The organism is Puia sp. P3 (assembly GCF_050632245.1).
GTDB lineage: Bacteria > Bacteroidota > Bacteroidia > Chitinophagales > Chitinophagaceae > Puia.
Window position 1 is genome coordinate 5116820 of record NZ_CP192583.1, and the last position, 220896, is coordinate 5337715.

General features: G+C 54.8%; 292 protein-coding genes and 21 pseudogenes (1 of these 313 running past the window's edge). 71 read left to right on the forward strand and 242 right to left on the reverse strand.

What is annotated here, in order from left to right; genetic code table 11:
• Positions 1-168, reverse strand: partial view of a trehalase-like domain-containing protein gene (locus tag ACQ86N_RS31980; protein WP_431210574.1) — the beginning only. Its footprint begins 171 nt before the window's first position; the window shows 168 of its 339 coding nt (coding positions 1-168); its start codon is at positions 166-168; its stop codon lies beyond the left edge, outside the window.
• A gap of 70 nt (positions 169-238) precedes the next feature.
• A complete protein-coding gene (locus tag ACQ86N_RS31985) occupies positions 239-1339 on the reverse strand; it encodes a class I SAM-dependent methyltransferase (protein WP_431210575.1) in 1101 nt (366 codons plus the stop codon).
• Between the two features lie 100 nt (positions 1340-1439).
• Between ACQ86N_RS31985 and ACQ86N_RS31990 the strand changes: the two genes are divergently transcribed.
• Together ACQ86N_RS31990 and ACQ86N_RS31995 are read left to right on the forward strand one after the other, a co-directional pair.
• The gene (locus tag ACQ86N_RS31990) at positions 1440-2564 is read left to right on the forward strand and encodes a hypothetical protein (protein WP_431210576.1); all 1125 of its coding nucleotides are present in this window, start codon (positions 1440-1442) and stop codon (positions 2562-2564) included.
• Between the two features lie 35 nt (positions 2565-2599).
• The gene (locus tag ACQ86N_RS31995) at positions 2600-3448 is read left to right on the forward strand and encodes a transketolase-like TK C-terminal-containing protein (RefSeq protein WP_431217683.1); all 849 of its coding nucleotides are present in this window, start codon (positions 2600-2602) and stop codon (positions 3446-3448) included.
• A 381-nt stretch (positions 3449-3829) separates the two neighbouring features.
• On the opposite strand, the gene ACQ86N_RS32000 is transcribed toward ACQ86N_RS31995, so the two are convergent.
• Complete coding sequence (locus ACQ86N_RS32000; RefSeq protein WP_431210577.1) at positions 3830-4030, reverse strand: SET domain-containing protein; 201 nt, start codon at positions 4028-4030, stop codon at positions 3830-3832.
• A 59-nt stretch (positions 4031-4089) separates the two neighbouring features.
• A complete protein-coding gene (locus tag ACQ86N_RS32005) occupies positions 4090-4836 on the reverse strand; it encodes a DUF481 domain-containing protein (RefSeq protein WP_431210578.1) in 747 nt (248 codons plus the stop codon).
• A gap of 153 nt (positions 4837-4989) precedes the next feature.
• Here ACQ86N_RS32005 and ACQ86N_RS32010 point away from each other — a divergent pair, with 153 nt between their 5' ends.
• Positions 4990-6015, forward strand: a complete 1026-nt coding sequence (locus tag ACQ86N_RS32010; RefSeq protein ID WP_431210579.1) for a PAS domain S-box protein — start codon at positions 4990-4992, stop codon at positions 6013-6015.
• Here ACQ86N_RS32010 and ACQ86N_RS32015 read toward each other — a convergent pair.
• A complete protein-coding gene (locus ACQ86N_RS32015; protein ID WP_431210580.1) occupies positions 5976-6443 on the reverse strand; it encodes a hypothetical protein in 468 nt (155 codons plus the stop codon). The genes ACQ86N_RS32010 and ACQ86N_RS32015 overlap by 40 nt on opposite strands.
• Positions 6444-6634: 191 nt before the next feature.
• On the opposite strand from ACQ86N_RS32015, the gene ACQ86N_RS32020 reads away from it, so the two are divergent.
• The gene (locus ACQ86N_RS32020; protein WP_431217684.1) at positions 6635-6718 is read left to right on the forward strand and encodes a hypothetical protein; all 84 of its coding nucleotides are present in this window, start codon (positions 6635-6637) and stop codon (positions 6716-6718) included.
• Positions 6719-6926: 208 nt separating this feature from the next.
• Here the strand turns inward: ACQ86N_RS32020 and ACQ86N_RS32025 are convergent, their stop codons facing one another.
• Positions 6927-7166, reverse strand: coding sequence for a hypothetical protein (locus ACQ86N_RS32025; protein ID WP_431210581.1), 240 nt, complete (start codon positions 7164-7166; stop codon positions 6927-6929).
• Between the two features lie 70 nt (positions 7167-7236).
• Between ACQ86N_RS32025 and ACQ86N_RS32030 the strand changes: the two genes are divergently transcribed.
• Both ACQ86N_RS32030 and ligD read left to right on the forward strand, forming a co-directional pair.
• Complete coding sequence (locus ACQ86N_RS32030; RefSeq protein WP_431210582.1) at positions 7237-8658, forward strand: DNA polymerase ligase N-terminal domain-containing protein; 1422 nt, start codon at positions 7237-7239, stop codon at positions 8656-8658.
• The gene (gene ligD / locus ACQ86N_RS32035; RefSeq protein WP_431210583.1) at positions 8649-10049 is read left to right on the forward strand and encodes a non-homologous end-joining DNA ligase; all 1401 of its coding nucleotides are present in this window, start codon (positions 8649-8651) and stop codon (positions 10047-10049) included. The genes ACQ86N_RS32030 and ligD overlap by 10 nt, the downstream gene beginning before the upstream one ends.
• Positions 10050-10239: 190 nt before the next feature.
• Here ligD and ACQ86N_RS32040 read toward each other — a convergent pair whose 3' ends face one another.
• Entirely contained in the window at positions 10240-10590 is a 351-nt protein-coding gene (locus ACQ86N_RS32040; protein ID WP_431210584.1) for a cation transporter, read from the reverse strand.
• Between the two features lie 145 nt (positions 10591-10735).
• Here ACQ86N_RS32040 and ACQ86N_RS32045 point away from each other — a divergent pair, with 145 nt between their 5' ends.
• Positions 10736-10981, forward strand: a complete 246-nt coding sequence (locus ACQ86N_RS32045; protein WP_431217685.1) for a DUF6496 domain-containing protein — start codon at positions 10736-10738, stop codon at positions 10979-10981.
• A gap of 56 nt (positions 10982-11037) precedes the next feature.
• Here the strand turns inward: ACQ86N_RS32045 and ACQ86N_RS32050 are convergent, their stop codons facing one another.
• From ACQ86N_RS32050 to ACQ86N_RS32060, 3 genes are read right to left on the reverse strand one after another with little or no spacing between them, the layout of a single operon-like run.
• Positions 11038-11469 (reverse strand): hypothetical protein, encoded by a 432-nt coding sequence (locus ACQ86N_RS32050; protein ID WP_431210585.1) that lies wholly within the window; start codon positions 11467-11469, stop codon positions 11038-11040.
• A gap of 4 nt (positions 11470-11473) precedes the next feature.
• On the reverse strand, positions 11474-12802 hold the full coding sequence (locus ACQ86N_RS32055; protein ID WP_431210586.1) for a chloride channel protein: 1329 nt from the start codon (positions 12800-12802) through the stop codon (positions 11474-11476).
• Positions 12784-13152, reverse strand: coding sequence for a hypothetical protein (locus ACQ86N_RS32060; protein WP_431210587.1), 369 nt, complete (start codon positions 13150-13152; stop codon positions 12784-12786). The genes ACQ86N_RS32055 and ACQ86N_RS32060 overlap by 19 nt, the downstream gene beginning before the upstream one ends.
• 187 nt (positions 13153-13339) lie before the next feature.
• Here ACQ86N_RS32060 and ACQ86N_RS32065 point away from each other — a divergent pair, with 187 nt between their 5' ends.
• On the forward strand, positions 13340-14050 hold the full coding sequence (locus tag ACQ86N_RS32065) for a Crp/Fnr family transcriptional regulator (protein ID WP_431210588.1): 711 nt from the start codon (positions 13340-13342) through the stop codon (positions 14048-14050).
• Here ACQ86N_RS32065 and ACQ86N_RS32070 read toward each other — a convergent pair.
• The 10 genes from ACQ86N_RS32070 to ACQ86N_RS32115 all read right to left on the reverse strand — a co-directional run bounded on the left by ACQ86N_RS32070 (position 14038) and on the right by ACQ86N_RS32115 (position 21440).
• Positions 14038-14823, reverse strand: coding sequence for a CHAD domain-containing protein (locus tag ACQ86N_RS32070; RefSeq protein WP_431210589.1), 786 nt, complete (start codon positions 14821-14823; stop codon positions 14038-14040). The genes ACQ86N_RS32065 and ACQ86N_RS32070 overlap by 13 nt on opposite strands.
• An 82-nt stretch (positions 14824-14905) precedes the next feature.
• Positions 14906-15136: a hypothetical protein gene (locus tag ACQ86N_RS32075; RefSeq protein WP_431210590.1), complete on the reverse strand. Its 231-nt coding sequence runs from the start codon at positions 15134-15136 to the stop codon at positions 14906-14908.
• Positions 15120-15767: a hypothetical protein gene (locus tag ACQ86N_RS32080; protein WP_431210591.1), complete on the reverse strand. Its 648-nt coding sequence runs from the start codon at positions 15765-15767 to the stop codon at positions 15120-15122. The genes ACQ86N_RS32075 and ACQ86N_RS32080 overlap by 17 nt, the downstream gene beginning before the upstream one ends.
• Before the next feature lie 74 nt (positions 15768-15841).
• Positions 15842-16171 (reverse strand): HAD family hydrolase, encoded by a 330-nt coding sequence (locus ACQ86N_RS32085; protein WP_431210592.1) that lies wholly within the window; start codon positions 16169-16171, stop codon positions 15842-15844.
• Positions 16129-16521, reverse strand: coding sequence for an HAD family hydrolase (locus ACQ86N_RS32090; RefSeq protein WP_431210593.1), 393 nt, complete (start codon positions 16519-16521; stop codon positions 16129-16131). Before ACQ86N_RS32090 ends, ACQ86N_RS32085 begins: the two co-directional genes overlap by 43 nt.
• Positions 16437-17201: an SRPBCC family protein gene (locus tag ACQ86N_RS32095; RefSeq protein WP_431210594.1), complete on the reverse strand. Its 765-nt coding sequence runs from the start codon at positions 17199-17201 to the stop codon at positions 16437-16439. Before ACQ86N_RS32095 ends, ACQ86N_RS32090 begins: the two co-directional genes overlap by 85 nt.
• A 390-nt stretch (positions 17202-17591) precedes the next feature.
• Positions 17592-17954 (reverse strand): hypothetical protein, encoded by a 363-nt coding sequence (locus ACQ86N_RS32100; RefSeq protein WP_431210595.1) that lies wholly within the window; start codon positions 17952-17954, stop codon positions 17592-17594.
• On the reverse strand, positions 17942-18445 hold the full coding sequence (locus ACQ86N_RS32105) for an STAS/SEC14 domain-containing protein (RefSeq protein ID WP_431217686.1): 504 nt from the start codon (positions 18443-18445) through the stop codon (positions 17942-17944). The genes ACQ86N_RS32100 and ACQ86N_RS32105 overlap by 13 nt, the downstream gene beginning before the upstream one ends.
• A 386-nt stretch (positions 18446-18831) precedes the next feature.
• Entirely contained in the window at positions 18832-19101 is a 270-nt protein-coding gene (locus ACQ86N_RS32110) for a hypothetical protein (protein WP_431210596.1), read from the reverse strand.
• Positions 19101-21440, reverse strand: a complete 2340-nt coding sequence (locus tag ACQ86N_RS32115) for a zinc-dependent metalloprotease (protein ID WP_431210597.1) — start codon at positions 21438-21440, stop codon at positions 19101-19103. Before ACQ86N_RS32115 ends, ACQ86N_RS32110 begins: the two co-directional genes overlap by 1 nt.
• 88 nt (positions 21441-21528) lie before the next feature.
• On the opposite strand from ACQ86N_RS32115, the gene ACQ86N_RS32120 reads away from it, so the two are divergent.
• From ACQ86N_RS32120 to ACQ86N_RS32130, 3 genes are read left to right on the forward strand one after another with little or no spacing between them, the layout of a single operon-like run.
• Positions 21529-22200 (forward strand): hypothetical protein, encoded by a 672-nt coding sequence (locus ACQ86N_RS32120; protein WP_431210598.1) that lies wholly within the window; start codon positions 21529-21531, stop codon positions 22198-22200.
• Between the two features lie 15 nt (positions 22201-22215).
• Complete coding sequence (locus ACQ86N_RS32125; RefSeq protein WP_431210599.1) at positions 22216-23391, forward strand: serine hydrolase domain-containing protein; 1176 nt, start codon at positions 22216-22218, stop codon at positions 23389-23391.
• Between the two features lie 35 nt (positions 23392-23426).
• Positions 23427-24011: a GNAT family N-acetyltransferase gene (locus ACQ86N_RS32130; RefSeq protein WP_431210600.1), complete on the forward strand. Its 585-nt coding sequence runs from the start codon at positions 23427-23429 to the stop codon at positions 24009-24011.
• Between the two features lie 30 nt (positions 24012-24041).
• Here ACQ86N_RS32130 and ACQ86N_RS32135 read toward each other — a convergent pair whose 3' ends face one another.
• Together ACQ86N_RS32135 and ACQ86N_RS32140 are read right to left on the reverse strand one after the other, a co-directional pair.
• Positions 24042-24458, reverse strand: coding sequence for a hypothetical protein (locus ACQ86N_RS32135; RefSeq protein ID WP_431210601.1), 417 nt, complete (start codon positions 24456-24458; stop codon positions 24042-24044).
• The gene (locus ACQ86N_RS32140; RefSeq protein WP_431210602.1) at positions 24458-25093 is read right to left on the reverse strand and encodes a hypothetical protein; all 636 of its coding nucleotides are present in this window, start codon (positions 25091-25093) and stop codon (positions 24458-24460) included. Before ACQ86N_RS32140 ends, ACQ86N_RS32135 begins: the two co-directional genes overlap by 1 nt.
• A gap of 182 nt (positions 25094-25275) precedes the next feature.
• Between ACQ86N_RS32140 and ACQ86N_RS32145 the strand changes: the two genes are divergently transcribed.
• The 7 genes from ACQ86N_RS32145 to ACQ86N_RS32175 all read left to right on the forward strand — a co-directional run bounded on the left by ACQ86N_RS32145 (position 25276) and on the right by ACQ86N_RS32175 (position 30580).
• Entirely contained in the window at positions 25276-25506 is a 231-nt protein-coding gene (locus ACQ86N_RS32145) for a hypothetical protein (protein ID WP_431210603.1), read from the forward strand.
• Entirely contained in the window at positions 25500-26549 is a 1050-nt protein-coding gene (locus ACQ86N_RS32150) for an FAD-binding oxidoreductase (RefSeq protein ID WP_431210604.1), read from the forward strand. Before ACQ86N_RS32145 ends, ACQ86N_RS32150 begins: the two co-directional genes overlap by 7 nt.
• Positions 26435-27883: an FAD-binding and (Fe-S)-binding domain-containing protein gene (locus ACQ86N_RS32155; RefSeq protein WP_431217687.1), complete on the forward strand. Its 1449-nt coding sequence runs from the start codon at positions 26435-26437 to the stop codon at positions 27881-27883. The genes ACQ86N_RS32150 and ACQ86N_RS32155 overlap by 115 nt, the downstream gene beginning before the upstream one ends.
• Positions 27884-27906: 23 nt before the next feature.
• A complete protein-coding gene (locus ACQ86N_RS32160) occupies positions 27907-28236 on the forward strand; it encodes a hypothetical protein (RefSeq protein ID WP_431210605.1) in 330 nt (109 codons plus the stop codon).
• A gap of 138 nt (positions 28237-28374) precedes the next feature.
• A complete protein-coding gene (locus ACQ86N_RS32165; protein WP_431210606.1) occupies positions 28375-29160 on the forward strand; it encodes an ion channel in 786 nt (261 codons plus the stop codon).
• A 209-nt stretch (positions 29161-29369) separates the two neighbouring features.
• A complete protein-coding gene (locus tag ACQ86N_RS32170) occupies positions 29370-30092 on the forward strand; it encodes a hypothetical protein (protein WP_431210607.1) in 723 nt (240 codons plus the stop codon).
• Positions 30032-30580 carry a hypothetical protein gene (locus tag ACQ86N_RS32175; protein WP_431217688.1) on the forward strand — a complete coding sequence of 183 codons (549 nt, stop codon included), beginning with the start codon at positions 30032-30034 and terminating at the stop codon, positions 30578-30580. Before ACQ86N_RS32170 ends, ACQ86N_RS32175 begins: the two co-directional genes overlap by 61 nt.
• 10 nt (positions 30581-30590) lie before the next feature.
• On the opposite strand, the gene ACQ86N_RS32180 is transcribed toward ACQ86N_RS32175, so the two are convergent.
• Positions 30591-30968: a hypothetical protein gene (locus ACQ86N_RS32180; RefSeq protein ID WP_431210608.1), complete on the reverse strand. Its 378-nt coding sequence runs from the start codon at positions 30966-30968 to the stop codon at positions 30591-30593.
• Between ACQ86N_RS32180 and ACQ86N_RS32185 the strand changes: the two genes are divergently transcribed.
• Both ACQ86N_RS32185 and ACQ86N_RS32190 read left to right on the forward strand, forming a co-directional pair.
• Positions 30955-32046 (forward strand): C45 family autoproteolytic acyltransferase/hydolase, encoded by a 1092-nt coding sequence (locus tag ACQ86N_RS32185; protein ID WP_431210609.1) that lies wholly within the window; start codon positions 30955-30957, stop codon positions 32044-32046. The genes ACQ86N_RS32180 and ACQ86N_RS32185 overlap by 14 nt on opposite strands.
• 516 nt (positions 32047-32562) lie before the next feature.
• On the forward strand, positions 32563-32769 hold the full coding sequence (locus tag ACQ86N_RS32190) for a hypothetical protein (RefSeq protein ID WP_431210610.1): 207 nt from the start codon (positions 32563-32565) through the stop codon (positions 32767-32769).
• 44 nt (positions 32770-32813) lie between these two features.
• Here the strand turns inward: ACQ86N_RS32190 and ACQ86N_RS32195 are convergent, their stop codons facing one another.
• The 4 genes from ACQ86N_RS32195 to ACQ86N_RS32210 are packed head-to-tail and all read right to left on the reverse strand — an operon-like array spanning position 32814 to position 35296.
• A complete protein-coding gene (locus ACQ86N_RS32195; protein WP_431210611.1) occupies positions 32814-33320 on the reverse strand; it encodes a response regulator transcription factor in 507 nt (168 codons plus the stop codon).
• The gene (locus ACQ86N_RS32200; protein WP_431210612.1) at positions 33317-33484 is read right to left on the reverse strand and encodes a hypothetical protein; all 168 of its coding nucleotides are present in this window, start codon (positions 33482-33484) and stop codon (positions 33317-33319) included. Before ACQ86N_RS32200 ends, ACQ86N_RS32195 begins: the two co-directional genes overlap by 4 nt.
• Positions 33481-35148 carry a sensor histidine kinase gene (locus tag ACQ86N_RS32205; RefSeq protein ID WP_431210613.1) on the reverse strand — a complete coding sequence of 556 codons (1668 nt, stop codon included), beginning with the start codon at positions 35146-35148 and terminating at the stop codon, positions 33481-33483. Before ACQ86N_RS32205 ends, ACQ86N_RS32200 begins: the two co-directional genes overlap by 4 nt.
• Entirely contained in the window at positions 35111-35296 is a 186-nt protein-coding gene (locus ACQ86N_RS32210; protein ID WP_431210614.1) for a hypothetical protein, read from the reverse strand. Before ACQ86N_RS32210 ends, ACQ86N_RS32205 begins: the two co-directional genes overlap by 38 nt.
• Positions 35297-35400: 104 nt before the next feature.
• On the opposite strand from ACQ86N_RS32210, the gene ACQ86N_RS32215 reads away from it, so the two are divergent.
• A complete protein-coding gene (locus ACQ86N_RS32215) occupies positions 35401-35682 on the forward strand; it encodes a hypothetical protein (RefSeq protein WP_431210615.1) in 282 nt (93 codons plus the stop codon).
• Here ACQ86N_RS32215 and ACQ86N_RS32220 read toward each other — a convergent pair.
• The 3 genes from ACQ86N_RS32220 to ACQ86N_RS32230 are packed head-to-tail and all read right to left on the reverse strand — an operon-like array spanning position 35657 to position 36507.
• Complete coding sequence (locus ACQ86N_RS32220) at positions 35657-35920, reverse strand: hypothetical protein (protein ID WP_431210616.1); 264 nt, start codon at positions 35918-35920, stop codon at positions 35657-35659. The genes ACQ86N_RS32215 and ACQ86N_RS32220 overlap by 26 nt on opposite strands.
• A gap of 6 nt (positions 35921-35926) precedes the next feature.
• Complete coding sequence (locus ACQ86N_RS32225) at positions 35927-36268, reverse strand: hypothetical protein (RefSeq protein ID WP_431210617.1); 342 nt, start codon at positions 36266-36268, stop codon at positions 35927-35929.
• Positions 36269-36270: 2 nt separating this feature from the next.
• Positions 36271-36507: a YtxH domain-containing protein gene (locus ACQ86N_RS32230; RefSeq protein WP_431210618.1), complete on the reverse strand. Its 237-nt coding sequence runs from the start codon at positions 36505-36507 to the stop codon at positions 36271-36273.
• A 265-nt stretch (positions 36508-36772) separates the two neighbouring features.
• On the opposite strand from ACQ86N_RS32230, the gene ACQ86N_RS32235 reads away from it, so the two are divergent.
• Positions 36773-37468 (forward strand): CHASE3 domain-containing protein, encoded by a 696-nt coding sequence (locus ACQ86N_RS32235; RefSeq protein ID WP_431210619.1) that lies wholly within the window; start codon positions 36773-36775, stop codon positions 37466-37468.
• 47 nt (positions 37469-37515) lie between these two features.
• Positions 37516-38193, forward strand: coding sequence for a two-component system sensor histidine kinase NtrB (locus ACQ86N_RS32240; protein ID WP_431210620.1), 678 nt, complete (start codon positions 37516-37518; stop codon positions 38191-38193).
• On the opposite strand, the gene ACQ86N_RS32245 is transcribed toward ACQ86N_RS32240, so the two are convergent.
• On the reverse strand, positions 38168-38551 hold the full coding sequence (locus ACQ86N_RS32245) for a response regulator (RefSeq protein ID WP_431210621.1): 384 nt from the start codon (positions 38549-38551) through the stop codon (positions 38168-38170). The two genes, ACQ86N_RS32240 and ACQ86N_RS32245, sit on opposite strands and share 26 nt — an antisense overlap.
• Positions 38552-38898: 347 nt before the next feature.
• Between ACQ86N_RS32245 and ACQ86N_RS32250 the strand changes: the two genes are divergently transcribed.
• The 4 genes and pseudogenes from ACQ86N_RS32250 to ACQ86N_RS32265 all read left to right on the forward strand — a co-directional run bounded on the left by ACQ86N_RS32250 (position 38899) and on the right by ACQ86N_RS32265 (position 40334).
• Positions 38899-39363, forward strand: a complete 465-nt coding sequence (locus ACQ86N_RS32250; RefSeq protein ID WP_431210622.1) for a response regulator — start codon at positions 38899-38901, stop codon at positions 39361-39363.
• Between the two features lie 35 nt (positions 39364-39398).
• Positions 39399-39743, forward strand: coding sequence for a sigma 54-interacting transcriptional regulator (locus ACQ86N_RS32255; RefSeq protein WP_431217689.1), 345 nt, complete (start codon positions 39399-39401; stop codon positions 39741-39743).
• Positions 39665-39946: pseudogene (locus tag ACQ86N_RS32260) on the forward strand (sigma 54-interacting transcriptional regulator); the annotation flags it as partial. The gene ACQ86N_RS32255 and the pseudogene ACQ86N_RS32260, both read left to right, overlap by 79 nt.
• The gene (locus ACQ86N_RS32265) at positions 39846-40334 is read left to right on the forward strand and encodes a helix-turn-helix domain-containing protein (protein ID WP_431210623.1); all 489 of its coding nucleotides are present in this window, start codon (positions 39846-39848) and stop codon (positions 40332-40334) included. The pseudogene ACQ86N_RS32260 and the gene ACQ86N_RS32265, both read left to right, overlap by 101 nt.
• Before the next feature lie 281 nt (positions 40335-40615).
• On the opposite strand, the gene ACQ86N_RS32270 is transcribed toward ACQ86N_RS32265, so the two are convergent.
• The 5 genes from ACQ86N_RS32270 to ACQ86N_RS32290 form a co-directional block, all read right to left on the reverse strand.
• The gene (locus tag ACQ86N_RS32270) at positions 40616-40822 is read right to left on the reverse strand and encodes a hypothetical protein (protein WP_431210624.1); all 207 of its coding nucleotides are present in this window, start codon (positions 40820-40822) and stop codon (positions 40616-40618) included.
• A gap of 122 nt (positions 40823-40944) precedes the next feature.
• The gene (locus tag ACQ86N_RS32275) at positions 40945-41121 is read right to left on the reverse strand and encodes a hypothetical protein (RefSeq protein WP_431210625.1); all 177 of its coding nucleotides are present in this window, start codon (positions 41119-41121) and stop codon (positions 40945-40947) included.
• A 4-nt stretch (positions 41122-41125) separates the two neighbouring features.
• Positions 41126-41494, reverse strand: coding sequence for a hypothetical protein (locus ACQ86N_RS32280; protein ID WP_431210626.1), 369 nt, complete (start codon positions 41492-41494; stop codon positions 41126-41128).
• Positions 41491-43515, reverse strand: coding sequence for a TonB-dependent receptor (locus ACQ86N_RS32285; RefSeq protein WP_431210627.1), 2025 nt, complete (start codon positions 43513-43515; stop codon positions 41491-41493). Before ACQ86N_RS32285 ends, ACQ86N_RS32280 begins: the two co-directional genes overlap by 4 nt.
• Positions 43516-44178 (reverse strand): HAD family hydrolase, encoded by a 663-nt coding sequence (locus ACQ86N_RS32290; protein WP_431210628.1) that lies wholly within the window; start codon positions 44176-44178, stop codon positions 43516-43518. It lies immediately after the preceding gene.
• Between the two features lie 36 nt (positions 44179-44214).
• On the opposite strand from ACQ86N_RS32290, the gene ACQ86N_RS32295 reads away from it, so the two are divergent.
• Positions 44215-45210 carry a Gfo/Idh/MocA family protein gene (locus ACQ86N_RS32295; protein ID WP_431210629.1) on the forward strand — a complete coding sequence of 332 codons (996 nt, stop codon included), beginning with the start codon at positions 44215-44217 and terminating at the stop codon, positions 45208-45210.
• Positions 45211-45341: 131 nt separating this feature from the next.
• Here ACQ86N_RS32295 and ACQ86N_RS32300 read toward each other — a convergent pair whose 3' ends face one another.
• Positions 45342-46331: a GntR family transcriptional regulator gene (locus tag ACQ86N_RS32300; protein ID WP_431210630.1), complete on the reverse strand. Its 990-nt coding sequence runs from the start codon at positions 46329-46331 to the stop codon at positions 45342-45344.
• Between the two features lie 209 nt (positions 46332-46540).
• On the opposite strand from ACQ86N_RS32300, the gene ACQ86N_RS32305 reads away from it, so the two are divergent.
• A complete protein-coding gene (locus ACQ86N_RS32305) occupies positions 46541-47725 on the forward strand; it encodes a hypothetical protein (RefSeq protein ID WP_431210631.1) in 1185 nt (394 codons plus the stop codon).
• A gap of 93 nt (positions 47726-47818) precedes the next feature.
• The gene (locus tag ACQ86N_RS32310) at positions 47819-48004 is read left to right on the forward strand and encodes a hypothetical protein (RefSeq protein WP_431210632.1); all 186 of its coding nucleotides are present in this window, start codon (positions 47819-47821) and stop codon (positions 48002-48004) included.
• 138 nt (positions 48005-48142) lie between these two features.
• On the opposite strand, the gene ACQ86N_RS32315 is transcribed toward ACQ86N_RS32310, so the two are convergent.
• A complete protein-coding gene (locus ACQ86N_RS32315) occupies positions 48143-48634 on the reverse strand; it encodes a Ca2+-dependent phosphoinositide-specific phospholipase C (RefSeq protein WP_431217690.1) in 492 nt (163 codons plus the stop codon).
• Positions 48522-49196, reverse strand: coding sequence for a Ca2+-dependent phosphoinositide-specific phospholipase C (locus tag ACQ86N_RS32320; protein ID WP_431210633.1), 675 nt, complete (start codon positions 49194-49196; stop codon positions 48522-48524). Before ACQ86N_RS32320 ends, ACQ86N_RS32315 begins: the two co-directional genes overlap by 113 nt.
• A gap of 255 nt (positions 49197-49451) precedes the next feature.
• Between ACQ86N_RS32320 and ACQ86N_RS32325 the strand changes: the two genes are divergently transcribed.
• From ACQ86N_RS32325 to ACQ86N_RS32340, 4 genes and pseudogenes are all read left to right on the forward strand, one after another.
• Positions 49452-50369 carry a carboxypeptidase-like regulatory domain-containing protein gene (locus ACQ86N_RS32325; RefSeq protein WP_431210634.1) on the forward strand — a complete coding sequence of 306 codons (918 nt, stop codon included), beginning with the start codon at positions 49452-49454 and terminating at the stop codon, positions 50367-50369.
• 205 nt (positions 50370-50574) lie between these two features.
• A pseudogene (locus ACQ86N_RS32330) lies at positions 50575-51705 on the forward strand (TonB-dependent receptor domain-containing protein); the annotation flags it as partial.
• A gap of 181 nt (positions 51706-51886) precedes the next feature.
• Positions 51887-52420, forward strand: a complete 534-nt coding sequence (locus ACQ86N_RS32335; RefSeq protein ID WP_431210635.1) for a hypothetical protein — start codon at positions 51887-51889, stop codon at positions 52418-52420.
• Between the two features lie 21 nt (positions 52421-52441).
• The gene (locus ACQ86N_RS32340) at positions 52442-54049 is read left to right on the forward strand and encodes a RagB/SusD family nutrient uptake outer membrane protein (RefSeq protein ID WP_431210636.1); all 1608 of its coding nucleotides are present in this window, start codon (positions 52442-52444) and stop codon (positions 54047-54049) included.
• A gap of 74 nt (positions 54050-54123) precedes the next feature.
• Here the strand turns inward: ACQ86N_RS32340 and ACQ86N_RS32345 are convergent, their stop codons facing one another.
• The 12 genes and pseudogenes from ACQ86N_RS32345 to rhaT form a co-directional block, all read right to left on the reverse strand.
• Positions 54124-54417, reverse strand: coding sequence for a LutC/YkgG family protein (locus ACQ86N_RS32345; protein ID WP_431210637.1), 294 nt, complete (start codon positions 54415-54417; stop codon positions 54124-54126).
• Positions 54390-54767, reverse strand: coding sequence for a hypothetical protein (locus ACQ86N_RS32350; RefSeq protein ID WP_431210638.1), 378 nt, complete (start codon positions 54765-54767; stop codon positions 54390-54392). Before ACQ86N_RS32350 ends, ACQ86N_RS32345 begins: the two co-directional genes overlap by 28 nt.
• The gene (locus tag ACQ86N_RS32355; protein WP_431210639.1) at positions 54764-55585 is read right to left on the reverse strand and encodes an LUD domain-containing protein; all 822 of its coding nucleotides are present in this window, start codon (positions 55583-55585) and stop codon (positions 54764-54766) included. Before ACQ86N_RS32355 ends, ACQ86N_RS32350 begins: the two co-directional genes overlap by 4 nt.
• Positions 55476-56153 carry an LUD domain-containing protein gene (locus ACQ86N_RS32360; protein WP_431210640.1) on the reverse strand — a complete coding sequence of 226 codons (678 nt, stop codon included), beginning with the start codon at positions 56151-56153 and terminating at the stop codon, positions 55476-55478. Before ACQ86N_RS32360 ends, ACQ86N_RS32355 begins: the two co-directional genes overlap by 110 nt.
• Positions 56150-56458 (reverse strand): heterodisulfide reductase-related iron-sulfur binding cluster, encoded by a 309-nt coding sequence (locus ACQ86N_RS32365; RefSeq protein ID WP_431210641.1) that lies wholly within the window; start codon positions 56456-56458, stop codon positions 56150-56152. The genes ACQ86N_RS32360 and ACQ86N_RS32365 overlap by 4 nt, the downstream gene beginning before the upstream one ends.
• Positions 56391-56882, reverse strand: coding sequence for a heterodisulfide reductase-related iron-sulfur binding cluster (locus ACQ86N_RS32370; protein WP_431210642.1), 492 nt, complete (start codon positions 56880-56882; stop codon positions 56391-56393). The genes ACQ86N_RS32365 and ACQ86N_RS32370 overlap by 68 nt, the downstream gene beginning before the upstream one ends.
• A gap of 10 nt (positions 56883-56892) precedes the next feature.
• Positions 56893-58347 (reverse strand): FGGY-family carbohydrate kinase, encoded by a 1455-nt coding sequence (locus ACQ86N_RS32375; RefSeq protein WP_431210643.1) that lies wholly within the window; start codon positions 58345-58347, stop codon positions 56893-56895.
• A 1-nt stretch (position 58348) separates the two neighbouring features.
• The gene (locus ACQ86N_RS32380) at positions 58349-59623 is read right to left on the reverse strand and encodes a sugar isomerase (protein ID WP_431210644.1); all 1275 of its coding nucleotides are present in this window, start codon (positions 59621-59623) and stop codon (positions 58349-58351) included.
• 43 nt (positions 59624-59666) lie between these two features.
• Positions 59667-59981 carry an L-rhamnose mutarotase gene (rhaM, locus tag ACQ86N_RS32385; RefSeq protein ID WP_431210645.1) on the reverse strand — a complete coding sequence of 105 codons (315 nt, stop codon included), beginning with the start codon at positions 59979-59981 and terminating at the stop codon, positions 59667-59669.
• A gap of 5 nt (positions 59982-59986) precedes the next feature.
• A complete protein-coding gene (locus ACQ86N_RS32390) occupies positions 59987-61810 on the reverse strand; it encodes a bifunctional rhamnulose-1-phosphate aldolase/short-chain dehydrogenase (RefSeq protein ID WP_431210646.1) in 1824 nt (607 codons plus the stop codon).
• Positions 61746-62108, reverse strand: coding sequence for a hypothetical protein (locus ACQ86N_RS32395; protein ID WP_431210647.1), 363 nt, complete (start codon positions 62106-62108; stop codon positions 61746-61748). Before ACQ86N_RS32395 ends, ACQ86N_RS32390 begins: the two co-directional genes overlap by 65 nt.
• A 4-nt stretch (positions 62109-62112) precedes the next feature.
• A pseudogene (rhaT, locus tag ACQ86N_RS32400) lies at positions 62113-63257 on the reverse strand (L-rhamnose/proton symporter RhaT).
• A gap of 128 nt (positions 63258-63385) precedes the next feature.
• Here rhaT and ACQ86N_RS32405 point away from each other — a divergent pair.
• From ACQ86N_RS32405 to ACQ86N_RS32420, 4 genes are read left to right on the forward strand one after another with little or no spacing between them, the layout of a single operon-like run.
• On the forward strand, positions 63386-66469 hold the full coding sequence (locus tag ACQ86N_RS32405; protein ID WP_431210648.1) for a SusC/RagA family TonB-linked outer membrane protein: 3084 nt from the start codon (positions 63386-63388) through the stop codon (positions 66467-66469).
• Positions 66470-66488: 19 nt separating this feature from the next.
• A complete protein-coding gene (locus tag ACQ86N_RS32410; RefSeq protein ID WP_431210649.1) occupies positions 66489-67913 on the forward strand; it encodes a RagB/SusD family nutrient uptake outer membrane protein in 1425 nt (474 codons plus the stop codon).
• 4 nt (positions 67914-67917) lie between these two features.
• Positions 67918-68043 (forward strand): hypothetical protein, encoded by a 126-nt coding sequence (locus tag ACQ86N_RS32415; RefSeq protein WP_431210650.1) that lies wholly within the window; start codon positions 67918-67920, stop codon positions 68041-68043.
• Positions 68040-68600, forward strand: a complete 561-nt coding sequence (locus ACQ86N_RS32420) for a hypothetical protein (protein WP_431210651.1) — start codon at positions 68040-68042, stop codon at positions 68598-68600. Before ACQ86N_RS32415 ends, ACQ86N_RS32420 begins: the two co-directional genes overlap by 4 nt.
• Positions 68601-68705: 105 nt before the next feature.
• Here the strand turns inward: ACQ86N_RS32420 and ACQ86N_RS32425 are convergent, their stop codons facing one another.
• Genes ACQ86N_RS32425 through ACQ86N_RS32440 form a run of 4 tightly spaced genes read right to left on the reverse strand, consistent with a single transcriptional unit; the run spans position 68706 to position 70487 of the window.
• The gene (locus ACQ86N_RS32425) at positions 68706-69071 is read right to left on the reverse strand and encodes a nuclear transport factor 2 family protein (protein WP_431210652.1); all 366 of its coding nucleotides are present in this window, start codon (positions 69069-69071) and stop codon (positions 68706-68708) included.
• A gap of 60 nt (positions 69072-69131) precedes the next feature.
• Positions 69132-69779 carry an MFS transporter gene (locus ACQ86N_RS32430; protein ID WP_431210653.1) on the reverse strand — a complete coding sequence of 216 codons (648 nt, stop codon included), beginning with the start codon at positions 69777-69779 and terminating at the stop codon, positions 69132-69134.
• Positions 69767-69949 (reverse strand): MFS transporter, encoded by a 183-nt coding sequence (locus ACQ86N_RS32435; RefSeq protein WP_431210654.1) that lies wholly within the window; start codon positions 69947-69949, stop codon positions 69767-69769. The genes ACQ86N_RS32430 and ACQ86N_RS32435 overlap by 13 nt, the downstream gene beginning before the upstream one ends.
• On the reverse strand, positions 69900-70487 hold the full coding sequence (locus tag ACQ86N_RS32440; protein ID WP_431210655.1) for an MFS transporter: 588 nt from the start codon (positions 70485-70487) through the stop codon (positions 69900-69902). Before ACQ86N_RS32440 ends, ACQ86N_RS32435 begins: the two co-directional genes overlap by 50 nt.
• Before the next feature lie 72 nt (positions 70488-70559).
• On the opposite strand from ACQ86N_RS32440, the gene ACQ86N_RS32445 reads away from it, so the two are divergent.
• Positions 70560-71369, forward strand: coding sequence for a LacI family DNA-binding transcriptional regulator (locus ACQ86N_RS32445; protein WP_431210656.1), 810 nt, complete (start codon positions 70560-70562; stop codon positions 71367-71369).
• Positions 71342-71590 (forward strand): substrate-binding domain-containing protein, encoded by a 249-nt coding sequence (locus tag ACQ86N_RS32450; RefSeq protein WP_431217691.1) that lies wholly within the window; start codon positions 71342-71344, stop codon positions 71588-71590. The genes ACQ86N_RS32445 and ACQ86N_RS32450 overlap by 28 nt, the downstream gene beginning before the upstream one ends.
• Before the next feature lie 19 nt (positions 71591-71609).
• Here ACQ86N_RS32450 and ACQ86N_RS32455 read toward each other — a convergent pair.
• The 4 genes and pseudogenes from ACQ86N_RS32455 to ACQ86N_RS32470 all read right to left on the reverse strand — a co-directional run bounded on the left by ACQ86N_RS32455 (position 71610) and on the right by ACQ86N_RS32470 (position 74596).
• Positions 71610-72943, reverse strand: a pseudogene (locus tag ACQ86N_RS32455) (MFS transporter).
• Between the two features lie 38 nt (positions 72944-72981).
• On the reverse strand, positions 72982-73644 hold the full coding sequence (gene kduI / locus ACQ86N_RS32460) for a 5-dehydro-4-deoxy-D-glucuronate isomerase (protein WP_431217692.1): 663 nt from the start codon (positions 73642-73644) through the stop codon (positions 72982-72984).
• Positions 73641-73811: a hypothetical protein gene (locus tag ACQ86N_RS32465; RefSeq protein ID WP_431210657.1), complete on the reverse strand. Its 171-nt coding sequence runs from the start codon at positions 73809-73811 to the stop codon at positions 73641-73643. Before ACQ86N_RS32465 ends, kduI begins: the two co-directional genes overlap by 4 nt.
• Positions 73812-73832: 21 nt before the next feature.
• Positions 73833-74596, reverse strand: a pseudogene (locus ACQ86N_RS32470) (SDR family oxidoreductase).
• A gap of 167 nt (positions 74597-74763) precedes the next feature.
• On the opposite strand from ACQ86N_RS32470, the gene ACQ86N_RS32475 reads away from it, so the two are divergent.
• The 11 genes and pseudogenes from ACQ86N_RS32475 to ACQ86N_RS32525 all read left to right on the forward strand — a co-directional run.
• Positions 74764-75372 (forward strand): LacI family DNA-binding transcriptional regulator, encoded by a 609-nt coding sequence (locus ACQ86N_RS32475; protein ID WP_431210658.1) that lies wholly within the window; start codon positions 74764-74766, stop codon positions 75370-75372.
• 41 nt (positions 75373-75413) lie between these two features.
• Entirely contained in the window at positions 75414-75536 is a 123-nt protein-coding gene (locus tag ACQ86N_RS32480; protein WP_431210659.1) for a hypothetical protein, read from the forward strand.
• On the forward strand, positions 75533-75769 hold the full coding sequence (locus ACQ86N_RS32485) for a substrate-binding domain-containing protein (RefSeq protein ID WP_431210660.1): 237 nt from the start codon (positions 75533-75535) through the stop codon (positions 75767-75769). Before ACQ86N_RS32480 ends, ACQ86N_RS32485 begins: the two co-directional genes overlap by 4 nt.
• 53 nt (positions 75770-75822) lie before the next feature.
• Complete coding sequence (locus ACQ86N_RS32490) at positions 75823-75993, forward strand: hypothetical protein (RefSeq protein ID WP_431210661.1); 171 nt, start codon at positions 75823-75825, stop codon at positions 75991-75993.
• Positions 75987-76238: a hypothetical protein gene (locus ACQ86N_RS32495; protein ID WP_431210662.1), complete on the forward strand. Its 252-nt coding sequence runs from the start codon at positions 75987-75989 to the stop codon at positions 76236-76238. Before ACQ86N_RS32490 ends, ACQ86N_RS32495 begins: the two co-directional genes overlap by 7 nt.
• Positions 76239-76380: 142 nt before the next feature.
• Positions 76381-76869, forward strand: a pseudogene (locus tag ACQ86N_RS32500) (efflux RND transporter periplasmic adaptor subunit); the annotation flags it as partial.
• A 31-nt stretch (positions 76870-76900) separates the two neighbouring features.
• Positions 76901-77323 carry an efflux RND transporter periplasmic adaptor subunit gene (locus tag ACQ86N_RS32505; protein WP_431217693.1) on the forward strand — a complete coding sequence of 141 codons (423 nt, stop codon included), beginning with the start codon at positions 76901-76903 and terminating at the stop codon, positions 77321-77323.
• Between the two features lie 14 nt (positions 77324-77337).
• On the forward strand, positions 77338-77487 hold the full coding sequence (locus ACQ86N_RS32510; protein ID WP_431210663.1) for a hypothetical protein: 150 nt from the start codon (positions 77338-77340) through the stop codon (positions 77485-77487).
• Between the two features lie 6 nt (positions 77488-77493).
• A pseudogene (locus tag ACQ86N_RS32515) lies at positions 77494-78458 on the forward strand (efflux RND transporter permease subunit).
• Entirely contained in the window at positions 78455-78577 is a 123-nt protein-coding gene (locus ACQ86N_RS32520) for an efflux RND transporter permease subunit (RefSeq protein ID WP_431210664.1), read from the forward strand. The pseudogene ACQ86N_RS32515 and the gene ACQ86N_RS32520 overlap by 4 nt, the downstream one beginning before the upstream one ends.
• Positions 78578-78639: 62 nt before the next feature.
• Positions 78640-78945, forward strand: a pseudogene (locus ACQ86N_RS32525) (efflux RND transporter permease subunit); the annotation flags it as partial.
• Here the strand turns inward: ACQ86N_RS32525 and ACQ86N_RS32530 are convergent.
• Positions 78891-79016, reverse strand: coding sequence for a hypothetical protein (locus ACQ86N_RS32530; RefSeq protein WP_431210665.1), 126 nt, complete (start codon positions 79014-79016; stop codon positions 78891-78893). The pseudogene ACQ86N_RS32525 and the gene ACQ86N_RS32530 overlap by 55 nt on opposite strands.
• An 83-nt stretch (positions 79017-79099) precedes the next feature.
• On the opposite strand from ACQ86N_RS32530, the pseudogene ACQ86N_RS32535 reads away from it, so the two are divergent.
• Together ACQ86N_RS32535 and ACQ86N_RS32540 are read left to right on the forward strand one after the other, a co-directional pair.
• A pseudogene (locus ACQ86N_RS32535) lies at positions 79100-80502 on the forward strand (efflux RND transporter permease subunit); the annotation flags it as partial.
• Between the two features lie 277 nt (positions 80503-80779).
• The gene (locus ACQ86N_RS32540; protein WP_431217694.1) at positions 80780-82024 is read left to right on the forward strand and encodes a TolC family protein; all 1245 of its coding nucleotides are present in this window, start codon (positions 80780-80782) and stop codon (positions 82022-82024) included.
• 25 nt (positions 82025-82049) lie between these two features.
• Here the strand turns inward: ACQ86N_RS32540 and ACQ86N_RS32545 are convergent, their stop codons facing one another.
• Positions 82050-82541, reverse strand: a complete 492-nt coding sequence (locus ACQ86N_RS32545) for an NAD(P)-dependent oxidoreductase (RefSeq protein WP_431210666.1) — start codon at positions 82539-82541, stop codon at positions 82050-82052.
• Positions 82538-82720, reverse strand: coding sequence for an NAD(P)-binding domain-containing protein (locus ACQ86N_RS32550; RefSeq protein WP_431210667.1), 183 nt, complete (start codon positions 82718-82720; stop codon positions 82538-82540). Before ACQ86N_RS32550 ends, ACQ86N_RS32545 begins: the two co-directional genes overlap by 4 nt.
• 194 nt (positions 82721-82914) lie before the next feature.
• Between ACQ86N_RS32550 and ACQ86N_RS32555 the strand changes: the two genes are divergently transcribed.
• The gene (locus ACQ86N_RS32555) at positions 82915-83334 is read left to right on the forward strand and encodes a winged helix-turn-helix transcriptional regulator (RefSeq protein WP_431210668.1); all 420 of its coding nucleotides are present in this window, start codon (positions 82915-82917) and stop codon (positions 83332-83334) included.
• A gap of 71 nt (positions 83335-83405) precedes the next feature.
• Here the strand turns inward: ACQ86N_RS32555 and ACQ86N_RS32560 are convergent, their stop codons facing one another.
• From ACQ86N_RS32560 to ACQ86N_RS32610, 11 genes and pseudogenes are all read right to left on the reverse strand, one after another.
• The gene (locus ACQ86N_RS32560) at positions 83406-83957 is read right to left on the reverse strand and encodes a hypothetical protein (RefSeq protein WP_431218016.1); all 552 of its coding nucleotides are present in this window, start codon (positions 83955-83957) and stop codon (positions 83406-83408) included.
• 46 nt (positions 83958-84003) lie between these two features.
• Positions 84004-84117 (reverse strand): annotated as a pseudogene (locus tag ACQ86N_RS32565) (hypothetical protein); the annotation flags it as partial.
• Positions 84080-84589 carry a GH39 family glycosyl hydrolase gene (locus ACQ86N_RS32570; protein ID WP_431210669.1) on the reverse strand — a complete coding sequence of 170 codons (510 nt, stop codon included), beginning with the start codon at positions 84587-84589 and terminating at the stop codon, positions 84080-84082. The gene ACQ86N_RS32570 and the pseudogene ACQ86N_RS32565, both read right to left, overlap by 38 nt.
• The gene (locus ACQ86N_RS32575) at positions 84582-84746 is read right to left on the reverse strand and encodes a hypothetical protein (protein WP_431210670.1); all 165 of its coding nucleotides are present in this window, start codon (positions 84744-84746) and stop codon (positions 84582-84584) included. The genes ACQ86N_RS32570 and ACQ86N_RS32575 overlap by 8 nt, the downstream gene beginning before the upstream one ends.
• Before the next feature lie 374 nt (positions 84747-85120).
• On the reverse strand, positions 85121-86359 hold the full coding sequence (locus ACQ86N_RS32580; protein WP_431210671.1) for an APC family permease: 1239 nt from the start codon (positions 86357-86359) through the stop codon (positions 85121-85123).
• Positions 86359-86769 (reverse strand): dihydrodipicolinate synthase family protein, encoded by a 411-nt coding sequence (locus tag ACQ86N_RS32585; RefSeq protein WP_431210672.1) that lies wholly within the window; start codon positions 86767-86769, stop codon positions 86359-86361. Before ACQ86N_RS32585 ends, ACQ86N_RS32580 begins: the two co-directional genes overlap by 1 nt.
• A gap of 100 nt (positions 86770-86869) precedes the next feature.
• A pseudogene (locus ACQ86N_RS32590) lies at positions 86870-87295 on the reverse strand (dihydrodipicolinate synthase family protein); the annotation flags it as partial.
• A gap of 91 nt (positions 87296-87386) precedes the next feature.
• Positions 87387-87740, reverse strand: coding sequence for an alpha/beta hydrolase family protein (locus ACQ86N_RS32595; protein ID WP_431210673.1), 354 nt, complete (start codon positions 87738-87740; stop codon positions 87387-87389).
• On the reverse strand, positions 87737-89497 hold the full coding sequence (locus tag ACQ86N_RS32600) for a DPP IV N-terminal domain-containing protein (RefSeq protein ID WP_431210674.1): 1761 nt from the start codon (positions 89495-89497) through the stop codon (positions 87737-87739). Before ACQ86N_RS32600 ends, ACQ86N_RS32595 begins: the two co-directional genes overlap by 4 nt.
• 14 nt (positions 89498-89511) lie before the next feature.
• Entirely contained in the window at positions 89512-90768 is a 1257-nt protein-coding gene (locus ACQ86N_RS32605; RefSeq protein ID WP_431210675.1) for an NAD(P)/FAD-dependent oxidoreductase, read from the reverse strand.
• Between the two features lie 66 nt (positions 90769-90834).
• The gene (locus ACQ86N_RS32610) at positions 90835-90981 is read right to left on the reverse strand and encodes a hypothetical protein (protein ID WP_431210676.1); all 147 of its coding nucleotides are present in this window, start codon (positions 90979-90981) and stop codon (positions 90835-90837) included.
• 399 nt (positions 90982-91380) lie between these two features.
• Between ACQ86N_RS32610 and ACQ86N_RS32615 the strand changes: the two genes are divergently transcribed.
• On the forward strand, positions 91381-92106 hold the full coding sequence (locus ACQ86N_RS32615) for a helix-turn-helix transcriptional regulator (protein WP_431210677.1): 726 nt from the start codon (positions 91381-91383) through the stop codon (positions 92104-92106).
• Here the strand turns inward: ACQ86N_RS32615 and ACQ86N_RS32620 are convergent.
• The 33 genes and pseudogenes from ACQ86N_RS32620 to ACQ86N_RS32780 form a co-directional block, all read right to left on the reverse strand.
• Positions 92056-93015 carry an alpha/beta hydrolase family protein gene (locus ACQ86N_RS32620; RefSeq protein WP_431210678.1) on the reverse strand — a complete coding sequence of 320 codons (960 nt, stop codon included), beginning with the start codon at positions 93013-93015 and terminating at the stop codon, positions 92056-92058. The genes ACQ86N_RS32615 and ACQ86N_RS32620 overlap by 51 nt on opposite strands.
• Positions 93016-93085: 70 nt before the next feature.
• Entirely contained in the window at positions 93086-94330 is a 1245-nt protein-coding gene (locus ACQ86N_RS32625; protein ID WP_431210679.1) for a DPP IV N-terminal domain-containing protein, read from the reverse strand.
• Positions 94331-94339: 9 nt separating this feature from the next.
• Positions 94340-94840 carry a hypothetical protein gene (locus ACQ86N_RS32630; protein WP_431210680.1) on the reverse strand — a complete coding sequence of 167 codons (501 nt, stop codon included), beginning with the start codon at positions 94838-94840 and terminating at the stop codon, positions 94340-94342.
• Complete coding sequence (locus tag ACQ86N_RS32635) at positions 94767-95033, reverse strand: M1 family aminopeptidase (protein ID WP_431210681.1); 267 nt, start codon at positions 95031-95033, stop codon at positions 94767-94769. Before ACQ86N_RS32635 ends, ACQ86N_RS32630 begins: the two co-directional genes overlap by 74 nt.
• Entirely contained in the window at positions 95030-95356 is a 327-nt protein-coding gene (locus tag ACQ86N_RS32640; protein WP_431210682.1) for a hypothetical protein, read from the reverse strand. The genes ACQ86N_RS32635 and ACQ86N_RS32640 overlap by 4 nt, the downstream gene beginning before the upstream one ends.
• Complete coding sequence (locus ACQ86N_RS32645; RefSeq protein WP_431210683.1) at positions 95265-96077, reverse strand: hypothetical protein; 813 nt, start codon at positions 96075-96077, stop codon at positions 95265-95267. Before ACQ86N_RS32645 ends, ACQ86N_RS32640 begins: the two co-directional genes overlap by 92 nt.
• A gap of 22 nt (positions 96078-96099) precedes the next feature.
• The gene (locus tag ACQ86N_RS32650; RefSeq protein ID WP_431210684.1) at positions 96100-96702 is read right to left on the reverse strand and encodes a SusD/RagB family nutrient-binding outer membrane lipoprotein; all 603 of its coding nucleotides are present in this window, start codon (positions 96700-96702) and stop codon (positions 96100-96102) included.
• 22 nt (positions 96703-96724) lie between these two features.
• Complete coding sequence (locus ACQ86N_RS32655; RefSeq protein ID WP_431210685.1) at positions 96725-97006, reverse strand: SusD/RagB family nutrient-binding outer membrane lipoprotein; 282 nt, start codon at positions 97004-97006, stop codon at positions 96725-96727.
• A 170-nt stretch (positions 97007-97176) separates the two neighbouring features.
• Entirely contained in the window at positions 97177-97551 is a 375-nt protein-coding gene (locus ACQ86N_RS32660; RefSeq protein WP_431210686.1) for a hypothetical protein, read from the reverse strand.
• Between the two features lie 30 nt (positions 97552-97581).
• Positions 97582-97851 carry a hypothetical protein gene (locus ACQ86N_RS32665; RefSeq protein ID WP_431210687.1) on the reverse strand — a complete coding sequence of 90 codons (270 nt, stop codon included), beginning with the start codon at positions 97849-97851 and terminating at the stop codon, positions 97582-97584.
• Between the two features lies 1 nt (position 97852).
• The gene (locus ACQ86N_RS32670; protein WP_431210688.1) at positions 97853-98269 is read right to left on the reverse strand and encodes a hypothetical protein; all 417 of its coding nucleotides are present in this window, start codon (positions 98267-98269) and stop codon (positions 97853-97855) included.
• A gap of 118 nt (positions 98270-98387) precedes the next feature.
• Positions 98388-98987, reverse strand: coding sequence for a TonB-dependent receptor domain-containing protein (locus ACQ86N_RS32675; protein WP_431210689.1), 600 nt, complete (start codon positions 98985-98987; stop codon positions 98388-98390).
• Positions 98984-99133, reverse strand: a complete 150-nt coding sequence (locus tag ACQ86N_RS32680; RefSeq protein WP_431210690.1) for a hypothetical protein — start codon at positions 99131-99133, stop codon at positions 98984-98986. Before ACQ86N_RS32680 ends, ACQ86N_RS32675 begins: the two co-directional genes overlap by 4 nt.
• Positions 99120-99635, reverse strand: a complete 516-nt coding sequence (locus ACQ86N_RS32685) for a hypothetical protein (RefSeq protein ID WP_431210691.1) — start codon at positions 99633-99635, stop codon at positions 99120-99122. Before ACQ86N_RS32685 ends, ACQ86N_RS32680 begins: the two co-directional genes overlap by 14 nt.
• Positions 99636-99789: 154 nt before the next feature.
• Complete coding sequence (locus tag ACQ86N_RS32690; RefSeq protein WP_431210692.1) at positions 99790-100584, reverse strand: TonB-dependent receptor plug domain-containing protein; 795 nt, start codon at positions 100582-100584, stop codon at positions 99790-99792.
• A 21-nt stretch (positions 100585-100605) separates the two neighbouring features.
• A pseudogene (locus ACQ86N_RS32695) lies at positions 100606-100752 on the reverse strand (hypothetical protein); the annotation flags it as partial.
• A gap of 200 nt (positions 100753-100952) precedes the next feature.
• A complete protein-coding gene (locus ACQ86N_RS32700) occupies positions 100953-102023 on the reverse strand; it encodes a glycoside hydrolase family 3 C-terminal domain-containing protein (protein WP_431210693.1) in 1071 nt (356 codons plus the stop codon).
• Positions 101983-103383, reverse strand: coding sequence for a glycoside hydrolase family 3 protein (locus ACQ86N_RS32705; RefSeq protein WP_431210694.1), 1401 nt, complete (start codon positions 103381-103383; stop codon positions 101983-101985). The genes ACQ86N_RS32700 and ACQ86N_RS32705 overlap by 41 nt, the downstream gene beginning before the upstream one ends.
• On the reverse strand, positions 103377-103616 hold the full coding sequence (locus ACQ86N_RS32710; protein ID WP_431210695.1) for a hypothetical protein: 240 nt from the start codon (positions 103614-103616) through the stop codon (positions 103377-103379). Before ACQ86N_RS32710 ends, ACQ86N_RS32705 begins: the two co-directional genes overlap by 7 nt.
• A 3-nt stretch (positions 103617-103619) precedes the next feature.
• Entirely contained in the window at positions 103620-103895 is a 276-nt protein-coding gene (locus tag ACQ86N_RS32715) for a hypothetical protein (RefSeq protein WP_431210696.1), read from the reverse strand.
• A 64-nt stretch (positions 103896-103959) separates the two neighbouring features.
• Entirely contained in the window at positions 103960-104148 is a 189-nt protein-coding gene (locus ACQ86N_RS32720) for a helix-turn-helix domain-containing protein (protein ID WP_431210697.1), read from the reverse strand.
• A gap of 112 nt (positions 104149-104260) precedes the next feature.
• A complete protein-coding gene (locus tag ACQ86N_RS32725; RefSeq protein ID WP_431210698.1) occupies positions 104261-104497 on the reverse strand; it encodes a helix-turn-helix domain-containing protein in 237 nt (78 codons plus the stop codon).
• A gap of 664 nt (positions 104498-105161) precedes the next feature.
• Positions 105162-105395 (reverse strand): hypothetical protein, encoded by a 234-nt coding sequence (locus ACQ86N_RS32730; RefSeq protein WP_431210699.1) that lies wholly within the window; start codon positions 105393-105395, stop codon positions 105162-105164.
• Positions 105396-105443: 48 nt separating this feature from the next.
• Positions 105444-105686, reverse strand: a complete 243-nt coding sequence (locus tag ACQ86N_RS32735; protein WP_431210700.1) for a hypothetical protein — start codon at positions 105684-105686, stop codon at positions 105444-105446.
• Positions 105687-105928: 242 nt separating this feature from the next.
• Positions 105929-106690 carry a hypothetical protein gene (locus tag ACQ86N_RS32740; RefSeq protein WP_431210701.1) on the reverse strand — a complete coding sequence of 254 codons (762 nt, stop codon included), beginning with the start codon at positions 106688-106690 and terminating at the stop codon, positions 105929-105931.
• Positions 106644-107357 carry a dGTP triphosphohydrolase gene (dgt, locus tag ACQ86N_RS32745; protein WP_431210702.1) on the reverse strand — a complete coding sequence of 238 codons (714 nt, stop codon included), beginning with the start codon at positions 107355-107357 and terminating at the stop codon, positions 106644-106646. Before dgt ends, ACQ86N_RS32740 begins: the two co-directional genes overlap by 47 nt.
• 145 nt (positions 107358-107502) lie before the next feature.
• Complete coding sequence (locus tag ACQ86N_RS32750; RefSeq protein WP_431210703.1) at positions 107503-108369, reverse strand: fumarylacetoacetate hydrolase family protein; 867 nt, start codon at positions 108367-108369, stop codon at positions 107503-107505.
• Positions 108356-109285, reverse strand: a complete 930-nt coding sequence (locus ACQ86N_RS32755; RefSeq protein WP_431210704.1) for a glycoside hydrolase domain-containing protein — start codon at positions 109283-109285, stop codon at positions 108356-108358. The genes ACQ86N_RS32750 and ACQ86N_RS32755 overlap by 14 nt, the downstream gene beginning before the upstream one ends.
• Positions 109286-109497: 212 nt before the next feature.
• Positions 109498-110979, reverse strand: a complete 1482-nt coding sequence (locus ACQ86N_RS32760) for an O-antigen ligase family protein (RefSeq protein WP_431210705.1) — start codon at positions 110977-110979, stop codon at positions 109498-109500.
• Entirely contained in the window at positions 110939-111919 is a 981-nt protein-coding gene (locus ACQ86N_RS32765; RefSeq protein ID WP_431210706.1) for a DUF1972 domain-containing protein, read from the reverse strand. Before ACQ86N_RS32765 ends, ACQ86N_RS32760 begins: the two co-directional genes overlap by 41 nt.
• On the reverse strand, positions 111916-112062 hold the full coding sequence (locus tag ACQ86N_RS32770) for a hypothetical protein (RefSeq protein WP_431210707.1): 147 nt from the start codon (positions 112060-112062) through the stop codon (positions 111916-111918). The genes ACQ86N_RS32765 and ACQ86N_RS32770 overlap by 4 nt, the downstream gene beginning before the upstream one ends.
• Before the next feature lie 17 nt (positions 112063-112079).
• A complete protein-coding gene (locus ACQ86N_RS32775; RefSeq protein ID WP_431210708.1) occupies positions 112080-113159 on the reverse strand; it encodes a glycosyltransferase family 4 protein in 1080 nt (359 codons plus the stop codon).
• Positions 113156-113755, reverse strand: a complete 600-nt coding sequence (locus tag ACQ86N_RS32780; RefSeq protein WP_431210709.1) for a sugar transferase — start codon at positions 113753-113755, stop codon at positions 113156-113158. The genes ACQ86N_RS32775 and ACQ86N_RS32780 overlap by 4 nt, the downstream gene beginning before the upstream one ends.
• Before the next feature lie 152 nt (positions 113756-113907).
• Here ACQ86N_RS32780 and ACQ86N_RS32785 point away from each other — a divergent pair, with 152 nt between their 5' ends.
• Positions 113908-114828, forward strand: a complete 921-nt coding sequence (locus tag ACQ86N_RS32785) for a hypothetical protein (protein ID WP_431210710.1) — start codon at positions 113908-113910, stop codon at positions 114826-114828.
• Here the strand turns inward: ACQ86N_RS32785 and ACQ86N_RS32790 are convergent.
• The 14 genes from ACQ86N_RS32790 to ACQ86N_RS32855 all read right to left on the reverse strand — a co-directional run bounded on the left by ACQ86N_RS32790 (position 114803) and on the right by ACQ86N_RS32855 (position 121979).
• Positions 114803-115627, reverse strand: coding sequence for a class I SAM-dependent methyltransferase (locus ACQ86N_RS32790; protein WP_431210711.1), 825 nt, complete (start codon positions 115625-115627; stop codon positions 114803-114805). The genes ACQ86N_RS32785 and ACQ86N_RS32790 overlap by 26 nt on opposite strands.
• Before the next feature lie 20 nt (positions 115628-115647).
• Positions 115648-116238, reverse strand: a complete 591-nt coding sequence (locus ACQ86N_RS32795) for a B12-binding domain-containing radical SAM protein (protein ID WP_431210712.1) — start codon at positions 116236-116238, stop codon at positions 115648-115650.
• Positions 116239-116455: 217 nt separating this feature from the next.
• The gene (locus tag ACQ86N_RS32800) at positions 116456-116824 is read right to left on the reverse strand and encodes a hypothetical protein (RefSeq protein WP_431210713.1); all 369 of its coding nucleotides are present in this window, start codon (positions 116822-116824) and stop codon (positions 116456-116458) included.
• A 7-nt stretch (positions 116825-116831) separates the two neighbouring features.
• Positions 116832-117071 carry a hypothetical protein gene (locus tag ACQ86N_RS32805; protein ID WP_431210714.1) on the reverse strand — a complete coding sequence of 80 codons (240 nt, stop codon included), beginning with the start codon at positions 117069-117071 and terminating at the stop codon, positions 116832-116834.
• A gap of 3 nt (positions 117072-117074) precedes the next feature.
• Positions 117075-118256 (reverse strand): hypothetical protein, encoded by a 1182-nt coding sequence (locus tag ACQ86N_RS32810; RefSeq protein WP_431210715.1) that lies wholly within the window; start codon positions 118254-118256, stop codon positions 117075-117077.
• Positions 118196-118552: a hypothetical protein gene (locus tag ACQ86N_RS32815; RefSeq protein WP_431210716.1), complete on the reverse strand. Its 357-nt coding sequence runs from the start codon at positions 118550-118552 to the stop codon at positions 118196-118198. The genes ACQ86N_RS32810 and ACQ86N_RS32815 overlap by 61 nt, the downstream gene beginning before the upstream one ends.
• Positions 118553-118556: 4 nt before the next feature.
• The gene (locus ACQ86N_RS32820) at positions 118557-118961 is read right to left on the reverse strand and encodes an SPASM domain-containing protein (RefSeq protein ID WP_431210717.1); all 405 of its coding nucleotides are present in this window, start codon (positions 118959-118961) and stop codon (positions 118557-118559) included.
• Between the two features lie 11 nt (positions 118962-118972).
• Positions 118973-119611: a radical SAM protein gene (locus ACQ86N_RS32825; protein ID WP_431210718.1), complete on the reverse strand. Its 639-nt coding sequence runs from the start codon at positions 119609-119611 to the stop codon at positions 118973-118975.
• 26 nt (positions 119612-119637) lie between these two features.
• Positions 119638-119865, reverse strand: a complete 228-nt coding sequence (locus tag ACQ86N_RS32830; protein WP_431210719.1) for a hypothetical protein — start codon at positions 119863-119865, stop codon at positions 119638-119640.
• Positions 119862-120077, reverse strand: a complete 216-nt coding sequence (locus ACQ86N_RS32835) for a methyltransferase domain-containing protein (protein WP_431210720.1) — start codon at positions 120075-120077, stop codon at positions 119862-119864. Before ACQ86N_RS32835 ends, ACQ86N_RS32830 begins: the two co-directional genes overlap by 4 nt.
• Before the next feature lie 5 nt (positions 120078-120082).
• Complete coding sequence (locus ACQ86N_RS32840; protein WP_431210721.1) at positions 120083-120403, reverse strand: hypothetical protein; 321 nt, start codon at positions 120401-120403, stop codon at positions 120083-120085.
• Between the two features lie 78 nt (positions 120404-120481).
• On the reverse strand, positions 120482-121174 hold the full coding sequence (locus tag ACQ86N_RS32845) for a radical SAM protein (protein ID WP_431210722.1): 693 nt from the start codon (positions 121172-121174) through the stop codon (positions 120482-120484).
• Positions 121117-121650 carry a B12-binding domain-containing radical SAM protein gene (locus ACQ86N_RS32850; RefSeq protein ID WP_431210723.1) on the reverse strand — a complete coding sequence of 178 codons (534 nt, stop codon included), beginning with the start codon at positions 121648-121650 and terminating at the stop codon, positions 121117-121119. Before ACQ86N_RS32850 ends, ACQ86N_RS32845 begins: the two co-directional genes overlap by 58 nt.
• Positions 121602-121979: a hypothetical protein gene (locus ACQ86N_RS32855; protein WP_431210724.1), complete on the reverse strand. Its 378-nt coding sequence runs from the start codon at positions 121977-121979 to the stop codon at positions 121602-121604. The genes ACQ86N_RS32850 and ACQ86N_RS32855 overlap by 49 nt, the downstream gene beginning before the upstream one ends.
• A 182-nt stretch (positions 121980-122161) precedes the next feature.
• Here ACQ86N_RS32855 and ACQ86N_RS32860 point away from each other — a divergent pair, with 182 nt between their 5' ends.
• Positions 122162-122788, forward strand: coding sequence for a class I SAM-dependent methyltransferase (locus tag ACQ86N_RS32860; RefSeq protein ID WP_431210725.1), 627 nt, complete (start codon positions 122162-122164; stop codon positions 122786-122788).
• 102 nt (positions 122789-122890) lie between these two features.
• Here ACQ86N_RS32860 and ACQ86N_RS32865 read toward each other — a convergent pair whose 3' ends face one another.
• Positions 122891-123241, reverse strand: a complete 351-nt coding sequence (locus ACQ86N_RS32865) for a hypothetical protein (protein WP_431218017.1) — start codon at positions 123239-123241, stop codon at positions 122891-122893.
• A 104-nt stretch (positions 123242-123345) separates the two neighbouring features.
• Between ACQ86N_RS32865 and ACQ86N_RS32870 the strand changes: the two genes are divergently transcribed.
• On the forward strand, positions 123346-123876 hold the full coding sequence (locus tag ACQ86N_RS32870) for an amidohydrolase family protein (protein ID WP_431217695.1): 531 nt from the start codon (positions 123346-123348) through the stop codon (positions 123874-123876).
• Here ACQ86N_RS32870 and ACQ86N_RS32875 read toward each other — a convergent pair.
• Positions 123837-124802, reverse strand: coding sequence for a hypothetical protein (locus ACQ86N_RS32875; RefSeq protein WP_431210726.1), 966 nt, complete (start codon positions 124800-124802; stop codon positions 123837-123839). The two genes, ACQ86N_RS32870 and ACQ86N_RS32875, sit on opposite strands and share 40 nt — an antisense overlap.
• Positions 124803-124845: 43 nt before the next feature.
• Between ACQ86N_RS32875 and ACQ86N_RS32880 the strand changes: the two genes are divergently transcribed.
• Complete coding sequence (locus ACQ86N_RS32880) at positions 124846-125484, forward strand: polysaccharide deacetylase family protein (RefSeq protein ID WP_431210727.1); 639 nt, start codon at positions 124846-124848, stop codon at positions 125482-125484.
• A gap of 61 nt (positions 125485-125545) precedes the next feature.
• Here ACQ86N_RS32880 and ACQ86N_RS32885 read toward each other — a convergent pair whose 3' ends face one another.
• Positions 125546-125770 (reverse strand): hypothetical protein, encoded by a 225-nt coding sequence (locus ACQ86N_RS32885; protein WP_431210728.1) that lies wholly within the window; start codon positions 125768-125770, stop codon positions 125546-125548.
• Between the two features lie 143 nt (positions 125771-125913).
• Between ACQ86N_RS32885 and ACQ86N_RS32890 the strand changes: the two genes are divergently transcribed.
• Together ACQ86N_RS32890 and ACQ86N_RS32895 are read left to right on the forward strand one after the other, a co-directional pair.
• On the forward strand, positions 125914-126732 hold the full coding sequence (locus ACQ86N_RS32890; RefSeq protein ID WP_431210729.1) for a GNAT family N-acetyltransferase: 819 nt from the start codon (positions 125914-125916) through the stop codon (positions 126730-126732).
• Positions 126733-126768: 36 nt separating this feature from the next.
• Positions 126769-127749: a glycosyltransferase family 4 protein gene (locus ACQ86N_RS32895; RefSeq protein WP_431210730.1), complete on the forward strand. Its 981-nt coding sequence runs from the start codon at positions 126769-126771 to the stop codon at positions 127747-127749.
• A gap of 187 nt (positions 127750-127936) precedes the next feature.
• On the opposite strand, the gene ACQ86N_RS32900 is transcribed toward ACQ86N_RS32895, so the two are convergent.
• From ACQ86N_RS32900 to ACQ86N_RS32970, 15 genes are all read right to left on the reverse strand, one after another.
• Positions 127937-128248, reverse strand: coding sequence for a glycosyltransferase (locus ACQ86N_RS32900; RefSeq protein ID WP_431210731.1), 312 nt, complete (start codon positions 128246-128248; stop codon positions 127937-127939).
• Positions 128215-128982, reverse strand: coding sequence for a glycosyltransferase (locus ACQ86N_RS32905; RefSeq protein WP_431210732.1), 768 nt, complete (start codon positions 128980-128982; stop codon positions 128215-128217). Before ACQ86N_RS32905 ends, ACQ86N_RS32900 begins: the two co-directional genes overlap by 34 nt.
• Complete coding sequence (locus ACQ86N_RS32910) at positions 128975-129295, reverse strand: hypothetical protein (protein WP_431210733.1); 321 nt, start codon at positions 129293-129295, stop codon at positions 128975-128977. Before ACQ86N_RS32910 ends, ACQ86N_RS32905 begins: the two co-directional genes overlap by 8 nt.
• A 79-nt stretch (positions 129296-129374) precedes the next feature.
• Positions 129375-129932, reverse strand: a complete 558-nt coding sequence (locus tag ACQ86N_RS32915) for a glycosyltransferase family 2 protein (protein WP_431210734.1) — start codon at positions 129930-129932, stop codon at positions 129375-129377.
• Between the two features lie 9 nt (positions 129933-129941).
• Positions 129942-130739, reverse strand: a complete 798-nt coding sequence (locus ACQ86N_RS32920; protein WP_431210735.1) for a hypothetical protein — start codon at positions 130737-130739, stop codon at positions 129942-129944.
• Positions 130736-130984, reverse strand: a complete 249-nt coding sequence (locus ACQ86N_RS32925; RefSeq protein WP_431210736.1) for a hypothetical protein — start codon at positions 130982-130984, stop codon at positions 130736-130738. The genes ACQ86N_RS32920 and ACQ86N_RS32925 overlap by 4 nt, the downstream gene beginning before the upstream one ends.
• An 11-nt stretch (positions 130985-130995) precedes the next feature.
• A complete protein-coding gene (locus ACQ86N_RS32930; RefSeq protein ID WP_431210737.1) occupies positions 130996-132483 on the reverse strand; it encodes an oligosaccharide flippase family protein in 1488 nt (495 codons plus the stop codon).
• A gap of 54 nt (positions 132484-132537) precedes the next feature.
• On the reverse strand, positions 132538-133437 hold the full coding sequence (locus ACQ86N_RS32935) for a DUF5777 family beta-barrel protein (RefSeq protein WP_431210738.1): 900 nt from the start codon (positions 133435-133437) through the stop codon (positions 132538-132540).
• 19 nt (positions 133438-133456) lie between these two features.
• Positions 133457-134005, reverse strand: a complete 549-nt coding sequence (locus ACQ86N_RS32940) for a YceI family protein (RefSeq protein WP_431210739.1) — start codon at positions 134003-134005, stop codon at positions 133457-133459.
• 21 nt (positions 134006-134026) lie between these two features.
• On the reverse strand, positions 134027-134410 hold the full coding sequence (locus ACQ86N_RS32945) for a c-type cytochrome (protein ID WP_431210740.1): 384 nt from the start codon (positions 134408-134410) through the stop codon (positions 134027-134029).
• 173 nt (positions 134411-134583) lie between these two features.
• Entirely contained in the window at positions 134584-135003 is a 420-nt protein-coding gene (locus ACQ86N_RS32950) for an OB-fold protein (RefSeq protein WP_431210741.1), read from the reverse strand.
• A 112-nt stretch (positions 135004-135115) separates the two neighbouring features.
• Complete coding sequence (locus ACQ86N_RS32955; RefSeq protein WP_431210742.1) at positions 135116-136027, reverse strand: outer membrane beta-barrel protein; 912 nt, start codon at positions 136025-136027, stop codon at positions 135116-135118.
• A 13-nt stretch (positions 136028-136040) separates the two neighbouring features.
• On the reverse strand, positions 136041-136595 hold the full coding sequence (locus ACQ86N_RS32960; protein ID WP_431210743.1) for a hypothetical protein: 555 nt from the start codon (positions 136593-136595) through the stop codon (positions 136041-136043).
• Positions 136589-137140 carry an RNA polymerase sigma factor gene (locus tag ACQ86N_RS32965; protein WP_431210744.1) on the reverse strand — a complete coding sequence of 184 codons (552 nt, stop codon included), beginning with the start codon at positions 137138-137140 and terminating at the stop codon, positions 136589-136591. The genes ACQ86N_RS32960 and ACQ86N_RS32965 overlap by 7 nt, the downstream gene beginning before the upstream one ends.
• Positions 137141-137244: 104 nt before the next feature.
• On the reverse strand, positions 137245-137814 hold the full coding sequence (locus ACQ86N_RS32970) for a DinB family protein (protein WP_431210745.1): 570 nt from the start codon (positions 137812-137814) through the stop codon (positions 137245-137247).
• Between the two features lie 85 nt (positions 137815-137899).
• Here ACQ86N_RS32970 and ACQ86N_RS32975 point away from each other — a divergent pair, with 85 nt between their 5' ends.
• The 3 genes from ACQ86N_RS32975 to ACQ86N_RS32985 all read left to right on the forward strand — a co-directional run bounded on the left by ACQ86N_RS32975 (position 137900) and on the right by ACQ86N_RS32985 (position 138846).
• Positions 137900-138232 carry a hypothetical protein gene (locus ACQ86N_RS32975; RefSeq protein WP_431210746.1) on the forward strand — a complete coding sequence of 111 codons (333 nt, stop codon included), beginning with the start codon at positions 137900-137902 and terminating at the stop codon, positions 138230-138232.
• Positions 138156-138485 (forward strand): hypothetical protein, encoded by a 330-nt coding sequence (locus tag ACQ86N_RS32980; protein WP_431217696.1) that lies wholly within the window; start codon positions 138156-138158, stop codon positions 138483-138485. The genes ACQ86N_RS32975 and ACQ86N_RS32980 overlap by 77 nt, the downstream gene beginning before the upstream one ends.
• A 70-nt stretch (positions 138486-138555) precedes the next feature.
• Positions 138556-138846 (forward strand): TIR domain-containing protein, encoded by a 291-nt coding sequence (locus ACQ86N_RS32985; protein ID WP_431210747.1) that lies wholly within the window; start codon positions 138556-138558, stop codon positions 138844-138846.
• Between the two features lie 110 nt (positions 138847-138956).
• Here ACQ86N_RS32985 and ACQ86N_RS32990 read toward each other — a convergent pair whose 3' ends face one another.
• The gene (locus ACQ86N_RS32990; protein ID WP_431210748.1) at positions 138957-139400 is read right to left on the reverse strand and encodes a LytR/AlgR family response regulator transcription factor; all 444 of its coding nucleotides are present in this window, start codon (positions 139398-139400) and stop codon (positions 138957-138959) included.
• 1087 nt (positions 139401-140487) lie between these two features.
• Between ACQ86N_RS32990 and ACQ86N_RS32995 the strand changes: the two genes are divergently transcribed.
• Together ACQ86N_RS32995 and ACQ86N_RS33000 are read left to right on the forward strand one after the other, a co-directional pair.
• The gene (locus ACQ86N_RS32995; protein WP_431210749.1) at positions 140488-141582 is read left to right on the forward strand and encodes a hypothetical protein; all 1095 of its coding nucleotides are present in this window, start codon (positions 140488-140490) and stop codon (positions 141580-141582) included.
• Positions 141583-141664: 82 nt separating this feature from the next.
• The gene (locus ACQ86N_RS33000; RefSeq protein WP_431210750.1) at positions 141665-142069 is read left to right on the forward strand and encodes a hypothetical protein; all 405 of its coding nucleotides are present in this window, start codon (positions 141665-141667) and stop codon (positions 142067-142069) included.
• Between the two features lie 67 nt (positions 142070-142136).
• On the opposite strand, the gene ACQ86N_RS33005 is transcribed toward ACQ86N_RS33000, so the two are convergent.
• The 3 genes from ACQ86N_RS33005 to ACQ86N_RS33015 are packed head-to-tail and all read right to left on the reverse strand — an operon-like array spanning position 142137 to position 144482.
• Positions 142137-143303: a phytoene desaturase family protein gene (locus ACQ86N_RS33005; protein WP_431210751.1), complete on the reverse strand. Its 1167-nt coding sequence runs from the start codon at positions 143301-143303 to the stop codon at positions 142137-142139.
• Positions 143275-143619: a phytoene desaturase family protein gene (locus tag ACQ86N_RS33010; protein WP_431210752.1), complete on the reverse strand. Its 345-nt coding sequence runs from the start codon at positions 143617-143619 to the stop codon at positions 143275-143277. Before ACQ86N_RS33010 ends, ACQ86N_RS33005 begins: the two co-directional genes overlap by 29 nt.
• An 8-nt stretch (positions 143620-143627) precedes the next feature.
• Positions 143628-144482 (reverse strand): DMT family transporter, encoded by an 855-nt coding sequence (locus tag ACQ86N_RS33015; protein ID WP_431210753.1) that lies wholly within the window; start codon positions 144480-144482, stop codon positions 143628-143630.
• A 58-nt stretch (positions 144483-144540) separates the two neighbouring features.
• Between ACQ86N_RS33015 and ACQ86N_RS33020 the strand changes: the two genes are divergently transcribed.
• Positions 144541-145038 carry a DUF4251 domain-containing protein gene (locus ACQ86N_RS33020; RefSeq protein ID WP_431210754.1) on the forward strand — a complete coding sequence of 166 codons (498 nt, stop codon included), beginning with the start codon at positions 144541-144543 and terminating at the stop codon, positions 145036-145038.
• Here the strand turns inward: ACQ86N_RS33020 and ACQ86N_RS33025 are convergent.
• The 5 genes and pseudogenes from ACQ86N_RS33025 to ACQ86N_RS33045 all read right to left on the reverse strand — a co-directional run bounded on the left by ACQ86N_RS33025 (position 145004) and on the right by ACQ86N_RS33045 (position 147460).
• Positions 145004-145243: a hypothetical protein gene (locus tag ACQ86N_RS33025; RefSeq protein WP_431210755.1), complete on the reverse strand. Its 240-nt coding sequence runs from the start codon at positions 145241-145243 to the stop codon at positions 145004-145006. The genes ACQ86N_RS33020 and ACQ86N_RS33025 overlap by 35 nt on opposite strands.
• A gap of 57 nt (positions 145244-145300) precedes the next feature.
• Positions 145301-145819 carry a glycerophosphodiester phosphodiesterase family protein gene (locus tag ACQ86N_RS33030; RefSeq protein ID WP_431210756.1) on the reverse strand — a complete coding sequence of 173 codons (519 nt, stop codon included), beginning with the start codon at positions 145817-145819 and terminating at the stop codon, positions 145301-145303.
• A 214-nt stretch (positions 145820-146033) separates the two neighbouring features.
• Positions 146034-146189: pseudogene (locus tag ACQ86N_RS33035) on the reverse strand (glycerophosphodiester phosphodiesterase family protein); the annotation flags it as partial.
• Between the two features lie 366 nt (positions 146190-146555).
• Positions 146556-147131 carry a helix-turn-helix domain-containing protein gene (locus tag ACQ86N_RS33040; RefSeq protein WP_431210757.1) on the reverse strand — a complete coding sequence of 192 codons (576 nt, stop codon included), beginning with the start codon at positions 147129-147131 and terminating at the stop codon, positions 146556-146558.
• Positions 147068-147460 carry an AraC family ligand binding domain-containing protein gene (locus ACQ86N_RS33045; RefSeq protein ID WP_431210758.1) on the reverse strand — a complete coding sequence of 131 codons (393 nt, stop codon included), beginning with the start codon at positions 147458-147460 and terminating at the stop codon, positions 147068-147070. Before ACQ86N_RS33045 ends, ACQ86N_RS33040 begins: the two co-directional genes overlap by 64 nt.
• A 192-nt stretch (positions 147461-147652) precedes the next feature.
• Between ACQ86N_RS33045 and ACQ86N_RS33050 the strand changes: the two are divergent.
• Positions 147653-148411, forward strand: a pseudogene (locus ACQ86N_RS33050) (DUF5703 domain-containing protein); the annotation flags it as partial.
• A gap of 169 nt (positions 148412-148580) precedes the next feature.
• Positions 148581-150203: a hypothetical protein gene (locus ACQ86N_RS33055; protein WP_431218018.1), complete on the forward strand. Its 1623-nt coding sequence runs from the start codon at positions 148581-148583 to the stop codon at positions 150201-150203.
• Here the strand turns inward: ACQ86N_RS33055 and ACQ86N_RS33060 are convergent.
• The 3 genes from ACQ86N_RS33060 to ACQ86N_RS33070 are packed head-to-tail and all read right to left on the reverse strand — an operon-like array spanning position 150179 to position 152359.
• Positions 150179-150562 (reverse strand): DUF5686 family protein, encoded by a 384-nt coding sequence (locus ACQ86N_RS33060; RefSeq protein WP_431210759.1) that lies wholly within the window; start codon positions 150560-150562, stop codon positions 150179-150181. The two genes, ACQ86N_RS33055 and ACQ86N_RS33060, sit on opposite strands and share 25 nt — an antisense overlap.
• The gene (locus tag ACQ86N_RS33065) at positions 150531-151316 is read right to left on the reverse strand and encodes a DUF5686 family protein (protein ID WP_431210760.1); all 786 of its coding nucleotides are present in this window, start codon (positions 151314-151316) and stop codon (positions 150531-150533) included. The genes ACQ86N_RS33060 and ACQ86N_RS33065 overlap by 32 nt, the downstream gene beginning before the upstream one ends.
• Positions 151268-152359 carry a DUF5686 family protein gene (locus ACQ86N_RS33070; protein WP_431217697.1) on the reverse strand — a complete coding sequence of 364 codons (1092 nt, stop codon included), beginning with the start codon at positions 152357-152359 and terminating at the stop codon, positions 151268-151270. The genes ACQ86N_RS33065 and ACQ86N_RS33070 overlap by 49 nt, the downstream gene beginning before the upstream one ends.
• Positions 152360-152586: 227 nt before the next feature.
• Here ACQ86N_RS33070 and ACQ86N_RS33075 point away from each other — a divergent pair, with 227 nt between their 5' ends.
• On the forward strand, positions 152587-153057 hold the full coding sequence (locus tag ACQ86N_RS33075) for a GNAT family N-acetyltransferase (protein ID WP_431210761.1): 471 nt from the start codon (positions 152587-152589) through the stop codon (positions 153055-153057).
• Positions 153058-153087: 30 nt separating this feature from the next.
• On the opposite strand, the gene ACQ86N_RS33080 is transcribed toward ACQ86N_RS33075, so the two are convergent.
• The 66 genes and pseudogenes from ACQ86N_RS33080 to ACQ86N_RS33405 form a co-directional block, all read right to left on the reverse strand.
• Entirely contained in the window at positions 153088-153333 is a 246-nt protein-coding gene (locus tag ACQ86N_RS33080; RefSeq protein ID WP_431218019.1) for a hypothetical protein, read from the reverse strand.
• Between the two features lie 25 nt (positions 153334-153358).
• A pseudogene (locus ACQ86N_RS33085) lies at positions 153359-153421 on the reverse strand (hypothetical protein); the annotation flags it as partial.
• Entirely contained in the window at positions 153403-155007 is a 1605-nt protein-coding gene (locus ACQ86N_RS33090) for a glycoside hydrolase family 127 protein (protein ID WP_431210762.1), read from the reverse strand. The gene ACQ86N_RS33090 and the pseudogene ACQ86N_RS33085, both read right to left, overlap by 19 nt.
• Positions 155008-155048: 41 nt before the next feature.
• Positions 155049-155687: a glycosylhydrolase-like jelly roll fold domain-containing protein gene (locus ACQ86N_RS33095; RefSeq protein WP_431210763.1), complete on the reverse strand. Its 639-nt coding sequence runs from the start codon at positions 155685-155687 to the stop codon at positions 155049-155051.
• A gap of 3 nt (positions 155688-155690) precedes the next feature.
• A pseudogene (locus tag ACQ86N_RS33100) lies at positions 155691-155774 on the reverse strand (hypothetical protein); the annotation flags it as partial.
• A complete protein-coding gene (locus ACQ86N_RS33105) occupies positions 155771-156244 on the reverse strand; it encodes a hypothetical protein (protein WP_431210764.1) in 474 nt (157 codons plus the stop codon). The pseudogene ACQ86N_RS33100 and the gene ACQ86N_RS33105, both read right to left, overlap by 4 nt.
• Complete coding sequence (locus ACQ86N_RS33110) at positions 156241-157437, reverse strand: glycosyl hydrolase (RefSeq protein ID WP_431210765.1); 1197 nt, start codon at positions 157435-157437, stop codon at positions 156241-156243. Before ACQ86N_RS33110 ends, ACQ86N_RS33105 begins: the two co-directional genes overlap by 4 nt.
• Positions 157438-157725: 288 nt before the next feature.
• A complete protein-coding gene (locus ACQ86N_RS33115) occupies positions 157726-158349 on the reverse strand; it encodes a glycosyl hydrolase (protein WP_431210766.1) in 624 nt (207 codons plus the stop codon).
• The gene (locus ACQ86N_RS33120) at positions 158333-158962 is read right to left on the reverse strand and encodes an alpha-L-rhamnosidase C-terminal domain-containing protein (protein WP_431210767.1); all 630 of its coding nucleotides are present in this window, start codon (positions 158960-158962) and stop codon (positions 158333-158335) included. The genes ACQ86N_RS33115 and ACQ86N_RS33120 overlap by 17 nt, the downstream gene beginning before the upstream one ends.
• The gene (locus ACQ86N_RS33125; RefSeq protein ID WP_431210768.1) at positions 158847-160052 is read right to left on the reverse strand and encodes a hypothetical protein; all 1206 of its coding nucleotides are present in this window, start codon (positions 160050-160052) and stop codon (positions 158847-158849) included. Before ACQ86N_RS33125 ends, ACQ86N_RS33120 begins: the two co-directional genes overlap by 116 nt.
• A gap of 7 nt (positions 160053-160059) precedes the next feature.
• A complete protein-coding gene (locus ACQ86N_RS33130) occupies positions 160060-162003 on the reverse strand; it encodes a sodium:solute symporter (protein ID WP_431210769.1) in 1944 nt (647 codons plus the stop codon).
• Complete coding sequence (locus ACQ86N_RS33135; RefSeq protein WP_431210770.1) at positions 161993-162325, reverse strand: Gfo/Idh/MocA family oxidoreductase; 333 nt, start codon at positions 162323-162325, stop codon at positions 161993-161995. Before ACQ86N_RS33135 ends, ACQ86N_RS33130 begins: the two co-directional genes overlap by 11 nt.
• Before the next feature lie 4 nt (positions 162326-162329).
• The gene (locus ACQ86N_RS33140; RefSeq protein ID WP_431210771.1) at positions 162330-163055 is read right to left on the reverse strand and encodes a Gfo/Idh/MocA family protein; all 726 of its coding nucleotides are present in this window, start codon (positions 163053-163055) and stop codon (positions 162330-162332) included.
• Positions 163056-163085: 30 nt separating this feature from the next.
• Entirely contained in the window at positions 163086-163253 is a 168-nt protein-coding gene (locus ACQ86N_RS33145; RefSeq protein WP_431210772.1) for a hypothetical protein, read from the reverse strand.
• 35 nt (positions 163254-163288) lie between these two features.
• Positions 163289-163669: a hypothetical protein gene (locus ACQ86N_RS33150; RefSeq protein ID WP_431210773.1), complete on the reverse strand. Its 381-nt coding sequence runs from the start codon at positions 163667-163669 to the stop codon at positions 163289-163291.
• Between the two features lie 13 nt (positions 163670-163682).
• Entirely contained in the window at positions 163683-163898 is a 216-nt protein-coding gene (locus tag ACQ86N_RS33155; protein WP_431210774.1) for a hypothetical protein, read from the reverse strand.
• Entirely contained in the window at positions 163858-164043 is a 186-nt protein-coding gene (locus ACQ86N_RS33160; protein WP_431210775.1) for a hypothetical protein, read from the reverse strand. Before ACQ86N_RS33160 ends, ACQ86N_RS33155 begins: the two co-directional genes overlap by 41 nt.
• Before the next feature lie 49 nt (positions 164044-164092).
• Entirely contained in the window at positions 164093-164824 is a 732-nt protein-coding gene (locus ACQ86N_RS33165; protein WP_431210776.1) for a hypothetical protein, read from the reverse strand.
• Positions 164821-164994 carry a hypothetical protein gene (locus ACQ86N_RS33170; RefSeq protein ID WP_431210777.1) on the reverse strand — a complete coding sequence of 58 codons (174 nt, stop codon included), beginning with the start codon at positions 164992-164994 and terminating at the stop codon, positions 164821-164823. The genes ACQ86N_RS33165 and ACQ86N_RS33170 overlap by 4 nt, the downstream gene beginning before the upstream one ends.
• Complete coding sequence (locus ACQ86N_RS33175) at positions 164978-165133, reverse strand: hypothetical protein (RefSeq protein WP_431210778.1); 156 nt, start codon at positions 165131-165133, stop codon at positions 164978-164980. The genes ACQ86N_RS33170 and ACQ86N_RS33175 overlap by 17 nt, the downstream gene beginning before the upstream one ends.
• Complete coding sequence (locus ACQ86N_RS33180) at positions 165130-166296, reverse strand: acetylxylan esterase (protein ID WP_431210779.1); 1167 nt, start codon at positions 166294-166296, stop codon at positions 165130-165132. The genes ACQ86N_RS33175 and ACQ86N_RS33180 overlap by 4 nt, the downstream gene beginning before the upstream one ends.
• Before the next feature lie 147 nt (positions 166297-166443).
• Positions 166444-167073 (reverse strand): hypothetical protein, encoded by a 630-nt coding sequence (locus tag ACQ86N_RS33185; RefSeq protein WP_431210780.1) that lies wholly within the window; start codon positions 167071-167073, stop codon positions 166444-166446.
• A complete protein-coding gene (locus ACQ86N_RS33190) occupies positions 167058-167651 on the reverse strand; it encodes a sodium:solute symporter family transporter (protein ID WP_431210781.1) in 594 nt (197 codons plus the stop codon). Before ACQ86N_RS33190 ends, ACQ86N_RS33185 begins: the two co-directional genes overlap by 16 nt.
• Before the next feature lie 121 nt (positions 167652-167772).
• A pseudogene (locus ACQ86N_RS33195) lies at positions 167773-167880 on the reverse strand (hypothetical protein); the annotation flags it as partial.
• Positions 167877-168245, reverse strand: coding sequence for a hypothetical protein (locus tag ACQ86N_RS33200; RefSeq protein ID WP_431210782.1), 369 nt, complete (start codon positions 168243-168245; stop codon positions 167877-167879). The gene ACQ86N_RS33200 and the pseudogene ACQ86N_RS33195, both read right to left, overlap by 4 nt.
• Before the next feature lie 96 nt (positions 168246-168341).
• Positions 168342-169286 carry a four-carbon acid sugar kinase family protein gene (locus tag ACQ86N_RS33205; protein WP_431210783.1) on the reverse strand — a complete coding sequence of 315 codons (945 nt, stop codon included), beginning with the start codon at positions 169284-169286 and terminating at the stop codon, positions 168342-168344.
• A gap of 21 nt (positions 169287-169307) precedes the next feature.
• Positions 169308-170360 (reverse strand): 4-hydroxythreonine-4-phosphate dehydrogenase PdxA, encoded by a 1053-nt coding sequence (gene pdxA / locus ACQ86N_RS33210; RefSeq protein WP_431210784.1) that lies wholly within the window; start codon positions 170358-170360, stop codon positions 169308-169310.
• A gap of 9 nt (positions 170361-170369) precedes the next feature.
• Entirely contained in the window at positions 170370-171206 is an 837-nt protein-coding gene (locus tag ACQ86N_RS33215; RefSeq protein ID WP_431210785.1) for a dihydrodipicolinate synthase family protein, read from the reverse strand.
• Complete coding sequence (locus ACQ86N_RS33220; protein WP_431210786.1) at positions 171199-172329, reverse strand: iron-containing alcohol dehydrogenase; 1131 nt, start codon at positions 172327-172329, stop codon at positions 171199-171201. The genes ACQ86N_RS33215 and ACQ86N_RS33220 overlap by 8 nt, the downstream gene beginning before the upstream one ends.
• On the reverse strand, positions 172326-172817 hold the full coding sequence (locus tag ACQ86N_RS33225) for a dihydrodipicolinate synthase family protein (RefSeq protein ID WP_431210787.1): 492 nt from the start codon (positions 172815-172817) through the stop codon (positions 172326-172328). Before ACQ86N_RS33225 ends, ACQ86N_RS33220 begins: the two co-directional genes overlap by 4 nt.
• On the reverse strand, positions 172807-173310 hold the full coding sequence (locus tag ACQ86N_RS33230; protein WP_431210788.1) for a dihydrodipicolinate synthase family protein: 504 nt from the start codon (positions 173308-173310) through the stop codon (positions 172807-172809). The genes ACQ86N_RS33225 and ACQ86N_RS33230 overlap by 11 nt, the downstream gene beginning before the upstream one ends.
• Before the next feature lie 55 nt (positions 173311-173365).
• On the reverse strand, positions 173366-174256 hold the full coding sequence (locus tag ACQ86N_RS33235) for a sialidase family protein (RefSeq protein ID WP_431210789.1): 891 nt from the start codon (positions 174254-174256) through the stop codon (positions 173366-173368).
• On the reverse strand, positions 174199-174867 hold the full coding sequence (locus ACQ86N_RS33240) for a DUF3826 domain-containing protein (protein WP_431210790.1): 669 nt from the start codon (positions 174865-174867) through the stop codon (positions 174199-174201). Before ACQ86N_RS33240 ends, ACQ86N_RS33235 begins: the two co-directional genes overlap by 58 nt.
• Before the next feature lie 37 nt (positions 174868-174904).
• Entirely contained in the window at positions 174905-175102 is a 198-nt protein-coding gene (locus tag ACQ86N_RS33245; RefSeq protein ID WP_431210791.1) for an alpha-L-rhamnosidase C-terminal domain-containing protein, read from the reverse strand.
• Entirely contained in the window at positions 175099-175803 is a 705-nt protein-coding gene (locus tag ACQ86N_RS33250) for a hypothetical protein (RefSeq protein WP_431210792.1), read from the reverse strand. The genes ACQ86N_RS33245 and ACQ86N_RS33250 overlap by 4 nt, the downstream gene beginning before the upstream one ends.
• Positions 175787-176029, reverse strand: coding sequence for a hypothetical protein (locus tag ACQ86N_RS33255; protein ID WP_431210793.1), 243 nt, complete (start codon positions 176027-176029; stop codon positions 175787-175789). The genes ACQ86N_RS33250 and ACQ86N_RS33255 overlap by 17 nt, the downstream gene beginning before the upstream one ends.
• On the reverse strand, positions 175992-176603 hold the full coding sequence (locus ACQ86N_RS33260) for a family 78 glycoside hydrolase catalytic domain (RefSeq protein ID WP_431210794.1): 612 nt from the start codon (positions 176601-176603) through the stop codon (positions 175992-175994). Before ACQ86N_RS33260 ends, ACQ86N_RS33255 begins: the two co-directional genes overlap by 38 nt.
• 49 nt (positions 176604-176652) lie before the next feature.
• Positions 176653-176820, reverse strand: a pseudogene (locus ACQ86N_RS33265) (alpha-L-rhamnosidase N-terminal domain-containing protein); the annotation flags it as partial.
• Between the two features lie 35 nt (positions 176821-176855).
• On the reverse strand, positions 176856-177287 hold the full coding sequence (locus ACQ86N_RS33270; RefSeq protein ID WP_431210795.1) for an alpha-L-rhamnosidase N-terminal domain-containing protein: 432 nt from the start codon (positions 177285-177287) through the stop codon (positions 176856-176858).
• 293 nt (positions 177288-177580) lie between these two features.
• The gene (locus ACQ86N_RS33275) at positions 177581-177949 is read right to left on the reverse strand and encodes a hypothetical protein (protein WP_431210796.1); all 369 of its coding nucleotides are present in this window, start codon (positions 177947-177949) and stop codon (positions 177581-177583) included.
• Positions 177901-179205, reverse strand: a complete 1305-nt coding sequence (locus ACQ86N_RS33280; protein WP_431210797.1) for a glycoside hydrolase family 2 TIM barrel-domain containing protein — start codon at positions 179203-179205, stop codon at positions 177901-177903. Before ACQ86N_RS33280 ends, ACQ86N_RS33275 begins: the two co-directional genes overlap by 49 nt.
• The gene (locus tag ACQ86N_RS33285) at positions 179190-179495 is read right to left on the reverse strand and encodes a glycoside hydrolase family 2 TIM barrel-domain containing protein (protein ID WP_431210798.1); all 306 of its coding nucleotides are present in this window, start codon (positions 179493-179495) and stop codon (positions 179190-179192) included. The genes ACQ86N_RS33280 and ACQ86N_RS33285 overlap by 16 nt, the downstream gene beginning before the upstream one ends.
• Positions 179496-179528: 33 nt before the next feature.
• On the reverse strand, positions 179529-179945 hold the full coding sequence (locus ACQ86N_RS33290) for a hypothetical protein (protein ID WP_431210799.1): 417 nt from the start codon (positions 179943-179945) through the stop codon (positions 179529-179531).
• 104 nt (positions 179946-180049) lie between these two features.
• Entirely contained in the window at positions 180050-180292 is a 243-nt protein-coding gene (locus ACQ86N_RS33295; RefSeq protein WP_431210800.1) for a hypothetical protein, read from the reverse strand.
• Complete coding sequence (locus ACQ86N_RS33300) at positions 180292-181503, reverse strand: sialate O-acetylesterase (RefSeq protein ID WP_431210801.1); 1212 nt, start codon at positions 181501-181503, stop codon at positions 180292-180294. Before ACQ86N_RS33300 ends, ACQ86N_RS33295 begins: the two co-directional genes overlap by 1 nt.
• A 481-nt stretch (positions 181504-181984) precedes the next feature.
• Positions 181985-182865: pseudogene (locus tag ACQ86N_RS33305) on the reverse strand (beta-L-arabinofuranosidase domain-containing protein); the annotation flags it as partial.
• Positions 182866-182878: 13 nt separating this feature from the next.
• Positions 182879-183175: a hypothetical protein gene (locus ACQ86N_RS33310; RefSeq protein WP_431210802.1), complete on the reverse strand. Its 297-nt coding sequence runs from the start codon at positions 183173-183175 to the stop codon at positions 182879-182881.
• Positions 183176-183258: 83 nt separating this feature from the next.
• Positions 183259-183558 (reverse strand): hypothetical protein, encoded by a 300-nt coding sequence (locus tag ACQ86N_RS33315; protein ID WP_431210803.1) that lies wholly within the window; start codon positions 183556-183558, stop codon positions 183259-183261.
• Positions 183555-184820 carry an exo-alpha-sialidase gene (locus ACQ86N_RS33320; RefSeq protein ID WP_431210804.1) on the reverse strand — a complete coding sequence of 422 codons (1266 nt, stop codon included), beginning with the start codon at positions 184818-184820 and terminating at the stop codon, positions 183555-183557. The genes ACQ86N_RS33315 and ACQ86N_RS33320 overlap by 4 nt, the downstream gene beginning before the upstream one ends.
• Positions 184783-185166 carry a hypothetical protein gene (locus tag ACQ86N_RS33325; RefSeq protein ID WP_431210805.1) on the reverse strand — a complete coding sequence of 128 codons (384 nt, stop codon included), beginning with the start codon at positions 185164-185166 and terminating at the stop codon, positions 184783-184785. The genes ACQ86N_RS33320 and ACQ86N_RS33325 overlap by 38 nt, the downstream gene beginning before the upstream one ends.
• Before the next feature lie 75 nt (positions 185167-185241).
• The gene (locus ACQ86N_RS33330; protein WP_431210806.1) at positions 185242-186090 is read right to left on the reverse strand and encodes an SGNH/GDSL hydrolase family protein; all 849 of its coding nucleotides are present in this window, start codon (positions 186088-186090) and stop codon (positions 185242-185244) included.
• Positions 186074-188350, reverse strand: coding sequence for a DUF4038 domain-containing protein (locus ACQ86N_RS33335; RefSeq protein WP_431210807.1), 2277 nt, complete (start codon positions 188348-188350; stop codon positions 186074-186076). Before ACQ86N_RS33335 ends, ACQ86N_RS33330 begins: the two co-directional genes overlap by 17 nt.
• 5 nt (positions 188351-188355) lie before the next feature.
• A complete protein-coding gene (locus ACQ86N_RS33340; RefSeq protein WP_431210808.1) occupies positions 188356-188550 on the reverse strand; it encodes a hypothetical protein in 195 nt (64 codons plus the stop codon).
• Positions 188547-191183, reverse strand: a complete 2637-nt coding sequence (locus ACQ86N_RS33345; RefSeq protein ID WP_431210809.1) for a DUF6298 domain-containing protein — start codon at positions 191181-191183, stop codon at positions 188547-188549. Before ACQ86N_RS33345 ends, ACQ86N_RS33340 begins: the two co-directional genes overlap by 4 nt.
• Positions 191184-191390: 207 nt before the next feature.
• Positions 191391-192701 carry a polysaccharide lyase gene (locus ACQ86N_RS33350; RefSeq protein WP_431210810.1) on the reverse strand — a complete coding sequence of 437 codons (1311 nt, stop codon included), beginning with the start codon at positions 192699-192701 and terminating at the stop codon, positions 191391-191393.
• A complete protein-coding gene (locus ACQ86N_RS33355; protein ID WP_431210811.1) occupies positions 192695-192997 on the reverse strand; it encodes a hypothetical protein in 303 nt (100 codons plus the stop codon). Before ACQ86N_RS33355 ends, ACQ86N_RS33350 begins: the two co-directional genes overlap by 7 nt.
• A 69-nt stretch (positions 192998-193066) precedes the next feature.
• Entirely contained in the window at positions 193067-193210 is a 144-nt protein-coding gene (locus ACQ86N_RS33360) for a hypothetical protein (protein WP_431210812.1), read from the reverse strand.
• Complete coding sequence (locus ACQ86N_RS33365) at positions 193182-194204, reverse strand: RagB/SusD family nutrient uptake outer membrane protein (RefSeq protein WP_431210813.1); 1023 nt, start codon at positions 194202-194204, stop codon at positions 193182-193184. Before ACQ86N_RS33365 ends, ACQ86N_RS33360 begins: the two co-directional genes overlap by 29 nt.
• Entirely contained in the window at positions 194173-194910 is a 738-nt protein-coding gene (locus ACQ86N_RS33370; RefSeq protein WP_431210814.1) for a RagB/SusD family nutrient uptake outer membrane protein, read from the reverse strand. The genes ACQ86N_RS33365 and ACQ86N_RS33370 overlap by 32 nt, the downstream gene beginning before the upstream one ends.
• A 12-nt stretch (positions 194911-194922) precedes the next feature.
• Positions 194923-195792 (reverse strand): hypothetical protein, encoded by an 870-nt coding sequence (locus ACQ86N_RS33375; RefSeq protein ID WP_431210815.1) that lies wholly within the window; start codon positions 195790-195792, stop codon positions 194923-194925.
• Positions 195770-196489, reverse strand: coding sequence for a hypothetical protein (locus ACQ86N_RS33380; RefSeq protein ID WP_431210816.1), 720 nt, complete (start codon positions 196487-196489; stop codon positions 195770-195772). The genes ACQ86N_RS33375 and ACQ86N_RS33380 overlap by 23 nt, the downstream gene beginning before the upstream one ends.
• Positions 196490-196593: 104 nt before the next feature.
• On the reverse strand, positions 196594-196806 hold the full coding sequence (locus ACQ86N_RS33385; RefSeq protein WP_431210817.1) for a hypothetical protein: 213 nt from the start codon (positions 196804-196806) through the stop codon (positions 196594-196596).
• A 19-nt stretch (positions 196807-196825) separates the two neighbouring features.
• Positions 196826-197410, reverse strand: a complete 585-nt coding sequence (locus ACQ86N_RS33390; RefSeq protein WP_431210818.1) for a hypothetical protein — start codon at positions 197408-197410, stop codon at positions 196826-196828.
• Positions 197373-197636 (reverse strand): TonB-dependent receptor plug domain-containing protein, encoded by a 264-nt coding sequence (locus ACQ86N_RS33395; RefSeq protein WP_431217698.1) that lies wholly within the window; start codon positions 197634-197636, stop codon positions 197373-197375. Before ACQ86N_RS33395 ends, ACQ86N_RS33390 begins: the two co-directional genes overlap by 38 nt.
• On the reverse strand, positions 197620-198027 hold the full coding sequence (locus tag ACQ86N_RS33400; protein WP_431210819.1) for a hypothetical protein: 408 nt from the start codon (positions 198025-198027) through the stop codon (positions 197620-197622). The genes ACQ86N_RS33395 and ACQ86N_RS33400 overlap by 17 nt, the downstream gene beginning before the upstream one ends.
• 200 nt (positions 198028-198227) lie before the next feature.
• The gene (locus ACQ86N_RS33405) at positions 198228-198764 is read right to left on the reverse strand and encodes a DUF3826 domain-containing protein (RefSeq protein WP_431210820.1); all 537 of its coding nucleotides are present in this window, start codon (positions 198762-198764) and stop codon (positions 198228-198230) included.
• Between the two features lie 290 nt (positions 198765-199054).
• On the opposite strand from ACQ86N_RS33405, the pseudogene ACQ86N_RS33410 reads away from it, so the two are divergent.
• Positions 199055-199494 (forward strand): annotated as a pseudogene (locus ACQ86N_RS33410) (DUF1579 domain-containing protein).
• 39 nt (positions 199495-199533) lie between these two features.
• Here ACQ86N_RS33410 and ACQ86N_RS33415 read toward each other — a convergent pair.
• The 26 genes and pseudogenes from ACQ86N_RS33415 to ACQ86N_RS33540 all read right to left on the reverse strand — a co-directional run bounded on the left by ACQ86N_RS33415 (position 199534) and on the right by ACQ86N_RS33540 (position 220677).
• Entirely contained in the window at positions 199534-199776 is a 243-nt protein-coding gene (locus ACQ86N_RS33415) for a hypothetical protein (RefSeq protein WP_431210821.1), read from the reverse strand.
• A gap of 89 nt (positions 199777-199865) precedes the next feature.
• Positions 199866-200393, reverse strand: coding sequence for a DUF4982 domain-containing protein (locus ACQ86N_RS33420; protein WP_431210822.1), 528 nt, complete (start codon positions 200391-200393; stop codon positions 199866-199868).
• Positions 200390-201208 (reverse strand): glycoside hydrolase family 2 TIM barrel-domain containing protein, encoded by an 819-nt coding sequence (locus ACQ86N_RS33425; RefSeq protein WP_431210823.1) that lies wholly within the window; start codon positions 201206-201208, stop codon positions 200390-200392. Before ACQ86N_RS33425 ends, ACQ86N_RS33420 begins: the two co-directional genes overlap by 4 nt.
• A 7-nt stretch (positions 201209-201215) precedes the next feature.
• Positions 201216-201776 carry a sugar-binding domain-containing protein gene (locus ACQ86N_RS33430; RefSeq protein WP_431210824.1) on the reverse strand — a complete coding sequence of 187 codons (561 nt, stop codon included), beginning with the start codon at positions 201774-201776 and terminating at the stop codon, positions 201216-201218.
• Position 201777: 1 nt separating this feature from the next.
• A complete protein-coding gene (locus tag ACQ86N_RS33435) occupies positions 201778-201996 on the reverse strand; it encodes a hypothetical protein (RefSeq protein ID WP_431210825.1) in 219 nt (72 codons plus the stop codon).
• Entirely contained in the window at positions 201942-202652 is a 711-nt protein-coding gene (locus ACQ86N_RS33440) for a hypothetical protein (RefSeq protein ID WP_431210826.1), read from the reverse strand. Before ACQ86N_RS33440 ends, ACQ86N_RS33435 begins: the two co-directional genes overlap by 55 nt.
• Positions 202649-203059, reverse strand: a complete 411-nt coding sequence (locus ACQ86N_RS33445) for an alpha-L-rhamnosidase C-terminal domain-containing protein (protein ID WP_431210827.1) — start codon at positions 203057-203059, stop codon at positions 202649-202651. Before ACQ86N_RS33445 ends, ACQ86N_RS33440 begins: the two co-directional genes overlap by 4 nt.
• Complete coding sequence (locus ACQ86N_RS33450; protein WP_431210828.1) at positions 203031-205421, reverse strand: family 78 glycoside hydrolase catalytic domain; 2391 nt, start codon at positions 205419-205421, stop codon at positions 203031-203033. Before ACQ86N_RS33450 ends, ACQ86N_RS33445 begins: the two co-directional genes overlap by 29 nt.
• A gap of 63 nt (positions 205422-205484) precedes the next feature.
• The gene (locus ACQ86N_RS33455) at positions 205485-206114 is read right to left on the reverse strand and encodes a hypothetical protein (RefSeq protein ID WP_431210829.1); all 630 of its coding nucleotides are present in this window, start codon (positions 206112-206114) and stop codon (positions 205485-205487) included.
• The gene (locus tag ACQ86N_RS33460) at positions 206090-208177 is read right to left on the reverse strand and encodes a malectin domain-containing carbohydrate-binding protein (RefSeq protein WP_431210830.1); all 2088 of its coding nucleotides are present in this window, start codon (positions 208175-208177) and stop codon (positions 206090-206092) included. The genes ACQ86N_RS33455 and ACQ86N_RS33460 overlap by 25 nt, the downstream gene beginning before the upstream one ends.
• A gap of 114 nt (positions 208178-208291) precedes the next feature.
• On the reverse strand, positions 208292-208546 hold the full coding sequence (locus ACQ86N_RS33465) for a hypothetical protein (protein ID WP_431210831.1): 255 nt from the start codon (positions 208544-208546) through the stop codon (positions 208292-208294).
• A 1-nt stretch (position 208547) separates the two neighbouring features.
• Entirely contained in the window at positions 208548-208805 is a 258-nt protein-coding gene (locus ACQ86N_RS33470; protein ID WP_431217699.1) for a glycoside hydrolase family 95-like protein, read from the reverse strand.
• Between the two features lie 60 nt (positions 208806-208865).
• Positions 208866-211332: pseudogene (locus ACQ86N_RS33475) on the reverse strand (glycosyl hydrolase family 95 catalytic domain-containing protein); the annotation flags it as partial.
• Between the two features lie 6 nt (positions 211333-211338).
• Positions 211339-211602 carry a hypothetical protein gene (locus tag ACQ86N_RS33480; protein WP_431210832.1) on the reverse strand — a complete coding sequence of 88 codons (264 nt, stop codon included), beginning with the start codon at positions 211600-211602 and terminating at the stop codon, positions 211339-211341.
• Complete coding sequence (locus ACQ86N_RS33485) at positions 211562-213874, reverse strand: alpha-d-galacturonidase (RefSeq protein WP_431210833.1); 2313 nt, start codon at positions 213872-213874, stop codon at positions 211562-211564. The genes ACQ86N_RS33480 and ACQ86N_RS33485 overlap by 41 nt, the downstream gene beginning before the upstream one ends.
• Positions 213875-213927: 53 nt before the next feature.
• Positions 213928-214716 carry a Gfo/Idh/MocA family protein gene (locus tag ACQ86N_RS33490; protein WP_431210834.1) on the reverse strand — a complete coding sequence of 263 codons (789 nt, stop codon included), beginning with the start codon at positions 214714-214716 and terminating at the stop codon, positions 213928-213930.
• Entirely contained in the window at positions 214680-214988 is a 309-nt protein-coding gene (locus ACQ86N_RS33495; protein ID WP_431210835.1) for a Gfo/Idh/MocA family oxidoreductase, read from the reverse strand. Before ACQ86N_RS33495 ends, ACQ86N_RS33490 begins: the two co-directional genes overlap by 37 nt.
• A 9-nt stretch (positions 214989-214997) precedes the next feature.
• Positions 214998-216002, reverse strand: coding sequence for an L-rhamnose/proton symporter RhaT (locus tag ACQ86N_RS33500; protein WP_431210836.1), 1005 nt, complete (start codon positions 216000-216002; stop codon positions 214998-215000).
• Entirely contained in the window at positions 215999-216502 is a 504-nt protein-coding gene (locus ACQ86N_RS33505) for an amidohydrolase family protein (protein WP_431210837.1), read from the reverse strand. The genes ACQ86N_RS33500 and ACQ86N_RS33505 overlap by 4 nt, the downstream gene beginning before the upstream one ends.
• Positions 216478-216654, reverse strand: a complete 177-nt coding sequence (locus ACQ86N_RS33510; protein WP_431210838.1) for a hypothetical protein — start codon at positions 216652-216654, stop codon at positions 216478-216480. Before ACQ86N_RS33510 ends, ACQ86N_RS33505 begins: the two co-directional genes overlap by 25 nt.
• A gap of 147 nt (positions 216655-216801) precedes the next feature.
• Positions 216802-217941, reverse strand: coding sequence for a CaiB/BaiF CoA transferase family protein (locus ACQ86N_RS33515; RefSeq protein WP_431210839.1), 1140 nt, complete (start codon positions 217939-217941; stop codon positions 216802-216804).
• Between the two features lie 9 nt (positions 217942-217950).
• On the reverse strand, positions 217951-218385 hold the full coding sequence (locus ACQ86N_RS33520; RefSeq protein ID WP_431210840.1) for a CoA transferase: 435 nt from the start codon (positions 218383-218385) through the stop codon (positions 217951-217953).
• A complete protein-coding gene (locus ACQ86N_RS33525; RefSeq protein WP_431210841.1) occupies positions 218382-219092 on the reverse strand; it encodes a CaiB/BaiF CoA transferase family protein in 711 nt (236 codons plus the stop codon). The genes ACQ86N_RS33520 and ACQ86N_RS33525 overlap by 4 nt, the downstream gene beginning before the upstream one ends.
• Positions 219093-219177: 85 nt before the next feature.
• Positions 219178-219705, reverse strand: coding sequence for a hypothetical protein (locus ACQ86N_RS33530; protein ID WP_431210842.1), 528 nt, complete (start codon positions 219703-219705; stop codon positions 219178-219180).
• A 67-nt stretch (positions 219706-219772) separates the two neighbouring features.
• On the reverse strand, positions 219773-220243 hold the full coding sequence (locus ACQ86N_RS33535; RefSeq protein ID WP_431210843.1) for a hypothetical protein: 471 nt from the start codon (positions 220241-220243) through the stop codon (positions 219773-219775).
• A complete protein-coding gene (locus ACQ86N_RS33540; RefSeq protein WP_431210844.1) occupies positions 220240-220677 on the reverse strand; it encodes a MaoC family dehydratase in 438 nt (145 codons plus the stop codon). The genes ACQ86N_RS33535 and ACQ86N_RS33540 overlap by 4 nt, the downstream gene beginning before the upstream one ends.
• Positions 220678-220896: the final 219 nt, after the last annotated feature.

The following is a 220896-nucleotide window of genomic DNA, read 5'->3' on the forward strand; positions in this document are numbered from 1 at the left end:
GTTGATGGAAAAATAGCCGCCCTTCCGCTGATCCAGCAGCCGCGCAAACACACTCGGAGAGTCGAATTGTGGAAAACACATAAAGTCGATGGACCCGTTAAGTCCAACCAGCGCCACGGTGTTGAGATTACCTATAATGCCGTAATTCTCTATGGGTTGATAGCTCATGCTGCCAGCTAAATTGCAAAAACCAGGCCGCCGGCCACCCTACCCGTCGCCCCGCCCGACCCATCACTTCCTACCCCAGCGTCTGCGCAAACTGCATCCCCGACAACAACACTTTATCAAGCCCCTTCCGCTGGATCAGCACCTTGAATCTCCTCCCCATTTCCAGCAACAACATCCTCATCCGCCACATCCGCTGCTGCCGCGTAGCAGGGTCATGGTCCTCCGGACCCGCCGCCTCGATCTTCTGCAAATGATTCGTGATCCCCAGACCCTGCAGAAAATGCGTCTGGGTGGTATAGCCGCAGCACTCAAGCCCATTCATACGCCCCCAATAGTCGAGCGCGGAGAAATTGACATGGCTGGTAATATCCTGCTGTCCGATCAGATCGTATGGGTTGTGATTGATACGGTGCCCGTGATAACAGATCAGCGTCCCGTCTTTTTTGCCGTACAGCACGGAAGAAGGATACCCATAATCGATGGTAAGGATAAATCCTTTTTGCAGCCCTGCCGATATCTCCTTTATCCACTCCGTCGCTTCCAGATTGATCTCGGTTCGGTACCCCTTCGGCAAGACAACCCCCAGTTGATGCAGATAGTTCTTCAACGCTTCATCCGCCGGCCGCAGCACCTCCCGAAAACCATCTTCGTATTCTACAAACACTTCCATCAATTCATCCTCCATGACAACCTGATGAACTGAGAAATTATCCAACAGTTCATTGGAAAGTACAACACCGGTTAGCGGCGAGATCTCTGCGATCGACGCTACCCACTGCACTTTATCAGGCAACAGCAGTCTTTCGCGCTGCCGCATGGGCTCGCTCTTCTCTATGATATAGTAACACAATGAGGCATAAAGCTCTTCATTGGCGCTCAGCCGATGCAAAATATCCCGGCAAAGCAACCCGGTCCCCGCGCCATATTCGACCACCGTCAACGGCTGCCGTCCCAGCGCCTGCCACATTTCCTCCAGCTGGCTGGCCAGCATCTCCCCGAAAAGATGGGTAAGATAGGGACTCGTATAATAGTCACCCCCATGCCCCAGCCGCTCTCCCGTAGACATATAATATCCCTGACCGGGGTAGTAAAGGGCCATCTCCATAAAATCATGAAAAGAAAGAGCCCCTTCCTTCCGAATCTTTTCGACGACGATATCGGATAATGCCATAACTTTATTTTACCGTATCGCCTCAATTGGCATGCCGCCCCTTCCCGCCGTACACACTGGTACAATATTTTTCTCAAACCATAATTCAATCATCTCCATTATGGCACACTCCACAACGCAACCAGCGCCAGAAGCAAAGACCAAAGACCTCGAACAGCTCTGCATCAACACCGTTCGCGTCCTCTCCGCGGACGCCGTCCAGAAAGCCAACTCCGGCCACCCCGGCACACCCATGGCTATAGCGCCCATGGGACACGTACTCTGGTCAAAGATCATGCACTACAATCCGCAGCACCCCGACTGGCCTAACCGGGACCGTTTCGTCCTTTCCGCCGGCCACGCCTGCATGTTCCAGTACAGCTTCTTATACCTCACCGGCTACGACCTGAGCCTCGACGATATCCGCCAGTTCAGACAGCTGCACAGCAAAACCCCGGGGCACCCGGAATACGGCCTCACACCCGGCATAGAAGTGACCACCGGCCCGCTGGGACAGGGATTCGCCAACGGCATCGGCCTCGCCATCGGCCAGCGGCAGCTCGCCGCCCGCTATAACAAGCCAGGCTTTGAACTTTTTAACTATAATATCTACGCCATCTGCAGCGACGGTGACATGATGGAAGGCATCAGCTCGGAAGCCGCTTCTATGGCAGGCTACATGGGACTGGGCAACATCATCTACATCTACGACGACAACCACATCACCATCGAAGGAAATACAAATATTACGTTCAACGAAGACACCGCCATGCGCTTCGAAGCCTATGGCTGGCACGTACAGGTGCTCGACGACGGCAACGATATCGGCGCCATTGAGGAGGCCATAGAACGAGCCCAGCGCGAAACGACCCGCCCATCCCTCATAAAGGTCAGGACCCATATCGCCTACGGCAGCCCCAACAAAGTCGACACCGCCGGAGCACACGGCGCTCCCCTCGGCGCCGATGAAGTGAAATTGGTAAAGAAATTCTTTGGGTTCGAACCCGATGAGTCCTTCGTCGTACCCGGTCAGGTGCTGGAATACTACCGCAACGCGGGCTCCAAAGGCTTGCAGCTCGAGGCCGACTGGAACCGCCTCTTCGAAGCCTACAGAGAAAAATATCCCGAGCTGGCTACGGAATACGAGCTCGGCCTCCGGGGCAAGCTCCCCGCCGGCTGGGAAAAAAGCTGCCCTCCACATTCCAGCCTTCCGACGGAAAAGAAGGCAAACTTTCCACGCGCGTAGCCTCGGGCAAGGTCCTCAACAAGATCGCCTCGTCCCTGCCGCAACTCATCGGCGGCTCCGCCGACCTGGCCCCATCCACAGAGACCAATCTCAAAGACTATCCCTCCTTCTCCCCCCAGGACCCCGGCGGCCGGAACTTTCACTTCGGCATTCGCGAACACGCCATGGGCGCAGTCCTCAACGGCCTCGCCCTGACAAAAGGCATCGTCCCATTCGGCGCCACCTTCCTCATCTTCTCCGACTATATGCGCCCTCCCATCCGCCTCGCCGCCATCATGAAGATCAGACCCATCTTCGTATACACGCACGACAGCATCGGTCTCGGAGAGGACGGCACCACACACCAGTCCGTAGAACAGCTCGCCTGCCTGCGCAGCATCCCCAATATGATGGTCATCCGCCCCGCCGACGCCAACGAGACAACCCTCGCATGGAAAGCAGCCCTCCAGCACCAGGACGGCCCGGTAGCCCTCGTCCTCACCCGGCAGAACGTAGCCATAATCGAAATGGACAAATACAAAAAGACCGGTGACCTCAGCAACGGCGCCTATATCCTGTCCGAACCCGACCGCACACCCGAACTCATCCTCATCGCCACCGGCTCTGAAGTCGAACTCATCCTGCAGGCGCAGACAAAATTGAAAGAGAACGGCATCGCAGCCCGCGTCGTCAGCATGCCCTCATGGGAACTGTTCGAACGACAGGACGAAAGCTACAAACAAAAGATCCTGCCAAAAGGAATCAAGAAAAGACTTGCCGTGGAAGCCGCCTCACCAATGGGCTGGCAGAAATACACGACCGATGAAGGAGACATGATCGGCATGACGCGCTTCGGCGAATCCGCCCCGCCGCCGACCTTTTTAAGGAATTCGGCTTCACGGTAGACAATGTTGTAAACCGGGCCAAAAAGCTGCTGCGGGGCTAACGGATCGCCGCGGGCAGCACAGCAAAATCGGCCACCCACGCATCGTCCAGCCCCCAGCCCGCAAATCCGACCTCCTATAGTTCCGGACACCCGACATCTTTCAGCCCCCGGCACCCCGGGGGCTACCCTATTTCTCCCCCAGTTCTCTTTGATAATATCCCAATACTCCTTCCCATACCCAACCAAAATCTCACTGCCGGCAGGGATATTTTTCATCGAGACGATATACACCTTTTTACCCTCGATATGGTAGGTACTGTTATTCCTGACTCCCTCGGTCCGAACCAACCCTTTGGCGTCATTGGCATACCGCGCCAGAGCTTCCTTCGTATCGGCAGCATCAATCACATGGTTCCTGTTTACATAATAAATATACCCGTTCATACCATCCCGGGAATCCAGCTTCCTTCCAGGTAGTGACCTTGCCTTTGTATTCTACGATCTTTTTTCCTCTGGGAATATCCCTGGTCGTAAAGAGCCCCTTACCGGCACCCTTCAACGTCGAACGCTTGACAACAAGCTGCTTTTCCAATAACGGCATGTAGATAAAAATTAGAGACCGCGCAAATATAGGGCCTTGGCATCATAATACCTATCCCCCTACTTCTGTATCGTCAATCCAAAAGAGATCAGCGTATTACGGCCCCTCGTCCGCGTAAACTTACTATAAGAAAATGAAGAGGTCAGCGCCAGCCACTTATATAATTTAATGCCAACGCCGCCGTTCAGCCGCAGTATATAATCCCTCCAGTAGGCAAAACTGTTCTGCAAAAAGAACGTCCCATCCAGCGTATAACGGTCCTGGATCACAAAATGACCAAGCACGCGCAGAGAGTTTCGCACAGTCTGGTACCGGTCCCGCTGGAATACATTCCCATTCTGCCCGCCATATAGACTATCGTATAGATCACCCTTCTCGTATAGCGGGCCGTCACTAACGATCAGCGTGGCCGTTTTCTTATCGAAAATATTGTATCCTATCCCCAACCCCGCCTGCAGCTGATGATTGATCATCAGGGGAATGCTCGTATTGTAATTGGCCATCCCCCAATAGTAGGCATGCCTGAGTGTCTTATAAAGATTAAGCCCCAGCGAACCGGAATAATCATTATTCGTCAGCACGGCATTCTGCCTGCCATACAACCACGTGTTCGCAAAATCGACCGTAGCGCTCTTCTCGGCCATGCTTAGCTTAAGGCTGTTGCTCAGTACATAACTGTGGAGTGAATTGGTATTATTCAGCGTACCCGTACCCGAATAATTGTAGTGATAATGCACCGTATCCGTATGGTGGACAGAGTCCGCCGCCGCCTTCCTGTCCTGGCTCCGAACAACTGACGGTACCATCGATAAAACTAATAGGGATATCCATCTCACGAGAGGGAGAATATGCAATTCCCGAGCCATGCAGACAAAATACATTTTAATGCTCCCCGCGCACATTCCGCATTTTTGTTGAAGTTTTATCGCTAAATTGAGCGTTGAAACCTAACAAAACCAATGGACAAGCAAGCCATACTGGCTGCCATTATCGACTCTTCGGAAGACGCTATCATCAGTAAAACACTGGAAGGATACATCACCAGCTGGAACAACGCAGCCGAACACCTGTTCGGCTATCAGGAAGTCGAAGTCATTGGGAAACACATCTCCATTCTCATACCGAAAGACCGGCTGGCAGAGGAGGACATGATCATCGACAACATCCGCCACGGCCGGCGCGTACAGCATTTTCGGACGATCCGCGTTAGAAAGGACGGCTCTACCCTACCCATCTCTCTAACCATCTCGCCGGTCAAGAACGCCGACGGCACCATCATCGGCGCCTCCAAGATCGCCCGCGACATCTCCGACCAGGTAAGGGCCGAACTGGAAACCCAAAAACACCTGCGGAACCTCGAATACCTGCTCTCCGTAGGCCATACCCTCTCGGAAAAACTTGAGCTGCAATCCATCCTTCAGAAACTCACCGATATCACCACCCGCCTCACAGGCGCCGAATTCGGGGCATTCTTCTATAACAGGAAGGACAGCAACGGGGAAACCTATATGCTCTACACACTCTCAGGCGCGTCCAAAGAGGCTTTTAGCGGCTATAGCATGCCGCGCAACACGCCCTTGTTCAGCAAGACCTTCAATGGCGAAGGGATATTTCGGTCCGACGACATCCGCCTCGACCCGCGCTACGGCAACACCCCTCCCTACAATGGCATGCCCCCCGGACACCTGCCGGTCGTCAGCTACCTCGCCGTACCCGTGACCTCCACATCCGGCGAAGTCATCGGTGGCCTTTTCTTCGGCCATTCCCTCCCGGGAATGTTTACCGCCGAACACGAGAAACTGCTGGTAGGCATCGCCCCACAGGCCGCCGTCGCCATCGACAACGCCAAACTCTATGAAGAGGTCAAGACGCTCAGCTCCCTGAAGGACGAATTCATCGGCGTGGCCGGCCACGAACTCCGGACACCCATTACCACCATTAAAGGCTATTTACAATTGCTGGAAGACCAGGCCCCGCCCGGCTGACAAAAGATTTTATCGAAAAAGCGCTGAGGCAGGTCAACAAGCTGAACCGCCTCATCACCGACCTCCTTGATGTCACCCGCATCCACGCCGGCAAACTGGAATATTCCGCAAGGCGAACCTCCCTGACCCAACTGGTCAAAGAATGCATCGAGACCGTCTGGCAGATCAATACCAGCCATATCATTGAAAGCCGCATCCCCGAACAGGATGTCTTCGTTATGGCCGACTCCACCAAGATCGAACAGGTCCTCATCAATTTCCTCACCAACGCTATAAAATATTCCCCCCACGCCAACAAGATCTACATCGAGGTCACCCCCATCCCCCGGCAGATCATTCCATCCCATCGCCATTCCCCCGGCCACGTCCAAACCCGGCCAACCCAATCCCGGCCAACCCACCACCTCCGGACCATCATCGATCCTCACCCCCGGCCGCCCCACCCCCTCCGGACTATCCGCCTCCACCCCCGGCCACGTCATCGTCAGCGTCCGCGACTGCGGCATCGGCATCCCCAAACAACACCTCGAAAATATCTTCCACCGCTACTATCGTGTAAACCACTCCCATCACGCCATCAGCGGCACTGGGCATCGGCCTCTACATCTCCAAAGAGATCATCGACCGGCACAACGGTTCCATCTGGGCCGAAAGCTCAGAAGGCGAAGGCTCCACCTTCTACTTCTCCCTCCCCCTCGCCTAACTTCCCGGTTCACACCTGTCCCACACCAGTTCCCATTCCTTCACCCCTCACTGTTCACACCGTCAACGATTTACTCCCCCGTCAACGGTTCACTCCTCCCGCTTCAGAGGTTCACTCCCCCGTCAACGGTTCACTCCCCCCGTCAACGGTTCACTCCCCCCTCACGGTTCACTCCCCCCGCTTCAACGGTTCACCCCCCCCTCACGGTTCACCTCCCCCCGCGGTTCACACCCCTACTTCCCCCTCCCGGCTTCTTCCGCGGCTTCTCCAACGCATCCAGAGCCTCCTCATCCGAATTATCCTTCCTGGCCAACTCCCCCTCGTCCAGATCATCCGTAGGATCATCATCACTCAACTCCGGGTCTTTCAAAATATCCTTCTCCGCCTGCTCATATGCTTCCTTCACCGGATCCTTTTCCTTTGTCTTTTTACTTTGATTCGTTGTCATAATGGTATTTTTATGGTACATACAAAGTTAGGGCCTCAGGCTGGCATCTGCTTTGCGACCCCCTCAAATTATGGCGCTCAAAGAATACAGGAAAAAAAGGTCCTTCACCGACACACCCGAACCCCGGGGCGGGAAGCCCTCGGCTAAAGCTCTGCAATTCGTCGTCCAGAAACACGACGCCTCCCATCTTCACTACGATTTCCGCCTCGAAATGGACGGGGTCCTGAAAAGCTGGGCCATACCCAAAGGCCCCTCCCTCAACCCCGCCGACAAAAGGCTCGCCATGATGGTCGAAGACCACCCCTTCGACTACAAGGACTTCGAAGGCATCATCCCCGCCGGCAACTACGGCGCCGGTACCGTCATGGTCTGGGACGAAGGCACCTACGAACCCCTCGACCACTCCGACGGCAAAACCAAGGTCTCCCGACCCAAATCCTCCCCCAAAAAAGCGGCCGCAAAAACCGCCGGCAACGGATCCTCCTCCAAATCCACCATGGAGAAACTCCTCCTGCAAGAACTAAAGGACGGCTCCCTCAAATTCCGCCTCAACGGAAAAAAACTAAAAGGCGAATTCGCACTCGTCCGAACCCAGGGCCGGGGCGAAAACTCCTGGCTCCTCATAAAACACCGCGACCAGTACGCCTCCGACAAACCCATCACCGACAAAGACAAATCTGTCGTCTCCAACAAAACCCTCGAACAGATCGAAAAAAATCCCCGCTCCCGCCAAGTGGCAGAGCGACCGGTCCGCCAAATCCACCCCCAAAACCTCCCCCAAAACCGCCTCCAAATCCGCCCCCAAAATCTCCAAAAAATCCACCCCAACCCTCCCCACCAACCCCGGCCGCAAGGCCCCCATGCCCAAAGACATTTCCCCCATGCTCGCCACCCTCGTCGACAAACCCTTCGACGACGAAGGCTGGTCCTACGAAATAAATGGGACGGCTACCGCGCCCTCACCTACCTGAAAAAAGGAAAGATCGAGCTCCGCAGCCGCAACAATAAATCATTCGAAAAATATTACCCCATATACGAGGCCTTTAAAGACTGGTCCGTCGACGCCGTCTTCGACGGCGAACTCATCGTCCTCAACGACAAAGGCCAGTCCAACTTCAACGCGCTGCAGAACTGGCGCAGCGAAGCCGACGGCGAACTCATCTACTACCTCTTCGACCTCCTCTGGCTCGACGGCCGCGATCTCACCGGATTGCCCCTCTCCCAACGCCGCCAGCTACTCGAATCCATAGTTCCAAAAGAAGGCATCATCCGCTACAGCGAAAGCTTCGACGTCAGCGGAACGAAATTCTTCGCCGCCGCCCAGAAAGCCGGCCTCGAAGGCATCATGGCCAAAAAACAGACAGCTTCTACACCCCCGCCGTCCGCACCCGCGAATGGCTCAAGATCAAGACCGCCAGCCGCCAGGAGGTCGTCATCGGCGGATACACCCGCAACGAAGACAGCCCCAAACTCTTCAGCTCATTGCTGGTAGGGGTATTCGAAAAAAACAAACTCGTATATACAGGAAAGATAGGCACCGGCTTCACCGACAAAATGCAAAAGGAAATGATGCAGCAGTTCCGGCCCCTCGTTCAAAAAACTTCCCCCTTCAGTACCGTCCCCGATATCAACAAACCGTCCCGCTTCCGTCCCGAACCTCCCGACGCTAAAGCCACCTGGCTAAAACCCCAACTGGTCTGCGAGGTCTCCTTCCGCGAAATGACAGAAGACGGCGTCATGCGCCATCCCTCCTTCGAAGGCATGCGCGAAGACAAGAACGCCAAAGACGTAGTAAGAGAAAAGGCCCTCCATGTCTCCAAATCCCTCATCCAAACCCCTGAGCCTTCCGCCCAAACCACCCGGTCCAAAACTTCTACCTCTACCCGGTCCAAAGCCTCCGCCCAACCCCAAACCCCCGAACCCAAAAAAACATCCAAAACCTCCTCCTCCAACCCCTCCAACACCTCCGCGTCACCAAAATCTAAAACCATGTCCACCAAAACACAACCAGCCGCCAAATCACCGTCCCCATCCAGGTCCTCCACTCCCTCAAAGCAACTGACCAGACCCACGCCACCAGCCGACCGGAAAACACTCCTCAACCCATCCGAAGAAACCCAGACAAAAAAGATCAACGGACACGACATCCAGTTCACCAACCTCAGCAAAATATTCTGGCCTAAAGAAAAATATACCAAACGAGACCTGCTCAACTACTACTACCAGGTCGCCCCCTATATCCTGCCTTATATGAAGGACCGTCCCCAGTCACTCAACAGATTCCCCAACGGCATCACCGGCCCCAGCTTCTACCAGAAGAACGTCCTCGGCAAAGTCCCGGAATGGATAGAAACCTTCCCCTACCACAGCGAAGGCGACAAAGAAGACAAGGAATTCCTCGTCTGCACCGACGAAGCCAGCCTGCTCTATATGATCTCCCTCGGCTGCATCGAAGTCAATCCCTGGAGCAGTCGCGTCAAAACTCCTGACAACCCCGACTTCTGCATCATCGACCTCGACCCTGGAAAAAACACGAAATTCGAACAGGTCATCGAAGCCGCACAGATCACCAGACAAGTCCTGGAAACAGCAGGCATCACCTCCTACCCAAAGACCTCGGGCTCGACCGGCATACACATCTACTTCCCCCTCGGCGCCAAATATGACTACGAACACTCAAAGGAATTCGCCCGCGTCATCGTCCAACGCGTACAGGAAGAGATCCCATCCTATACTTCACTCGAACGAACGGTCTCCGCCCGCAAAGGACGCATGTACCTCGACTTCCTCCAGAACAGGCCACAGGCCACTATCGCGGCCGTCTACTCAGCCCGTCCCAAACCCGGGGCGACAGTATCTACCCCCTCGACTGGGACGAAGTAAAAAAAGGACTGAAAATATCCGACTTCACCATAAAGAACGTCCCCGACCGCCTGAAAGAGACGGGCGATCTTTATAAACCCGTACTCGGAAAAGGCATCGATATGGAAAAAGCCCTCGACCGCCTCACTCAAACCGCGTAACACCCCCAACCAACGCGCGTAAAACCGCTAACCCAATCCGCGTGACGCCGCTAACCCTTACCACATAAGCGATCTTCGGATACCGGTCCTTGATCTTCTCCCTGATTCCACCAATCCTGGCAGTTCTCCGAGACACCTTCTCCGATCAGAAGGCTCCTGCTCTCCCGCGCAAGCACAGCCGAAGTGAAAGTAAGAAGACAACCCACCAGCAGAGAAGCTACCCCATCCAGATACGGATTCTTCGTCCGTTCTACCACCCACAGCAGTACAAACACGACCATTATCCCCAACACCGCCGCACCGTCTTCGAACAATCCCATAAAATCGGCCGGATCCTTACTCATCCGGATAGCCTCCCACCACATGGCCGTATCTTGTAGAACATTGAGGACACTGCGCAATCTTTTCCTCAGCTCATTTCGTCTTTAAAACCCTATATCCATACCGCCTCGAAAACTGGCCCGCTTTTTACAGCAGTTCCACTGAACCAAAAATCATCGTATGGCAAAATATTCAAAAGGTGCACAGAAGAAGGTAGAAAAAGCCATGCACGAAAAAAAGCACGGCCAGCTGAAAAGCGGCAGCAGCGGCAAAAAAGTCAAAAACCGTAAACAGGCCATCGCCATCGGCCTCTCCGAAGCCCGCAAAGAAGGCAAAAAAGTCCCACCCAAAAAAACCGCCAAAAAAGCCTCCAAAAAAAGCGCACCAAAAAAGAAATCAGCCGCCAAAAAGAGAGGCGCACCAAAGAAAAAACGGCCCCCAGGAAAAAGCCGTTTCAAAAAAAGTCGGTAATCCAACCTCCAACCAATCAACCTCAACCGGGGCCAACAGACCCCGGCCACCCCCTCCTATATAGCAAATTCATTAAACTTCCTACTGTTATAGAACAACGGCAAACATGCCGCACTTACCCCACAGATCAGCACGATCCCCAGCAGCAACCCCCTGAACTCGTGGTTCACATGGACGTCCGCAAACCGCTGGATCATCTCCGTCTTCCACGCCAGGAACAACGTTACCGCAAGAAAGACGACCCCAAAGATCGCGTCCCCGCCACGCGCAACCCGCTTGAACAGATAGTAGATCATCCCGATGATCAGCAGGACCAGATTAATCCCAAAGATCAGCGACGATACATTGATAAATTCCGAAGGCACATACCCCGTAAAATCACGGTAAAAAATATTATAAGCCAGACAGATAACAGTGTCAATGATTCCAACAAAAAGCCCGGTCATCATAGTCCTGAAAAACACCGAATGTTCTTGTTCGTTAGCCATAACTTTAATTTTTATAGGTTCTCAATAATTTCCTTCCCTGCACCAGCATCCTCCGCGTCCTCGCCGGAGACTCATACAGATGCTCTTTCTGCCGCTGCCGGCTGTAATAGTTCAGCAGCGCCCGCGCGGTGATCATACCGAGCACCGCACCAGATTCATCTTTGACAGTCAGCACATCCGTATTGTGCTTACCCATCAGTTCAGCCGCATATCCCGCATCGTCGGTAGACAGTACAGAATGCCGCTCTTCCTCCACTTTCACGGGTATCACCAGCTCCTTCACCGTCACTCCCCGCAAAATATCCGGCTCATAAGCGTCCGGCGTCTTCACCCCCCGCCTCCTGATCTTCTCCGTCATGATACTCCCTTTCATCAAAAAGAAACTGACAAAATACGCCGCCACACAGGCTCCCAGCAAAGGCAGCAGACCGTTCATCTGACCCGTCGTCTCGAGGGAAAACACGATAGCGGTCAGCCAGGCGCGCGAAGCCCCGGCAAACATCGCAGCCATCCCGATCAGCGCACCCGTAGCGATATTGATTCCGCTGTTCGGAAAGACGTTCAGGATCACCCCCGCCATCAGCGCACCCAGCGCACCGCCAATCGTGAACAAAGGTGCCAGCGTCCCGCCCGAAGTCCCGCTGCCCAGCGAAATGGACCACGACAGATACTTCAGAAAACACAGACTCGCGACCACCGCCAGAGCCCCGTCTCCCTTCAACAGCCAGGTGATATTATCATAACCCACCCCCATCGTGCGGGGAGCGAAATAACCGACCACACCGATCGCTATCGCCCCTATCGCCGGCCACCACATCCAGTGGATCGGCAACTTCTCGAACATATCCTCGATCCAGTATACACTCCGCGACACCAGAGACGCGACGACACCAATAAAGGCGCCCATCAGCACGTACACCGCCAGCGCCCCGTCCGAAGGCGTAGGCACCGCCCCCATCGCAAACACGGGCTGATGCCCGAACAAAAGAATATGCATACCCGCGCCCGTCACACAGGCCAGCCCCACGGGGATCACCGACCTCGGCGAGAACTCGAACAGCAATAACTCGATCGCAAGCAGCACCGCCGCCAGCGGACTGCCGAATATCGCCGCCATACCCGCACAGGCGCCGGCCGCCAGAACGATCTTACGCTCGCTCGAAGAAATATGTATCCACTGACCGGTAACAGAACCAAGGGCCCCGCCGGTAGCGATAATAGGCCCTTCCGCACCGAAAGGTCCACCCGTCCCGATCGAGATAGCCGCAGACAACGGTTTCAAAAAGGTAATTGCAGGAGGTATCCGGCTCTCGCTCAGTATGATCTTCTCCATCGCTTCGGGGATACCATGCCCCCGATAGCCCGGCTGCCATAACGCGCCATAAACCCGACGATCACAGCCCCGACGATCGGGACCAGAATAACCAGCACACCCAATTGATTACCAGCGGGAGAAGCTTCCGCCACAGAGAACCGGCCGTAAAAAGAAAGATTCGTGATCAGGCTGATCAGATAGACCAGCCCCTTGGCTATTAGCCCAATAACAATCGCATTTACAATCACTTGTACACTCAGGTAAAAAACCCTTTTGTTCACCGGCGCACCCCTCCGCGCCGACAGCCGGATGGCATCGACGTCACCAAGGGAAGTGGAAAGGGGTATTCGGTCACCATTATTTCTCATGCCCGCAAAATTATTGCACAAATCATCTTTTTCAAAGTTAACGCTGTTATTTTTACAAAATAATATTAAATACGCAATATTTTATACCACCCCAAATCAAATCCAATCCAATTCCTTATTATTACACCATGCTAAAAGTACCGTGTGGCCTCGACGACTGTTTCCTTTGTCAGCACTGCATCCCCGAGTGGAAAGAACTCATCGCCATAAAAAAATCGACTTTTGTCATAAAAAGGGCAAACCCATCTTCCAGATCGGCGAAAAGGTCCAGGGCATCTTCTTTATTTATTCTGGCGCCGCCAAGATCCACGCCCCATGGACAGACAACAAAGAGCTGATCATCCGCTTCGCCATCGCCGGCGACATCGTCGGCCACCGTGGTCTAAGCAGCAATCCCCGGGCCCCCATCGACCCCGGCACGCCCCCAAAAACCGGCACCCCCGAAAAACCAGCCACCCCCGATAAAACCACCCCGGTGCCCCCGGACCTCACCTACCCCGTCTCCGCCACCGCCCTCGAAGACACCACCGTCTGCTTCATCCCCAACGACTTCTGGGAGGCCTCCCTAAAAGCCAACCCCTCCCTCACCTACACCCTCATGCAGTTCTACGCCACCGAGCTCCAGAAAGCCGAACACCGCATGCGCAATCTCACCCACCAGGAAGTAAAAGGGAGAATAGCCGACGCCCTCCTCGACATCAGCCGCACCTTCGGCCACAACCCCGACCAGTTCCTCGCAATTACCCTCACCCGCCAGGACATAGCTTCCTACGCAGGCACGACCTACGAAACCGTTTTTAAATTTTTTACGGAACTAATAGAGAAAAAGATAATCACAACAGAAGGGAAAAATATAAAGATCAACCAGCCGGACATGCTGGCCGCCTATGTCAAATGAGCCTTGAGATAAAAATCACCCGCAAGCATGCGCACCTTCGCCTCCCTCCTCCCCGACTCGTCCACCATCGCCTGACTGTCCGCCCCCTCCCGCCCCGCATAGGTCTCAACGATAACAGCCATATCATGCCAGTCTCCAATGGCGTCCTGCAGCCTGTCCAGGTAATCCTTATCCAGCCTAATCTCCTGCGCCAGCGCCGGCGGCAATAACTTCTCCACGTACAACAGCTCCTTTATCCGTTTGCGCGCCTCATGCAGCAGATCCCCGCTCGCCGTCACCAGGACGCTTATCTTGATAAGTCTCGAGGCATACCAGTCTTTGATACAACGGCTCCGCACGGCATGAAGATCCGCCTGCAGCCGCCGCCCCGCCTTCTTCCCCTTCTTCTTATACTCCTCCGACCGCTCATTAAAAACTACCTCCGCCTCCTTCTGCAGCCGCTCCTGCCGCTCACTATACTCCGCAAACGACACCTCAAATTGTTTAAGCAGTTTCAGACTATTCCCCGCATCCCTGATCTTTCCCGCCTGACGGAACATCTTCTTAAACGGCCCGAAATCTTTCACGATCCGCTTGTCCGAACACGCCTTCATCATCTGCACAAAAGCCTTCACCTTCTTTATATTCAGCCTCAGCTGATGTATGGCCTCCGGATCCCCCGATTCGCCAAATACATGCAGCTGAAGAAGCCACTGCTTCTCCTTCTTCGTCAGGTATTTCTTTTGTCTTTTTTGGAAAGCATATCTCCCTCCCTGCAGGTGAACCCTCACCATAATTCAGCCGGTATATTTTTGTTGTATAAACTCGAGTACCTTCCTCCTCCCCGCCGCTGCATCCCCCATCTCCTCAGCCTCCTCACCCACCTTCGCCAGGCTCCTCGTCATGAACAGTCCCCCTGAACCAATTCGTAAGATCCTTTCTCTTTAGGTGATACACCCACGTGTCGATATCAACCCCCTTCGCTATATGCAAAAACATCAGTAAATTATTCGCCACCAGATTCAACCGCCCTTCCTCACCTTTGAATACAAAACTATTCTCGCCCATCTCCCCCTGCGCATATTTCTTCTTATGCCGCTGCTGCAACTCGCTTCGGCTGATTATAACGCACCACCGCCGGCGGACCGCCGCCCCTCTCCCACACACAGACCTCTCCCTTCTCCAAAGCCGGGATCGCCGCAGGCACCTCCTCCCCCACCAGTTGTCCGAACTGCTCAAAAGGATATCCCGAATTTTCCCCAATCGTAATGATCATCCCGATCTTCGACATCGCTTCCCCATGCAGGGCATGCGGCGACGTACTTACTACTATAAAGTTAGAAAAATCCGACGGCATCTTCGCTGTCGGCATTCCCGACGGGGACGGCACCAGATGATGCGCCTCATCCAGTATCAGCCAGTGCGGTCTCGAATAATCTTTCCTCAGCTGCACCAGCACGGACAACAGCCGGGAGAAGAATTCCGGCCGGTCATCCAGCGGCACCGACAAGGTGCAGATGACGAGATTCCGCGACGGGTCCTTCAGCAGCTGCTCGATCTCATCCACCGGCGGCAGCGACCGTTCATTCCCGATGACCGTCGCCCCCGGCAGCTCCCGGTAATCCCCCTCGGGATCGATCAAACAATACTGATACCCCTTCTTCATGAACCCCTCGATGATAGCGATGGTAAAGGTCGTCTTCCCGCTGCTCCGAAGCCCCCGCCAGCAGGATACCACTGCGCCAGGGGCTGATGCCGAACGGCCGCCCGTCCCTGTAATTTCCCAGCCCGATATAGTGTCGGGTCAGATGCTCATCCAGTCCCGCAAGATCTTCCTCCACAAGCCGGTCGATCGGCTCGCGATACCCCGGCGCCATGCCCGTCAGGCGTCACCCAGTCCGCAACCTGCTTCAGGGACGGTAAGGCATTCCCCACCGCTACAGCCGCCTCGGCTGCCTGCAGCAGCGAACTGTCGTTCTCCGCATCACCGACGCCGACCACATTATGCGCCGACAGCTGCAGCCGGTGCAACAGCGCCTGCAAGCCCGTCGCCTTATTGATACCCGGCGGCAGGATCATCACCGCCCCCTTGTTGAAGATCACCTGATGCTCGCAACCCGATTCCCGGATGACCTCGAGCACCTCCTGCTCGTGCGGCACCCAGTCGCCACGATCACCCTCCCCACCGACAACGGATGCACACCCTTCCGCTGCAGCTCACGCACAAACTCCGGCCCCGGACCCTGCCCCAGCAGCTGCTCCTCACCGGTAGCCGTGTCGTACAGGACCGCCCCGTTCTCCGCGACGATATGATCGAAAATTTTATACCCGGGAAAAACAATCACGAGGTCTTTCATCTCCCGCCCCGTGACCAGCACCAGCTTCCGGCCCGTGGACTTCAGCAGATTCAGCTTTTCGATGATTTCGGGAGTGACAAGACCCTGGTCGGCAAGCGTGCCGTCATAGTCAGAGGCCAGTACCAGATAACGCATATCAGTCTCCGGCAAGGCCGGCATTTTCTATATAGTGTTTGAAATGGTGGATATCCGCCTCGATCTTGTCTTTGAACAACGGCGTCAGCAGCCTCCCCTATCCGCTCGCCGGCGACGCCCATCGGTGCACGATAAGAGACCATCACGTCGATACGCGTAGCCCCGCCGGGAGTATCCGAAAAATTGATCTTGGCCGTGTTCTCGATCGCCGCCCCATCAACGGAATGCCAGGAGAGCTCTTCATCCTTAATATCTTTCACGATCCTCGATTCCCACCGGACATCGCCCATCCCAAAAGGCAAATGCAGCTTCCAGGCCGAGGTCATCGGGTCGATGACGTCGATATGATCGATATGTTTCATAAATAACGGGAGGTTCTCCATATTTCGCCAGAACGCATAGACCTCCGCCCGCGGCTTGTTCACGACCACCTGCGAACGGACATTGAGGTTCGACCCGTGTTCCAGCGACGAAGCCCTCCTGAACAGGGACGTCAGTGGACAATGCCCCGAAACAGCACGGTACAGAAGATAGCCGCCTCCCGCCACCAGCAGGCTGTCGATCCGGTGCCTCTTCGCAACGAAATATAACAACAACGACCCCGCGACGGCGGACAGCGCACGCTCGCCCTCACCTATACTGTGACCCGGCCTGCCCACCGGTATATCCTGCTGTATCATAGGAGTTTTTTGAGAGGATATGCAATTGCCATTCCCTAATGCCCCAGCGAATCGGGTGGCACTCCCGCCCTGTCCTCCCCATTCTGCGCCGGCGGCGAGGACGCAGGCGTCACGGGTTCACTGATATAAGTATTCCGCCTCCCCCATACCACTTACCCGCAAAAAAAGACACTACGATCACAAATATGACGACGATTAGCATCACATACCTCCTCCGGTTGTAACGCCCGAACTGATCCTGATTGGACATAAAAACCCTTTACTCTTTCTTAAGCAACCCGTGTACCAGCGCCTTCCACTTGCAGCTTCGAAAGCCCAATAGCACCCAACGACCCCACCACCCTGTTTCTCAGTTTATCCGGATTCTCCGTCAACCTGTCGTTCGGCACCTCATTTCGGCCATAGACCGTCATTGACACCCTTTTCCCCTTCCGCTCCAGCACAAACGCTACTAGTCGCCGAGTCCTCCGGGAAATGCGCCGGCTGGGCGCCCTCCTGCACCGGCGGCGCAGGCGAAGGACGTACCTGTATCAGAAACAGCTCGTCCGCCTCACTACTCACCGGCTGCTCGACCTTCTCGACCTGCACCCAGTCATATCCCCTCCCCTCCTGCGGACCCGGCCCCGGTATATCGATACGGACAAAATCGTTTACCGCCGCATGCCCCTGCAGGTCATGCCCCATGTCGTCGGCCAGCTGAAAACCCGCCGCCAGCGACCCGCACATATCCGTCCACTCATTCACATCCAGCATCCGCTCGGACGCCCGCTCGAATATATAACGGGCATCCTCCTCCCGCTCAACCTCCACAGCCGCGGCCGTCTCCGTCGCCTCCCCCTCACCTGAGGAGGCAACAACCCCTCAATATGGTCAGGCACCGTCCCCCCATCCACCGCTTTCTCCTCCGTCGAAGCCCACCGTATCGCCTCATCCAGATGTTCCGTGGAGAACCCCCTGTATTCACCCGGTAATAAATGGCTGATCGCATCCGTGAACCGGCGGATCCGCTCCACATCCGAAATGATCGCCACTTTGTGCCAGCGCGCAAACCCCTTAATCCCCATCCAGATGTCCCGCAACCAGGCCCCGGCAGAGAAGTTTTTTAGGGATGTATCTACATAAAAGACAAAATTGAGATGACCAAAGGTCTCTACATGACGACGAATCTCGGGGAACACCACGTTCTCGTAGTCCTCGTGGGTCACTTCCCCGCTCGCCCTGAAGCCCGCTACATTGGGAGGAATACCAGTGTAAAATTCCGATCATGGAAGGCTTTTTTTATTCCAGAAAGTTACAAAAGTCCTGCCAGTGAACACAAATTACCCGATCACGTATGCAGACCTCTCTTCCCGTAAAAAAAATTTGATTTTTTTACCCGTCCTTTCTTACCTTGTCCTATGTTACGACTTTAGCAATCACCCTTAAAATCTCTGCCTATGTATGATTTTTAAAGGCTGGTGATGAGGTAACCTTTCCTGGCTTGTTGGATATCAAGCTAATCGTTGAAGAGGTACATGAAAACAGAGGTAACGTCCGTTGTAAATACTATGACGACCACCTCAGAAGATTCATCAAGCTCACACTCCCTGCTGACGCGCTCATCCCTTGCCCAAAAGCGCAGAAGAAAATGCTAAAGGTCTCTGTTAACAAGTAGTAGCAAAAAAACAAACCCCCGCGCCGTATCGGCGCAGGGGCAGAAATTTACCCTCAACCTGTTCTCTAGCCCTTCGGGTTCAACGCCTGCCGGATTCTGTCGGCCAGGTCCCTGGAGATGGTATTTGCTCAACCGGTCCGCTGCCAGCGGTATCGCGGCCAGCAGACTGCTCCGGAGACCTGTCAGCTCTGCCTTCGCAATGGAAGGCAGGTCGGTGTTCTTGGTATTGGGGCCGAAAAGGATCATTATGCCCCCGTCACCGGTGGCGTTGCAGGATTGACAATGGAGATCAGCGACTCCACATAGGTCTTCTGCAGATTCCTCCGGTAGACGTCGATGGCCCTGTGCGTTACCAACTCTTTCCAGACACCCTTCCGCGTATCATCCAGCAGTTCATCCACCGTATACGCCTTCGCGGCGCCATACCGGTTAGTCGACTGCAGCAGATTGTTCAGCCTCGAAGACGACAGCAGACTGCCCAGCACCCCCGTCTGCACTGATCCCACCGGGTCACCCGCGGAAGGACTGCTGATCTTATTCAGAATATCGTTGTCCAGCAGCCAGCGCGGAGTCTCGAACAGCTGGGCATTCAGAAATGCAACCGCTTCCCGCTGACGCGCCTTCGGCGCCGGCTCGTATACATCCCCGGGCTCCTCCACGCTGCGGATGGTCTCACAGACCCCTCCCACATTCCTCAGCACATGGCCCATATAACGGCCGAACTGCGCCACCACCTGCTTGTACATATCGGAAAGATTGTCGTATTTATCACCCTCTTCCTTCGTCCATACCTCGAGGTTAGGCAGTATCCGCTGCAGATTCTTTATTCCGTATTCACCCGCCTTCATACTGTTATCACCAAGGTCCTCCATCTGAGCGCGCGGATCGCCATTGAAACCTTCCCCGCCAAACCACAACCGCGGATTGGACTTCAGGCTGTCGATGATCCATTTATTGACGACCTTCGCGTCCTCTTTCGGCGTCCTGCCCCCCGACCAGGAATACCCCCACTGGATCGCCCAGCGGTCGTACTCGCCGATCCGCGGGAAAAGATCGACCTCCGGAATATTATCCTGCGGCTGCGCCACATAGTTGAACCGCGCATAGTCCATGATAGAAGGTGTATGGCCATGCACATCCAGCCAGGCCTTGTCCCGCAGCTTCTCCACGGGGACCGTACTGCTGCTGCCCATATTATGCCTCAACCCCAGCGTATGACCCACCTCATGAGAGGAGACGAATCGGATGAGCTGCCCCATCAGACTGTCATCCATATGCATCTTCCTCGCCCTCGGATCGACCGCCGCCGTCTGCACCATATACCAGTCGTGCAGTATCTCCATCACGTTATGGTACCAGCCGATATGACTTTCGATGATCTCCCCGCTCCTCGGATCGTGAACATTTGGCCCATAGGCGTTTTCGATGTCCGAAGCAAAATAACGCAGCACAGAATAACGCGCATCCTCCAGGCTCATGGTACTGTCATTCTCCGGCCACTCCCTCGCCTCGATGGCGTGCCTGAAACCGGCTTTCTCGAAGGTCTGCTGCCAGTCGTTGACACCCTGTATCAGATAGGGAACCCACTGCCTCGGCGTCGCCGGATCGATATAGTACACGATCGGCTTCATGGGCTCTACCAACTGTCCCTTCTCCCATTTCTCCCGGTCCTCAGGCTTCGGCTCCAGCCGCCAGCGAACGATGAACTCCTGATTGTCGATCTTCTGCTGATCGTCGCTGTAGACGGTATAGTCCTCGGCAAAATAACCCACCCGCTTGTCGAATAAGCGCTTGGACATCGGCGTTGCCGGCAAAAGAATCAGCGAAGTGTTCAGCTCCAGCGTAATGGCCCCCGCCGCATCGGTCGGCGAGGAGATGGATATACCAAAAGGCGAAGGCATCCCTCCACCGGTGGAAAAGGTCTTCACACTCCTGATCTCGGTATTGATCGGAAAAGTATTGATATGTTCGATATACGACCGGTCCGCAGCAAGACCACCCAGCTTCATCCTGCCCTTTATCGCAGGCGGAATGCTCACGATCAGATTGTCCCCCCTGAAATAGTCCGTCACGTCTATGACGATACTCGTTGAGTCCTTTCCGTAAGCCTTGATCTCGAAAGCCGCAGCGATCGGGTTCACATTCGAATTCCGTACCGCCTTGTAGATCTTGTTCGACGAGTCGGCCATACTGACCAGCGTCACAACGCGCAGGAACAGCGTATTGGCCGGCCCTTTCTCCCACTCCAGCGTCTGCTGGTTGGCAAGCTCCCCGCCATAGACACCGCCACCGGCCGTCTTGCCAAATCGGGTAATGGCCATGAACTCCCGCAGCAGCATGGAATCCGGGATCTCGAAATACCATTTATCCTCGACCTTGTGTACCGTGAACAGTCCCTTATGCGTCACGGCCTTGTCCGTTATCACGTCCTTATATGGCTTGATCCCGGACTTGGGCAGCGAAAAAGGAGGAAAGCTCGGAGGTTTGGGTTTTGAGGTATCCGTCTGGACAGGACTAGCCGGCTTCTTTTGAGCATATGCGAGCGAGGACAAAGCAACCGCTACTACAAATAGGAATTTCTTCATCCGGTGAAACTATCAATTTTTCCCAATACATATACCTTCCGCACCCCGAATTCGTTTATTGTTCAAACTTTTAACAAAACCCAGATCCATGAGACCGACCCTTATCACCCTTGTCCTCATCACTACACTCTCCTCGGCCACCAGCCCTGACCCCGGCGTGATCCACAACCCCGCCGTGAACCATAATCAATCCCCAAAAACACCCCCCGGCGAAGACGTCCACGCCAAACTCATCCAGGGCCGCCACCGCTCAGTCCTCGCCTACGCCGGCCCCACCCACTCCTTTACCTTCGACATCCCCTATAAATCGGTCAAACCCTCCGACGTCCCCGGCTTTGTCACCATCGAAAAACAGATCGTCCAGGCCACCCTCGTCCCGGCCGGTAAATCCCTCCAAAGCCGCCTCTGCGGCCCGGAAAAAGAAAAAGAACTGCTGACAAAATACATGAACTACGAGCTCAGCTACTATAAAAAGAAGCTCAAACAGAACTATTCCCAGCTTTCCACCGAATGGATGACCATCCACGGCCGCACATTCCTCGTATGGTATTTCAATATGCCCGGGAACTACAAGCTGGTCAGCCGTCAGGTCTACGTCTCCACCCTCTTCGACGACCAGGTCGTGGACCTCAACGCACCCGTATTCAAAATGGACGACTGGGGCAACGCCCGCGCTATCCTCGTCCGCCTCGCTGGCGCCATGCAGACCTTCGACAAACACCTCGACCTCGCCGCCCTCGAGACAAGACTAAAGAAATAGCCGTAACTTGAGGCGATGAAACAGTTCGTCCTCCTGTTAACCCTGCTACCGCTCTTAACCCGCGCCCAATCCTACTTTCCTCCTAAAGGAGAATGGGCACACCGTCCCGCTGCGGCCCTCGGCCTCGACACGGCGCAGCTCAGAAAGGCCATCCGCCTCGCCGTCGACAACGAATCAAAGGCGCCCCGCGACCAGCACCTCGCTCAGGCCGAATCCTTCGGCCGCGAACCATTCGACGAACCCGTCGGCCCCCTGAAAGACCGCGGCGAAGCCACCGGACTCATCATCTATAAAGGATATATCGTCGCCGAATGGGGCGACCCCGCACGCGTCGACATCACCAACAGCGTCACAAAAAGTTTCCTTTCCACCGTCATCGGCCTCGCCGTCGACCAGGGCCTCATCCGCAACGTCCTGGACACCGTTGCCCCCTACATCCCCCCGATCGAACTCTTCAAACCCGGCTCCAACGACGACAACCTTATTTATCCTTTCTCGGGCGCCCACAACCGCACCCTCACCTGGGACGTCATGCTCCGCCAGACCAGCGACTGGGAAGGCACCCTCTGGGATAAACCCGACTGGGCCGACCGCCCCACCGGCAAACCCGAAGAATGGACCACCCGCAAACGCAACGCCCCGGGCGCCGTTTATAAATACAACGACGTCCGCGTCAACGCCTCGGCCCTCGCCGCCACCAGCGTCTGGCGCCAGCCCCTACCACAGATATTGAAAAAATTTATCATGGACCCAATCGGTGCGTCCTCTACATGGCGGTGGAACGGCTATCGGAATTCCTCGATCGTCCTCGACGGCCAGCCCGTCCAGTCCGTCAGCGGCGGCGGTCACTGGGGCGGCGGCATGTTCATCAACGCCTACGACATGGCCCGCTTCGGCCTGCTCACCCTCCACCGCGGCAACTGGGCCGGCAACCAGCTCATTTCTGAACAATGGGTCCGCCAGGCCCTCACCCCCACCCCGGCCCAGCCCACATACGGATATATGAACTGGTTCCTCAATACCGACCACAAACTGCTGCCCAGCGCCCCCGCCACGGCTTTCGTCCACATCGGTAACGGCACCAACATGATCTACGTAGACCCCGAACACGACCTCGTCGCCGTCGTTCGCTGGATAGAGAACTCCGCCATGGACGGAATGGTCAAACAACTCCTCAACGCTGTCAAATGATGCAATCATATAAAATAGAAACGGCCCGCCTCATCTTGCGCTGCTACATCCCCGGCGATGCGGAAAAATTACTCAGCGCCATCAACGGCAGCCTCGAACACCTCCGCCCCTGGATACCCTGGGCACAGGACCAGCCGCAGGAAATTGACTGGACAGCAAAGTTTATCAGACAGTTCAGAGGCCAGTTCGACCTCGGCCAGGACGCCGTATACGGAATATTTGACCCCCAGGAACAGGCGATCATCGGCGGCACAGGCCTCCACAACCGCGTAGGAAAAGACGCAAGAGAGATCGGCTACTGGATCAACGTCGGCCACATCAACCAGGGCTACGCCACCGAAGCCGTTTGCGCACTGATACGATCCGGATTTGAAATTGAAGGGCTCACCCGTCTTGAGATCCACTGCGACCCCGAAAATACCCCCAGCAACAATATTCCTCACAAACTGGGCTTCAGCCACGAACAAACGATAAAAAATAGTTCTACCGACCGCGACGGCCGCTTCCGCGACGAAAACATCTGGACCCTCAGCTCCACCCAATACGCCGCCAGCCCCATCCGCCAGACACCCATCAAAGCCTACGACTTCCTCGGCCGCCCCATCCCCCTCACCGCGTGAACGGTGTACTCCCCCGGCGTGAATCATCACCTATTTCCCCAGAGCCTTATACCTCAGCATAGCCTCAACAAAATAATAGTCCGCATACGTCAGCGGCACATCCACCTCCGACTTCGCCGGCAAATGCCCCACACTATGCTTCAAAATAAACCCACCATTAGACCCCACCACCGCATGATACGTACTCCCCGTTAAACCCACAATGATCTTCTCCGCCACATCCAGATACTCCTGCCCGCGGTCCGCCGGCACATACCCGCTGAGCTCGATCAGCGCCGAAGCCATGATCGACGCCGCAGACGCATCCCTCAACGCCCTCGGAATATCCGGTGCATTATAGTCCCAGTACGGGATCTTGTCAGCAGGTAAATGAGGATTGTTGAGTATAAAATGCGCGATATTCTCCGCCTGCGAAAGATACTTCGAATCATGCGTGCTGCGATACATTACCGTATAACCGTATAACCCCAGGACTGCCCGCGCGCCCAGGCGGAAGAATCCGCATACCCCTGCGCCGTCTTCTTCGCCAGCACATCCCCCGTTGCCGTGTCATAGTCGATCACATGATACGAGCTGTAGTCCGGCCGGAAATGATTCTTCATCGTCGTATTGGCATGCGTCACCGCGATCTTGTAGTAGGACGAATCGCCGCTGGCCTCAGTAGCCCAGAACAACAACTCCAGATTCATCATATTGTCGATGATCACCGGATATTTCCAGGGCTTGCTGTCCCACGACCGGATACAGCCTACCTTCGGATTGAACCGCGTCGACAACGAAGCCGCGCTGTTCAGCAACACCTGCTTATACTCCGGGTTTCCCAGCGTTTTCAGCGCATTCCCATAACTGCAATACATCATAAAACCCAGATCATGCGTCCCCTTGTTGTATTGCTCCTTCTCCAGCAGCTTCAGCCGGTCCTTCGCCTCCCGCACCAGCGCACTGTCATGCGAGAACTCATACAGATAGAACAGCGTCCCCGGATAAAAACCACTCGTCCACCAGCCCGAATTGCTGGTCTCCAGCCTGTCCCCCATCATATAATAGGTCTTGGGGAGACGATCGGCGGGAACACGGCCCATAAGTACTTTATATTGATTCACCGCTTGCCGGAGAGAACCGTCGATTAGACGTACAACAGCGGGTTTTGGACGGAGTCGGTCAGCTTTTTTCTGAGCGCTGGTGGGGTCCGATGAAAAAACACCCAGGGCCAGCAATACAATGGCAATTCGATACATGGCGTAAATGTAATATTTTTGTGGGTATGAGCGAAAAACTGAAGACCCTGGCTCGTGAATTTGCCGGCGAACTATACGACGATGACACCACACGAACCCTATATGCAACGGATGCCTCCGCCTACCGAGAAATGCCACAGGCCGTTGCCGTCCCCAGAACGACTGACGATCTGAAGAAGCTGATCCAGTTCGCCCGCTCCGAAAAACCTCCCTCATCCCCCGCACCGCAGGCACCTCCCTCGCAGGACAGGTGGTAGGAAGCGGCATCGTAGTCGACGTATCCAAATACTTCACTAAAATACTAGAGCTCAACACCGCTGAGAGATGGGTGCGCGTACAGCCCGGGGTTATCCGCGACGAACTCAACCTGTTCCTCAAACCCCACGGCCTCCTCTTCGGCCCCGAAACCTCCACCGCCAACCGCGCCATGATCGGCGGCATGGTCGGCAACAACTCCTGCGGGTCCAACTCAGTAGTCTACCGCAGCACCAGAGAACACGTACTCGAGATAAAAGCCCTGCTCAGCGACGGCACAGAAGCAACCTTCGGCGCCCTCGACCCCGACACCTTCCACGCCAGATGCGAAGGCAAAGGCCTCGAATCAACTATCTACCGGACAACCCGGACCATCCTCGGCGACTACAGCAATCAGGAGTCCATCCGCAAAGAGTTCCCGAAAAAAAGCATCGAAAGAAGGAATACCGGCTATGCCCTCGACGTCCTGCTCGATACCGCCCCCTTCACCGCAGGCCAACCCGACTTCAACTTCTGCAGCCTCCTCTCCGGATCGGAAGGGACCCTCGCCTTCATCACCGAGATCAAACTGGATCTCAGCCCCCTGCCCCCAAAAGAGACAGGCCTGCTCTGCGTCCACTTCAATAGCATCGACGAGTCCCTCCGCGCCAACCTCATCGCCCTGCGGTACAACCCCACCGCCAGCGAGCTCATCGACCACTATATTCTCGAGTGTACAAAGGACAATATCGAACAGAGCAAGAATAGGTTCTTCGTCCAGGGCGACCCCGGCGCCATCCTCGTCATAGAGTTTAAAAAAGATACCCGCGAAGAGATCTCCTCCATCGCCGCAGCAGCAGAGGCCGACATGCGCGCAGCCGGACTCGGCTACCACTTCCCCTCCTCTTCGGCGACGACACCAAAAAGATCTGGTCGCTCCGGAAGGCCGGCCTGGGACTCCTCAGCAACCTCCCCGGCGACGAAAAAGCCGTCCCCGTCATCGAGGATACCGCCGTCGACGTACAGGACCTCCCCAGCTATATCCGCGACTTCAACGAGATCCTGAAAAAATACCACCTTTACTCGGTCCACTACGCCCACGCAGGCAGCGGCGAGATCCACCTCCGCCCAATCATCAACCTCAAAACTAAAGAAGGCAACCAGCTCTTCCGCACCATCGCCGAAGAGATCGCCACGCTCGTCAAAAAATATCAGGGATCACTCAGCGGCGAACACGGCGACGGCCGCCTCCGCGGCGAATTCATCCCCCAAATGGTAGGTGAGAAGAACTACCAGCTCTTCCGCCGGATCAAACAGACCTGGGACCCGGAAAACATCTTCAACCCCGGCAAGATCGTGGATACCCCTCCCATGAATTCCATGCTCCGGTACGAGCCAGGACAAAATACACCACCCTTCCCCACCATCTTCCGATTCCACGACCAGGACATCCTTCAGCACGCCGAACAATGCAACGGCTCCGGTGACTGCCGAAAGACCCACCTCTCCGGAGGAACCATGTGCCCATCCTTCATGGCTACACGCAACGAAAAGGACACGACCCGCGCCGGGGCCAATATCCTTCGCGAATTCCTTACCCATTCGGACAAGCCCAACCGCTACGATAACAAAGAGATCTACGAGGTCATGGACCTCTGCCTCAGCTGCAAAGGCTGCAAATCGGAATGCCCTTCCAACGTCGACCTGGCCAAGCTGAAGGCCGAATTCCTCCAGCACTACTACGACGCCAACGGCGTTCCACTCCGCAGCAGACTGATCGCCGGCTTCACGGCCTCCGCCCGCCTCGGCTCCATCGCCCCCGGCATCTACAACTGGATGATGAAACAGTCGTGGGTCAAAAAAGCCGTAGGCTTTGCCGCCGACCGCTCTATGCCCCTGCTGCACAAGACAACCCTCCGCGGCTGGTACAAAAAACACAAAAAGCAGACATCCAATAAAAAAGTCTACCTCTTCTGCGACGAATTCACCAACTATAACGACACGGAGATCGGCATCAAAGCCATCGTCCTCCTCGAACGCCTCGGCTACGAGGTCATCATACCCGACCACGAAGAAAGCGGCCGCACCTGGATGTCCAAAGGCCTCATCCGCCACGCCAAAACCATCGTCAACAAGAACATAAGGGCCCTTTCTCCCCTCATCTCGGAAAACACGCCCCTCATCGGCATCGAACCCTCGGCCATCCTCACCTTCCGTGACGAATACCCCGACCTTGCCGACGACGACCTCCTCGAAAAAGCAAAAGCCCTGGCAAAAATACCTGGCTCATCGACGACTTCATCGCAAACGAAGCCGCCAGAGGCTCCATCACAAAGGACCAGTTCTCCAGAGAAACACGCGCCATCAAACTGCACGGACACTGCCAGCAAAAAGCCTTAGGCTCGACCGCCGGCTCCGTAAAAATGATGACCCTGCCGGAGAACTATACCGTAAGCACCATCCCCTCCGGCTGCTGCGGCATGGCAGGCTCATTCGGATACGAAAAAGAACACTACGACATATCCCAAAAAATAGGCGAGCTCGTCCTCCTGCCCACCGTCCGCCAGCAGACCGCTGAGACGCTCATCGCCGCCCCCGGCACCAGCCTGCCGCCACCAGATAAAAGACGGGACAGGACGCGTAGCCCTCCACCCGATCGAAATTTTATACGATGCCTGTATCGTTTAGGGACACTAACTTTGCACCACTATGGCATCAGAAATGAAAATAGACCCGAAGCTAAAGACCAATAATGATACCGGCTTCGGAACAAATGCAGCCAACTACGGCGGAAGATTCATCAACCGCGACGGCACCTTCAACCTCCGCAAGGAAGGCGTCTCCCTGATGAATCGCCTCAGCATCTATCACTATATGCTGACCCTCCCCCGGTGGAAATTCATCGGCCTGCTCGTCCTTTCCTATTTCGCTATCAATCTGGTCTATTGCTCCATCTACCTGCTTATCGGCCTCGACCAGCTGCAGGGCCTCCTTTCGACTACCCCTGGGGTAAATTCAAGGAAGCCTTCTTCTTCAGCACCGAAACATTCACCACCGTTGGCTACGGCCGCGTCAACCCCATCGGAGGATGGGCCAACCTCGTGGCCGCCATAGAAGGCATGAGCGGATTCCTCTCATTCGCCCTCGCCACTGGTCTCATCTTCGGACGCTTCTCCCGCCCCCGCGCCTACCTGGTGTTCAGCGACTTCGCCCTCGTCAGCCCCTTCAAGAGCGGTAAAGCCCTCATGTTCCGCTTCGCTCCCTACAAGGACAACCACACCCTTACCGACGTCCAGATCCGCGTCAACATCGGCCTCAAAGTCCTCCAGGACGACCTCACCGAGGAATATCGCTACTATGACCTCACCCTCGAACGCAGCAAGGTCGAAAGCCTGCCCATGAACTGGACCGTCGTCCACCCCATGGACGAGAACAGCCCCCTGAGAGACTTCACCTACAAAGACATGGCCGCCGCTGACGTCGAGATTTACGTCCTCATCCGCGGCTTCGACGACGTCTATTCCAACGTAGTCCAGGCACGAACGTCTTACACCTACCACGAAATAAAATTTGACGGGAAATTTGTTCCCATGTACCGCGAGAGCGAAGACGGCAGAACCACCATACTCGAGCTCCACAAGCTGAACGAATACACCGGACTGACCGACCGCTCATAACCGTCGATCGTCGGCCGTCCTCCTTCCGCAACCGATACACTTAATTAACAGAGGCATTACAAAAAAAGCCGTAAAATTGCGCAACTCCAGCCTGACTCATCACGTATCCTCTAAAAACAACCCCTTCCTTCATCGCAAACCTATATTAATTACCGGTTTAAACCGTTTTATTATTCGCCAGTCCAAGCGGGGTGGCTAATCAACTACTGTTGCGTCTAATCTATAAAATATTCCTTTCTTTAATCCTGTCATTTCTCCTGACCGCAACAGGCCGGGCTCAGGACTCCCTGAAAAACAACCAGATAGACCTCGTGGACGTCGGCCGCTCCTGGCTAAAGGGCCACCGGACCAAACGAATAGACACCGTCGCCCAAAAGGAGGGAAAACTTCACATCTCCGCCCTCCCTATCGCAGGTTATACCCTCCAGACCGGTTTCGCCGGCGTCCTGTCTTCCAACTTCGCCTTCTATACCAGCGAACACAGTCAGGCTAACATGTCCTCCGTCCTCACTAGTATCACCTACTCACAATACGAACAGATCATCCTTCCCGTCCAGGCCGACATCTGGACCAGGGGCAATAAATACAATATCGTCACCGACTGGCGCTTCCTGAAATATCCCTCCCAGACCTACGGACTCGGCGGCAATACCAGCGTGGACAGCGGCTATAATATCAACTACGGCTATCTGCGGCTTCATCAGGCCATTCTGAGGTCCGTTACCCGCGACCTGTACCTCGGGCTCGGCTACGACTTCGACTATTTCTGGAATATAAAGGAGGTCGACCCCCCTCCGGCCCCGGCAAGACCACCGATTTTGAGCGCTACGGGCTTACCAACACGGCGACCGCCTCAGGCATCTCCGCCCACCTGCTCTTTGACAGCCGCAGGAATTCCATTAATCCCGAAAAAGGCGACTACGCCAGCATAACATACCGTCCCAACTTCACCTTCCTGGGCAGCGACAACAACTGGCAGTCCCTGCTCTTCGACCTCCGGAAATACATCCCCTTTCCCGGCCGGTCCCATAACGTACTGGCCTTCTGGAGCTATGACTGGTTTACGGTGGGCGGTGGCAAGCCACCCTACCTGCTCCTCCCCAGCACCGGCTGGGACGCCTACAGCAATACAGCCCGTGGCTATATCCAGGGCCGCTTCCGTAGCAGGAACCTGGTCTACCTCGAGTCGGAATACCGATTTGGCATCACCACCAACGGCCTCCTCGGCGGGGTCGTCTTCGCCAACGCCCAGTCTTTTACCGAGACCAACCCGGGCAAATTCCAGTACCTCATCCCCGGCTACGGCGCCGGCCTCCGGATCAGCCTCAACAAATTCAGCCGCACCAACCTCTGCATCGACTACGGCTGGGGCATCCATGGCTCAGGCGGCTTTTTTGTCAACCTCGGCGAAGTTTTTTAACTTACCCATACTATGAGAAAATTAACTGCACTCGGCACAGCCCTGCTGTGCGCCGCCACCATGCACGCGCAAACCGCCATTCACGCGCAAAGCGCCAACACCCGGCACTGGCCATTCCTCCCCCAACCCCAGCCTCATCAAATCCTCCCGCCACGACAGCGCAGGCTGGATCTACGTCCACCTCGAGGGCTCCCCAAAAGACATCGGCTTCCAGCACGGCTACCTCCTCTCCGCCGAGATCGACGACCTCATCAAAACCATGCAGCACTTCCTCCCCCATAATTCCGGAAAAGACTGGTCCTTCTACCATGAAGCCGTAAAAAAAATGTTCTGGAATAAGATCGACAAAGAATACCAGGACGAACTCACCGGCATTGCCGAAGGCCATTAAAGCAAAAGGCAAAACATACGACGTCTACGACCTGGTAGTCCTCAACGGCAACATCGAGCTGGCCCAGTACTACGTCCCATGGATGGCCGAAAAAACACACCCCGGCGCCGCCGACAACAAGGCCCCCGGCAACTGCAGCGGCTTCATCGCCACCGGCAGCTATACCGCCGACGGTAAAATTGCCATCGGACACAACAACTGGACCGACTACATTCTCGGTGAACGCTGGAACGTCATCGCCGATATCGTCCCCCAAAAAGGCAACCGCCTCTTCATGGACATGATGCCCGGTCTCATCCACAGCGGCGATGACTTCGTCGTCACCGGCAGCGGCATCCTCATCACCGAAACGACCATCACCCAGTTCAAAGGGTTCGACCCCGACGGCATCCCCGAATTCGTCCGCGCCCGTAAAGCCGCACAATATGCCAATTCCATCGACGAATTCGTAAAGATCATGACCACCGGCAACAACGGAGGATACGCCAACGACTGGCTCGTCGGCGACACAAAGACCAACGAAATAGCCCGCCTCGAACTCGGCCTGAAGGTCCACAGAGTATGGCGCACAACAGACGGCATCTACACCGGCTCCAACTTCCCCAGCGACCCCGAACTCATCGCCCGGGAGACCACCTTCAGTCCAGCCGATAGTACCAACTCCCCCAACAGCCGCCGCCGGCGCTGGGAACAACTCACCAGCAACTACAAAGGAAAAATAGACGCGGAAACCGGCAAAACAATTGAAGGCGACTCATACAACGAACTTACCAAAGCCCGCGAAGCCAGCCGCTGCGTCATCGCCGGCAAAGTCGACACCGACCCCAAAGGCTGCCCCGAATGGGGCTGGCCCCCTTCTACCCCGGAGGAACCGTCCAGGGGAAAAGTCACAACCGCAGCCCTCGCAAAGGACCTCAAATTCTGGGCTCATATGGGGAACCCTAACGGCGACGACTTCCTGGTAAACCCCTTTCTTCAGCTACACCCCGAATTCAAATGGCAGGCCGGCTACCTCCGCGACATGAGATCCTACCCCTGGACCCTCTTCGCCGCCACCCCCTCTCCAACAAAATAAAACACCCTAATCCAGGACCATCCCAAAAAGTTCTCCCCGCGGCCCCGCCCCCAAAATAAAAAAGGTAACGTAGTGGCGGGTCGTCCCTACGTTACCTAACTTGATGTGACAGGCATCTGCCAATGTCTTAGTTTCTGCTCAGATTCAAACGGGCTACTCTTTTTGGTTAATCACAGGAGTAAGCTTGTTTATATGTATTGGGTATATAAGTCACTAACTTGCCACAAAATATGTACCACAAACGGTTTCCGCCCCCGTTGACCCCCAAATCTTGATCCCCGTCACGATCCCTCCCCCCCAAAAAAAATTTTTTTGGGGGCGCAAGGTTACATTTCCCCCACCGGCTCTGACTACTATTACCATTACCATTAAATCTATCTGGAATGAACCCAACTGATCGTACCTCTTTATTTGAACAGTTCATCGACCTCTACTACCCCTCCATCTTCTCGGCCATCCGCACCCTCGCGGGCTCAGCCGACGAAAAAGAGCTGGAGATCCTTACCGTAAAAGTCTTTGTCGACCTCTGGCAAAACAACGAAGACCTCTTCGGCGAGGTCCGCCCCCCGCCTATGTCTACAAGATACTCCTCCGCCACGTCCTCGACTTCCTCCAGAAAAAGGAGCCAACGAACACATCCACCACCTCCAAAACACCCTGCTCATCGACCCCGCATTCTACGAATCTATCATCCCGGAAAAGAACGACGACCCAACACCCTGATCCAGCCCACCGACCTGCCCCCCTTATCCGGGCTCCGGCCCCCATCAAAGATCTCTCAAATCAATAATCCCATTCTGCAACGCAAACCGGATGATCCCCGCTACATTCCGGGCCCCGATTCTTTTCGATATATTACTCCTGTACTGCTCCACCGTCCTCTCGGACAGGTAGACCATCTCACTGATCTCCCGCGCCGTCTTCTGCTGACAAACCAGCCGGATGATCTCTATCTCCCGCGCCGAAAAACCCGTATTCGCCACGATCAGCCGGCTATGCTGCTCCTCCGGAAAGACCCGGTGTATGATATGATTCCTCGCCTCCTTACAGAAATAGTCCTTTCCTTCCAGCAGGAACTCCACCGCCCTACTGAACTCCGTATCGTCTTCACTCTTGATCACATACCCGTGGACCCCCGCCTCGAACATCTTCAGCACTGCGGCCGGATAACCATTGAACGAATACGCCATGATCCTCGTCCGCGGACAATGATACTTCACCTCTTTCACGATCGCATCCCCGCTGCGATCCGGCAACACGTGATCCACGATCACCAGCCGTGGCTGATGCTCGATCGCCAGAGCGATACCCGCAGCCCCGTCATTCGCATGGTAAAAACCCCGAATTGCTCTCCTATCAGCAGCCGGATCCCGTTGATGATCATATTATGATCGTCTATCACCAATAGGGAATGATATTTCTTTGGTAGTGGATTCATACTAATGGGACTGTTATATCGACCGAATACCCCTTTGGCCAGTGGTTGTTCAGCCTGTAACTACCGTTGATCAGTTTCACCCGTTCCTCCATGTTCTTTAATCCAATCCCTCCTCCGAAACCACCCGCAAGACCGGGATTGATCCCCTCCCCGTCGTCGGAATAATAAAGGAGCAGCTTCCTCCCTTCTACGCCCAGCCTCACCGTGATCCTCCGGCACTCCGCATGCTTGATGGAATTGCTGATCAGCTCCTGCACTATCGCCTGCAGCTGGGTCAGCTGACCATACGACAGTATCTGGCCCCCATTGCTCACATTCAATGAATAACCGATCTCCGTCGCCGCCTCCACCTTCTCCAGCAACCCCGAGACCTCCTTTCCAAACGAACCCACCGTGCCCAGTTGCGACGACTTCAGGTCATGCGAGATATCCCGGACCGCATCCATGATCATCGAGATATGCTCCCGCATCTCGTCATCCCCACGCTTCTTCGCCAGCACACTGGCATATAAAACCATAGGGCCTATCTGGTCGTGAAAATTGCGGGCCAGCTGCAAACGCAGGTCCAGCAGCCGCCGCTGCTGCGTCGACCGATAAACAAAAAACCCGGCCACACCGCCAACCAACAGCAATCCGGTCAGCGAGAACAGCAGCAGCGTCGACTTATCCGCCGCCCGCTTCTGCTCATCCAGACGAACGAGCTCGTACCGTGCATTCTCCGCCTCCGCCAGCGCATAGAGATTGTTGTCCTTGTCGGCGCTGACCGTATAATACGCGGAATCCCGCAGCCGATATACTTTTCGCAGCTCGCCATAGGCTTCGGCATAACGCCCCTCTTCCGCCAGCATCCGGCTTCGTGCCTCCGGCACCACAGCAGGGTCAAGCGAAGAATACCGCACCTTGCCATCCCCATCCGTTAACAGCGACAGATAATACCTGGCGCTATCGCTGTTCTTCATTATAAAATAAAGATCGACCGCCTCCGAATACGCCCCCTCGCGATAAGAAGGCTGCAGTGCCGGACGAAATCCTTTGGTATTGACATCCCGGATGGCCGCCAGTAGACTGTCTCTCGCCGCTACCCACCGACCGAGCAGCCTGTTATATTCGTAATAGACATCGTGCCCGATATAGTCATACAACAGGCGGTAGTCCCTGTACTTGGCCGGGAAGCCGGCCACAGCCTCCATCACGCTATCCATCAGTCCGACCAGCCCCTTCGCCCGCATCGTGTCCCCGCTCCGGCAGGCTGCATAGTTCACAGACTGGAGAATGCTCATCGCAACAAACACCTGTTCAGGACTCGCATTTCCCCTCGGAATGGCGGAAGGCAGCTCCATCAGGGCAGGCCTGAGAGCCGCATACCTGGCAAAAACCCTGTTATAGTCGTGGTTATTGGCCAGCACCGTCAGCGCAAACAGATCCCCATGCGAAAACCCACCCTTCTCGAACTGCCCCAGCCGGGTCCGTTCTTCATTGTTCTTCTCGGAATAGTAGATAGCCTTCCCCAACTGATTGAGATTATACGCGTTGATAGCCAGATAAGTGTAGTATTGCGCCCTGTATTTCCCCCGACCGCTGTCTGCAAAAGCCAGTTGCCGGTAATTCGCCAGCCATTCCGGAAGACTATCCGCCTTCGCCAGCAGCGGCGCGATCGAATCCACCCCTTAAATAGTCGGTGTCCCGCAGCAAGCCCGAATGCCACCGGTTAAAAAGATCGTCCAGATGTAGTTTCTTACTGTCTGCCGGTTGGGCCTGAACGTAGCCCCCAAACAGGACCACCAGGCAGATAGGGAACAGTAGCCTTCGCATTGAGAATAAGCGCATCATCTCAAATATAGTACTTGTTCAATACACATATGGGGAAAGTTCTATACTTTTTGTATAGGGCGGGAGAGTGCTCTAACTTTCTATCATTGAAAGAGCTGACTGACCTTTACTACCCAAGTATCTTCGCCGCCATTTCCAGGCTCACCCGCCTGCCCGACCGGCAGGCGCTGGACACCCTTACCATGTCGGTCATCGCCGAACTCTGGGAGAAATCGGCAATCTTCGACCAGGAACCCCGCAAAGGCGTCTTTATATACAAAACGCTCCTGCACCACGTCTTTGCCTATTTAAAAAGCAAAGGTGATGAGAAACGTCTCGAATTTCTCCGCGAAACCCTGCCGATCAATTCAGAGTTTTACCTTTCCTGAAGAATTTTTTAACGATAACACTGGTGGCAATACCCGCCGCCATCTTGAACAGGCTCGTCTTTACATCAGCCGGACCGCCGAAAAAATGCGCCCACAGATTCTTTAGAATATTCGAAGGCTTGAACCGCTCCGCGATTTGGCTAACCCTCATACGCATATGCTGTTCATTGACGTAATTCTGGTGCTCCAGAGTACGTATCTCCTCCCTCAGTTCATCCAGTGTAGTGATCTTCCCCATGCCGTTCTATTTTAGGATCTTCCTGATCAGCATATTACTAAAGGGCTCCTTCAGCCACTGCCCACGCCGGGCATACAGCACGGCGGCGATAATGGCATACATCCCGCCAACAATAAAGAATCCATAGTAGCTTTTCCCCACCCAGTCTCCTATCAGCAGAGCCAGACCGATACTGAAGATAATGATCACAAACGAGCCTATAACGATCATCCCCAGCCCGGATACCAGCTCCCCGCTAACATCGGAAAGGCTTTCTATCGCCTTCAGCTTCCACAACGTAGTCCTCGTCTCGATATAATCGCCCGCGTCCGAAAGGAGGTTGTCGATATCCGTTGTTTGCTCTTCCATGGCTAGGACATCGAGTTTTTTGTCTTGCTGAAGCTGCCCTTCACCCCGTCCACAACCTCATTGAACTTATCCTTCACAGAGTCACCAAACCCGGCAAGTGAATCACCCAGATCATTTCCCGTCTCGATGATCTTCCTGCGGGTCTCGGAACCCTTGTCCGGAGCCAATAACAGACCTAACGCGCCGCCTACTGCTGCGCCCACGAGAAAACCGATCATTAACTTGGAGTTGTTGCTCATAACTTTGATTTTTTGTTCATGGATTGTATCCAAAAATCCTTGCCAGTTTCGCGTACGGGGCAGTTTCCGTCTCCCACGGTTGAATTGTGAAAAATATTCTACAATATGAGCAAGACCGCTGTCCCGGACATCGCTCGCCTACGCCTCCATCCTCCTACCGAAACATGACTATCTTTGTGTATTTTATCCCGATCTTTACGGTGCGGAATACAGGCATAAAGGACACGACCGGCCGGGTTACCATACCTGTACTACCATTGAAAACATGAAAACAGCAATCAAGAAATTTGCGATCGACTTGCGGATTCGCGTGGGATACGGGACGGCATTTTTCCTGTTGCTATCCTCCTACCTTCTGACACTATATGCTAATTCCGAACTGCTGAAACAGGCCCGCCTCGTCGACCACTCCAATAAAATAATCACCGACGTGGAAGCCCTGTTCTCCTCCCTGAAAGACGCAGAGTCCGGCTTCCGGGGCTACCTGCTCATGAACGACGATCATTTTATCGTCCCCTACGAATCCAGCCGCAGCGCCGTCGACAGCAGCTACACCCTGCTCCTCCGGGAGACCGCCGCCGACCAGGCCGAACACTACGAAATTGCTTCTCTCCGGCGCCTCATCGACAAAAAATACCAGGTCATGGAACAAAGCCTAAACCTCTACCGTCAGCAACCACAACTGCTCACCGACAGCCTGAAGATAAAAGAGTTCTTCGCCATGGAGATCATGACCCATATACGGTCCGTCGTCCGTCAGATCCAGACCAGCGAACAGCAGCGCCTCAGAGACAGGCTGGACGCCATGAGCACCCGCTACCGCACCCTCAACAACATCATTCTGACCTCCCTGGGTATGGCCGTTATCATGGCCCTCCTCGGGTTCTACACCTACAACTACGAGAACAAAGGCCGTCGGGTTGCAGACATCAAGATCGCAGAATACCAGCATTCCGGCTGAAAGAACAGATCCAGCAGCTCAACGACGCCAACAAACAGCTGATACAGATGCGCAGCATCGAGAAATTCGCCGCCACCGGCCGCATCGCCCGAACCATCGCCCACGAGGTCCGGAACCCCCTCACCAATATCAACCTCGCCGTCGAACAGCTGCAGGCCGAACTCGATGGCTCCTCCACCGAAAATACCGACCTCATGCTGACGATGATCAGCCGCAACAGCTCCCGGATCAACCTCCTGATCACCGACCTGCTCAATTCCACAAAATTCACCGACCTCGTATACAGACGCATCTCCATCAACCAACTCCTCGACGAAACCCTCGAACTGGCAAAAGACCGGCTGACCCTGAAAAACATTACCGTCGTCAAACACTATTCTGACGATGTCTGTGACATAGCCGTAGACGTGGAGAAAATGAAAATCGCTTTCCTGAATCTTATCGTAAACGCAATAGAAGCCATGGAACAGAGCGCGGGTATCCTGCAGCTAAAGACAACGGCAAAGGAGAATAAATGCGTTATCTCGATTACCGACAACGGTACCGGCCTCGACGAAGAATCCCTGTCGAAAGTATTTGAACCCTATTTTACCAGTAAAACAAAAGGTACCGGCCTGGGGCTGACCAATACGCAAAACATAATCCTCAACCACAACGGCCTGATCAGTCTGGAAAGCAAAAAAGGAGAAGGAACAACGTTTACGATACAACTGGATTTTGCATAAACAGCTTGTCTATCGCATCATTGATCATCTTGCGGGTCAGCGGTTTGGCAATGAACAGGTCCACCCCGCCTTCATAGGCCTTCTTTCTTTCAACAGCCCCGTCATGGGCCGTGATCATAATAATTTTGATCTCAGGATAATTCTGCTTCACATAAGGAATAAATTCAAGCCCGAACCCGTCCGGCAAATGGTTATCTAGAAACAGGAGGGAAGGAGCATTCTCCCGCAAAGCAGCAGTTGCTGCGGAAATTGAATTCACAAAACCAGTCTGAAAATTCCGCTGTTTCAGCATCCCGCTCAGCAAATAGCATATATCCAGTTCATCGTCAACAATCAGGACTTTATTATCTGTCATCATAGTTGTATCCTCTTAACCTTCAAATTTGGGTAACTCAACCTTTTCACATAACACTTTATTTACAATTTTATTGCCATACCAAAAAAGGACGGAATCAGGCACAAAATTCGCTCTCCGCCGCTTTTTAATACGCAGGTCTCACCGTTTTTTTGTAACTTGTAGCTTATAAGACTCCCCAATTTGGGGAATTTAGTCCCCACCCCATTCGTATAATACCCTTTCCCTAGAGTAGTAAAATTTTGGCAAGGGTTTTAGAATATACTGGTATAGTATTATTGAGTTATTCTGTTCGCACCCTTGTTATACTTTTTCCAGTAATTTTAAATTTTTGAAAACATCATCTATCTATGAAGCGAATTCTGATCATCGACGACGATATGGACATGTGCAATTTGCTGGGCCGGTTTCTCCAGAAAAAAGGATACGAAACAGAAGCCAGCCACAGCGGGAACAAGGGAATTGCCAAATTCAAGGAGTCCAAATTCGACGTCGTCCTTTGTGATTTCCGGCTGGGAGACAAAGAAGGTAGAGAAGTGCTGAAAGAGCTCAAGAATATAGACCCCTATGCCATCGTTATCATTATTACAGGTTATTCTGATATCAAGACTGCCGTCGACGTCATCAAGGCCGGCGCATTCGACTATATCACCAAGCCGCTGATCCCCGAAGAAGTGCTCAACGTCATCAGCAGGGCCCTCCAGCAATCTGCCGACGGGACAATCGAAGCCCCGCGCGCGACCGCACTGCCCAATGCCGCAGGCGGACCATCCAAAAAGCCGGGAAGATCTTTGGTGACGACGATTTCCTCGTAGGCCAGTCCCCGGCTACCCGCGAGCTCTATCGTCAGATCGAACTCGTCGCCCCCACTAACTACAGCATCATCCTGTATGGAGAATCCGGCACCGGAAAAGAAGTGATCGCCCGAACCATTCACCAGAATAGCGCCCGGAAAGACAAGCCCTTTGTCGCCATGGACTGCGGTACCCTCTCGAAGGAACTCGCCGGCAGCGAACTCTTCGGACACGTTAAAGAGCGCCTTCACGGGCGCTCAGAACGACAAGGAAGGCCAGCTTCGAGCTCGCCAACGGCGGCACCCTCTTCCTCGACGAGGTCGCCAACCTTTCGGTCGAGATCCAGGCCGCCCTCCTGCGCGTCATCCAGGAACGCAAATTCAAACGCGTCGGCGGCGTAAAGGAAATGGAGACTGACGTGCGCATCATCGTCGCCTCCAACGAAAACCTCCAGGAAGCCTACCGCAAAGGCAAGTTCCGCGAAGACCTCTTCCACCGTTTTAATGAATTCTCCATCGTACTGCCGGCCTTCCGCCAGCGCAGGAGAAGATATTCCCCTCTTCGCCGAATTCTTCCTCTCGAGAGCCAACAAAGAACTCAATAAAGAAGTTGCGGGCTTCGACCCCGACGTCATGCAGATCTTCCTCAACTACCCCTGGCCAGGCAACCTCCGGGAATTCCGCAATGTCATCCGCCGCGCAGCGCTGTTGACCTCCTCCGGACTCGTCAACTCCCGCGTCCTGCCCGCGGAAATAGTCGACACCAACAGCTTTGGCTTCAACCCGATGATCGAGGCGCCCACGACCGCCCCCATTCAGCACCACCCGATCGCACACAAGGAGACCGACCTGAAGAACGCCGCCGCCCAGGCCGAATACGATACCATTATGAACGTGCTGAAACAGGTCAACTACAACAAATCCCGGGCTGCCGAGATCCTCAAGATCGACCGGAAAACACTATACAACAAGATCAAAAGCTACCAACCTTAATATACCTCAACTATTACCCTCTGAGTAGTGTGGGCGCTGAAATAACCCAGCGCCCCATTGCTTATATTACTCACCGGATTGGCCGGCGTCGCCGTCTGAAAATCATTATTCCCCGTTACACCCGAAAGACTGTAAAAAATACTGGTACACATTCCTGTCCACGCAATTCATCGTCACCATCAGCTGGTCCCCCTTCTGTAGATAAGTACTGTCATTGAACAAAGGTTCCTGGATATACCTCCCATCCGAAAGCCTGTCCTCAAACACAAAAACGTCCGGGATCAGCCTCCCCCTTTCGACTCGCTGAACTGATAATAGTTCGCCTCCCCCGGCGGATCCTGGAAATTCAGGACCGCATTGATGTCCTTATGATTGTTGATATCGGTATTCATCGCAAAACTCACCGAATCCAGTACCACCGGCCTCGGCATCGTCGAGCTCGCCGTATACAACTGTCCCCCCACAGTCACGGACAGCAGGTGAGGCATGCCCCGGCGGCGACGAGAACGTCCGCGTAGTATACATCCCCGCTTCCGCCTCCTTCAGCACCGCCATTAGCCCGTTATTGCTGTCCGTCACCGTCACCACGGCACCCGACACCGGCGGATAGCTATTGCTGGCGGAGAAAGGCACCGACCGCGAGATCTTCACCTGCGGCGCCCCCGCATTCGTAACCTCCCCCTCGATGACCGCTGCGACGGGGACGTCCCGGAAGCTCCACACTCACCACCTTCTTACAACCCGCCACCACCAGCAGTACCCCCGCAACCAAAATTCCCTTTTTCATTGACTCAAAATTTAAAATTCCACGTCACCGACGGTATCCACCTGAACAAGGCATACCTCAGCGCCCGCGTCTGCGTCGGATCATCCGGGTCATTCTGAAACACGATACTATACGTATTCTCCCTCCCATAAAGATTATACACCGAAAAAGTCCAGCTACTCTCAAACTTTCTCTTCTTCCCGCCCGCCGTCACACCGCCTTCATCACCCTGGATAACACCATCCCCTACCCTCCGGGCCCCAGCCGATCGCCTACCCTGCAGCGTGGCTGCCACATCCATCCGGTGATACGCCGGCATCCTGTACCCATTCCGCTCCGAATATAAAAAGGCGGTCTGCCCCGCCACCTGATACTTCCCGCTGGGAAAAGTCACGGCATTACCCGTATAATAAACCCAGGTCCCCGACAAGGTCCACCGCCGGCTGGCCTGGTAGATCCCAACAACACCGATATCATGCGTCCTGTCCTGCCTCGCCGGATACCACTGCCCCGGTTGACACCGTCGATCTTCAGCTCGGTACGGGACAGGGTATAACTGACCCAACCTGTAAATCGCCCCTCCTTCTTCTTCAGCAAGAACTCCAGCCCATACGCCCTGCCGGAACCATACACCAACTGCGATTCTACATTCTCGTTAGCCACCAGTTGCGCCCCGTTCTTGTAGTCGATCTGATTGCTCATCGCCTTATAATATCCCTCCGCCGACAACTCGTACCGGTCATCGCTGAAATTCCTGAAATAGCCCAACGACACCTGATCCGCGACCTCCGGTTTCACGTTATTGCTGCTCGGTATCCACAGATCGGTTGGATTGGCGGAAGTAGAATTGGACAAAAGATGCAGCACCTGCGTATTGCGGTTGTACCCCGCCTTGACAGAACTCGACGCATCCAGCCGCCAGCTCGCGGATACACGCGGCTCCGCATTGACATAGGTTTTCACGAACCTTCCCTCCCGGTATTTCGCAGAGTCGGTCACATTCCCCGCGTCGTCGTAGGTATAGAACGTTCCGGGACCGATAACTGAAAAGGCACCAGCCCTTATCCCGTAGTTGATATGCAGACTCTCCGCCGGCGACCACTCATGCGAGACATAAACGGCATTCTCGAGACTATACTTCTTCTGCAGCGACAGCGAATTATAGCTGGACTGCCGCGAGGCGGATATAACGCCTGGAGAGATGGTATGATGGATGACGCTGCCGCCGAAATCGATCTTATTGTCGGCATTGACATAAAACTGCAGGTCATCCTTCAGATTGAAGTCACGGATATCCGACGTGATGTGAATGTCGTTGTTGTTGGAATTGATCCGGATCTTATAGCTGTAGTCACTGTAGATGAAGGAAGCATTCGAAAAAAGCCGGCTGTTGAAGACGTGATTCCACCGCGCAGTACCCGTAACATTTCCATAGTCGATACCGAAGGTTTCACCAAACGACAAATTGTCCCTTCCAAAATACCCTGACAAATAGACCCGATCGTGCGACCCCAGTCGGTAATTGCCCTTGATGTTCAGGTCATAAAAATAAAGACTGTTCTGCCTTGTCGAAGAATCCCCCGACAGCTTGAGAAAAACATCGGCATAGGTTCTGCGGCCGCTGACGGAAAAAGACCCCTGATCTTTAACGATGGGTCCTTCCGCATTCAGCCGACTCGAGATCAGGCCGATGCCGCCCCCGAAATGATAGTCCTTGTCATTGCCGTCATTCATTCGGATATCCACAGCCGAAGAAAGCCGTCCGCCATACTCCGCCGGCATGGCGCCCTTATAGACGGTCACGTCCTTGATAGCGTCTGAGTTGAAAGTGGAAAAAAAGCCCAGCAGATGAGACGGATTGTAGACCGTCGCCTCGTCCAGCAATATCAGGTTCTGATCTGCTCCTCCTCCCCTCACATAACTGCTACTGTTGCCATCACCCGCCGACTGTATTCCCGGCAACAGCTGGATGGTCTTGAGTACGTCCTTCTCACCGAACAACACCGGAATATTCCGGATCTCATCCGTTGTCAGTTTCTGCACGCCCATCAATGGCCGGGAAATGTTTTCACTCCTCTTCTGTGCGCTGACTATGACACCCGTCAGTTCACCCGTCGCAGCGTCCATTTCCACCGGCTGCAGGATATTTCTGTGCAGGTCGACAGGTACCGTATCCGTCGGATAGCCGGTAAAACTTATGAGCAAATGATAGTTGCCCGCCGCAGCACTGATCGCGAACCAGCCATAAGCATTGCTGAGGACCGTGCTTCTCGCGACTTCCTGCAGACTCACCGAAGCGCCGATCAGGACCTCTCCCGTCTTTCGGTCCCTGACAGTACCACTAATGGTAAAGCGCCCCTGCCCCTGCACCATTGCCGGAAGGAAAAAAGCAGGCCTAAACAGCCCCCAATCCATTTATTGAAATAGCTCGGCAAGCGACGGGTCCCTATAGTCTGCAATATAGCCAAGGACATTGGGATACGAAAGGAATTCGGTCTTATCATGCATCGTCGTCAGCACTATACACTTCATTCCCGCCCTCAGCGCCGCCTCTACCCCCTTGGGCGCATCCTCGAACACCACACAGTCACCCGGGGCTAGCCCCAGCCCTTCCGCGGCCTTTAGGAACGTTTCAGGATCCGGTTTGCTGATAACCACTTCATTAGCGCTCACGATCACCGGGAAATAGCGCCGGATCTCCAGGTTATCCAGGACAAAATCGATATTAAAGGGGATGGCAGCCGATCCGATGGCCATCAGGATACCCTGCCGGCTCGCCTTCTCCAGCAGCTCGTGCAATCCGTCGATCAGCCGCAAATGTGGCCGGAAAGCGGTCTGATAATTCGTCTCCTTTTTTCGGGAGATAGCCTCCACCTCTGCGGGCGTAAAACGTCCCTTTCCAAATATTCGGTCCAGCAATTCTTCATTCTTCCCGTACATATGACTCTTCACCTCCTCCCGCGTAAGCCCAGCCTTCAGATCGTCGTTGAGAATATTATACCACGCGATACTGTGATATTCCATGTCGTTGATCATCGTTCCGTTCAAATCAAAAACAAAAGCCTTAAACTTACCCATTCTTTTTTTACGAAGATAAACCCTAATTTTAACGCCATGAAGCAATTTACATGGGGCATCATCGGACCCGGCAAGATCGCTAACAAGTTCGCAATCGCACTGACCCTTGTGGAAGGCACCAGCCTCGGCGCCGTCGCTTCCCGCGACATCGCCCGCGCTAAATCTTTTGCGGAAGCCCACAACGTTCCAACCATCTATGATAGCTACGACCAACTGGCCGCAGATCCCAGCATCGACGCCGTCTACATCGCCACACCCCATGGCTACCACGCCGAACACGCCTCCCTCTGCCTTCGCCACGGCAAGGCCGTCCTCTGCGAAAAGCCGATGGCCCTCTCCGCCCGCCAGGTCGGCGAAATGGTCGACACCGCACGCGCCAATAACGCTTTCCTGATGGAAGCCATGTGGACACGCTTCCTCCCACTCACTGAAGAGATCACCCGCCAGATCGCCGACGGCCAGATCGGCGACCTCGCTATATCCGCGCCGACTTCGGCTTCCCCGCCGCCTTCAACCCCGCCGGACGCCTCTACGACCTCCGCCTCGGCGGCGGCTCCCTCCTCGATATCGGCATCTATCCCCTCTTCCTCTGTCTCTATCTTCTCGGCGAACCCCGGCAGATCACCGCTGCCGGCCACCTCTCGCCAACCGGCGCCGACGACACCTGCCACGCCATCCTCCAGTTTGCCGAAGGCCAGCTCCGCCGTCATCACCAGCACCCTGACCTGCCAGACCGGCCTCACCGCCGAGATCGCCGGCGCCCACGCCGCAATTCACATCCTCTCTCCATGGTACCGCAACGATCGCTTCACCATCCACAAAAACAATAGGGACCAGGCCGCCGGGGAACCCATCCTCATCCAGCTCGAACCCATGATCAACGGCTTCGAATACCAGATCCGCGAGACCATGAACTGCGTCTCCACTCACCTCATCGAAAGCCCCAAAATGTCTTTTGATTTTAGTCTCCTCATGGCCCGCACCATGGACACCATCCGCACCCAACTCGGCGTCAAATATCCAACCGAATAAACCCATACCCGCGGTTCACGTCTCTAAACCCGCGGTTCACATCCAACCCCGGCGCGGTTCACGTCCCCACACCCGCGGTTCACGTCCCCACACCCTCGGTTCACATCCAACCCCGGCGCGGTTCACGTCCCCTACAACGAATGCCGCAACGTCAAATAAAACGGCACCTCCTCCTGGCTATGCGTATTCTCCAGTATCTGCCGCGCAGCCATCACCCCCATCTCCTTAAAATCCGTGGAAATAGTCGTTATCCCATTCAAAATAATTTTCTTCAAAGGCGTCTCATTGTACGAGATAACCCCCACCTGCCTCCCCAACTCCAGCTTCAGAGAAATGATCCGCTCCACCAGCACCACCGGGTCTTCCTCCATCAGATTAATATACACCTCCCCTTCACCGATCGGCTCCTCCGCTATCGAATGCACCACCTTATACGCAAAAGCATACTCCTGACAGAACCGGCTGCAGCCCTTCAGTATCTCCAACGGATGATACGTATAGCTCGGAAAGATCAGCTTTATCGTATGATACTTGCTCAACTGCTCCCGCGCCTTCTCCAGCGCCGAATAGATATCCTGCTCGAAATTCTGGTATACCGCAGCAAACTCTCCCGTAATACCCGGTATCATTTTGTCCAGCACCAGTAATTTCTCTTTAGGCAACGTATTGATGATATCCTGCGCATTCTCCCCGCCTTCGAGAAAATGCGGGATGATCACAAAATGGGAGTAGTCTTCCTTCCGTTCCGTCAGCAGCTTCTTGAAAAGATTGAAGTCGTTGTTGTAAATGTAGAAATCCACTAGCGTATAATCCCCGATACTCGCAATAAAAGCGTCATAAAGGATCTTCTTATGCGCAGACAATTTATTAAAAAGCAGAAAAATCTTCAGCGTCTGCCGAAAATCCGTATTCTGAATAAAATACCCCTTCCCAGGCACCGACCCCAAAACTCCCATCTTCTTGAGATACTTATACCCCTTCTCCGCCGTGTCCCGCGAAATATCCAGCTCAAAACTCAACTCGTTGATCGAAGGCATCAGATCATTCTTCCTGATCTTCCCCGTCTCGATCGCCTTAAGGATCGAATTGGTCAGCTGAAGGTAACTTCGGCGTCGCCGCAAACTCGTCCACCCGGATCCAGTCGAATATGTTTTCGTGCTTCATTATTGACCGTAAATATACTAAAAATGTCGGGCAGCAGTCCCTGCCACCCAAAATACTGCAAAACAGCAGCAGAGAGATTTAACCTTGCTTTAATCCAATACCAGCGCCTATATTCTATATTTAACGGCTATCTCTAAGTGAAATATTCTCTCAAAAAACTTTAACCATGAAAAGATTTCTGTTCATTGCACTTACGCAAATCTTCCTCTTTACCTGCGCCTACGCCAACGATGAAACTATTTTCGCACTGACCAACAATGGCGAACAGACCGCAAGCCAGCTCGGATATATCGATCCTTGCACCAACGCCTATTTTGAAGTTAAATATAACATTCCCAGCGGCTATGTTGGTGTTTCCGAGTTCGACTGGTACGCCAATGGCAACCTTGTAAAGACGGTAACAGGTACGAATCCCGATTTTACCAACCACATCGTCATCACAGGTAATCAATTCTACGTCACCTGTAAAGTCACCTATTTTAATAGCTCTGGCCAGCACACCTCCATGAACTCCAATGCCTTTGTCGTACAGGTAAAAAGTATCGGGTTTTATATTCAACAGACCGGCAGCGCATATGTCAACTGTCCCAGCCCTATCACTTTTTCCACCAGCGGCTTTACCCAAAGCGACCTCAACTTTGTCCCCGCCGCGGGGTCATATTCCCAAACGTGGCAGTTGCCGACCGACTTTTCATACACCTTCCCCACCAGCGGCAGCTCCATTGGCGTCACAGCCAATGAGATAAATACCGAGACGATCAGCACGACCCTTCTTCTCAATGCCTGCCCCTACGCAACTACCGCAAGCCTGCACGTCCAGCCCTTTACTACTGCCCCCGCATGGTCCGCATCAAATACACCCACCGCATGTAATGGGACAACAACCAGCAGCTATTCCGTCGACCCCGTATGCGGCGCCACCAGTTATACTTTTACCCTGCAAGGACCAGGCACCTCCGAATTTACCGGCAACAACTCCAGAACTATAACGACCACAGATCCAAACGTCAGCATTTCCTTTCAACAGAATAATTCTTACCAGCTGACGGTGACGCCCACAGCCAATTACCCTAATACCACAGTGCAGGGACAGCCCTTTACCATAAATTACGGGCTCCCCGTAATTACACAATCCTACTATACCACATCTCCAGACGACCTTCCCGTCGGCATGGTACGCAAACAGGCAGGCACAAACACCGTCTGCTTTACCAGGCCGCTCACAGCCGTCAACGCCGTGGTAACGCTGGGCAACACAAACGATATCAAGCTGGACAAAGCTTTCCGGATCAACCTCCCTCGTCTGGTCCCAAACCGATACCGGAATAAATCTTACTTTCAGGGGACTTAATATAACCGGAGATTTTCAGCTAAGCGCTACGAATGCCTGCGGCTCCTGCTCCAGGAATACGTCTTTACCTCCGTCGACTGTGGGACATCAGCAATGACCCTTTCCCCGAATCCCGCCATCTCCGAAGTCACCCTTACTGACGACAACGCTGCGTTTGACGGCTCGGCGGAGACCAAAAAAGACGACAATGGCACCGGGACCGTAAAAATCAATATTTACGACGTGCTGGGGACGCTGAAAAAAGCATCTCATTCAACAGAAACCTCTATTACAAGCTAAATGTCGCCGACCTTACCCCAGGAACGTATTTTGTCACAATAAACCGTTCCGGCAAGCTTATCACCAAAAAACTGATCATCACAAAATAACAAAAAGGGCGCTCCGCGAACGCTGGGCGCCCTTTTTCAACAGGACATTTTACGGCTGTTTTCTCACATACTTCCCATCCTCAAAAACAACACTATAATCCGACACAAAAAAACTACTCTTATAATAATAATCCGTCGTAATAATCTGCGCCCCCGAAGCACAAGCCGCTAAAAAACCGGAACGATCATTCGCGCGAGCCTCCTTCGTATCCGAATCAGCCCTCGTCCGCACCATATACCCCTTCTTCACCATTTCTTTGATCTGCTCATCCTTCGGATTGTTCATGATCATGAACGCAGCCTCAGGCGTCCCCGCCGGCGAATCCGTAAACAACACCCGCCCCTTCAACGACGGATGATTCTGTATATACGAAGCCCTGTGCTCCCCGCCCTCATCAAGGATAAAAATGAACTTCCCCTCGCCTCCTTCATAGTCGGCCAGTGCCCCGCCACCACCGCAGCCTCCAGCGTCGTAGACACCCCCGGATATCGTCGGGCTCGATAAGATAACTACGGCCCAGATTGTCCAGGATCTCTTTATCCAGCCGGTCAAATACCTCCGCCGTGAACTTCTCCGGCAGCGTAAAACCCGGAGACTTGATCTCCCCATCCTTGGCATTCATGGTAATATATATGGGATAGTGATCCGGATGCGCATCGGACCAAGTCTTCAGCTGTTTCAGACATCCCGCGAAAGTCGGACAATTGCTCCTGAAATCGAGGTCCTGTACGTGAAAGACCTTGAACCCCGGCTTGGTCATCTCACCCTCCGGATCATAGACGGGAGGATGACTCGACGCTTCCCACTCCAGCCCCCTGGGATGCGCGTACTTTCCACCCTTCTCATCCGCATAAACGTCGATCTCGAGATTGCGCAACCCGAGATTCAACTGCTCACCCAGCGGCACATGACTGTATTCCAGTCCCATGGCAGCAGTCGGGTTCTTCGCCCTGAACATCGAGAACAACGCCGTATCGATCGCCCTTTTATAACTGTTATGCGAACCAATTACCTGTACTCTGTTGATGGGAAGATCATCAAATCCCGAATCGCCACCGGTAAATAAGAGTATACCTATAAGTGAAAAGACTACAATTTTCATTCTGCGAATTTGCAACAAATATTTTCTTCTCCTTCGAATTTTTCTGTGACTTCCGATTACGGAATTGTTAATTCGGCGCTTATCCACGTTTCCACACCGACTACGCAAATTTTTAGACACCCCCGGCCATAAAATAACATTGCATTTACAATTGCATAACATGTGTTTTATCTCTTTGCCGCCAAACTGTTAGCAACAGGTTTATAACATCGATCATTAAACGAACTTTTTCACCAAACCAAAACACCATTCATCATGAATGCAATTCCAAGGCTCTTTTTCTTAGCCCTCGTGTTTCTATCCCTCACCACTTACGCCTTTCAGCAGGCACCCGGCACGCTGAAAGGGGTGGTCACCGACGAAAACAACACCCCTTTAGCAGGCGTTAGCATCGTCGTTAAAGGTACGAACAGGGCCACTTCCACCGACGCAGAAGGCAAATACGCTATCTCCGTCGACGGTCAGGGCGCAGTCCTCCAGGTTTCCTATGTCGGCTTTGTCCGGAAGGAGATCAGAATAGGCAAAGAGAAAGACATCAACGTCACCCTGGTTTCGCAGACCAAACAGCTGAATGACGTAGTGGTCATCGGCTACGGCACAGCCGCAAAAAAAGATATCACCGGTTCCATCACCACAGTCAAGTCCGAAGACTTCAATCCCGGTGTACTGACCACACCCGCAGAGCTCCTGCAGGGCAAAGTAGCCGGTCTCAACGTAACAAAAAGCGGCGACCCCAACGCAGCCCCCGCCGTCGTCCTGAGAGGCCCCTCCACCATCCGCTCAACCGGCGGTGCGATGGAGCCCTTCTACGTCATCGACGGAGTACCCGGCGCATCCATCGACCTGCTCGCCCCCGCCGACATCGAAAGCATGGACGTGCTGAAGGACGCATCGGCCACATCCATCTATGGCTCACGCGCCGCCAACGGCGTCATCATCGTCACCACCCGACGGGCAAAACCTGGCCAGACCCGTCTCGTCTATAACGGCTACGGCGCACGCGAGGAAGTCTCCAAACAGATCAAAATGCTCACCGGCGACCAGCTTCCGCGGCTACCTCAAGGCCAACAACGACGCCCTGAAACCCGGCGTCGACGACGACGGCTCCAACACCAACTGGCAAAACCTCCTCGAACAGATCGGCTGGTCCCAGTCTCATACCCTGTCTTTTAGCGGAGCCACCAACAACACCGACTTCGGCGGCAGCGGTACATATCTGAAGAACAACGGTATCCTGAAAAATACCTCACTCGAACGTACGACCCTCAAAGGCTACCTCAGCCAGCGCTTCTTCGACAACCGCCTCCGGCTGGGCATCACCCTGACCAACAGCCACACGAAGAACAACGACGTCGTCCAGTCTTCCGTCCTGCCCGGCATGCTGTTCTATCTGCCGACCGTCGCACCCTACAACCCCGACGGGACGTATAAAGAGAACTTCACCCGCACCGGCAGCGGAACACTCAACCCCCTCTCGCTGATCAACGAGAACGCAGCCCAAACGGACGACAACAAAACACTGATCAACGCGATCGCGCAGGTCGACATCATAAAAGGTCTGAGATACACACTGTCATTCTCCAACCAGCGCGACCAGAACCTGTATAACTTCTACGCCACTTCAAAATCGAATATCTATCTCAACTACAACGGCAAGGCAATCCGCAACTCCTATCTGAATACCAGCACCGTTGTCGAATCCTACTTCAACTATGACCGCACTTTCGGCGAACACAGTGTCAAACTGCTTGGCGGTTATTCCTACCAGCAGGACCGTAACAACGACGGCTTCGGTGTACAAACGCAGAACTTCTCCAACGACAACCTGACGTACAACAACATTTACCTGTCGAACCCCGCCAGTCTGGCGCAGGTACCCTTCGACAACAACCCGATATCCACCCTCCGGTTGGTATCCTTCTACGGTCGTGTACAGTATTCCTACCAGGATAAATACCTTCTGCAGGGCTCGCTGAGGAACGACGGTTCATCCGCATTCGGCGCCAACAACCGCTGGGGCTACTTCCCCTCCGTCTCCGCAGGCTGGAACATCGCCAGCGAGGACTTCATGAAGAATATCACGCTCATCGACATGCTCAAACTGCGCGCCGGCTATGGCGTATCGGGTAACAGTACCGGCTTCAACGCCTTCTCCGCACTGCTGATATACGGTACTCCCGCGGCACCCAAGTTCATCTACAACGGCAACGTCACCAACGCGATCGCCCCCGTTCGAAATGACAACCCGGACCTGAAATGGGAAAGCACGGCTACCACCAATATCGGCATCGACTTCGGCATCCTGAAGAACCGTATCACGGGTTCGCTGGACTATTATATCAAAAAGACTTCCGACCTCATCTACGACCAGTATCCGGTATCTGCCACCCAGTACATCGTTCCCACCTACACGGCTAACGTCGGCAGTATTAAGAACAGCGGTATCGAAGCCGCCGTCAATGCCACGCTCGTCAAGACCCGCGACTTTACCTGGAGGACCTCGGCAAACGTAGCGCACAATACCAATACGATACAGAACCTGTCGAACAGCAAGTTCGTCATCAACTACATCCAGACCGCGCAAGCCGGCGGAAAAGGCCAGTCCGGCAACTACAGCCAGATCATCCTCCCCGGCCAGTGCGCTCGGCACCTTCAATCTGTGGCACTACATGGGCAAGAACCAGAATGGCGTGAGCACATACCAAAAAGCCGACGGTTCGATCACCGCCACCCAGCCGCTGACCACCGACGCCCGCCTCTCCGGCAATGCGCAGCCACAACTGATCTATGGCTGGACCAACAATTTCTATTACAAAGGCTTTGACCTCAACATTCTCGTTCGCGGCGTACTCGGCAACAAGATCCTAAACGCCACGCTCGCAGGCCTGAATGACCCGGTCGACGCGAAACTGCAGAACATTCCGACGTTCACACTCGGTGAGTCGCACAGCGACATCAACGCCTATCTGATCTCGGATCGTTTTCTCGAAAGCGGCTCCTACCTGCGGCTCGACAATGCCACACTCGGCTATACCTACAAGCCGCATACCACCAGCATCAAGAGCCTCCGTTTCTATGCGACCGCCAACAACCTGTTTGTCATCACCAAATACCGCGGCATCGACCCCGAGGTCAACCTCGGAGGCCTGACACCCGGTATCGACAACCAGAACTTCTATCCCAAAACCCGCACTTTCATCCTCGGCGTAACCGCGAATTTCTAATCTGTAAAAACTCGAACAACAATGAAAAGAACATATATATATCTTTCTGCCCTGGCTGCAGTCCTGATCAGTTTCAGCGCCTGCCGCAAGCTGGACGTACCGGTCGAATCGCAATACGTAAAAAGCAACTTCCCGGTGACCACCAACGACTATACCGCTCTAATGGGGAGCATGTACTCGAACCTCTCATCGCAATTCGCCGTTCCCTACTGGCGCATGCAGGAACTCACCACCGACGAAGCCATCCTCCCCGCCCGTGACGGCAACTTCGACGACGGCGGACAATACCGCCAGATGCACTACCACACCTGGACCTTCGACCACCCCTATGTCAACGGCATCTGGCAATGGGGCTTCGGCGGAGGCATCAACAACTGTAACTTCATCCTCTCCGTTCTCGCAAGCTCGAAGCTCAACGATTCCACCAAAGCCGCTTATAGCAACGAGGTCAGGGCCATGCGCGCGCTGTATTACTTTTTCATGATGGACCTCTACGGCAACGTTCCCATCATCACGAAATATCCCGTGGACAGCCTTCCGGCCACCCAGCCCCGCGCACAGGTATATGCCTTCATCGAGTCCGAGATGAAAGACCTCGCCCAAAAGCTGCCCTCCAAAACCAGCAGCCTGGCCACCAACGCGACGCAATACGGCCGCCCCACAAAGGCCATGGCCTTCGCCGTACTTGCAAAACTCTATATGAACTCTCAGGTCTATATCGGTACACCCCGCTATACCGACGTCGTGGCGATGGCAGACAGCATCCAGAACAACCAGAACTACTTCCTGGACACAAAATTCCGCGACATCTTCCTGCCCAACAACGGTCCCCAGATCAACGAGACCATCTTCGCGATCCCCTATGACCAGCAGATCCCCGGCAACCAGTTCACCCGCTTCGGCTTCTTCTACTACCTGGTCAACGCCTACGGCTTCAACGTGGGCCTGAGCATCGCCATGAGCACTACGCCGGAATTCTACGCCCGCTTCAACATCCCCGGCGACTTCCGCACAAAGACCTGGCTCGTTGGCCCCCAGTACGTTCCCGATGGCAACGGCGGCTTCACCAACACCCCCGTCTACTATCCCAATACCAACACGCAGATCGTCATTACCGCGCCCCTCATCCTCGTCCCTCCCAAACCTATGGACGTAGGTAACACCACCGCCAGCCAGGCCGAGGGCGTCCGCTCCATCAAATACTATCCCGACCCGACCACCATCCAGGCAACCCGCCTCAACGGCAACGATGTCCCCGTCTTCCGCCTGGCCGACATCTACCTGATGAAAGCCGAGGCCATCCTTCGCGGCGCTGCAGCCACCACGGTCAACGGTACCCTACAGACACCACTGTACCTTGTCAACAAACTCCGCGACCGCGCCGGCGCCCAGCAGTGTCCCAACCCGACGCTCGATACCCTCCTCGACGAACGCGCCCGCGAGCTGTCCCGGGAAGGCTGGCGCCGCGACGACCTCCTGCGCTACAACCAATTCGAAAAAGAATATATCCTCCCCAACGACGCGCTGAGCATGGACAAGAGCGAATACCGCCGCCTCTTCCCCATCCCTATCAACGAGTTGAAACTAAACACCAACCTGGTCCAAAACCCGGGCTACCCCGGCCGATAAGCCACCACGATACCAACAAAAAAGCCGGCCCCAAAAAGGCCGGCTTCTATCTTTCAATTATTTCTTAAAAGTTCTCAATAAAACCCTGCATCACTAATTTCCTCATCCACCAAAAACACCGTCATACTCTTAGGCCCATGCGCCCCCAGCACCAACGACTGCTCGATATCCGCCGTCTTCGACGGTCCCGCAATAAAAGTCGCAAACCCATACCCCTGATCCATCCCCGCGATCCGCTCATAAGCCGCATGCATATTCGCCACCACATCCTTCTTCTTTATTACCAACACCAGATTCTGCGCTATAAAAGGCAACGCCCGTTCAATCATCCTGTCCTCCGTTATCCAGCAGGCCCCATTCTCCGCCACGCCAAAATGCGCCGCCAAAACAGCCAGCCCCACATCCTCCAGCTCATGCGGATCCGCATATCCCTCGCCAACTCCCCAAACCCCTTCAGTTCCGGACAAGCTGTCACTACCCTTCCAACCCGCGGATACAACTCCCTCAAAATAGTCGCTATCCGGTCAAACCCCGATACCACATAAGCCGAACCGCCGATCGCCTCCAGCACCTTCACAAAACTATCCGCAAGCTCATCCGCAGAAACCGGCTCCCCCAAACCATCCCCACCCGCGGGAACCCCAGGCAAAGACGGCAAGTCTCTCCACTCCGGCTGATTCCCCTTCACCGTTTTTAATATATTCTCCCTACTACTCATTTCTTATTCTTTTTATACCATTCACCAAATGACTGCTTCGGAACAGGCGGCATATCCCGCTGCTTATACCACGGATTCATACCATTATTAACCGTAAAAGGCGCATTCAGCATAAACCACCTCCCCATCTTCCCCGCCCCATGATAGACCGACGGATTCGACAACACCCAGGTCATCGTCTTCATGGCCGCCTTCTTCGCCAGCGGCGCATGGCCGCTCTGTACCAGCACCTGCCTCCATTTATACAACTGCTCGTGAATATCGATCTTCACCGGACACACATTTGAACACGAACCGCACAACGTCGACGCGAAAGGCAGATCGCCATACTTCTCCCTGTCCAGATTCGGCGCCAGTATCGAACCGATCGGCCCGGCCACCGCCGTATGATAGCTATGCCCCCCACTCCTCCTATAAACAGGACATGTATTGAAACACGCCGCACAGCGAATACACTTCAGCGAATTCCTGAACTCCTTCCGCCCCAGATGAACGCTTCGCCCATTGTCCACAAGAACAATATGCATCTCCTTCCCTGGCCTCGGCTTCTTAAAATGACTCGAATAAGTAGTGATCGGCTGCCCCGTCGCACTCCGCGTCAGCAGCCGCAAAAACACCCCCAGATGCTTTTTCAAAGGAACAAGCTTCTCGATCCCCATACACGCGATATGCACGTCGGCCAGATGCGCCCCCATATCGGCATTTCCCTCATTGGTACAAACCACAAACTCCCCCGTCTCCGCCACCGCAAAATTGATCCCCGTCAGTGCCGCCCGCCGGGTCAGGGAATTTCTCCCGTAAATGCAGTCGCGCTGCATGCGTCAGGAACTGCGGATCGGCATTGCCCGCAGGCGTCCCGAGATGCTCGTGAAAAAGCTCTCCGATCTCTTCTTTTTTCTTATGTATACAGGGCAGCACAATATGGCTCGGCGGCTCCTCCGCCAACTGCACCACCCGCTCACCCAGATCGGTGTCGATCACTTCCACCCCCTGCTCCTGCAGGAACTCGTTCAGATGGCACTCCTCCGTCAGCATGGACTTGCTCTTCACCATCTTGTCCACCCCATGCCTCCGCAATAGGGACAGCACAATAGCATTGTGCTCGGCCGCGTCTGCCGCCCAGTGCAAAGTGACACCATTGGCCGTAGCCGCCGCCTCGAACTGCTCCAGATATCCTCCTAAATTGGACAGAACATTGTCCTTGATACGCGAGGCCGTCTCCCGCAACAACTCCCACTCGGGTAATGTATGCGCTGCCTTATCCCGTTTCTGGCGGATCCACCATAAAGTCTCGTCATGCCAGTTGACCCTGGCCTCGTCTTTATTGAAAGCATCCGCGAGCGCGGCATGATCCCCCTTCCCTTGCTTTCCTCCATTCTGTTTCATAACCTGCTATTCAAGATTTCTGCAATATGCTTTACCTGTACCGTGCTCTTCTGCCGGTGCAATATCCCTTCCATATGCATCAGACAACTCATATCTGAGCCGGTGATATACTCCGCTCCATGATGGAGATGGTCTGCCACCCGGTCCTTCCCCATCTTCACCGACACAGCCTCCTCGGCAACACAAAAAGTGCCGCCAAAGCCACAGCACTCATCCTGACGCGTCAGCGAAATAAGCTCAATGCCCTTCACCATCTTCAACAGCCGCTCCGGCTTGGAGAATGGCGCCGCCATCAGCTCGCTCATCTGCGCCAGCTTCAATCCCCGCTGGCCGTGGCAACTCTGATGGATACCCAGCTTTGAAAGGAAAACTGGCCTCAAGCGCCCCGACCTGCAATACATCCGTCATGAATTCGACAAACTCGTATATTTTCTTCGGGATGGTCGTCTCAGTTCCATCCTCACCATTCAAATGATCCTTAATATGAAGCACACAGCTCCCCGATGGGGAAACTATATAATCGAACTCCTCAAAATTTTTGATGAACAGATCATTGCATCCCTTGGTCAGATGCTCAAATCCGGAGTTGGCCATCGGCTGACCACAACAAGTCTGACTAGAAGGGTAAACGACTTCACATCCGAATTTTTCTAATAACTCCAGCGTAGCTATTCCGACCTGAGGGTAAAATTGGTCGACATAGCAGGGAATAAACAAACCTACTCGCATGACCCTAAAACTACTTATAATATTTCAATTCTATGATATCCCCCGGCAAAAAACGGCTGTTCCAGTGCGAATGTATCGCCAAAGCCGCGCCCATGGCCGTCGCCTGAGGTATCGACGCCGCAAAAACTTCTATATCGGGAAACGCATCCGCCAGCAGATGCATATACACCTGGTTCTTCCCAAACCCTCCATCCACAAATATCCGCTTCACCTCCGTCCCCTCCAGCACCAGCTGTGTCGACGCGACCTGCTGCTCCATAATGTCCATGATCAGCCTGTGATAAGCCTGCTCGTAACTTATAAAAGCCGTCAGCTCCCGTTGCCCGAAGACAGATGCACCTACCATCACCGCATCCCCATCCCCCGCACCGACCCCCATCTCCCTCAACCCCTCCACCAACTCCGGATCAAAATCTACCGTCGCCGCATACGCCGGCAACTTATGAAAATGATCGGCCAGCCTCCGCACCTGCTGCTCATGCTCATACCCCGCAAACAACCGGGAAGCCTTCACCGGCTTGCCCTGATAACTCATATAACACAAACAATCCTTCTGCAGCTCCGCCACCGTCAGCGGCGAATCATTGAAAGGATTCATCGAGATACACCAGGTCCCCGTAGAGATCAGCACAAAAGGCTCCCTAAAACTTTCCAGGTACGGGATTATCGCCGCCGAACTATCGTGCAGCCCGATCCCCGCGATCGGTATCGCCGGCATCTTCGTCGGGAAAGGCGGCCCGGGAAACGCCGGAATAGCCGCATCCCCCGTCACCTCCGAAGCCGTCAACCCTGCGGCCGTCACCCCCGACCCCGCCGCACCGATCGGCACAACACTGGTAGAAGGCGCTATCGGCGCCAGCTTTTCAATAATTCCCTCGCGATACACCCACTCGTGATAATTCGCCTGCGAAAAATTCCACAGATTCGTATGACACCCGATACTCGTTATATCCGAATACGCCCGCCCCGTCAGCAGATAGCTCAGCCACTGCGGCAAATGCAGCGAGTACTTTATCCGGCCAAACAACTCCGGCTGCAGCTCCCTGATCCGGTACAACTGCATCCCCGAGTTCAGACTCCCCAGCACCGGCGACGCCGTCAGCATCGAAAACGTCACCTCTCCCCCATAGCTATCGTAAAATTTCTTCTTAAGCTCCTCCGGATAAGCCTTCAGGTAATTGTACAACGGAGCAACCGGCTGACCATCCTGCCCGATATGAACAAAACTGGCCCCATACGCGGAGAAATTGATCGCCCGCACATCGAATTCCTTCAGCGCCGAAAGCTCGGCCAAAGACTGACAAACCCACTCCCGCAGCGCCAACACATCCTCACAGGTATCCCCGTCCTCGTCCGACACGGCGTCACACACGGTCGACCGCTCCCAGACGATCTTATAGTGCTCGTCAAAAAGGAATAGCTTCTTATTGGTCTTACCAATATCAAATATGGCTATGACATTCATATTATAATCCTGTAGCTACGGTCCCCGCACCTCTTTCTTTTATCAAATGTTCCCTTACCTTCCCGGCCCTGTACAACGCCAGAGGATCCAGCGCACCGCCGGCCCGCAGTCTGGCCTCCGCCACCAACGCCCGCACATCCGTCCGGAAGGCACCCTGCAGCAGCTCCTGCGCCGCCACGACATCATTACCCTGCTGCGCCGCCACCAGGCGCTTTCTGTCTACCAGCAACGCCTGCGCATAGGTCAGCATGATCGCTTCCACCGACTGCAGCAAGTCTTCCAGCGGGTCCTTTACATTATGCGAAGCGTCGATCATCCACCCGAGATCCGTGGCATGATTCATCCCCCTCGCGTCCATACCCTCCACCAGCTCGTTGAATATCAAAAACAGCTGATAAGGCTTGATGCTGCCCACCGTCAGGTCATCATCCCCGTACTTGCTGTCATTGAAATGGAATCCGCCCAGCTTACCCTCCATCAGCAACAGGGCGACGATCTGCTCGATATTCGCATTCGGCAGATGATGCCCCAGGTCCACCAGCGTATACGCCTTAGGCCCCAGCTTCGAAGCATACAACAGACTCTGTCCCCAGTCTCCGACTGTAGTGGAATAAAAATTAGGCTCGAACGCCTTGTACTCGACAAACATCTTCCAGTCAGCCGGCAACGCAGCATATATCTCCTGCAAACCCTCCAGCGTATTCTGAAACGCCTGCCGGAAATTCAGCTGCCCCGGAAAACAAGATCCGTCCGACAACCAGACAGTCAGCGACTTCGATCCCAGCTGTTCTCCATACTTAATAACCTCGATATTATGATCGATCGCCTGCTTCCGGACATCCTTCCGCACATGCTGCAGCGAGCCAAACTTATAACTGAGTTCCTGCCCCGCCTGGTCCCGGAACGTATTCGAATTCATCGCGTCGAACTTCAGCCCGTACTGCGCCGCCAGAGCCCTGATCGAACCCGCCTGCTTCGGAATATCCCAGGGGATATGCAGCGAAATGGCCCCGCTGCTGCCATTCAGCGCATGCAGCAAACCCACGTCTTCGATCTTCTCCTCCAGACTGCGAGGCTCACCACCACCCGAAAACCGGCCAAACCTCGTTCCTCCCGTACCCAACGCCCAGCTCGGAATAGCTACCTGAAATTCCACCAGCTTGCCCAACAGCCCCTCGACGTCCCTCAAGCCCTGAGCAACAAAATCCAACCTCCGGCGATGCTCCTTCAGCAAACCCTGGTTGTGCTCTTCTATCTTATATTTCTCTATCTGCATAAACAAATGATTTAGAATTTCAACCTACCCACATTCGCGGGGCCTAAGGCATATAAAATACTTCCTTCATCGGCCGCGTCACAGGCGAATTATCCGGATGCGACTCCATAATATCTTTCATATAATCCCACCACTCCTTCATCACAGGATGGGACGGCAGGCTTTCCAGCAAAGCCGGATCATCGATCCTGAAACACGCGAACAGCACCAGCGTCCCCTCTTCCAAAAATATCGAATATTCCCGGATGCCGGTCTCCCGCAACAATGCCGCCAGTCGCGGCCAGACGTCCGCATGCCGGCGCCGGTACTCTTCTTCAAAGCCCGGGAACAATTTCATTGTAAAAGCGATCCGCTGCATAAAAATTATCTTACAAACGCCATAGCCACCCCGCCATCGACATTCAATACATTCCCCGTGGATTTATTCATCAACCCACCAACCAGTACAAAACACGCATTGGCGATATCTTCCGGCAAAATGATCTCATTCAATAACGTCCTCTTCGCATAATACGCCGGCAACTCGGAGACCTTGACACCATAGGCCTTTGCCCGGCCTTCCGCCCAGCCGCTTTCCCAGATCTTGCTATCCGAGATCACCGCATCGGGATTCACGACATTCACCCTGATCCTGTCGCCGCCCAGCTCCGCCGCATTCAGACGCGAAAGATGCAGCTGCGCCGCTTTAGCCGAGCCATACGCAGCATTGTTGGGACCCGACACCAGCGCGTTCTTGCTCACGATATTCAATACGTCCCCACCGATATCCTGCTTGCGCATCACCTCCACACCCGCCTGGGTCACCAGGAACTGGCCCTTTACCAATACATCATAAAGGATGTCCCAGTCCTTCTCCGTATGATCCTGCAACGGCTTCGAGATCGACAGCCCCGCACAGTTGACGACAATATCTATTCCTCCGAACGCCAGAGCCGCGGCGTCATAGACTGCCTTGATCCTTGAGGCGCTCGTCACATCCAGCACTTCCCCGATAAACGCGTCCTTTCCGTACCCAGCTATAAACTCCTTGCTGGCTGCTTCCAGTCTACCCTCATCATTATCATTGATGACGACACAAGCCCCCTCGTCGGCAAACTTCCTCGCAATAGCCTTCCCGATCCCACCGGCACTACCCGTCACCAGCGCAATGCGGCCGGACAACGCCTTGGGTTTGGGCATACGCTGCAGCTTCGCCTCTTCCAGCAACCAGTACTCGATATTAAAGGCCTCCTGCCGCGGCAGTGACGTATACGACGAAACAGCCTCCGACCCCTTCATCACATTGATCGCATTGATATAGAACTCCGCCGCAACCCGCGCCGTCTGCTTGTCCTTCGAGAACGTGAACATACCCACCCCCGGGTACAGGATGACCACAGGATTGGGGTCACGCATCGCCGGACTGTTCGGATGCTTGCAGGATTCGTAGTACTCCGCATACATCGCACGGTATGCTTCAAATTGAGGCGCCAGTTTGGCCTTCACTGCCACCACATCCGAAAGATCCTCCGAAGTCGCAAGGTCCAACACCAGCGGACTTATCTTCGTACGAAGGAAATGGTCCGGACAGCTCGTTCCCATCGGGGCCAGACGGGATAGGTCTTTGGAATCGATAAACTCCAGAACCCGCGCGTCATCCGTAAAATGACCGATCATCTTCACCTTCGAAGAGCAAAAACCACGCAGCACCGGAGCCAGAGCAGCCGCCCGCGAAAGCCGTTCAGCAGCAGGCAGAGCCTTCAGCTTTTCACCCCCGAACACCGGCCCGCGCTTTCCGATATTATCCTCCATATACTGCGCGCACCGCTCGATCACTTCCAGCGTGTTTATATAACTTTCATATGCCGTATCGCCCCACGTGAACAGCCCATGCGATCCCAGCATGATCCCCCGGATCCCGGGATTCTCATCCAGACACTGGCGCAGCTTCAGCCCCAGATCGAATCCAGGCCTCTGCCATTCCACCCACCCGATCTTGCCGCCAAACAGCTCCTGCGTGATCTTCTTCCCGTCCTTCGCCGCGGCAATAGCAATGGCCGCATCCGGATGCAGGTGATCGATATGCGCAAACGGCAAAAATCCATGCAACGGCGTATCTATCGAAGGCGCCTTGGAATTGAGATCATAGATACAAGTGGTTGAACAACTCGACCATCTCGTCCTCATGAACGATCCCGCGGTAGACATTCTTCAGAGCCTGCAGCCTGTCAACATACAGCGCAGCCAAACCGCTTCGCTTCAAAGTTCCCAGGTCTCCGCCGGAACCCTTAACCCACATGACTTCCGTCTCCCTTCCCGTCAAAGGGTCCTTTGCCACCGCTTTACAGGAGGTGTTTCCCCCACCATAATTGGTCAGACGCAGATCCGCGCCTAACAGATTCGACCGGTATATAAGTAGCGCGACTTCATCGCCCGCCAGTTCGGCCGCTTTCTTCTCATCCCACAAATAACTGACATGCTTGAATTTCGTTGTTGTAGCAGACATATACTTAAGCTTTAAGTGAATTTCCATACCCGACCAGTATCACAGAGCACAATATCGCGATGATCCCCACCGTGATCGTCGCCCTCGTTTTGGCGCTCACGCCATTCCATTCCTTCAGCGCAATCCCCCAGCAATTCGCGACAAGGATAATGAACGCCATATGCAATATCCAGGAGCTCGCCCCATTCCCAAGACGGCTTTCCCCCATCCCATAAAAAAAGAACTGCAGGAACCAGATCGTCCCCGCCAGCGCCGCAAAAAAGTAGTTATTCAGCAGTGGTGTCTTCCTGTTCGTATAGTCGCCAAAAGTCTTATTCCTTGCATTCAGGAACATACACCAGACAAAATTGGTAGTGAGTCCGCCCCAGAGCAGCACGATATAGGTAACATTATTCTGATACAGGAATTTCCCATCCACGGCGGGATGCGCAGCCTTCCACAACTGGTTGGCCATCTCCGCCATCGGACTTCCCGCCTCGATGCCGTAGTTGAAACAAGCGCTGAGTATCCCCGAGATAGTACAGACGACAAGCCCTTTTACAAGGTTGAACTCCTTGATGCTTTCCTTCTTCTTTTCCTCGGGCAGTTCCTTTTCTTTCAATACCCCCGCCCTGCCGCATATATATATCCCAAGCAGACAGAGGATAACCCCTCCCAGCACGATCCGCCCCCATGATGTGGTCAGCAGCTCATGAAAGGTCGTCTTTCCAGGAGTATGAACAATATTGTAGTAGATAGAAGGCACCAATGCCCCAAACGCAGACGTAAAACCCAACAGGACCGAATTACCAAGCGACATCCCCAGATAACGCATACCCAGCCCGTACATCAGCCCACCGATACCCCAGAGTATGCCCCAGAAAAAGGTCCAGCCCAGCGTTGCCGCCGAAGCCTGCCCGATGATCTCGCCAAAATGAGGCACCGTTAGCCAGGCCGCCAGCGGAGGAATGATCAGCCAGGAAAAAGCCCCCCGACGATCCAGTAACTCTCCCAGGACCACTCGCGCACCTTTTTATACGGTATATAAAAACTACCCGATGCAAATCCGCCGATAAAATGAAAGAGAATTCCAAATAGTATCATGTAGTCGAAAATTTTCGATATGGCTGCAATACGCGAATATAGGGGGAAGCCCGACTTCGCTGTCATGCACTGTCATGGCACCCAAACCAGCCCCCCGCCCTCCTACGCCAAAATTGCTTGTTAACAGGCTAATCAGGCGGAATACGGCCGTGCCAAACTATGCTTACTTGCAATACTCTTAACTGACTTGCTATATGAAACAACACATCCTGCCACTATTTTGGTGCTTACTGTGCATTCCACTCCTTTCCCACGCCCAGACCGCAAAGGTCGGCGGTACGGTCCGGGACGCCAAAGGTAACCCCCTTTCCGGCGTCAGCGTCACGATCAAAAACACCAACACCGGCACCACTACCGACAGCAGCGGCCGGTTCAGTGTCTCTGTCCCCTCCCCCCAATCGATCCTTGTCTTCTCTCTGGTGAGCTACAACAGCAGGGAAGAACCCGCGGGCAAGCGGCAAAAAATGGCCATCACCCTCAACGAGGCCAACAACAACATGAACGACGTCATCGTCATCGGCTACGGTACGGCCAAAAAACGCGACGTCGCAGGTTCCATCACCTCCATCTCCGCCAAACAGCTCGAAGAGCGCCACCCGACCTCACTCGGAGACGCCCTCCAGGGCATGGCCGCAGGAGTGCTGGTGACCACCAGTTCCGTACCCGGCGCCCAGCCCAGCATCCGCATCCGCGGCTACTCGACCTTTTCCAGCGCGGGCAACAATCCGCTATACGTCATCGACGGCGTGCTCTCCGACAACATGGACTGGGTCAACCCCAACGACGTCCAGTCCGTCGAGATCCTGAAAGACGCCGCCTCCGCCGCCATCTACGGCTCCCGGTCAGCCAATGGCGTCATCATCATCACCACCAAAAGAGGCGCGGAAGGCAAGCCCAGGATCAATTTCCAGTTCCTGCATACTTCGGGTATCCTCGCGCACAAGCTGCCCCAGGCCAACTCCAAAGAAGTACGCCTCTACCGGCAGGAGCAGCAGAACAGCCCCACCGCCGGCGGCAACACCGACTCGCTGAACCCCAGCTTCAACGCCGACAACGACTATCAGGACGTCCTCACACGTGTCGCCCAAAGGAACCAGTTCGACTTCGGCGTCAGCGGCGGCGCAAAGAACATGAACTACTTTACCAGCGTCCGCGCCCTCGACGACCAGGGCCTCGTTGTCAACAGCTACGCCAAATCCCTGCTGTTCCGCGCCAACATCGAATACTCGCCCTCCACGAAATTTAAATACACCAGCCGTTTCCAGTTCGGGTACTCTACCGGCAACAAGATCGACGAAGGCAATACCATTTTCCAGGCCTTCCAGCGGCCGGCCAACTACGCCATCTACTATCCCGACGGCTCACTGACAGGCTATATCAGCGGCCGGCGAAACCCGCTGTCCGTCGCGCTGCTGCAGGTCAACAAGTTCCAGAACTATCAGGGCACCCTGTTCAACCAGATCGAATACCAGTTCATGCCTTCCCTGCGCTTTACCACCAACGCCGTGGTCAACTACAACGAAGGCAGAACGCAGGGCTTTCTGCCCAAACTGCTGAGCTCGGCCAATCCCCTCACCAACAGCGGGAAAGAAGGCTTCACCCGGTCTGTCAACTGGCAGTACCAGGCCTTCTTCAACTATAACAAATATATCGGTAAGGACCACTCTATTACAGCGATGGCCGGCTTCAGCGCCGAGAATACACAGTCAAACAGCGCCTCCCTGGCAGCCGTCAACTACGTTAGCGAAGACGTCCTGACCCTCAATTCCGGCACGCTGGTACCCTCGGGTACTACAACCGACGCCTCAGGAAATTCCCTCGCATCTGTCTTCGGAAGAGCCTCCTACAGCTATAAGGGGAGATATATCGCCAACGCGCTGGTAAGAAGGGACGGCTCGTCACGTTTTGGCGCGAACAACCGCTGGGGCAATTTCGTTTCCGGCGCCGTAGCCTGGCGCTTCAGCGACGAGAACTTCATGCGCTGGACCAACAACGTGATGGATGACGGCAAACTCCGCGTCAGCATCGGCCAGACCGGCAACGAACGCATCGGCAACTACGACGCGCAGAACAAATACGACTTCGGCAGCTATTTCTACAACCACCAGTCGGGCGTCGCACCCAACACGACCATCGGCAACCCCAACCTCAAATGGGAAAGTACCCTCCAGAGCGACGTCGGCATGGACCTCAGCTTCTTCCACGGAAGACTGCTCGTCGTCGCCGACTATTATATCAAAACCACCAGCGACATGCTCTATAGCCGACCCCTTCCACGCGAGACCGGCTACAGCAGCGTACGCGTCAACGTAGGCACCATCCGGAACAAAGGCTTCGAGCTTTCGCTCACGGGCAGGCCGATCGTTAAGCGTAATTTCGACTGGCTCGTCAGCTACAACCTCTCCATAGAAAGAGGCGTCGTCAAAAAGCTCAACGGCGGCCAGTCCTTTATCTCCGGCAACAGCAGCGACGCCGGAAATGCCGCATGGCTCATCCGCGAAGGCGGCGCGCTGGGAGACTTCTACGGCTGGCGACAACTAGGCGTCTACGCCTACGACCAGTCCAACGCCTACAACGACAACTGGGAACGCCTCACCCCCAACTTCGACAAAACCGGCAATTTCCTGGGATATACCTTCAAAGGCCAGCCCTACTCCGGACCCGTACACAGCCTCTACGGCAGGTCGACCAAACTCAAAGGCGGCGACGTCGAATTCGCCAATCCCAACAGGGACAGCGTCATAGACAATGCCGACCGGATGGTGCTCGGCAACGCCCAGCCCAAATTCTACTTCGCCGTCATGAACACCTTCCGCTACAAGCAGTTCTCCCTCTCATTTACCATCAATACCCAGTGGGGGAACAAGATCTACAACAACGCGGCAAGGGTCCTTGACGACTACGGCACCGCCAATATCATCCCCCAGCCCTACGTCATCTACAATATGTGGAGGAAACAGGGCGACGTCACCAACGTGCCCGTCTATCGCAGCAGCAGCGTAGGCAATGTCCGCGTAAGCGACCGATTCATAGAGGATGGCTCCTTCATCCGCCTGGCCTACCTGCAGCTCAACTACGCGCTGCCCGCGACGCTGTCAAAAAAAGCGTTTGCGCAGAGCATCAACGCCTACATCTATGGCAGCAACCTGCTGACCTGGACCAAATACACCTGGTATGACCCCGAGTTCCCATCCAGCGACCCGCTGCAGCTGGGACAGGACGGCGGCGCTTACCCCCGCCGCAGGGAAATAGGCGTAGGTATCAACCTTTACTTCTAACCAACAAACATATTGACAAATGAACAGGCTACTATATCTACTGGCTTCAGTCCTGACGCTGACAGGCTGCAGCAAATTCCTCGACAAACAACCCCAGACCGAGATCAGGACCAGCACCTTCTGGCACACGGAAGACGACATCAAAGCCGCCATTGCGGGGATGTACAGCGGCATGCAGGACGTCTGCACCACCGGCTACTTTTACTACGGCGACTCCCGCAGCGATAATTTTTATGACAACCCCAAATACGGGAACGTGTCCTACTATACCAACGGCCTCACCTCTTCTATCAACGGCTCCGACTGGAGCCCGCTCTATACCGTCATCGGAAGGGCCAACGACCTCCTAAAACACGTCCCGCAGGTAAAGGCGCTTCAGCCGGGCATCGACCCCAAGACCATCAACTACTATCTTTCTGAAGCTTATAATGTTCGGGCCTGGTGCTATTTCCAGCTGGTGAGGGTATGGGGTGACGCGCCGGTGTGGAAGATTCCCTACGACAGCGTTGGTATCGATCCCTACAAATCCCGGACGCCCGCCAATACCGTGCTGGACAGCCTCGTCATCCCCGACCTGCTGACCGCCGCGAGCCTTTCAGACCCTGCCCAAAAGACGGTCTGGGAAGCCAACCTCGGCCTCACTTACGCCCTGCTGCTGGACGTCAGCATGTGGAAACACGACTACGCCGGGGCCATCGGCTGGTACAACAAGATCACAGGCCTCGGCCGATACAAGCTCGAACCCACCGCCACCTGGAAGAATTTGATGACTGCGCCCGACAAGACCGTGGAAAATATCTGGAGCATCTACTGGGACTGGACTACCGACGGAGGAGCCGGAATCTCGGGACAGATCGGCGCCGGCAACACCAACAGCACGTTCAAGATCTCGGACCTGGTCTGGAACTATTTCTCTACCACGCCCACCGATATCCGCAGCGCGCAGTCCGTCGACCTGAAAGTAAAAGCGCACGACAAGACCCTCAAATTCTATGCGGTCAATTTGGACGCGAAGGGCAACCAGATCTATCCCGCCAACAACCAGGCGAACGTCTATTTCCCCATGTACCGTTTTGCTGATATGATCCTCCTGCGGGCCGAGGCGGCCAACAACCTCAGCGACAGGGCCACTGCGCTGACCCTGCTCAACCAGGTACATACCCGCGCCGGGCTGACCGCCTATACGGCGACCGCCCTCCCCGACTCCACAACCATGAGCAACGCTATACTAACGGAAAGACAATACGAATTCTTCGCAGAGGGCCGCAGGTTCTTCGACCTGGTACGCAACGGCCTCGTGCCGACGGTCATGGACCCGATCATCAAGGTCCGCAAGCCCGACGCCCAGCCCTTTGCCTTGGACTCCCGAACCATCCTCTGGCCCCTGAACATCACCGTGCTCAACGCCAATCCCAAACTCACCCAAAATCAACCTTACAACTAACCATATGAAACAGATACTTATCTTCTCCGCCGTCCTTCTCGCGCTCGCAGGCTGCAAAAATTCGCCGGCCTTCCCCTCCAGGAAGACACCGGGCACCACCCATACCTGCTGGACCCGCACGTCAAAATGAACGCCTGGCAGTATCTGAGATCGAGGGCGGGAGCCGACCCTTCCAGCATCGATACCGTGCTCAAAAGAATGTACGAAGCAGTCATCTATTCGGGGATTGACACCAATGAATATACCAAACCCGGCAGGACCTTTATCTTCCTGCACAACAATGCCGTTATCAGCTTGACCTCGACGGCGCCGATAGTAGCAACCAATACTTGTTACTGGGGATCCTATCTCGTGTCCAATCCTTTGCGCCCCGCCACCTCCTGGACCGACTACTCCCCCGCGCAGGTCAAAAGCTGGCTCCAGTATCTTATCGTACAGGGCAGCTATACATACGAGAACCTCACTCCCGTCGAGGTCACCGCCAACACCCTTCAAACCCCCGGTTCCGACACCCTGAACCCCAAAAGCATCATAACCCTCGAACGGGTCAACACCAGCGACGGCAAGATCCGGATCAACGGCTTCGTCGGCTCCTCCAACTATGTGGACGTCCGCACCGGCGGCATCCTTAGCACTAACGGCCCGATCCACGTAGTGGACGCCTGCCCCTCCTACCGACCACAATAATAAGGCGGGCTGTTTTCAGCCCGCCCTTTCAATTTCATGATACCGGCACCTTCACCGCCTGCCTCGCTAGCAACCTCCACTTTCCCTTCACCTTCGTCCACACCGTCAACACATAAAGATGCGCCGTCCCCGGCTTCCCCCGTCATTATTCGTCGCAGACAAGGTATGCCTCACCCACGCCGTATTACCAACCACCCTGATCGTCTGATCCGTAAGGTCGACCGTCACAAAATCTGACTTCTTCGACAGCAGCGCCTCTTCGAACGCGGCCTTGTCCTGAATAACCCCGTTGGAATGGCCATAGGTCAGCTCGTCCATCGCGATCGCATCCAGATTCTCCTTCGTCGGATCGATCAGCGCCTTACGCAGCGACTCCACCGCAGCAGCCACATCCTTCGAAGCAGCATCACTCTGTGCGCGAACACCGCCGACACCAGCCAGCATAACAACAGCAAACAATAACTTTTTCATATTCTGAATTTTAGTTTTTACATTCCTTCACCTCACGGTCCACCGGTTCACACCCCTACTTTATCCCCAACTCCTTCTGTATCTCCTCCAGCGTCCTCCCCTTCGTCTCCGGCAGAAAAACCACACGAACAACAGATGAGCCACCATCATCACCGTATAGAACAGAAAGGAATAATATCCCCCCAGCCTGCTCCCTTCAACAATGACGGGAAAAGTCGTGGAAATGATCGCCGCCATGATCCAGTGCGTAAAACTCCCCAGCGACCCGCCCTGCGACCGCACAGAGTTGGGGAAGATCTCCGAAATAAAGACCCAGATGACCGCACCCTGCGAGAACGCAAAGAACGCTATGAACCCGATCAGGTATAGCAACACAAATTTATTGTTCCCGGCCGCCTGCCCCGACACAACACCGCTCAGATCCACACTGCGGAAGAAAAGAGCCGTCAGCCCAAGGAACACGATCATCCCCAGCGACCCGATGATCAGTAATTTCTTCCTTCCGAACTTATCGATCACCGTCATCGCGATCAGCGTAAACAGCAGATTGGCCGCACCGATATAGACGGGCTGCAGATAAGCCTGCCCCTGATCGAAACCCGCCATCTGAAAGATCCGCGGCGCATAATAAAGTATGGCATTGATGCCCGACAGCTGATTGAACATCGCCAGCAATACCGCATACAGGATAGGCTTCAGATACCGCACCTGAAAAGGCTTTCCCGGGCAGAAGCGCCCTCGTGCTCCTTCACCGAAGCGCGGATCACCCCTATCGCGCCCTCCACATTGGCTTCTCCCAGCCTCGCCAGCACCGGCCTCGCCGCCGCCTCATTGCTGTTCAGGATCAGCCAGCGCGGACTCTCGGGTATCCTGAACAATAATACCGCAAACAGGACCGCAGGTATCGTCATAACGCCCAGCATCCAGCGCCAGTGCATCCGGCCCCAGCCCGGAAAAACCAAAATTGGTCAGATAGGCGATAAAAATACCCGCCACGATGTTCAGCTGAAACGACCCCGCCAGACGCCCCCTCAACTCCGCCGGAGCGATCTCGGATATGTACATCGGCGCTATCACCGAAGAGGCGCCCACCGCCAATCCACCAATAATGCGAAAGAAAATAAAAAGGCTCCACGCAGAAACCGAGGCACACCCAACCGCCGCCACGATAAAAAATATTGAAACTATCTGCAGTGTCTTTTTCCGGCCATACCACTGCGCAGGGAACCCGGCAACCAGCGACCCGATAATCGTCCCAAAAAGACTCGACGAAACCGTAAAACCCTGCCACCACTTGCTCAGATGCCAGACCTTCTCGAGCGTCTGCTCCGCTCCGGAAATAACTACGGTCTCAAATCCGAACAGAAATCCGCCAAGCGCGGCGATAAGAGCTATACGAACGGGGTAAGAAAGCATGGCAAACAGTATTAAGTCACCGAAAATAACATTAATTTTAATTCAGTTTCTGCTAAACTTGCCAGCACCCGAATGAAGTTTGAAGCCATTACCATAAAGGACATCGCCAAAGCCCTTGGCCTTTCCACCTCGACCGTCTCCCGGGCCCTCAGAGGCAGCTACGAGATCAGCGCCGAAACCCGCAAAGCCGTCCTCGAATACGCCGGGAAACTCAACTATCGCCCAAACCCCATCGCCCTTAGCCTGAAAGAAAAAAGAAGCCGGTCCATCGGCATCGTCGTCTGTGAGATCGCCAACAACTTCTTCTCCCAGGTCATCAACGGCATCGAATCCGTCGCCTATAAACAAGGCTACTACGTCATCATCTCCCAAAGCCACGAATCCTTCGAACGCGAAGTCTCCAATACCCAATACCTCGCCTCCCGATCGGTTGACGGCCTCCTCGTATCACTCTCTACCGAAACGACCGACCTTTCCCACCTCAACAAACTCCACGACCGCGGCCTGCCCATCGTATTCTTCGACCGGATCACCGAAGAGATGACCACCCATAAAGTGATCGCCAACAACTTCAACGGCGCCTACCAGGCCACCGAACACCTCATCAACCAGGGCTTCCGGCGCATCGCCCACCTGACCATCTCTCCCTACCTTTCCATAACAAAGGAAAGACTGGCCGGCTACAAAGCAGCCCTGGCAGACCACCATATCCGTTATGATGAAACGCTGGTAAAATATTGTAAATACGGCGGCCTCATAGACAAAGAGACCGAAGAGGCAGTAGACAGCCTGCTCCGGCTGAAGAAAAACCCGACGCCATCGTCGCCGCCAGCGACAAACTCTCGACCGGCTGCCTGTCCGCCCTCGCAAGAAGAAAAGTGAGAATACCCGATGACATCGCCATCGTCGGATTTACCAACTCACAGCTGACCGACATCTTCCAACCATCCCTCACCAGCATCCGCCAGCCCGCCTTCGAAATGGGCCAGGTGGCAATGGAAATGCTGATCCAGCTGATCGAAAGCAAACACCCCGTAACTAAATTTGAAACACGCGTCCTGAATACCGAACTCACCGTCCGGGCCTCCAGTCAAAAATCGTGAACCACCCGAACACCCGGCCCTAGTCCAACTCCGCCGGCGTCATCTTCGGCACCAAAAAGTGCATGATCACCCACGCCAGCAAATACGCCCCACCACAGACGGCGAACATTATATAATAGGCAACCTCTATCTTATTGATCGCCCGGTAATGCACAAACAAATTCTTCTGCACCAGCGCCGACAACAAAATACCACCCAGCGCCCCGGCCATCCCGCCAATACCCGTCACCGACGCCGTAGCCTTCTTCGGGAACATATCGCTGACCGTCGTAAAGATATTCGCACTCCACGCCTGATGCGCCGAAGCCGCAATCCCAATGATGACCACCGCATACCAGACATTGATATTCCCCGCCATCTGCGCAAAAACCACCGGGATCACAAGAAATGCAAAGATTAACATCGACGTCTTCCTCGCCTTGAAATTCGGCCAGCCCTTGTTCACAAACCGCATGGGCAACCATCCTCCCCAGATACCACCCACAGTAGCCATGATATATACGGTAGCCACAGGCAACGCGACAGCCTCATCCCCCATATGATACTCGCTCTTCAGAAAATCCGGCAGCCAGAACAGATAGAACCACCAGATAGGGTCCGTCAGTAGCTTGCCGATCGCAAAAGCCCAGGTCTGCCGGAAACGCAATAGCCGGACCCACGAAAATTTCCGCTTCGCCGCTCCATCCTCTGCCGCCACCGTGCTCTGCTCCGAACCCGGATCACTGTTGATATACTTCATCTCGGCCTCCGTCAGCTTCTTATGTCTCTCCGGGACCTCATACATCATAAACCAGAAGATCAGCCATATGAATCCGATCGCGCCAGTAATCACAAACGTCGCTTTCCAGCCCCAGATCGCATTGATAAAAGGTACACTCAGCGGCGCAACGATGGCTCCGATCCCCGCCCCGGAATTAAATATAGCCGTGGCAAATGCCCGCTCTTTTTCGGAAACCATTCCGCCACCGTCTTGATCGCGGCCGGAAAATTACCCGCCTCGCTCACACCCAGCGCGCTACGCGCAACACCAAAACCAGTGACGGTACTCGTAAAAGCATGACACATCGCCGCAAGACTCCACAAGCCTGTCGCCACCGCATACCCGAGCTTGGTCCCCAGCTTATCGACAATACGACCCGCGACCAGCAACCCTACAGCATACGCAAACTTGAACGCGATCTCCACATTGGCATAGTCGGCATCATCCCAGTGCAAATCCCGGGTAAATGTCGATTTTAAGAAGCTGATGACTGAACGATCCAGGTAGTTGATCGTAGTGGCGAAGAATAAAAGAGCACAGATCGTCCACCGGTAACGGCCAACAAGTGGCGCCAGTTTCCGAACCCGAGGCAATTTGGGACACGTTAGACATAGTTTCGAAAATAATACAATTATCGCAATTCCGATATATTTACTAAATCCATATCGGTATACGTATAATTCTCACCCGCCATCCCCCAGATAAAGGAATAGTTGCTGGTCCCACATCCCGAATGTATCGACCACGGCGGGCTAACGATCGCCTGATGATTGGCCACCAGCAGATGACGCGTCTCCTGCGGCTGCCCCATAAAATGGAAAATACGCTGCTGCTCCGGAACATCGAAATAAAAATAGGCCTCCATTCGGCGGCTATGCGTGTGCGCCGGCATGGTGTTCCAGACACTCCCCGTCTTCAATATCGTCAACCCCATCACCAACTGACAGCTCTGTATTCCATCGGCATGTATGTACTTGTAGATCGTCCGGTGATTCGAAGTCTCCGCAGAACCCGTCGTCAGCGGCAACGCCTTCTCTTTCGGCAGGAACTGCACCGGATGCGAAGCATGCGCAGGCGCCGACAACAAAAAGTAGAACGCAGGCTCCGCCGCATCCACACTCTGCAAAACGATGTCCTTAACTCCCTTCCCCGCATAAACGCAGTCCAGCTTATTCAAATCGTAACTGACCCCATCCGCAACGACCCTGCCCGGACCTCCCACATTGATGATCCCGATCTCCCTGCGCTGCAAAAAGAAATCGGCCTTCAGCTCAGGATGCGTCTCCAGTTTCAGACTCTCCTTGACCGGGCAGGCGCCCCCATGATCACACGGTCATAGTGCGTATATACCATCCGGATAGTATCTTCCTGTATCAGTTTGTCCGTCAAAAAGGACTTTCTTAATTCCTCAGTGGTCATCCCGCGGACTTCCTTCGGACTGTGTTCATACCTTACTTCCATATTCATACAGTGTTTATCGGTTTAGCGGCCCATCCATCCGCCATCAACGGTGAGGATAGTACCATGTACATAATTAGCTGCCGAAGAGGCCAGAAATACCGTCGGCCCCCTGAAATCGTCCGGCTCACCCCATCGACCCGCAGGTATCCGATCCAGAATAGATTTGCTCCGCACGGGATCATTGCGCAGCGCCTCGGTATTGTCGGTACTGATATAGCCTGGAGCTATCCCGTTGACATTGACCCCTGGGATCCCCATTCGTTCGCCAGCGCCTTGACCAGACTGCCAAGTGCTCCCTTGCTGGCCGCATAGCCCGGGACATTGATGCCCCCCTGAAAGGTCAGCAGCGAACAGGTAAAGATGACCTTGCCGCTGCGGCGGACAAGCATCTCCTTTCCGAACTCACGGGCCAGAATAAATGCCGCATCCAGATTTATTGCCAATACCTTGTCCCAGTACTCATCACTATGCCGCGCCGCGGGCTGACGAAGGATCATCCCTGCATTGTTCACCAGGATATCGACCACCGGATGCTTTTCCTTCACCCGTCGTACAAAGCTATACAGGCTTTCCCGGTCCGTAAGATCAGCCTGGAATGGGTAAAATTGCCGGCCCAACCCAACAACCGCCCGCTCTATCCCACTGCCCGACGCCTCCAGAGATGCCGAAACGCCGATAATATCCGCGCCGGCCTCGGCCAAACCCAGCGCCATGGCCCTGCCAATACCTTTATTACAGCCGGTTACAAGGGCTGTCTTCCCTTGTAAATTAAACAAGTCACTCATAATTTATTAATGAACAGATCGTTAACTTTGTCTGCCCGGGGACAAGTCTACTGCGGAATTAGGTAATTGGAGAGGAAAAGACGTACTTTATTTACGAAAACGTTTGCGACCACAACCCGCAAAGGCAACAAAATGAATGAAATTTGAAGCGATCACCATAAAGGATATTGCGGAAGGCGCTCAACCTGTCGGTTTCCACCGTTTCAAAGGCGCTTCGCGGTAGCCATGAGATCAGCGAAGAGACCAAGCAACAGGTACTCGCCTACGCACGCGAAAACAACTACAAACCCAATCCCATCGCCCAAAGCCTCAAAAGAGGCCGCAGCAAATCCATCGGCGTCATCGTCTGCAATATCGACAACAACTTCTTTTCCCAGGTCATCAACGGCATCGAATCCGTCGCCCGCCAGAAAGACTACAACGTCATTATTACCCAAAGCCAGGAGTCATATGAAAGAGAGGTCACCGGTATCGAAAACCTCTCCTCCCGCTCCGTCGACGGCCTGATCATTTCCCTCTCCGCCGAAACGAAAAATGTCGGACACCTTATCAGCCTCCACCAGAAAGGCCTTCCAATGGTACTATTCGACCGTATCACCGACGAGATAGCCACCCACAAGGTCATCGCCAACAACTTCAAAGGCGCCTACGAGGCGACGAAACACCTCCTGCAGCAGGGCTACCGCCACATCGCACAGATCACCAGCAGCGGCAGCCTTTCCATTACCCTCGAGAGACTCGAAGGATATAAAAAGCACTCACAGACGCCGGCCTGACCCCCGACCCCCAATACATAAAATTCGTCCAGCACGGCGGCATGATCCCCGAAGAGACCCAGCAGGCCCTCACCGAACTGCTGCAGCTAAAAATAAAACCCGACGCCATCTTCACCGCCAGCGACCGCCTCAGCACCACCACCCTCAGCCTGCTGAAAAAATGAAGATCTCCGTCCCCCAACAGGTAGCGCTGGTGGGCTTCACCAACTCCATCTCCGCTGACATCTTCTATCCCTCCCTCACCGCCGTCACACAGCCGGCACTCGAAATGGGACAGGCCGCCACCGACCTCCTCATCCAGCTGATCGAAAGCAAACGCCCCATCACCCAATTCCAGAAAAAGGTCCTCGAGACCGAACTCAAGATCCGCGACTCCAGCATCCGCAAGCCGCAATAAACCCGCCCCCCACCATCCGCGAGCCGCAATAAACCCACTATTTTTCCCTACCTTTGCACACGTTAGCCTATGCGGAAAAGTGGATCTACATATTTACACTATGCTGTCTGGTCAATAGCCTGTTCTCCTTCTATACAGGCGTCGCAGTCCAGTCGTTGAACGGCCAGCCAACGGTCGCCGACGTCGACTCACATACCAGTTCCACCTCCTCCTCGATATGCTGATCAGCCAGTTCCAGGACGACGACGACGAGCAGGGCAAAGCCCCCTTCAAGTCCTTCCACCGGCACACCCTGTCGATCATCCGCGGGCTCGCCATCAGCATCCAGGCGCCGACACAATTGCTTCAGGCGCTTTTCAACGCCTTCCGCATGCCCGGCATCACCCGGCACGTCTACGGCAACCACCTGATCCGCAAACCCGTCCTCCCTTCTTATTACAACTTCCTTTTCCGGCTTAGCCCATTCTGACCATCGTTTCCCTGGGATTTCATCGGCAGCTTACACCGGCGCGAACCCCGCGAAACCGCGGTACCTCCGCCATGCCGGACATTTCATTTAGTGAAAACGTAATTATTTTATGGTCAAGATCCTATACCTCAACATATCGTTGATGGCCCTCATTTCCGTATTCCAGACGGCCTGCACCTCCTACGGTCAGCCCGAACGCCCTAACGCCGACACACTCCGGCTCCCCGTACTCACCCTCGAACAAAAGGATACCATCCTCCAAACCGCCTACGTCGCCGACATCCGTGCCGTAAAGAACGTCGAGATCCGCGCCCGCGTAAAAGGCTTCCTCGAAACGATCCTCGTCGACGAAGGCCGCCTCGTCAAAAAAGGCGACCCCCTCTTCAAGATCAACGACGAAGAATACAAGGTCGCGCTCTCCAGGACAAAAGCCGCCCTATCCAACGCTATCGCCGCCGCCAAAGCCTCGGAAGTAGAGGTCCAGCGCGTCCAGGTCCTCGTGACCAAACAGGTCGTCGCCGCCTCCGAATTGGAAGTCGCCCAGGCCAAACTCGCCGCCGACAACGCCAACATCGACGAAGCCCGCGCCGCCGTCCGCAGCGCAGAGAACCACGTCTCCTATACCCTCATCCGCGCCCCCCTTCGACGGACTGATCGACAGGATCCCCCTCAAGTCCGGCAGCCTCATAGACGAAGGCGCACTGCTCACAACCCTCTCCGATATCAGCTCGATGTACGCATATTTCAGTATACCCGAGAACGAATACCTCCAATACGAACGCACCCGCCAGTCCTCACCCGGCCAGCGCAGCACCGAAGTACGCCTCACCCTCGCGGACGGCAGCAGCTACGCCTACCCCGGCCACATAGAAACTGTTGAAGGCGAGATCGAACAGAACACCGGCTCCATCGACTTCCGCGCCCGCTTCCCCAACCCCCAAAAACTCCTGCGCCACGGCGCTACCGGCAGACTCTTCCTTAGCAATAAAATAGAAAAGGTATTCCTCATCCCACAGCGCTCGGTATTCGACATACAGGACAAAAGCTACGTCTATGTCCTCACCCCAAAAATACCCTTCGCCTGAGAAACTTCACGCCGGTGACCCGCATCTCCGGCGCCTACCTCGTCCGGGACGGCATCACACCGGGAGACAGGATCCTGTATGAAGGCGCACAGAACGTACGCGAAGGAATGACCATCCTGCCACAATCCATTACCCACGACGCAACACAGACGTCTAAAAAATAATTGCCCATGTTGCAGCTTTTTATCAGGCGGCCCGTTTTGTCGCTGGTGATATCTTTAATCATATTACTTCTCGGAGTCCTCTCTCTGACAACCCTCCCCGTGACCCAGTTCCCCGACATCGTTCCCCCTCGGTGACGGTCACAGCCAACTATACCGGCGCCAACGCCGAGGTATGTACCAAGGCGGTAGCCACACCCCTCGAGCGAGCCATTAATGGCGTACCCGGCATGACCTATATGTCCTCCGTATGCAGCAACGACGGCCTCACCGTCATCACTATAAATTTCAACGTGGGCGTAGACCCCGACCAGGCCGCAGTCAGCGTACAGAACCGCGTCGCCACTATTCTCGACGAACTGCCCGAAGAGGTGATCCGCGCCGGCGTCACGACGGAAAAAGAAGTGAACAGCATGCTCATGTATCTTAATATCCTCTCTGAGGACAGCACGCTCGACGAAAAATTCATTTACAATTTTACCGATATCAATATCCTCCAGGAGCTCAAACGTATCAACGGCGTGGGCCGCGCCGAGATCATGGGCGCCAAGGAATATTCCATGCGCGTATGGCTGAAACCCGACCGCATGGTTGCCTACAGCGTGGCAACAGACGAGGTCATCCAGGCCATCCGCAACCAGAACGTCGAAGCCGCGCCCGGCAAGACAGGACAGAGCTCGGACCGTTCTCCCCAACCCCTGCAGTACGTCCTCCGCTATCCCGGAAAATTCTTCGAACCTTCTCAATACGAAAACATCGTCATCCGCGCCGATAGCAGCGGCTCGGTCCTTCGCCTCAAAGAGGTCGCCGACGTCGAATTTGGATCACAGACCTACAACATGGTCTCCAACACGGACGGCCAGCCCTCCGCCTCGATCCTCATCAAACAGCGTCCCGGCAGCAACGCCCGCGAAGTGATCACTTCGATCAAAAAGATGGCCGAACTGAAGTTGGCCTCTTTTCCCCCGGCATGACGTATAATATCAACTACGACGTCTCCCGATTCCTCGACGCCTCGATCCACGAAGTACTGCGAACACTCGTCGAAGCCTTTATTCTTGTATTCATCGTCGTCTTCATCTTCCTCCAGTGACTTCCGTTCGACGTTGATACCCGCGCTGGCCGTGCCCGTGGCCCTCATCGGGACTTTCTTCCATGCAGTTGCTGGGTTTCTCGATCAACCTGCTCACGCTCTTCGCACTCGTGCTCGCCATCGGCATCGTCGTGGACAACGCCATCGTGGTGGTGGAAGCCGTACACGCGAAAATGACCGAAGAACACATGTCCGCCATGGACGCCACACTCGGCGCCATGAAGTCGATCAGCGGGGCCCTCATCGCCATCACACTGGTTATGTCCGCAGTCTTCCTGCCCGTAGCCTTTATGTCGGGACCCGTTGGCGTCTTCTACCGCCAGTTCTCCCTTACACTCGCCATCTCCATCGTCATCTCCGGCATCAACGCCCTGACGCTGACACCGGCCCTCTGCGCCATCCTCCTTCGCCACGACCCAACCAAAAAACCTTCCTCCAAAGAGCCTTCGGCGGATTTAATAAAGGATACAACGGACTTTCCAACCGATACACACGCCTGCTATTCCGCATTGCAGGAAAAAAATGGGCCACCCTCGCCATGCTGGTCTTTTCTTCCTCGCCACATGGGGCACCAGCAGCCTCCTGCCCAGCGGCTTTATACCGACAGAAGACCAGGGACAGATCTACGTCAACGTTACAACCCCACCCGGAGCAACGGTCGAACGTACCGAGCAGGTGCTGCGCCAGGTCCAGCAGGAAGCAACTGCGCTCAGGACAGTAGAGTCCGTCTCCACCCTCGCCGGCTACAGCCTCGTCAACGAAGTCGCCGGCGCCTCCTACGGTATGGCCATGATCAACCTCAAGCCCTCGGGACGAACGCGACCAATCCCTCACCCAGATCATCAGCCAGCTGGAGAAAAAGACAAAACATATCGGCGACGCCGCCATCCAGTTCTTTCCCCGCCAACCGTCCCCGGCTTTGGCAACGCCGCGGGCTTCGAGATCCGCATGCTCGACCGCAGCGGCTCGGACAATTTGCAGAAGACCGCTTCCGTCGCCGAAGGCTTCATCGCGGACCTCAACCGGTCACCGGCAATCGCCGGCGCCTTCAGCACCTTCGACGTCAGCTTCCCGCAGTACATGATCTCAGTGGACCGTGCCGTCGCCGCCAAAAAGGGGTCACCATCGACAAGGCCATGTCGACACTCCAGACACTGATGGGCAGCTACTATGCCTCCAACTTCATCCGCTTTGGCCAGATGTATAAGGTGATGGTACAGGCATCTCCCGAATTTCGTACCAAGCCCGAAGACGTACTCCGCCTTCACGTCAAGAACGACAAGGGAGAAATGGTCCCCCTCGCCACATTCATCCGGATGGAAAAGATCCACGGCCCCGAACAGCTTACGCGATATAATATGTATACGTCCGCGATGATCACCGGCGACGCAGCCCCCGGCTACAGCAGCGGCGACGCGCTGACAGCCATCGCCCGCATTGCAAAAGACAAACTGCCCCGCGGCTATACCTTCGACTGGTCGGGCATGAGCCGCGAACAGGTGCTCTCCGGCAACCAGGCGATCGCCATTTTCCTGATCTGTCTGCTCTTCGTCTACCTCCTGCTCGCCGCCCAATATGAAAGTTTTCTGCTACCCTTCCCCGTTATCCTCTCCCTGCCTACCGGCATCTTCGGCGCCTTCTTCTTCCTGAAGCTCGCGGGCCTCGAGAATAACATCTACGCACAGGTAGCCCTCGTCATGCTCATCGGCCTGCTCGGCAAGAACGCCATCCTCATCGTCGAATTCGCCATCCACCGGCAAAAACACGGCGATACCATCCTCCAGGCGGCCATAGAAGGCGCAAAAGAAAGACTACGGCCAATTCTCATGACATCCCCGGCCTTCGTCGCCGGCCTACTTCCCCTCTGCTTTGCCGGCGGGGCAGGCGCCATGGGCAACCGCAGCATCGGCACGGCAGCGGCAGGCGGCATGCTCTTCGGCACCATATTCGGGCTCATCCTCATCCCGGGGCTCTACGTCCTCTTCAGCTCCATTAAAAAACGGCGACTACCAATCGCTGCGTTAGCCGCGATATTCCTATTCATGATCCCCGGCTGCAAAACATACAACGCCACCACCATAACCCCCGCATCCACCCTGCCCGCGACCTTCGCCGACAGCAGCCCCGGTTCCCGCGGATACAACCTCCATTGCAACAATCCCCCTAAACCAGTTCTTCCCCGATCCCCGGCTGCAACAGCTGATCGACTCCGCGCTCACGACCAACCCCGACATCCAGTCCGCCCTCCAGCGCATCGAGATCGCATCCGCCGGCATGCGCTACGCCCGCGCCTTTCTCTATCCGTCCATCCAGGCAGGAGCATCCGCTACAGTAGATAAATACGGAGACTATACAATGAATGGCGTCGGCAACCACGACACCAACCTCTCCCCCAACGTCGACAACGACCAACAGATCCCCAATCCCACGCCCGACTATTTCCTCGGGCTTCGAAGCCAGCGGGAGATCGACCTCTGGGGCAAGCTCCGCCAACGGAAAAAGGCGGCCATCGCGCGATGGCTCGCAACAAGGGAAGGACAACGCCTCGTGACGACAACCCTGACCGCCGACATCGCCACGCTCTACTATCAGCTGCTGACCCTCGACAACCAGCAAAAAGTCCTCACCGAAAATATCCAGCTGCAGGAAAACGCCCTGGATATGGTCAAAACGCAGAAGCAAGCCGGCCGCGCGACCGAGCTCGCCGTACAGCAGTTCAAGGCCCAGCTGCTCCACACAAAGAGCCTGCGCTATACCACGGCACAGGAGATAACAGAGACCGAGAACCAGCTCAACTTCCTCGTAGGACGCACCGGCCGGACCATCCCAAGGGATACCTCGCTGCTCAATACACCCCTGCCCGATTCACTCTCGGCAGGCGTTCCGTCACAGATGCTGCTCAACCGCCCCGACATCCGCGCAGCAGAGCTCGGGCTGGAGGCGCTCAACGCCGATATCCGCGCGGCCCGCGCCGCCTTCCTCCCATCGCTGACGCTTTCACCCTATGTCGGCTACAACGCATTCAGGCCAAACCTCCTGTTCAGCTCCGGCTCGCTCGTATACGGCGCCGCAAGCAGCCTGATGGCCCCCATCTTCAATAGGAACGCCATAAAGGCCGACTATCAGCGCACCATCGCGGAAGGCCGCATCGCCCTTCTTGACTACCAGAAGGCGGTGCTGAATGGCTTTCAGGAGGTCACCAATAGCCTCAAAGGCATCCGGAATTTTTCCGACTACTTTCAGCTGAAAAAAGAAGAGGCCGCAGCCCTCACCAGCGCCGTCAGAGTCGCCAACGACCTGTACCGCGTAGGCAAGGCCTCCTATCTGGAAGTGATAACAGCCCAGCGCAACGTGCTGGACGCCGAACTGGAAGTGACACAGGCAAGAAAAAATATTCTGCTTCACAGCATCGGCCTCTACCGCAGCCTCGGCGGAGGCTGGCGCTAATCAATAACCTGCCGTAAAACGTTGTTTAATATGCCCTGGGATTCTCCAGCTCATCGACAATCACCATCGCAAGGTCCTCTACCGAGAGAACACTCTGCCCCTTTTCGTCGAATACCGGGTTCTCCAGCCCGAGACGGTAATGCCCCCTGCGTACACCCGCAGTATCGTGATTCATCAGGATCGCCGGACTAAAGAACGTCCAGTCGAGCTCATTCTCCTTCCTGATCACGTCGAGATAATCCCGCGCAGCCGTCGCCCCCGCCCTATACTCCGCCGGAAACTGCGGCGTATCCACCAGCTGAACCCCCGGCTTGATATACAGACTCCCGGCGCCACCTATCACGATCAACCGCTTCACACCGGACTTCTTCACCGCCTCCTGGATGGCCTTCGAACCTCGCATCGAGTCGGCATAGATCTCCGGATTGGTCCAGCCCGGATTGTAAGCGCTCACAACAGCATCATGCCCCTTCAAAAGGGCAGCCAGCTTGTCGACGTCAAACACGTCTCCCTTCACACCAACGATCCGACCCGCAGTCCCCCTTCCCCGGCCACACCATGTTCCGCAGTCCCCCCTTCGCCGACACCCTGCTCCGGATGACGCGAAATAGCGGTCACAAAATGTCCTCTATTAACCAATTCCCGGGCGATGGCTTTACCAACAAAACCACTGGCCCCAATCAATGCAATTTTCATAATTTCAGTAATTAAGTTACTTTTAGAGAGTTAAAGTTACAAAGAAACCAACCGTACTTCCAAGAAGGCACGCTCGCGAAACCCAGTAACTCACAGGTAACTAATGCTGTACTTCAACACGATACAATGAAAAAAATTAGAGAAAAAATACGATCCTCGCTGGCGGACTCGACACAGCAACCCTCCCTTCCCCCGTGATCGGAGCAACTTCAACCCTCCTTCCGCCCGCGACAACCGCAACACTCATTCCCCCTTTCGATGCCGTCAACTGCCCCGTTCGCCAGGTACTCGACCGCTTCGGCGACAAATGGTCCATCCTCGTCATCATCCTCCTCGGAGACCGCGGTAAACTCCGTTTTAACGAACTGAGCAACGCCATCGGCGATATCTCCCAGAAAATGCTGACCGTAACCCTCCGCAGCCTCGAAGCCGACGGCCTCGTGACAAGAAAAATGTACCCCGAGATCCCACCCCGCGTCGAATACGAACTGACCGGAATGGCTCAAAGCCTGCTACCCCTGATAAAAGAAATGGTAAAATGGGCCGACGCCAATATCGAAGAGATCCAGGAGAACCGCCGCCGCCACGCCGAACGTTCACCACTCAAGCCGTAGCAACACCACCGCGTGAGCCGGCAAACTAACCGTCATGGATAATTTACCATTATCCACCGTCATCTTTTTCTCTACCCCGCAAGCCGGCCGGAGGACTCCAACTTTTTATATTCCGCCGGCCCAACCTCCTGCGGCAACCCCATCGTTTTCCAAACTGTATACGCATTCCCATGCTCCTCATCCACCCTATACTCCGTAACCCTCACGTGCTTCACCGGTAAATGCCGCAAACTCACCTCCCTGCCGACAACCTCCCCCGGCAGATCGTCGTCCGTATAGTTCCACAGCATGACCGTCATCCCATGCCCATCCGCAGCAGCCATCACACTCCCATCATCCACACTAACCCGCCTGCCCCTCATCATCCCGTACATCCTGAATATATTCAACACCGGCTTGTCCACCCCATTGGTGGCAAGGTCCCGGAAACCATCGAACCACTTCTGCCCCTCGAACTCGAACGACCAGCTAGTTGCCCCCGCCAGATTCACCCCATACCGGGCAGCCGTATCCAATATCCGCGCAAACGACTCCGCCGTATAGCTCGAATACATCGTCCCGTTGCGATACGCATTCTCCGGATTCCGTCGCCATCCCGCAAGCCGCACAACCCTCCGGATCACACTCTGTAATATAGATGGGCAACCCGGCAAACGCAGACTGCTTCACGATCCCAAACCCCGTCGCCACGTCCTTCAACTGAGGCCTCATATTCATCCGCACATGCCCATCCACCACCTTCGGACTACCCTTGGCGTGATAGCTGATAAAATCCAACGGCACATGCCCGGCAGCACAGTGCTCCAGAAAAGTTCTTCAGCCAGTCCGCCGCCTTATCCCAGCCCGGACCCGTAGTCGCAGGTCCGCCCACCCGCGCCGAAGGCAACGCCTTCTTCACCCCCGCCGCCGCATAGTCGTAGAGCCTGAAATACTCGTCCCTCGTCCCTTTCCAGTAGGAGATATTCGGTTCATTCCACACCTCCCACAACCAGCTCGACACTTCCTTCTCTCCATACCTGCTGACGCAATGCCTCACCCACTCCTCCACCAGACGCCCCCATTTATCATAGTCCACCGGCGGCCAGGCCCAACCGGTATAGATGCTGTCATATTTTACGCCCGGCTTCCAGTGATGCCGGTAGGGCTGCGGATGCACCGACAGAGCCTCCGGCATAAATCCGATCTCCGCCAGCGGTTTCATCCCCCTGCTGATATAGCTGTCGAAAATGCTGTCCACGATACGCCAGTCATACACGGGCTTCCCCGCCGCATCCTCCGTATACGCATTCGTCGACCCCCAGCTTCATCGCAGCCACCCCATCCCCCGTCGTCAGCAGATTGTGACAACGCACATACACCGGCACCGGACTCAGCGCCGCCAGCTCCGACAACAATTTCCTCCCGTCCTTCATATACGTATAGTTCGGCTCGTCATACCCGAACTGAGCCCAAAAGTCGAAACCGGCTGCCCCTGAGCAGTGTAGTCAACAACCACCTCCCCCGGACCGGGCCCCTACCCCCTGCCCCACAGCCGGGGCCGAAGCACAAATCCCCGCTAAGAATAGCAGGGATCCATTAACCAAAACCAGCAGTGATGCCAGCTTAATCGGTGAAGTCAACATTCGGACTCTTTCCATTTCTTGTTATTAAATGATAAATTGGTATTCCCAGCAACACAATCCCCAACCCCGGCCACGTAAATTTAGGCGTAAAAACGAACAATGATATACAAATCGCCCCCGCCACCAGAATATACAACAGCGGCAGCACCGGATAACCAAAAGCCCTATACGGCCGCTCCAGATCCGGCCTCTTCTTCCTCAGCCTGAATATACCGATGATCGTCAGAATATAAAAGATCAGCACCACGAAAATAACATACTGCAGCAGCTTCATTATACTTCCCGCTGAGACACAGCACCGAAGCCCAGATACACTGCATCCACAACGCGCGCCCCGGAACAGCATTCTTGTTGAGCACACCCACCTGGCGGAAAAACACGCCGTCCTTCGCCATCGTATAATAAACACGCGCCCCCGAAAGGATCAGCCCATTGTCACATCCAAAGGTCGATATCATCAGCAGAATGGCCATCACCAGCGTTCCGCTTCCGCCGAAGATCTTCAGCGAAGCCGTCACACCAACACGGTCATTCTCCGCATTGGCAATAGCATCCATCGGCAGAACATAGATATACATCAGGTTCGTCGCTACATAGATTGCCGTCACGATCAGCGTTCCAAGAAAAAGGCTCAGCCCGATATTCCGCTGTGGCTTCCTGATCTCCCCCGCAATGAACGTCACGTTATTCCACGAATCGCTGCTGAAAAGACTGCCCACCATACTCGCCGCTATAGCCCCGAAGCCGGCCATCCCCACATAGGGCACGATCGACCCGCCCTCCAGCTTCCCCAGCTTCAAACCGCTGCTCCAGTTGGCATGCGCGACGCCTTTACTCGCGGCAAATATGAACCCGAATATGACCAACCCCGCCAGCGCCACGATCTTTGTCATCGTAAAGACGGTCTGGATCAGCTTGCCCTCCTTCACACCGAGGGTATTGATATAAGTTAGCCCAACGATCAGCAGGATCGACATCACCTGCGCCGCCGAGACCTTCAAAAATCCCAGATCGACAAGAACATGCTGCTCGCCGACACCCGGAAAGATATAGGCCGCAAACTTTGAAAAGGCCACACCCACCGCGGCGATGGAACCCGCCTGTATCACCGCAAAGAAGCTCCATCCGAACAAAAATCCGGTCAGCGGATTAAACGCCTCCTTCAGATATACGTACTGGCCGCCCGCCTTCGGGAACATCCCGCTCAGCTCGCCATAGCTAAGCGCCGCCGTCAGGGTCAGCACCCCCGTCAGCACCCATATCAACACGAGCCATCCCGCAGAACCCACGTTCCGCGTAATATCCGCGCTGACGATAAAGATCCCCGACCCGATCATCGAGCCGACAACGATCATCGTAGCATCCAGCAGACCAAGCGACTGTTTGAACTTTTCTTCCGCCATTACGCAAATGTTTTTTCCGGACGGATGGAGAGATAGTCAGGCAACGATGGCCGGTTAGCCACAGCTTCCCCGATCACCTTCAAAATTCTTTCCCTTTCCTTCCCCTCGAGCGCCAGACGCGGAGCGCGAACGTATTCGCTGCCGATACCCGTCTGCACCTCAGCCAGCTTGATATACTGAACCAGCTTGCTGTGGATATCCAGCTCCAGCACCGGCATGAACCAGCGATAGATCGCAAGAGCTTCTTCGATACGACCGGCCTTCACAAGACGATAGATAGCCACCGTCTCCGCCGGGAACGCGCACACCAGACCGGCGACCCAGCCATCGGCGCCCATCAGCAGCTCTTCCATAGCCAGCGTATCCACACCGCACAGTATCCTCAGGCGGCTGCCAAACCGGTTGAACATCCTCGTCACATTCGATACGTCCCGCGTAGACTCCTTTACGGCACTGGATATTCGGGCACTCGATCAGCTCTTCGAACATATCCAGCGTCACCTCGATCTTATAGTCGTAGGGATTGTTATAGATCATGATGGGCAGATCCGTAGACTCGGCAACGGTCTTGAAATAGGTCACCGTCTCGCGATGATCGGATTTATAACGCATTGGAGGCAGCATCATCAGCCCCTTCGCGCCCCAGGCCTTCGCATTCGCCGCCAGCTGCAGCGCCTCACGCGTGGAACCCTCGGCGATATTCAGCACCACCGGCACCTTATCCTCCACAGACCCGACCGCAAATTTTACGAGCTGCTCCTTCTCTTCATATGAAAGCACACTGGCCTCGCCAAGACTCCCGCCGAGAATGACCCCGTCTACGCCGCACGCCAGCTGAAATTTCAGGTTCTTATCGAATAGCTTAAGGTCCAGTTCGTCCTTGGTAGTAAATTTGGTAGTAAGCGCAGGGAAAACCCCCTTCCAGTCTATAGCCATAAAAACTTTTTTCAAATGTATTTATAAGACAACTTCAACGTATATTGGTTTTTAATCAATCCTGCACAGATATTAACCATCCTTTCCCCTCTCACATTTCATGATCATTCCGGTGCGGCGGCTCCACTCCCAGTAGATGACGCACAAAGAAATCCCTCCGCTCTATCCTCCCGTAAGGCCCACCGTCGGTATGATCGAATCCTGGTAATGGCAGGAATTCAAAGGTCTTACCCGCTTTGATCAACGCGTCCGCCACCCGATAGGTCGACTCCGGAGGCACATTGTTATCCGCCTCTCCTACCATCAGCAGAAGATCACCCCGAAGCCTCCACGCATTGGTGACATTGGACTGGTCGTCATAGTGCTTCGCGACCGGATACCCCATCCATTGCTCATTCCACCACTGCTTGTCGATCCTGTTGTCGTGACAACCGCACGAACTCACCGCCGCCTTGTAAAAATCGCCGTGAAAAGAAGCCCGCCCAGCGAGTTCTGCCCTCCCGCCGAAGTCCCGTACAAGCCCACCCGCCCGACATCCGCGTATGGATACTTCGCCGCCATCGCCTTCATCCACAGGATACGATCGGGGAATCCGGCGTCTGCCAGATTGTGCCAGCAAACATCGTGAAAAGCCTTGCTCCGGTTCGCCGTTCCCATCCCGTCGATCTGCACGACGATAAAACCCATCTGCGCAATACTCTGCATCTCTCCATACCTTCCCGTAAAATCCTTAGGAACAAAGGCATCCTGCGGACCAGCATAGATATTTTCTATAACAGGGTATTTCCTGGTCGGGTCAAAATCTACCGGCCGAACGATGATCCCCCAGATCTCAGTCACCCCATCCCGTCCCTTCGCATGAAAAGGTTCCGGGAATTTGAATCCCGCCGCCAGATAGGCGGAAGCATCCGCCCGTTCCACTTCCATTACCTTCTTTCCATCGGAGGTCCGGTGAAGCTCCGTCACCGTAGGCACGTTGATCTCGGAATAGGCATCGAGATAGTATTTTCTGTCCGGTGAATAGCTTACGATATGATTGGCTTTTGCCGGCGTCAGGCTGACCAGGTGACCTCCATCGAAACCAATACGATAGTAGTGAGTGTAATAGGGGTCTTCATCCGGGTTCATACCGCTGGCGGAGAACCAGACTTCCCTCTTCTTCGTGTCGATGCTGTCGATATTGCGGACGATCCATTCTCCTTTGGTCACTTCTGCCTTCTGACCGCCGGTCTGCAGGTCCATCAGATATAGATGCTGCCACCCGCCCTTCTCCGAGGTCATCAGCATTTCATTTGTTTCCGGCAGATAGTAGGTGAACAACCGGGACTCGTAAATAAATGTATTGGTCTTTTCGTCGATGACGGTTCTCGTTTCTCCGTTCGATGCATCCACCTCGATGACCCTGAAACGCTGGTGGCCCCGCTCGACCCGTTCAAACGTGAAATACCTGTTCTCACGCATCTTCCAGTGCAGCTCCGGCGCACCGAAGAAATCCAGTACCGGCGTATTTACCTTCGTCGTCCTCTTGTCCGAAGGACGGAAAAGGAACATCTCATAGCTCGTGAACGGGTCACCTGGCTGCTTATAGGGCCGTTTCTTCAGCACGCCCCGCGTGGTACCCTGGACAGAGGACAATACATAGTAGACCGCCGAATCTTTTACGGGGTTGACATGATAGCCGACAACATACTTACTGTCCGGCGACCAGGCCAGCTGTCCGTAGGGCTTGTCGGCATTGCCGTCGCTGGTGTAGGCAACCGCAGCGGAAGCATCGTCACCAACACCCCGGATATAGACGTTGTTGTCCCGTATGACCGCTACCCACTGTTTGTCCGGAGACAGCGAATCGTTCGCAAAAGAGCCCCAGCGTCGGCCCGTCCAGCGTGAGAATGCCGTATGTCTCGTAGTCGTGTCCGCCGGCTCCGCGTCCAGTTTCTTCCTCGTACCATGCACGACGTCTACATAGATATACTCTTTGGCGCTGTCTTTGTCGATGATATTGCGGTACCAGAACGAACCATTGTCCTCCGACCAGTGCGGCCTTACCGTGGTCTTGAAAATGCTGCGGGTTGCAAGGCTGTCGAGCAGCTTCGCCCGCTTATATCGTTCTAAAATCTCAGCCCGGGAAGGCTGATACGGCTGGGCATAACCCGTCAGGAGGGCAAAAAGAAGCCCTCCCTGCACAAGCAGTAGTTTCTTCATTATATTTTAGTTTATTAGTCGAAACGCTCTACAGCAAAAGGCGCTAAATCAATACTCGGCTTCACGCCTTCCACCAGCTCACGCACCAGCAGCCCCGTTCCGGCGCCGAGACTAAGCCCAAGCATCGAATGTCCCGTCGCGATCACGACGTTATCGTATTTCTTTATCCGCCCGATATATGGCAGACCGTCCGCAGAACAGGGACGGTAGCCATACCATATCTTTTCAACCGGCGGCATCGGCACGTCGAACTCGGGGAAGAAACGCTTCACCGCATTCAGTATTCCCTGCACGCGCGCGTATCGGGGAGGAGTATTCGTAGAAGTAATCTCCATCGTCCCCCCAAAACGTATCTTGTTTCCGTCCATCGGCGTTATCGCGGCCCGGCCCTCTACCAGGATCGCCGGATAGTTCAGCTGGTACGGAGAATCTTCCAGCGTCAATGAATAGCCGCGGCCCGGCACCAGCGGCAGCTTCGTTCCCAGCAACGCCGCCATCTCCCGGCTCCACGAGCCCGTGGCGATCACGACCTGGTCGGCCTCGAATGCCTGCTTCGGCGTCACCACCCGCGTAACCCTACCCCCTTTCGTCTCGATCTTTGTCACTTCTTCACCGGGCAGCAATTGTACACCGGAATCCGTCAGCAGACTAAGCAGTCCTTTCATCAGTTTATCAGGGTAAAGATGAGCGTCGCACTTGAAGAAAATGGCGCCCATTCCGTTGACCTTCGTATGCGGTTCCTTCGCCTGAAGAGCGGCCGCATCCAGCAGCTCGACATCCAGCCCCAGTTCGTGTCCCTTCTCGACGGTATGGTGCGCGTGTTCCGCGGCGGCATCGGTCTGGAATATTTCAAGAAGCCCCTTATGCTGATAAGCAAACTCGAAATGCGGCAGCGGAAGCCAGGTATTCTCGTATTCGTGCTGGCTGAGCAACGCGATATCCCGCAGCGGCACCGCCGACCGGTCCACATGCGCGGCGTTGGCGCTCTTCATAAACTTCAGCCCCCAGTCTATCAGTGATTTGCTCAGCCTCGGCTGAACATAAAAAGGACTTTGTGAGTTCAGCATCCATTTCAGCCCCTGCCGCACAATACCAGGCGTCGCCAACGGAATAAAATGACTCGGACATACATAACCGCAATTGCCATAGGAGCAATTGTCCATAAAATCAGATCGATCCAGTACTGTAACAGAATGTCCGGCCTTTTGCAGATAGTAAGCAGAGCTCAGTCCAATAATGCCGCCGCCAATGACGACTACGTTTTTCTTCATTCAACAAAAATAAGCGCTATTGCAACTCACCACCCCGCAGCGCCATACACTTATTTTAACCACTCTTTAGTCATTATTACCCCCACTTCCACCCCCTTTCTTCACCATCACCCCACCCCACCACCGGGGTTTAGCCCCCAACTGTCCGGGGCTCCGCGTCGTGTGCCGCGCAAGCCCCATTTCACCCGTCCTCGAAGTAACTCCCCCGCCCATCCCCCCCCGGTCCAACTTTGTTCAAAAGCTCACCCATAGTAGGGTGAACAGGGGCGGCGCGGTCCACACGATCGCGGGCACCACCCGGGCAAAAGGCTAAAAAATCCCGGTCTAACCATATTTTAACCACCTTTTACCCGATTTTAATAATTCGCTGATAATATCCGTAAATTCGGTAAATTCATATAAATGTCACACTAAGGTCACTATTTCTTAATCATTCTGCCAAAACTACACAGCGATGAAAGTACTGCAATTCACCATTCCAGTGCCGCACGACAAGACCGTTATCGTGCAAGAGGATGAGCTTCCCCACTTTATCCGCACTTACACAGGCACCAGGAGATCCAGCTCACATGGATCCAGCAGGGCGAGGGGACACTGGTTGCCGAAAATAACATGTACGCCTTCCGATCCGGCGAGATCTACTGGCTGGGAGTCAATCTGCCACATGTTTTTAAAAGCGATCCATCTTATTTTTCTCCGGCCAGCCGAAAAAAAGTCCAGACCCTCAATATCTTTTTTAACGTAAAGGGGCAGCTGGATAGCTTCTTCGATCTTCCGGAGATCAAAAATCTCAAGAATTTCCTCCTCAACCAACAGTCAGGATTTAAAGTTCCACCCCAGTATTCGGGCGACGTGGCTGAAAAAATGCTCCGCATCCAGAACAGCACCGGCGTAGACCAACTGATCCATTTCATAGAGCTGCTCAAACAACTGAGCTCCTTCCACGAACTGCAGCCCCTGTCCTCCTGCGCCCAGCCCGCCGCCTACAGCGAACACGAGGGCATCCGCATCGGAGCCATCTATAATTTTATCATGCAGCAGTACGACAAACCCATCACCCTGGAAGACGTCGCAAAACAGGCACATATGACGCCCCAGGCTTTCTGCCGCTATTTCAAAAAACATACCCTCCATACATTCGTATCCTTCCTCAACGAGGTCCGTATCAACGAAGCCTGCAAAAAACTCACCGACGGCAACTACGACAGCATCGCCACCGTCGCCTACAACTGCGGCTTCAACAGCATCACCAACTTCAACCGCGTATTCAAGAGCGTCACCCGAAAATCACCAAGCGAATACGTCGAAAGCTATATGGCCAACGTGGCATCCGCCTAGCCGCAGGCATCCGCACAAAAAAAGGGTCTTACGACCCCTTTTTTCGTCTATCTCCCTCCCCGGACAATGCTCCCTAAGATAGTCCGTGAACAAATGCGATAAATGCAGCGACGTTCCCTCCCCTTCCCGGATAGCGTGCGTTCTGTTCGGATATACCATGACCTGGAACTTCCGGTCATATTTTACCAGTTCATTGATCAGCATTTCCGTCCCCTGATAGTGTACGTTATCATCTCCTGTACCATGCACGATCAATAAATTCCCCCTCAGATTCTTCGCGTGTGACAACGGCGACCCGTTCACAAAATCCTCCCGGTTCTCCTGGGGAAGACCCATATACCGCTCCTGGTAGATATTGTCGTACAGCAGCTGATTCGCCACGGGCGCTATAGCGATACCCGTCTTATAGATCTCCGGATACTGGAACAGCAGATTCAGCGTCGTACTCCCGCCGCCGGACCAGCCATGCACCGCCACCCTGCTCGTATCCACCCACGGCCACTGCAGTATCTTCTTCGCAGCCATCGCCTGATCCCGGATATTGACGATCCCGATCTTCCGGTAGATCGACTTCCTCCACGCCGCACCCTTGGGCGCCGGCGTTCCCCTGCCGTCGAGGCTGATCTGGATATAGCCGTCCGCCGCGATATCCCCTGCATACAACGGCGTCCCCTGACCGCCCGCCACATCCTTCACCGTAGCGCTGGCAGGCTCGGTATACACCATAAATAGAACCGGATATTTCTTCGCGCTGTCGAAATCCTTAGGCAGTATCATCCACCCATCCATAGTGACATTGTCGTCCGTCGTCACCTGGAAGAACTTCACCGGATATCGCGGACGTCCCGCACCCCGGCCGCCGGCAGGAGCCTCGTTCGTCCTGATGCTCTTATGACCAGGCAGACTCACCCACTCCGATACGGACTCGTACAGATGATTGGAGAAATTATGCGTGGCATACGCCCCTCCCGGCGAAATATTATAGGTATGCGTCCCCTTCTGCGCCGCCGGCAGACATCAGCTCCAACTTCCCCTTTCCATCCAGCGATACGCGGTACAGATATTGCTGCGTAGCATTCTCCGGAGACGCCATAAAATAGACATATCCTCCCTTTTCATCGATCGCATTGGTCCGGATCAGATCATAGTTGCCCTTTGTCAGCAACACCTCTTTCTTTCCATCCCGGCTGATGCGGTAGATATGCCGCCAGCCATCCTTTTCGGAAACCCAGAGAAAATCCTTTCCGCCGTTGATCCACTCCCAGCCCGCAATATCGTCGCTCCACCGGGCCTTCACGTCTATCCACGCACCGTCGGCCTCCTGATAGATCGGCCTGGCATCGCCGGAGCTCACGTTACAGATAAAGACTTTGGCCTCGTTCTGCTTCCGGTTTAGCTGCTCGACCACCAGCTCGCTGCTGTTATCCGCCCATTCCATCCGCGGAATATAGTGCTGACGGCTATCGCCCGGCACCTGCATCCAGACCGTCTTGCCCGTGGCCAGCGAGACAATCCCCACCTTGCACGGCGAAGGATCTTGACCGGCCTTGGGATATTCCACCGGGACCGTGAAGGGATACAGGCTGTCGGTATTATCGATCATCAGAAAATTCCTTATCTGGTTAGCGTCCAGCTGCCAGTAAGCGATGCTCTTCCCATCCGGGCTCCACCGAAAACCGTCGCGGCAACCGAACTCCTCCTCATAGGCCCAGTCGAAGGTCCCGTTGATCAGCCGGAATGTGCCATCCGTTGTCAGCGGCGTCTCGGCACCCGAAGCCAGATCCTCCACATAAACATTGTGCTCGCTCGTATACGCCACCTTCGTCCCGTCCGGCGAGAGTTTTGCAAACATCAGCGACGCAGCAGGCCTGCTCTTCCCCACCTGTTTCAGCGAATGCGACCCCATATCCAATACCCAATAGTCTCCGCGGGTATTGAGACGCCACACTTTTTTACTATTGGTATACACCAGCACCTTCTTGTTATCGCTGCTCATAGTGAATCCCTGTACAGCCAACGGCTGCGACTGCCCCGAAGGCGTCAGCAGCCCCGCGTCCACCACTACCACCCGCTGAAACGCCGGCAGATCATATCTTACAATTGCTCCCCCTTCCACCGCATAATAACTCTTTCCATCCGAGTCCCATTTAACCCCACCGCCGCCACGCTGAGCAAACCCTCCTACTGATACTAAAAGAAAAAGAACAACTACAGGAATTTTCATGTTTATGCTTTATTTACTACCCTGACTGACGGGCTTGACCCCAATGTAGTACATATTTTTTATACCGTCTTCGGTAACAAGCGCCGCCTCATCTCCTTTCAGCTCCGCCGTCTTCCACCGGTCGGTCGGCAGCAGCCTCAGGCTGGCTCCACCTTTTCTCAGCACCAGCGGCAGGTCAAACCCGGCAACACAGTTGGTATACCGGTAGGTCACCCTCTTATGGTCATCACTGAAATAAAACTCGAGATCCGGTATCTGCGTCGTCCGCAGATACTGATCAAAGACCTTCTGATAGTCGAACCCCGCCTTCTGCGACACATAATGCTCCACTTGCTGGGTCGTCACGGTCTGATGATAAAAATCCTTGTTCAATCCCCTCAGTATCTGCCTCCAGCTCTCGTCGTCATCGATACCGTGCCGGATAGCCTGCAGCATATTACCCCCTTTCGGATACATATCCCCGCTGCCCTGCTCGTTGACGCCATACACTGGCAACCACAGGCCTGTCATTGCGGATCCCCCGGCGGGTAGCGAGATTGTATTCATTACCCGCATCCTTACCCCACATATAGTCGACGAAAAGCGTCTCGCTGTAATTCGTAAACCCTTCATGCACCCACATATCGGCCAGATCCTTCGTGGTCAGATTGTTGCCGAACCACTCGTGACCACTCTCATGGATAATGATAAAATCATACATCATCCCGTACTTCGACCCGCGTCCCCTGTAGCCGAAGGCGTAGCTATTCCCATAGGCCACGGCGCTCTCTGATGCTCCATACCCGTATGCTGTACGTCTACCAGCTTGTAGCTGTCTTCATAAAAAGGATAGGGACCGAACCAGTGCTCATGCGCGTGCAGCATATTATGCACCTGCTCCGGCATATAGTCCTTCGCTCTTTTCAAGTTATAGTCGAGCACCCAGTAGTCGAGGTCAAGATGTCCCTTCTCGCCCTGAAAGTCTTCGTGGAAGGTTACGTATTTGCCGACATAGGGGATCAGACAGTAGTTGCTGATAGGATTCACGACCGCCCATTATAGGTCGTCGTACCGTCCCCATTGGATTTTTGTACTGCAACCTGCCGTTGGCGACGCCCACCAGCGAATCGGGAACGATCATCGTCACCGACCCACCCTTGTCCGGCTCGTCGTACTGCAGGTCCTTACAGGGATACCAGAGCGAAGCCCCTATACCCTGACAGGTGACGGTCATCCAGGGCCGCCCCAGCGAGTCTTTCGCAAAGGTCCACCCACCGCTCCACGGCGGCCGGACGCTCTCGTGCGGCAATCCCGAAAAATAGGCCTGCACCGTATTCACCGAACCCACCTTTTGTTTAGGCGTCCGCACATGCCAGACATTTCCTTCCTGAGTGAAAGAAAGTTTCTCCTTTCCGTTAAAGATAACGCTGTCGATATGCAGCGCTGCCTGCAGATCGAGCTGCATCCCCGGCTGGTCGTCGCTGACCACCTGATAGGTAATCAGATCGCTGCCCGGCGCCGTCTTCGTCAGAAAATCAGGCTTCACCGTAATATCATAACGCTGTATATCCCACCAGGCCCGCTCCGGCCCAACGCTGCCGCGCAGCGTGTCCGCATGGGTAAAGACCTTGTTCCTGTACTCCTCCGAAGCCCGCGCAATGTCCCGCGCATGCGCCGCCCTTACAGAATCCGGATTAGGCTGCTGCTGACCCATACACAACACCGGCGTGATCAGCGAAAAAAGGAAAAAAGAACGTACTATTCTCATACTTTAATTTTACCGCGAAATTCTACTTCATCCAAAACAACCTGGTGGTCACCTGATCCGCCCCACCCATCGCCTGAACCGCCGCCGTATAATTTGTCTTATTGGCAGACTGCTCCGCCAGCGGATAGTAAAAACGCAGCGGCATCGGCGAAATAGCACCGAACGGCGGATTGATAGCATTGATATTGGGGTACCCCAACCTGCGGATAGAAGTCCAGGCCTCCCAGCCGCGGTTATAGCAGGCGATCCAGTGCTGGTACCCGATCTTCTGCTTATAATCTCCCGCAGCCGTAGCATAGGCCACCGCGGGCTGAGCCAGATAAGCAGCCGCGTCGGAAGGGCTTCCTCCCCAATACTGGATCCCGGCCGTAACAGCGGCATTATAGTGGTCCGACGCCGTTCCCGTCACAGGAAAACCACGCTCGACCGCCTCAGCCAGCAGGAACTCCGTCTCCGAATAATCCAGCAGTACACCGGCAAACGTCGGCTGCAGCATCTGATCCGAGAACGTCGAGAACCCAATATACGAGTTGCCCGCACCCGGCTGCCCGCCAAGATAGGCGCCATTCACTTTCGTAAAATACAACGAAAGCCTCGGATCATTCCAGGCCACCATCTGACTCACCAGCGTATTCGCCGGACAGTTGTCATGACGGCCACTTGTTGATCGCCGCCTGCCAGATGGGATTGGTATTCCCCGTGGGAGATTTATCATAGGTCAGTGTAGCATTGTCAGTATTGGCGGTAAAGACCCCGGTAGCCACAGCCTCCTGCACCTTCTTACTCGCCGTGCTGGGGTCCGTATCCGCCAGCAACATCGCCATCTTGAGTTTCAGCGTCGCCGCAAACTTCTTCCACGCGGCCACATTCCCCGTATAGATCCTGTCGGCAGCGCCCATCGCACCGGCAGACGTATTCAGCCCACGCAATACAGGTATCGAGCCTCATCAGCAAATCCGTAAAGACCGTCTTTGCATCATCATACTTCGGAAAAGGCACGGTCCTGTTCACCGCCGGCTGTATGGGATATTGCCATAGGTCGTAACCAGAAGGTTAAAGGTATAGATCTCGAGTAGGTCGGTAATGATCAGGTCGTTCTTCAAAATGTCCGCCGTCGGCGCCGTAGTCCCGAAATTCGCCTTGGCATTGTACAGATTGCTGAGCACATTCCCCTGCTGTAGCCGCCATACATCTGGCTCCAGAAATTGTCCGGCGAATTGTACTGAGTCAGGATATACTGCGCCTCCGACGTATAGGTGATCTCCGTCCATGTCTGGGCAAAATTCCGGAAAGGGTCCGTGCTGCCCGACGGCGAAGTAAGATCGTCGACAAGATTCTTCTGCCCCGCCAAAAAAACTGTAGCCGCAGGCACCGTTATCGCCGCCTTCTGATTCGTATTCAGGTCCTGAATATTTTTCGTACAGGACGAAAACGCAACCAGAACAGCTATATTGATATAAAATAGTTTCCGCATGGTGATGTAGTTTAAAATTTAGCCCTCACGTTAAAACCAAAGGTCCTGAACACGGGATAAGAACCCGACTGGAAGCCCTGCGAAGCATTCGAGCCATAAGATCCAGCTTATCGGCACACCCTGCTCAGGGTCGGCATAGGGCAGATTCTTATGGATGATCCACAGATTCCGGCCCGTCAGCGACAGGTCGATGCCCTTTACAAAATGCCATTTGCTCAGCATAGCCGAAGGCACCGACCACGTAATGGCCAACTCCCGCAGTTTTACATAGCCCGCATCGAAAATATACTCCCTGGCCACTTCACTGGTTGTCGGAGCTGAAGGGGAACTTCTTCTTGTTGATATCCGACGCGTCGACCAGCTTAGTATTGGGCTTCCCATCCGCGGTAACGCCCTCCATCAGATAACCGCCGCCGTCTGCCAGAGGCGAACGCACCGGCTTGCCGTTCTTGTTATAGCCCGCCGTATGCGGCGTCAGACCCGCACTGGCCGCATAGTCGAGGTCCAGATCGTAGACATCCCCGCCCTTCTTGATATCGATCAGGAAATTCAGCGAGATCGACTTGTACCGGAGCGTATTGTTGATACCACCGATCCAGCTGGGACTGATATTTCCGATATCCGACAGCGCATTGGGCTGCTTGACATAATAACCGCTCGTATCCACCAGCGGCTTGCCGTTCCATATAGGTATAGCCCGTCCCGCGCAATACGCCATAAGGCTGTCCCTTTTCCGCCACCAGCTGTACGCTGTTCTGGTATTTGGCGATGATAAAGGACGGCCTGATTGTTATAAAGCGAAATGATCTTGCTATTGTTCTTCGCCCAGTTGATATTCATATCCAGGAGAAAGTCCTCGTCTTCACCGGCGTCAGATTCAGCTGCACCTCGACTCCGGAGTTTTGAATGGTACCGCCGTTCACATAGAACTGGGAGTAACCGCTGGCCGTTGAGACGTTGATAGGCGTGATCTGGTCGATCGACTGCGCGTGATAATAGGTGATATCCGCTCCCAGTCTTCCCTTAAGGAAACTGACCTCCGCTCCTACCTCGTAAGTATGGTTCATCTCGGGCTTCAGGTTGGGATTGTTATTGGTCGTCGGCGAATTGAAGACCGTCTGTCCATTGAAGGGCGCTGCCGCAACATACGTGTTCTGCAGACTGAAATAGGGAGCGTCATTACCCACCGCGGCGTAGTTGACCCTCAATTTGCCGTAGTTCAGCCATGGCGCATCCAGCACCTTGGAGAAGACCCAGTTGGCGGCAACAGAGGGATAGTAATAGGTATTGTTCTTAGTCGGCAGGGTTGAAGCCCTTTCCCTCCTTATCGTTCCATCCACCGTGATCATCTCCTTGTAGGTGATCGTAGCGCCGGCAAAGATCCCGTCGATCTCTTTCCGGTAATTGGTTTCAGTAGGAGCATTCGGCGTGTTCACGGAGTTGGCCAGCGCAAAAACCCAGGCACCACCAGCCCGCCATTGGTAGCCGCCGATGTACCCGAAAGGTTGTCCTGCCGGATATTACCACCCAATAACGCCTTCACATTGAATTTCTCGCCGATATTCTTGTCAAAATTGACCAACAGGTCGTGAGTTCGTCTCGCTGTAGTTGGTCAGGGTCTTGGCATACAAAGGTGTACCCGCGCTGCCGACATCATACCTCGCTTCGATTACCTGATTGTAATCGTCCTTCGACACCCGGCCAAGGATATTGAGGAAACTGCCTACCTTATAGTTGACAAAAGCATTCCCGAAATAACGATCCCGGCCGTCCGATTCATAGTTCTTATAACGGACCCAGTAGATATTATCGTGATAGGCCGGCTTTACGATATTGCCCGGCACATTGGACGTATACCCGCCCAGCCAGTTCCACGTAGCATTGCTCTGCGTACGGAAAAAATCCGCCTTCTGCGCCTTCAGATCGATACCCGTCTCCCACCACTGACGGAAGTCGGTCATCGGATTGATCTGCGTTCCGTTGCCGCCGTAATAACCAAAACCATATCGCCCTGTCGCGTTGATGTCGGAATAATTGAACTCGCCGCCCACCGTCAGATTGGGCAGGGAGATTATGCGTAACACTCAGCGTCAGCAGGTTCTTCGCCTCATTGCTGTTGGGCAGATAACCCCTGTCATTGCTATGCGTAAAACCCATTTTAAAGGTCCCCTTATCACTCCCCCGTCCGCAAACACGCTGGTGCTCGTCGACACAGGAGTAACGAAATAATCCGTCGGCTTATAATGCGCCGCGGGCTTCCAGGGAGTCGCCTTCCCGTAGTTGGGATTGCCGGGAGAGAATGCGTCCCACTTGATATACCATCAGACTGGGATCGTAGGCCGGACCCGTCATCTGGTCGACATCCGTTTGCACGATCAGTACATTGTTACCATTGCTGTTGAAAGTCGGCTGATAGTAAAAATAGGGGTTGGGATTTCCCGTGCCCCCGCCCGATGCGCCGTATCCTTCGCCATACTGCGTCTGATACTGCGGCAGCGTACTCTGATCCGGAGTACCCACATTCACGCCGATATTCACCGAAACACCCAGTCCTTTATTAAGACGCGAGCCTTTCTTGGTCGTGACAAGGATAACTCCGTTCGAGCCGCGCGAACCATACAGCGCCGAGGCAGCAGCACCCTTCAGCACGCTGATCGACTCGATATCGTTCGGGTTGATATCCGACGCGTTGTTCCCAAGGTCGTAATACCCCTGACCCGACTGGTTATTCGTCGACAGGTTGCTGTTATCGTAAGGGACCCCGTCCACAACGAACAACGCCTGATTGGTCTGCGTCAACGACTTCATACCGCGTAAGATGACGTTATTCGAACCACCCATGGTGTTGCTGGAAGTGATCTGGAGACCGGCAACTTTCCCGGACATATTGTCCACGAAATTCGTATTCATCGTCTTGGTCACCGCATCCCCAGATATCTGCTGGGTGGCGTAAGCGACCGAGTTCTTCGTTCTTTTGATACCCAGCGCAGTAGTGACGGTTACTTCATTCAGCGACTGCGCATTCCTGCCCATTACAACAGTAATATTCTCCCTGTTCCCGACCTTGACTTCGAGATCGGAAAAACCGATATTGCTAAAGAGCAGTACGTCGGAGGGAGAGGCGGAGATCTTGAAGACCCCGCTTTCGTTGGTTGCAACGCCGGCTTTTGTGGATCGTATCCGGACGCTTACATTGGGGATTGGCGAGCCCGCGGAGTCGGTTTACCGTCCCCGACACGGGTCTTCTTTGTGCTTGCGCTTCCAGGCATAGCAAAGTTGCCACGACAATGCCTACCGCATTGTAGAAGAGTTTTCTCATTGCGACTGTATTTGGTTACATCCAAATGTAAAAAGCACCGCAGGGCGGTGCTTCATTGATTTTAATCTTTTCTTAACGAAAATTACCTGATGGCAAATTCCTTCTTCAGTCGTATATCGGTGGAGCTGCTTCCTATCATCACCTGGAATTTTCCCGGCTCTACACGCCATACCATATTCTTGTCGAGAAGCGAAAGATCGTCGGGATGCAGCGTAAACGACACCGTCTTCTTCTCGCCCGGCGCCAGCGTTACACGCTCGAAGCCCCGCAGCTGCTGCTCGTATACGGTGACACTGCTCACCTCATCGTGAACATACAGCTGTACCAGTTCGTCCCCTTTTCGACTGCCCGTATTCGTTATATCTACCGTGACGCTGACATCGCCCTGCGGGCGCTGTTCCTCCGGAGTGACCACCAGATTGCTGTAGGCGAAGCTCGTATAGCTAAGCCCGTGACCGAAAGGATAGATAGGCCCGAACACGCTCGTCCGGTTCTCCTTTTTATTCCCACCGGGCTGCGAACCGGGCTTGTAAGGGAAATTCCATTCTATCTCACCCGTCGTCTTCGGAAAGGTGATCGATAGCCTTCCGCCAGGATTGTTGTCACCGAACAGCGTCTCCGCAATCGCCTGCCCTCCCATGCTATTCGGAAACCAGGCTTCGAGGATCGCCGGTATATAGCGGTTCGCCCAGTTTATCGTCAGCGGCTGCCCGTTGACCAGCACCAGCACGACAGGCTTCCCCGTCGCCTTCAGCGCCTCCAGCAGCTGCTCCTGACGCCCGGGCAGATCCAGACCGGTACGCGACATACCCTCGCCTACTCTCTTCTCGTCTTCTCCCAGCACCGCAATGATCAAGTCGGACTGACGCCCCTTGTCCACCGCTTCAGCAATACCCGACTGCTCGGCGCCCGTCAGCGGAGTCGGAATGATCTCGCTCTCCGGCCAGGCACTGTCCACCATCTCACAGCCCTTTACGTAGTCCAGCGCTGCCCCGCCACTCAGATAACCTTTCAATCCTTCATAGACAGATATCGGCTCCAGATGCGAAGGCCCATAACGACTGATCGCATAGGACGTCTCTTTCGCCAGCGGCCCCGCAACCAATATTTTCTTATACCGCTGCTTGTCCAGCGGCAGCAGAGCTACTGTCATTCTTCAATAAGACCACCGACTCCCGCGCCATCCGCAGCATAAAATCTTTTGTACGCCCCGGCTTCAGCACATCGTCCGCCTTTTTAGGATCGACATAGGGACGGTCAAACAGGCCAAGCCTGAACTTCACCCGCAACACATCCGCCACCCGCCGGTCCAGCGTCTTCATCGAAAGACTTCCTTCCTTCACCAGCTCGCGCAGCGGATCGATAAACACATTCGGCGGCGTAAAAGTGGTCCTCACATTCAAACCCGCCTCGATGACCTGCCGCACCGCCTCCTTATAACTGTCAGCGACATGATGTTTGGTAAAAAGATATTCCACCGCGTCGCTGTCGGAAACGACATAACCGTCGAACCCAAACCTTTCGCGCAACAATTCTGTCAGAAAATAATAGCTACCCGTGATGGGGACCCCATCCCAGTCATTATAGCTGCTCATCACACCCAGAGGATGCGCTTCCTGGATCACCCTCCGGAAAGCGTATAAATATAATTGGTATAACTCCCGCGGCGCGACATGGGGATCGGTCCGGACGCTCCCGTCCCTGCCCCCTTTGGGGACGCTGTACACGGCATAGTGCTTCAGCGTCGAAGCCACCCCTTCGCCCTGTATCCCCAGTGTCATCTGTTTCCCCAGCTCGGCCACCAGAAAGGGATCCTCCCCGTAACATTCCAGCGTCCGGCCCCAGCGCGGATCACGCGCCAGGTCGAGTATCGGTGCATAAACATTGGTATATCCCGGGGCCTTGGCCTCCCGCCCTACGATGTCCCCCGCCTCCCGGACCAGCGCCCTGTCCCAGGTGCTTCCAATGGCGATCGGCGCCGGCAGCGACGTCGCCCGGTCATGGTTCAGACCATGGATCCCCTCATTGGTAAAATCCACCGGGATCCCCAGACGGGTCTGTTCGATGAACCAGTGCTGGACAGTATTGATCGCCTCCGCATGTCGGCTGAAGGGATAAGATAAGGTCGTCTGTGCCCCGGCATTACCCGCCACGCTGTTCAAATGCTCGTCGATATTGGCGATACCATCCTTCCAGACCTCGTTCTTCCAGGCCGGAGTGGGCAGCTCGTCCTTCAATACCCGGCCATAACCGTACAAGGTGGCCGTCTGGCAGGTCTTCTCCTCCAGACTCATTTGCCCCAGCAGGTCGGCGATACGCTGCTCGACCGGCCGAGCGGGGTCCTCAAAAATGTCCTTGACACCGTTCTTGTTGAAATCGATCCATCCGTCGTGATAAATCGACTTGCCCCCCTCTCCCCGCCCCCCAACCGGGCCACTTCCTCTCTGCTGTCCCCAACTAAAAATCACACTAAAACTAGCCGCAACCGTTAAAAAACCCCGTTTTATTACCATGCTTCATTTTTCTGGAACGCCAAAATAAGGATTATTCCACTCAGGGCCCCCGATATGGTTATAAAATCCTTGCTTTCCAGTTTTAGCACATCATTGATAAACAGCACCTGGACTAACATTAAAAAAAGTGAGAATGCGACGATGACAATGCGACGTAACGCGCGCTTGGACTTTACCTTCATCAGACAGAGCACCGAAATGAAGGAAAAAAAGAGCCCGGCAAAAATGGCCATAAACTAACAGGTTTTCATGGACAGGATTAAAATACCATAGGTAAAATACATCCCCACCCGCCATTTTACAATAGGAAAATGACACAGTATTTTTCCCCGGTTCCCCCTCCCACCGTCCGGCCAGCCCTCCCCCGGGGCCCCATCCCTCTCCACAGTCACATCACTCTCCACAGTCACATCCCTCTCCACAGTCACATCCCTCTCCACAGTCACATCCCTCTCCACAGTCAAATCCCTCCCTCTCAGGTCCATCTCCCATCCCCCCATTGCGCGGTTCACACTCCTCCCCTTCCCCTCCGCGGTTCACGTCCGGTTCACAACCCCTCCACCAGCCGCGCGACCTTCACCCCAAACCCCCTGGCCGGGCATAGACCACCGTCACCTGAAAATCAGCCTCCCCCTTCTCGATAAGGGCAATTTCCCCAGCCCCGACCCCTGACCTGGCCGCCAGTTCGTCGATCGTCAACCCCTGCTGTTCGCGTAAAATGGAAATTCGCCGTCCAAATTTGTGTAAGAGATCGTCCTGCTCCATAGACAAGTTTTTTCAAACTGATTGAATGTTCAGTCCGATCGGAAACTTTGCAGGACAAATAAAGGATAACTATCTATCCTCTATACGGCGGACGGCTCCGCCTAACCATGCGCTACTCCTGATTCTCGTAGTCGAGCAGGACAGTAGGATGTGCCTCCAGGGCAACGGCGAGTTGTAAGAGTGTTGTAAAGGTGATATTGATCATTCCCTTTTCGATCTTCGCGATCTTGCTATTGTCAATGCTACAGGCATACGACATTTCACGAAGACTAAGACCTTTGTCCTTGCGGAGTTTCCTCAAATTTTCTCCGAATCTTTTCAAAACCTTTTTGTCGGTGGGCGTAATCATACTTTATACTATGGTAAGCCTAAGTTGGACGATTTTTTGAAAAGAGCTGAGGTCTTATAAGTCCGCAATTCAAACTTAATAATTTGTTCATCACAAACTCCCTGTCTCAACGCTGATCTCAGCCCTACCAGATATCAATAATCGATCTTAATATCCGTGATCTTGCGCGGCAGCCATACCTGCGACGCAGCCCTCACCCGTCAGCGAGTTCATGCGCTGATTCCAGAACACCATCCCCACAGAAGCACAGGTTCATAAATTGACCGGGTCCGGACGCTGCGCCCGGACAGTCTTATAACCCTCCGCCCTGGCTATAAAAACAACAAGAAATCTTCTCATAGCTGCAGCTCGTTCCATAAAAATAAAAAAACCAGCAGATTCGGTCTAAAGAAAATCCCGAATCCCAGCTGGCGCTAATTTTATTTCCATCACACGGCTTCACCCCGGCCGCGATCTCACCCATTCCCCCCAGTCTCCCACCGCGGTCCCCCCGCCACACCTCACGGTTCACGTCCTCCACCTAATCCCATCAACCCACGGTACACATCCACCAAACCGCGGTTCACATCCTCCCCCGGATCCTTATAAATTTCGGATACATCCCAAAAACAGCATACACACCATTCCTATAAATAATATCCAGAAAACCGAGTTCAAAATATACCTATTCATACCAATCATAAATGCGATTGCCAATAACATTCACCATGACCGCACACTTTGGGGAATCCGTTTCCCAGTCGTCACCTCTCCTCTTCATCAGTCCGCAATAAGCGTTATTTAAAAACACCTGGAAAGTCGTAGGAATCCTGTTCTGAAGTCCTCCCTGAAGGGGCTTGATCTCACCACGGTAGTGCTTGCCGTCGTAGTCAAAGTTGATCGGAAATCTGTTAAACATAAATTAAGGTTTGTGAAAGCCCGCCGCATTTTACAGCGGCGGGCTCGGTTAAGTATTAGAGTGAAGAACGGTTCTGAGGTTTATCCGGTTGGTCCTCTTTATTTTTTCTTTTTTATGCTTGCCTTTTGCAGCAATCTGGGCCTGCAGATCGGCATCATAGGGCGCTGACACCCCATGCTTGTCATCCGGCTTCCCAAGACCCGTCGTCGGACCTCCCTTCGCCCCCATGTCCCTTTCCTCGTCTGCATTGCCAGTGGAATATCCACTTTTGTCTGTCTTTGGATTTGGCATAAGACTTCATTTTTTTGGGTGATAGAATAATACCTTAACCCTAAAAATAATCATGCCAGTTCCCAACACAATTCCGCTGCAACCGACGGGTCAACCAGCGATCCGCCCTTATGCGTATCACCAGCCACCGGCCCGGCGAAAGGCGCGACATCCGACCGGCACACCCGTCCCCGCGCAACACGCGACCCCTACCAGTCCCGCGAAACGCGCGCGCCCTACTGGTCCCCGCCCCGCGCAACCCCCTATCTGATTTGTGGAAAAGCCATACCCGTGATCTTGCGGTACAAGTCAACAGCGTAGAGATCCGTCATCCCGGAAATAAAATCTACTACCGACTGTATATCGCTATACAACCTGCCAGGCTCCCGGGAAATAACAAACTGTCTGGAAATAAGTTGAAGCAGCTTCTCGGATTTCACCGAACGCGGGCTCAGGACAGCGCCGAAGAATTCCTTCAGCATTCCGCCGATCACATTATAACCCGCAATCTCTATTTCTACCACCGAGCGGTGGTTGTAGATATGCTCGACTGAAAAGGCATCGATCTTCTTCATCAGCGCCAACTCCCTCGCCGGCAGATAGTCTATCAGCGACTTCTCGAGACTGCCCTCCAGCAGCAGTTCCTCCCGCTCCATGAAGATGTCCCGCACCCGGAAGATTAGCAGATTGATCAGCATCGCCCTCAGATACTGCACCTTCTGATTGTCGTCATTGATCTCATGGAAGGTCTTCTCCACCCGCTCCCTCGAATTGTATCCCTTCTCATCGTCAAAAAAGGAAAGGAAAAGGTCCCGGATCGTCTCTATGGATATAATATTGAGGCGGTGCGCATCCTCAAAATCGATGACCCGGTAGCAGATATCGTCCGCCGCCTCCACGAGGTAAACATACGGATGACGGGCAAAAACATTCTTGTCGCCGCCTTTCTGCGGTATCCCCAGTTCCCGGGCAACGGCTTTATAGGTTTCCACCTCCGAATCGAAATACCCGGACTTCTTGGTCACCGAGCTGCTGCTTGTTGAACCCGTTCAGCGAATCGGAGGGATATTTGACGATCGACGCCAGCGTCGCATAGGTAAGCCGGAAGCCCCCCAGCGCCCGCTCATTGAAATTATGCGTCAGCGTTCTGAACGCATTGGCATTGCCCTCGAAATACAAAAAATCCCGCTGCTGATTCGGCGACAACTCCGCCTCAAATCGACTCCTCGCCTCCCCCGTCAACTCCCGGAAGAAATTGCGGATCGCGTCCTCCCCCGAATGTCCGAATGGCGGGTTGCCGATATCATGCGCCAGACACCCCGCGGCTATCACCGACGGAAGCTCGTATTTATAGAATTCTTTGAAATCCTCCCCAAGATGGTCGTATTTCGCGCCAAGGGCATCCCCCACCGACTTTCCCAGCGACCTCCCAACAGACGCCACCTCCAGACTGTGCGTCAGCCGGTTATGTACAAACACCGGCCCCGGCAAAGGAAATACCTGGGTCTTGTTCTGCAAACGCCTGAATGCTGAAGAAAAAATTATACGGTCATAGTCCCGCAGAAATGAAGTCCGGACATTCCCCTCAGGCGACCCGGGCACCGAACCCGGCACCCCCGCCTGCACAGCCCCAACCATAGCAATCTTGGTCGCTCCCGTCCGAACAGGACTATACAGCTTCTGCCAGTTCATTTTTTCCATCGGACGCAAATATATACATTTCACCCCCTCCACCCCTCAAACCTCGCAGCCACCCGGGGTTCACCCCTCAAATCCGGCCGCCCCGGATACCTCAAACCTCGCCGCATCCCCTGGTTCACACCCGCGGGGCACCAACCTATGGCTTATAAGCCACCACATTCTCCAACACCCCAATCCCATCGATAGATATCTCCACCCGATCCCCCGGCTGTAGCGTAAACTCATTCCCTGGAACCAGACAGGTCCCCGTCATCAGAAAACACCCGTATATAAAGTCCATTTCCTGATACAACCACTCCGCCAGCTCGGTCAGCTTCCGCTTGATCTGGCTGATAGCGACCTCCCCGTTATAGACCGAAGCGCCCTTACGGAGGATAGTCATACGGATCATCGTTGTCGCCACTATCGGCGCCGCCGGCACGTACAGACAGGGACCCATCGCCGCGCTCCGCTCATATACTTTCGCCTGCGGCAGATACAACGGGTTCTCCCCCTCGATGCTCCGCGAGCTCATATCATTCCCGATCGTATACCCCTGGATCGAACCCCCGCTGTTGATGAACAGCGTCAATTCCGGTTCCGGCACATTCCAGCCCGAATCCCGGCGGATATATACCTCCTGCCCCGACGCCACCACCCGGTGCGGCTGCGACTTAAAGAACAGCTCCGGCCGCTCGGCCTCATATACCTTGTCATAAAAGGTAGCGCCTCCCGACTCCTTCGACTCCTCCATCCGCGCATCACGGCTGCGCAGATAGGTGACCCCCGCCGCCCAAACTTCCTGCGTCCCAACCGGAGCCATCACCCCATCCCGCACCCAGCCCTGCGCCTCATGCGAAGGCACTTCTGACACCCTCGCGGAAGAAGGCTCCGCCTTCACCAATGACGACAAATAACCATACAAACCCTCCCGGTTCACCAGTTCATCCCATTCCAGCTCGATGCCATAATACTTCCCCTCATTCTCCAGGAGGTTTCCCTTTTTTGTCTTATAAAGTTTCATTTAATTTCAATTTAAAATTATAATCAATCTCATCTCCCTTTTTCATGTGACGCGGACCGCTGTAATTGTTCACCAGCATCGACTTCCCCTTAATGCCGACATCGACACCTCCCTTCCCCTCATTCAACCATTCCCCCGGCCCGGACAGCAAAAACCCTAAACCTGTCTTCCCCGTTCCGATCCAGGCCTCCGCCATTTTTTTGCCCGGCTCCCATTTCCAGTGATAAATACTGTCAAACGCATAATTCCCGTTTCTACCCAATCCCTGCATCGATTTAGCAACCCCCTTCTCCATTGGAATATGCATCACGATATCCTTCAGATCGACATCCTGCAGCGCCGTCACACGAACCTTCAACGATATCACTCCCTTATCCGAAGCTTCACCCTCTACATACATACTTACCGCATCCGCGACCGTCGTCGCATCCCACTTCGCCCGGCCCTCCTCCTTCTCCCCAAACTTCAACTCCCCATTCCTGAGCCGGAAATCCTTCCCATCCGCCTGATTTATAAAATGAAAATGCACATTCTCCGCCAGCAACGCAACCCTCTCCCCCGCCGGGTCGATCCACACCTGCTGCGGAAACCCCTGCTTATTCAACAACAGCTCCCTCCCCTTCAAAAGGATCAGGCTGTCCCCCTGCACCTCCAGGGAAACCTTATTCTGTCCAAAAACAACCGTACTGGCAACAACGATAAATAGAGTGAGCGGCAAGGCAATCTTTTGCATGCCTGAAAGATAAGCGTTAAATGTCAAATCAACACCCCGCCCCCGCAAAAAAGCAGTAACCCCCTCCCAGCTGCTCGCAGCCGCGGACGGCCTCCGCTTCCCCGTCGTCGTAAAAGCCAATATCGGCGGCAGTGGAACCGGCATTACAAAATACCAGACAAAAGAGGACTTACGCACTGCCATAGCCGAAGGCAGCCTCCTTCAACCTCTGCCCCGCCGACATCACCGCCGGAGAAAAACAATTAACCCACGCTTAAAACTCGTCCGAATATGCGATATGGATACTGGATGCCCGTCTCCAACCGCGGACTCCGCAGCGGACTCGCAGGCACACCCGCACAGGTCCGGGACCGGATCGCGGAATTTGAACAGGCCGGCGTAGACTTCTTCCTCCTTCAGTGCAGCCCCCAGTTGGAAGAAATGGAACGGTTCGCCGACGCGATCATACCCTCCGCCGCCGGCACCACCTCCGGCGCCGCCACAGCCTCTCCATCCGCCACCACCCCGGTCGTAACCACCACCGGTCTAACCGACGGATAAAATAACAAACAAAAGAACAAACTAAAGAAAAATATACCCTTGTTGGTATCTAACAAGTTCTCGGAGAACGAGACCGCCACCACCATTACCAGAAAACTCCCCGACAAAACATCCCTCCTGCGCCAAACAACCACCCCTCCAGCCACCAATACCGCCAGGTACAAAACTCCCCCGGGCAATCCCACATTCAGCAGGTAGCTCAGCCACTGATTGTGCGCATTCAGCTCATGCGTATACGAAATAGTCAGCTGATGAGCATAGTACCGCTCCTTCAGTTTCGGCACTTCCGCTCCCGTCCCATAACCAATCCACGGCGAGTCGCGGATCAGCTCCCACGCACAAGCCCAGCGCACCATCCTGGGCTCCGGATCCTCTTCCCTCCCGGTAACCCTCGTCATATCCTGCTTCAGGGACACCAGATACCGCGTGTAAAGGGTCTGGTTCCGGAGCACCAGCAGCGCGAGCAGCAGACTAACCAGAATATATACTCCCGCCCCTACGATACGCAGCCTGCCCTTCAATAACAACCACGGAAGCACATTCAGGATCACCAGCACCGCCAGACAGACGGCCCGCGACGCCAGCTGCACAAGCGCCAGCAAAAACAACGCCGCGACCAGACCATACAGGACCTTTACCCACAACACCCTTTCCTCAATCCCCACACAAATCACCACCACCAGCGCTATCGCCACATCCATCGCAAAATAGGTCGCATGCGCGTCGATCGGAGCCGTAAAAGAATGATTGAGATAGTCGGGCGTGAACAACGCCCCCAGATCAGGCGCCGCCAAAATTGCACATACATATAAATAGACGACAGTGAAAAAACAACTCAGCGCAAACGCCTTCAGCAACGGCCATTTCACCCTGCTCCAGTCCAGCCGCGAATGCCACGCGATCCACGGAAACAACACCAGCGCCAGCTGCTTCTCCATATGCCGCTCCGCATCCCTCCAGCCCGGTGCATACAACACCCCCACCAACATGATCAGGAACAAACAACTCACCAGCCACCCCACCCACCGGAAACTAAACACCCTCCCCGCCACGAAACTCCCGCTCCGTGAACCATCATCATTACCACCCCGTGAACCGCCACCCCCCCAACCTCCCCGTGAACCATTACCACCCCAACGACTCCGTGAACCACCCCCAATCCGTGAACCGGCCCGACGTCCCCGCGGCCAAACCTCCACCACCGTATGCAAAAACAACCCTATCAACGCCAGCTCGCTATAAACTCTGTCGAAGGGCAACATCACCAGAAAAACCAGCAACAAATAATAGCTGATCCTATTCCCTGGAGTATCGTCGATATACAAGATTTCTCTCATTCCTGAATACAAATACACTTCTTAAAATAAAACGATCATATTTCCCGATCACATTCGGCCAGCTATAACGCTCAGCCACCTTCTCGAAATTCCGCCCCGTCATCCCCTCCTCCGCCACACCCCGCACAAAACCATCCACAAACTCCCTCACACCCGCAGCCGAAGAAAAATAGTACGCATCCCCACCAAGCACATTCCGGTTGAACGCATTGTCATGCGCCAGGATCAACGCCCTGCTCGCCATCGCCTCCAGCAACGACGGATTCGTCCCACCCGTACTATGCCCGTGAAAATACAGAAAAGAGAACGCCTTCAGCGAATGCAACCGCTCCTGCTCGAAGATCGCCCCGACAAAAACTATCCTCGCATCCCCCGAAAACTTATTCTTCAAATACTGACCATGCTGATTCGAAAAATTCCCCACCACCAGCATCTTCCGCGAAGTCCGGCTGTCCCTGAACCCATTCAGCACCATCTCGATATTGTTCTCCTCTTCCATCCTCGCCATCAGCAGCAGATAGTCCCCCGGCTCCACCCCAAACGCCCTCGGCACCTCCTCATCGGCAGAGTTGAAGACATCCGCGCCATAAGCGATGTACTCGGTCCCAATATTATATTTATTGAGATAATAATCCTGAATCACCGGAGAATCCGCGATCCGGAAATTACTGAACCGCACCGCCAGCCGCTCCGCATACAGCAGAAACCGCCGCGTCAGCTTCGAATACTTCGCCCGCTGCCACTCCAGACCATCCATATTGTAAATGATCACTACATTCTCGGGGAAAAGAAGACCCCAGATCGAGCTGCTCGTATACCCCAACTGCAGGATGACGTCGAAATTCCTCTCCCGCGCGTCCATGATACAGTTAAGGTCGTAAATGAACTGCCCCGCACTGCCAAAAAGATATTCCGGGTCAAAGCAGTGAACGATATTCACCCCTCCCACTGCTTCCCTTGCCAGGGATGGTTATGCGAATTGTAAACAGTAACCTCGTGTCCCGCCTTCACCAGCCCCGGCCCCAGATGCTCCGCAAGCTGCTCGAATCCCCCGTAGTGGTTGGGTATTCCCCTCGTTCCCATAATTGCTATTCTAAGACTCATAACGCACCCATTATTTTATCATATCCTTTCGCAATCCCCGCCGCCGCCCTTCCCCAGGTATAATTGGTTAATATTTTATTCCGCAGGTCCGTCCTGAAACCGGCCCGGGCCGCGTCATCCACAGCTTTGAAAATGGAAGCCGGGTCATCCGGGTCGCAGTAAAAGGCATAGTCGCCGTAATACTCCCGCACATATCCCTTGTCGGTAATGACGATATTACACCCCATAGCCCCCGCCTCCAGCGAAGAAAGTCCACAGGTCTCGAACCAGCTGGGTAATATATGGACCTTCGCCCGCTGGTAGTACTCCACCAGGTCACGCTGAGGGATATGACGGATGAACCCGATATTTTCCCCGGCGATCTTTCGGCACTCCCGATAGTAATCCGCGTGCCCCGGACCATGGTCGCCGATAATTAACAACTTATACCGGCTGCCACTCAGCGCCCTTATCAGATTGAGCTGATTCTTCAAACCCTCGATACGCGCCACGCACAGCACCAGCCGGTCGTCCTTCTTCTGCCGCGCGTCATAAGCGAACAATTCCGAATCCAGGCCGTTGGGGACCGCTACACAATCCGTCCGCACGTCGTAAAGCTTCTCCAGCTGCCGGCTCTCGAGCACGGAATTGCAGAATAGCAGCGAAGCCCCGTCCAGTATCTCCTGCACCGACGCCTGCTGCCCCTTCCACAAATAGCTCTTCGTCATTAGCTTGTCCTTGCCGAGCACATACCGGGCAATCGTCTTGCAATATTCGATAGCTCCCGGAGACAGCAGACGACAGACCCATCCAGAAAATCCCTTCCGGTGATGCCTGTCATACCCGCTGTAATCCACCAGCAAAGTGCTGACGACAAATGGTTTTCCGCTCCGGACATGACAGAGAATATCCGCCGGGCGGATGAGATTGAAAAAATGCAGCAGGTCGTACCTGTCATAGTCGATAACAGCATCGGTTAGCAGTATATCCACCTCGATACCCAGTTTCGCCAGATGCCGGGCAGTCTCCGCCACCTGAAAAGTATCCCCGCCTACCACAGTGTACAGAGTCGATCTCGTTATAAATGCTACTCTCATGCGCGCGCCTGTTGGGTAAATAAAAGATGTATCGACCGCCGGATAATATCGATATCCAAAAGAAAATTCGCATTCCGTATGTAAAAGATATCCCACTGAAAACGCGTGACGATAACCGCCCCGTCCCGCTCCGAAAAAGGCCCGTGAAGCCCCTTGATCTGAGCCATCCCCGTAATGCCGGGCCGGATCGTATACCTCATCGGATGATCGGCGACGATCCGCGAGAATACCTGGTTATCGGTCAGCATATAAGGTCTGGGACCAACAAGACTCATCGAACCCATCAGCACATTGAAGAATTGGGGCAGCTCATCCAGATACGTACCACGTAGCCATCTCCCCAGGCGCGTGATCCGTCCATCTTCCCGGCCCGCCGGTACCTTGTCGGCCAGCGGATTGACAACCATGGTCCGCATCTTTATGCACACAAATGGCCTCCCACCCTTACCTATCCTCTTCTGAAAAAAGAATACGGGACCGGGAGAATCCAGCTTGATCAGCAACGCCAGCAGCGGCAACGCCCAGCTAAGCACAAAAACAATGACCAGGACCGAGAATAAGAGATCAAAAACTCTTTTAAAAAAGAAGTAGTTCATTCTATAAAGAGCAAACGCACATACAAATGTGGCGGTTGCCTACGATCTCCCAACGGCAGCCGCAACAATCCACCATCCCCAACACCGGCAGCCCTCATCCTTCCCAAGGCAACCGTTACTCCCTAAAAACCGTTTTTCATCTCATAACAGCCATGAGACCAAGCATTCTAAAGGTTTTAGCTTATTTCGACCTCTTCAGCTACCCGGTCACCTCTGCCGAAATACTCCTCTTTCTCGATAAAGAGGTTGCCCCGGCCGACCTGACAAGACAGCTCGAAGAACTTATCCACGAAGGACTGCTCTTCAGGGACGGAGAATTCTACAGTCTCAGGAACGACCCGGCCCTGACCACCCGGAGAAAACGCGGCAACCACCACGCCGACGAACTCCTCAAAATAGCCGGTCGTATCTCGCGCCGGCTCTACCGCTTCCCTTACGTCCGCGGCATCGGCATATCCGGCTCGCTCTCCAAACATTTTGCAGACGAACACGCAGACATCGATTATTTTATTATTACGCGACGCAACCGCCTCTGGATAGCAAGAACCCTCATGCACCTCTTTAAAAAGTTTACCTACCTGACCAACAGGCAACACTGGTATTGCATGAACTACTACGTCGACGAAGACGCACTCGAAATAAAAGAGAAGAATATTTTCACCGCCACAGAAATGATCACCCTCCTGCCCGCCAGCGGCAACGGCGGACTGGCAAGATTCTTCGACGCCAACAACTGGACAGAACGCTATTTCCCTCACTATAAATACCGCTCGAAAGAAGCGCGGGGCCCCCTCCCCAAATCTTTGGTCAAGACGGCACTCGAAAAACTGCTCGACAATCGCTGGGGCGACGGGCTCGACGACCTCCTCCAACGCTGGACCAACCGGCGTTGGCAAAAAGAACAACGCGGCGAACGCAACGTAAAAGGCGACCGCATGTCCCTCCAGAACGACAAACACTTCTCCCGCCCCAACCCCGAAAACTTCCAGCAATCCATCCTCGAGCGCTACAACCGCCGCCTCAATGAGCTTCAATCCCAGTGGTCACTCACCCCTTCTTCCGAAAGGATATAATATAGTAGTCACCCACCGATCTCCAGGGCCACCCCGTTTTCCACCTGTCCTCCAGCCTGCGCAACCGCGCATATAAACCCGGCCTCTTCTCCGCAAAATGCTCGATATACGAAGGCGGCACTATCGTACAAAGCCCCTCCAGCCCCAACAATTCAAAATCCGCCGGCATATGCCGCCGGACATAAGACGGCGAATAATACCAGCACCGGAAATAAACCCCCTCCACATGCGACTTCGCCCCCCGCACCGCCGTACCCAGCCGCCTCAGCGCCGTCCGAAACTTCCCTTTGAAGACCAGCATCAACTCCCACAGACACACCGGCGGCAGGATCACCAGCGTCACCTGCCCGCCCGGCCTCACCAGTGGCGACAACGAGCCCAAAACTTTATCCAGACTACTCGTACAATTCAACCCCGCAAAATTGGAAAAGACGAGATCGAATGGCCCCTTCTCCCGCAGCAGCTCCAGCGAATTATAGGAGCACAACTCCGTCGTCACCCTCTCCGTCAGGCCCAGCCGCTGCATCTTCTCCCGCACCTGCTGCTGCATCCCCATGGCGATATCCGTCGCATGCACCCTGTACCCCTGACCCGCAAAGAATGCAGCATCCTCCCCCGTACCCGCATTCAGCTCCAGGATCGAACCACGGGCCGGCATATATCGAAGTACGTGCTCCCGCACCCGCCCACGCTTGTAGTGGATGATCGTATTGCCCGCATCATACTCGTCGAATACCAGCGACTGCCGGCTGAACGCCTTCGCCGCCTCGACCTCATTGATTATGTCCAATGGCTTCATATCGCGATAGTTTTATTCGATCAACAATTGACGCCGGCCCGTATAAGAAAAGACTCGCCGCCTTCTTCAAGGCCGCGCCCGAAATTCGCGCCGGCCCGCCCACCAGCTTCCCGCACCTGCTTCAACGCCAGATGCCACCGGTAACTTTTGTGCACATACCGGTGCAGTCGCTTATAAAAATCGGGCGGATAAGTATTCCTGAACATCAGCTTCAACTCATCCGAATCCGTCCAGTTGGTCTTCTCCTTCAGATCGGCCTTCACCTTGTCGTAGAACTCCGTTCCCGGCAAAGGATACGAGACCGATATACCAAGACTATCCGGTAACAGCCGGTTGATCATCTTCACCGTCTTTTCGATATCCTCCTTCGTCTCCCCGGGATAACCGAACTGAATGAACCACGACGGCCGCATCCCCGCCTCCCTCACCAACCCTGTAGCGGCAATGATCTGCTCTATCGTGGTACCCTTGTCCATCGCATCCAGTATCTTCTGCGATCCACTCTCCGCACCCATCCAGATATTGTCGCAGCCCGCCCTCGCCAATGCAGCCACATAATTTTCCTGCACCAGCAGATCCGCCCTCGACTGTATCTTAAAGGTAAAAGACAATCCCCCTCCTCCACCAGATCCGCAAACTCATTCACCCACCCCGGCTTCAACCCGAAAATATCGTCACAGAACCAGATATGATCAAATCCATAGCTTTCCTTCAGCATCCGCAGCTCACTTACCACATGCTTCGGCGACCGGGCATTGTACCGGTTGCCATATATCGGTTTCGCACACCAGTTACACTTGAACGGACAACCCCTCGTCGTCCCGATATTCAAAGAGAAATACCCATTTTTTCCAACCATACCCGCCGGTAACTTTCAATATCCACCAGATCCCAGGCCGGCAAAGGCATCGCATCCAGATCCCGCATCACCGGCCGCGCCGCCGTCCTGAAGGGCATCCCGTTTTTCATCCACCCAAGACCCCGGATCGAAGCAAAATCTTCCGCGCCATCCCTGATACTCTTCACCAACTCCAGCAACGTTTGCTCCCCTTCCCCCAACAAAACAAAATCCGCCCCTTCTCCAAATACTCCTTCCAGTGATCCGTCGAATCCGAACTCGACAAGATTACCACACATCCCCGCTGCCTCGCCAGCCGTATCATCCGGTAAGCCGCCTCCCGCATATTCGTCAGACACATCTTCGTCAGATAGTTGAACCCATCATCATAAACCACAAAAAATCCGGTCGCTGAACCTCCAGCAAAGGCCTCACCTCTTCCGGGTCCTCCACAAACATCGTATCGAATAACCCGACCCGAAAACCATTCTCCCGCAACAACGCCGCCGCACCGATCGTCGCCAGCGGCGGATAAGGCTGACCCGTCACCCACTGCTTTGGATCGAACCGCATGAAATAGGAATGTGAAAAAAGAACAGTCTCCATGACTCACTGGTTTGCCGTTGATTGATAAATGAAATAATGCTCCTTTATAACACTGTTCGTGAACGACGCCAGACCATCCAGCGTCCACGACTTGCTCCCGACAACTATCCTCCCCGTATCCAGCGGCATATTCGACACCAGGACATAATTCCCAAGCCCCTGCAAATAGGACGAACGCGCGATCTCCTCGCCGATCTTCGGCCTCGGCCGCGGCCAGTAACTGGTCTTCCACACGACGTAGCTGCCCTCCATATCCGCCGTTGTACAATATAGCCGCCGCCCAAGATATGCGCTCACCATCGGCACCCCGTTGTACCCGTCCACAAGCACCAGCTGCCTGTCCAACCCCCTCTCCCGAAGAAAATCCGCCACATCCTTCGACGACGAAAAAGGCCGGACGATATCCTGCTCATACGCGATCAGTCCAACTGCTACCTGTACAAACAATATCCCATACAGAGCAAGCCTCACCGGCTGCGGCACCCCTTCAAAACCTCCTCCCGCCATCCACCACGCCGCGAGAAAATAGACATATACCATCCCAAAATACCGCGTCGCCACCTGCTGCGTCACGATAAAAAATGCCCATATCCAGAACACACATACATAATAAAACACCATCGCCTTCCTATCCTTCCTCAATATTATCCCCGGAAGCAAAAGCAACAACCCCAGCAATAGCACCTGAAACACCGGCGGCACACGCTGCGGGCTGAACAGATAACTGTTCCAGAAATGCCCCTCCATCAACTCCCTGACACGGGGCACCGGCAGCCAGCCGCGAACCACGGCCAACGCCGCAAACGACAGGTTCTTCCCCGACAACCACTCCGCCGGATATACATGATGAAAGCTTTCCTCTGAAGGAGTTCGCGTCTGGACAACGACACTGACCAGACCGAGAACGAACAGCAGCGTGAACACGCCAAAACGCCAGGAAATCCACTCCCCCCGATACTCCATCGCCAGATAGGTAAATACCCCCATCGCCGCAAACGCAAAGAACAGATGGGCATTGCATAACAACACCAGCACCAGCCCGATCCCGATCAGCCGCCTCCGCTGCTCCCGCAGCAGCACACAGACCAGGAACAGCAAAAAGATGCCCAGCGCATAGTTCCTGCTCAGCACAGAGAATTCGAATAAAAAATAATAACCCGACAGGATAAGTATCTTGACCCACATGCCGAACGGCGCAAAACGAAGCAAAGAAAAGCGCTAAGCCCCGCGATCACCAGATGCATCACCTGCATCCCGACATAGCTGCGGGTAATAAAATGCGTTACAAAAAAGATCATAAAATTCCACAGCCGCGGATGCCCGTCATAGCGCATATTATAATACAACGCCCCCAGCGAATCACTGTCCCTCCCGATCAAAAAATGCTGCGACTCATCCAGCCATAGCTCATGGTAGTGCAAACCCAGCGCCGCCAGCAGCAGATACGCGGCCAGCAGCGGGAGCACGACAACATAAGACAAAGGCCTATCCATTCAAATTATTACGCGGTTGAAGATTCAGATAACAGACACACCGGATACAGGTCTCATTCTTGTCCATATCCAGCGACTTCCGGAAAGCGACCGCAGACGGCGAATTTAGTATCTCCGCCAACGGCTGCTCGTGAATATTCCCCATCGCCGGCAGGAAAAAACAAGGCCTTACCGTCCCGTCCGCCTCGATCACCGTCGACACCCATGGCGCATTGCACTTCTTATACGGATAAGCGCAAAGCCCGTGCGACGCCCGGTAGTATTCCCCGATCTTCGCCAGCCTGGCCGGCGACTCCGCGATATAGCCATTCTCGAACAGCGGCCCGAACTCCCTTATCACTGTCCGGATCATCGCCTCCAGCTTCAGGCAATTCTTCCCGGGAAGGCAATATCTCATACTGCCTCGGCTCATCCCACGGACTGCTGCGGTTGAATGCCTCGCTCGTCACATCCGCCGGCAAGAAACTTATCTGCTGAAGCCCCATATCCACCGCTGCCCGGATGATCTCCGGCCACCGCCTGAAATTCAGCCTGTGGATCACCGTCCGGCAGGTTATCCGGTAGTCCGCCCTCCTCGCATGGATCGAACCGGACCCCGTCCCTCAGCTTCTGAAACGCCCCGGGAATATTCCTTATCTGATCATGCAGCAGGCGATCCCCGTCCAGCGATACGATGATATCGTCCACCAGCGACAGCAGGTTGTCCCGGTGCCGCGCAAGCAGCAGCCCCGTCGATAACAACGTCACCCGGATCCCCGAAGACTTCAGCAACTCGCAAAGCCGGAAGAAATTGGCATTCAGCAACGCCTCACCGCCCGACATCAGCACCTGCTGCGTCCCCAGCCGCCCCAACGTCGACAACAGCCGCTCCACATCCTCCTCCCTCAACTGGCGGAGATGATTGTTCCCCTTCCAGATATCGCACATCACACACTTGCAGTTGCAGGCGCTGTGCGGCATAAGTATGACGATCGGCAACGCGCTGATCCTGTCGGTCTTCAGCGTCCGGTACCGTTGAAAAGTATGTATCAAAGAAGTACTGGCCATAGTATCAATTCATGTGCTCCCAAATATCAATTCATGATCCTGATCCACGGGAAAGGGCTCTTCAAGCCCAAAAGACGGCTCCTAACGGAATGGGGGTTGTGCAGCAGCACATGATGGAAAGGACGAAGATCCTCTATCGAATGATGAAAATAATAGTCGGCCATCTCGGGATAGCCAAACGACGTATAATAAGCGATGCTCTGCCTTTTGGCCCGCTCCAGATTCTCCGGCTTGTAGAATGGCGTGTCCATCACGTGGATCTCACCCCCGCCTTCAGACAGGATAGCGTCTTGAACAATACCTTCTTCAGCGAAGGGAAATACTGGATCGAAGCAGCAAAAACGATACAGTCGAACTGCCGCTCCCCCAATGACCCCGAATCGATATCCCCGTGAATAAATCTGAGGTTGGGATCATTACTAAACACCCTCGCCGCCTGCTGCAGCTCCGTAAAATTAATGTCCATCCCCGTCACCTTCGTCCACTGGTATCTGCGCCAGCCAGATGGCTCAGCCAGCCATTCCCGCAACCGATCTCCAGGATCTCCGGCGAACGCCTCCGGGTAGAAAGATACCGGACAAGGCGCTGACAGGAGTTCTTCCGGATCTGCCATTCCTTGTGATGTGTATGCGTCGCAGAGATCTCCGGCAGCTTCGCCAGCTCGTCATCCGTGTAAAGTCGGTTTTCCAGGGTACGGATAAGAATATATTTCTTCTCGAAAAGGATTTCCTTAAGGCGCGGATGACCCTGTACCTCAATATTGGTTAGTATAGAAGAATCAGGAAGGTACATTTCTTATATATTATGCGGTTTATCGGGTGGTTCATCATTACAAACGCGATTTTTTGGTTAAAGGATGCCAGCCCATTCTTAAAAGCCTTGAATCTCAGGCTGTCTGTAATTCCACAGCCGGTGCATCAGCTTGATCTCATAGGGATACTTATAAAGGCTGGTCCGGTACCGCAGCCCCGAAACCCAGTGCATCAGCTTCCTTTTCAATCCATTGAGCCGTATATCCGATACCGTCGGGTAGTACCCGTTCAGCACCGTTTCGAAATTCCGTATTTTGTCGATCATTTCCGGCGTCAGCCACGGCGTTAAAGGATTCTTCCTCAGATCGAAATTCTCCCAGTGCGGGCTGATCCAGTCCTCCAGCGTCTCGGGAAACCTGAACCCGCTCTCCTGACTCTTCCTGAAAAGCTCCGACCCCTCCGTCGGCACCGGACTATAGGTATAGATCACGATCTCCGTACTCGGATTGATCTCCTTTATCTCCTTGATGAAGGCGATATCCTGATCGATATACCGCATCACCTTCTCAGGCGTCTCGCCAGGCATCCCCAGCACGAACGAATACTCGGGTATGATATCGAACTTCTTCATCCTGGCCGCAAATTCCCTGATCTGCTGCCCCGACTGCGTTCCCCCCTTGTCCATCTGCTTCAGTACCTCGTCATTCCCCGTTTCCGCGCCAAAAAAGATCATTTTACAGCCGGACTCACGCATCAGCGCCAGCGTCTCGTCCTTGTATTTATTGATGGTATCGATCCGGCCTTCCCCCACCAAACCATCCCGTCTTTTTTTATCAGGTTGGAGAACTCCACCGTCCGCTTCTCCGAAACAAAGAAATTATTGTCGTGGAACTCGATCGAATCAGCCCCCCATTTCTCTTTAATATAACGGATATCCATATATACCTGATCCGCCGGCTTGGCCTTCCACCTCGCCTCATAGATAGGTACAACCGCACAAAAACTACACGTGAAAGGACAGCCAATGCTCGAATGATACGCCAGCGTCCTGTTCCCCAGATAGGTCTTCCCCAGATAATTGGCCATCGGATACATCCCGTCCAGCTTGTCATAGGGCAGCGCCGGCAGAGTCGACTGATCGATCAGGTCGTCCTTCGCCGTCTTCACGATCTTTTCCCCGTTATGATAGATCAGGTTCCTGATCAGCTCGTACGGCCGGCCATTCTCCAGCGCCTCTATCAGCGTGGGAAAAGCCTTGTCGCCGGGACCGTTGATGACAAAATCCACACAGCCCGAATTGAGCACGACCTTGTACTGGTTGGAAGCAAAATATCCCCCCAGATCATCACCGTCCCCGGAAACTCCTCCCTGATACGGCGCGCATACGGAATGGCCTGCTTCAGCCGCGGGCCGGGCATCACCGTAAACCCAACGTACCTGAACTCCCCCGTCTCCAGCAAAGCCCTGATCTTCTCGTAAGGATCACGCTCCCGGTTGCCATCGACGATCACCCACTCAGCAATTCCATCGATACTCGCGGCTATCTGTAAAATAGAATTGGGGACACGGAACTTGTACGTCGCGCTTCTCGGATTGAACAATAGTATCTTATGCATATTTTGTCGACTCTTTAGGCATCCGAAATCAATAAACGACCGTTTTATACCAAAGGATGCCTCTACTAATCGACAAGCTCAAACAGTATTTTCGCCCAGGCCGCCTGCCGGAGTCCGACCCCGCGGCCGCTTATGATATTTGGGCCTTAGAGTATGATAATCAGCCAGATAATCTGATGCTCATGCTGGACGAACAAGTCTGCGCCGAACTGCTCGCCACCGCCCCCGTCGGAGGCAATACGGTAGCCGATATCGGCTGCGGAACAGGCCGCCACTGGGGAAAGATCTACGAAAAACAACCCGCCCGCCTGGTCGGTTTCGACGTCTCCCCAGGCATGCTCCACCAACTGAAAGCCAAATACCCCCAGGCAGAAACCCACCTGCTGAAGGATTCCGGCCTGCCCCAGCTGCCCACGGCCAGCTGCGACCTCTTGCTCTCCACCCTGACCGTCGCCCATATCCCCGATATCACCGCCGCACTCACCGAATGGGCCCGCGTCCTGAAACCAGGCGGACAACTGATCATCACCGACTACCACCCCGACGCCCTCGCCCGCGGCGGACAACGGACCTTCCGCGACAAGGCCCAAAAGACCATCGCCATCCGCAACCACGTCTACCCCCTCACCCAGATCACCGATATCGCCAACCGGCTCAACCTGACAACTTTTCGCGTTATAGAGAGAAGGATCGACGCCACCATGCGGTCATGGTACGAAAAACAGGGCGCCACAGCCCTCTTCGAACGCTTCCTTGGCGTCCCCATCATTTACGGCATGCAATTAACCAGAACCGATGTGGCTCAGTAACTTCCAACTACCCGGCAAAAAAGGCTCCCTGGTCGCTCGAAATTCAGGACGGAAAGATCGCGTCCCTCACCCCCGGCACCCCCGAAACCTCCACCCTCGACCTCAACGGCTCCTTCCCTGCTCCCCGGCCTCATCAACTCCCACGACCACCTCGATTTCAACCTCTTCCCCTCCCTCGGCAACACCCGCTACTCCAACTACCGCCAATGGGGAAACGATATCCATAGCACCAACAAGGAAGACATCCAGGCCATCCTGAAAATCCCCCAAAACCTCCGCACCCAATGGGGCATCTACAAGAACCTGCTCAACGGCTTCACCACCGTCGTCAACCACGGCGAACACCTGACGATCAACGATTCTCCCATCACCGTCTTTCAGGACTGCTACAACCTCCACTCCGTAGGCTTCGAACCCAACTGGCGCTGGCACCTCAACCGTCCCAAAAAACACCCCGGCCAGTCGTCCTCCACGTTGGCGAAGGCACCGACAAAACCGCTAACCGGGAAATTAGCCAACTCCTCCGCTGGAACATCTTCCAACAACGGCTCATAGGCATCCACGGCGTAGCCATGACCGAACGACAAGCCAGACGCTTCAAAGCCCTCGTCTGGTGCCCCGCCTCCAACTACTTCCTCCTCGACCAAACCGCCCCGATCAACAAGCTAAGAAACCATACCACCATCCTCTTCGGCACCGACAGTACCCTCACCGCCTCATGGGACGCCTGGGCCCAGATAAGAATGGCCCTCCAGGACATCGACGAACCCGAACTCCTGTCCATGCTCACCACCAACCCCGCCAGCGCCTGGGGCCTCACCGACCGGGGACAAATAGAAAAAGGCCTGCGCGCAGACCTCCTGATAACACATAACAAAAGCCTTTCCACCCTCACCCCCGACGACATCGTCCTCGTCCTCCATCAGGGTAAGATCGTACTCTTCGACCCTGAGCTTAAGAACAAAATACCTTCCAGTAACCACCAGATCGGCCCCAACGGCAAATACGTCTCCGGCGACATCAACGGCCTGATGCAGCAAATTCGGTCCTACACCAACGGATACGCCTCTCCTCTTTTCCTCAGCTGAAGAAAATGAAAGAAATGGATATGGTGCAGCCGCGGCGTCGCCGGCTTCAGCACCTCATCCGACACCCACTCTCCAAACAGCAACATATGACTCCCGATATCCAAAATGCGAAGGACCTTCACCTCCTTATAACTTTCCACCCATTCCGGAACAAAAAATCCGAACTCCCGCGTCTGTACCACCCCAAATGGCAGCTCGCCCAGAGACGGCGGATTCGCACTGTGATTCCTGCCCAGCTTATATATGACAGGCTTGTACTCCGCCGAAAACTCAGAGACAACGATCTTCTTCACATCCACCATCCGCTGCAACACCTGATTCGAATGCCGCATCCCCAGCAGATACCGCCCCGACTGCCGGATATCCCCCAGCAGATCCATCGGAAAAATATAGTTGTACTCAGATCCGTCCTGGAAGGAGATCACCCTTACCCTTCTCGGATAACTGTAAGCCGTCACCACCGCTTTCAACTTCTCGAAAGACAAATTCGGCTTGCGGTAAAATCGCTGGTAGATCATTTTCGCCCTCCACCCATCCACATGGTGAATATGGCTGTTGCTGATCTGCAACAGGAACAGCACACCCCGCTCGTCATCGATACGATCGAAGTACACCAGTTCCGCAACAGCAAGAGCCCCACGGGCAGCCTCGCCGCGCTCCGGCACGGACCTGCGGAAATAAATAGTATAACGACTGGCCTGATCCATCGCCGCACGCTGCGAAGCATCTTCTATCCACACCCCGAAGGTCAGCGGCTCCAGTCCCAGCATCCACTGATTCACGGTCACGTCGATCAAAAGATTCCCCGCCTGCAGGTATACTTTCTCCCCGACAGTATCGCCGATGCCCACCGTCGAAAATTCCCTCACATCCGTCTGTCCTACCAGCAAACGACGCAGCCCCGCATTCAAAATTTTCTTTATCATACATCACACTTGATGCACTAAAATTACTACTTTCATCAGGAATATGCCAGCCATGCTACTGAAAAAGATCCGTAAAAAATTTCTTTATATTAGCAACGACCTGGGCAACCTTTGGGGTAGAAACCTGCGTTTCTTCACTGCAGCCCGGGGCGCCCGGATCCTTGTCTACCACGGCATTTGCGAAGAAGGGCACCTCCGCTACAACAACAGTTTCGTCACCAAAAATACCTTTCAGCAACACCTGGAATACTATCACCGATATTTCAACGTCCTGTCGCTTGACGACTATTTCAATCGAAAATGGTCCTCCGACCGATTTAACGTCTGCATTACCTTCGACGACGGATACTCCAATAATTACAAGTACGCGTACCCGTTATTGATCAAATATTCCATGCCTGCCGCATTCTTCGTAACGGGCATCCGGGACACCGGACGCGACATCCTGTGGAACGACGCCATTGCTATCTTAAGCAAGCACGGCCCAAAAGAATTTGAGTTTCAGAACACCACCTATCGGACCAACAAATACGCCCAGTACGTCTCCGTCAGCGACGGTCGGCGACTCACCAATATTCTTCGCCAGGGTGGTTTCGACAATAAGGCACAGCTGATGGAGCAAATGGCCGCCTTCTACGACTTCCGAAAAACCCCGCAGACGACGATTTCTGGCAACAGCTAACCGCCGGGCAGATAAGAGAAATGGCCGCCTCACCCCTGATCACCTTCGGCTGCCACGGCTATTACCATACTGACCTGGCCCAAATGCCGCTAGCCGAAGCAACTGCCGAGCTCAAAAAAGCCGGCAATGGCTGCAGCAGTCCACAGACCAGCCAATAAATGCACTGGCCTTCCCATACGGCGCCTACACCCGGGAACTCGTCGCTGCCGCCAAAGACATCGGCTTCGACCAGTTGCTCCCTCTCGACTTCTATTTCGACGACGACAGGACCGACCCATACATGCAAATGCGTTTTGTTATAAACCCATACATTTCCCCCACAAATCAGATGATCGCAACAATAAAAGGAACCTATGCCTTCTGAAACACCAATTTATCGGTTTGAAAGACTGAGCCCGGAGAACCTCGGCGACCTGCGACGACTATATCTTGCCGTATACGGTACCGACCGCACAGCCCCGGATTTCCAAAAAATACGCCACCGAATATACCGGCGCCAGCTTTATCGGGTACTTCGCCTACGACCAGCACGGGACGCCGGCCGCCTACTACGGCGTAATGCCCTGCTTAATCCAGTACGACAACAGATTGTTCCTGTCGGCCCAGTCGGGAGATACCATGACCCACCCCGATCACCGCAACAAAGGCCTCTTCGTTCGCCTCTGTACACTGACCATCGAACTCGCCCGCAAAGAACATATAGTATTGATTTTTGGATTTCCTAATCAGAATTCCGCGGGAATCAACGGAAAAATAGGCTGGACAACAACAGGGAACCTCGAAGGCTTTCGGATACCGGTCTCCACCCTGCCGCTCGAAGGCCTGACCAGACGCATCCCATTTCTGCAACGCCCCTATAAGACCTACTCCAAAGCTGTGCTGGGCAAATACCTGCTTCCCGAAAAAGGGATCTCCGGGTCCGCGATCAACGGCATCTACCGCGATCAGGCCTGGTTCGACTACAAAACCTACAGCAATACATATGTTATCCGTCTTGGCAAAGCCAAAGCATGGATCAGCCTCGGAGACAACCTTACTATCGGCAACATTCAGACACAGGAACAGCCGCTCGGGCTCACCCTGTACCATCTCAAAAAGCTTGCAGCCCGGCTTGGCATCAGAAACCTGTTCTTCCACTCCAGCCCCGGCACACCCCTGCACCTGGAGTTTGCCAAAAGATACCAACCCTTTACCTCCTTCCCGGTTCTCTTTAACGACCTGGGCTCTGGCATCCCCTTCACCAGCTAAAATTCAATTTTGCCGACATCGATATCTTCTAAGTCTATGCAATTCGTCTGTATCACCTACACCCGTAAAGCACAATTCAGCGACCCGAAGGCCTGGCTGCACCGCATTCGGGGCTATACCGGTCTGCTGGAAGCCCTGGCCCAAAAAGACAAGGTCGTCAGCATCGACCGGATCAACTATACGGGAGACATAACGGCGGGCAACGTCCGCCACATCTTCCCTGATACCGGCACCAACCGTCTTTCCTCCGCCTGGCGACTCAACCGTCTCGCCCGCCGGCTCGACCCGGACATCGTCCTGATACAGGGAATGATCTTCCCCATTCAAACCATCCTTCTCCGGCTCCAGTTACCCCGCCATACGAAGATCATCATCCAGAACCACGCCGAAAGACCCGGCGCCGGCCGCCGAAAATTCCTCCAGCGCCTGGCCGATCCAGCCATCGACGCCTACCTCTTCACCGCCAAAGAAATGGGCGACGACTGGCTCCTGCAACGCATCATCCGCAAGCCCCAAAAGATCCGGCAGGTCATGGAGGCTTCCTCCGTTTTTTCCATCGGCGATACCCGCGACGCACGCACCCGACTCGGCATCGACGGCGCCCCGCTCTTCCTTTGGGTAGGACGACTCGACCAAAACAAAGATCCCCTAACCGTCATCAACGCCTTCCTCATATTCTCCCAACAACAACCCCAGGCCCGCCTCTATATGCTCTTCCACACCCGCGACCTCCTGCCTGAGATCGAAAACCTCCTCAACTCCAACCCGGGCGGAAAAGAAAAAATCGTCCTCATCGGAGAAAAACACGAAGAAATGGAAGACTGGTTCCACGCCGCAGACTACATCATCTCGGGCTCCCACTACGAAGGCAGCGGCGTAGCCGTTTGCGAAGCCATGTCCTGCGGCTGCATTCCCATCCTCACCGATATCCTCTCCTTCCGCATGATGACCGGCAACGGCGCCTGCGGCATCCTCTATCCCCCGGCGACACCGCCACCCTTACCAACGCCCTCCTAGAGATCACCCGCCAACCCCTCACCGAAGAAAGGGAAAAACACTCCTCCAATTCAACAAAGAACTATCTTTCACAGCCATCGCCAACACCATCCACGACATTGCCGCATCCCTCTAGGCCGGCCACCCGTCCATCCATCGCCACCTCTCTCAAGGCCGGCAACCCGTCCATCCATGGCCACCCGTCCCATCATCCATACTCGAACAACCCCATCATCGCGCGCGCGCTATCCTCCATCGTAAACGGCTTAACTGATTCATAGCCCGTCTCCGGGTCCCCCAATAACCCCACCACCACCTCCACCATCTCCTCCTCACTCCCCACCACATGCCAGTTCTTCACCGCCATCCCAGCCGTATCGACAAAACTCACCACATGCGCCCCCGCATACAACGCTTCGATCATCACCGTACCAAAGCCCTCATAAGCCGATGTATGCAACAATATCTTACTCCGCTGCATATACCTCAATACCTCCCCATGCGCCAACTCCGCGACCAATTCCACCCTTCCTCCCAACTCCGCGGCAAGGCCCCGCAGCCGCTCCCCCTCCTCCCCTTTCCGACAACCACCCCACGAACATCCCGCACACGTCGGCTCACCTTATCGACCACCGAAATAAATACATCATACTGCTTTAACTTCGTCAGATTGCCAACACCCAATACATCGATATCCCGGCGACCTGCAAAAGACCCAAAAAGCGCCGGATCGATTCCATTCGGAACGACATGCCAGGGCCTGACCCCATAGTTACGTCCGAACTCCTCCTGCAAAAAGGCCGACATCGCAACCAACTGCTGCCCATCCGGCCGGATCCACGACACCCAACGGTTACCCGCCCTGGCATCCTGACCCAGTATCCACGTAAAATGAGCGACACCCAGCCTCCGGCCAAAATATTTGCCCGCCAGCGCACACGGCCCGCACCACCAGCTGAGCAGCCCGACCAACCGTTCCCTACGACGCAGACGCCGTAAAACCCGCCAAACATTCACCAGCGTCTCCACCTTCTTCAGCTTCCCATGCCTCCATCCATCCAAAGAATAGACGGTATTTCCATTCCACTCATACTGATCCTTCCGGTGCGGATATTCGATGGAGACAATGACCACCTTCAGCCGGGGGAACGCCTGGTTCAATGCCCGCACAAAGACCTGCTGCGGCGGAAGACAGGCGCTGTCCTCCTCCCCCGCGGGAAACCCGGGGGTCAGAATAACCAGTGTATCATTCATATCCTATCTCCTTTTTCTTCCTGTACAACCATCGTATCAACCCCGGCGGCAGAAAGCTCATCGCAAACATCGCATAGTTATCCAGCCGCAGCGGATGCGCATAGATCGCCCTCGTCACATGCCACCTGGCCCTCGCCGGACGATAGTTCTCGTGCAGGAATTTCTTCCCGCACAGTGCATGATACGCCCCCTGCTTGATCTTCTTCGTCTCCTGGCTCTTTATGATCTCCAGCAGCTCCTCCGACTCCTTCTCCGTGATTACCCCCCGGTGGATCACCTGCCGCTTCAGTCCGTTGAACCTCCTCCCCTCCAACGCTCATCGATAGTCGCACTGGCGGGATTGATCCGCACCCTGATCAGCGCCTCTCCAAGATTACCGCACTTCCCCATCGTCACAAGTTGTATCCACAATAAATAGTCTTCGAAAGTATGCGCCAGCAGCGAATAGCCCCCGCCATCAGAATAGCCTCCTTCCTGTACATTACCGCCGAATGTATAAAGGGACAGTGCCGGTAGATGCCCCCGACGATCTCCTCATGACTGTGCCCCGCACACCGAAAATGAAAAAGATGCTCCCCGTCCTCCGAAATATATTCGGCGTCACTCCCCACAACCAGATGCCCCGGATGCGCATCCAAAAAAGCTACCTGCAGCTGCAGCCGCTGTGGAAAACAGACATCATCCGCATCGAATCTGCATATGAACTCACCCAGCGCCATCCCCAACCCCCTGTTCAACGCCGGCGAAATGCCATTCCTCTCCTGCCTTACCAGCCTGATTCTCGCATCGGCAAATCGCTCCAGCACCGCGACAGTATCATCGGACGACCCGTCGTCTACAACCAATAGCTCAAAGTCGGTATACGTCTGATCCAGCACAGACTGCACCGCTTCCGCTATGTATTTTCCCGCATTAAAGGCGGGCATCAGGACTGTGACCCTGGGATTCATCGCAATAGGTTAGCTTTTATCTGATAGCAATAATAGCTCGAACAAAATGACGATCGACAACTCCTCGAACCAGTACTCCGTAAAAAAGGCCATCCCCATCAGCAGCAGCACCGGTAACCCGTAGCCCAACCCACGCACGTTCCGGAAAAAGAACGCAGCATACAGTACCACAAAAAACAACAACCCCACCAGCCCATACTCACTCAGCAACTGGCCATACACCGAATCCGCCTTGTTCACAATACTATGCTGCCCCTCGTCCTTGCTGTGGTAATACAAGTAGAGAAAAAGATAGTTATCCCGAAAAAAGGGATCAATAAACCGCTTCCCCACCGGATACCCGCCATCGATCCCCAGCGCAGCCGTCTTATAAGCCAGACGCGACGAGAATCGTCCCATCCCAACCCCCAGCGGCAGCCGCATCGGATGCTCCGAGAAAAAACGCGCCATCTCCTGCATAGCCACCCACCGCCCGCTCCGGTTATAGTTCTTATACCTTAATTTGAAACTATCCTCCATCCCCTGCGGATAATAGGCATCCCTGAACGAACGCATCGCCCCCTCTTTCTTTACCACATCCTTCCGCTCGACAAATTCATGGTCCTTCGCGTTGGGTATCGGTACCGGCGGGTGGTATATATTTTCCTTGTCGACCCGCTTCATGACCTCCTGCACATAGATCCCGTTCTGCGGCGAGACCTTCGCCCAAAACACCGCCATTAGAAGAAAGGAGACGATGATCCTGCTCTTTTGAAGCCGGCTGCTGCGAATTACGAACACGAACAGCAGCACCGCGATCAGCATCATATCCACAAAATTGCTGCCCGCCAGCAACAGGGTCGCAAGACAGAACAGCGAAGCCGGCCACTTATTCCGGTAAAAAAATACAGCATCCCAAAGGCGCCGATCATCGCCGTAGCCACCGATCCGTCCAGACCAATACCCGTGATCATATCTCCGGTGTTGATAAAATACCGCCGGTGCTCTCCCTCATAAGTATAGGGGTTGATCACTCCGGCCCGGCAGCAGATGACGACAAAACTAGCCAGCATACAGACGCTGTTCAGCAGAAAAAGACCTCCAGCGTCCGGTGCAGCCGCCGCGGCTCCATTTGCTGAACGAACCAATAAATGATCACGGCCGCCAGCAGCGCGAGCAGCCAGTAACACGCCCCCATCCCAAAAGCAAATACCGCAGGCAGCGACAACGACTGAAAAGAGAACAGAAGATTCACCACCGCCAGCGATAACATGCCGATATAAAACACGATATACCGCTGCCGGAAGACCTCCTTCGAAATCAGCCTCTTCCCGTATACGATCAATAGCATCAGGATCGCAACGATCTTGATATACAACTTCACATTGACCATCAACACCAGAAAAACCAGCAGAAACCAGTCAATACTGAGTAAATTCCTTCCCCACCTGTATCCCGCCCATTGTAAGATCATTCCGCCCGTCCAGACTACCGCAGCCCCCACTCCACCCCATTCGGGAATCGCCACCAGATCTCCGACAACCACAAACAACGCCGTCACAGCCGTAATCCCAAGAATACGCCCCAGCCGGTTCGCCGCGAACTCCTCCGTCCAATAGAGATTGACGAAATACTGGAACGGCACGGAACAGGACAAAACCGCGAAAATCCACCAGTCCGACCTCCCATACTTCCCCTCCGTAAGCCAGCCCATCATCGGTGACCAAATCAATATCCCCGCCAGCGGCAGCAATATCCCCGCAATCAGATAGACCCGCCTGAACCACGGCAGCCTCGTCCTGTCTCCCCTCGAAAGATCGTTCAGCAACAGCGGCGCAAGCACCAGCAGCGGCAGCGGCGAGAACTCATAGGCGCGGTACGCGAAACTATACTCTGCCGTAGCGGCAGAGCCGGAGAACAGCCCCATCAGTATCCAGTCCACCCTCGCCATGCCCGAAGTCAATACCACCATTCCCAACTGCGGCAGCGAATCGACGATCAACTGCCGGTATTCGTTCCACCGCCCCCACCTTACAGGCACCTCCAGCCGGTATACGACCACCCAATACCCCACAACCCATTCCACGACAGCGGAAACAGTAAACAATACTACCACCGTCCTCAGACTCACCGCCGAGAACACCACCAGCCCAAACACCCCCACACAGCGAACCAAATTGGAAACAGACCCCACCACGACCAGCCAGCCAAAAGCCGACCTGCCCGTCACCACCTGACGAAAAGGAAGCGCCATCATCAGCAATAGCTGACTGAACGACAACCACCACAACAAAGGCTGCGCCCGGAAAACCAGAAGCAACAGCAACAACACGGCAGACGCTCCGATCGTATGTAAAAGAAAAAGCCCGGCCAGCGACGACGCGTTCCTGCCCGCAGCCACATCCCGCACCACTACTTGCTCCAGCCGCATACTAAGCACCGCAGTCGCCGTCGTCAGCACCGCAAGCGCCCAGTTCAGCTGACCATAGCTGTCCTTGTCCAGGTAGCGGGACAGCAACAGGAAGATAAATACCCCCAGGACCTGACCAGCAAGCACCTGTAGGGTATTCAACGATATGTTACGCATCCATCGCCGGGGACCTATACCATCATCACCCCTCATTCTCTATTTCTTTCTGTTCTTATTCAGGTTGAAATTTCTCGATATGTTGAAACCAAAATAGATATCTCCCTTACCCCAGGTCCCGGGCGTCTGTGCGAGATACTGCGTCGGTACCATGCTCTGAGAATTGCTGAACACCAGCTGGAATACGTGTCCGCCGGTCTCGATATCCCATCCGAGAGAAAAGGAATTATGCACGGTCGTCGACACCACCTGATTCGAAGGCAGGATATTATATTCGGCGTCGATACTCATCCTGCGGGTGAACTTATACCGGCCTCCGAGACCGATCGCAAACAGATCATTCTTGTCCGCCACGGTCGGGACCAGGTTGTAGTGGATAAAAGCAGGCGTCACCTGCAGAGACAGGTTCCGCGTGATCTTCCGCGCTATCAGCAGCTGCCCGGCATAAGCCGTCCTGTACCTGGTATTCAGGTAGGGCTTGTTCGACATATCCTGAGTATAGTCGGTCACCGTTCCAAGAATGCTGACAGACACCGGCATTCCGCCGCCATCACCCTGCTTCAGCAGCTTGTATTTCAAAAATCCGTCAAAGGTCTTCAGATACGAACTACGGCCGATACCCGCCTCGAGGTCATCGGTGATACCGTATTCCAGTCCCAGCCGCAACGTGGCATTGTCGAGGCCGAAAAAATTATAGGACCCGCTGTTCAGCTGGCCAAACCGGTGCTGGATGACAAAATTCAGATTGTTTTTCGCCGGAGACTCCATCGTCTGCTCGTTGATGAGATGCGTCGCCTTGAATGTCCCTGTGACATAACCCCTGTTCTTATTCGCATCCATGGAATCGTTCAGGGATTTCAGCAGCGAGCTGTCCTGCGCCGATATCCGCCCCACCGAGAACAACGACAGTATAATAAAAAGGACTCGTTTGATAGACATAGTAGTTCAGTTTTAGGTGTTATTTGGTGATGGCCCAGTCGATATTGACCTTTACCGCCATTTCCTTGTCGATCTTATCCCTGACAAGAGAAGGGATGCTGATATTGTAATCCTCCGGTTTGGCCTTGAACTCCGCCGTGCCGATAAGATGCCCGTTCTTCACCGTCAGCGTGGCCGGCGTCTCGACAGGGTGGGAAGTATTGTGCAGGTTCAGGTCTCCCTTGACCGTTACCTTATAAGCGCCGTCCTTGCTGAGATCGACGTCCCCGGTATAGCTGCCGGAAAAAGTCGACTTGGGATATTTATCGCTCTCGACATAATTCTCGTTGAAATGTTCCTGCATCAGCTCTTTGGCGAATACGAACCCCTTCAGCAACACCGAAAAAGCGATCTTCTTCGTGGCGGGCTCGATGACGGCAAAGACCTGGTTGTTCTCGGCCCGAATGTCTTCGAGGGCCGTTTTCGAATAAAAACCTATAAATCCGTTTCTGGCATTCAGACGCTGGCTATTGGCAATATCCGGACAGATAAGGGCCAAACCAATTATTACTGGGATGAGTCGTTTCATAAAATCGTTTTAAAAGGGTGATCAGTTATTGGGCGCGCCAGCGTTGATCCAGGCCAGGATGGTCTTGATCTCGCAGTCAGGCAGCTGTTGCCGCTGATACGGCATGGGAGTTACGGTGCCGTCATGGGTAATGGCGCTCCTTACCCATCCCTGATTCACATACTGTTTCAGATGCGAATAGTCTCCCAGATTGACATTACTGCCGCTGGTAACGATCCCCGCGCCCTGGTGACATTCATAACAGTTGTCGCTCAGGATCGCGACGATCTGCGTCGAATACTTTACATTCGTGGTATCACAGTTCAAACTCCCCGACAATTTATCTTCGCTGGTCTTCGAACAGCTGGAAAAATAAAGCACAAACCCGCCGATACCTATCCCCGTCAGTAGAAACTTCCAATTCATAGTCGTTTTATTGTTTTAGGTTGTTATCAATTTTTTCTTCCCCCTTCATCGGCCCACACCTTCTCCACCCGCAATCCCCTTCATCGGCCCACACCTTCACTTCTCCACCCGCAATCCCCTTCATCGGCCCACACCTTTACTTCTCCACCCGCAATCCCCTTCATCTCCCTCACTTACTCTTCACACAATCCGCCATATTCACGTCCATCAGAAATCCCGTACACCGGCCCTTGACCGTCACCGCGTCCCCCAGCTTTTGGTTCATCACCGGATTTGACGGCGCCTGGAAACAACTGACAATTGATCCCCCCGCCACCCGGCTGCGTCGAGAGTATCCAGATCTCCGCATTTCCCGAATGCTGTATCTCCGACAACTTTCCGGACACCTCGATCACTTTCCCCATATATTTCTGGTCAGCCCCATGCTCGTCCTGCTGATACTGCTGATACAGGCTGTCTGCGTTGATAGTCACCGCCGCATTCTCTCCCGCCGCAGACTCATGCGGCTTCTGATAAAGATGCCAGCCATAGGCAGCGGCAACAAGAATAAGCAAAAGGATCCCTACCCACAGAATGGTTCTTTTTTTAAGCATAATGTTGACCGTTAAAATTTGAGCTAACTCACACCTGCTTCGATCGCCGCGTGGCCTCAACTACCACAGCCGCCGCGTGGCCTCAACTACCACAGCCGCCGCCTGGTCGCAACTACCACAGCCGCCGCGTGATCCCAATATTGAGACCCCCGCTGAGAATATTCAGCTTGCCGGTACCCAGCCCCGACATCGGTATCCGCAGATAAGGTTCTATTCTCAGATTACCGATATTCCCTATCCGGTGCTCGTATCCTGCACTTAGGTTAATGATTGAGAACCAATAGTTGGAAGGTTTTTTCACATCCCAGTGTGAACTACCAGGTCCCCATGAACCGTAATATTGATAATTATAACTTTCCTTCGTCATAAAATAAGTCGACAACCCTGCCGTCGCAAACCAGCTGGTCTTGTCGGTCTGGCTGAAATTATACCGGACATTCAAGGGTATTTCCCACATATAGCAAGTCCCATCCAAATTAGTTACATCCCAGCTTGGAGGGATTCCACTCATACCCTTCTTGTCAAAATACTCGGCGTCCGTGTAATACTTTTTCCTGTCCACACTCACTCCCGTCTCTATCGCCCACTTTTTATTGAACTGATATCCCAACAACAGGCTGAATGTAGTTCCCACGCCGTCCACATGCTGCATCTTCACCGTGCTAAGATCCGGCGCCGCCATCAGCCCCACATATAAAAACGAAGTTTTCGACTTCCTGGATGCCTTCGGCTTCACTTTACTGCTGTCTTTCGTCACTACCGGCTCCTCGACATTAACAGTCAGCCGGTAGTCGCCCCTCATTCCAACCCGGTTCACAGGATACCCTGCGACACGTCCGGCACTCCCTCCCATGATTCCTGCAGTCCTCCCTGAACCCAAATCCAGGTCCCCCAGTCCATCCACATCACCATCTATCTTCGATCCCTGCGAGTCCTTCGATCCCTGAAACTCCTTCGACACCTGCGATTCCTTCAACCCTTTCTTCCTCTTTCCGTTCACCACCACATCATCCAGGTCCGTCATAGTCCCACTCCTGCTAACAGACCTTCGTCCCTGGACTCCCGTCCCCGCACCCGTAGTCCTTCCTCCCACACTCTTTCCAGCCACAGTCTTCCCTGCCACGCTGTTCCCAGCCACATCCCTTCCATCCACTGTCCCACCATTCCCTGTCCCCGCCGACGCAGCAGGCGCAGAAACCCCATTTCCACCCGGAGCCGAAGGCCCCGAAACGCGCGGGGTACCCCCCTCTCCTCCACAACTCCGCCTCCGCCAACCCCGGAATCCCCCGGACTAACCACCCTCTCCACCACAACCCCATCCCCGGCAATGCCGGAATGTCCACCAGCGCCATGGCGAGCGGTATGCACGACGTAATAGCCTGCCCCCCCAACGGTAAAAGGAGGAATAGCCATAGAAATCTGCGTCTCCGACGCTTCTCTTCGATCACTCCTTCATCAGTCAGTTCGGTAGACGACGGATTGTCCAGGGCAGCGGCCATCCTATCCCAGTCGGCACTATCTGTTCGCAACGGGTATCGCTCGGACGCCCGTCGGAAAAGATCATCAAAGTCGTTGTCCTTTTGGTTTAACATACTAGTTTTTCGATGTTTTCTGCGGTCAGGGCCTTCTGCAAATGCGCTCTGGCCTTTGACAAGTTTGATTTCGAGGTTCCAGTGGTGATGCCCAGCATCTTCGCGATCTCGGGGTGCGAATACCCTTCGATCACATGCAGGTTGAACACCATCCGATAAGCCGGGGGCAGCTCCTTCACCAAAGCGATCAATTCTTTATATAATACCGAATTGTCGGATGACTGCCCGTCGTCCTTATGCTCCCAAACGTGTTCCGGTATAGGATACGTATTGCTATTGTTGACTTCCCGGCGCATATAGTCTATGGCGGCATTGATCACCACCCTCCTGATCCATCCGATCAGCAGCATTTCCACCTTCTCCTTATCCCTCACCTCGAACCGGCTGAAATTTCGGAACATTTTCAGGAAAGCATCATGCGTCACCTCCACCGCCTGCTCATAGGTATTCACATACCGGAAAGCGATCTTTAAACACAGGCCGTAATACTGATCGTACATCATTTTCTGACTACGACGATCCTGCTCCGCACAGCCCGTGATCATATGAAGTAGTTTTTCCAAATTGTCCTGCGGTGTTTCGATGATTGTTTTAGTCTAAACGCCTTATTTTGAATAGCGGTTGCCTGATCACGGGCCCTAAACCCGCGTCATTCACCCCTAACAATCTTTGAAGTGACAAGTAATTGACCTACATGCCTTTGCGTATGCTCGGCCGCATGAAAAACTAGCCCGCCCACCGTCGACTGGATCCGATCCCTCCCCACGGTCCTTTCCGCCGTCAACTCCCCTTCATCCGTCTTTTTTATCTGTTCCAACGCCTTGTCGACCTGCATATTAAACCGTTCTACCAAATTTTTGACCAGATTTCCTCCCTTCGGACCACTTCCACCTCCCTCCGGCTGTCCTTGCCCCGGAGCCACCCGATTACCCTCCGGCGCCTCCTCCCCTCTCAAATAATCTAACTGCTCCACAGTCAATACCTCTCCCCTGGCATAAGTCAGCAACCTGTCCAGCACCCCCGTCAGATGCCGCAGGTGAAACCCCACCGAAGCCACCCCCGCGGGCCGCTCCCATAACTTTTCATCCGGGAACCCATCCATAAGAACGTTGACCTCATCCCGCGCTTGCAAAAGTGCATGCACCGCAGGCTGCACCAACGCCGGGAAGCCGGGGACGGGTCCCCTGAGCCAGTATTCACGCTGAGCTAGCTGTTTCATAAATCCCGTTAAATTACCAATTTTTCACCGACTTGTCGCCGGATGGCCATTATCGGTTATTTTTGACCTAACCTATTTACCTCTTATGCAGTCGAACCGACGAAAGAACGTATTCATCTCCGGGAGCGCTTATGAATACGGTAAATTTGGCGACAAGGGAAGAGATTTTATTCGGGAGCTGGCCAGAACGCTATTGCGCAACGACTTTAGGATCATCTCTGGCTTCGGCACCGGGGTAGGCAATTACGTGGTTGAAGGCGCCCTGCACGAGATCTACGTCAACAACGGACAAAAAATGACCGACCGAGCTCCGCATCTTCCCCTTCCCCTCCAGCACCGCCCTGCTCGGGGACGTCCACACGAACTACCGCGACGACATCATCTCTCAGGCCGGAACAGCCATCTTCCTCTTCGGTAACAAACTCGAAGATATCAGCGTCCGCGAAGCCGGCGGCATGGAAAAAGAATTTGAGATTGCCCGGTCACACGACGTCCTGCTCATACCCGTCGGCGCATCGGGCTATATGTCCGAACGACTCTGGAAACACCTCGTTGGACAGTACGACGACTATTTCGAGAACCGCGAAAAATTTGACTGGTACCAAAAACTCGGCAACCCCCAAACCCAGCCTGACGAACTGATCGAAACCATCCTCCGCATCGCTGAATGACCAACTCCCCCGAAAAAAGTAGTCACCACCCAATGAGCACCCACTTTCCGCAAAAAACATTTACCACCCAATGAGCACCCACACGAAGAAAAAAGTATTCATCAGCTTCGACTATGACGAAGACAAATCGCTGAAAGACCTGTTCATCGGCCAGTCCAGAAACCCCATATGCCCCTTCGAAGTCATCGACAACTCGCTGCAGGAAGCCGCCCCCGAAAAAGAATGGGAAAAAAAGGCAGAAACAAAAATGAGCCGCGCCGACATCGTCATCGTCCTCCTGGGCGCTAAAACCCATCGGGCACCCGGCGTTCTAAAAGAAATAAGACTCGCCAGGCAGCTCAAAAAAAGATCATCCAGCTAATCGGCCACAAAGACGGCAAATACAAAAGAGTCCCCCATGCCGGCAGACTCTACAGCTGGACTCGGGAAAACCTCGAAAAACTCCTCTGCTGACCCCGGTCCCCCCATTCTCTACAACTCCAGCTCCGACAACACGTCCTTCCGTGACGCCTCATTGGCCAGGATGGTCACCGTCATCGGCAACGCAGTCCGATACTGCTCACCGATAGAGATCTTCTCTCCCGGCAAATACGCAAATTTGTTGTCAAATGCGAGCACCTTCCCGATGGAGATGATATACCCTCTGTGGACCCTGCAGAATAAGTCGGGAGGCAGGAGCTTCTCCCATTGCTTCAGCGTAACAAGCACAAGGGCGGTAGGCTTGTCTTCCATAACCAGCCGCGTATAATTCTTACGGGCCTCGATATAAAGGATATGCTGAAAATCGACTTTTACATACTTGCCTTCATGGCGAATAAAGAAAAAGATTGCACTTACTTCGGTTTGCTTACAAAAAATAGAGTTTAAGACGGGTTGCGACAAGTCGTCGGTAGCGACGTCTAAGTAAAGGTGCAATACACTTATCCGGATAGCGCCTCCAAAAGAAGCACGTAATTATTCCGCTTGTCCGGAAAGAACTTGGTTGCATAGTCAGGCCTCAAGACGCAGAGTTTTGGTTATGATAAATAGAGTTGCAAATTTTTCCGTCACCATGTTCCAATGATCCGGATTTGAAACATGCTTCAATCCTTTCCATTTCAGTATTGTCGGCAACATTGTGGGATTGGAAAGCAGTCAGCAGTTGTTAGTAATATTCCTGATACTCAGGCGACATAGGCGGTCTTGGCAACAAAAACAGCAAGGGCCTTGTAGAAACAAACCCCTGGTGGACTCAATAAGTCACATGAGAAAACACTACACTTTATATAACTAAAAACAAACGATTTCAGGTCTAATGAAGCGGACTCGCCATTCAATCAATCTATCGGGTAACCCTAAATGTCAGTCAGACGTGTAAATTAGAAACTTCCTCACCAGGTTTTCAAAAAACTACATTAAGCCTCGTATCCACTACACCAATTGTCGTTTTTTAACCACCAGTCTCTCCGGTTTTAGCAACCCTTTAGCAGCCCACAACCTCCGGCCCAACTCAAGCCCTCGCGCGCCGCCCCCAATTCACCCTTACCATCCCGAGGTCCTCCCCCGTCCCCCAAAAATTAAAAAACCCACCGGATTCACTCCCGGCGGGCTAAAAATAATTATCACAAAAAATCCCTATTTATCTTAATTGTTAACTAGATTGCAAAAAGAATTCGGCAAAAATTTGCCACAATAAAAAAAGCCCCATGTAGAAACAAAGGGGCGCTAACGATTGCTTGCCATATGAAAAAAGGTAGTAATATCTTTTTTGCTGATTATCCCGGCTTTCCAGAATCGACACCGCTCGATTCATCCGTGAAACGGATATCAGTTGACGAATGAGCCTCTAACGAATGCCTGTTTGACGATTGCTGCCATATTTTTTCATCTCATTCTCTGCAGTAAAGGTACGACGCGAAAGCCCGGCATTCTAGTCAACTTATGGATGAGTTAATCATGTCAAAATGATCTTTTTTGCGTTGAAACCCTTTACAGGATTGAGTTTTTGGATAATCCCTTCATTATGGCCAACCGGTTCTCAGATACCTTATTCCAACTTATACATTCTCTTGAAAAGTCCGAAAAAAGACACTTTAAACTGTACATCAAACGGAGCTCCACCAAAGAGGACCTCAAGATCGTACAACTATTCGACGCCCTCGACAAACTCAGCGACTACGACGAAAAAAGTCTTCTGAAAAAACTCCCCGGCATCGAAAAACCCCAACTCAGCAACCTCAAAACCCATCTCTACAAACAAATACTCGCCAGCCTCCGCCTCCTCAAAAGCGCGGACAGCATCGACCTGCAACTCAACGAATTTTTCGACTACGCCCATATCCTCTACAAAAAAGGACTCTTCCAACAGAGCCTCCGCCTCCTCGACCGCGCCAAAGAAACCGCAAAAGCCAACCAGAAATTCAACTTCCTGGTACAGGTCGTCGCACTGGAGAAGCGTATCGAGACCCTCCATATCACCCACAGCATGCAGATGCGCGCGGAACAACTGTCTGCCGAATCCCGCGAGGTCATCGACCGCATCGACATGGTCGCCCGCCTCTCCAATATGGCCCTGCTCATCTATAGCTGGTATATCCAGAACGGCCACTCCCGCAACGAAAAAGACGAAGCCCTCGTCCGCGAATACCTTAGAGAACAAATGCCCCCCAACGCCTGGCAACAGACCGGCTTCTACGAAAGACTCTACCTCTACCAGAGCTACAACTGGTACGCCTTCATCCGCCAGGACTTCCTGATGTACTACAGATACTCCCAGAAATGGCTCGACCTCTTCGAGGAACAACCCCTCATGATCCGCGTCGAGACAGGACACTATATCAAGGCCCTCCACAACCTCCTCAACGCCCACTTCGACCTGCGCAACTACCGCCAGTTCGAGATCACCCTGAGGAAATTCGAAGCCTTCGCCAGGACCGAACGCGTCATGGAGAACGACAACTTCCGCATCCAGTGCTTCGTCTATATAACCACCGCCAAGATCAACCAGGTCTTCATGCTCGGCAACTTTAAGGAAATGCTCCCCATGGTCCCCGGGATCGAACAACAACTCACCGAGAACGACCTCTTCATCGACCGCCACCGCATCCTCGGTCCTTAACTATAAGATCGCCTCCCTCTACTTCGGAGCCGGCGACTACGACACCTGCATCGACTACCTCCAGCGTATTATCAACGACCAGATGGACCTCCGCAACGACCTCCAGTGCTACGCCCGGGTCCTCCACCTCATGGCCCACTACGAACTCGGCAACTTCGACCTCATGGAGTCCCTCACCAAATCCGTCTACCGCTTCATGGCCAAACGCGAACGCCTCACCCGAGTCGAAGAAGAAATGTTCAAATTCCTCCGCACCTCCTTCCATACCTCGAGGTCCAGCCTGCGCGCCGAATTCGAAAAATTCCTCGAAAAGATCCGCGGCTTCGAAGGCAATCGCTACGAAGCCCGCGCCTTCGCCTACCTCGACCTCGTCTCCTGGGTAGAAAGCAAGGTCTCCCAGCGCCCCATGAGCGCCATCATCGCCGAAAAATACCAGAACAGTAAAAGAAAAATGCTCCCCGCGGAAACCACGGCCAAATCCGCCTAGCAGCGGCAGCCCCCCCCTCACCGGTCACCATCCTCCTCTCCGGTCACCACCCCGTCACCCCGGGCCATCACCCACCAAATACATCCTTCCACGCCCTCCGCGCGGCCCAATACCCGCACATCCCGTGCACACCCCCGCCAGGAGGCGTAGCCGACGAACAGATATACACCCCCTTCTCCGACGTCCGGTAAGGCGACCACCTCAGCGCCGGCCTCGTAAACAACTGCCGTATATCGATGATTCCCCCATTGATATCCCCACCAATATAATTAGGATTATATTCCTCCAGCTCCGCCGTATTATATATATGCCGGCCCAATACCCGCTCCCCGAACCCCGGCGCAAACCGCTCGATCTGCCGCTCCATCGCCCCACTCATATCCACCACCGACCCGTTCGGCACATGACAATAAGCCCACACCGCCTGCTTCCCCTCGGGCGCCCGCGACCCATCCACAACGCCCGGCTGCACCAGCAACACAAACGGCCGCTCCGGATACCCACCCGCCGCAGTCATCGCCTCCGAAGCCACGATCTCCTCCATCGTCCCCCCAAGATGTACCGTCCCCGCATCACGGCAACGCTCATCCGCCCAGGGGACCGGACCGTCCAACGCCCAGTCCATCTTGTAGACCCCCATCCCATACCGGTACCGCCGCAGCTGACGCTCATACAGCGACGACCACCGGTGCCCGCCCAGCTGCAACAGCTGCCTCGGCGTCATATCCAGCAACAAAGCCCGCGAAGATGGCAACTGCGACAACGACCGCACATATTCCCCCGTCTCGATCTTCCCACCCAAACTTATAAAATACGCCGCCAACGCCTCTCCGATCTTCCCCGACCCACCCCTCGCCACCGGCCAGCCACGAACATGCCCCAGCGCCATCAGCACCAGCGCAAATGAAGAAGTCGCAATATTATCCAGCGGCTGAATAGCATGCGCCGCCATCCCCGCCATCAACCCTCTTACCTCCCTTCCCTCAAACCTTCCCGCCAGACTCGTCACAGGTTGCAACGCCTTCACCCCAAAACCCGCCAAACCCAAAACACCCAAACTACCCCCACGACCGGCCGATCCATCACCCCCCGCCGGAACCCCACCAGTCAACCCCGGCCATCGCAACGGCCCCAGCAACTGCGGCGCCAACAAACCCCAATCCCTCACAACCGGCCCCATCATCCGCTCATACTCACCTCTATCCCTACCAAACCCCGACGCAGTCTCCTCCACTCCCCCACCAACAACGCCGCCCCACCCCCGTCAAAGGATGCGCCGCCGCCACCCGCGGATATACATACTCCAACCCAAACTCACCCAACGGCAACCCGCTGAAAAATGGCGATCCCGCCGCCATCGGATGAACAGCCGAACACACATCATGGATAAAACCCGGCAACGTCAACTCCTCCGACCGCATCCCCCCGCCAACCGTAGCCGCCCCCTCCAGCAACAAAACAGACAGCCCCCGCTGCTGCAAATAAATAGCAGCAGCCAGACCATTGGGACCAGCCCCCACAACAACCGCATCAGCATCCGTCCTATGCATACATAAATTTACTTCTTCAAATTTTGCCACCAAATTCCCCCGATCACCAAGCCCATCCCGCCAACCGTATAGGAAGTTATAGGCTCCCCCGTCACCATATTCGCGATCAAAAAGCCGGCCACCGGACAAAGGAACAACCAGAACGACGCCCTCGCCGCATCCTCCCTCAACAAATACAACCACAGCTGCACCGCCCCTATCGACACCATGATTGCTAGCCACAGGATCCCACCCCATGCATCCCCATTCCATAAATTCATTTCCGGCTTATACAACAACACCGCCAGCGGCAACAAAAATATCCCACCCATCAAAACCTGCCAGCCATTGAGCGTCATCAGATGCATACCTCCCCAGTCCGCCCGCGAAAAATAGAACACCCCGACCGAATACGATACCATACTCACCAACAGGATCAACAAACCCGCCGGCGTAGCCGCGCTGTTCCGCAGCAATGGCCAGGCCGCCAGCACCACCCCTGCCATACACAACACCAGCGCCACCACCGTCACCAGCTTCAGCCGCCTGCCCAAAAATACCGTCGTCAGCAAATTGATAAACACCGGACTCGTCGCTACAGCCAGCGTCCCCAGTCCCGGCGACACCTGCTGCATCGCCAGCACAAACAATCCCAGATAAACACTGTTGTTCAACAACCCGTACAAAGCCAGCTGCCCCCACTCCTTCCCCCGCGGCAGACGCCTGCGGAGTATTCCCTGCGCCACCACGATCATGATCGTACCCGCCAGGAAGAACCGCACCACGCAGATCACCAACGGCTGCGCACCCCTCAGACCTATCTTCGTCGCCGCCGAAGCAGAAGCCCACAGAATCGCAAACACCAACCCAATGACTAAAGACAAAATCCTTTTTCCCGCGTCCAAAACAATTACTTAAATTTATAATATAATAACACCTCCAATGAAAAGTCTAGTCACCCTCCTCCTTTTCCTCCCCTTCACAACCACCTTCGCACAATCCAAAGCCGAAGATAAGAAAGCGGCAAAACTGACTGCAATAAAAAACATGGTTGAATCCCAGAACTACGATTTTCAGGCACAGCAGGCCATGCCCCTCGGCGGCCGCACCCGCCAGCTGACAACAGACTACGACCTGAAAGTCACAAAAGAGGCCATCACCAGCTATCTCCCCTATTTCGGTCGGGCCTACACCGCACCCATCGACCCGTCAAAAGGCGGCATACAGTTCACCTCAAAAAACTTCGAGTACCAACTTACCCCCAATAAAAAAGACGGCTGGACAGCCGTCATAAAACCAAAAGACAACAGCGACGTCCAGTCGATGACCCTCAGCATCTCCTCCGAAGGCTACACAAACCTTCAAGTCACCAGCACCAACCGGCAACCGATCTCCTTTAGCGGCATCATCGTCGCCAACAAACCTCCCAAAAAGAAATAAGAGTTTTCACCAGTCCCATGTCCAGTTGCAGCAGGGCGACCTCGAGGCAGGCAACTACTTCATAGAAATTATCAGCGGTCAACATATCGATCGGCAGGAACTGATCATCCTCCATTGATCGCCAGGGTCCTCCCAACAGCACGATACTCCCAACAGCACGACACTCCGAACAGAAAGGCCCTTCCCGCGCAGGACGGGCCTTCATATTTCTTTCAATCCCGGGGCCAGTCACTCCTTCACCCCCAAACCGGGACCCTATCCATCAATACTTCCCATACAACCTCACCAGCCGGTCCGGATAGTCCGAGATCATCCCGTCTACCCCCAACCCAGCCATTGCCTCCATATCCTTCTCCTCATTGACCGTCCATGGCAAAACCTTCACCCCCTTTTCGTGCGCGATCTTCACCATAGCCGCATCGACCAGCCTGAAATTCGGACTGTAAATACTGGGTACAAAACCCAGATCATCCACATTCTTCCCGAACCCCGCCCCATTCTCCACCAAAATTGCCGTCACCTGCCCCGGATAATCCCGATGAACAATCCTCAAAGTCCGCGGATCGAACGACTGAATGATCACCCTCTGCAGGATCCCGCGGGACTTCACAACCCCCATCAGCAGAGACACGAATTCCTCCGGCGCAGGATGCGCCACCCCATCCCCCTCCGGACTGCACTTCGTCTCCATATTGTAATACACCGGCTTCAACCCCCGCCGCCTTACATAGGCTTCCACACTGTCGATCAGCTCGCGAAGCAACGGCTTGTAAGTCCTCACCTTCTCCTCGGCCCTGAAAACCCGGATGCGTCTTCACCCCTTCGACCCAACGCCTGATACTGTCATACTTCATCTTATATAGCAGATACCGCTTCTCCTCAGACTTCACGATCTCCGAACCATCCGGCTTCAGCATAAAGTCCGACGACATATACAGATCATGCGATACCACGACCTGCCCATCCGCGGAGATGACACAATCCAACTCCAGCGTCCGCACCCCAAGATCGACCGCATGCAGCATCGCCGGGATCGTATTCTCCGGCATCAGGCCCCGGCCTCCCCGATGAGCCTGCACATCCAGCCGCTGCTGCGCTCCTGCCATCATAGCAATACCACTAAAACAAAAGGAAATAAGAATTCGTTTCATGAGCGCGAATATCCAAAAAATAGCCCACCCCCTTGCATTATATTCCTATTAAGTCGACCGCAATACTACTATTCAACTTCTCTTGCGACGCTCCGTTCATCGGGAACAACTCTATTCATCAATATCGCAATTCCACCGTCCAACAGTCCTAGACCTTCGGCGGACCTGCTTCGCCACGGTCCTTCTCGGTCGTACCCTTCGCTATCGCTCGGGTACCCTTGATCTGGCTGTCCTGTACCGATGCCTACGGCATCTGGCGGGGCCTACGATGGGCCGCCTACCGGCGTCCAAACAGAACTTCGTCAAGGCTTCGTCCCTCGCCTTGACTCGTTCGTTCCCTTCGCTACGCTCGGGAATCCCTCGGTTTTAGTCCCTCGTCACCGCCCGATACCTCGTCGGCGACATCCCCATCACCTTCGTAAACCGCTTCGAAAAATAATACGGATCATCAAACCCCATACTCAGCGCAATATCCTTTATTGACTTGTCCGTGATCCCCAAATGCTGACTGGCCTTCTGCATCTTCATCTGAATAAAATAGTCTATCGGCGCATACCCGGTCCGCTGCTTGAACAAGCTCGAGAATCTGCTGGGCGAATAGTTATACCGATGACTCAGCTCATTCAGCGTGATATTCTCATTGATATGCTCCTGCATGAACAATATCGCGCTGTCGATACAGTCAACCTTCTCCGTAGGACTCGCCACAAAATGCTTCTGGTTATAAATGAACAGCGTAATAAAATGCGACAGACACATATTCGCGAACAACAGATTGTCGATACTATACCCCAGCTCAAGCGCCTTGTATATTTTTGAGAACAACGCCACAGTCTCCGTACTGCTCCTTACCGCATGCGGCTTGAAATGATTTTGTATCACCGGCAGCGAATTGAAATTCGGCAACAGACTCCCCCGAAATGCAGCCAGTAGATCGTCCACGGATCATCCTCCGAACTCGCATATGCATGCTCCACATTCTGAGGCAGAATAAAGAACTCGTTCGGCCCCACCTCATATTTTTTGTCACCTATCTTATACCAGCCATGCCCATCCACACAATAGAACAGGAAATTCTCCGGCAGCCCCTTCTTCCGGTAGGTATAGTGTCCCGCCGCCCGGGGATAATAACCAAGTCCACAGATATACAACTGGCGAAGCAATGCATTATTTTGAACACGCGACTTGAGTACGGATTTAGGTATCTCTATCCGCTGCCTCCCGACCCCATGCCAGATATTCTTGTGAGACCCCACTTTATTCTGTTCCATTGTCGTAATTTAGTATAACTCCCTCTAAGGAATCGTTAATTCCACCGAATCTCCGGAGTAAATATAAGCATGCTTTCAATACGACTATCCCTCTATATTATCCTCTCACTCTGCCTGACCAAAACCTTTGCGCAATCTCCCGGCAGCTACAATATCCAATGGTCCACCCCAAGCCACAACTCAGGCGAATCCATGCCCTGCGGCGGCGGTGATATCGGCCTGAATGTATGGGTGGAAAATGGTGACATCCTGATCTACTTCTCCCGTAGCGGTAGCTTCGACGAGAACAACGCCCTCCTCAAAGGCGGCAGACTCCGCGTCCGGTTAAACCCCAGCCCCTTCCTGAACGGTGACTTCAGCCAGCAGCTCAACCTTCAGCAAGGCAACGTATTCATTAAAGCCGGATTAAAATTTCAGGCGAACATCTGGGTCGACGTCTTCCACCCCGCCATCCACGTCGACCTTAAAAGCAACACACCCGTCAGCACCACGGCCACCTACGAAAGCTGGCGCACCACCGACCTCGAATCCACCGGTCGCGCCAACAACGCCAACTCTTATAAATGGGCCGCCAAACAAGCCCCCGGCGGAAAAGTCATCACCAGCAAAGACAGCATCCGTTTCATCGACAACCAGGTCGTCTTCTTTCACCACAACCGACCCGCCCCTACTGTCTTCGATGTCACGGTCCACCAGCAGGGACTCGACTCCGTAAAAGACGAGCTTCCCAATCCACTGAACAACCTCACCTTCGGCGGCTCGCTGCAGGGCGCCGGCATGATCCCTGAAGGCACCACCACCGGACGGTATATAAACACGGACTTCACCGGCTGGCGCCTCCGATCAAAAAAAACAACCCGCAACCAAAACATACTCCTCGTCCTCGCGACCACCAACCACAACTGGCAGGACACCCTCGACGCAACCGTCCGCGAAGTCACCCGGCACGCCGCAACAGCCGAAGCCGCCACCAAAGCCTGGTGGCAATCCTTCTGGCAACGCAGCTTCATCTTTACCGGCGCCGAGGCCGAAACCCCCGGGTCCACCCCTGGCCAAATCCAACCCCGATACCACATCCCCACAGTGGCAGATCGGCCGCAACTACCAGCTCTTCCGCTACATGCTCGGCTGCAACGCCTCCGGCCACTGGCCCACCAAATTCAACGGCGGCCTCTTCACCTGGGACCCCTCCCTGACAGACTCTTCCCTCCGCTATACACCCGACTTCCGCAACTGGGGCGGCGGAACCATGACCGCACAAAACCAACGCCTCATTTATTTCCCCCTCACCCGCAGCGGCGACTTCGACATCCAGCGCCAGCAACTGGACTTCTATCTCCACCTGCTACGCACAGCCGAACTCCGCACCAAAATATACTGGGGACACGGCGGCGCCTGCTTCACCGAACAACTCGAGAACTTCGGCCTCCCCAACTCCGCCGAATACGGCTGGGACATGGCCGCCGGCCACGACAAGGGCGTAGAATACAACGCCTGGCTCGAATACGAATGGGATACCGTACTCGAATTTTGCAGCATGATGCTCGACCAGCAACTATACGCCGGAGCCGACATCCACGACTACCTCCCCTTCATCGAAAGCTGCACCGCCTTCTTCGACGAACACTACCAATACCTCGCAACGAAACGCGGACGCCGTCCCCTCGACGGCGAAGGTCACATCATCCTCTATCCCGGATCGGGCGCCGAGACCTATAAGATGGCCTATAACCCGAGCTCAACGATCGCAGGCCTCCACACCATCCTCACCCGCCTCCTCGCCCTGCCCGATACTTACGGCAACGACTCCACGCGAAAAGCCTGGACCGCCATGCTCAAACGCATCCCCCCAATACCCATAAGATTCTTCGACGGCCACCCCACCATCGCCCCCGCACTGGCCTGGTCCCGCATCAACAACAAAGAGTGCCCCCAGCTCTACCCCGTCTTTCCATGGGGCATCTACGGCGTCGGCAAACCCGGCCTCGACACCGCCATCAATACCTGGAAATACGACACCGACGCCATCCGCTTCCGGTCTTATATCGGCTGGAAACAAGACAACATCTTCGCCGCCCGCCTCGGCCTCACACAGGAGGCGGCAGACCTCACCCTAAAAAACTCGCCAATTCCGGACGACGCTTCCCCGCGTTCTGGGGACCGGGATTCGACTGGACACCCGATCTCAACTGGGGCGGCTCCGGCGCTATCGGCCTCCAGGAAATGCTTCTCCAGACAGACGGAAAAAAATACTCCTCTTCCCCGCCTGGCCAACCGACTGGGATGTCCACTTCAAATTATACGCGCCTTACTCCACCATCGTCGAGGCCACCCTGAAACACGGCAAACTCACCGGCCTCAAGGTCACCCCCGAAAGCCGCCGCAAGGACGTCATCCTTCTGGGCGCGCATACCAATACTTAAAAATTGAAATTCGAACTCACCCTTACCCCCGTAGAAGATACACCAGGATGGTCGAGATACGTAAACCTCCTTACCAAATCCACCCGAAAAATATTGAGGATATTATAAATCCCTACACTCGCCTCCATATAAGGCTTCGCTCCCAGCGAAAACGTAGAAACGCGACCATCCGTCAGCGGAAACTGAATCTGCATAGTATTCACCGCCGGATTATTCTCATTCCGCAGCCCGCCATAAAGGATCTTGGCCCCGATCACTTCCCTCAGCCGCAACCTCTTCAACCCCGGCACCTTGTTCAGAAAAATCCGTTGAAGAAATGATCCGCATTCAGACTCGCATAGTGATCGCTGACAAATTCCCCGACATTCATCATATTGAAGGCACGCAGACTATAGAAATAGGACGGATTCCCCGGATGGATCACCAGCAGCGGGAAAGGCAGCGTGCCCCCAAGATAACCCGCGTCCAGGTACACATCGGTAAACCCGAACGGAGCCACATAGCAGCGCTTATAAACGTTCAGATGCAGCGCATCGGAATTGAACTGGCCGCCATACAGCCCCTTAATGCCCCTCGTATACTGCAGCGTGATGATAGGGTATTTATTGATGACATTGACACGCGCTGCCTTGTTCTGAAAGAACTGCTCATGCGGCGCCCAGCGCAGCGTCGCCGACATGCTCGCCCGTTGTGATCTTTCGAATCGTATCGGACCGGTCCGTAAAACGTTTGTACACATACTGCAGGGTTCCCGTAGGCCGCTGCTCCCAGTATTTCGTCCCGAACGTGAACGACAGATGATTCCCATATTCACGCACGTATGACGCCTTCGCGATATGATTATACAGCCACTTGGAATTATCGCCGTGGCTGAAGGACGTAAAGAAATTACTCGCCGCGGCAAAAGCGTTCTCCTGTCCCAGCGACTTGGCGTCATCCTGATAGCTCACCTGAACATAGTGCAGCGGAAACGTATAGATCGACTTGTTGTTGAAAGCATAGGACGCGCTCGCATAATACTTCCAGCGATTATCCTTCTCGCCATAAGCCACATATGACTCCCCGAACCACCGCGTACTCAGCTTGGTATTGCTACGCCCACCCAACGCCAGCCGCTGCCCCTCTATCGGATTGAACGTATAGAAACTGGCGATCGGACCCACATCCACCTTCCCCGCCGACTTATACCCCGCCGTAAACATCGTGATATAATCCATCAGCCTCCGGTAAGACTTCATCTTCACCAGACTGTCTGTATTGGCATAGGTCTTCGTCTCCGTCCCGCTCAGCGGCGTAAGCCGGCTATCCGTCCAAAAACTGTCGGTCTGCATTTCCGCCTTCACCAACGTATCCACAGACGCCCCCTTCAACAACGAATCCGCCACTACATCGTTCCGCAGATTATTGACCGTGATCTGCCGCTCTCCCACCACACCGGGCATCCTCGGCCACGGACTAAAGTGGCGATCACATCCGAGTTCGACAAATGATACCGGCCGCTCGGACCCTTCTCGAAATCCTGCTTTACATTGAAATCCTGGATCCAGTTGAGATTGACATGCTTGCTGGCCCCCAGCTCAACCCGCCGTATCGCATAGTTGCCATCCAGCGTGATGTACATTGTTCCCCGGAAAAGCAGGTCTTCCGGATTGCGCGGAGTAAAATACAATTCCACCAGCCGCTGACCGTTCTCCTCCACCGTGTCCCGGATAAAATACATATAAAAGGTCGGCGCCAGCTCGGCCACCGGACTCACGAACTGCATCGTAAAAGCCGTGATCGTATTATCGTAAATATTGATATCCTCGTACAGCCGGTTGAGGATCGTGCTGATCCCCTTCATATCTATGAACTCCCCATAGTCCACCCCCTTCCGCCCAAGGATCAGCTTCTTGTTCTTCGAAGGCTGCTTCCGGTAATAGTTTTGAGAAAAGACTTCTTCGATGTAGATGGGGACCAGCGATTTGCCGGGAATGATCACCGTATCCCTGTTCTCGAACATAAAATGATACCGCTTGAGCAGCTTGTTGTCGACGATCAGTTTTGGAGGCTTGTCCAGCAACATCCTCGTCTTCTCGTATTGTTCGTAGGAAAGATAACCGTCCGCGCCGGGACCGTTCTGCGCCTTATGGGCGATCACCTGCCGGATCAGCTCCACCGCAGGATTATTCTTATTCCGGTATTTTGCCTTCCGCCGCGTCGTCACCACCACATCCTTCAGCGTCGAGTAAGCCTTCGAAAACAACACCTCGATCCTTCCATCGTCTTCCCCCGACACGTCGACGGTCTGCGTTTGATATCCGGCCGCACTAAATACCAGCTTCTGCTTCCCTATCCCTATCCTGATATGAAAATTTCCCGCCCCATCGCTCAGCACACCGTGCCCGCCGTTCAAAACACGGACACTCACGCCGGACAAGGGAGCACGGGAAAGAGAATCCTCCACCACGCCGGCGATCGTCCTCGTCTGGCACATGCCGGTCAAACAAAATACACCGGCAAGCAGTAGCAGAATGATCTTTTTAATTGTGGGAGTCAGGTTTATTTTATTTAAGCGCTCACCGTAGGATGGCAATATAGCTAATTAATGGCTAACTTCATATTAATGAAAAAGATAGGCCTTATAGGAGGAATCAGCTGGATCCCCCTGATCCATATCGCCTCCGCCACCGCAGCCATCGATTACGCCTCAACCTCCAAATCATGATACTCAACATCACCAACGGGGACTACACCATCTCCACCGACAAGGATAAACTAGACATCCCCTTTATCCACTCCTTCCTCTCCAAAGAAGCCTACTGGTCTCTCAATATTCCTCTCGATACCGTAGAACGAGCCATCGCCGGCTCCCTCTGCTTTGGCGTGTACCATACCCCTCAAACAGGGCAACCCACCGAGGGTCGATCCCAGGTCGGTTTCGCCCGCATCATCACAGACTACGCCACCATCGCCTACCTCGGCGACGTCTTTATCACCACTCCTCATCGCGGCCGCGGCCTCTCCAAAATACTGATGCAACAGATCATGACCCACCCCAACCTCCAGGGCCTCCGCCGCTGGGTCCTCCTCACCGCCGACGCGCACGAGCTCTACCTGAAATTCGGCTGGAAACCTATACCCCACCCGGAAAAATACATGGAAGTCCACGACCCGAACGTGTATAAAAAATAATGACCTACCGGCTCACCCCCATCCATACCGTCATCCCCCCTGCCCCCGATTATCCCAGGCATAATAAGGCACCAGCCGCACCTTCACCGCCTGCGCCGGCGCCTTTGACACTTCCCGGTATAAAGCCGACCCTCCATCCGGCAATAGTTTTACATTTCCCTCCAGTCCCACCACCCTGTTCCTGCCCATCCTCATCTCCACTAGGGTAAACCGCGCATCTGCCGGCACCTCCACCACTGGAGACCGAAGCCCCCGCCGGCATATCCATGGATTCAAGACAATATACAACTGGCCCCCTCCTGACCGCAACCTGCCCGCGATCCTCCTCCACCAGCGGATTGGCCTCTACCAGTACCGCCGGCATCGGCAGACTAAGCTCGACCACATCACCCACCTTCCAGACCCGGCGGACCTCGGCATACCGACCCCTTCAAGGCCAGCGGCAAAGGACTTCCCGTTCACCCGCACACCCGCTCCATGACACCATCCCGGTATACGCAGCATCATCGAAAATTCCTTACCCGAAGTCCGATGCAACACCAGCCGCACCTTCCCGCTCCGGGGATAGTCCGTCACCTGCCCTATCCCAACCTCCGATGTCTCCAGCCTGTTCCCTCCATAGAGATTGACCCAGATCCCCTTCTCATTCACGCTGTATGCATAGTCGCTGACCTCCGCAATGGTCCTCGCCAGATTCGGCGGACAGCAATTCGACAGCCGGATATATTCTTCCCTTCCCCCCGACCACCGCAGCGTATACGGGAAATCCCGCGAAGCACGCAACGGATTGGTATAAAACCAGCGGCCCCCATCCAGATTTACTCCCGAAAGGACGGAATTGTACAACGTTTCCTCCATCACATCCGCATACTGCGCCTTCCCTGTCAATAACAACATCCGCCAGTTCCACAGCACGTTACCGATATTCGCACAGGTCTCGTTATGCGCCGTCGCGTTGGGCAGCTGATAGGCCCGCCCATACGCCTGATGAACTTCCTGTATATCGGGAGGACTATAACTAACGGCATCCGGCGAGACCCCGTCGTACAACGCCCCGCAACCACCCGTTATATACATTTTGTGTTCCGTGACATCTCTCCAGATAGAATCCAGATTTTTACGCAGAGATTTGTCGCCCGTCTCGGCTACCACGTCCGCCACGCCGGCATAGAGGTAGTTGGCCCGCACCGCATGCCCCATCGCCGTATACTGCTCCCGGAAAGGGATCCGGTCCTGATTGTCATCCGTCCCGCTGCTGACCAGCCCGCGGATATTGATCAGGTTCTCAGCCAGCTTCAGATACGCCGTGTCGCCCGTCGTCCGGTACAACTCGACAATACCCATATAATGGGAAGGACAAATGGCATTTCGCGCCAGCTCAGGTGAACTGCGCTTATAAAAAGCAGCCAGATAGTTCGCCGCCTTTATTGCCGCGTCCAGCAAAGTCCTTTTACCCGTAGCCCGGTAGTGTACACAACCCGCCGTCATCAGATGCCCCATATTGTAGGTCTCGAAGTTGAGCCGGTCTTCAAATGCCGCATTCTTGCCCGGATGATTCCGCTCCGCAATGATAGTCGGCGTATGTATATATCCGTCAGGTCGCTGACACTTCACGATGACGGCGATCGCCAGATCCATCAGACTGTCGAGCCGCTGGTCCTTCGTAACCGCATAGGTCGCGGCCATCCCCTCCAGCAGCTTGTAAAAATCGCCGTCATGAAAAGGCGGCCCCGAATGCGAACCCGTATCCAGCCCCGCCGCGATCCGGAAATTCTCAAACGCATGGCTGATACCGGCGTCCGTATATATCTTCCAGAGATGCGGCAGCATGGAATCCCGGCAAACCTCGAAACGCTCCGCCCAGAACCCCTTCGTCCACCTCACCGCACTCATGTCTACCTTCGACAATACGCTATAGCGCTGGGCACTGACACCAACACCTACACCCAAAAACAAAATAGCGACAACCCAGCTTCTTCATAACAATTCATTTAATACCTTATATACACTGGCCCCAGCAACCCCGCCGGCAACAAACTTCCATCTCCCTTCCACGGCGAAGTCGTCCACGTGCTACGCCGCGCCTCCGGCAACCGCTGATCGCCCGTCAACCGGTTCGCCCAGGTATTTGTCACCAACACCTTCAACTGATTCACTCCCGGCCTTACCGCCCTGGTAACATCCACCCTATTACCCGTCCAAACCGTACCGCATTCAACCCCATTGACAAACACAGTCGCAATATTGTCCACCACGCCGAGATCGATATCCACCCGCCCCGCATTCTTATCCGACGCGAACGAAGTCGTATAAACAGCCGTCCCCGAATAATAACGCACCATCGAATCCGCCGACCGGCTCCAGTCGAACAGCGAGTCCCTGTGAACCGTTGCCCCAGATCCAAACTCCACCACCCAGGGCCCTTTAACCCGCACCATCTCATTCTTCACCTCTTTCTTCTTAACCACTCCTGGTCCCCCTTTTTTCCTGAACACCAAAAACTCCGAACCCGACACCCCCAACTTGACCGGCACACTGGTCCTTCCCCCACTAACCTTCCACCCTGTAGCATTCCCAATTTCCCCCGTCACCGGGTCCCATATCTCCGGCTGACGACCCGCCACCCGCACAGACGCCGTAAAGTCGCAAGGCCTGCCCGTCTGATTCGAAATAAAATAAATATCAAACCCATCCCCCGTCCTATGCGTATACGCTATACCCGGACCTCCCCTTCAAAATCCCTCGGAATACCCACCCGGTCAAGCGTCGAATCCCGATATGGTCCAACCATCACCCTGGACAACAGTTCTCTAAAAACACCCTTCACCGCCCCATCATTCCCCATCAACCCCAGGTCGTGATAGCCAGGCACCCCCGTCGTATCGACCACCACCTTCGCCCCCTCCTTCACCAACTCCAGCAACTTCACTGCAGAAGCGGCACTCATACCCCCCGCATCCGGATTCATTACCGAAGCCCCCGGCAACACCAGCAGCCCGTAGCTCGCCCCACCAGGCAATACAACCCTTCCGTCTTTCACACGCGCCAGCCGCACCAGCACATCCGGATTATAAGAATCATAGGCATATCCCCTCAGCGGATCGACCCATTCCAATGGGTCCGTAATATTCGCTGAATGCACCACACCCGAAGGCACCTTCGTCGTCGGCGCACCGATATTCTTCAACCTGACCTCCTCCCCTTCACCCGCTCAGCACCCACCAGCCCGGACAACACCCCAGCCAGCCGCTCCGGCAACACCGCCCGCCGCGGAACCTCCTCGCCCATATACACCGCCACATCCGCGACCGGCCGCCCCTGCTGCAACAACCACTGACACCGCCGCGTATAGTCGATCCACGCCTTGCCCTGCCTCCACCAGGTCTGATCCCGCTGGAAGAAATTTCCCACCCCGCCCAGCGTCATCCCCGGCCTGCGGTCCATCCACGGATTATGCGTAAAAACATGAAATACCATTCTGTTGATACCAAGCGCAAAATTGCGGTCCTCCAACGCCTTCAGCATTCCCGGATATTCGTCCCACCGCAGTCGCAGCTCAGTAAACGCCTCGGCCTGCACCACCGGCTTGCCATATACGTGAGCGCCCGATACCGCATCCAGCATATCGTTCGGCTTGTCATGCGTAGGACTCCGCTGCCAGAACTCCCCCATCGGGATATCCGCCTCGCTGTAATGAAGGATCCCGTCACTGGTCATCGTCGGCGCCACACTCTCCGCGCTGAACACACAGCCCTTCGCGTGCGCCAGCCGCGCCATGGTCACATAAAAATTATCGTGTACCAGCTCGGCAATAGTCTGGCGGATATCATGCAAATACCGCTCACTGCTGTCCGCCGAACCTACAGGCACCCCCGCCATCACCGGCAGCCACCGCAATAGATCATAACCCCTCCGCCGGCGAAACTCGTCCCTGAACACCGAAGACCAGTTCTGACTCCCGCATTCCCAGCTGTCCACATGAAAAATCGTAAGCACCTTCTTCGCCAGCCCGGGCCCCGCCCGCCTCACAGCCTCCCCAAACCATCTGTCGAACTGCAATTCCACCGTCAGGGCATCGAACTTATCACACTCTAGCCCCTTCCCACCCCCACCCGTGGCATTGGTATGCCCCGTAGACGTATGGCCAACACGTAAAATAGTCCAGTGCCCAGCCGGCGCACGCCACACCAAATGGCCGCCGCTGTCCGCAAACGCGCTCACATCCACGATCTTCCCCGGATCGATACACAACGAGTCCGGCAGCGCCTCCCGCGAAGAAGGCCGGCTGACCCGCCAGACCTCCCCATTCTTACCCTCATACTGATAAACAGCCGGCATCGCCGACAAATAGATCCCCCCACCTTCAGCGAGGGCTTCCACTTGGCGGCGTCCGGGTCCTCCGAACCCGGCTCCGAACCCGTCTTATCATATACAAACCGGAAATACCGGGCGGTAACCGCCGGTATAGTATGCGTCACATCCGCATCCCCATCCTCCCACCCATGCCTCGGCGGCTCCAGCCTCGCCACCCGACGCCAAACTGCCCCGTCATCGCTAGCCTCAACCAACAACCGCTGGGCCTGATAGTTATTAATGGCATGTATCACGATCGTCCGGCACATGAAAGGCCGGTCGAAACTATACTGTATCCAGCAACCCTCTTCATTCTTAAAGGACTCCTTCCTCCCCCGCTCTGCCAAAAACTGCGCATCCTCCCCGTAGAAGTCGAAACCCGTGGCACCACATTATCTGTCGATACCTCCCAACTCCCAGGCGTCGGATAGGCCAACACCGCAATGTCTTTATAATACCCCGCAACCGTCTCCGGCTGCGGCAGCCGCAGATCCACCACCCTCCCCCATCCACGCCCACACGGGTCCAGACAACCTTCTGCATCGACCGCGCCGGACTGATCCACGGCCCACCGGCCACAGCAAACCCGTCACAGGCATGCATCGCCAGCTTAACACCCAGACTGTCCGCCACCTTCATCGCATACTTCACCATATCCCACCACAACGGACTCAGCTGCTGCACCGCGGGCTCATATATTGGCGGATTGCCCGCCCCATTGATGGGCATCAGATAAGCCCCGCCAATACCCACCTCCTTCATCGCCTGCAGATCAGCCCTTATCCCCTCCCTCGACACGGCCGCCTGCATCCAGTACCAGAACACCCAGGGCCGCGCCGCCTCCGGCGGATTCACGAACGTCGCACTGTCAAAAGACTGGGCCATAACCGCGCCGTTCAACAATAGCAGAAAAACCAATATTTTATTCCGTAGCAACATATTTGATTGTATACGCCTTCCCACCTTCCAGGTCTACTTCATAACTTCCCTTACCTGCCTCACGCACTATCCCTTCCTTACAAACAGGCCGCGTCCTGCTCCCGAACCTCAACACCCCGGTCCCACTCACCGCACCCACCCTGATCTCCTTCCTGCTGCAATATACCCTTACATTCCCATGCGGCGTCGGCACATCCCCCTCCATCCATTCCAGACCTCCCAAAACCGGCCGCACCTCATATCGTTGGTAACCCGGTTCCAGCGGCCTCACCCCCAGATAATACTTACCCAGCAGATAGATCGGACTCGCGCCCCAGGCATGACAAAGACTCTTCCCAAACGGCCGGCCATACATCCCATAACGCTGCACCCCCTTCACCGCCGGATCATACTGCTCCCAGAAAGACGTCGCCCCCAGCGACAACATCCCACCCCAGTAATCCTTTATCTCCTTCAGCACATGCCCCTGGTCCCCCGTCGCACACAGCGCCTCCAGTTCATAAAATCGCATATACGGCGTCGTTATCTTCTGTATACTGTCGTTCAGCAACACCCCCTTCTTCACCGCATCCCGCTGCTGCGCATCGAAATACCCGAAGAAGATCCCGAACATATTCGAATATCGCGTAATGCCCCCCAGACTGGAATGCCTGAAAGCCATCCGCTGCCCATCCCAAAAATCGGCAAATAACTTCTTCTTCAAGTCCCCTGGCCTCCCCACCATACTTCTGCGAAGCCTCTCCATCCCCCGCCAGTCCCGCACACAACGCCATCGTCTCCAGACTCCTCACATACAACAACTGCTCAAAACTCACCTCCCCCTTCTTCGACAACCCATCCGCCCAGTCGATAAACAACCAGTCCCCCGGCAAACCCTCCAGCCACCCGTTCTTATTCCGCCTACCCTCGATAAAATTCATCAGACTCACCATCCTCGGATAACACAGCCGGATAAAACTCGCATCCCCCGTATACTGATAGTAGTCATAAATGCCCAGGAACCAGTAAAAACTATAATCCATGATGGTATTGATATGGCTCGTCACCGGATCCTTGCCCCGCAACGCCCACAAGGTCCTCGTCACAGAAGCAGAATCGAAATACAGATAGTAGTTCATCAGATAGCTCTGATAGGCATCCCCCGACCAGATCCACCTGTCCCGCTTGATACCGTCGATAAAGAACTCCCTCGTATTCAAATGCAGCGTATACGCGGCTACATCCCAAATTTTATTAATGTCCTGGTCCGAACAACGAAAGTTACCTCGCTGCGCAACCGGCAGATACTCGAACAGCATCGACGCCGAATCCACCTGTACCCCATCCTCACACCGAATATTCACATACCGGAATGCCCTCGATCCGGTCAATACCGTGTCACCCACAACCCCGATCTTATCAAAAACTTCACAACTGTCCACCGACAACGCCTCCTCCTTCGACTCCCCATAATACAATGACACCCTCCCATGCCCTTTCACCCCATGCAGCCGCAGATACCCAAACGACTCTTTCCCAAAGTCCACCAGCAAGGAACCCGATCCCCTCGCCACACTCACAGCCGGCCGCGGCTCCACCGACAACCTCCACTGCGAAGGCGGAACCCCAAACCGCAATACCTCCGCCGGTAACCAGACCGTCCCCGACTTATCCGAAGCCTTCCCCGAAGCATCGATCCACTCCTTATCCTCATACGTCACCATCCACCCGCTATCCGTCGTAAAACCCACTGGACCTCACACTCAACGCCGGCGGCGACTCCTGATTATAGACCTTCAACTCCAGCACATGCTTTCCCTTTCCCAGATGCAGCCTCCCCGGCGCCCCACTCACCATCCTCCCATCTACCTTGCAATTATATTTCCCTTCCGTCAATATTTCCACGTCCTCATCCGACAAACACTCCACCTCCTTCCGATAATCCACCAGCACATAATGATTATCAAGTCTCCAGAACGGCGGGAAGAATGTCCCCCTCTCCGTCCTCCTGTTCTGCATCTTGTTACCCATCCAAACCTCAAAATCCCCCGGATACGTCATCCACCCGGGGCCTTGCGCCTTTGCCGCATGCCCGTTGAATAACAAATACAAAATAATCATCACTCCAGTCAACACTCCCCACAACACTCTGACCCTCCTCGTTGGCGCCGGGAGCCGCGGAGCGGCTCCCGCAGACTTTAAACTCGCCGCCGGCGCCGCACCGCGGCGCGTCACCAAAGAATAAACCACTCCCCCCACCAGGATCACACAAAAAATATAAAACGACAGCAACAAAAAATGCGGCCATGGAAACACCGACGCAGGCCAAACCCAAAGATAACACACCCCAATCCCCACACTAAACGCCGTCCCCACCGTCAACACCCCATTGATAGACTTTGCCGTCGCCCCCTTCCACAACACCCCCAGCAAAAAAGCCACCGACATCGGCGGAGCCAGAAAACCCAGCACCGACTGAAACACATCGAATAAATTCAACCCCTTGATATTATCGATCGCCAGCGCCATCAGCACCGAAATTAACGCCCCGACTACGGTAACATAACGCCCGATCCGAATCACCTCCCGGCTTCCGGCCGAAGGCGCAAACCGCTTTAAATAGATATCCATCGTAAAAACAGTACTTACAGAATTCAGAGAAGACCCGATATTCCCCACCAGCGCCGCGATCAGTACCACAATGATCAGCCCCCGCATCCCCGGCGGGAACAGTCTCGTCACCAAAGTCAAATAGGCCTCGTCCGGATTGGTCAGATGCGGATAAAGAATATAACAAATTACGCCCGGTATAATGAACAACGGCACATCCAGTATCTTCAGCCACCCGATAAAATTCGCCCCCAGCTGACCCTGCTCCAGACTCTTCGCCCCCAATACCGACTGCACCATCGACTGTTCCGTACACCAGAACCACACTCCCATCACCGGATACCCAAGCAGGATAGCAGGCCAGGGATACCCCTTGTCCGTCGCCGGCAGGAACAAATTCCAGTAACTGTGCGGCGTCGAATCATACAACGCATGCACCCCGCCGATCTTCTTTATCCCGATCCACACCAGACAACCCGATACCCCAATCAGCAACAGCATCTGAAACACATTCGTATAGGCGATCGCCTTCAGCCCGCCAGCCGCGGTAAAGAACGTCGCCAGCACCACCATCCCGACCACCGAAAGCCACATCGGCAGTCCCAGCAACTGACGCACCAGCACCCCGCCCGCAAACAACCCCAGCGACAGCCAGGAGATCAATATCGTTATCAGCGTATACCACGCCAGCAGACTCCTCGTCGATTCCCCAAACCGCTGCCCCATGAACTCCGGTAGAGTCGACACCCTCGCCCCCAGATACCTCGGCCCAAACACCACAGCCAGCAACAAAATGAACACAAAAGCATACCACGCAAAATTTCCCGCAACGATTCCCGTCGTATAACCGATGCTCGCAGACGCGATCAGCATCGAAGGCCCCACATTCGTGCCCCACATATTCAGCCCGATACTCCCCCAGCCCAGCGACCGTTCTGCCAAAAACAAATTCTCTCCTTCCTTTTTCTTCCTGACAAAGCTCACCCAGTACCCGATGGCCAGCAACGCCAGCAGATACACCACAACGATCACAAAATCTACCGGCTTTAAGAAATTATAGATCATATTTCGCTTTTATGCTATCCACCCTTACCGGCCTGCCCGTCGCCAATGATTCCTCCATGGCCTTCAGCAGACAGATCGTCCCGATCCCCTCCCGCGCGTCCGGATAGGCCGTCTCGCCCGAAAGGACACAGTCGTGAAAATATTCCAGATAGTTCTGGTACTCCCCCGCATGATGACTCTTGCCTTCAAATCGGAAATAGTGCTTCAGCATATGCTCCCAGGTGACCACCTGCTCCTCACCCGTCTTCGTCGTCACCGCATACCGCAGGTCCATATAGTCCGCCTGACTGCAGCCTTCCGTCCCCCGCAGGATACAGCTCATCTCGCTAGTCGCGGACCACCGGCTGCACGGGCCCCGTATACGCCCCGCTAACCCGCGCCACACGCCCGTCCATCGCCCTGAATATAAAATGCATCGTATCGGCATGGTGCAGGCCGCCCTTCTTCCCGTTCGCGCTCAGCATCCCATAACCCATCACCTCTTCGATATCAGGCAGATACCACCGGATAAAATCCACGGGATGACTCAACCCGCCATACAGCCATTTGAAAGAATTCTCCAGTGACCAGCCCTTCTCCAGGAACCACCGGTGATCCGCATGATAATATGCCTCTATCGTGATCAGCTCCCCGATCAGCCCCGCCTCATAGTCCTTCCGCTGCCGTTTCATCGGCTCGAAGAACCGCGAACTCTGCCCCACAAACACCCGCTTGCCCGTAGTCCCGCACAATTGCAATATCGCAGAAGCCTCACCCGGATCGTCGATAAAGGGTTTCGTGCACACCACATGCTTTCCGTGTGACAGCGCCATCTTCACGTGCGTCGCATGCCATTTGTCCGGCGTATAGATCCCGATCACGTCGATCTCCGGATCATCCAGCAGATCCTGATACCTTGTCGTATAATTTGGAAAATTGAACTCTTCCGCCCGCTGACGGCACAACTCTTCATTCAGATCACATATTTTTTTCAACTCCCATTTCGGACTGTTCAGCGCGGCGGACATCGTGCTCCTGCCCTCGCCCAATCCCAGGATCCCAAGTCTTAACATAGTTATTGCTTTTGTATTCCGGCTGCTTTTTTAATACTTTCCTTCACCATCGGCCCGTTGTTCTCCCAGTGTGTTCCCCGGTCCATTCGAATTACGCATGAACTTCTCCTCCGGACACCAGTTGTCCCGGATGGTGATATAGGAAGACCCCTCGTCAAAATAAAAATAGAACCAGTGCTTCGGGTCATGCGCATACACCGGATGATAGATAGAATCGATATAATTCTCAGCGATCAGCGTCCCGGCTGCGCCGACAACGTATAGATCCCCCCGACGTCGAACATATGCTTCGCATAGTGATGTACATAATTATACCTGATCCTGTTATTCTTCATACAATTTACCGCCCTCGTCCACCCCCATCCCACACAGATCCCGGAATACGAAACCTCGCTGACCTCATTATGCTCGATATCGACGTCGTGTACATACCCCGCGCTGATACCCACACAACCCCAGTCCTCATTCGTACAATCCGTCACCAGATTATTCCCGATATACTCATCGTGACAAACCTCCCTGGCGTCAGTCGGCGTATAAGGCAGATGCGTCTCAAACGCCGGGTCCGAATAGACGCCGACCTGAATAGCCGTCCCGCCAATATCCCTGAACACACAGCGGCTGACACTATCCGGAAGACGTACCCCTCACAAGATCGAGACCCGTCGAAGCCAGATGCGAAAAATTACACCCGTCGAACCGGATCCCCGATGCATAGCTCACCTCGACGGCGCCGGGCGGCCGGCCGATCCACGCCTGATTCTCCAAACCCTTCTTGTCCGGCGTCCCCGGTATCTTCAGCTTATAGGCGTCCAGCAGATACATCCCTGCCTGCAGCGGCACATGCCCCTGCTCCGGAAGGCCGCATCCAGGTACTATACGAAAAACCGATCCCCTTAAAACAAATATCCACCACCGGACGATCCACCGTCCCCTGCACCTGTAAAAGCGTCGTCAAAGAAGGCGCCACCACCGAAACCTTGTTCATATCCTCCCCCGCCCTCGGGAGATAATAAACCTTCCCCTTCGAAACATCCTCATACCATTCCCCCGGCTGATCCAAATATTTCTATCGCATTCGTCAGATAGTAAGCCGAATTGCCATTTTGTTTATGCCCACTATCTATCACCGCCGCCGGCCAGGGATGCTCAAACTCGATATGCCCCTCCGGCTCCCCAAAACGTAACCCCCAACGGTCCCCAACTTTCTCGATCGTCTTCACCCGCAATACCGCGATCGCCCACATCTGATGGATCACCATCTCCACCTGGTCCGGCTTCGAAGGCATCACTTTCCCCGCAGGCACCCACATCACCTGCTCCTTCTTGTCCACCCCCAATATCCGCGGCATCCCCTCTTCCCTCGCCCTGACAGCCTTCACCCCATTCACCCACAACTGCCGAAACCCCCGTCCCGGTGCATCCGCCTCCCATATCCCTCCCTTTCCCTTCCTCCATCCATTCACCGCCACCCCTCCACTCACCACAACACCCTCATCCGCCGCCGCTATCGTAACCCCCGAATCCTCCGGCCGCACAAACAACGGCTCCGTCAAAACATACTCACCCCCACGAACCCAAATGGTCACACGATCCGTCATCTTCAATCTCCTCATCTCCCTCGCCCTCCTCAACGCCGCACCAATCGTCGCCATCGGCGACTCACGCGAACCATCCCCGCCATCGTTCCCGGAAGGCGAAACCCAAATATCAGCCGCACTCACCCACATTACATTCATCAAAAAAAATAACCCCGCAAACCATTTCATTGAAATATCATTTTAACATACCGGGCATTCGCCCCAAAATTCGACTTCACATTATGCACGTCCTTCGCATCCCTGCTCCTCTCCACCACCAGCCATCCACTCCACCCCATGCCGTCCAGCGTCGCCCTCACCTTCCGCATATCGATCGCGCTGTCATTCTGCAGCCACACCCCATTCGTATTCGTACAGTGTATCTGACAGATCCTGCCCCTTCCCGAGCGTCCGCAACTCCTCCGATATATCCCGACGCCCCTCCACCGCATTCGCGAAATTGAAATAACTCTTCACCCCAGTGCGAACCAATTTCATCCAACAGTCCGACTTCTTCCGGCAGCCGGCAGCGTCGTCTCTATCCCGATCACGACACCCGCATCAGCCGCCAGCCGCCCAGCCACCCTCAGCCTCGCCACAACACTGTCCCGCAGCTCCGGATGCTTGCCCGGATCGGCATTGACCCCCAACGGCAAAAACCCCACCTTCACACGCATCGCCTTCATCGTGGCTATGCAGTCTTCATATTTCGCCGCCACGTCGGCCGCAAGGCAAAAATTTTGCGAATAAAACCCCGTCATCGCCAACGAACAAATGTCCAATCCCAGCCGTGAAGCAGTGTCCATAAACCGCTCCCTGACCGAATCGGAACTCAGCGCGTTCTCAAACGTCTCTCTATTTCCCAGTCCCCCCATATCCACCTCCACTCCATCGGCGCCAACCATCCTCGCCAGCGAAAACGCCCCAAGTTTCTGTCTCTTGATCAGCATCAGGTCGACCACGGCAACCCGATACCCCGCTCCCTTTCCATGAAGACCTGCCCACTCCTTCTCCAAACCCGAAAATCCGATGATAGCATCCTTGGGCAAGCTCTCCCCATGCGCCCCAAAAACAAGCAGCGCAGAGTCCGGCTCCACCACACAACGCGACTCATCCAAACCTCCCGTACCAAACAACTTCGTCGAATCCAGACCCAGATGCCGCACCATGAACCGGTACATCGGCACCCGCTTCGTCACGCCATAGTCGTGCCTGTCATCCGGCAGATGCACATTCTCCACATTCCCTCCGACCCCATAATATCCGTACATATGCTGTAAATAAGGAAAATCGTGCTCGGGCATATGATCCGTCCAGTCATGCCCGTCCGTGATCACCAGCTGCGGCCTCGGCGCCGCCATCGCCGCCAGCTCCACATTATTCGTCCCATCCGCACAGGCCTGTACAGGGACGCCGCTCTCACACGGACAACCGCCATAGAAATAGGCCGACAAATTGACCACCGGTACACTCACTTTGATACGATCATCCAGCGCCGTCATCATCACCGTCTGTGTCCCTCCCCCGCTTCCACCGGTGATCGCTACCCGACTTTTATCCGCCTCGGGCAACGCCAGCAAATAATCCAATATCCGCATCCCCGCCAGCAGCTGCAGCGACATCGCCAGCCCCGTACGGTGATCATCCGTTTTGAATTGCAACAGACTCTCCCCCAGGCGAACAGATCATAACTGAATGCCATCGCCCCCATCCTCGCCAGCCCCGCACAACGTATCTGACAGTCCGCCCGGTACCGCTGCCGCTCCCAATGCCCGTCCGGACAAAGGATCACCGGCACGCGCCCCTTCTTAAGAGGCCTGTACAACGACCCATTCACATATACCCCGCGAAGGATCTCTATCGCTACATTCTCTCACCTCATACCCGTCAAACCTCCTCCACGGCGTAACAATCGGCTTCGACCCCGGCCGCGCCGGCAATGGCGACAGCCCCAACCTCGACAAGACACAACTCCTCAACTCCACTTTCCTCTCCTCCCACTCTTTCTTACTATGATACCGTGAGGCAATACTATCCAGCATCGCCTTTCCCTCCTCATACGTAAATCGCACCTTTTCCGGCTGCTGCCCAAATCCCCTAACCCCACACAACAACACCAGCACAACCGTCACCACCCGAAGCGCAGACCTCCTCGCCTTCCTCCAGCCGCTGAACAAAAGGTTTGGATCGATATCAGGCCTCGGAAAGAACAGCGAAGCAACATAGCCCACCACGATCACCACCAGATGACTATACACCCCCAACATCAGTTTATGCTGCGTAAAATTATAACGGCCCCAATCCAGCAGCAGCGTTTTATGCTCTCCAACTCCCACCTTTGTCGAAGTCAGGAAAGCATAGGTCGTAAACAATATACAGGCCACGATCGCTATATTCATCCCCTGCCGGTTCGCCCTCGAACTCAGCAAACCCAGCAAGAAGATCCCCGAGATCCCCCCGAGAAAACGGCATACAGCGTAAACACAATCCCCAGCACCCCGTCCGTACCGGCATTGACATACAGCATGGCGATCAGGATACTGATAACCCCGGCCCCAACAACGATCAGCTTCCCCGCCAGCAGATACTCTCTGTCCGGCCGACCGCGACGCAGCTTCTTATAATAGTCTTCTACACCTACCGCACCCAGCGAGTTGAGATCGGCGCTCATACTGCAGATGGCCGCCGAGGTCATGGCAGACAGGATAAAACCCACCAGCCCCGTCGGCAGCCGCGTCATGATAAAATAAGGGAACACGGCGTCTGCCCGTATTCCCGTGGGTATGGGGTGAATCTTATAGTAAACAAAAAGACCAGTGCCGATGAACATGAACAGCATCCAGACCGGCACGGTCAGCAATACCCCCATCAGCGAAGCCCGTATCGCCGCCTTGTCCGTCTTTGCCGTCAGATACCGCTGCACCACGGTCTGATCGGTGCCATATTTCTGAATCGCATAAAAAACTCCATTTATCGCCATCACGATAAAGGTCAGCTGCGTAAAAATTCCAGTCATAAGGACCGAAACCGGTACGGTGATTCGCCGCGGCAATTCGCCACACCTCAGCCGGACTGTCCGCCGCCGTAAACAGCAGAATACACAGACACGTGATCCCGCTCGCAAAAAGCAAAAACCCCTGGAACACATCCAGCCAGATCACGGCCTCCATACCCCCTAGCAGATTGATAAAGATGATCACCGCGCCAATGGCCACGATCATCGCCGTCGTATTACAACCGATCATGTTGTTCTCAGCGCAAGCGCCAGCAAAAAGAAGATCGTCCCCATCGCCGAGAACTGCCGGAGAACAAATGCCAGCGACGAATAATACCGCGCAAACACACCAAATCTTCGTTCGAAATACTCATACGTACTCAGTCCGATGATCTTCCTGTACAACGGAACCACAAACCAGATGATCCCCAGCAAGACCACCGGCACCATCAACCCCTGCACCAGCAGGATCCAGTTGGAACTATACCCTTCCCCGGATACGCCAGAAAGGTCACACTGCTGATCATACTCGACAACAGCGACATCCTGATCGCCCAGGCCGGAACCTTGCCCCTGGCCAAAAAATAAGACTGTGTGGATTGCCCCTCCGGGCAAAGCGCAAACCCAGATACAGGGTCACCGCCAAAAAAACGGCGATGATAATAATATCAGGAAGATGTAACGACTGTTTCATATGGTCAATTCGTTCTGTTAATAAGATAGACCATCCGGCCAGGGATAGCTTCCCGGCTTGACGGTCACATAAAATCCTGCGGCGCGCATCCGCACCACCCCGGGCGCCAGCTCCCGCTCAGGCACGAGGCGGTCGATACCAAGCCGCTCCAATACGGCATAAGCCGTCGATCCGCCTTCAATAACAAGTTCCCCTACCGGAACCATCGACAATATCTTCTCCACCGCCTCCGCCAACTCCTCCTTCCTTCCTGTGATAAAAGCCTTTCCACCTCTCAACAACTCCACCACCACCCCCACATCCAACGAACCTTGCTTGTTAGCCCAATACGTCGTTCCACTCACATACAACACCGGCGCCCTCCGCATCGCAAGCAACGCGTCAAAAAATCCCGAAGCCCCCGCTAACAGAGTCCCCGACACTACGCGCCCGGCCCATGCCTCAAGATCTTCTGCAGAACCAACCTCGCCAACCACAATCCCCGAATCCGGCAATTCCTCGTCAACCTTCCTAACCACCACACCCGAATCCCCCAACATCTCCCGTACATCACTGCTGACAACCGGAAAATCCGGATCTACAGCAAAGGCGCTTTCATTCACGGGCGCCCCATTCAAAAAATAATGCCCATCCACGATCGTCCTCCCCAACACCGGATTCGCCGGAATAAGCAACGTCCTCGAAAACCCCAACACCTCCATCTGTACCCGCAACTCTGCGATAACATGCCCGCGAAGAACAGAATCGGTCTTCTTATACACCCACTGAGGCCCGACCCCCAGCACCGAACTGGTTATATCCCGCATCTCCGCGACCGCCGTCTCCAACGCATGCGACCTCGTATCCGTGGCAATCACCAGCAGCGCCCCGTCAAAAACAGCAGGCACAGCCCTCCTGACCTCCGTCGTCAGACCATGACGAAGACCAATGCCGCCCGGCTTCCGCGGCCCCCGTAAGATCATCTGCTATAACCGCTATCATAACTATCCATTATTCCCTCTACCCGCGGTACGCGACGCAACCAACTGCACCGCCGCCCCGATCGCCAGGATCATCGCATCCGCACTCGCAATCCCCTTCCCGGCGATCTCAAACGCCGTCCCGTGGTCCACCGACGTCCGGATGATCGGCAGCCCCATCGTAATATTCACCCCTTTCACGCTGTCCATCTGCTGCTTCTCTGCATTCCACTTGAACCCGTTTAGCTTAAAAGGGATATGCCCCTGGTCATGATACATCGCCACCACACCGCCATAATGCCCCGTCGCCGCCTTGGCAAACAACGTATCCGGCGGCACAGGGCCATCCACGTCATACCCCAGCTCCCTCGCCGCGACCACCGCAGGCAGGATCTCCAGATCGTCCTCGGTCCCGAATAGCCCCGAATCTCCCGCGTGTGGATTCAGCCCCGCAACGCCTATTTTCAGATTCTTTTCACCCAGCGAGATCAGACCATCCTGCAATAGCCCGATCACCGACAGCACCCTTTCTTTCTTCACCAGGTCGCAGGCCTGCCGCAGCGATACATGCGTCGACACATGTATCACCTTTAAATTCTCCTCCACCAGCAGCATCCCGTATTTGGCCGTATTCGTATAATGCGCATATATCTCGGTATGCCCGGCAAAATGATGTCCGGCATCGTTGATCGACTTCTTATTGATCGGCCCCGTCACCGTAGCATCCACTTCCCCTGCGAGCGCCAGCTCTATCGCTTTTCGCACGGCCTCAAAAGCCGCGTGCCCCGCCATAGCCGACACCTCACCCATCACCAGCGCAGAAAGATCCACCGTTTTCATATCCAGCACATCGATGAAACCCGGCTCAAACTTCGCATCGGCAACCTTCGAAACACCCCGCACCACAACCGGCAGACCCAGCTGCTTCGCCGTATTCGCCAAAACACCCGCATCCCCGACTAACAGCGGCCGGCAGACACCCGTGACCTTATCCGCCAAAAATGCCTTTATCGCGATCTCCGGTCCGATACTCGCCGGGTCGCCCATCGTAATTCCTATGATCGGTTTCTCTGTCATACAATTTGTTTATAATGGAGGCATCATCGTAGCCCCACAAAGCCCTTCTTTTTCCATGATCCGCTTTAGCGCCGCCAGCGACTCGCCCAGCAGCCGCCCCGCCTGATAAGAATTTCCCAATTCATCGGACAAGGCCTGCAGCGCACCGACCTTCTCTCTGTCCCCCTGCGCCGCCGCCTCCAGCATATCACGGTACAGCGCCGGCGCAAAATTCGCCGTACTCGGCACCAGCCCATCCCCGCCGCCAAGCAATGCCTCGCCAGACTTCGCCGTCCAGCCCAGGAAATGACTGAAATCCCGACGCCCCGACCACAGCTTTAGCGACGCCGACAGCCGCTCTTCACTCCGCTCCGAATCCTTCGCCCCCACAATATTGTGATGGTGACTCAACCTGTCGATCACCGAAACCGGAATAGTATGATGCGTCGTAGCCGGAATATTATAAATGATCAGCGGCCCGCCCGCCTGCGACGCCAGCCGCTCGAAATACCCTTCCATCTGCGCCTCCGTCAGCATATAATAGGACGGCAGGGTCGCCACTACGACGTCCGCACCCGCGCCAAAAGCAAACTTCGCTGCCTCCACCGAATCAGCCAGACAATTCGAACCAATCCCCACATACAATACATCCCCTGCCTTTTTCACCCTTCCCGCTACCCGGACAAACTCCTGCTTCAAACCCGCCGGCATCGACGACGCCTCGCCGGTAGTCCCCAGGACAAAAGGCTGGACCCCGTGCTGACGGAACAACAACAGCAGCCGCTCCACCGCAACTACATCCAGACTATAGTCCCCATTCAACGGCGTGACCATCGGCACGACCACACCCCCATATTTCTTATTCATACGCAGATTTATAAATACCAATAGCATCCTCCAGCCCTACAGGCCTCGGATTATTCTTGAGCAACCTGACGATCTTCATCGCATCCGCCGCCATCCCCGGAATCGCCTCCTGAGCTATTCCAACCTCCCGGAGTGTCGCCGGTATCCCGCACTCGCGGATCAGCTGCCTGATCTTCTCAACGCCCTTCAGCGCCGTGGCCATCGCATCCCCATCCCGGTCACAACCCAGCGCCACAGCCACATCTGCATACCGGTCCACCGCCGCGGGAATATTGAATGCCATGACATAGGGCAGCAGCAGCGCATTGGACAGACCATGCGGCAAATGATAACTACTCCCCAGCGGATAGGACAGCGCATGCACCGCAGCCGTATTCACCGGACCCAGACAAAAGCCCCCCAGCAGACTCCCCATCGCCACCTGCGACCGCGCTTCCCCATCATCCCCCTGCTTCACCGCCCGCACCAGGTTCGCGGCGATCAGCCGCATTCCCTCGAACGCATACATATCGATAAAAGGTTGCGCAAACTTATTCGTATAAGCCTCCAGACAGTGCGTCAGCGCATCCAGCCCCGTAGCCGCTGTAATAGCCGGCGGTACACTCACAGTCAGCAACGGATCGACGTACACAATATCCGGCACAAGAAAAGGACTGATAAAACCCTTCTTCTGATTGTCCCTGCCATCCACCAATATCGCATTCGGCGACACCTCACTTCCCGTCCCGGAAGTAGTCGGAACACAAACCAGCTTCCTGGCCCTTCCTTTCAGCAACCCGATCCCGACCCACTGATCCAACCCCTGCTCATTTCCCAGCTGCGCCGCCACCATCTTGGCCAGATCCAGCACGCTTCCACCTCCGATCCCTATAATCACATCCGGATCAAAAGCCTCCGCGTCCCTCATCACCTCATAAAAGTCTTCATAGCTCGGCTCCGCAACAATACCCGTATAAATAGTTACGCTGATCCCCTCAAAATCAAAACTCCTCACGAGATCAACCAACGGCTCGATCGTCAAAACAAACACCCGCTGCGGCGCCAGCCGCAGCACCTCCTCCACCAATCCCCCAATCACCCCATTGCCAAAAACTAACTTTCCCGGAAAATAAATCGTCATCATATCGGCGGATCTAACGGCATTTTGTTTTTGATCAGTTTCCCCGTCTGCACCGGCTGAATACCCAGCCGCTCACACCACCCAAAAAAACTATAGTGAATATCGTCTAGCACCTGCTTCTGCTGCACAGTCAGCTCCAGGGCATGCGCCCTGCTGATCGTACGCACCGGCAACCCCCGCTTCTGCAAAAAATACTTGGCGCTCATCGGGTAAGCGACATGTATCAGCGGGTCTACCCGGCTCAGCTCGCCCTGCAGCCAACGCACGTCTTCCTGCCTGTCCGGATCATTCGCATGCTCCACCATCCAGACCAGTATCTCCGGATAAAAATTCCCCGAGATCGAAGACATCCCCTTCGCACCCATCTGCAGCGAATACATCGCATTCGGCGTATGCGCGTCATAGAACTCGAGGCCATAATCACCCAGTTTCAATACATCTAATTTGGCCTTCACCTGCTCCAGCTCAATAGACGTATCTTTATGATACACCAGCCTCCCCCGTCCCCAGAAGTGTTTTAAAAACTTCCGGTGAAATGATCCGTTTATACGGCGCCGGACACTCGTAAAGCCCCATCGGAATATTCCTCGTCAGCCGGAACATCTTCTCGAAATTGCGCAACAGAACACTGTCGCCGTCCTCCACATTGGCGTAGTGACCGGTGATCAGGATGACCGCATCGATACCCGTATCATAGATCCGGCCGGCGAAATCTGCCTTGTCCTCGATCGTCAGGCCAAACGATCCCGTCGCCACTATCGGCACCCGGCCGTCCACTACCCGAACGACATGCCGGGTCAGCTCGAGCCGTTCGTCCTCGCTGATACTGTACATCTCACTGCTGAGACAGTTCGCGAAAAATCCCTTGACTCCTGCCGCCAGATAGAACTCCACCAGCGTCGACACAACGTCCAGATCCACCTTCGCCTTCAGATTGAAGGGAGTGATCATCACCGGAACAAACTTTTTTTCAAGCGTAGTCATAAGACCTCCTTTTTATTTTTTAACCGTTTCCGGCCATACTCCATTCTCGATTTTTTCAACTCCAGCTTCGACGGGTCCACCTCCACATATTTGATCTTCTTCCTGTGCCAGTGTAAACGATATGTACCATCCCATCCTTCGACTGGATCACGGAAGGATAAGAATACTGACCCGTATGGTCATCCTCCAGCACCAGCGCCGCATACCAGTCCTTCCCATCCGGAGAAACAGCCACATTCAGCGGCGACCTTTCTCCCTTCGTCTCACCCGCCGGCGGCAATGCGTGGTTATACACCAGTAACTGACGGCCATCCGCCAGCGTGACCCCATCGATACCCGAATTGTTATTGGGCAATGCAGTAGCCTCCAGCGCCGACCAGCTGGCACCGCCATCCTTCGACTCGGTCGAAAGGATCGCCCTGTTCTGACTCCGGCTCAGCGCCTGGATCGTACCGTCCTTATGCAATAATATGGTTGGTTGTATCGCCTTCAGGTCCGCGGCAGCAGGCACCGCACCCCCCATCGTATAGGTTTTACCCCCATCCGTCGTCAGCTCGAAGTGGATCTTCCATCCCCCATCCTCCACACTCGTCGGACAGATCAGACTGCCATTGCTCAACGCAACCGGCTGGTTCTTGATCGGCCCCAGAAACCCCTCCGGCAAAGCCACCGGCTTCGACCAGCTCGCACCTCCATCCTTCGACCGGATCAGCCACCCCTTCCATTTCGCGGGACTCGGCCCCACCTTATAATACAACAACAGATCGCCGGCCGATATCTGATACAACACCGGATTCCAACACGCATACCGGACCACAGTCCCCTTACCCCCCGCTCCCCGGGCACCATTCTCCTTACCTCCATTCCCCTGCACCCCGTTCGCCACATTCACCGGCGCCGTCCACACCTTCGCCCCCTGCGCCTTCCTGCTGACATAAATACACACATCCGGATTCCGCTCCTTAGTCCCCCCAAAATACGCCGCCACCAATCCCCCGGCGTCTCTGCAATAGTCGCAGCATGACACTCCGGAAAAGCCGCCGTATCATAAAGGAACTCCTCCGCCACAATCACCTTCTTTCTCTTCACCTCGTTCACATACGCCTTGAACAACTCATGCCAGTTCCTCCCATTCGAGTTCAGATACTGCTCATTCTTCGTCTTGTATATCTCAAAAACCGCCGATATCTGCTTCATATTCTTCACATCCATCGCCTCCTCCCTCGCCTTCTCCAGATTCTTCCGGATCACAGATTCCTCCTGCGGCGTCAGATCAGGCACGATCGCCTTATAGCCACGTAAAGTAAAATCCACCTTGCCCACCGTATACTTATCCAATATCTTATTCACCTGCGAATCGGGCAGGTCCTTCCTCAACCCGTTCATCAGACTGTCATGAGCCGACTTCGGCATTGGCACATGCTCGTCATTATACATCTTCACCGCCCGCAGATGCTGCTCCAGCACCGCCGTCAGACGGTTCTCCTTCGCCGTATCTCCCAGCTTCAGCGACCCGACCCACTCCGCAGCCTTCTGAGCCTTAACACCCGCCGTCAAAACCACAAAAAAATAAACGCAACTATTCTCATATCCTTTATTTTATTTCATAATGATAGTTCCCCGAACCAACAGTAACCACCTTTCCCGGACCACCCACGCCCCCCTCTCCCGAAGGCAGACAAACCTCCGCCTCCGCGTTACACGGCACCCTAACATCCCACCGGATCACCCCACCATCCCGCTTCCAGTTACTCACGACATCCCCATACGGCGTAGTATAGGAAGCCTTCACAAATTCAACCCCGCCGGAAACACCGGCTTCATCCTGATCCTCCTGAACCCCGGCGCTGCTGGTGCTATCCCGCCCAGATCCTCAAAACACCACGTAACCAGATCACCCAACAGCATCACATGATTCTGCGAGTTCATCGCCGGGTCAGCCGTATTCCCGTTCCACAATTCCCAGATCGTCGTAGCCCCCTGCTTCACCATATAGCCCCAGCTCGGATAGTCCGTATTCGAAGCCAGCTTATAAGCCAGATCGGCCCTCCCATTCTCCGTCAACCCCCGCATCAGCCACTGCGTACCGATCACCCCCGTGCTGATATGCCCGACCTTATCCGTGATATGTTTAAACACCACCTCTTTCTTATCCTCCCGTACCATCCCAAAATATAAAGGCAACAAATTCGCCGTGACACTATTATTGGAATAACACCCGCCTGCCGCGTCAAAGAACTGCTTATTAAAAGCCATTTTCACCTTCTCCGCCTTCACTCCAAACTCCCCTGCATCCGCCGCAAAACCCAAGATCCCCGCAAACTCCTTCATCAACCCCAGCAAATGATAGTAATACGCAGTCGCGATCAGCTTCCCATCCGTCATCCGGGAAGAATCCCTCGAATGGATCAGCTGCGGAGACTCCGGCGGCACACACCAGTCACCATACTTGTCCTTCGTCATGATGCCGTCCACTTCATACTTCGTACTCATATAATTCATCCAGCTTCTTCATCGAAGCATAGTGCTTTTTGATCGGCGCTTCATCCGCGTACTGCCTGTACAACATATCCGCGACCATCAGATACACTCCCGGCCAGGTCATATTATCACTATAATAATTCCAGTAAGCAGGCGCAACATCCGGCAGCTGCCCGTCCGGCTTCTGCGACTCTTCGATATCATCCAGCCAGCTTGGCGTACAACATCCCGTTGCCAAAGAAATAACTCTCCCCCAGCGAGCCTGTCGCCCTGTCCCCCAGCCAGGGCATCCGCTCATTGCGCTGCGGACAATCCACCGGCATCCCCTTATAGTTTGCACTGATCCCCCACCACGCATTCTTCAATATCTTATTCAGGATCGTATCCGAAGTCTCTATCTTACCAGCCCCCTCCATCTTATCCCCAACAACCTCCCCCGAAAAATCGTCCGCTAGCGGCGTTCCCGGATAACCACTTACCTCCACATAACGAAAACCGTGAAAGACAAAACTTGGTCTCCAGTCCTCAACCCCCTCTCCCTTCAACGTATATACGTCCGTTGCCTTCGCATCCCTTAAATTGGCCACATACAATTCTCCATCCGCCTTCAGCGTCTCGCCAAACCTTAGACGCACCACCGTTCCCCGCTGCCCCGAAACCCGCATCCTCAGCCAGCCCGCCATATTCTGCCCCATGTCCAGCATCCACACGCTGTCCCCCGCCTTCCACAACCGCTGCGGATGAATAACATCCAGAACCCCTATATCGGGATTCATCTGCGCCCGCAGCGCTTCCCCCAGGAGACGCGACAACCTGCGGCTTCATCCAGTCCTTCAATTCCTTCCTGGCATCACACTCCTCCCCATCATACTCATTATTCGACCGTATCGGCCCATCCGCCGTAAATCTCCAGCTCGTATCGCTGACGATCGTCCGTCGCCTCCCGCTGCTATCTTCCAGCTCCAGCTGCAACAACAACTTCGGGAACCCAAATTCCTTTATCTTCTTCGGCTTGTACTTCGGACGCATCGTAAAGAACCGCCCGTTACCCAGCACCACATCGATCACATTCTCCCCCGACGGCAGGGCACCTCAAACGTTCTGTACAACACCGACCGGGTATAGTCCGTCGGCGCCTGAGCCAACACTAAATCCTTCTCCACCGGCGCTCCATTCACCCTTACCTCATAATGCCCCAGCCCCGCGATATACAAAGTCGCACTCCGAATACCCTTATCAGAATACCATCTTCTCCTGAAATATCTCGCCGACAACCTCGAGAACTTCGATACACTGTCCCACGAAAATCCCCCGTCATACCCGATCCATTTCGCCTTCCAGTCCGACGCATTCAGCAACCCCATCGTCCACCTCCCCTCCTCACTCCACGGACTCTCCCCCGCAGCCGTCCAAACCCTCACCTTCCACCGGCAGACTTCTCTGCTCTCCAACGCCTTTCCCCCATAAGGCACCATCCAGCTCTGACTACCCTCCACCTTCCCCGAATTCCATAGCTCTCCTTCTCACCCAGGACCACCACCTGGTACGCCGTCTGCCTGTCCGCCATTACCCTCCAGCCCAACCGCGGACGGGCCACATCGATGCCCAGCGGATCGATCCGCTGCTCACACGTCAACCCCTCAGCCTTCTGCGCAACCACAGGTCCGTTCCAAGCAAAAAAACAATAATATAGTACCAGCGATACCTCATTTATTTTCCCTTCATCTATTTACCCGAAAAATCAAAATACAACCCGATCACCTTTGCATAGTCCCCACTCCTTCCATAATCATAATACATGTTCTTCGCCCCCGAAGGCCCCAGCACGCTCCGGCTTCTGCGACTTCGTCCCGATCGCCGGTATCCCCTGCATAAAAGAGATATTCCCACCCGGGAAAGCCGGCGCAGTATTATAGGTCTTTACCGGTTCCGCAGGAGTGAACAGCCTCAGATACACATCCTCGTTAGCACACACCACCGTGAACGGCTGCCCCGCCCCATCCATCCGCATCCAGTAAAAATCCGAGAAATAGCCCTTGAATTCCGGATAGACACACCCGCCCTGCCCCGTGATAGTATTGTTATAGACTTTATCCCATACCCCAAGCGTCACCCCCTGCTCCCTGTTCTTCCACACCCGGTACGGACCATCGCCCATCCACCGGATCCCCCTGACACCGCTTTCCGGATAGGAGAAATTAACACCCAGCAGATCATAGTCATATTCCGGCGGAAATAATGGATCTCCATTTTTAGCCAGCCCGACGGATACATCGTCCACCTCAATTTCTCTGTAATACTCTGCTTCGCATAACTAACCTCGATCACCGCATTCCTCCCCTCCATCCGCTGCTGCAAAGCCACAAACACGCCTGATCCCATCGCCAGCGTCGGCCCATCAGAAAAGGAATCCTCCCCTTCCCATTTTCCACCTTCCGAAGCAAACCCGACTGTTTCCCAAACCAGGCCTTCACGCCACCCGCCGACAATACAATACGAGCTGTCCTCCCCACCAACCGACGCCGTCCCGATACCTACCGTATCCACCATCCTCGCCGCGACCACATCAGGTCTCACGATCGGCCAGGTCCAGCTATAAATCTCTCTGCCAAACTTATCCGTAGCCACCAGCCCCAGCACATCATACGTCCTCCAGTTCGCCGGCAACGATAACACGATCGTCCCCTTCGCCCCAGGAGCCACATCCGGTGCATCCACCGCTCCCGCAGTCCCTGGCTCCGCAGCCGCCGAAACCCCCAGCGTCTTCACCAACCTCCACGAAAACCGGCACTCCTTCAGATTCGTATAAAAATATCTGTTCTCAACTGCAAACCTCCCATCGAACGCCGCCGTCACTTCCCTCCTCTCTATCTTCACCGGCGACCAAACCTCCTTCACCGCATAATAACTTCCCTCCTTCTCCCTGTGCGGCCCCAGTATCCCGTCCGGACCATGGTCCCTATCCGTATCCAGCGAATCATGCCAGTCGCGACGCACCACCGCCTCATCCGAAAAATCCCAGAGAAACCCACCCGCCGACAACGGCTCATGCCACATCAGCTCCCAGAAATCCGACAACCCCGCACCATGCCCCCCATCATACAACCCATGCAGGAACTCGGTCGGAAATACGATATCATGCCCATGCCAGTACGTCTCATTGCCGTAGTCATAGTTAATATAATGCTGCGTATCGGTATGCCGAAACACCGCCCACGGATGGATCAGCGGCCTGCCCTGGATATCATACCGGTCGAACAATGGGTCCAGATCGAAATTAAATCCACCCTCATTCCCGTTGTCCCAGACAACAATACTCGGATGATTAACGTCCTTCTCGATCATCTCCTTCACCAACCCCGACCCTACTTCGGTATCGTAGGCATGATGCCAGCCCGTCAGTTCATCCAGCACAAACACCCCAGCGAATCACAGACATCCAGAAAATGATCGTCCGGCGGATAGTGGGACATCCGCACCGCATTCATATTCATATCCTTGATCAGCTGGACGTCTTCCAGACTCAGCGCCTTATTCAGCGCCCTGCCCGTCTCCGGCCAGAATGAATGACGACACACCCCCTTGAACTTTATCTTCACCCCGTTCACATAGATGCCATCCCGCTCCCGCAGCTCCACCGTCCGGAAGCCAAAACGTTGTTCGACCCGGTGTACCACCCCCGGCGCCCGCAAGACTATACACAACTTTATACAGATTCGGCGACTCCGGATTCCAGGTCAGCGGCCGCAAAAATTAGCCTTCAGCCTGGCCACCGTATCCCCCCAGTGCACAGCTGCGGAAAAAAGCGCTCCCATCTTCTCCCCGCCCAGCGTATACACCTGCGCCGACAGCTGATTGGCATTCGTCACACCCTCCAGCCGCACTACCGCCGAAAAACTCCCGTCCGCCCGGGCGTCAAGAGCCTGGCTACCGATATGCTGCGCCGGCAAAGCCTCCAGGAACACCGGCCGGTAGATCCCGCCGAAAACCCAGAAATCACAATGCCGCTCCGCCATATTCACACTCTTATTCGAAGACTCCTTACTAACGGTCACCTCCAGCCTGTTCGACCCCCCATACCGCAGCAGCTTCGATATATCGTATTTAAATCGGTAGAAAGACCCCCTGGTGCGTCTTACCCGCCGACTTTCCATTGATCTTTACCTCCGTATCCGTCATACTCCCGTCAAAAACGATATTCACCCTCCTCCCCTTCCAGCCCGCAGGCACGTCAAACGAATATTTGTATATCCCCTTCTCATGCCCCCGCAACGAATCCTTGTCCAGACCATAGTTGTATTTCCCGAACCCCTGCAGCTTCCCAGTTGGAAGGCACGGCAATCGTCGTCCACTTACCCGAATTACGACCCTCCGTACAATAGAATTGCCAGTTGACAGTATGGTCGCTGCCCGTGCCCGAAAGAAACACCTTCTCCGTCTCCTGACCACGGGCCGCCGCCAGACAGCCAAAAACCAACATAAGAAAAATCGTGCTTTTCATCAATCGACATTTACCCGGAAGGGCATCGCAGGCAATCCTTCCTTATTAAATAAATTAGGTTGAGCCGCTTCATTCCATCCAAACCGGACCACTTTCGGGTCCTTCACCCCGGACGACAATACCACCTTATCGCCCCCGTCTATCTTCGCCTTCGCAGGAACAAACTTCCCGTCAGGCCCCGCAACCTCGAACCAGTCCAGCGCCTTTCCATTATGACTAATCAGCCCGCTGCCAACTTCATTAAAAACCAAACCGATCTTTCTTCCCTTCACCACCAAACTCTTAAACACTGGCCCCGAATACGCCACCTCCTGCCCATAGTCCTTCGCCAGCGCCCACAGTGCGAGCCGACGCCCCACCGTGCGCTTATGCCCCGGATGCAGGTCCTGCAAACTATCCACCAGATCGGACGTTACCACCATCCCCGTATTCGGCAGGGCCAGCGCCTTCTCCTGCGCACCCCAAAAATCGGCCTCTGACTCCACACTATGCGCCTGGCTACCACCACTGCTCTTCGAATAGTAAAAAGGCGCTATCTGCACAAAATAAAAAGGCAGATCAGCCCCCTCCCAGATTCCCCTCCACCCCTCGATCAATTTCTTCATCTTACCCGGATAGGCTACCGTATCGTTCTCAAAACAATTCGTCTCTCCCTGATACCAGCAAAACCCCCTGATCCCATATGGAGCAAGAGGCTTCACCATCGTCGTATAGAATTTACCGCTATCCCCTAAAAAAGGTTCTATCGCACTCCCCGGCACGGCATTCGCGATCACCCCCACAGGCACGTGCAACCGATCATGTAATTCCTTCGCAAAGAAATACCCCGGCGCCGAGAACGCACGCAACCCCTCACCCACAGCCGGAGTCCACACACCACGCGTCTCCCGCCTACTGTAATGCGTCCCCACCAGGAACAATCTGATCTCCGCATCCCCCGCTTCCTCCACCGTATCGAACTTGCTGTTCTTCCGCATCGTATACTCCATATTCGACTGTCCGCTGCACAACCACACCTCACCCACTAAAACATTTTTAAATTTCACCGTCTCCCCCGCATCATCCTGCACCAACAGCTCTCTCCCAATCGCAGACGCATCCAGCGGCCCAAGCTCGACCCGCCATTCTCCAGCCCTGCCCGCCTGCACCGTCCGCACCATCCCACCAAATTCCACAGTCACGGAGCGGCCTGGCGAAGCAACACCCCACACAGGCACCTTCTTCCCCTCTCTGCAACACCATATTGTCTTCGAATATCTTCGGCAGCGACAGACTCACCGGCGCCACACCCTTCAGCCATATCGCATATTTCCACGCCGCCACATTGCTGTCCGGCTTATGCTCCGCATCCCGGTACCATTTCCCAATGTTTGCAAACGGATACACAGGCATCTCCACCTGCCTTCCGTTCCCAAGCACAACCGGCACTTCATACCCCGGTCCCAAAATACCCGGACCTGCCCCGACAGTTTTAAATCCGGATACATCACCCAATACATACTTCACACTATCCATACTCCCCCGAAAATCCGCCGTGTCCCCCTTGTACCAGAGATCATCCACAGCATAGACCACCGGTCCCCTCACCAGCGCATACGGAGCATCGGCATCTGGCGAGTTCTTATATGGTTTTCGGTCCGACGTCTTCAAATAATGTTCATGCCGCACCCAGGCCAGCGGCATCGGCAGCTCCACTTCGATCTTATCCCCTTTCTTCCAAACCCTCTTCACCACCACATATTTACCCGCTTCAACCCCAGCCGCCGCAACACCATTTACCTTCACCACCGGCCTGACACACCACCCCGGCACCCGAACATGCACCGCAAACTCTGCAGCGCGCTCAGGCCCGATCCCGATCTCGATCTTTCCGTCCGAAGGATACTCCGTCCGCTGCTCCACCCGCACCCCTCCCAACACCACCGTCGACGGAATGAACTGGTTCACGAAAACATCCCCCGGGGAACCCTTTCCCGCCGCCGCAACACTCTTTTCCCCCCGAGCAACATTCTTTTCCCCCGTCGCATAAATAAATCCCGGCAACATCGACATCAGTCGATGCCCACTCCCCATACAACAGTCCGGCTCCCGGAAATATCCCCTCGGCACCACCCCATTCGGCGGCGTAAAATAATGACTGGCATCCCCATCGATCGTCTGCTCCGCAAACACCTGATTAAAGCAGATCCGCTCGATCGCATCCGCATACTTCGGGTCCCCGTCAGCTCCAGCAGATACTCCGACAACTGTATCCACGACATCGTAGCACAGGTCTCCATCATCTCCCCCGTCAACGGCTTGATATAATCCTTTTCATAGTGCTCACCCACACTAACCCCACCCGTTATATACAACTGCCGGCTCGCAATATCCTTCCACGCCCCCACCACCTTCCTCAGATAGTTCGTATCTCCACTCACCTCATACATCCGCAACAACCCCAGAAAATTCATCTGAAAGGTATGAGTATGCACATAGGGCTGCACCTTGTCGATCCCCATGACACCATCGGCCACCTTGTCTAAATTAGAATAAGCGTCCCAGCCACTCCATTTGTCTATATTCCCCACCACCCATTTGCACCAGTCATAATATCGCCGGTCCCCGCTCGAGCTGATAGAGTCTCATCATCGGATCGATCAGCAAACTCCCCTCCCACGAATAATGTATACTATGCCCCGCAATCTCCGAATGCATCGTCCCCTTCAATACCGTGCCCTTATTGTCCGGAGCATGCACAGGAGACGGCCAGAATTCTTCCTTCCCCGGGCCGATATGATTCAAAAAATAATCCCCCAACCTTCTGGCCGCAACAAGTCCGCGACGATCCTTCCACACCTCATAGGCCGTCAGCAACGCATGCTTGCGTAAAATACAATTCATACGCATCCATCCCCCGCAACGGCTTCTTACTGACTCCCAGATACCCGTCCGCCGACTGCGCCTTCAGCATCCGCTCAAACATCTCACGCACCTCCCGCTCCAGGGCAACATCCTTCGTCCGCGCAGCCGTCAAAATCGCCGACTCCAGCCAGCTTCCCCGGCTGCTCGCCCTGCCTCCAGTCCCACGCAGTATGCTTCCGCTCCTCCAACATCGTCACATAATTCCCTATCGGAAATGTCTTCAAAAAATTATCCCTATTCTTTTCAAGTCTTCCACCAACAAAACCACCTACGGCCGTCACCTGCGTAGCAGGTACAGCTTTCTCCTGCCCCAAAGCCACTCCCCATAAAAAAACAAACCCTATGATCCCTTTAATTCTCATTTACTCGTTTTCAAATACGAAATACAATACTCCGCCGCAGGCACCTTATCCCCCGCATGCTGAACATCCTCCCACGCCTCTGCCGGCGACTCCGCCCCAGGATATCGCCGCGCCTCACCCGTACGGAATACGATATGCCCGAAAGCCGGCACCGGAGCAAAAAACAGCTGCGTGAACATTTCCTTCCCGTTCACATTCACGGTATACATCCTCGTATCCATATTCAGCGAGAGCTTCACCACGTAGGTCTGTCCCGCACCATACTTCAATACGTTCTTCACCCTGGCGCCCGCCTTCGCGATCAGATTCCCGTCCGGCTCAAAGCTCAACCGCATAGCAGGCAGGTTTTGCTCGCTCTGCACCTCTATCTGCAGCTGCCCCCGGTCGGCCTGCGCCGGCGTCACCGCAAATTCCACCTGCATCTGCCTCGCCACCGGAAATACCCGTTCCGCCTTCGCAAAATCATACGGATCCTCGTCCTTCAACACCAGACAACGCGCCCCATGCGCGTCCTTCCCGATACGCACCGGCGCCCACAACGGACTATACACATTCCAGTCTTTCAGCTCCTTCCCCGCCGGCAGCCGGTCGAACACATCATCCGCGTCCTTATCCGCCACAGAAGTCACCGGCACAGGTATCGTCCCCACCCAGATATCTTCCTTATTCATACTATACGCGATCCACATATTCCCGTCCGGCGCAACGCCATTCCCTTCGATAATACCCCGCGTATACTGCGGACCATAGTTCTTATAAGCGCCGCCATACCGCGCAGTCGATATTTCACCCTCCACCAGCAGCAAATTGGTATAGTCCAGCCCATCTTTGCTCGTCGAAATAGCCAGCGGCCACCTGAACTCCGACGGATTGTACACGACCGCATAGCTCCCGTCCGACGTCTTCTGCCCCCAGATCTTCGCATTGGCGTTGACAAAATGCGGCGCCCTCCCCACAGACGACCAGGTCTTCCCCTCGTCCCTGCTGATCGAGGTCAGTGCATTCTTCCACAACCCCACTACCCTTCCATCCGGCAGATGATAAAAATTAAAAGCCTTATAGTCCTTGTGCAATGGGATCAGCGGGTCCTTCCTGTCCGTTTCCTCCACCCACTGCATCATCATCAGCGGCGTCGCCATCAGCTCGTTACAGTCTTCCACAAAACCCCTGTCCCTGCTCGAAGTATAATAGGGATATGAAGTATTGGAAGCACTCCACGCCGGATTATAATGAATAAAATAGATCGGTCCCCAGCTCGCCATCCGCCTTTATCTCCCGGACCACCCTTCCGATACCCAGTCCGTCATTCGGGTCATCATGCGGGTCCAGACAGATGCCATAAAACCCCAGCGCCAGCAACCGCCCCTTCTTCGAAACATAAAACCCCATCCGCTGGTGCATCACCGCAAACAGGTCCTTAGCTACTCCCGGATGCCCTTCCTTCGTCGTTCCGTCGGGCACCCTGTACGGTGGAAAAAGCACCTTCGGCTTCGTCCAGACAGACCCGTCATCCGAAGTCAGCAGCAGCGTCTGTCCCGGCGGTATACTCTCCCCCACCTTGTCGCTCAGATATTCGAGATAAAATTTTCTGTTCCAGTACGCCAGCATCGGCGCATGGTTATAGGTCCACCCGGAATCCTCCGCCAGTTCAGGGTGCTCCTGTTCGCCCGGAATACCTGAATATTATGCACGCCCACCACCGGCGCCAGCTCGCCCATGATGATAGTCCACATTCGATATCGTCGTTCCACTATAGTGTACCCCATCCTGCGCCCGAACTATCCCAACCCCAAACACCAGCACCAGCAAAAAACTCACCACCTTCATCCACGCCTCCGCCATCAACTTCGCCCCCGCCATCGTCGGATGCACCCCGTCCGCCGTCCAGTAACTTCCGGGCGCCGACTTCATAGCCTTATCATAAACTTCCTGATACGGAATAAAAGCCGCTCCATATTCATCAGCAATCTCCCGCGCCGCCTGCTGATACTCCGGGAAACCCGGATACCATCTACCATCCACCGCCTTCACCCCCTTCACCGCATACGGCTCCCCGATGACCAGCTTCACCGAAGGCAACGACTTCTTCGTCCTGTCCAGTAATTTCTTATAGTCATCCCTGTAAGTCTGCACCGTTCCCTTATACCCGTTGACCAGCGTATGCCAGAAATCATTCACCCCCACCAGGATACTCAGCACCGTCGGCTTCAGGTCAAGACAATCCACATCCCACCGATCCGCCAACTGATACACCTTATTGCCGCTGATCGCGCGGTTATAGATCTTAAAGTCTTTTTCCGGCGCCCTGTACAACAATTCACCCGCGGCAAAAAATGGATAGCTCACCCCCAGCGCCGGCGAACTGTTCGGCTCCTTGTCGTCCTTCTTCCTCCTCGCATCCGTGATCGAATCTCCCTGAAAAAGGATCACCTCTCCCCCGGACAACCTGACCTTCTTCTTCCCAAACTCTATTTCAGGAACGACCAATGGTCCTAACGAAGCAGTCTTTATAAAATCACGGCGTGTGCTCATGTCTTTCTTTTAATAATTTTTCAACTATCCCCCAATCCGCGGAAACCACCGTCCCATGCTTATGCCCCAACGGCACCGAGACCTCATCCGACGCATCGGTAAAACTCCTGAAATCCGAAGTCCTAACCGCCCCATATTTCTTCTCCCTGTAGCTGTCGAAATAAATATAATACACCTTCCCGGCCGGCGCACCACCGCCAACCTCCGCCACCGTCGGCCCCTCCGTAAACTCCGGAGTAAACGCCTTCGAGTCGCGAACATACGGCCCCGACGCGCTTGCACTAAAAGCCACCTTAACATTCCGCTGCAGCCTCGTATTATCCTTAAAAACCAACACGAAATCATGATCCCCCCGCTGCACGATCATCGCATCGATCGAACTATAGCCCGGATCGAAGAACAGCCGCGTCGGAGCAAACGTCCTAAAATCTTTCGTCGTAGTACAATACAGCCGATGATTGTTCTTCTCATCCTCCAGCCCCTTCGGAAACCGGTACGGTATCGTCGTGGCCCACACGATAATAAACTGCGCACTATCCCTCTCATAGAAGATCTCCGGCGCCCAAACGTTAAACGCATCCTTCTCCCCCTCCATCACCGGTATATACCGCTGCTCGCTCCAGTGTATCAGATCCTTCGAGTCGGCATATCCAAATCCCTTGTCCCCATTCCATCCGCTCGTCCACACCAGATGCCAGACCCCGTCCGGCCCCTGCGCCATCGAAGGATCACGCATCAGCTTCTTCTCGCCGATCGCCGGCTTCAGCCACGACCCTCCAAGATCCGTCCAGTGCTTCCCGTCGCCGCTCGCCAGAAAATAAAGCCCGTCCACCGCAGGTTCGCGGAACGACGTGAACAGATAAGCATGCGGCCCGGGCTTCTCCAATACCAGCACCCAGTCATTCCCCGGCGCAGGCCTGCCCGGCGGATCGACAGAAAATTCCTTTTTTCCCGGGAACAGCCCGATCATATGATAACTCCCATCCCTAGGACTAAACCACGAAGCCTCCACCTGCGCCAGCCCCAGTCCCGAAGGATTGATCACCAGCCGGCGACCCGTATATGTATACACATAGGCGTACTGCGCACCCCTCGTACCGGCAGCATAGTCATACTTCGATCCCTGATTGACAACCAGCGACTGATCCGGCCTCCGCTCGAAATAAGGCTTCGACAACACCAGCCGCTTCAGAAACCCCATCTGTCCCGCCCCCGCGTCATTGATGGCGTCAAACCAAAATTCCTTCGCCCCATACGCACTGCCCTTGTCCGTCGGACGCAGCATCTGCATCACGGAATTGTCGCCATAGGTAAACCCGCACGCGCCCGCAAACACCGACCAGTACGCATATCGACGAACATCATCGGCACCCCAGCGCTCCTGCGTCGTATCGTGCAGCCCATGCGGTATCCCCTCATACGAAGGCTCCGCATCAAGCACCGGCTTCACCAGCCTGCGCCGATAGTCCGCCTGTATATACCTCCAGTTGTCTTCGCCATAATTATGCTCGCCCACAGCGGTATCCTGCTCATAGCTGCGATGCCCCGACTGCACACTGTTGAAATCCAGCCATGCCTGCTGATGAAACCACTCGGACGAAGAGGTCCTGCCGAACGGGTGATAGGTGATCAGATGACCCGGGTCCTGCGCCCGGAGAGTCGCCCCGATCGCATTCCACGTATCCCGATAGTCCGACCCCCTGATATCCCCGCCATTCATCCAGACGATATTCGATTTCCGGCGATACCGAGCCGCAAGGAACTGCGCATATGCCTTTCCGATAGCCGGACCGATCTTCCCCTGCTTCACCACACCGCCCCACACCGGCACCAGCGCTATATAGATCCCCTTCTCCCCGGCCTTATCGATCACATATTCCAGATTATCCCAGTATCCGCCGGGAATATCCTTTGGTTTTGCCAGATTTTTAGCAACCAATGCACTGTCCCCATTCGCATCGACATCCCCCAGCCCATGCACCACCATCACCTGGATCACATTGAACCCCTTCTTCTTCCGGTCCTCCAGATACTTGTCCGCATCCTCCCGCCCAAGCCTGCTCAGCAACAACCACCCCGTATCCCCCAGCCAAAAGAAAGGCTTTCCGTCGGCAGTCATGAAGAACCGCTTATTCGCGGACACCCTTAGAGCCGGCAGAGCCGGCTCACCCGATGGAGCAGTGCCGACAGGAAACCCTTGCGGCGTCACCACCCCCGCGAACAAACAAAATATCAGTAAAAACAAAACTCTTCTTCTCATGTCGATCATTTTTCAATCCACAAAACCCTCGCATCGATGCGGTGCACCTTACCCTCCAGTTTAGGCTCCTCTGCCCCCGAAGCCACATAGATAATATAATCCCCCTTCCCATCTCCCAACGCATACACCCCCTTCGGGCTCCCCGGCAGATCAACCGGCGCCATCCGCGCCGCAGCCGTCAGAAACGCGGCATCGGTCACAGGGATATTCGCCAGCGAACCCCCACCCATAAACACCGCCCATCCGAAATTATCACCCCCTCCGCCGAATACATCACCGCCTTCGAAGGATACGCACGACGGTACTCGCTGACAGCCCTGTATACCTGCTCGAAAGACGGACGCTTCGGCTTAAGCAGCCGCTCATGCTGCCGCGGCGCCAGACTCTGACCACCCAGCGGCGCATAGGCCTTCCCATCCTCCTGATAATACCAGTACCGGATATCGATCACATCCACCACCGCGGCTCTGGCCGGGTCCTTCAACACCGCATCCTGCACGTCCTTCGTCGTCGCAAGACCGACAATCTCCTTTACGCCCTTCTCCCGCTCCCACACCCGGATATTGTCCAGCCAAAAATCCACAAAATGCAACGGCCCCGTGAATTCCGCCGCCAACTCCTGGATCACCCCGCTATTCCCCTCGAAATTCGCAAGACACTTTCGGATAAAAGCCCTGTGTATCTTCTTTCTCACCGCATCCGAGGTATCATAGAACTGCTCGGCCATGAAGATCCGCTTGTCCCCCGCAAACGGCGGCGGCTCCGGGAATCCCGTATTGTTGATATTGTTCGCCGGCCGCCACGGAAAATCCGCATAGTGCGCACCCGCCTCGATAATATTGTGCTGAAAATAGTTCTGGTGTACCAGGACCAACCCCTTCAGATCGGCAAAGTCCGCAAACTTCCGGAGCCTCGACCAGTACCAGGGATTGTACTTCGTCAGGTCATACCTGCTAAGCCCGTCCCACGCCGTATCCTTCCCGCTCCGCGCAAAAGGCAGCTCGTAAAAAGGCGGCCACACATCGCCGTCGATCCTCCTGATCCGCTCGTGGTCATCCCTCCTCCGGTCGTACCACAACCCATAGTTATGTTCCAGCGCGACAACATGCTTCTCCCGCATCTCATCCGTAGCCGCAGCCAAATCATCCGTCAACCCCGTCCCCGTCCTGCCCGGTACCCAGCGCGTGATCGCCGGCTTTGCCTCCGCAATCCCATAAGGACGCACATTCCCCATCCACCACGGCTCATTATAACGTCGACCCACCAGTACTGCGCCCCGGGTCAGCCAGCCATTCACTACCTTCATCGCCGCCGGCTTGATCACCACAGGCGTCGTGTACACCGGAACCTTCGAAAAAGGAATAGCCTCACCCCCTGCATCCACCGGTATCGGATTCCGATGCGCCGCCTGGTCGATCCATTCCGTCATCTGCACCCTCGGCTTCTTCGACAACGCGATCAGCGCCGCAGCCTGCGCTACAGTAGGACTGCTCGACGCCTCGGTCTCGATTGGCAATATCTGGCCCCGGCCCGAAGCTGCCGCCCCAAGCCGCTCTCCCAACTGCGCATAATAAAAACTCCTCGGCTGTATCACCGCATTCGACTCATTCCAGTATCCATCACCGCCAAACTGCGCCCACGAACCATAAGACCAGTTCTGCGCACCCGGCGGACGATAACAGTTGATCCGCGCCGCCGTACAGTTCCAGAACAGACTGTTGGCCGCACACCATCCCGCGCCCTGCCCGTCCTGCTCCCTGTTCCCGAATCCCAGCACCTGCGCGTCCACATTCACCACATCAAACAACACCCCCGACGCCCAACTGTCGATAGCCCCGCTCATCCCATAAGGATAAAAGGACTGACACTGCACAAACGCATTGGGACCAGGCGCGCAATACCCAACAGAAAAATCATGAAAAGCCCGCTCGGAATACAGCCGCTGCATCAGCGTCTGCCCCCCGGAGGTTATAAAAGCATTTCGCCGCTGCCCGCCAATCTCGGACACCGGCGCCAGATACTTACAGTCTTCTACCGTCACCCTGTTCGCCGTCTCCAGCACATCCACCGCCGAACCCGCAAAATGCTCGGCGACTACCTGCCGGACCCACGCATCACTCACGTTCTCCATCGTGATCGCCATCCAGCTATGCGCTTCGTCCTTCGGATTATTCTTATCGTATTCCGACCGTAGACGCAGATTCTCCACTCCCACATTCGTTATCCGCTGATCCCACTGATACACAGCCACCTTCCCCCCATACGCCGCATCCAGCGCCGTAGTTATCGGCGCGTCCAGCGTCACCGCATCCCCGTTCACCGCCACGACCCGGCGATCCCAGTAAATATCCCGCTGACCAGGCTTCCAGCCCAGCGCCGAAATACCACCGCCAAAACTTTCCATCCCCAATAATTTGATCCAATCCTCCGTAGACGGCCGGTGTACAAGTACCGCGGCGCCCACACGCAACCCGCCGGCAACATGCAACACCCGCGAACCCACCGGAACGTAACCGTCCGTCACGTCCACCTCCTTCCCCACCTCACGGCCACCGCCACCGGCCACCCGGATCAGCGTCCTCCGGTCCGTACCCGCTGCAACCAACACCGTCCCGCCTTCTCCCATCCCACTACCACGAAGCACAACACCGGACGCACTCATCACAAGTCCGCCGGAGACGGAAAATACCCCGTCCCAGCAGCACGGCCCCCTCAGCCCAGACTCATCCATCGGCAAACCGGCCACATAGTCCAGCGCCCGCTGAATAGCAAAAGTCGCGTCGCCATCCATACGCTGGATCACGACGCGAACTCGGGCACTGATGGGTATCACGGAGTCTCCTCCCTTGTATCCACTAAAAGAAAAGTCTAGGAATTTGATCCCCCCTGTCATCAGGGGTATACACCAGGTGTGCCACCCTTAGCCGCAACAGGAGAAGGCGGCTCAGAAGGCTCTAGGCTTCTTTTGAGCTGTCACGGGTCCGAATAAGAAAGCACCTGCGACAAATGCATATATGAATTTCATTACTTTATAGGCTTTTCACCTCTCAAAGCCAGCGTGTTGAGATAGACTTCTATGTTTCGAATAACCCCCGCCGTTAACAGCAGGCTTTGCGGAATCCAGCGGGTCCTTAGGATTCAGCCCATGCTTGACCTCATACTCATCAGGCAATCCGTCATTGTCGGAATCCTTGTATGGCGTCCCCTGATAGACGGGATAACCACCCACCTCGAAGACGTCCGTCACAATCCCCAGCTTGTAGGAATCCTTTGGCAATTTACGAACATGAAATTGAGGCAGGGTATCGGTATTCACGTCCTTATAAGTTATTTTACCCGTACGGACCTGTTCCACTACCCGCGCGTCTACCGCATCCCTCCTGGGCAATGTAGCGCCTACATTCGTCAATACAAAATTAAATGCCTCCTGTGCCGGCAATATCTTCACCGCCGCCATCGGGAAAGGCTTGTCCACTTTCATATAGTCCTTATACGGACCGGCATCCTTCAGCTCTTCCACCTGTACACCCCCGGCCCAGTTGTCCTTCGTGATCTCCGGATAACCCTCCATGATATTCCCGTTCACATAACAACGACCGAAATACTTCGCCTTCAGCTTGCTCCTGCCGCTCTCCGGCTTCAGGATCCGGTGCCCCACCGCCTCATCCTTCGGCGTAACAGGTCCCGGCTTGAAATAGTTGTTGACAATATTGAACAGACTGGTATAGTCCCCCCCGTCCATCGACCGGTGATGCCAGTTGAACACCACATTGTTCACAAAATTGAATATCCCGTTCCAGCCCACCGAAGGATTGCGGCCCGTATTGTCTGCCCATAGATTGCGCACCAGCATACAGTTCTCACCACCCATCGTCGTTCCAAAAGCATGGTTCCAGGTATCCAGCGACTCCGCCGATATACAGTTCTGGATCGTGATATTCACCGTCCCATGCTTCTCCTCCTTCGAACCATCCATCGGGTCGTACATATGACGGTACAACGACATATTCTCATCCAGCCCCCAGCTCGTGGACACATGGTCCAAAACGATATTCCCTACAGGATTCCCGCCCAGTGCATCGTCCCGGCGTCCGACATTCGTCTCGCCCCGACGGAACCGCATATACCGGATGACGACATCATGCGTGTTGATCCAGAACGACTCTCCCGCTACGCAAATCCCGTCGCCGGGAGCCGACTGACCCTCGATGGTAACATAAGGAGCCCGCACGATGATCGGGCTCTTGATACGGATGATACCCGCTACGTTAAAAACGATGATCCGCGCCCCACCCTGCTCACATGCCCAGCGCAGCGTCCCGGGACCCGAGTCCGCCAGCGACGTCACCACATAGACCTTTCCGCCATGCCCGCCAAAGAGTAAGCGCCGCCGCCCTCCGCACCGGGAAATGCCAGCAGCGAAGACTGAGGCAGATCCGTCGGCCGGGCCGCCCAGGGAACATACGGCTTCCCGTGCCTGGCGTCATTGTCGACAATCGGAAAAGCTACCTGCCAGGCAGAATCACTCCTCCGGTAAGTCTCCTTCAGCATGGCATCAGCCTCCGCCTTCACATCGGGCGGAATATCCGGATACTGTGCCATCACCGGATGACATATCCCCAGCGAGGCGGTAATGGCAGCGATCAAAAACGGTTCTTCTTCATGAGTATCTGTAATTTAAATAAAATCCTCTACACAGGCGCCCAAAGGGCGCCCTTACTTCAACGGATCGAACGGCCCACCCCACGTGTTATTCTGCTGCAGATTCGCATTATTCTGCAGCGAGCTCAGGGGGATCCCAAAGAAATAATCCGCACTCTGCACATTCAGCTTATACGTATCCGCCGTCTGTATCGACACGGTAAAACTCGTCGTGTACAGATTGTCCAGGCTCGTATTCGCGCTTATTGTCTCTCGTAGTCAGGATATAGTCGGTATAAGACTTATTGTCATTCAGCGTAACCACCATCTTGTTTCGCATAGTCCCGTTAAGCGTGCTCTCCAGCAGCTTGCGGCGGCGCAGGTCCCAGTAGCGCTTGCCTTCGAAAGCCAGCTCGATCCTGCGCTCAAACATAATCGCACTGATCATCTGGTCATGGGTCATCCCCGCAGTCAGCCCGTAAAGTCCATCCGTACCCGCATCGATACCCGCCCGCTTGCGGATAGCGATCAGATTCTGATAGGCCTCCTGCGTTTGTCCCAGATTACCAATTTCCGCAGCAGCCTCGGCCTGGTTCAGCAGAACCTCCGCATACCGCATCTCGATCCAGTCGGTACCGGCATTCTGCATGGACGCCAGCGTCAGCGTCGGGTCCACACCCTTGCGCAGATAGAACCCGGACGAACTCGCCGAAGTCTCGGTGCTCGCTGTCTTGGTAGGACTGCTCTTGGTGTTGGGGTAGAAATAGGTCCATAGACGATAGGTCGAGTTACCATTCAGCCCCCAGTTGCAGCCATTATACGCAATGGTCTCGTAGAACCTGGGGTCCCTGTTTTTATAAAAGGTCTGCAGGCTGTACGCATAGCCCGAGTGCAGCGTATCCTTTCCATCCTTCATCGGGAATGCCGCAGCCAGCTCCCACGCCGGGGTATTCGATCCACCGCTTGTCGAGAGATACTTTGGACGACAGCCTGCATCGTAGCTCTCATTGTTCAGATCGTTGTCGACATTGGAAGTATTATACTCGGTCACCCACACAGCCTCGGAATTCCGCGGAGTGCTGCCACCCGCGCTGCCTTCCGTCGTCCACATGGTATAATCCCATTTCTTGTAAAGACCAAATCCATTGGCCGACAGCGTCGCGATAGCCGCCGTACTGGCGTCATACGCCGCCTGCCACACTGGTCTGGTCATTCGCGGGGTTGAACTGCGGGCTGGCCCACGTCAGCAGCACACGCCCCTTGAAAGCCTGCGCGGCCCCCACCGTGATACGGCCATAGTCCGCATTATTGCCCCACCAGGTCGGCAGATACGCAATCGCGCTGTCAAGATCCTTCACTATCTGGGTGAACGTTTCCGTCGTAGTATTCCTCGGCAGATTCGCAGCCGCCTTCGCCGCCGGCCCTACAGCAGGCAGCGGAGTCGTTACCAGCGGCACCCCGCCATATAATTTTACCAGCTCGAAATACCGGTACGCACGCCAGAAGTACGCCTGGCCGTTAAAATGTTTCTTCACGCTCAGATCCAGCGAACCGGCATTCATGTTCTGGATGAACATATTGATCGTGCGGATCTTGAAATAGTTGCCACTGCTGGCCTGGTTCCCGATATCCGTCACCAGATCGCTGGTGACCGTACCCTTTACATAGGCATTGTCCCCCGCCTGCTCATCGGTGATGACCGAATACGAGGTACCGAGGGTTCCGCCCGAGTTTCCAAACCATCCCGGCTGGTTCTGGCTATAGATATAGTCGATATCCAGTTTCGCCACGGTCGAATCGTTGAAGACCTGATCGGGCGTAAAATTGGTCAGATCCTGCTTTTCCAGCACCTTTTTGCAGCCGGAGCCAACAAGTGCGCCGATTGCCGCTATCATTATGATCGAAGAAGTCTTTTTCATGTTTTGCTTGATTTAGAAACCAACATTTAAACCAGCCGTGATCGTCCTGAGGGTCGGATAGGTATACAGACCCGTCGAGAAATCCCGGTAGTGATTAGGGAAAGGATTGATGAACTGCACGGGGTTCGTCGCCACCACATAGAACCGCGTACTGCTGATGCCCGCTTTCTTCGTCCATCCCGTAGGCAGCGTATAGCTCAGCGTCGCATTGGTGATATTGAAAGTTCTTCCGCTCACCAGCCAGAAGTCGGTAGTCACCTTATAGTCACTCACGAAATAAGGATTCGGATAATGCGCACCCAGATTCGACGGCGTCCAGTGATCCTTCCAGTAGATCGGACGGTTATCCGTGATCGAATAGCCCGAGGACGCGTTGTTGTTGCCCGGTACCAGACCGTCCACCGTCGCTACACCACCCCACGACATGCCCATGATCACATTCAGGCTCAGCCCCGCATAGCTCACGCTCCAGTTAAGACCCATGCTGTAGTGGTTGCTCTGCTTTTTATTCAGATACTGCTGATCGTTGTTGTCGATGACGCCGTCCCCGTTCACATCCTGATAGTTGATCATACCCGGCTGTACAGGCGTATTGAAGATAAGGACCTTATTGACCCCGCCCGCCGCCTGCGCACGCTGGTTGATGATCGCCGTAGCCTGATCCTGCGTCCGGATAATCCCAAGAGACTTCCAGCCATACGTACCCGCATCGCTCGACTTACCCGTCAGGTCCAGGGGACCACCCTTGTTACCAGAAGCCACATCGATCAGAATATTCTTGTTATCTGACCAGGTAAAGAACGGTGTGAAACTATAGCTGAACTTCGGTCCGATATTGTCCCTCCATCCAGCGGAGATCTCATAGCCGAACATATTGACCACTGGAAAAATTCTCCGTGGGCGCGCTGGCCCCGATCGTAGCAGGCACGGAAGAAGACAACGTAGTCAGCAGATCGTAGCCATGACTCCAGAAATAGTCGGCGGATAAATTCAGGTGATTGTTCAGCACAGCCATATCCAGACCATAGTCCAGCTTCATCACGTGGTCCCAGGTAACATTCACGTTCGGAATAGCGATATTCGGCTTTACACCGATGCTCCTCGCACCCTCATTGAATACCGCGCCGCCATTATTGCCCGTACCCAGACTATAAGTCGCCCGATACTGGTAAGGCTTCGTATTGTCCGTACCCGTCAGACCCGCGGAAGCCCTTATCTTCAGCTGATTGATCCACGGATAATGATCCCTGATAAAAGACTCCTCCGACAGAACCCAGCCAACCGACGCGGCAGGAAAACCACCCCAGTTATGCCCCGTGGCAAACCGCGAGCTGCCATCCGCACGATAAACCAGTTGCAACAGATATTTACCCGCATAGCTGTAGTTCAACCGCGAAATGAATGCTTCAAACCCGAACTGGCTGACAAATCCGCTCTGACCAGAAGACTGCGCACCCGTCGTAAAGGTCTGGTAAGGCAATGCCCCGTTGACCACACCGTCGGCTTCCGCCGCAACACCCTCCGGAGTTCTGCTCCCGCTGCTCGTACAAAGCGATCGCAGATATCGTATGCTTGCCATAACTGTGGGTATAGGTCAGACCCGCATCCATCTGATAGGAATTCGAGAACATAGGATTCAGACGAACCCTGCTGCCGTTACTGATCGGATAGGTATTCAGCAGCTTACCGCCCGGAATATGATTGTTCTCCCCCTGACCACTTGTATTTGCCATAGACAAAGGATGTACCGAACTGCTTGCCGTTGGCACTGTTGATATTCTTGTTGATCGAAAACGTCCCAGACAACCCTTTCACACCCGGTATCTCATACGTGATCTTACCCAGGATATTCGTCGTCGTCGTGCTCGCACTCGTGAAGTTATTCGAATTCTGCACCTGGAACAGGTTGACATTATCATACCCGCCCGTATTGCTCGACCCGGTAATGACAGGCAGTCCGTTGATGAAATATTCCTGCCAGGGGCTGTACCGTCTCCAGCGAAGAGACGTCATTATCGAGAGACTCCTGCGTACCGTTTATCTTGTACCAGTAGCTCTGGCTGTGATAGATATCGTCGCTCAGCGAAAGCATGACATCCAGCCCCCTGGCCGGCTTGGCATCGATAGTCGCCCGCAATCCGTATTTGTAAGAATTGACACCTTTGAAGTTCGAAGTCTGGTTGACAAAATCACCGCCCACAAAATAGGTCAGCTTGTCGGTACCGCCGGACAAATTCAGCGCGCCACGCTCGACATACGCATTCTGAAAAGCCTGCTTCAAATAATTGTGGCTGTGATTGGCAAAATAGGCCAGCTCATCGGGCGTATACCAGGCAGCAGCACGGGTGGTTGCAACCGTGCCGTCTGATTTATGCAGATAACCCGCCGTATCGTAGAACTGGTTGACCGGGATACCAACACCCGTAGAGATCGTTTGCTGGTATACCGAAGCCTGGTTATAGTCATTTAACAACGTTGCCAGCTGACTGCTGTTCATCATCTTCGGCATGCTGCGTCGCATTCGATACGCCTACCGAACCCGAAAAGTTCAAAGACGGCGCTCCCGCACGTCCCCTCTTCGTCCGGACGATAATGACGCCGTTCGCGCCCTGCACACCATATATTGCGGCCTCCGCATCTTTCAATACAGATACGCTCTCCACCTGAGACACATCGAGCAGATCAAAATCAGCCTGAGTCCTGATCTGGTCATCGATAATGAACAGGGGATTGGTGCCCTGCCCGCCATCCTTGGCAAACCGCCACCGGGTTGCGAATCGTCACCGTCGTTCCCTGTCCCGGACGCTGCACGCCGCCCGAAATGCTCAGGCCGGGTACAGTACCACGCAGCGCAGCCGTCATACTAAGCGCAGGCACGTCCTCGACCTTCTTAAGATCGACGGTCGAAACAGCGCCCGTCAGCGAGCTCCTCTTCTGCGTACCATAACCGACGATGACCACATCGTTCATTGACTTATTGGAGATCTGCATCGGAACCGTAAGAATTTCATCAGCGGGAGAAACGACCTCTTTCCGGTCGAACCCGACATAAGAGAAGACCAGCGTGGTCCCCTTGGACCTGTTGGCCAGCTGAATGGAGAAGAATCGCTTTGGCATCGGTAACGGCCGACTGTTTCGTCCCTTTGACGGTGACCGTGACACCCGGAGAGGTTCATTTGAGTCCTGGTTGACAACAGTCCCGGACACGGCCTTTTTCTGTGCCTGGACAGTTGGGCAGCCAACCACATACAAAAAGAGCAGTAACAAGCATTTTGTTAAATGTTTCATATAGCAACCAATTATTAAAGAATAAGCAATTAGTTCTTCTTCTGATCATACCCCTGCGCCGAGAGATAGTTGTTGATCCGGCCCTTATACTTTCCGAACCAGGCGTGCTTCTCCTTCGAACTGCCCCCGTCCATCGCATGCTCCGCGGCCTCCGTCAGACAATTCATTATATAAGCCTTCTGCATATCGGTCAACCCGGGATACTTCTCACAGTACGCCTTATACGTCACTTCCAGTACCCCATAGGTCATCCCATCCTTTACCTGGTCGATCTGCTGCGGGGTCAGCACCGTCGCCAGCTTCGCCAGATACACACTATGCTGTTTCGTCACACTGGTATCCTTGTTCTCGGACATGGTATTGAGGGTCCGGTATTGATCGGCCACCATCGTACGAACAGTATAAAATTTTGCGGAATCGGGTAGGTCCAACCTGGCTACTATCTTGCCGGCGCGCTCCGTAACCACGCGGATATAGGCGGTGTCCTCATTTCCCGCAGCCTGGACCTTTCCCAAAAATAAGAGTAGGATCAACGTCAGGGGATATGCAAGCAAGCTTCTCTTCATATGTCTTAACCGTTTTGCCGTTTAGGGCGAACCCAAAAAAATTCTGGAAACTTTCGAACTAAAGGTACAGGCAGCCCCAACCGCAAACAATGTAAGGTTTAACTATAATGATGGAACATTTTACTATTTTTCGTACCTTTTAGGTAATCAAAACGAATTTTATGAACAGGCTAACCATTGCTTTGCTATCCGCCGCAGTCATTTGCACCACCGTCCCCGCCAAGGCCCAGACCGACGCCGAAATGAAAGCCATGATGGCATATTCCACCCCCGGCGAGATTCATCAGATGATGGCCAAATCCACAGGTACCTGGAAGACAGACATCACCATGTGGATGCAGCCCGGCGCCCCTCCCGTAACCTCAACGGGCGAAACGACAAACGAAATGATCCTCGGCGGCCGCTACCTGCAGTCAAAGAACAAAGGATCCTTCATGGGCGCCCCTTCGAAGGCATCGGCATGATGGGCTATGACAACGCCAAAAAGACCTTCGTCAACTCCTGGATCGACAACATGGGCACCGGCATGATGTACCTCACCGGCACATGGGACGCCAATACAAAAAGCATCAACCTCACCGGCACCATGGCAGACCCAATGGCCGGTGGCGACGTCAAAGTTCGTGAAGTTTATAAAATGGTAGATGATAATACCCAGACCATGGAGATGTACTCCATCGCCAATGGCAAGGAATTTAAAAATATGGAGATAAAATTCACCCGGAAATAAGATAGTCCTTATCGGACAGCCAACTTTATCGAAGCCGGCTTAAGTCCCTTTCCACTCACCCGGACAAGGAGCTTGCCGGCTTTCTTTCCCCTTCACCACTATTAAACACATTCCATTATAAGCCCGGTGCATCCCACCCCTAAATGCCTCCAGATCAGCCTGATACCCATTATCCATCCCCACCACCTCACCCGGCCCATCCACGCTGACAACCAAGTCACTCCCCGCATCCGGCACCAGTTGCCCCGAGCCATCTACCACCCGGGCCTCAATAAATGCCATATCACCCGCCCCGACCCAGCTTCCTCTCCACACTCAACTCCACCCTCGCGGCGTCCCCCGCCGTCCTCACCTCCCGCTGCAAAATCGTTTTACCACCCATCCTTGAAACCGCTTTCCAGGATACCCGGCTCCCACTTCACCTTCCAGCTGACATGCAAGTCCTCGTTCTCCTTCCTCCTCACTCCCAGACTCCGCCCGTTCAAAAACAACTCCACCTCGTCCGCCTGACTGTAATAAGCCCAAACATCCACCACCTGACCCGGACTCCAGTTCCAGTGCGGCAGCAGATGCAACACAGGCACGTTAATATTCCACTCGGACTGATACATATAATACGCATCTTTCGGAAAACCGGCCAGATCGATGATCCCGTAATACGAACTCCGCGCCGGCCACGGATAAGGCACCGGCTCACCGATAAAATCCCAGCCGCTCCACACAAACAATCCCGACACCCACGGACAACGCTTCACCACCTTCCAGGTCTGCTCATGCGTCGACCCCCAGTATGCAAACACATTATCATAGGCCGAGACCGTATAGTCCGAATTCGCCCCCACCAACGACTGCTTAGCCCCCGCAGGCCAGCTTGCGAAGACTGTCTGCCGGCATATCATAATGGCCCCGCGTCGCGAGGCTCGACCCCGTTTCTGAAGCGATAAAAGCCTTCCCCGGCCAGCTTCACCGGCACCGAATCATACTTATCCTGATTGTAGTTGATCCCGATCACATCCAGCGCGCCACTCCGGTAAATAAAATTCTTCGCGGTATCCGTCTCGGTCAAAGCACAAGTAACGGGCCTCGTCGTGTCCAGCTCCTTCACCGCCGCTGCGAGCCTGCGCGCAATCGAAATACCGCTGCTATCAAACTGCTCCCGGATCTCATTCCCGATACTCCACAGGATCACCGAAGGGTGATTCCGGTCCCTCCTCACCTGGTCCTGGATATCCCTCACACCCCACTCTTGAAAATCGAGCGAATAGTCATACTTGTTCTTCTTCTTCCTCCACATATCGAACGCCTCATCCATCACCATAAAACCCATCTCATCACACAGATCCAGCAACTGCGGCGCCGGCGGATTATGCGCCGTCCTTATCGCATTACACCCCATCTCCTTCAGCTTCCTCAGCTGGCGCCGCATCGCACTTTCATTTACCGCCGCCCCCAGCAACCCCAGATCGTGATGCATACACACGCCCTGTATCTTCAGTGGCCGCCCATTCAGATAAAAGCCGTTCCCGGGATCAAACCGAAAACTCCTGATACCCACCCCAACCATCACTCCGTCCACCCTCAGACCATATAAATACGGTTGCTCAGGCGACCACAAACGCGGCTTTGTGACCCGCAGTTCTCCAAAACCCTCCGCTACCTTCCCCACCCCACTATATAGCTCCAGTTTCCTTCCATCCACACCCGATACCCGCACTACGGCCTCAGACCTCGGAAAGCACTTCCGTCGTAATAATCATCTTCCACGGATCAAAACCCCCATCCTTCTCCACCCACACATGCCGGTAGATCCCCGACCCCGAATACCATCTCGAATTGGGCTGCTTACTGTTATCCACCCGCACCACTATCACATTCTCTCCTCCCTTCTTCATCCACGGACCTATCTCATACCGAAACGAGGTATATCCATAAGGCCTTTTCCCCAGATAATGCCCGTTGATCCACACTTCGCTGTTCCGGTATACCCCATCAAACTCGACCCAACGATAGTCACCGCTAAATTTCTTCCTGTACCACCCCACCCCCGCCGGCAACCCACCTTCCTGCTGCCCCGTCGAATTCGCCGAATCAAACCGCCCCTCGATACTCCAGTCATGCGGCAGATCCAATACCCTCCAGCGCGAATCATCATAATCCGGCCGGAATGCCGCCGAATCATCCCCCAGCAGAAACCTCCACCCCGCATCGAAATTCACCCGATGCGACTGCGCCCTCAGCAACCCCGGCGCCACCAGCAATAACACTATAATAAGTCTCTTCATATTAATAACTCAACCCGCTCTTCCCCAGATCCTTCGACGTCGCCACCGCGATCCCCCTGTTCCCCTTCTTATCCACCCCGCAGTAAAAATGATATACCACCCCCATATATTTCACTACAAACGACTTATGCGCAAACACCTCGTCATAGGGCTCCGACGACTGTATCAGATCAGGCCCCGTCCAGTCCGTCCAGTGCTGCAGATCATAGGAACAGGCCATGCGATTGAACGCTCCCCCTTCCCCTGCCAGAACGCCCCGAAATAAAACATCACATAAAGATCTCCGATCTTCTGTATATACGGATCACCCGTAATACCCGTCAGATGATCCAGCACCGGATCCCTACCATACCGCTGCCAGTGAACCATATCGTCAGAAACGGCCATACCTATCCGCTCCGCTCCCCGCCGCCTGTCCAGACTATCCCCATTCGCATTGTAATACTCGACAAACCGATGCCCCGTCAGCCTCCGCCTGTCCTCCAGCACCCAGCTCTTATACATCGTGTGATTGTCCCACCACGACACCGTCGAATCCTTCGGACTCAGTATCGGCGTCCCCAGCCGCTGCCACTCATGCACCACCGACGGATCACCCGAAGTAAAGGCCATCCCCTCCGACAATACCCCCGCCTCATACCCCTTCGTATTCCCCCCAAAATAAGACATCCAGTATTTTCCATCGTATTTCAGCAACCCATACTTTCCTCCCCAGTCATAGTCCTCCAGCGCCGCATACCCCGCCTTCTGATTCCCATCCCACGCAGTACTGTCTCCAAAACTCATGATCCGCCCCTGCGTCGTCCATTTCAACAGATCAGGACTCTTCGCCAGCCAGGTCTCATACCCCCTCCCGTCAAAAATAATATAGATCATATACCACGAGTCCCCTTGCGGAACACCGAAGGACAATCCATCTTCTTCGAATGCTCCGGCGGCACTACCACCAACCCATATTTGTACGGCGTCTTTACCTCTTCATAGACCTCCTTCATCTTCGCCTCCGAAACGGCATTCCCCCGCACACTCCGGAAATTATAACTCCCCGATCCTACCTCGAATACCGCCACAGCAGAATCCCTGTGAACCAGTCGTAAATCCGTCCGGCCATCAACACTCTTCCACCCCTCCGTAATAACCGCGTCCCCCGCCGCCGGCAAATAGACCGTCGCCGAAGCATTCCCCGGCACCACCACACTCAGGTCAAAGATTCCACCCACCCGTTTCCAGTGCGACGCCACCGGCCCATAAGGACTATGATAGTCCGCCTGCGCCCACTGCACGTCCCCCACCGGCTCCGGTCGGATCACCACACGCCGGAACGCCACTTGCGCTATCCGCTGCACGAAGCCCCGCCAGCCCCGAGTAGAACCACTCCAGAATATGCCCCAGCATCAGATGATTGTTCGACACAGAAGGATACGCCTGCCAGGACTCCGTCAACGCCGTCGCCCCCTTCGCCAGCCGATACCCATAGCCCGGGACATCACTCCGGCTGTTCATATCAAAAATGAGATCGGACCTCCCCTCCTTTTCCAGCACCTGCACCAAATACCGGAAACCGATATCACCCGCCGTCAACGCATTATTTCTCTTTTTAAGATCACCTACAATACCCGCCATCACCGAATCGCGCCATCTCTCCGGCGCCAGACCCATATACAGCGCCATCGCACTGCCCGCCTGACTTCCCCCACCCAGCAACCAGGGCAGGAACTTTCCGTTAAAGGCATCCCTCACCAACCCACCCTGCCTCTCAAACTCACCAGCCTCGGCCTCCTTCCCCAATAGCCTCGCCACCCGCGACACAATCGTAAGATCATAGTAGTAGATCGCCGTAGCCGTCACCCCCTTCGGCGTCATCTGCGACACCCCCGGCCGCTCCGGCCCGATATCATACCAGTCCCCCAACCCCTCAGACAAAAGATGATCCTTCGCCCGCCCGTCTAAATACGCCAGATACTTCGCCATCATCGGGTACGCAGCAGCCAGCGTCTCCACATCCCCATACCACTGATACAAATACCAGGGCACCAGCACACAACTGCTCCCCCACTCCGGCGAATCCCGGAACGGCGCCCCAAAAACGGTAAACTCGGGGGCTATCTCAGGAACCAACCCTTCCCTCGTTTGCGCATCCATCATATCGTAAACGATCTTCCGGTACAGCGCCGCAATATCATAACCATACCGCATCGAACTCCCCATCAGGTGCGCCTCCTCCAGCCAGCCCAGCTTCTCCCGGTGCGGGCAATCGGTAAATACACTGGCCATATTGCTCTTTATTGCCCAGTCGATCAATGTATCGGTCTTATTAAACAACGCATTCGAACACCTGAACTTCCCCGCAGTCTCCATCGAATTGCGGGTATGCAACCCAGTTATCTCCACCACCTCCGCATTTCCATCCACCTGCAAATACCTGAAGCCATAATACGTAAACCTCGGCTCCCAAACCTCTACTCCATCTCCTTTCAACGTATATTCCCAGTAATACGGCTTCCCCGTTGCTTTCTGATTTACCGAATCACCGCTCAGCAATTCCGCCGGCGTGATCCGCACCACACTACCCCTCGGCCCCCTCACCTTTATCCGCACGATCCCCGAAGCATTTTGCCCGAGATCATAGACATTCGACCCGATCCTCCTCCGCACCCCAAGCTCTTCCATTACCTTCAACGGCTCCGCCTCCTGCGCCGCCAGCACCGGCGGCCCCTTCACTACAATAGCGCTGCGCCATCCCTCTCCTCCCTCCAATCTGGCATCATAGTCCTCCCCACCATAAATACCCGAGTAGGTCACAGGCCCAGCCGCCGCCTTCCACGAACCATCGGTGACAATATCGGCTGTCGAACCGTCCGCATACTCCAAACGAATAAGCGCTATCATCTTCGGATAGCCGTAAGCCGTCAGCAGCTTATGATATCGTTCCCTCGGCACATAGTAAAATCCATTCCCCAGCATCACCCCAATCGCATTCTTCCCCTCCCTCAACTCCTTCGTTAAATCGAACCCCACATACAACGCCTTCTTATCATAGGCAACCCACCCCGGATCCAAAAAATGATCCCCAACCTTTTTTCCGTTTAACTGCATCTCAAAATGCCCAAGCCCGCTCACAAAAGCTACAGCCCTCCGCAACGGACCCCGCACTTCAAACTCCCTCCTGAATATCGGCAGCACGTCCCGGGTCGGTCCCGTCTTCCCTTTCGAGCCCGGCAGCATCACCAGACTATCGGCCAGCTCCTCATATCCTATCCACTTCGCCCCCTTCCAGTCCTTCAACCCCGTAGTAAAATATTCGATCCTGCTCCACTTCGAACTATCTCTCCTCGCCGAATCCCACACCATCACCCTCCAGCAATACCCTTTCCCTCCGTCACCAGTAAACGACACCCCTATTGACACATCCGAACCTACCTTCTTTGAATCCCAAACAAATGAACCGTTAATAAGATTCACACTATCCGTGGCCACCTCTATACGATAAGCAGACTGTACTACTCCCCTCTTCGACGAAAAAAGCTCCCATCTCAGCCAGGGCTTCTCCGCTCGAAACTCACACCGCAGATTCTGCAATTTTATCTCCTGCGCACCAGCAGTAACCGACACAAACAAAAAAGTCAGAAATACCAGTCTGCCCATAGTCAATTTATTTATTGTACCTGCAATTCATCCACCTTACATCCCTCACATACCAGCTTCACCCTATATTTGCCCGCATTGATCATCGTCCCCGTAGACGTAGTAAAATAATTCCAGCTTCCCCGCCGCCGTGGACGCCAGCGAAACTTCCTCCTCCCTGATCAGCGTCCCATCCTCCAATCTTACCTCCATCTTTCCGACAACCGGCGCAGACACTTTATACTTCAGCGTCAGCGAATATATATCCCCCACACCCACCGAAATAGTCCATACCGTACTATCGGACTTATACTTGGTAATCGGCTTCGCATCATAAGCCGGCTCGATACCCGTCACCGGCTTAACGATCACCGGTACCGCCGCCACTACGGCAGCCCCCGCAGGATACCGCCTCCGGCCCCGCAACCCCGTCGTATCAAATACATCCGCAGCCGCCCTCAGCCTGAATCGTACACTATCTCCCCGACGTCCCCTGATCCACGCAGCCCCATACAACTCCGGCGCCAGCCAGCTAAACTTCACGGGCTCTCCATCATATATCGAATCCCCCGTATCCAGCCAATATCTCGCAGCAACCCCCTCTATCAAACCCGCCGCAGGCGCCGCGGCAACAGCACTCCTGGCCCTCGTCCCTATCGCAATCGCCGCTATCACCGCCTGCCCAGCCTTCACCCTGGGAAAGCCGATCTCCATCTTCCCCCTGTTACATGCACATCCACCACCTTCTTCAGCGCCCCGCAATAACCCGCTTCCTTCCATATATCCAGGTCCTTCAATACCACCCGGGAATTCACCGCGACGTCAAACTTCCGCCAGCCCGTACAATCCAAACCTCCTCCCCTCCCCAGCCAGGGCTCCGCAAAATACAGCTCCACCCGATAATCTCCATCCTGTACCGGGAAGCTATAACCGAGCCTGTCCAGCCCATACCTGAAATCCTGAAACAACGGCCAGTCCGCCGTCCCCCCGATCGGCTCACAAGGCGCCTCCCGCTGGCTCGCAAACTCCGCCGGCATACCCGCATAGGCATCCGTCCACGACCACGACCCCCAACCCTTCCCATCACTATGCCGGTCCGCCATCCAGCGCGAACCCCGGCTGTCCACATAATCCCCACCCCCGCAATTCACCCGGTACAAATATTTATAACCCGCCGCGGGCGCTACCAGCTGCGATCCTCCCACCAGCGCGCCAAAATGCGGCGACCGCGGCAGATGATGCAACACAACAACATCCTTCGCCACCGCCTTCCCCCTTACATATCCGACCGCATACAAAACGTTATACCTAATATTCACCCCATCCCACTGAAAATGCATCCCCACACCTCCACTACGCCTGCATCCAAGGGCGCTTCCCTCCATGTCATTATATAACTCCACCGAATCACAATTCGAATACACCTCGATCCCATCCTTCTTCCCCGGCCCGGTCCACCTGTCCGGCCAGCTATGCGAAACAATATAGACCATCGGCCCCTTGCCGAAATTACTCCTGTACAGATAATAAAGATCGGTCGGCTCCTCCCACGATGTCATCAACCCCTTATAATTCACCGGCCCTATCCTGTCTATCTCCCTCAACCCCTCGCCCGACTGCACCCGCCCCGGATTATCGTGCGAAGCATACAGCCACATAAAATGCCCCGCCACACTATCCGCAACACTGTCGGCCAAACGAATTTTTAGTTCCATAAGATGATCCAGCCTGTCCTCGCTGTTCGGCAAATCCCCATGCAACCCCAGCGTCCTCCATCCCCCATACTCCCCCACCAGCACCTGTCGCTTCAGATCGGCCCCATAAGTAGCCGGATTCCCTCCATACGTCCCCGTCCAGTTCTGCGGCACATCCCAGTCCGTCCCCGCTCCCCCATTGCAGGTCGTCACCTTCCGCTGGCTGGCACTCGTTGGATCGAGCTCCCGGATCAACGCCACGCATTCCCGCGCAAAATCCTCCGGCAGCTTGCTCTCATTCTGTAAACCCCATAAAATAATGGATGGACTATTCCTCCGCTCCCTGATCCACTCGATCAGACACTGCTTGAAATTGCGCCTGAACTCCGGCGAATCATACCAGACATGCGCCGACAACTGCGGCCACCAAAGCATCCCAAGACTATCCCAGTAATGCTGATAACGAAGATTATGCGGTTGATGCGCATCGCGGAAAGCATTAAAACCCGCCGCCCTTATCTGCCCGACCCTCGCCCTGATCTCCTCACCCGAAAAAGCATGCGAACCGCCAAGACGATGCTCATACTCGGCAATCCCGTTTATAAACACCGGCTTCCCGTTCAATAATAGCCTGCTCCCGCTCCACTTCACCACCCGCACACCGAACTCCGTTTGCACCCTGTCCACCACCTTTCCTCCCAGCAACACTTCCGTCACCAGCCTATATAAATACGGATCATCCAACGACCATAACCTCAACCCCTTTCCATCCATCTCCTGCTTCACCCCAATCCCAGTCTCCATTCTTCTCACCTCTCTGCCACTGCGATCCAACACCCGGCTCACCACTACTCCACCCCTTCCCGAAACCTCCGTCTCCACATATACCCGCAGTTGCTCATCATTCCACACATGCACCCCAAAAGGGGCAACCCTCGTCTCATTCGTCACCACCAGATGCACCGGCCGGAAGATCCCCATCGGCTGCGAACCCTCCGAAAATCCACGGTCATCCGAACACCCGCCGCACACCCACGGCAGGTCCTTAATAAAAGCCGGATGATCCGCCCTGACAGAGATCATATTCTTTCCAACACGCAAAGCCTGCGTAATATCTATCGTAAACGTCGTCCTCCCCCTGCATGATAACCCACCCGACGCCCATTAACCCACACCGTCGCATACGACCCCACTCCCTCAAAAAAGAAAATACCGCTTCCCCGGCTCCACCACCCCCATCCGCAATTCCCGTTGATACCACGCCACCCCATGCAGATTTCCATGCCTCAGCCTCCTGTATCCTCCATAGTCATCCCAGTTGTGCGGCACATCCACTACCTTCCATTTCGCCGAATCCATCGACGTCCTCCACCCCCATCGATCAGAATATCCTTCCTCAACTGCTGAGCCCGCACACCGGACACCCACAAAAACACCAGCAATAACCCCCACCTCATAATATAGCTTTCAGTTGTCCGTCGAATCGATAGCGCCTACCCTTACCGGTCTTCACGGTAATCACCTTGTCTCCATATTTAAATACTCCGGTACCACCCGCCCTGGACAACACATCCACCCGCTGCAGAACGCCTCCCGACCAGCGCATATCCAGCACAAACCCACCCCTCGCGCAAATACCCTTCACCGAGCCACTGGCCAGCAACGAAGGCAGAGCCGGCAACAGCTCGACCACACTATCCTGACTCTGCACCAACAACTCGCTGATACCCGCCGCACCGCCAAAATTCCCGTCGATCTGGAAGGGCGGATGCGCATCGAACAGATTCGGATAAACACCACCCTTCTCGCCACCCTGCGTCCCCGACGCATCCGACAGCAGCTTGTCCACCAGCCGCAGTGCATGATCCCCTCCCTGAACCTGGCCCAGCAATTCACCTTCCAGGCCAGCGACCAGCCCGTACCATCATCACCCCTGTAGATCAGCGACTGCCTCGCCGCCTTCATCATCGCCTGGTCCTTCCACGTAATATCCGTCCCAGGATATACACCCCACAAATGCGAAATATGCCGGTGCGTATCCGCCGTATCATCCTTGTCTTCCATCCACTCCTGCAACTGTCCATACCGCCCAATCTTGTCCGGCGCGATCTGCGCATACTTTTGCTTTAACAGATCGGAAAATTCCGGATACAGCCTCAGAATGCCCGACGCGCTGATACAGTTCTTATAAAGATCACGAATGATCTGATGATCCATCGTCGGCCCGGCCACCAGCCCCCATGCTCGGGAGAATTCGACGGCGTGCTGATCAACCTGCCGGTCTTCCCATCCTTAACCATAAAATCGACAAAAAAGGACGCCGCCCCCTTCATCACCGGATAATACGCCTTCAAAAAATCCAGATCCCTCGTATAACAATAATGGTCCCAGATATTATGACAAAGCCAGGCCCCGCCCGTCACCCAGATCCCATGGTTCGACGCGTTGATCGGCGCCGTACCCCTCCAGAGATCAGTATTGTGATGCAGCACCCAACCCGACGCCTTATAATTTCGCTCGGCCGTTTGCTGCCCCGTCACCGACAGATCACGCAACAGCCTCCACAATGGCTCCGCACAATCCGACAGATTCAGAACATCCACCGGCCAGTAATTCATTTCCAGATTGATATTCGTCGTATACTTGCTGCCCCAGGGCGGTGACAGCAGCGGGTTCCACATCCCCTGCAGATTCGCCGGCATCGGCGAAGACGGCCGCGAACAACTGATCAGCAGATACCGCGCATACTGCATATACAAAGCCAGCAACCCCGGATCACCCTCCGGACTGTAACGCACGATCCGCTCATCCGTCGGCAAGGCAGAACCCGGACCTCCCCCAAAATCCACCGAGAACCGGTCATAATATCCCCGATACTCTTTCTCATGCGCCGCCAGCATCGTTCTCCAATCCCCCGCCTTCCCCAACACCTCCCTGCACCTCGCCGCCGGATCACCCGTCACATCATGATAATTGACAAAACTCGTCGCCGCCGCCAGATAAAACACGACCTCATCCGCCCCCTTCACCACAATCTTATCATTCGTCACTACCACTTTCCCTCCTACCGCCCGCACCCGCAGCCAGCTCTCCCCCTTCAATACGCCATTCCTCACCTTCACCGACAACGCCACCGTACACTCATCGATCTTCCGAACCACCGCTCCCCTGTGCTCCGCTCCCATCATGGCCTCCACATTCACACTCCCCGCCTTATCCGCCGTCAGCCGCGACACCATCACCTGCCCCGGCTCACTCGCAAAATATTCCCTTTTATACTTCACACCACCAACAACATAAGATACCGAAGCCACAGCCGAAGAAATATCCAGATCCCTCCGATAATCCGTCACGCCACTACTATCCGGGAACCGAAAATACAGATCCCCGAACGGCTGATAGTCCGCCTCATACTTCGGCAGCAACGGCGCATCCATATTCTGTATCTTATACTTCCACCTCACCGGCAGCACCGTCCCCCCGACACTCATCTTCTCATTCCCTTTATATCCGATCAACCCTCCCTTATCGTCAAAATTGACCACCTGTATCGCCAGCACATTCCCCTTCGGCTTCAGCACCGATCCCTTCACCGGATAGGTTCTTTTCTTACTGATACCCTCATCCGATCCAACCAGTACCCCATTCACATAACAAAAATCCATATCCCTGATCCGCCCCAGATCCATCACCGCATCCCTACCATCCCATCCATCCGGCATATCGAAGCTCACCCTGAACCACACCGCGCCATCCAGCCCCTGCAACCCCGCAGCCTCCCATCCATCCGGCGTCGGTATCTCCATGACACCCCAATCCCCGTCATTCAACCCCGGCGCCGCCCAGGCCGCATCCTGGCGAACCTTCGCCAGCCACGCCGTCTTAGCCACGGCATACTCCTTCACATCCGGGTCCTTCAACCCCATAAAATGCGCCTCCGCCATCTTCTCCGCATCCGCCTGCTTGCCCTCCGCCAGCAACTGCCTGATCGGCCCCAGATACTGATACGCATCCGGACGTGCAAAAGCCCGCGGCCTTCCTGTCCACAACGTAGACTCATTAAATTGCAGATGCTCCTCACCGACACCCCCATAAACCATCGCACCAAGCCGTCCATTCCCGATCGGCAACGCCTCCGTCCATTTCCTCGCAGACTGCCGGTACCAAAGCAAACTATCCTGGGCCAGGCCATTCAACCCCAAACCCAGGATAACAACAGTATAAAATATTTTCTTCATGGCTAATTATTCGAACAACCAATCTAAGTCTTTTTTCCCGGGTTCATTCAACCCGGCGTCATAAGTCCTTACCTGATTCATCGGCCGCGCAAAACCCAGCACCAGACAGAGCCCGTTCCCCAATTCAAGCCGATGCTTACCCGCCTTGAAAGACCACGCATGTACATTCACCGACGGCATCCCATCCACCACCACCGCATTGGCGATCCGCGGCTCCGCCTGCCCAAAATCATTCGCGGTCGCATCCGTCTCCAGCTGCGGCGGCTGCAAATACTCCGATCCCTTTTTTGTTAAAAAACCCGATCAGCAGATCCATCGGCTCACTGCATTCAAACTCCACTACCGTCCCCCGCGCCCGCTGACCAACTACAGACTCCCTGATCCCCTTCAAACCCTTCAACGGCCCCGCCACCTTCCTTACAACCAACCCACTATCACTATACGGCATAGCCGCACTGTCCACGACAAAATCCCCCTTCACCACGTCCGCCACACCCTCCACCTTCACCACCTCCGCCGGCCGGTAAGCCTCCACCACATTTCCCCCGGCACTCCCAAATGACGCCAGATGCGCCCTAAATTGCTTCACCTCTTTCTCATACACCGGCAACAACTCATCCCACCGGATAAACCTCCCGTTCGCACCCCTCACCGGTATCTTCCGCTGCGGCGTCTGCATGCTGTTCGCATACCGGTACGCCGGCCCGGCCCGCCGCCCCAACTCCCTGAACGCAGCCAGACTCTCCTCCAGCAGCCCCAGCGCCTTCTCCAGATCCCGACGGTCATTCGAATACTTATAACGCAACACCGCCAGCGCCGCCTCGGCTTTCGCCGCATAACAGTCCGCCAGCGCCTTATAACAATACATATCGTTCCTGACCCGCCCAAACTCGGCGGTGTCCCGACGAGCTACCACCTTATCGATCGCCTCCACCGCGAGCCGCCCCTCCTCACGAACCTCCCCGGCAACCTCCACCGGCGTCTCCCCCTGATGCGCCAGCCCCTTCCACTCGCGCTCCGCATACTGGCTCAGCATCTCCCCCGGAGGACCCTCCGACTCATACAACAGACTAAACAACCCATACCTTTCCGGATCGATCAGCTGTGTCATCAGCATTCCCAGCGTCAGCGTCTGCCGGTTGCCATCCGTGATCCCATACCGCCGCAACAGCTTCGGCGCTATCTCACCCGACTGCTCATACGCCGACAATATCGAAGCGCCACCCGCCGGATCACACCCGAACTTACCCGCCAGCAGCCCGCTCCAGTATTTCTCCTCGGAAGCCCTGTCCCTGTTACAATTCCACGCATACCGAGCCCAGGCCTTATACCATATCCAGTCCCTCTCCATCTCCAGTAATCGACCGCCTCCGGCAACACTGTCCGCCGAATATGGCCAGTCCCAGTAAGAAGCCTGAGGATATAGGTGCAAACTATTTGCGCCGTAAACACCATGCATCGCCTGCACACTTCGTTGTATAAAATCGGCAGAACCATACCGAAACGGCTCCAGATTCGCCATAATATGCACATTCTCGATCAAACCCTTACTGATATGACTCAACTGCCGGTGCAGATCGGCCCATGCACCATGCGGCGTATAGGTCGTCAGCGCCTCCCCGTTGAACTTCGCCTCGACGTAAAGATTCTTATACAACGGCAGCGCCGCCTTCATATCCGCCGGACCATCCGTATCATGCGCCCTTAACACCACCGGCGGCTCGTCAGTCCGCCCCAGCGCCCTCAGCCCGTCTTTTATTCCTGGAATAATAGTCTTCGTTAGCCAGTCGATATCGTCCTGGCCCACCCCCTCCATCGCCTCGCCCAGCGTGAACATCAGCCCCACATTAGGGTATTTCTCAACAAAAGCAGCTATCGACTTCCTCGTATAGTCCGCAATCACCGGTATAATATGCCGGTTCCTGTCCTGCGTCTTCAAACCGTTCTTCTCCGCAAAAGGCTTCGATACGATAATATTATAGAACAACTGGATGACCCAGATCCCCCTCCTGTCCGCTTCGGTCGTCAGCCACCGGTACATCTCCTCATTCTTCTTAAAGGTCTCGTCATCCACCTCCACCGCATAAGGATATTCCTTCAGCTTCACCAACGAAGCGAACGGATGGCCGTTCCACAGATACAGCGTATTCATCCGGTTCTCCGCCATCGAATCGAGATACTTCGTCCACAACGCCCTGTCATAGAACCACGGAAAATTCTGCGGCGTATATGGATATTCGTAAGGCCCCCTCCCCGGCAGTAGCGTCGGCTTCTGCACCCCGATACAGGCGCCCCTCAGCACCATTCCCGGCCGGTCGGAAAACCGCAGCCCGGCCGGCCATCCCGACCTCGCGACCCGCTCCGCCAGTTCCAGACACCCATAAAGCGCCCCGCTGGCATCCGAACCAACAATATGCGCCACACCATTCTTCTCAACAATGGAATACCCCTCTTTCACCGTATCAGGCTTGATACTCACCTCAAACCTACCCCGCCCATACAGCTTCAGCACCTCCCTCAACCGCTCCTTGCCATATTCCACTCTGGGCGACTGTCCCCAACAAACAACTGGGAGTAACAAAAAAACTATCTTCCTCATGGCCTCACCCCTCCCCTCTCGCTCGATATATACGCAGCCTCCACGCACGCCATCGTCCTGATCGCATCCTCGACCGAATTATCCGGCCGCGCGATACTCCCCTCCGCAGCCAGCATCACCTGCGACATCGACCCGATAAAGGCATGCGGGAACCATCCCCCGCTGACATCCAGCGTCTTCCACACCGGCGCCTTCCCCTTCTCCACGATCACGTATTCGAAACTGTCGGCCACGCCCTGCGGATAGTTCTTCAGCACCCCCAGCGTCAGCTTTATCGCCCCCTTCGTCCCCTCGAACTTCACATAGGACTGCTGCTGGAGCAGCCCGAAATCGTGGTTGTGATTCGTCAGTATATTCGCCCGCTTCTCCATCCCGTAATCCATGATCATGCTGGTCCGCACCGACGCCAGCTCCGCCGTGGACGGATGCTTTATCGTCCGCGCATAGACACTCTCCGGATCACCGAGGAAGCTGCGGACAAGATCGATATAGTGAATACTGTGATACAGTATCTCGACCCGAGGCAGGGAATACAGGAATTTCCATAGATTCCACGGCGTATACACATTAACGTTGATCTCGATATCGCACAGATCCCCGATCAGCCCCTGGTCGATGATATGCCGGGCGGCATTGATAAAAGGCGCATACCGCAGCTGAAAATTGACAGCAGCCGTCATTTTCTTCTCGCGCGTCAGCTCCAGTATCTCCCTCGCCATCGCAAGGTCCTCCCCCATCGGCTTCTGCATCAGCACATGCGCGCCATCCGGCAACAGACGCAGCACAGGCAGCAGCCGCCCCCGGGAACAGCCACGTCAAAAACGACCGAACGCGGACTGCGCGTCAGCATATCCTCCGGACTGTAATAGACCAGCGGTATATCGAAACGCTCCGCCGTCCGCAGCGCCCGCTCCCTGTCGATATCATAAATGCCCGTCACCCAAAAACCGGCGATCTTATACGCCGGCAGATGCGCATCGTTGACAATCCCACCCGCACCGATCAGAATGATCGGCCGGGGATGCCTGGGCAAAGGACTATTTGTCTCGATGATCATAATTCTCGTTTATAATAAATATCCGGCAAGCCCCATCAGTATACCGGCAACGACCAAAACCCCGATCCCCACGTTATTCCACCGCACCGTTGCCGCCGAAGCGCCCTTCCATTCCTTGTAATAATATCCCCAGAGATTGCTGGCCACCACCATAAAAGACATATGTATCGACCAGTTCGCATAACTATACGGCCCCATAAAAAACGCAGCCAGACCATAAAATATGAACTGCGCATACCAGAGCGTCCCCACAAGAGCAGAATACAAATAATTTCCGCCGACTAGTTTATAATCCCCAAAACTTCTGTTCCGTTGATTCATCACCAGACAATACAATAAATTAATTGTAACACCACCCAGCAGCTCCACAAAAAATACCGGCGAAGTCGCCCACATAGGCGTCGCACCGGCGGCGATAGCCGCCTGCTTGATCGGCTCGCCAGCCGCTATCCCAAACGCAAAGCACGCCGCCAGCACACCGGCGACCAGCGCGATAACTATTCCTTTCATAAAATTCCCCTCCCTGGCGGAGCCCGCCTCCCTGTCCCTCATCATCCCCGCCCTTCCGCAAATAACGATACCCAGCAGGCTGATGCCCACGCTGACCAGCGTGACCCGCCCCGGAACGGTCGACACCATCTCCCGCAATCGCCCCGCAATGATAATGGGGACCAGCGTCCCAAGAGAAGAAAGAAAACCCGTCGCAATGGAAAATCCCAGCGCCAGCCCGATATAACGCACAGCCATGCCCCAGGCAAGCCCGCCAAGACCCCATAAAAAACCCAGCACCCAGGTAGAGGATAACGTAGAAAAAGAGACAGAATGCAGCACCTCCCACAAATGAGGCGTGGCCAGTAAAGCGAGCAACAACGGCAGCAGCACCCACGCTACGATCCCCTGCACGGCCCAGAGACTTTCCCAGGCCCAGCCCTTGACCCCCTTCATCGGGACATAGCTACTGCCGGCGGAAAGCCCGCCCATGATCAGCAAACCCAACCCAATAATGATATTCATATTGCATAAAATCGTTTCGCATTTTCATACAACAGCCTGTCGTTTTCCCCGACAACGTGCCGGTATCGATTCCAAATCTCCTCATAACGGCCCGTCAGCAAACACACCGGCCAGTCTCCGCCGCAAAAACACCGGTCCTCTCCGAACTGCTCCAGCACCCACCCGATACAGGGCTCCACATCTTCCAGCCTTCCCAGTCCCGATATCTTCACATAAATATTCTTGTTCTCCACCGCCTCCTTCATCAAACCCTCCCACTCACTGCCGGCGATCTCCACCGGCGGCTGATTCAAATGATCCAGCACCATCCTCAGTCCCGGAACCCTGTAAGCCACTTCCAGGGCCGTCCTCAAATGCTCCGGCACGACCCCTACCACATCATAGGGTATATCCCGTTCCGCCAGCAACCCCAGACTCTCCAGCACCGGCCCCTGCAGCAGCCATTTCGGATCGGCCTCATTATGGATCAGATGCCTCACCCCTTCAACTTCCCATCCCACTCCTCTGACAATATCCGCCCTGTCTCCGAAGGCTCCATCAGCGGTACCCACCCCACTACACCGGTTATCCAGTCGGCAGAGCCGGCAACCTTCAACATCCATTCCGTATCCTCCCTGTTATTCGCCGCCTGCACCAGTACCCCTTCTGTCACCCCTGCCTTCCTGCGAACGCCCTCCAATTCACCCAACTCATACGTCCTGTTTAATATACTCTTATCCCCTCTAACCAGGAGTATTCCACCTTTTCCAGATCCCAGACATGAATATGTGCGTCGATCAGTTTCATGACTCAAAAATACCTAATCCGAACTGCTCGTCAATAAGAGCATTATGCTCCCCCAGCAGCGGTGCCCCTTATCCGGGACGGCGACCCCTCCATCCACGCGTATCGGACAACGCGTCGTCTTCAGCGAAAGCCCGTTGCTCGTCTTGACCTTCAGCTCCATTCCCAGCACCTTATATCCCACCTGCTCCAGCAAGTCCTTATAATCCATCACCTTGGCGCACCATACATCCGCCGGCTGCAGAACAGCCAGCCACTCGTCCGCACTCCGCCCGAGGAGATGCCCCGCCAGCACTTCCTTGATCTCGTCCCTCCGGTCGAACCACTCCGCCTTGTCGACATAACTGGCCAGCGGCCCACAGTCCAGCAGCACAGCCAATTTAGGGATATCCCCCATGGCCAGCGACAGGTAGCCCTCCCGGGTCTTATAAATACCATAGGGAGCCGGGATATAGGCATTGCCATTACTCAGCTGGCTCCGCACCGGCAACTGCCTCCCGTCGTTGAAATGGCAGGTTAGCACCTCGAACTGGAAATCGAGAATGGCCTCCATCATGCTCACCTGCACAAGCACGGACTGACCGTCTACCCCACGTTTGTATAATGCAGCCAGTATGCCCTGCGTAAGATAGGTCCCGGCCAGAATATCGACCACCGAAGCGCCCATCGGCGTGGGACGCTCATCCCTGTTATTGCTCAGCCAGGTCAGCCCCGACAAGGCCTGAACCAGCAGGTCCTGCCCCGGCAGGTCCTTCCACGGTCCCTCCCCGCCATAGCCGCTCACCTCGCCGTAGACTATCTTCGGATTCAATTCCTTCACAACCCCATAGTCCAGTCCGATCCGCTCCATTACCCCCGGCCGGAAATTATGCAGCACCACATCCGCCTTCCGGATCAGCTTCTTCACCTTTTCCAGATCATCGGGGTTCTTCAGGTCGGCCGCATAGCTCTCCTTGTTACGGTTGATCGCATGAAAAATGGTCGACTCACCCTCGATACGGGTATCCGAAACATACAGCTGCCGGCAGATATCCCCCGTCCCAGGCTTCTCGATCTTGATTACCCGCGCACCCATGTCCGCCAGGCGAAGACCCGCAGAAGGCCCCGACAGGAATTGACTGAAATCAACCACAATTATATCCTGCAATAGATTCATCTTCCCAGCTTATTTTAAAAGTTCCATCACTATCTTTTCATTGTCTTCCCCCAATCTCGGCGCGGCTTTCTCCGAGAACAACCGCTCTCCGTCGATCCGTATCGGACATCTCGTAGTCAGCAGACTCTTACCCCTTTCGGTCGTCACCGCCTGCTCCATCTCCAGCACCCGGTATCCCTCCTGCGACGTCAGCCGCTTCCAGTCCAGCACCTCCATCGCCCACATATCCTCCGCATGCAGTCGCTCGAGCCACCACGCCGACGGCTTACTGACCAGATGCTGCGACAACAGCTGCTTGATCTCATCCCTGTGACTGAAAGCCTGCCCCTGGTCATAGGCCGCCAGCTCCGCCGAATCGATGGCCCGCGCCAGCTGTGGAATATTCACCATCGCAATCGCGATATACCCGTCCGCCGTCGAATAGATGCCATAGGGAGCGCTCAACAGAGGATTCCCGTTGCTGAACCGGCTGCGCCTCGGCGCTGCCCGCTGCTATGGTAGGTGGTCAGAAATTCGAACTGAAAATCCAGCAGCGATTCCATCATGCTGATCTCCACCAGCGCACCCTTTCCCGTCTTCTGCCGCCTCACCAGCGCGGCTAATATACCCTGTACCAGCTGGGCGCCGCAAAGGCTGTCGGCAATAGAAAGCCCGAATGGCATAGGGTTGTCCTTCTCATTCCCAGTCATATACGCCAGCCCGCTCATCGACTGCAGCAACAAGTCCTGCCCCGGCAGATCCTTCCACGGTCCCTCCTTCCCATAACCGCTGATTGCACCATATACTATCCCAGCATTGATGGCCGCCACATCGGCATACCCCATTTCAAAACCTTCCATCACACCTGGCCGGAAATTATGGGTCACTACATCCGCCCGGCCGATCAGCTTCCGGATGACCGCCCTGTCTTCCGCCGACTTCATATCGGCCGCAAAACTTTCCTTATTTCTATTGATCGTGTGAAAAAGCAAAGAGTCCCCGTCGACCCAAAGATTCTTTATCGAAAGCCGCCGGCAGGCATCTCCTACGCCAGGACGCTCGATCTTGATGACCCGGGCCCCCAGATCCGCAAGCCGCAGACCCGCGGAAGGTCCCGATAGATACTGGCTGAATTCCAGTACGGTGATTCCATTCAGAGGTAGCTGATTCATACAAATAGGTTTATTGGACTGTTTTTGCTTGCCCGGTAGAGCTCGTTCATTTTCCCGATCGCGCGGTCGGCGCCAATCTTGCCCATCATATATTCCTGCAAAGGGTCCCCGGCATGATCCTGAAAGTACAGATAGCCATCATACCGCGGCCGCATATAACCCCTCTCCATCGCGGGCAGAAGGGTATAAAAATAATTATGCGTAAGCCGGTTGCACCTGTCATTGGTCCACGCCAGCCGGTGCCCGGGCTGCCCCCGTGCTCCATATAAAAGGTCGACTGCACCTCCGGCGAGACCACCCACTCCGCAAAAGCCAGCGCCTCATCCGGATAGCGGCTGAATGCCGACACCGCCAGCCCCGTCCCGCCGATCGTACTCCGCAGACGCCCCTTGCCCATCCGCACCAGGTCCGCATAGACTAAACGCCGGCGGGCATACCCATCCCTCGAATAGTTGGAATAACCATAGGCGAACGGACAGTACCAATAGTCGTCGGTACTCGTCATATACTCAGCCACCGCAATCGGATTGGCCTTGAAAAATTTTTCGTCGACCAGCGAATACAGCTCCCGCATCGTTTCCAGTGCCGCCTTCGCCGTAGCCCCGTCCACCACTTCCCCTCCTGCTGAAAAGGCCGGGTACCGTGCGCGATACAGAACATATAGAAATTCATCAGCAGGTCTATCGGAATGGCGGGCACGGCCAGCTTGCCCCGCCCCGCAATATGCAACACCTCCTCCAGGTCTCGGGAACCCGCAGTCCCGCCGACTGTAACAGATCGGCCCGGCAACTGGCCACCGGCGCAGCCGCATCGATAGCCAGAGCCCACTGGTGTCCCCCGTAATTATAGCTGTGATGGGAATAGCCGACTGACCCCTCCCCCTGCTCCTTCAAATAGGCTTCCGGCAAATGGGCGTCCAGCGGCAACACACAATTCAACGTAGCCGCCCTTCCCACCCAGGGATGGTCGATGATCAGCAGGTCGTATTCTTCGGTTAGCTTTTCGATGGGATAGTCCGCGAACTGCTGTAATGTTCGTTTGTCCCACCGGATGACCACGTCAGGGAACAGCTCCGACCACCGCTGCGCCGAGGCAGCCAGCGGCGTATAGCCCCGGCTATGCCCCCAGGTGATCCCCTTCAGTTCTCTCATAGCTCTCGTTTTTGCACCAACAGTATATGCTCGCACACCAGCACAACTTCCCGGTGCTGATTATAAGTCTCTACCAGTTCTACGACCAGCCCAAACCCCGGCTTCTTATGATCTGCCTTACTCTTGATCTTCACATCCACCCTGATCGTATCCCCGATAAATACCGGCCGGACAAAACGCAGCCGCTCATAGCCATAGGTCATCGCCACCTCATTGATCTCTCCGGCGGTCAATCCTACAGCTATGCTGAATATAAGAGTGCCATGCGCCATCCTCTTCTGAAAAGGCTGCGTCTTACACCACTCCTCGTCCATATGATGCGGGAAAAAATCGCCGGTCTGACCGGCGTGAATGACGATGTCCGTTTCTGTGATCGTACGACCCATCGTCTGCCGGCTCTGCTCCGGCTCAAATTCTTCAAAATACTTCTTCACCAGCTTTCAGTTTAGCAAATAATCGTTGCTTTGAAAGCTCAAGTTACAGGCAGCCCCTCCGGTGGGCAATGTCACCTTTTACTTTTTTGATGGCATATCTTACTGAACCGACCGGAGGGAGGTTCGCGTCACGAAGTGACGCAGACAAACAAACCCGGCTAGGTTCCCGAAGGGAATGAACGAGGAGGAGCATGACGAAGCAGCTCCAACGAAGTTCCA

Coding starts and splice junctions, on each gene's coding strand:
- ACQ86N_RS32720 (WP_431210697.1), bottom strand. CDS start 104,148: ATGGAGCAGGACGATCTCTTACACAAATTTGGACGGCGAATTTCCATT.
- ACQ86N_RS32070 (WP_431210589.1), bottom strand. CDS start 14,823: ATGGTGAGGGTTCACCTGCAGGGAGGGAGATATGCTTTCCAAAAAAGA.
- ACQ86N_RS32200 (WP_431210612.1), bottom strand. CDS start 33,484: ATGAATCCACTACCAAAGAAATATCATTCCCTATTGGTGATAGACGAT.
- ACQ86N_RS32480 (WP_431210659.1), top strand. CDS start 75,414: ATGATCCCCGAAGAGACCCAGCAGGCCCTCACCGAACTGCTGCAGCTA.
- ACQ86N_RS32835 (WP_431210720.1), bottom strand. CDS start 120,077: ATGGACATTAATTTTACGGAGCTGCAGCAGGCGGCGAGGGTGTTTAGT.
- ACQ86N_RS32270 (WP_431210624.1), bottom strand. CDS start 40,822: ATGCCTCACCTGCTGTCCGTGACTGTGGGGGGACAGTTGTATACGGCG.
- ACQ86N_RS32820 (WP_431210717.1), bottom strand. CDS start 118,961: ATGAGATATTGCCTTCCCGGGAAGAATTGCCTGAAGCTGGAGGCGATG.
- ACQ86N_RS32410 (WP_431210649.1), top strand. CDS start 66,489: ATGAACAGGCTACTATATCTACTGGCTTCAGTCCTGACGCTGACAGGC.
- ACQ86N_RS33175 (WP_431210778.1), bottom strand. CDS start 165,133: ATGAAATTGGTTCGCACTGGGGTGAAGAGTTATTTCAATTTCGCGAAT.
- ACQ86N_RS32060 (WP_431210587.1), bottom strand. CDS start 13,152: ATGAGAAATAATGGTGACCGAATACCCCTTTCCACTTCCCTTGGTGAC.
- ACQ86N_RS32600 (WP_431210674.1), bottom strand. CDS start 89,497: ATGAAGAAACTACTGCTTGTGCAGGGAGGGCTTCTTTTTGCCCTCCTG.
- ACQ86N_RS32670 (WP_431210688.1), bottom strand. CDS start 98,269: ATGGCGTATTGCGCGGGACGGGCTATACCTATATGGAACGGCAAGCCG.
- ACQ86N_RS32365 (WP_431210641.1), bottom strand. CDS start 56,458: ATGAGCGAGCTGATGGCGGCGCCATTCTCCAAGCCGGAGCGGCTGTTG.
- ACQ86N_RS32285 (WP_431210627.1), bottom strand. CDS start 43,515: ATGGATTGGGGGCTGTTTAGGCCTGCTTTTTTCCTTCCGGCAATGGTG.
- ACQ86N_RS33435 (WP_431210825.1), bottom strand. CDS start 201,996: ATGGCCTGTTCCTATGATCTGCAGCACTGGACGGACTGGACGGGGCCT.
- ACQ86N_RS32645 (WP_431210683.1), bottom strand. CDS start 96,077: ATGAGAATAGTACGTTCTTTTTTCCTTTTTTCGCTGATCACGCCGGTG.
- ACQ86N_RS32875 (WP_431210726.1), bottom strand. CDS start 124,802: ATGATAAAGAAAATTTTGAATGCGGGGCTGCGTCGTTTGCTGGTAGGA.
- ACQ86N_RS32605 (WP_431210675.1), bottom strand. CDS start 90,768: ATGAAGAAAAACGTAGTCGTCATTGGCGGCGGCATTATTGGACTGAGC.
- ACQ86N_RS32425 (WP_431210652.1), bottom strand. CDS start 69,071: ATGAAAAAGTTATTGTTTGCTGTTGTTATGCTGGCTGGTGTCGGCGGT.
- ACQ86N_RS33045 (WP_431210758.1), bottom strand. CDS start 147,460: ATGGAACAGAATAAAGTGGGGTCTCACAAGAATATCTGGCATGGGGTC.
- ACQ86N_RS32810 (WP_431210715.1), bottom strand. CDS start 118,256: ATGTGGGTCAAGATACTTATCCTGTCGGGTTATTATTTTTTATTCGAA.
- ACQ86N_RS33325 (WP_431210805.1), bottom strand. CDS start 185,166: ATGCTGGCGTACTGGAACAGAAAATTTTATCTCGAATATCTGAGCGAC.
- ACQ86N_RS32000 (WP_431210577.1), bottom strand. CDS start 4,030: ATGCCGTTATTGGAAAAGCAGCTTGTTGTCAAGCGTTCGACGTTGAAG.
- ACQ86N_RS32710 (WP_431210695.1), bottom strand. CDS start 103,616: ATGGCCATTTTTGCCGGGCTCTTTTTTTCCTTCATTTCGGTGCTCTGT.
- ACQ86N_RS33205 (WP_431210783.1), bottom strand. CDS start 169,286: ATGATCTTACGGGGGCCGCGGAAGCCGGGCGGCATTGGTCTTCGTCAT.
- ACQ86N_RS33135 (WP_431210770.1), bottom strand. CDS start 162,325: ATGAGCTGTATCCTGCGGGGGACGGAAGGCTGCAGTCAGGCGGACTAT.
- ACQ86N_RS32030 (WP_431210582.1), top strand. CDS start 7,237: ATGGCGCTCAAAGAATACAGGAAAAAAAGGTCCTTCACCGACACACCC.
- ACQ86N_RS32355 (WP_431210639.1), bottom strand. CDS start 55,585: ATGCAGCGCGACTGCATTTACGGGAGAAATTCCCTGACCCGGCGGGCG.
- ACQ86N_RS32325 (WP_431210634.1), top strand. CDS start 49,452: ATGAATGCAATTCCAAGGCTCTTTTTCTTAGCCCTCGTGTTTCTATCC.
- ACQ86N_RS32940 (WP_431210739.1), bottom strand. CDS start 134,005: ATGAAACGACTCATCCCAGTAATAATTGGTTTGGCCCTTATCTGTCCG.
- ACQ86N_RS32920 (WP_431210735.1), bottom strand. CDS start 130,739: ATGATGCTGATCGCGGTGCTGCTGTTCGTGTTCGTAATTCGCAGCAGC.
- ACQ86N_RS33330 (WP_431210806.1), bottom strand. CDS start 186,090: ATGAGCACACGCCGTGATTTTATAAAGACTGCTTCGTTAGGACCATTG.
- ACQ86N_RS32160 (WP_431210605.1), top strand. CDS start 27,907: ATGATGACCCTGCCGGAGAACTATACCGTAAGCACCATCCCCTCCGGC.
- ACQ86N_RS32320 (WP_431210633.1), bottom strand. CDS start 49,196: ATGAAAATTGTAGTCTTTTCACTTATAGGTATACTCTTATTTACCGGT.
- ACQ86N_RS33000 (WP_431210750.1), top strand. CDS start 141,665: ATGGACCTCCGCAACGACCTCCAGTGCTACGCCCGGGTCCTCCACCTC.
- ACQ86N_RS33250 (WP_431210792.1), bottom strand. CDS start 175,803: ATGAGTACGAAGTATGAAGTGGACGGCATCATGACGAAGGACAAGTAT.
- ACQ86N_RS32805 (WP_431210714.1), bottom strand. CDS start 117,071: ATGGAGACTGTTCTTTTTTCACATTCCTATTTCATGCGGTTCGATCCA.
- ACQ86N_RS33430 (WP_431210824.1), bottom strand. CDS start 201,776: ATGAAGAGACTTATTATAGTGTTATTGCTGGTGGCGCCGGGGTTGCTG.
- ACQ86N_RS32405 (WP_431210648.1), top strand. CDS start 63,386: ATGAAACAACACATCCTGCCACTATTTTGGTGCTTACTGTGCATTCCA.
- ACQ86N_RS32580 (WP_431210671.1), bottom strand. CDS start 86,359: ATGGCGGAAGAAAAGTTCAAACAGTCGCTTGGTCTGCTGGATGCTACG.
- ACQ86N_RS33495 (WP_431210835.1), bottom strand. CDS start 214,988: ATGATCATCGAGACAAATAGTCCTTTGCCCAGGCATCCCCGGCCGATC.
- ACQ86N_RS32905 (WP_431210732.1), bottom strand. CDS start 128,982: ATGAATGATACACTGGTTATTCTGACCCCCGGGTTTCCCGCGGGGGAG.
- ACQ86N_RS32225 (WP_431210617.1), bottom strand. CDS start 36,268: ATGGAAGAGCAAACAACGGATATCGACAACCTCCTTTCGGACGCGGGC.
- ACQ86N_RS32290 (WP_431210628.1), bottom strand. CDS start 44,178: ATGGGTAAGTTTAAGGCTTTTGTTTTTGATTTGAACGGAACGATGATC.
- ACQ86N_RS33295 (WP_431210800.1), bottom strand. CDS start 180,292: ATGAAAAGCACGATTTTTCTTATGTTGGTTTTTGGCTGTCTGGCGGCG.
- ACQ86N_RS33370 (WP_431210814.1), bottom strand. CDS start 194,910: ATGAAAAAGACTTCTTCGATCATAATGATAGCGGCAATCGGCGCACTT.
- ACQ86N_RS32045 (WP_431217685.1), top strand. CDS start 10,736: ATGCACGAAAAAAAGCACGGCCAGCTGAAAAGCGGCAGCAGCGGCAAA.
- ACQ86N_RS33405 (WP_431210820.1), bottom strand. CDS start 198,764: ATGAAGAGAAGCTTGCTTGCATATCCCCTGACGTTGATCCTACTCTTA.
- ACQ86N_RS32755 (WP_431210704.1), bottom strand. CDS start 109,285: ATGGCAGTGCGTAAGTCCTCTTTTGTCTGGTATTTTGTAATGCCGGTT.
- ACQ86N_RS32395 (WP_431210647.1), bottom strand. CDS start 62,108: ATGTCTGCTACAACAACGAAATTCAAGCATGTCAGTTATTTGTGGGAT.
- ACQ86N_RS32945 (WP_431210740.1), bottom strand. CDS start 134,410: ATGAATTGGAAGTTTCTACTGACGGGGATAGGTATCGGCGGGTTTGTG.
- ACQ86N_RS32250 (WP_431210622.1), top strand. CDS start 38,899: ATGAAGCGAATTCTGATCATCGACGACGATATGGACATGTGCAATTTG.
- ACQ86N_RS33230 (WP_431210788.1), bottom strand. CDS start 173,310: ATGACTACGCTTGAAAAAAAGTTTGTTCCGGTGATGATCACTCCCTTC.
- ACQ86N_RS32770 (WP_431210707.1), bottom strand. CDS start 112,062: ATGGGAACGAGGGGAATACCCAACCACTACGGGGGATTCGAGCAGCTT.
- ACQ86N_RS32005 (WP_431210578.1), bottom strand. CDS start 4,836: ATGGTACCGTCAGTTGTTCGGAGCCAGGACAGGAAGGCGGCGGCGGAC.
- ACQ86N_RS32180 (WP_431210608.1), bottom strand. CDS start 30,968: ATGGCCTTCGGCAATGCCGGTGAGTTCGTCCTGGTATTCTTTGTCGAT.
- ACQ86N_RS33500 (WP_431210836.1), bottom strand. CDS start 216,002: ATGAATATCATTATTGGGTTGGGTTTGCTGATCATGGGCGGGCTTTCC.
- ACQ86N_RS33415 (WP_431210821.1), bottom strand. CDS start 199,776: ATGGCATTTATTGAGGCCCGGGTGGTAGATGGCTCGGGGCAACTGGTG.
- ACQ86N_RS32915 (WP_431210734.1), bottom strand. CDS start 129,932: ATGAATCCCAGGGTCACAGTCCTGATGCCCGCCTTTAATGCGGGAAAA.
- ACQ86N_RS32585 (WP_431210672.1), bottom strand. CDS start 86,769: ATGTTCAACCGGTTTGGCAGCCGCCTGAGGATACTGTGCGGTGTGGAT.
- dgt (WP_431210702.1), bottom strand. CDS start 107,357: ATGAACTGGCAGAAGCTGTATAGTCCTGTTCGGACGGGAGCGACCAAG.
- ACQ86N_RS33020 (WP_431210754.1), top strand. CDS start 144,541: ATGAAAAGTCTAGTCACCCTCCTCCTTTTCCTCCCCTTCACAACCACC.
- ACQ86N_RS32970 (WP_431210745.1), bottom strand. CDS start 137,814: ATGAAACAGCTAGCTCAGCGTGAATACTGGCTCAGGGGACCCGTCCCC.
- ACQ86N_RS33190 (WP_431210781.1), bottom strand. CDS start 167,651: ATGACTGGAATTTTTACGCAGCTGACCTTTATCGTGATGGCGATAAAT.
- ACQ86N_RS33070 (WP_431217697.1), bottom strand. CDS start 152,359: ATGTGCCAGACGAGGACGATCGCCGGCGTGGTGGAGGATTCTCTTTCC.
- pdxA (WP_431210784.1), bottom strand. CDS start 170,360: ATGACAGAGAAACCGATCATAGGAATTACGATGGGCGACCCGGCGAGT.
- ACQ86N_RS33010 (WP_431210752.1), bottom strand. CDS start 143,619: ATGCATAGGACGGATGCTGATGCGGTTGTTGTGGGGGCTGGTCCCAAT.
- ACQ86N_RS32305 (WP_431210631.1), top strand. CDS start 46,541: ATGAAAAGATTTCTGTTCATTGCACTTACGCAAATCTTCCTCTTTACC.
- ACQ86N_RS32100 (WP_431210595.1), bottom strand. CDS start 17,954: ATGCTGGATGTGAATGAGTGGACGGATATGTGCGGGTCGCTGGCGGCG.
- ACQ86N_RS32390 (WP_431210646.1), bottom strand. CDS start 61,810: ATGTCTACCGCGGGATCGTTCATGAGGACGAGATGGTCGAGTTGTTCA.
- ACQ86N_RS32415 (WP_431210650.1), top strand. CDS start 67,918: ATGAAACAGATACTTATCTTCTCCGCCGTCCTTCTCGCGCTCGCAGGC.
- ACQ86N_RS32630 (WP_431210680.1), bottom strand. CDS start 94,840: ATGACAGGCCTGTGGTTGCCAGTGTATGGCGTCAACGAGCAGGGCAGC.
- ACQ86N_RS32725 (WP_431210698.1), bottom strand. CDS start 104,497: ATGATTACGCCCACCGACAAAAAGGTTTTGAAAAGATTCGGAGAAAAT.
- ACQ86N_RS33115 (WP_431210766.1), bottom strand. CDS start 158,349: ATGTTGCTACGGAATAAAATATTGGTTTTTCTGCTATTGTTGAACGGC.
- ACQ86N_RS33310 (WP_431210802.1), bottom strand. CDS start 183,175: ATGAATTGTATTTTACGCAAGCATGCGTTGCTGACGGCCTATGAGGTG.
- ACQ86N_RS33380 (WP_431210816.1), bottom strand. CDS start 196,489: ATGGCAAGCATACGATATCTGCGATCGCTTTGTACGAGCAGCGGGAGC.
- ACQ86N_RS32660 (WP_431210686.1), bottom strand. CDS start 97,551: ATGCGGAAACTATTTTATATCAATATAGCTGTTCTGGTTGCGTTTTCG.
- ACQ86N_RS32495 (WP_431210662.1), top strand. CDS start 75,987: ATGCTGATCAGCCAGTTCCAGGACGACGACGACGAGCAGGGCAAAGCC.
- ACQ86N_RS32975 (WP_431210746.1), top strand. CDS start 137,900: ATGCAGTCGAACCGACGAAAGAACGTATTCATCTCCGGGAGCGCTTAT.
- ACQ86N_RS32445 (WP_431210656.1), top strand. CDS start 70,560: ATGAAGTTTGAAGCCATTACCATAAAGGACATCGCCAAAGCCCTTGGC.
- ACQ86N_RS32230 (WP_431210618.1), bottom strand. CDS start 36,507: ATGAGCAACAACTCCAAGTTAATGATCGGTTTTCTCGTGGGCGCAGCA.
- rhaM (WP_431210645.1), bottom strand. CDS start 59,981: ATGCAGCGGATCGCTTTTACAATGAAATTGTTCCCGGGCTTTGAAGAA.
- ACQ86N_RS32135 (WP_431210601.1), bottom strand. CDS start 24,458: ATGTATCGCAGCACGCATGATTCGAAGTATCTTTCGCAGGCGGAGAAT.
- ACQ86N_RS32855 (WP_431210724.1), bottom strand. CDS start 121,979: ATGCATAAGATACTATTGTTCAATCCGAGAAGCGCGACGTACAAGTTC.
- ACQ86N_RS32380 (WP_431210644.1), bottom strand. CDS start 59,623: ATGCAGATAGAGAAATATAAGATAGAAGAGCACAACCAGGGTTTGCTG.
- ACQ86N_RS33160 (WP_431210775.1), bottom strand. CDS start 164,043: ATGAACAAGGTTTCGGTGGTGGCGCCTTCTTTGACGACGCTTTTACAG.
- ACQ86N_RS32025 (WP_431210581.1), bottom strand. CDS start 7,166: ATGACAACGAATCAAAGTAAAAAGACAAAGGAAAAGGATCCGGTGAAG.
- ACQ86N_RS32120 (WP_431210598.1), top strand. CDS start 21,529: ATGAGACCGACCCTTATCACCCTTGTCCTCATCACTACACTCTCCTCG.
- ACQ86N_RS32985 (WP_431210747.1), top strand. CDS start 138,556: ATGAGCACCCACACGAAGAAAAAAGTATTCATCAGCTTCGACTATGAC.
- ACQ86N_RS33535 (WP_431210843.1), bottom strand. CDS start 220,243: ATGAGAGAACTGAAGGGGATCACCTGGGGGCATAGCCGGGGCTATACG.
- ACQ86N_RS32210 (WP_431210614.1), bottom strand. CDS start 35,296: ATGCGAAGGCTACTGTTCCCTATCTGCCTGGTGGTCCTGTTTGGGGGC.
- ACQ86N_RS33220 (WP_431210786.1), bottom strand. CDS start 172,329: ATGATGACGATTTATTTTCCGGGAAAGTTAGTTTTTGGCAATGGGGTG.
- ACQ86N_RS33120 (WP_431210767.1), bottom strand. CDS start 158,962: ATGTTCGGGATCTTCTTCGGGTATTTCGATGCGCAGCAGCGGGATGCG.
- ACQ86N_RS32110 (WP_431210596.1), bottom strand. CDS start 19,101: ATGATCCTTTTCGGCCCCAATACCAAGAACACCGACCTGCCTTCCATT.
- ACQ86N_RS33140 (WP_431210771.1), bottom strand. CDS start 163,055: ATGTTAAGACTTGGGATCCTGGGATTGGGCGAGGGCAGGAGCACGATG.
- ACQ86N_RS32575 (WP_431210670.1), bottom strand. CDS start 84,746: ATGAAGGACGGGAGGAAATTGTTGTCGGAGCTGGCGGCGCTGAGTCCG.
- ACQ86N_RS32340 (WP_431210636.1), top strand. CDS start 52,442: ATGAAAAGAACATATATATATCTTTCTGCCCTGGCTGCAGTCCTGATC.
- ACQ86N_RS32705 (WP_431210694.1), bottom strand. CDS start 103,383: ATGGTAATAAAACGGGGTTTTTTAACGGTTGCGGCTAGTTTTAGTGTG.
- ACQ86N_RS32485 (WP_431210660.1), top strand. CDS start 75,533: ATGAAGATCTCCGTCCCCCAACAGGTAGCGCTGGTGGGCTTCACCAAC.
- ACQ86N_RS32295 (WP_431210629.1), top strand. CDS start 44,215: ATGAAGCAATTTACATGGGGCATCATCGGACCCGGCAAGATCGCTAAC.
- ACQ86N_RS33515 (WP_431210839.1), bottom strand. CDS start 217,941: ATGAATCTATTGCAGGATATAATTGTGGTTGATTTCAGTCAATTCCTG.
- ACQ86N_RS32550 (WP_431210667.1), bottom strand. CDS start 82,720: ATGAAAATTGCATTGATTGGGGCCAGTGGTTTTGTTGGTAAAGCCATC.
- ACQ86N_RS32615 (WP_431210677.1), top strand. CDS start 91,381: ATGTACGCCTTCCGATCCGGCGAGATCTACTGGCTGGGAGTCAATCTG.
- ACQ86N_RS32925 (WP_431210736.1), bottom strand. CDS start 130,984: ATGCTGGCTAGTTTTGTCGTCATCTGCTGCCGGGCCGGAGTGATCAAC.
- ACQ86N_RS32265 (WP_431210623.1), top strand. CDS start 39,846: ATGAATTCTCCATCGTACTGCCGGCCTTCCGCCAGCGCAGGAGAAGAT.
- ACQ86N_RS33275 (WP_431210796.1), bottom strand. CDS start 177,949: ATGGGCGATGGTCCGTACCGGGTGTGGAAGAACAGGGAGCAGGGGGTG.
- ACQ86N_RS32090 (WP_431210593.1), bottom strand. CDS start 16,521: ATGCGTTATCTGGTACTGGCCTCTGACTATGACGGCACGCTTGCCGAC.
- ACQ86N_RS33315 (WP_431210803.1), bottom strand. CDS start 183,558: ATGAGAATTAAAGGGATCATAGGGTTTGTTTTTTTATGGGGAGTGGCT.
- ACQ86N_RS33460 (WP_431210830.1), bottom strand. CDS start 208,177: ATGATCTCTGTCAGGGCGGATCATCCGGCTTTTATTAAGGACCTGCCG.
- ACQ86N_RS33320 (WP_431210804.1), bottom strand. CDS start 184,820: ATGGCGAGCTGGGGACCGATCTATTTTATTCATTATAATCCGGCGTGG.
- ACQ86N_RS32050 (WP_431210585.1), bottom strand. CDS start 11,469: ATGGCTAACGAACAAGAACATTCGGTGTTTTTCAGGACTATGATGACC.
- ACQ86N_RS32760 (WP_431210705.1), bottom strand. CDS start 110,979: ATGAGAGAAATCTTGTATATCGACGATACTCCAGGGAATAGGATCAGC.
- ACQ86N_RS32245 (WP_431210621.1), bottom strand. CDS start 38,551: ATGATGACAGATAATAAAGTCCTGATTGTTGACGATGAACTGGATATA.
- ACQ86N_RS32880 (WP_431210727.1), top strand. CDS start 124,846: ATGCCAGCCATGCTACTGAAAAAGATCCGTAAAAAATTTCTTTATATT.
- ACQ86N_RS33290 (WP_431210799.1), bottom strand. CDS start 179,945: ATGGAAAGTCGGCGGGTAAGACGCACCAGGGGGTCTTTCTACCGATTT.
- ACQ86N_RS33125 (WP_431210768.1), bottom strand. CDS start 160,052: ATGGTGACGTATGAGGATAAGGAGTGGATCGATGCTTCGGGGAAGGCT.
- ACQ86N_RS33075 (WP_431210761.1), top strand. CDS start 152,587: ATGATACTCAACATCACCAACGGGGACTACACCATCTCCACCGACAAG.
- ACQ86N_RS32785 (WP_431210710.1), top strand. CDS start 113,908: ATGAGACCAAGCATTCTAAAGGTTTTAGCTTATTTCGACCTCTTCAGC.
- ACQ86N_RS33400 (WP_431210819.1), bottom strand. CDS start 198,027: ATGCCAAAGCGATTCTTCTCCATTCAGCTGGCCAACAGGTCCAAGGGG.
- ACQ86N_RS32840 (WP_431210721.1), bottom strand. CDS start 120,403: ATGTACCTTCCTGATTCTTCTATACTAACCAATATTGAGGTACAGGGT.
- ACQ86N_RS31985 (WP_431210575.1), bottom strand. CDS start 1,339: ATGGCATTATCCGATATCGTCGTCGAAAAGATTCGGAAGGAAGGGGCT.
- ACQ86N_RS33450 (WP_431210828.1), bottom strand. CDS start 205,421: ATGGGCAGACTGGTATTTCTGACTTTTTTGTTTGTGTCGGTTACTGCT.
- ACQ86N_RS33525 (WP_431210841.1), bottom strand. CDS start 219,092: ATGAATCAGCTACCTCTGAATGGAATCACCGTACTGGAATTCAGCCAG.
- ACQ86N_RS32955 (WP_431210742.1), bottom strand. CDS start 136,027: ATGACGGACCTGGATGATGTGGTGGTGAACGGAAAGAGGAAGAAAGGG.
- ACQ86N_RS33335 (WP_431210807.1), bottom strand. CDS start 188,350: ATGAGAAGAAGAGTTTTGTTTTTACTGATATTTTGTTTGTTCGCGGGG.
- ACQ86N_RS32235 (WP_431210619.1), top strand. CDS start 36,773: ATGAAAACAGCAATCAAGAAATTTGCGATCGACTTGCGGATTCGCGTG.
- ACQ86N_RS32010 (WP_431210579.1), top strand. CDS start 4,990: ATGGACAAGCAAGCCATACTGGCTGCCATTATCGACTCTTCGGAAGAC.
- ACQ86N_RS32635 (WP_431210681.1), bottom strand. CDS start 95,033: ATGATGTATGATTTTATCATTATCCATGAGAGTGGTCACGAGTGGTTC.
- ACQ86N_RS32310 (WP_431210632.1), top strand. CDS start 47,819: ATGACCCTTTCCCCGAATCCCGCCATCTCCGAAGTCACCCTTACTGAC.
- ACQ86N_RS32220 (WP_431210616.1), bottom strand. CDS start 35,920: ATGGGGAAGATCACTACACTGGATGAACTGAGGGAGGAGATACGTACT.
- ACQ86N_RS32895 (WP_431210730.1), top strand. CDS start 126,769: ATGCAATTCGTCTGTATCACCTACACCCGTAAAGCACAATTCAGCGAC.
- ACQ86N_RS32790 (WP_431210711.1), bottom strand. CDS start 115,627: ATGAAGCCATTGGACATAATCAATGAGGTCGAGGCGGCGAAGGCGTTC.
- ACQ86N_RS32240 (WP_431210620.1), top strand. CDS start 37,516: ATGCGCAGCATCGAGAAATTCGCCGCCACCGGCCGCATCGCCCGAACC.
- ACQ86N_RS32520 (WP_431210664.1), top strand. CDS start 78,455: ATGACGTATAATATCAACTACGACGTCTCCCGATTCCTCGACGCCTCG.
- ACQ86N_RS32750 (WP_431210703.1), bottom strand. CDS start 108,369: ATGAAACTTTATAAGACAAAAAAGGGAAACCTCCTGGAGAATGAGGGG.
- ACQ86N_RS33365 (WP_431210813.1), bottom strand. CDS start 194,204: ATGACCAGACCAGTGTGGCAGGCGGCGTATGACGCCAGTACGGCGGCT.
- ACQ86N_RS32965 (WP_431210744.1), bottom strand. CDS start 137,140: ATGATCACGGGCTGTGCGGAGCAGGATCGTCGTAGTCAGAAAATGATG.
- ACQ86N_RS32125 (WP_431210599.1), top strand. CDS start 22,216: ATGAAACAGTTCGTCCTCCTGTTAACCCTGCTACCGCTCTTAACCCGC.
- ACQ86N_RS33390 (WP_431210818.1), bottom strand. CDS start 197,410: ATGATGAACAGCAGTCAGCTGGCAACGTTGTTAAATGACTATAACCAG.
- ACQ86N_RS33165 (WP_431210776.1), bottom strand. CDS start 164,824: ATGAAATGGTTTGCGGGGTTATTTTTTTTGATGAATGTAATGTGGGTG.
- ACQ86N_RS33215 (WP_431210785.1), bottom strand. CDS start 171,206: ATGAATAAGAAATATGGGGGTGTGGTCGTGCCGATGGTCACGCCGTTG.
- ACQ86N_RS32825 (WP_431210718.1), bottom strand. CDS start 119,611: ATGGCCAGTACTTCTTTGATACATACTTTTCAACGGTACCGGACGCTG.
- ACQ86N_RS32935 (WP_431210738.1), bottom strand. CDS start 133,437: ATGTCTATCAAACGAGTCCTTTTTATTATACTGTCGTTGTTCTCGGTG.
- ACQ86N_RS33055 (WP_431218018.1), top strand. CDS start 148,581: ATGCTCGGCTGCAACGCCTCCGGCCACTGGCCCACCAAATTCAACGGC.
- ACQ86N_RS32700 (WP_431210693.1), bottom strand. CDS start 102,023: ATGACAGTAGCTCTGCTGCCGCTGGACAAGCAGCGGTATAAGAAAATA.
- ACQ86N_RS32735 (WP_431210700.1), bottom strand. CDS start 105,686: ATGCCAAATCCAAAGACAGACAAAAGTGGATATTCCACTGGCAATGCA.
- ACQ86N_RS32465 (WP_431210657.1), bottom strand. CDS start 73,811: ATGGAAGTAAGGTATGAACACAGTCCGAAGGAAGTCCGCGGGATGACC.
- ACQ86N_RS32420 (WP_431210651.1), top strand. CDS start 68,040: ATGAACGCCTGGCAGTATCTGAGATCGAGGGCGGGAGCCGACCCTTCC.
- ACQ86N_RS32960 (WP_431210743.1), bottom strand. CDS start 136,595: ATGTTAAACCAAAAGGACAACGACTTTGATGATCTTTTCCGACGGGCG.
- ACQ86N_RS32625 (WP_431210679.1), bottom strand. CDS start 94,330: ATGAAAATTCCTGTAGTTGTTCTTTTTCTTTTAGTATCAGTAGGAGGG.
- ACQ86N_RS33025 (WP_431210755.1), bottom strand. CDS start 145,243: ATGAAGGCCCGTCCTGCGCGGGAAGGGCCTTTCTGTTCGGAGTGTCGT.
- ACQ86N_RS32145 (WP_431210603.1), top strand. CDS start 25,276: ATGAGCGAAAAACTGAAGACCCTGGCTCGTGAATTTGCCGGCGAACTA.
- ACQ86N_RS32350 (WP_431210638.1), bottom strand. CDS start 54,767: ATGAGTAGTAGGGAGAATATATTAAAAACGGTGAAGGGGAATCAGCCG.
- ACQ86N_RS32995 (WP_431210749.1), top strand. CDS start 140,488: ATGGCCAACCGGTTCTCAGATACCTTATTCCAACTTATACATTCTCTT.
- ACQ86N_RS32115 (WP_431210597.1), bottom strand. CDS start 21,440: ATGAAGAAATTCCTATTTGTAGTAGCGGTTGCTTTGTCCTCGCTCGCA.
- ACQ86N_RS33455 (WP_431210829.1), bottom strand. CDS start 206,114: ATGGAGATCGGCTTTCCCAGGGTGAAGGCTGGGCAGGCGGTGATAGCG.
- ACQ86N_RS33060 (WP_431210759.1), bottom strand. CDS start 150,562: ATGTCGGCGACGCTGCGCTGGGCGCCGCATGAGCAGTTCTTTCAGAAC.
- ACQ86N_RS33440 (WP_431210826.1), bottom strand. CDS start 202,652: ATGATCTATATTATTTTTGACGGGAGGGGGTATGAGACCTGGCTGGCG.
- ACQ86N_RS32860 (WP_431210725.1), top strand. CDS start 122,162: ATGCTGGACGAACAAGTCTGCGCCGAACTGCTCGCCACCGCCCCCGTC.
- ACQ86N_RS32690 (WP_431210692.1), bottom strand. CDS start 100,584: ATGGGCAGGAATGCGCAGTCGCTGAATGAAGTAACCGTCACTACTGCG.
- ACQ86N_RS33130 (WP_431210769.1), bottom strand. CDS start 162,003: ATGATCTATAATTTCTTAAAGCCGGTAGATTTTGTGATCGTTGTGGTG.
- ACQ86N_RS32440 (WP_431210655.1), bottom strand. CDS start 70,487: ATGCTTTCTTACCCCGTTCGTATAGCTCTTATCGCCGCGCTTGGCGGA.
- ACQ86N_RS32095 (WP_431210594.1), bottom strand. CDS start 17,201: ATGATACAGCAGGATATACCGGTGGGCAGGCCGGGTCACAGTATAGGT.
- ACQ86N_RS32730 (WP_431210699.1), bottom strand. CDS start 105,395: ATGTTTAACAGATTTCCGATCAACTTTGACTACGACGGCAAGCACTAC.
- ACQ86N_RS32610 (WP_431210676.1), bottom strand. CDS start 90,981: ATGGGCGGGGGAGTTACTTCGAGGACGGGTGAAATGGGGCTTGCGCGG.
- ACQ86N_RS32375 (WP_431210643.1), bottom strand. CDS start 58,347: ATGAATGTCATAGCCATATTTGATATTGGTAAGACCAATAAGAAGCTA.
- ACQ86N_RS32950 (WP_431210741.1), bottom strand. CDS start 135,003: ATGCTTAAAAAAAGAACCATTCTGTGGGTAGGGATCCTTTTGCTTATT.
- ACQ86N_RS32360 (WP_431210640.1), bottom strand. CDS start 56,153: ATGAAACAGAATGGAGGAAAGCAAGGGAAGGGGGATCATGCCGCGCTC.
- ACQ86N_RS32055 (WP_431210586.1), bottom strand. CDS start 12,802: ATGGAGAAGATCATACTGAGCGAGAGCCGGATACCTCCTGCAATTACC.
- ACQ86N_RS32780 (WP_431210709.1), bottom strand. CDS start 113,755: ATGAACTACTTCTTTTTTAAAAGAGTTTTTGATCTCTTATTCTCGGTC.
- ACQ86N_RS32775 (WP_431210708.1), bottom strand. CDS start 113,159: ATGAGAGTAGCATTTATAACGAGATCGACTCTGTACACTGTGGTAGGC.
- ACQ86N_RS31990 (WP_431210576.1), top strand. CDS start 1,440: ATGGCACACTCCACAACGCAACCAGCGCCAGAAGCAAAGACCAAAGAC.
- ACQ86N_RS33420 (WP_431210822.1), bottom strand. CDS start 200,393: ATGATATGCCGGCAGACAGTCTTCGCAAGCTGGCCTGCGGGGGCTAAG.
- ACQ86N_RS32370 (WP_431210642.1), bottom strand. CDS start 56,882: ATGCGAGTAGGTTTGTTTATTCCCTGCTATGTCGACCAATTTTACCCT.
- ACQ86N_RS32275 (WP_431210625.1), bottom strand. CDS start 41,121: ATGAAAAAGGGAATTTTGGTTGCGGGGGTACTGCTGGTGGTGGCGGGT.
- ACQ86N_RS32140 (WP_431210602.1), bottom strand. CDS start 25,093: ATGGGCCGTGTTCCCGCCGATCGTCTCCCCAAGACCTATTATATGATG.